Raw genomic sequence first — 230,686 nt, 5'->3', positions numbered from 1 at the left:
TAGAGGGCAAGGGTATTCATAAGGATATGGAGCACTCCGATATGCAGAAATATCGGAGTGATGAACCTCCACCACTGGCCTTGTAGGATGAGTGGATTGTATTTTGCGCCAAATTGTATTAAGTTCTCAGGATTTGTACTGCTGCCTTTCAATTCCAGTAGGATGAAAACAATCACTTGGATCGCAATAAAAATATAGGTGAAAAATGGTTTTCCAAATTCAAACAACTTTTTCTCATTTTTAGATTTTTCCACCGATGCCTGCAATGTTGATTGTTTCAGCTCTTCAATACTACCATCTTGTCCCTCTTGGATGATGATCGGTTCGTGAAAAAAATCATTCAACATTGAAAGCCCTTCATGCCTCTGTTCCTTTGTCAGCATCACATTATGAAGCAGCACCTTTTGATTGGAGAGCTGGTGCGGCTTTTCCAATAGATAGTGATAATCATCGACTGGAGGATAACTGGAAATATATACATTCAGAACGGTCAGTTGCCTTTTATAAAAAGCCTTGCGAATTTTCTCGCCATTTCTTGTGGTGAACTCAATATCTCTCTGAAGCCGATTGCCCCAATCGATATCATGATTCAAAAGCCGGATGACCGGGGCTTTTTTATTCGAAAAATTTTCAAGCCACATTTCATTTTCCGTTTCGGCAACCTGCACGATGCGATATTGTCTTTTGATCACCAAATCATTAGCCAGCTTCCAGAACAATAAGGATTCACTCATACTCAAATTACCCACTACTTTCTATAGGTCACCCAGTTGGATGAATAGTCGTTGCTTTAACTATACATAAGTAAAGAAGCACATGTAAAGCTGGACCATGGACAGAGAGCCTATTATGCTCTCGGAAAGCGAGCAGCCTCACTATTATGAATAATAGCAACAAAAAAAAGACCCGCTAAAGGTCTTTTAAAATGTGCTTTGAATGATCTTCGAACGAAAACCCGGGATATTCATTATGAACTTGACCGCAAATTTCCTAAGAAAAAAGTTTCCGAGCAAGATATTCAACATACGGTAGCGAAAACGATAAGCAACTAGAAAAAATATCGCAGTCACGATCCATTTCCATAATCCGTTTGTCATTTTCATCACTCCTTGCCTTTATTTTGCGGCAATTATAGTGAATTATCCTTCAACAAACAAAAATTTTTCATTGAAGCGATTTATTGAAAGAGGACAAAAATCAGCAGCCCTGCAAAGAATGGTGATATGAAGTTGACTGTTTCATTATTGATGAAAGGAATACCTTTAATTTTCTCAGTCCGGCTCCCACAGTGTGTCTTCCTTTCGGTTTTGATCCCGCATTTTTTGCAATAAAACTCAACTTGAAGGCTGGCCCCAAGCAGCGTATCAATTATGTTTCCTGCAAATCCTGCTGCTGCGATGAACAGCATCTGCCGAACTTCCAGAGAAGAAAATAAAAACATGGCTGCCAGAGCAATGCAAATGGCCCCCATCAATCCAGCAAGAGTTCCCATGAAGCTGACGGCACCTGATGTCCCTTTTTCCACTGTTGAAAAAGTCCGTATGGAAAATGGTTTCCCTTTGCTTAAGACCCCAAGTTCTGAGGACCAAGTATCTGCATTTGCTGCTGCGATACTTGCACAAAAACACAGCTGCCAGATTGAACCATTCTGAATGAGGTATATGAATGAAAACAAGGCTGCAGGTCCTCCATTGGCTGCGACTTGCTGCCAATCCCTGCGGTCGCCTTTTGCGACGATCTCTTCCACCTTTTTCTTTTCTTGTTTTTTATATTTTGAAAGAAGGCTCGAAGACAGGAAAAATACCCCCAGTACGAATAATCCTCTCCATTCAAACGCAGCTGCAATCATTCCTCCGCTCAAAAAAGCAGCAATCCCTCCGGAAACGGACAGGCTGCGGGTCCACACTCCTGCAGCACAAATCATCAAAATGAATGGAATTTCATAAAGCATGTTATGCATGGCACACAACAACCTCTTGATCGGTAATGATTTTTTTTACTGGTTTATCGAAATCCTCTATTGGGAGGGATTCAACTAATTGGCGTTGGAAAGCAAGGGAAACTGTATTTCCTTTATAATCGGCTAAGAAGCGATCATAGTAGCCGCCGCCAAATCCAAGACGATACCCATCTTTCATGAATGCCAGTCCGGGTACAATCAATAAATCAATTTGATGTTTGTCAATGGCTTCCTGTTCTGCCTTCGGTTCATATAAGCCAAAAAACACTTTCTCAAGCTGAGTGAAGTCCGTAATCTGCTTAAACAACAATTCTTTCGATTCTGTTAGACATTTCGGCACGACTATCCGCTTACCATCTGTCCATGCCCTTCTAATGATTTGCCATGTGTCCACTTCAGTCCCATTAGAAATTGTTATGCCGATAGTATTAGCATTGCGCCAATCCTCCAGTTCAAATAATCGCTTTGAAATTAAGTAGGAGGATTGCTCATAGACCAACTTCTCCAATTCCTCTAATGAGGACTTCATTTTTTTTCTAATCTGCTTTTTTTTATTCATAAGCATGCCCCTTGTCTCCTTTTTAACACTATTAAGCACAAAAAAAGCAGCTGGGGATCTCCCTGCTGCTTACTTCGTTTCACGGTGTAATGTAACGCGCTTTTCTCTTGGGCAATATTTTTTAAGCTCAAGACGATCTGGGTTGTTACGCTTGTTTTTTGTAGAAATATAGTTACGCTCACTGCAATCAGTGCAAGCTAAAGTGATATTAACACGCATGTTTTTCCCTCCAAACTCATCATTGCATTCTTCTACTATTCGTACGACTTTTATATAATATCACTTTTTTCATTGAAATGCTAGTCTGTTTTTATATGCATTATTGTTTTTTAATATTTCTTCTACTTGGATCCCGTTCATGATCCACACTTTTCCTTCCACACGAGCAGATGGGGGAATAACAAATTCGAAACGCTGTATGCTTTTTACATTGCCTTTGGCAATTGGCTGGTAAGTCAATGCTTTATTCCCAAGCACGGTAACATTGTCTGTCATTCTGCAGCAATAGGCGCTTTTCATCATGTTTTGGACATTGATGGAGCCATCCAATAGGAAGACCCTCTCATTAAAAAAATGTAGCGTGTAATATCCGTTCGGCGATATAAATGATATGTGGTCCGGTTGGTCAGTGATCGGTTCGTTAATGACCGTTAATTTTATGTGCTTGACTGCCTGTGTTCCATTTTTGACAGAAATGTCAAAGGAGGAACAATCACCCGATGATTGTTCATTAAGTTGAATTTCAAGGCCTTCCAATGTTTGCTTGCCGACTGATAACATAACATGATGATCTGCCCCTCTTGCTTCAATGAATGTTTTCCTTATGAAGTGATCATTGATTAATGCAGACACAGCTTCCATCCATACTTCCCCCCTTAAAAAATGATAAACATCTACAATTTAATGCCCTCTACTTTAGATTTGAGCCTGATATCCTCATAGACATTCATAGTTTTCTCACTAATACGTTCCCAGCCAAATAACGTTATGGCTATTTTATAGGCATTCTCGGCAATGCGTGCTGCTTTGGCAGGATTGCTTAATAATGATGAAACAGCGTCTGCCAGTTCCACACTGCTTCCTGGGGTAAACAGCACGCCATTTTCGTTGTTGAATATTCCCTTCAAACCCCCTGTCCTTGCTGCTGCAACAGGCTTTTTAGCTGCCATTGCTTCAAGTGCAACAATTCCAAATGGTTCATATAAACTCGGAAATACTGCCATATCAGCTTGTCTAAATAAACAATTTCTTTCTTCATCTGAAATGTACCCGATGAAATACACAAAATCCTTAAGCCCTCTATTTATCACCATTTGTCGATAATGATCCAATAATGGCCCTCTGCCTGCAATGATGAAACAGATCTCTTCCCGCTGATCGACAAGTTTCTCCGCAGCTTCAATAATGGTTTCAAACCCTTTTTCTGCTACCATCCTTCCGATTGAGAACACCATCTTCCGATTACGGATCATTTGAGCAAAAACCTTTTCATCACTTAAAGTATGGTCAATGCTTAATGGATAGACTCCGTTAGGAATTACCAGGGAAGTTTCGAAGTTGAACAGTTTCTTCAACTCTTCTTTCATATATTCACTGCACACAATTAATTCATCCGACAGATGTACAAGTTCCTGCTCTTTTTCATGAATGAATCGTTGAACCTCATTATTGATTCCATTGTTTCTGCCGTGCTCCGTCGCATGGATGGTGGTGACAAGCGGTATATTGAATTGCTTTTTCAGGAATTTTGCCGCACTCCCTACCAGCCAATCATGTGCATGGATGACATCAAACGAATGTGACCGGAAAAGCTCAATCCCTTTTTGGATCATGGCATTATTTAAATCAGCGATCCAATGGAGGAAATTTTCTTCTTCCTCATGCATTGGGGAAACCCTATGAACATGAACTTGCCCATCAAGGTCATACATAGGCAGACCAGAAGTTCGGGTAGTCAATATGTGTACATCCAAACCCTTCTTCGATAACCCCTTTGCCAGGTCATGCACATGCCTTGACAATCCTCCCACAATATTGGGCGGGTATTCCCAAGAAAGGATCAAAGCTGACAACGAACCTTCACTCAGCATTTCATTATTCTTCTCTTTTTCACCATCAGAAAAATGGCTCTGAAGATCGATATGGAGTAATCTTTCTCGCATGGATAATGCTTGATTGTCCAACAGACCAGTTGTCATGACTGACGAATACTGGGAAAATGTCTGCTGAATATCGTTTGAATCGAAATTGAGCCAATCATCCATGATCCCCATGCAGTACATCAGCCATTCTCTCTTTAATTGGAGATAGATTCGATGATTATGATCATCGAGGGCTTTTGCCAAATTCACCAATTCATCTTCCATTTTGTGCAGCAGTGGAAGTTGCTTAAGCTGAACATCCGTCAGTATAAGACGATTCTCTTCCATCCCCAGATACGTAAAGCCCAGTAAGGCTGTACGGCATTCCTTTTTCATCCCATCAACATCAGCGCAAAATAATTCACTATCAGAAATTACATAATATATGGAGACCTTGTCTTCTTCCTTCAGGTAATCAAGATACGAAAACGAACTCTTATCCATAGGCGGCATCACTTCTATAACCGGCAATACTTTTAGCCCCCTAGGAGTTTGAAGAATGCTATCTGTTTCTGCAGAATATGGTTTTGCAGTGTCAAAGGCCCATTTTGATAAAAACGTAAATTGCACATCTGAATCAAGCAAATATTGGTCCAAACCCGAAATATACGCACATTCAGGCAGCCAAAAACCATTCGGTGCATCACCCATATAGGATTTCCACTTATTAATGCTTAGAGAGATTTGTTCGTTAATCGCTTCCCTTGTTTTAAAGTGTGTAAATGGAAATGGACTGATAGCTGTAGGAATGGCTAATATCCGCTGTTGAATAATCAGCGTACGCAATGCCCGTAGGATGTCCCTGTCAATATTCAACCACACTGGATAAATAGAGTGAAGATCATTGTCCTTGAAGGATTTTGCGTTTCTCATATTAAATTCCTTCATTAGCGACTCATCAACCATTTTCAAAAATTCTTTATCCTTTAAAATATCGAATACCGCAGGGTTTATGATTAAAATGATTGGTTCCCTTTCGTCATGCTCCAGCAAACTAATGATCTTTAAATACTTCTCAGCTAATTGTGCATAGTATATTTTCTTATCCTCTGGACTGAATTTGCCAAGAGGTATCAAATCATCTTTCATATGGATGATCGGACGAACAGCAGCATCCCCCATTTTATCGCTTCTCCTTTTCGATGGATGGTTTCTCATAATAAGTGTATGTACTGACATGTTCTATCCATTTAGGAGTAGTTTGAGCCTTTTTTGAGAACTCGTCCAATATTTCTTTTCCGACTAATCCTTGCTTTTGATTATCAATACAAGGGATGGTGATCGTATTTGACCTGACCAATGGAAGAAAATGATCGTTTGGCAAAAGAAAACCATACTCGATGCAATAACTTCTGCCTTCCTGCAATTCATTCAGATACCAGTCCGTTGACTCGGTCTTTACCATAATATCCTGGTAGGAATGAGCGTTGGATCCATTAAAATGAGGAATGCCGGAAACATTAAATATTCGTAAGACAGCTCTTGCATCATCAGTCGATGTTTGATGATAATTTAACATGGATCGGATGATCGATGAATCAATTGTCCAATAACAAAACAAGCGATTATATTTTGAAAAGGTAAGATGCAGATCGCAGCGCGGCGCACGAATTTTATGAATGCGCGCTTTCCATTTACCTTTTCTGACCGTTTTCTTTTTAGGCATTGCAGGAATGGCCATTTCCTCTTTTTCTTCCTTTTCCTTCCTCGATTTTTGATATTTTACCCAGCTATATTGGACTTTTCCTACAGTAGTATTTAGTTGAACCGCAATTTTGCGGAAAGATAACCCTTTAGATCGAAGCTCCAAAATTTCCTCTATCATATTCATCACTCCTAGCAAGATGATTGCTTCACCAATTTTCTGAATATTAGTTATTCTAATCGTACCACCACCTTCACAAAGCTACAATAAACGCAAATTGTCGGAAATTGTTCAGCTGTTCTTGCAAATGGCTTTAGCGAGAAAATTATTTTTTTTCAACCGAACTTGCTCATTCATACACGATAATCTTCGACAAAATTCTCACTAAACTCATAGAGATTTTTTCCATACTATGCTATAAATAACATAGGAAATTATTAAAAGGAGACTCTTCATGGAGATCATTTTATTTGGGCTGTCAGGTTTCGCATTTATTCTTTTCATTCTATCTTTCTTCCTTAAAGATCGAACGAAGTTAATTGAAAAAGAACTGGAAGAATTGTCGCTGACCTTCTTTCAGGAAAACTACCAAATTAAAAAAAGAATGAAGATATTGGAGGAAGAGATCATGGTGACCGGGAATCCTATATCGTTCAAATCACCTGAGAGGAGCACCAACAAACGGAATATCAATGAAATTATCCGGAACCAAGTCCTTCATTTATATCGTCAGGGCCTCGAAAGGGAGCAGATTGCTGCACAATCTTCTTTGTCCCTTGCTGAAGTGAACGAAATATTAGCTGAATAACGACCTATGTAAGGAGAATCGTAATGGATAGAAGAGCAGCAAGATTCTTTGCGGCCGGCATCACTTTTGCCATCATTGTCATGTTTATCTTTCTTAAATTTTTTCCTCAACCAGAGGGAAAATCCACTGAAACAGAAAAAGCTTCCTGGAAACAAAAAGGCTATACCATCGTGAAAAGTGAAAGTTATACAGCATTAAAAAAACAGTTGTCCCAAGCAGAGAAGCAGTTGGATCAAGTACAAACGAATCACAAAGATTCCTCTGCTGAAACCGGAAACGGAGACAAACAAAAAATCATAACTCGTTTCCATTTAGTCGTACATAGCGGAATGACTACATCAGAAATCAGCAATGAGCTTGAAAAGGCAGGAATCGTTGACAATGGACAGGACTTCAATGATTATCTGATCAAACACAAGTACCAGCTCATCTTGCAAATAGGGGAATACGACCTGATGAGTAATATGGATTACGAAACGATAGCAAAAATCATTACGAAATCAAACTAACGATACTAGAAATCCCCATAGGCGGTCAGCGCCTATGGGGATTTCTTCGGTTCATTTGAAATTTTTCACCAGTACGGCAAGTTCGTCAGCGTTTTTCAACATATAATCTGATTCTGCAAATAATTGTTCAACGAGTCCATTCTGCTCCTGTACGGAAGCACTGGACCGGAGGGACCCTTCATTGAAATGGCCGCTGATTTCAGCAATGGAGTGGAATGAATGACTTAAATGTTCACTATGGCTGGACAAATGTTCAATACTATTTGAAATTTCTTCAATGTGGTTGGCCATTCCTTCAATTTCTGTTTTGATTTTTTCAAATTTTTCACCGGAAGCTTGGACATACTCAGCTCCTTTATCCAGTTCATTGTAGCCGTTTTCGATGGATATATGAACCTTTTCTGAAACATGACGGATATTTTCTACAAAATTATTCATACTTTTGAGTGAGTTTTCAACCTGGGCAGAAAGTTTCCTGACTTCTTCAGCCACAACGGCAAATCCCTTTCCGGCTTCTCCAGCCCTGGCAGCCTCAATCGCAGCATTCAAAGCAAGTAAATTCGTTTGTGAAGCTATGGAGGAAATGATTTCAATAAAACTTGTAATTTCAAGGACATTTTCTTTCATATGCATGATATCTGAATGAGCATTTTTCATCATACTATGCACTTTATTGATCTGATTGACCGTTTCCTTCATAGAAGTATGGCCGATCCGGGTAATCTCAAGCGCTTCTTTAGAAGTTGAATCCAAGGAATGGCTGTTTTTCTTTACGACTGTAATTTGTTCGTTAAAGGAATCATACTTCGCCAGCATTTCATTAGTTTCATTGGACTGAGTTTCAGCACCGGAAGCCAGTTCTACCATAGAATTGGAGATTTGCTCACTTGAACCTTTTAGATTCATGGTGTATGTACGGATGTGCCCGCTTTGACTATAAACTTTTTCTGAGACACTTTGAATGCCTTTAACGAGTTCTTTCAGCTCTTTAACCATGATGGCCACAGAATGATTCAAACTTTGAATTTCTTCCTTTCCTTCTGTATCGGTAATGGTTACTTCAAGGTTCCCTTTCGCAACTTCCTCTGTTACTTTCACTACTTTTTGCAGACGCTTCCGGATGGAGTTGGAGACGATCCATACAGCTAATCCACTAAAGGCACAGGCCAAAACCGTAATGATGACCAACAAAAGCATAAATTCATTTTTGTGATGCTGTGATGCAGCCAGCAATTGTTTTTGATCTTGGCTGATCAAAGCCAAAAGTTGTTCGAGATACAAATTATTTTGATTTCGCAAAGTTGATATTTGACCTCGGGCTTTCGTATAGCCCTCTTCATCGAGACGGACAACCGCTGGCGCCACTTCCTGCACAAATAATTGATCCATCTTTTCATTATTGCTTTGTATCTTAGTTAAAATTTTCGACTGTTTTGCATTTTGACTAGTATTTTTGATATCCTTCATTTGCTGATGGACCTTATTCCTTAGTTTCCTGTAATCCGTCAAATCCTCCTCTTTTAAGAAGGTGATATAATCTGCTATCCGAATATCCTTGTCATTCATCGCCCTTCCTATTTGGATGACAGCAACGGAATAATCATTATGCTTTTTAAGTGTATTCATATCTTGATAAGCTTCTTGGAAGAAAATAAAAGCCATGGCGATTGTGATAATGAAGCACAACGCAATAAATATGAATACAGATAAAATTTTTCCCTTAATTGATATTTGATTTTTCCAGAACTTATTCATTTTTAAATTTTTCCACTTTGGAATATTTCCATTGAGCTGTCCGCGAATTGATGTGATTATATTCACCAGTTTCCCCCCACATAGGATAATTTACATACTAAATTCTACTTTAATATGAAAAAAATACTATAAATGGAGTGATAATTTTACGTAAATTTTACAATCATTTAAAAAAATAGAACCTTTTCCCTTTAGCAGTTAACGCAAAAAAACCGAGAGCATCCATGCTCTCGGTTTCCTGTCATTTAAGCATTAAGGTCATACTTCTTCCCGGTCACAAGGAAAATGACGTGCTCGGAAATATTTGTGGCATGGTCCGCTACACGTTCAATATAGCGGGACACAAATGCAAGCTGTGTGATCTGATTGATGGCTGAAGGATGATTGGGGATGTATCCCATTAATTCCTGGATCAGCTCGCCATACATTTTATCCACTTCATCATCCTGATCTGCGCACTCTTTTGCCAATGTAACGTCTTCCGAATAGAATGCAGTTAATGAAGAAGAAAGCATATCCATTGCCATATCCGCCATTTTCGGGATGTCCACGATGTTTTTAATATGCTTCTCATCACCAATATGAAGCGTAGATTTAGCAATATTTACTGCCATATCACCGATTCGCTCTATTTCTGAGGATACCTTGATGGCCACGATGATTTTCCTCAAATCTGTTGCAACAGGAGATTCCTTTGCAATTAGCGCCAATGCCTTGCTGTTAATTTCATCCTCCAAGCGATCAATTGTATTATCGTTTGCAATGATCTCGTTTGCCTTCTCGATATCCTGCGTTTTCAAGGCTTTAATGGATTCTTTCAATGCATCTCGTGCTGTATCTGCCATTTGAAGCAACTGTTCTTTTAATTGCTTTAAGTTCAGATCAAAGTTTGTTCGTACATTCATTTACAACACCCCATCCTCATTATGCTCTTAATCATTAACCTGCCAATCTTTTAACCGAACCTTCCGGATACATAATCCTCCGTGCGTTGATCGTTAGGGTTAGAAAATATTTTTTCGGTTTCATCGAATTCAACCAATTCACCCATCAAGAAAAATGCCGTTTTGTCAGACACCCTTGAAGCCTGCTGCATATTGTGGGTAACCATGACAATTGTGTATTCCTTTTTCAATTCCAGGACCAATTCTTCAATTTTCATCGTTGAAATTGGATCAAGTGCCGATGTCGGCTCATCCATCAGTATGACATCAGGCTTCGTTGCCAGTGCCCTGGCGATGCAAAGACGCTGCTGCTGGCCGCCTGATAATCCTAGTGCAGGGGCATTTAATCTATCCTTTACTTCATCCCATAATGCAACGTCGCGCAAACTTTTCTCAACAATTTCATCCAATACCTTTTTCTTTTTAGTTCCGTGGATTTTCGGCCCGTACGTTACATTGTCATAGATAGACTGTGGGAAAGGGTTCCCTTTTTGGAATACCATCCCGACATTCTTGCGGAGATTTACTAAATCAAGCCTTGATGAAAGAATGTTCTTTCCATCATACATGATTTCCCCGGACATTTTCACACTTGGAATCGTTTGGATCATTAAATTCAAAGTCTTGATGAAAGTTGATTTCCCACACCCAGATGGTCCGATGATCGCAGTGACTTCATTCTCCGCAACTGAAAAATTGATATTTTTCAGAGCATGGCTATTTCCATACCAAAGATTCAAATCATTAATGTCGAATACTTGTTTTTTTGCCGTGATAGTTGACATCTTTTCTTCCCCCTTCTATCCGAATCTTCCAGAGATGTATTCTTCTGTTTTTTGAACGGAAGGATTCGTAAAGATTGTTTCAGTATCATCGAATTCAATCAAATCGCCATTATAGAAGAAAGCTGTTTTATCGGATATCCTCGCCGCCTGTCCCATATTATGCGTTACGATCACGATAGAATAATCTTTCTTCAAATTAAGGATCAATTCCTCTATTTTCGCATTAGAAATTGGATCCAACGCCGAAGAAGGCTCATCGAGAAGCATGACTGTCGGTTTCATGGCAATCGTCCTTGCAATGCAGAGGCGCTGCTGTTGACCGCCTGAAAGGGAATGGGCAGAAGTATGGAGACGGTCCTTTACTTCATCCCATAAAGCTGCTTTCGTCAAGCTTTCTTCCACCACTTGGTCCAATGTCGATTTTTTTCTGATTCCATTGAATTTCAAAGCGTGGGTAATGTTTTCATAAATGGATTTCGGAAAAGGATTCGGCTTTTGAAACACCATGCCGATTTCTTTCCTTAATGAAACCACATCAATTTTTTCATCCAATAAATTGACATCATCATATATGATTTTCCCTTCATTGCGGGCAATTGGAATTAAATCATTCATACGGTTGATGCTGCGGAGAAATGTCGATTTCCCGCAGCCCGACGGACCGATCAAAGCAGTGACGGCATTTTTTCCGATTTTCATGGATACATTATTGACCGCTTTTTTCTCGCCGTAGTAAATACTCAGATCTTCAACCTTCAATATCGTTTCAGGCTTGCTGGAAACTGAAATACTGGACGTTTTTTTCGATTTATTAACTTCCATCACAGTGTACATAATTAATCACACCTGTTCATTATTATTTGCTGTTTGCTGTTAATTTTTTATGAATAAGACTTCCGATCCATCTTGCAGATAAGTTAAAGACTAGCACCGCGATAATCAATACGGCTGAAGCCCCTGCAGATATTTCTTTCGCATCTGGGATAAGCCCTGACGTATTCACCGACCAAATGTGAACGGCCAATGTCTCAGCAGGACGGAATACATTCAATGGCGATGTATGTGAAAAAGGATTCCAATCCATATAATTCAATCTTGGCGTTGAAAGACCTGCCGTAAATAAGAGAGCCGCAGCTTCCCCGAATACACGGCCCGCAGCAAGGATTGCCCCCGTCAGGATTGAAGGGAATGCAGATGGCAAAAGGACCGTCTTGATCGTATGCCAATGTGTGATTCCCAATGCAAGGCTTGCTTCCTTCAATTCACGCGGCAGGTTGCGGATTGCATCCTCACTTACCCGGACCATGACAGGAAGGTTAAATACTGTCAGTGCCAAGGCGCCACCTATAATGGTATATCCCCAGCCTGTTAAATTAACAAACATCAATAATCCGAACATGCCGATAACGATGGAAGGAAGAGAAGCCAATACTTCAACACAAGAACGGATGGCATCCGTAACCTTTCCAGGCTTTGCATATTCAGCCATGTAAATGCCTCCGCCTAATCCAAGCGGCACTGTGATAATCATCGTAATGACCAAAATGTAAATGGAATTAAAGAGTTGATCCCGTATGCCTCCACCTTCGCGGAACGAACTCGATGGGCTTGTCAGAAATTTCAAGGAAATATGGGATACTCCGTTGATCAATATATAAGCAAATAAACTAATCAGAACTCCGACGATAATGACAGCAATCAGTCCAAATACACTGGTTGCTATTCGATCTGCAACTTTACTATTCATTATAATTTCCTCCTAGAAGAAAGATAACGGATCAGCAAGATAAAGCCAAAGGACATAATGAGAAGAATTAATCCCATTGACCAAAGCGTATTATTTTCCACACTTCCATAGGTTGTGTTTCCAATATTCAAGGTAATGATGGTCGTCAAGGTTGCCGCTGTATCCAAAATGCTGGACGGCAGGTCCCTTGAATTCCCGATTACCATCTGCACAGCTAAAGCCTCTCCAAATGCTCTTGCCATCCCTAGTACGATTGCAGTCAATAATGAAGGTAATGCTGCCGGAATCAATACTTTTCTGATCGTTTGCCAGCGTGTGGCACCCAACGCATAGGAGCCTTCACGCAAATTTTTGGGTAGTGTACTCATTGCATCTGTCGCAATCGTTGTGATTGTCGGTAAAATCATGACGGCCAGCACGACTGTACCTGTCAGAAGGCCAAAGCCTAGCCCGCCGATATGATGACGTACAAATGGCACCAATACTGTAAGCCCTATGAATCCATAAACAACAGAAGGAATTCCAACCAATAACTCAATTACCGGCTGCAGGACTTTCCTTCCCCATGATGGAGCAATTTCGGTCATGAAGATGGCACCGCCAATTCCAAGCGGAGCGGCCACCAATGCTGATAGCAAGGTAACAGCAAATGAACCGAAAATAAACGTCAATGCCCCGTATCCTGGTTTTTCCTTTAAAGGATTCCAATTTGCACTGGTTAAGAATTCAATTGGATTTACACCATTTTTAATGAATGCCTGCAAACCTTTCGTCCCTAGAAATATCGTGATCGAGACGGTGGCTGCAATCATGATTAAGGCACATAGCGTAACTAAAAGCCTTCCAGTGAATTCCCCATTCATCCTTGACTTGCTGGATTTCATCAATCTCTTGGAAGCAGGAACCGTTTTTTCCATATTTATAACACCCCTAATAACGTCATAATAGGGTAAATGCCCAGGAGGCATTTACCCTTGCATGAATTGCCTTCACTTTGAAAGCATTGAATTACTTCATGTTTCCTTTTGCGTCACGTTCAACTTTCATTTTAGATGAAGCGATATATCCTTGGTTAGGAACAAGATCGTTTTGAACTTTGTCGCTCATCATGTAGTCGATGAATGCTTTCGCTAAGCCATCAGCTTTTCCTTTTGTATAAGAATGCTCGTAAGCCCAGATTGGGAACTTTCCGCTTTGAACATTTTCATCAGTAGGTTTCACGCCGTCGATGGAAAGACCTTTTACTTTATCGTCATTCAAGTAAGAGAAAGCAAGGTATCCGATTGCACCAGGTGTTTCGTTGATGATTTTCTTAACTGTATTGTTCGCATCTTCAGTGATGCCTTCAGCAGGTGTTGCGCCATCAAGGCCGAATTTTACAAATGTCGCACGAGTACCGGAAGAATCAGGACGGTTTACAAGCGTGATTTTTTGGTCAGCTCCGCCAAGCTCTTTCCAGTTTGTGATCTTACCAGTGAAAACTTTGATTAAATCTTCTTTAGAGATATTGTCAATACCTACTTTAGGATTGATAGCTGCAGTCATACCAACAACCGCTACTTTATGATCTTCCAGCTTGTCAGCAGGGATGCCGTCTTTTTCTTCAGCGAAAACGTCAGAGTTACCGATTTGCACGGAACCTTCAGATACTTGAGAAAGACCTGTACCAGAACCACCAGCGTTAACTTGAACGTCTACGCTTGGGTTATCATTCATGAATTGTTCAGCAGCTGCTGCAACAAGTGGCTGCATTGCAGAAGAACCTGAAATGACCAATGAACCTGAAAGCTCTTTGTTACCACCATCTGAAGATTTGTTATCTCCATCGCTTGCACTGTTATTGCCGTTACCACATGCTGCGGCAAATGCTACGATCATGGCTACCATCATAAGTAGACCGAATTTCTTTAGGTTTTTCATTTCTTAATTCCCCCTAAAACTAATGGTTGTTTTGTCCTACGAGTAATAGATTAATAGATGACTATTAATTTGGTTTTAATCGTTTGTAAAGGTTTTGTAAATTCGACTAAATTCGATTCCTGCTTGCCATCAAATGGAACATTATTATTATGTGCAGTAATCAAAAAAAAACACCTGACTGATGTCAGGTGTAAATAATTCCTATTGTTGGTCTTTTTTAGTGATGCCTTCATCGTTTTCTTTTCTTGCTTCGGCCAAGCCTTTTTGAACATCATCGATATTTTCAACTTTTTGAACGGAGGTGGATTTATTCAATCCTTTTTCTTCACGTTCCTTCTTTAAATCAAAGTAGGCGTCCATGATTTTTTTTCCGATATTCGTATTTGTCCTCGGGTTTGCAGGATCATCTTGATATGCCCATGGAACGACAACAGAAAATGCCACCTCTGGATGATCGCTCGGTGCATAACCGACAAGCGTCAAATTCCAAGTCATCGGAACTTCTTTTCCAGCATTTACGAATTCCTGGCGCTTTGGACCATCATAAAGCCCTTCCGCAGTCCCCGTTTTGGAAGCAGGGCTGTAGTCGGTAGGATGGCTGCTGACAGTATGGCCGTAAAATGCCGAATAGGCAGTTCCACCCGGCTCTTGTGCCACTTCACGGAATCCTTCCTGGACCCGCTTGATCCATTCAGGCTTCATATCCAGATGATTTAACACTTTTGGTTCAATTTCTTCTACAACCGGACCCATCTCCCCGGATTTTTCAACGGGTTTTCTTATTTCCTTTACAATATGAGGCTCCATACGGTAACCCCCATTGGCAATCGTGGATACATATTGAGCCATTTGAAGAGGGGTATAGGTATCAAACTGCCCGATCGCAAAGTCCAGAAGCAGACCTGGAGCTTGCGTCCAGCCTTCATATCCTTTTTGTTCTCCTGGTAGATCGATTCCGGTCCGTACCCCCAAGCCAAATTGCTTAAAGCTGTTTCGCATTGTATCGAATGCATCCATGTTGATATGAAGCGGCTCATTCGGCCGGTATTGTCCTCCACCAATCTTGATGGCTGTTTTGAACATATATACATTGGAAGATTGCTTCAAAGCAGTCAGGTCATTGATCACACCCATGTATTTCCATGAACTTTTGTCAGGCGTCCCCTTGATATGGAGCGTTTCATCCTGTATTTTTTCTCCCGGCTTTATTGCGCCTGTTTTATATCCAGTCAGGACGGTAGCACCTTTTACAGCTGATCCCATTGCATAAGAAGTAGTGAAGTTTCCAAGTGAAAAATCCCTAAGCTCCGGTTTTCCCGTTTTTTCATTTTTTACGTATTGCTTCCCTGCCATCGCAAGAATTTCACCTGTATAGGGGTCCATCATTGTGACAAACGCACGGTCCAGCAATTCATGGCCAGGAGTCTTCTTTGCCGCCAATAGCTCATCCTCAATTATCTTCTCCACTTTTTGCTGCAATTCGATATCGACAGATAGCACAATATCATTTCCTCTTTGACCTTTCGAAATGGTTTGCGTATCGGTGACATTACCCGATTTGTCGGTAATATTCTTTATTTTTGCTTTTTCTCCCTGAAGTACATCTTCATATTGCTGTTCAATATAGCTTGTCCCGACTCGATCATTCCGGCTGTAGCCTCTCGCAACATAATAGTCCGCCAATTCTTTCGGAAGACCTTGGTCAGATCGAGAAACATTTCCAAGGATTGATTTCAAAGTAGATCCAAAAGCATAGTATCGATCCCAGTCAGTGGTAATGTCAACACCAGGGAGTTCCTTCAGATGCTCGCTAACGACAGCGAATTCTTCAGGAGTCACACCTTCCTTTTTAATGATTTGTGGAACGAGATTATAACCACCTATCATTTCCCGATAGATTGCAAGGACCTCTAGATCGTTTTTCGTGAGCATTTTCAAATCGCCGTCAGATATTCGGTCCAGTTTGAGATTGTATAGTTCATCTTCGGAAAATTTTTGGTTATCGTATTTTTTCCACTCGGCATCTGTGATCTTCTTTTTAGCCAAATCGGGAAATTTCATCATCCAATAATCTTTCTTTTCACGCAATGTTACTTTATCGTCAGGCTTATCAATCATTTTTGCCAGTTTTTTTGCAACATCTAATTCTTCTTTTTGGGTAGTAGATTGTGTACGCGTATATGTAATGGCATTAAGCGGGGTGTTATCCACAACTGCCTTGCCATTCTTATCGAAAATTTTCCCCCTAGGAACGGAAGTGTTGACCGTTACATCCTCTGTACGCTGCACTTCCCTCGTGTAATTTTCCCCGAAAACAATCTGCACAACGCCCAATCGCAGAATCAATAATGAAAACAGCAAAAAGACAACAAAAAACAACACATTCATCCTAAATGGTACATGTGTCTTTTTCTTTTTTTTCATTTTTTTCAACGCTCTAACAATCCTCTCATGTAAATTACAATATTTTTAATCCTTATTGTATTGTAAAAGAAACACCATCTTTTTTCTATAGTAGAATGGATTCTTTATGTTGTATAAATTTTCAAGGAGGGGGTATGCGTCCTCCCATGTTAAGTTGCCTGGATATGGATCTTCCTGACAAAGAAATAAATGCACGCATGCCCTGCCCCCAATATCGCGAGTAGAAAAGGAATACTTTTAGCATCATTGAATTGGGTCACTGCGATGATAAAACATATAATCGAGATAAAACGCCCCAAATTCAAGAAAACTTCTCTTACGACAATATATTCAATCCGCATTTCTGCTGCTTTCCATCCTCTGCCTATCACATCATATGTCATCGAGATATATGGAACAAGGAGCATCGGATAGGCAATGGCAATCGTGGCCGCATAAATCAAAAGACGTGGGTAGCTTATTTTAAAAACAATGAGGAATATGGCTGCGTAGAGAATCAGACCCCCCAATAAAATGGCCTTTTTCCTAAATTCTTTTTTGATAACTTTTGAAGCGATGGAATATCCGATAAAAGAGATCCCAGAATTAATCAATCCAAACGTTCCAAGGGCAAATTCACTTCCTGTTGAAATAAAGACGAAAACCGAGATGACAAAAATGAACGTCCCTTCCCGCAGTCCTTGAAAGAAATGTGCCATTGTGATCAAATTCCAATTTTCATTGTGTTTTCTCTCCTGCCAAATCCGCAGAAACCAATACTTTCCCTCTGCCGGCCTTCTCTTCAATGAAAAGCTTAATACTACCGCTAAAAAGAAAAGTCCTAAGGAAATGGCAAAGACAATCGTATATCCTTTGTAAGACATAAATCTCGAAATGATAAAACCTGCCAGGATCGGACCAATCATCCCGCCTGCAGATGTCAAAGCACCCAAAAAACCATTAAAAAAATCCCTGGTTTCAGGTTCTGTTATCTCAAAGGTCAACACGTTGAATGCCAGCCAATAAAACCCGTAGCCCACGCCAAGCAAGGCTCCGAGCAAAAAAAGGTTTTTTGAAGCATGCTCTCCTACAAATAAAACGCAAAGGTAGAATAAGGCTAAAAAAATCACCCCAATCCTGAGGACAATCACCCTGTCAATCTTTTTCGCCCACCTGCCAGCCAAAATGAACGTCAAGGGCTGAAAAATCACTATACTTAAATTATATATGCCTAGATCGACGAATTTCCCAGACTGTTTCCATAAATAGATATTCACAAACGTATTCGATAACGCAATGCTTAAAGAATATATACCCCCTATTATTAATAACAGGAATAAATCCTTTGTCACTTCAACCTCTCTGAACCATTTTTTCATCATTATGAACTCCCCTTTTTCCTAGACATATTTTTAGGAAAAAAAGGAGTCATTATACAGGAACATTCAAACTGACAAAAAAAGGGATACAGTCCCGCCTTAAAAATCTAAACAAAATAAAACTGGCCCTTCCTCGGAAGGGCCAGCCAATCAATCATTATTATTTAGCAGATGCAAAGCGTTTTGAAACCTCGTCCCAGTTCACGACATTCCAGAATGCAGAAATGTAGTCTGGACGGCGGTTTTGATAGTTAAGGTAGTAAGCATGCTCCCAGACATCCAATCCTAGGATAGGCGTTTTGCCTTCCATTAATGGAGAGTCCTGGTTAGGTGTGCTTGTTACTTCCAACTCGCCATTGTTAACGACCAGCCATGCCCAGCCTGAGCCAAAGCGTCCAGCTGCAGCTGCCGCAAATTCGTCCTTGAATTTGTCGAAGCTTCCAAACTTGCTTTCAATTGCATCAGCAAGTTCTCCAGTAGGGTTTCCTCCGCCGTTTGGAGAAAGAACTGTCCAGAATAAGGAGTGGTTTGCATGGCCGCCTCCGTTGTTGCGAACTGCCGTACGAGCAGCCTCTGGAACTGCATCCAAATTGGATACCAATTCTTCAATGGATTTGTTTAATAGCTCATCATGCCCGCTTAATGCATCGTTTACTTTTGTAACGTAAGCATTGTGGTGCTTTGTGTGGTGAATGTTCATTGTTTCTTTGTCGATATGTGGTTCTAATGCATCATAAGCATATGGAAGTTTTGGTAATTCGTATGCCATGAATAATTCCTCCCTTTATGTAGTCGTATTTTCCGAATCGGATTTGATTCGGGTTTCATCATAAGATTACCAAAATTGGTTGAATCGTTCAAATAAAATGCACAGCGTTGTAACAGCTTTTGAACAACATAAATAATTTTCCCAAATTCAATAAAAATAAACGTATCAAAAGACTATTTTCGTTAGTCCCCATTTGCAAAGTTTTTTGCTGTTCAACTAGGTTATGAAAAGGTCGATTTGCTCGCTATCCGAGGGGAGGTCGGTGAGTATCCTCGCTGTGCTGTGCGGTCTCGCCCCTTCCGCTCTGTCCAACATCAAATAGCCACTTTTAAGGGTTTTTTCTCATACTTTGTTGCTTTAAGTAATAAAGTAGGATTGTTTAAGCAAAGTTTCAACTTCAAAATAGCGTAGCGGCCGGAAATTTTATTTCAACAAAAAAATAATTATTTTTGCGTTAAAATCGGCATCAGGATTTTAACAATAATCTTTACGAAAACACCCTTAATAAAAAATAACCGATCATTACAAGCTGAATGATCCCTTTTGTCAAAATGCTGCTGACAAAGCCGACCAACGATCCGATTCCGATTTTGACCGCCTTTTTCCAATTTGTTCGATGGACAATGATTTCAGCCAATACTGCTCCCAAAAATGGACCTGCCAAAATGCCGGCAACAGGAATGATAAAAGGGCCAATCAATAGTCCGATCGTACTGCCCCATACTCCTGCCCTAGTGCCTCCAGACTTTTTTATTCCCAATGCATTGGCCAGATAATCGGCGGCAAAAAGCAGCAAGGTAAACAGCAGCTGAACAGACCAGAAGACCCAACCAAATTGATTGAACGAAAAGAACGCCCCGTACAGCAAATATCCAGCTACAATAAATAAAACACTTGGTATAATCGGATAAATGAGACCCACAAATGAAATTAAAAATAATATGGTAATGATTGTCCAATAAAGCCATTCCAATGGGTCCACACCTCCTAATACTGTTTTAGTTCCAATACGGCATCAGCAATATTGACTGCATGATCACCGATTCGCTCCAAATTGCTGACGATATCCACAAAAACGATTCCTGCCTGCCCCGTACAATCTCCCGAATTTAAACGCAATAAATGCATTTTCCTTAGCTTTCTTTCCATTTTATCTATCTGTTCTTCCTTCATTACAACGTCCTTGGCAAGCTCTTTATCACTGTGGTCCAAAGATTGAATGGAAAATTTGACGGCCTCGATGGTCAACTGGAACATGTCATTTAATTGTTGTTTTGCCTCATTGGACATTTGCACTTTATTTTGCTGTTGGTAATCAATCAGTTCTGCAATGTTCTCGAAATGATCTCCAATCCTCTCGATATCCCTTATTGTATTGACCAGCATCGAATGCTGTTCCGATTCAGCAGCTGTAAGAGGGCTCTCAGAAAGGTGTATTAAATAATCGGTTATTCTGCCATCCAAATAATTGATTGATTCTTCCATTTTGGCAACAGCCTCCGCATGTGGCTGCAAGTTTGTTTGAAAAAACAACTTTGTTTCTTCAAGTCCTCTGATGGCAAAATGCCCCATCCTCAATAATTCTTCCTTTCCCTGTCCCAAAGCAATGGATGGAGATTGTTCTATGAAAACTGGATCCAAATATTTTGTATGATAATTTACAAGGGAGTCATCCCCGGGTATCAACTTCATGACAATGAATGCCAGCAGACCCACAAATGGAAGTTGAATTAATGTATTGGCGACATTGAACGCTCCATGAGCAACTGCTACTGTCATTTGTGGATGAAGATTAAACGCTCCTTGCAGATAATAAATTGATGATGTGAAAAATGGCAAAATGATTAAAAATATGATTGTTCCGATTAGGTTGAAGATCACATGGACGAGTGCGGTTCGCTTTGCGGAGATGCTTGCCCCGATCGATGCAAGAACTGCCGTAATCGTCGTACCGATATTATCCCCGAATAAAACTGGAAGTGCGGCATTCAGTTCCACCAAGTGCTGAGAATAAAGCTCTTGCAAAATTCCAATTGTCACGGAAGAGCTTTGGATAATGATGGTGATAAAGGTTCCTATCACAACCCCCAATATCGGATTGGTGCTCATATTCAACGTAAGATCGTGAAAGACTTCAAGGTTCTTGAGCGGACCCATCCCTGAACTCATAAGGTCCAGCCCCAAAAAAATTCCTCCAAATCCGAATAGGACCTGTCCGGCATGCTGCAATTTTTGACTTTTAAAAAAGAATAAGAGCAAAGATCCTGCTGCAAGAATGAGCAAAGAGTATTTTCCCATATCGATCCCGATGATAAATGCTGTGATCGTTGTCCCTATATTTGCACCCATGACAACCCCGATTGATTGCCTCAACTTCATGAACCCAGCACTCACCAGTCCAACCGTGATGACGGTTGTAGCAGAGCTGCTCTGAATGAGAATCGTGACAAACATCCCTGCAAGCACCCCTTTGACCGGGTTGCTTGTATAGCGGTCCAGAATATATTTTAACCGTTCTCCTGCATATTTCTGGAGGCCTTCCCCCATGAATTTAATTCCAAACAAGAAAACACCAAGACCACCAAGAAATTCAAAAATCATATCTTGGATACTGAAACCCAATTCATCCAACCCCTATAACTAAAAATACAAACTTGTGCTTATTATCATTGAATTATGAACGAATTGTAAAGAATTTAAGCCGTAATTTACATTTTCTTAATATTCTCCATCATTCACAAAAATATTTTTACATTAGTTCTTGATAGTCTTTCATTAACAAGAATAAAATGGAATTGAGAAATGAAAAGGATGTGTCATATTTGAATATCTTTCAACAATTAATCAAAAGCCTATATTCACCAAAGAACATTGCACGATTCCGTTTTCAAGGTATTGGCAAGACAATACTTTACGTTTTTATGATCATGTTGATCTCCACGATTCCAGTTATATATCACTTTACAAATATGACATTAAAGGGAATTGAAGCAGGACGTCAAACAATCGATCAAGAACTCCCTAAATTTTCGATTAACAATGGAGTTTTGACCTCAGAAAAAGAGGAACCAGTATTCGTTGAAAAAAACGGATTGACTATTTTAATCGATCCCACAAATTCTCTGACAGAAAAAGAACTGAAACAAAAGGGCAGTTTGATTGCGTTATTAAAAAATGAAGCTGTAATTGCCTCGAATGGACAATTAAATAAATACGATTACTCTACATTTAATGGTCTATCACTAAATAATAACAAAATTTCATCGTTCCTTAAGACAATCAAAAGCAACATTTGGATCATTCTTCCTGTTTTGTTTATCGTCTACTACATTTTCGTCGCCGCTATTGGTTTCATTAAGGTATCCATCTTTGCTCTTGTTGGAATTGCTTTAGCAAGAACTCAATCAAGGAAGCTGTCATATCGCCATAGCTGGCGGATCACTGCATATGCGATCACGCTGCCTACCGTCTTCTTTGCAATCATGGATTTACTGAGAACAACCGTACCATTCAGCGCTCTTCTCGACTGGTTAATCATCATCATCATGCTTTACCTTTCAATCAAGGAAATTCCAGGAAAAAAAGTCCAGGAATGATCGTTTGTGCTATGTCCTAAAGCTAAATTGCTTTAGGGCATTTTTTTACACCCCTCCCACTTTCCTCATTGCTTTAAACCAAAACCTCTTCCCGGCAGGTAAAAAGCATAGCAGCAACGAGATGAATGAAATGAAAAAAGTGTATTTGAACATTTCATCGGTATGGTGCAGCCATTTGCTGTAAATGATCGGTCCAAGTGCGACTCCCAAAAAACGAGCTGTTCCATATATGCTTACGACAAGACCCCTTTCACCGTCATCGACACTGGATGTGATGATCATATTGATTGCCGGAAGGATAAAACCAAGACCTGAAAAAGCAACGGTTATAAAGAATAGTAGTGCTGAAAACCCTCCAAAAATTTGCATCATTCCAAACATCGCCACTTGCATGGAAGCTCCGAGAAAGAGGTATGCCACTTTTTTTTCCCCATTCTCTTTAATTGCATTGCCAGTCCAATAAGATGTCAACGTCAAGGCACCCAATGGAAATAAAAATGCGAAACCTTTAAAGAAGCCGTCGATATGGTATGTATTTTCAATATAATAGGACAGGAAATATAAAAGCCCGAATAATAAAAACAATCCTATAGCCCCTAAACCGAAAAGAGGAAACAATACCAATTTTTTATCTGAAACGGCTTTTTTGAAGTTGGAGATATAAGACTTGAATGATTCCAGTTCTCTTCCCGAAGGCGCTGAGCCAATATTTTTATTAATGCCGATATAGGCAATGAGTGAAACTATTGGGAAGACCCAAAATGCAGTATTCCACGAAATCAATGCAGCCGCCGCTCCAATTATCGGTGCAGCCACCTTTCCTATTCCATTGAAAACTTCTAAAAGCCCAAGTGATTCAGCCCTTTTCCCGTCCTCAAAAATATCCCCCACAAGCGCCATTGCCAAAGGAGTCGTCCCGGATGCACCAATTCCCTGTGCTACCCTGCCAAACAATAAAATATAGTAAGCAAATTCATGAAATAAGACGCTTACTCCACAAACAACACTTCCACCAATAACAAATGCGATAGACCATCCAATCATTTTCTTCCGGCCCAACCGATCCGATAAAAAACCGACAAATGGGATAATGACAGCCGCAGGAAGACTAAATGAACTGAGGATGACCCCGGTTTGGGATGCAGATAAATTTAAACTCGATTGGATGGAAGGAAGTATAGGGATTAACATCGAATTCCCTAATACCATCAAAAAAGGAAGCAGCCCTATAAAAAACGTAAGCTTTTTCACATTCATACAACGATCCCGCCTTTTCAAGCATAAATATAGTGGACAAGCATACACATATACAAATTGGATAGGAGGACCAGGAGCCATGAAAAAAATCATTGCTTTATTCGCAGTTATCATCCTTGTATATAGTGTTTATTATGATATAAATGTCGGAACTTTACCCACTGTGTCATATGCATCATCCTCAAATCCAAAAAATCAGGATGCTGCACCACCTGAAGATGCCGGCAAAAAATATGAGGAAGTGCAAGTCTCATCCGGACAAACCGTCCTTACCGTTGTAGAAAAGCTTCATAATGGCCCCATCCCAGTTCCCATCGACCAGGTCATCCAAGATTTTTCAAAATTGAATAAGGGCATCAAACCAGAAGCGATCCAAAGCGGGAAAACCTATAAATTTCCCGTTTATCCGCAATGAAAATTCCTTCGTGACGGGTATATTCACATCCTATTTCTTGTCAACAGATATCCTACACTGTTACAATAATTTCGTAGCATATTGACAAGAAACCAATTAAAGGAGCGAATTACCTTTGGGTGAAATCATACATCGTTCAAAAACGCGTCCAGTCAAAGTCGGGAATTTAACGATTGGCGGAAACAATGAATTGATCATACAAAGCATGACCACTACAAAAACACATGATGTAGAGGCCACTGTAAAAGAAATACACCGCTTGGAGGAAGCCGGATGCCAAGTCGTCCGTGTCGCTTGCCCAGATGAACGTGCGGCAAATGCCATTGCTGATATTAAAAAACAGATTAATATCCCGCTCGTTGTGGATATTCATTTCGATTATAAATTAGCGCTTAAAGCCATTGAAGGCGGTGCGGATAAAATTCGGATCAATCCTGGGAATATCGGCCGCCGCGAAAAAGTCGAAGCTGTCGTGAAAGCAGCAAAAGAGCGAGGCATCCCTATCCGGATTGGAGTAAATGCAGGGAGTCTTGAAAGGAAGATCCTCGAAAAATACGGCTATCCTACTGCGGACGGGATGGTGGAAAGTGCGCTGCATCACATCAAGATCCTTGAAGACCTTGATTTTCATGATATTATCGTTTCCATGAAAGCATCAGATGTCAACTTAGCGATCGAAGCTTATACAAAGGCAGCAAAAGCATTCGATTATCCGCTTCATTTGGGCATCACCGAATCGGGAACATTATTCGCCGGCACGGTTAAGAGCGCCGCTGGCCTTGGAGCCATCTTAAGCCTTGGAATCGGAAATACTCTCCGGATCTCATTGAGCGCCGATCCTGTCGAAGAGGTAAAAGTCGCAAGGGAGCTTCTAAAATCATTTGGATTGGCTTCAAATGCGGCAACTTTGATTTCCTGTCCGACATGCGGGCGAATCGAAATTGATTTGATCAGCATCGCCAATGAAGTAGAAGAGTACATCCAAAAAATCAAGGCACCGATCAAAGTGGCAGTCTTGGGCTGTGCAGTCAATGGACCTGGTGAAGCAAGAGAAGCAGATATCGGCATCGCGGGTGCACGCGGAGAAGGCCTTTTGTTCCGTAAAGGGAAGACCGTTCGAAAAGTACCTGAAGAAACAATGGTGGAAGAACTGAAAAAAGAAATTGATCTCATCGCTGAGGAATACTATAAAAAACAAGAAGAAGAAAAACAGGAAGCTTAACGCAAAGGACTGTCTTCAAAGGTCATGCTCTATGACCTTTTGGAGGCAGCTTTTTTTTAGAAAGTCTTTGTTAAATACCACCGTTGATTTCCGTGCAAGTCTTCGCTTTCCGCGGGTGGGTCGGGGGCCACCTCAGCCAGCGCCTCCTGGGTTCTCCCTTTCTCCGATTTTAACGCAAAACAGCTATTTTGTTCGTTGAATGAAAGTTTTCCAGCTCTTTTCTCCGTATTCGCTATTTAGAAGTTGAAACTTTGCTTAAACAATTTATTAGCTATAGCAACAAAGCATGAGAAAAGAGCCTTTTGCAAAGATTGTTTTTAAAGCTTCTCGCGGAAATCATTCATCTTATGAAGTTGATTGGAGCGACTCCGAAGGGATTAGCGGGCAAGGCGAGACCCCGCAGCGGAGAGAGTAGGCTCACCTCCCGCGCCTCGGAAAGCAAAAATCAACTCTTCTCTCCCCTTCATGAATAACAACAACCTATAACCTATGCGAGTAGAGGCTAAAAGCATTTAGTATTAAAATAAAAAAGAAGGTGCCACAAAAGCTATGTTTTGTGCCACCCTCATTTTTTTCAATGCTCCTATTTGGAAAAGCTATAACACCCTAGAAAAAGGGTAAAACAAATATCCCGATGATAATGGAGACAGCACCAAGACCGATTGCCCAAGCACCGATTGCATCTGATCCTTTTCTTCTTGCAATGAATCCGAGTACAATTCCGGCAGCCCCTAATATGACCGGAAGCACAAACAAGGATATAATTGAAAGCGCCAGCCCTGCATAGGCTGTCACTTGCCCCCCTGTTGCCTCTTCGTCATCCAAATCTCGATCATAGTCTCTGTCAATTGTCATTGGCGCAGCCAATTCAGCCGCGGTTTCCTCGCGATAATCAGCATCATAATCACGTTTTACATCATCCACATCTTCGCCATTATGATAATCTGAGCGATAGTCGCGATCTGGATCATCTACATACTCGCCACCATGGCGAAGATCATGTTCGATATTATCTAAACGTCGTTCTTCATCCATGCGGATCCCCTCACTTTCAATTGTAGGAGCACTTTTAGTTTGTGCTTCAAGAGCAAAAATCAACATGTCAATGTTTAGCACAATTGGAGCAATAAGAGAACATAAAGTTTTTTTTAGCAAATGCAAAAAATTGTGATACACTTTATAGGGATTAAAAAGTGAGGAGATTCTGAAATGACAAAAAGATTTGGTATTGATATTGACGGCACTGTAACTTCACCAGAGACATTGATTCCTTATATTAATCAAAAGTTCGATCTCGAGCTTTCACTTAATGATATTACCCAATATGAATTAACTGAAGTATTGGATATTTCACCAGAACAATTTTCCAATTGGTTTAAACAGGCAGAACCGAAAATCTATGCCGAATCCCCATTAGCTGATGGTGCAAAAGATGTTTTAAATGATTGGATAAACAAATTCGAATTATTTTTCATCAGCGCCAGGGGATCACACCTTCTGGACGTAACCAAAAATTGGTTTGATGAAAATACCCTGGAGTATCACCATATCGAATTAATTGGGTCTCACCACAAGGTTGAAACAGCGAAGAAGCATAATGTCGATATCTTTTTCGAGGATAAGCACGACAACGCTGTTGCCATTCATGAAGCATTGAACATACCTGTCATATTATTTGACACCCCATATAACCAAGACCCGATCCCTTCCGGCGTCATCCGTGTAAAAGACTGGGATGAAGCTAATCAATGGGTCGAAAATTGGGTAATGAGCACACAAAAGTAAAGAAAAAGCGCCTGTCCAATGGACAGGCGCTTTTTACTACTTCTCATTTAGCACTTTTTACATACAATCGGGGCATTTTCCGTAAATTTCAAATTTATGTCCGGTTACTTCAAACCCTTTTAACTTCAAATTCACTTCCGGCATCGGACACGTCTCGATCTGTTTCGTCATTCCACATTCCAGGCAGATAAAATGATGGTGATGATGCGAAGTGGAACAATTGAAACGAAACAGCATTTCGCCTGATAGCTCGGTTTCTTCCAAAATGCCTAATTTAGCGAACAAAGATAAATTCCGATAAATCGTGTCAAAACTTATTCCAGGAAAATCATTTTTAAGATGATCAAACACATCCTTGGCTGTCAGATACTTATCGGCACCTGAGAATAACTCGAGCATCTGCTCCCGTTTATCCGTGATTTTGTACCCTTCGTCTTTCAACATTTCAATTGCTTTTTCAATCCTCATATTTACCACCTCATTTAATTGAACCAGTACGGAATTTCTTTATGATGATGGTCACGAGCAAGATAAGTATTGAAATGACCACGATTGTTCCACCTGGTGCCAGGTTCAAATAAAATGCACTGATTAATCCTCCAATGACAGAGATTTCTCCGAAAATAACGGAAAACAAAATCGTCTGCTTGAAGCCATTTGCAATTCTTAGGCTGGCTGCAACAGGAAGGGTCATCAGTGCTGAAACAAGCAGGATCCCGACGATCCTCATGGAAATTGCAATGACCAATGCGACCATGACGATGAAAATGAAATGAATGGCTTTCGCAGGAATTCCAGATGCCTTTGCATGCTCTTCATCGAACGAAAGGAGGAATAATTCCTTATAAAGGAAGATGACGGTCAAGGCCACTACCAAACTGATCCCAGCAACAATCCAAAGGTCGTTCCGGCTGACGGCGCTGACGCTTCCAAATAAATAACTGAACAAATCCGTATTGAACCCATTTGCCAAGGAAATAAAAATTACACCGATGCCGATCCCTCCTGAGAGGATGATCGGGATGGCAAGTTCCTGATAATGCTTGTAGACGCTTCGAAGCCGTTCGATGAAAACGGATCCTAAAACTGAAAAGCCCATTCCCAAATACAGAGGATTTAAATTTGCAAAAGCAGGTACCTCTTTACTTAAATATAGGCTTCCTGCGATTCCGGCCAAGGTGACGTGGCTTAAGGCATCCGCAATTAAAGATAACCTCCTGACCACGATGAAAGCACCAAGCAACGGTGCGATCACCCCGATAATGATTCCCGTCAGAAAAGCATTTTGTAAAAATTGATAATGAAAAATTGCACTGATCAATACATTCACCTACAGTTAATGAGTATGATGATGTTCCAACACATGGACATCATGCCCGTAAAATTGTGATAAATCTTGGCCGCTTTGCTCTTCAAATTCATCCGCCCTTCCGTGGAAATGCAGATGTTTATTTAAGCACGCGACATGGGTAACTTTGCTGCTGATTGTGCCGATATCGTGTGTGACTAGTAATAAAGTGATTCCCAGCTCATGATTCAGCTTGTCCAGCATGTCATAGAACGACTGAACATTTTTAGCATCGACACCTACCGTCGGCTCATCCAAGATCAAGATTTCAGGACTGCTGACGATTGCCCTCGCAATAAAGACACGCTGCTGCTGTCCTCCTGAAAGCTCCCCGATATTCCGGTGAAGGAAAGCCTCCATGCCCACTGCTTTAACAGCCTCAGTCACTTGTTTTTTATCGTTTTTATCAATAAATTTGAACAAGCCGATTTTTTTTGTCAGTCCACTTGCCACTACTTCATAAACAGTTGCCGGAAAGCCCGAATTAAATGAATTGGCTTTTTGGGAAACAAAACCGATCTTATCCCACCCTGAAAATTTCGATTGCTTTTCACCGAATAGGAAAACCTCCCCTTTTTGAGGCTTCAATAAGCCGAGGATCAGCTTCAGCAATGTCGATTTCCCTGATCCATTCGGTCCTACCAAACCGAGAAAGGCACCTTTAGGAACTTCTAAATTTATATCCTCAAGCACATTTTCACGCTCGTAGCGAAAGCTTATATCTTTTAATTCAATGACTAAATTTGAATTTTTCATTGCATCACGACCTTAAAATAAGAATGATTCCGATTTGTAAACATGAAGTAGTATACAGGATTTTGATCAAAAAGTAAATCCATTGATATTTTCATTAATGAATCGCAGATTTGAATCGTGCACCTTTCGTTTCTTGAGTATTCATTATTGTAATAAACGCATTTTTATCAATGTCGGCGATGATGGATTTCAGCTTGGTTACTTCCAATCTTGTGACGACCACATAAATGACATCCTTGTCATTATCTGTATATCCACCCTTCCCTCTCAGCTTCGTCGTCCCTCGTCCCAAACGGTCCAATATTGCCTCAGAAACCTCTTCATAGTGGTCAGAGACGATTATGACAGCTTTCGTTTCATCTAGCCCCTGGATGACCGTGTCGATCGTTTTAAATGCAATGTAATATGTCATGACAGAATACATTGCTTCCTCTATCCCAAAGACGAAGCCAGCCCAGCCAAAAATAAAGACGTTCATGAACATAACGAATTCTCCCACAGAAAACGGCAGTCTCTTCGTCAAAATGATCCCCAATATCTCCGTCCCATCCAAAGAGCCCCCATTCCTGATGACTAGCCCGACACCGATCCCTAAAATCAGGCCGCCAAATACAGTCGCTAAGATCGGCTCATTGATAAAAGGCTTCATATGATGAAGAAGCTGCTCGATTACCGCCAATGAAATGACTGCGAAAATGGATGAAACCATAAATGTTTTGCCTATTTGCTTGTAGCCGGAATACATGAACGGCAAATTCAATATAACGACCAGCGTCCCAAAATTAATCAATGGAACCTTGTTTGAAAACAAAAAACTAAGAATCATCGATATTCCGATGATGCCGCCATCAATAATCCGATTCGGCACCAGGAACAACTCAATTGCTGTAGATGCCAGCCCTGCACCGATCACGATTAAAATGAACCGATAGATTAAATGCCCGACACTTTCTTTTCTATGTACTTTTTTAACCATTGCTTCCCCTCTTTCCATCATCTTTATTAAATATTTTATGCTCGTACCTGCAATTTTTTCGTCACAATTCGTTTGTCTCTAACATAAGAATTTGTTAAGGAGTGATGCGCGATGAAATTATTGCAAAATGTAATAAACCACAAAATGAACACTGTAACGGCAGATGAATTATTGAAATATGCCAAACAATTCAATGTCCGAATCAATGAAGCTCAAGCAGAAAAAATTGCGGCTCATATCAGGGGGAAAAATATTAACATTTTTGATGATGCCCAGCGATCAAAATTGATCAAAGAGATTGCCAAGATTGCCGGACCAAGTGTGGCAAAGGAAGTAAACACATTATTTGTTCAGTTTACGCAGTAAAAAAATTCAACATGAGCACAAAATGGAAAGTGCCTGGTCCCCTTCATTATATCGCAACCAAAGATGGTGTTTCATCTTTGGTTGCGATATGATCGGGAACCGGGCACAAATGATGATGACATTCTTATTGATTCTTGATTTTTTCTAATAAATCTTCTTCAAACTTTTTGTTTCTCAACATTTCAATTTCAAATTTGTAAGGAGGTTTCTTATTTTTCTTATCTTCCCCTACATATGGTGTTTCAAGAATTTTTGGGACATCCATCAGTTGTGGATGGTGCACGATATAGCTTAAGGCGTCAAAACCAATGTGGCCAAATCCTATATTCTCATGACGGTCCTTTCTTGCCCCAGTTGGATTTTTGCTATCATTTATGTGCAGCACTTGGAGCCTGTCCAAACCGATGATTTTATCGAATTCGTTCAAAACGCCGTCAAAGTCTTGAATAATGTCATATCCGGCATCATGGGTATGGCAAGTATCAAAGCAAACCGACAGCTTTTCATTATGCTTGACGCCATCGATGATCATGGCAATTTCCTCAAAAGACCTACCACATTCAGAACCTTTTCCCGCCATTGTTTCGAGAGCGATTTGGACATCCTGATCTTTTGTGATAGCCTCATTCAACCCTTCAATGATTCTTTTGATTCCCTCTTCTGCACCGGCACCGACATGGGCACCTGGATGAAGGACGATTTGCTTTGCTCCGATTGCTTGTGTCCTTTCTACTTCCGATGCCAGGAAATTGACCCCAAGTTCAAACGTGTCGGGGTTCGTTGTATTTCCGATGTTGATGATGTATGGAGCATGGACGACAATATCAGCAATCCCATTTCTGCTCATGTGCTCAAGGCCTGCTTCGATATTTAAATCCTCAATTTTCTTTCTTCTAGTATTCTGGGGTGCTCCAGTATAGATCATGAAGGTATTGGAACCATATGAAGCTGCTTCCTCGCTTGCCGCCAATAACATTTTCTTGCCGCTCATGGAGACATGAGATCCGATTTTAAGCATAAATAAACACTCTCCCTATAGATGGAAAATTATTTCTTTTTATTTAAGCGTCTGTCTCTTTTTTTCATCGTATCGATTTGCCGCTGCATTTTCTTTTTATATCCCGGCTTGACTTTGGCAGGTTTTTTAATCATTTTTCTTGCTTTTTTCTCAAAATCATCCGTCTGCTTCGTTCTATTTTTCCTACGGTTTCTGTCTGAAACCTCTACCCATTCTCCCTGCTGAAGATCCACGGTTGAAAATGGAATTCCCATTTTCTCAAGCTGATTGAGTGCATCTTCATCCGATGGGGTATAAATGGTCGCTGAAATCCCGGATAATCCAGCTCTAGCAGTCCTTCCGGAACGATGGACGTAAAAATCCAGATCACTCGGAAGCTCAAAATTGATGACATGACTGACACCTTCGATATCGATGCCCCTTGCAGCAAGATCGGTCGCAACGATATATTGATAATCCAAATTCATGATTTGCTTCATCATTTTTTTCCGGTCTCGAGGACTTAGATCCCCATGGATTCGGCCAACTTTAAGACCTCTTTCAATCAAGGAATCCGCGACTTCATCAGCATTTGCCTTTGTATTTGTAAAAACGATGGCCAAATATGGATTATAGGCTACCAGCATATCGTAAAGAAGATCGATTTTTTTCCTGCTTTTTAAAGGAACAAGAATGTGTTCGATTTTTTCAGCAGATAGCTGCTTTGGCTGGACATGTTGAAAGCTCGGGTTTTCCAGGTACTTTTTCAAAAAAGGCTTTAATTTCTCAGGAATTGTCGCAGAGAATACGAGCATTTGCAGCTCTTCAGGCATTTTACCGGCAATTTGGTCTACATCCTGAATGAATCCCATATCCAACATCAGATCTGCTTCATCGACTACAAGCATTTTCGCCGTATAAATGAACAGAGCTTGTTCTTTCATGAGATCATTGATTCTTCCTGCCGTTCCAACAACGATTTGAGGCTGTGTTTTTAATTTATCGATCGTCCTCTGCTTATCCGTTCCACCGATAAAACATCTAGCACTGATAGGTGAATCGGCAAATTTAGTGATTTTCAGGACTTCGTGATAAATTTGCTTTGCCAATTCTCTAGTCGGTGCAGTGATGACCACTTGAACCTCATCTTTTTCCGGATCGATTAGGTTGATTGCCGGGAGCAAATAGGCATGTGTCTTTCCGGTACCGGTCTGTGATTGACCGATTGCACTATTCCCGCTCATTATTGTTGGGATCATTTTTTCTTGTATTTCAGTTGGTTGTTTAAACCCTATTTCTTGAATTGCTCTATTGATAAATGGCTGAAATTGAAATTTCTCGAATTGATGATTCGCCATTATGTCACTCCTTTTGTCGAAACATGATAAAAGTCCATCTTGTAATTATAATAAACATTTAAGAAAAGTGCCACTTAATCAATGAAACAGTTCGTTGACAAATGATATTGGGATAACTTTCTCACGACCTTATTATCAACTTTGTCTCTTTTGACAAACCATTTGAAAGGTTGATCTTCAGCTGCAGGATGTTCGCTTTTTGAGGGGACCTCACACAAAGTAAGACCGTTCGATGTAGGCACAGGACAAGGAAAGCTTCGTCAGCGACACCTCGCACGAAGAAAAATACCGGGCATTTCTCTAGGACGAGCCGAACATAATCCGCCCAACCTCTCCTCGCTTCGCTGCGGGATCTAGAACCTTCCGCTTCCAGCAACTTTCTTGATAATTCCTTTTTTCATTAACGTAAAACACTTCAATTTGTCTCCTTTTGAATCCATGACAATCAACATTCATGGAAAAGTGAAAAGATTTGTGCTTTTAACCAGACCGTTTCAACATTTATGCATATTCTAATATAGAGAATATGGGCTTATGAAAGGAGGGTAAAATATGCCGCCAAGAAACTTTTCACCATCTCGGATGGGAATGCCGCGCATGGGGCCTGGGCCAAACATGGGGCCAGGGGGACCTTCGCCTTTCGGGAGGCGCGGACCGATGATGATGGGTCAGCAGCAAATGAGGCGCTCACCTCTTGGAGGAGGGGGATTGCTTGGAAAAAGGGGAGGCTCTAATCCTGGCATTGGAGGACTACTTGGAAATAGGGGCGGTCCTAATTCCGGTAGTGGAGGAATCCTTTCGAGGTTGTTTCAAAAATCGGGCGGAGCTGCTGCAGGCAGTCGTGCAGCAGGAGCTGGAAGTGCATTAACCGGCTTTGAACGCGCCGGACAAGGAGGATCCTTACTAAGTGGACTTACCAACCCGGGCACGATTCAATCATTTTTAGGCAATACCCAATCAGTTCTGAAAACAGCCGGTCAATTCGGGCCAATGGTGCAGCAATATGGACCAATGCTTCGCAACATTCCGGCTATGTGGAGACTGTATAGGGGATTGAAGAGTGCTACCAGCGAGGATGAAGCAGCGACCACTGAAGAAGCTTCGACAACCTCTGATGACAGCAGTGCAGAGGATACTGAACAAAAGAAAAAAAAACCAGCTCGCCGAAAAAGGACACCTACTTCTGAATCAACAGGATCGAACGATGACTCGTGGGATTCAGAGGATGATCAGCCCGCTGCTTCCACAACGGGAGGGTCAAAACCAAAACTATATATATAATTTTTGTGAAAAGAGGTTCTATATTTGCGCCTCTTTTTTTTATGCCGTCTGTTCTCCTTAAGTTAGTCGCATTAGTAAAGGTTAACAATCTCTTCAATATGCCGCGTCCCCAGTGCTTGCGCTGAGCCCACCCCGCTTATTTGCTCCAATTTCCTTCGTACGTTTACCCAAAGGGGCGTTCTTGACCTTTCATACAAGAAGAATTAATCCAAATACACACGCAATAAACCAAAAATTCAGCATTTTGTATTCTCTTTTATTGTCCTTTATAATAAGAAGATGATAGTGATGAAGACATTAGGAGGATTTATAAATGGATGTTTTGAAAATAGCTCCTCGTGGATATTGTTATGGTGTAGTAGACGCGATGGTCATTGCACGAAATGCAGCATTGGATAAGTCGCTGCCTCGTCCAATATATATTTTAGGCATGATCGTACACAATCAGCATGTGACCAATGCTTTCGAAGAAGAAGGAATTATCACCCTGGATGGGATGAATAGAAAAGAAATCATCGAAAAGGTAGAAAGTGGGACCGTCATTTTCACGGCCCATGGTGTTTCTCCCGAAGTGAGAGAGATCGCCAAACAGAAAGGACTCGTTACACTCGATGCGACTTGTCCTGATGTTACGAAGACGCATGACCTAATCCGAGAGAAAGAAGCGGCCGGTTATGAAGTGATTTATATCGGGAAAAAAGGACACCCTGAGCCGGAAGGTGCTGTCGGAGTGGCACCACAAATTGTTCATCTTGTGGAATCTGTTGAAGATGTAAAAAAATTAACCATCAATAGTGATAAAATCATTGTCACCAACCAAACGACAATGAGCCAGTGGGATGTCGGCGATATCATGGAAATGGTCCAGAAGAAATATCCTCACGCCGAAAAGCATAAAGAAATCTGCCTGGCAACACAAGTCAGGCAAGAAGCGGTTGCCGAACAAGCAGGAGAAGCAGATTTGCTTTTAGTTGTAGGGGACCCGAAAAGCAATAATTCCAATAGGTTGGCTCAGGTATCCGAGCAAATTGCCGGAACGACTGCGTACAGGATTTCAGATGTATCGGAAATCGATATGGCTTGGCTAAAAGATGTCAAAAAAGTTGCCATCACGGCCGGAGCATCTACCCCAACGCCAATCGTCAAAGAAGTCATTAAATTCTTGGAAGGTTACGATCCTGAAGATGAATCGACATGGAACAAGGAGCACGCAGTTCCACTTAACAAAATACTTCCCAAAGTTAAGAAACCTAAATTATCATCGAATGCATAAAAAGAAGCTGAATCCGCACTTTAATTGTGCGGATCAGCTTCTTTTTTTCGACTCATCATGAAAATTTAAAGGGCTACAAATAAGTAAATGGATCTGTATTGATTGTGGATGCCCTAAATTGAACGTCCCACCCTTTTCCTTCAGCAAGGGTTTCAAGGCGATGTGCCACTCCTGCTTTCATGACCTTTTCAACATTATGGCCGGGATCTACAACGTTAAGGCCCATCATCATGGCATCATGAGCGGTATGATAATAGAAATCGCCTGTAACATAAACATCTGCACCTTTGAATTTTGCTTGGGAAAAATACTTATTGCCATCGCCGCCTAAGACAGCTACTTTCTTAACCTTGGACTCCATTTCCCCAACGACTCTGAGACCTTCTAAATTGAATACTTTTTTTACATATAACGAAAAATCCCGCAGGCTCATTTCATTCTCTAATTCGCCTATCCTGCCTAATCCTAATTCCGCACCAGAATTTTCAAGTTGATAAATATCATAGGCCACTTCTTCATAGGGGTGAGCTTTTAGCATGGCAAAAATGACTTTTTTCTCTAAATGTTCCGGAAAGATGGTTTCAATCTTGGATTCTTCCACTTCCTCAAGTTTCCCTTGAGTACCAATGTATGGATTAGAATCTTTCCCTGGTAAAAACCTTCCTGTTCCATTAGAACTGAAACTGCAGTGGCTGTAATCCCCAATCGCTCCGGCACCAGCTCTGCCTAACGCTTCAAGGACTGCGCCTTCTGCTTCGGAAGGAACATACACAACAAGCTTCTTCAATTTCTGAACATGCGTCGCTACGAGTACTTGCGTATCCTTCAACTGAAGGGCCTGAGCCAATAAATCATTGACCCCTCCTTCAGCCACATCGAGGTTTGTGTGTGCTGCATAAACAGCAATATCATGTTTGATTAATTTTTCCAATATTCGTCCTGAAGGGCTATCAGTGACAAGCTTCTTCATCGGCCTGAATATCGGGGGGTGATGGGCTATGATGAGCTGCACATCATTCGAAATGGCTTCATCCACCACTTCCTCCAGAACATCCAGAGCAACCATCACATTCGTGACCGGCTTATTCAGACTACCTACTTGTAAACCGATCGGGTCGCCTTCCAGGGCATACTGCTTCGGGGAGAAGCTTTCAAATAAACTGATGACCTCGTGTCCATTGACTTTTTTCATGTTGATAACACCCCCTGTACGAGCTCGATTCTTCCGGATAATTCGGCTTTCCTTAGTTTGGCTTTTTCATTTTCCCCTGCCTGTTCCAATTGCATTAAAATAATTTTCCACTGTTTCATCTCTGCTTCCCATTTTTTTCGAAACACCTCATTATTTTCCTTCATTAAAAATGGACCCATTAATAGTTCCGATTCTAAATGCTGATATGGTTTCATAGGAGTACCTTTAACCGAAACAAGGATTTCGTATATTTTTCCATCTTCTTCGATTATTTCTTCTTCCGCTAATTCCCATCCGTTATCCAAAAGCCACTTCCGTAATGAGTATGAGCCGATATTAGGCTGAAGGATCAACTTATCGACTCCATCCAGCTTGTTTTTTCCTTCTTCCAGAATTGAAGCGATTAATGGACCGCCCATCCCTGCAATCGTAATGCAATTTACTTCATTTTCAGAAATGACTTCCAAACCGTTACCTTTTCGAACGGAAATTTGGTTTTCCAGGCCCGCCTGTTTGACTTGATTCAAGGCTGAACGATATGGGCCTTCGACTACTTCTCCAGCGACGCAATAACTCGCAATGTCATTCAGGATACAGTAGCACGGCAAATACGCATGATCAGAGCCTATATCTGCGACTCTCGCCCCTTTAGGTATATGTTTTGCGACTCTTTCCAGCCGTGTTGATAATTTTTCTGTGTTCACTCTTAATCTCACCACATTTATGTATTTTTTATAGGCTCTTTCGTAAAGTAGTTGCTATTTGAGCAATGTTGATATCCGCTGTAGGTCTCACCTTGCCCGCTGAACCCTCTGGAGTCTTGCACATTCCGCTCCAATCAACACCCTATGATGAATTTTCATCAGGAAAACTGTTAAAAACAACAATCTTTGTGAAAGCACCCTTTTTATATCATTGTAACGTGATTTTCGCCATAAAAAAAGAGAACGACATAAAAGGGGATAAACTTCCTCCAAAAAACGATTTCCCGTCCTTGAGGGATTGTCCGCACTTAAACAGCCATTCTCTTTTACCTTTTGATTATTTCAATTTCATCAGCCAATCAGCCATCGCATCAGCATTCTCCGCGGATACCAAACCTGAAGGCATTTTCCCGCCTTTACCATGCTGGATGATATCCTTGATTTCATCCTTGGAATAACGATCGCCTACACCTTTTAAAGATGGACCATATCCACCTTCATAGTTTTGACCGTGGCAAGAAGCACATGTCTGTGCATAAAAATCCTTTGGATCAAACTCGCCTGAACTAGCTTGCTCCTGCTTCGCACCGCCTTCTTTTTTTCCCTTTGCCATCTCATCAGCGTCGCCAAGACCTTTAATGGAAAGGAAAAAGATAAGGCCAATCCCCAACACCATGATTAAAACAAATGGGATCACTGGATTTCGATTCATGATTTAACCTCCCTTATGTAAGAACATACGAATACAATTACTACTATTGTGTACAAACACCTATTATTTTACTTTATATTTTTTGGAAGGGAAAGCCCTATCATTCAAGTTTCAACATATTTTTGGAATTTAGACAAAAAATACTTCATCTGGGAGATGAAGTATTCGTTGACTACTTGGAGCTTGAAGACTAGCAGCCAATTGCCCTTGCAATCACCATGCGCTGAACTTCTGAAGTCCCTTCACCGATTTCAACAAGCTTGGCGTCCCTCATGTATCTTTCTACCTGGTATTCCTTCATATAGCCATAGCCTCCATGGATTTGGACGGCTTGATTCGTAATTTCCATACAGATTTCGGATGCATACAGTTTGCACATTGAAGCCTCTTTTGAAAATGGTTTACCTTGGTCCTTCAGCCAAGCCGCTTTGTATACCATATTCCTTGCCAGCTCAATTTTCATTGCCATATCCGCCAATTTGAATTGGATTGCTTGGAACTTGGATAAAGACTGTCCAAACTGATGGCGTTCCTTTGCATATTGCAAAGCTTTCTCATAGGCTGCTTGTGCGATCCCGACCGACATCGCTCCGATTCCGATTCTTCCACCATCCAAGGTGATGAGAAATTGCTGGAATCCATTTCCTTTTTTTCCTAATATGTTCTCTTGGGGGACCCTTACATGATCCATTACCAATTCTGTTGTATTGGAAGCATGAAGCCCCATTTTTTCATAGTTATCGATAACAGTGAATCCATCAGCATCAGTCGGAACAATGATGGCAGTTATTTCTTTCTTCCCTTCCTTCATTCCAGTCACAGCCGTCAGCGCTAAATGCTTTGCATAGCTTGCATTCGTAATGAAGCATTTGCTGCCATTTATGATAAAGTCCTCTCCATCTTCCACTGCTGTCGTTTTCGTCCCACCAGCATCAGATCCTGCATTCGGTTCAGTCAGCCCGAATGCTCCCAAAGACTCTCCCGTACAAATTGGGTTCAAATACTTTTGCTTCTGTTCTTCCGTACCGAATAAATGTATTGGAGCCCCACCTAAAGAGATATGGGCGGAATACGTTATACCTGTCGAACCGCATGCCCGGCTTAACTCCTCGGTCACGATGGCGAAACTGATCGTGTCTGCCCCGCCGCCTCCATATTCCTCTGGAAATGGCAATCCCATCATACCGAGATCCCCAAGCTGTTCAAAAATATGCTTTGGGAATTCTTTCGTCCGGTCCCTTTCAATTGCCCCTTTGGCTACTTCTTCATTAGCAAATTCTCTTATGGTCTTTTGGATCATTTGCTGTTCACTTGTCAAGTCAAAATTCATGTCCATCCCCCTCTGAAGTTACTCGTGGATACGCTTACATTTTTATTATAAAGGGATGGGTGGAATTTTCTCAACTTTTAAAAACTTTTCAATATACTGATATTATATGAAGATAGAAATAAACAAAATCATTACTCCTAGGAAACCAGCTATCCGAAAATAAAGCAATGCAAATTTAAAGCTGCTGAAAATCCAAAGAATACAGTTAAAGAATAGGGTAATATAGAGAACCCATATGTTGTTGTGAAAAAGCCTCCCACAAAGATTCACCGTCAGGAGCAAAAGTAACATGGCAAAAGCAATATAAAGCAAATGTTGAAAACTTGGTTTATTAGAATAATAAAAAATTGCAATCAAAATAAAAACGACAAAAAATGTCAAAATCGTTGTTTGCAAAAGTACTGATAATTCAGTAAAATATATGACAAATACCGAAATAATCAACATCAAACTAATGGCAGCTATTTTAAGGAAACTTGCCATAGGAGCACTTTGACTCTGTTTAATATTTTTATGGTCATGGATTGTTGATGGAGCATTTCCTTCTGTATAAAGAGCCAATAAGAAGTCACAATAATGATCTGGCAGCATGCGATTTTTTTTCCAAAGCAGAATTTCATTTACAATTGTTTCTTTACGTTTTAGATTTGAGTCCATTGTTAACACATCCTGCTTTTAAAATTCGCGTTTTTTTTCAAAATCCCTTTCGATTCCTCAAAAAAAATTGCCCCTTTTTCGAGGAAAGAGGCAATTTCACTGATACTATTCAAGAAAATCTTTCAAACGTTTACTACGGCTCGGATGACGAAGCTTTCTAAGCGCTTTTGCTTCGATCTGCCTGATTCGTTCACGGGTGACACCGAACACTTTGCCCACTTCTTCCAATGTGCGCGTTCTGCCATCATCCAGTCCAAATCGAAGACGCAGCACATTTTCTTCACGGTCCGTTAAAGTATCCAAGACATCTTCAAGCTGTTCTTTCAGAAGTTCGTATGCCGCATGCTCAGATGGAGATGTAGCATCTTGATCTTCAATGAAATCACCTAGATGGGAGTCATCTTCCTCACCAATCGGTGTTTCGAGAGAGACAGGCTCTTGAGCGATTTTAAGGATTTCACGTACTTTTTCAGGCGTCAAATCCATTTCTTCACCGATTTCTTCCGGTGATGGCTCCCTGCCTAAATCTTGAAGCAATTGACGCTGTACCCTGATCAGTTTGTTAATTGTTTCTACCATATGAACTGGGATACGAATGGTTCTTGCCTGATCAGCTATAGCGCGAGTAATTGCCTGACGGATCCACCATGTGGCATACGTACTGAATTTGTATCCTTTACGATAATCGAATTTCTCTACCGCTTTGATCAATCCCATATTACCTTCCTGAATGAGATCCAAGAAAAGCATACCACGGCCAACATATCGTTTGGCAATGCTGACAACAAGTCGAAGGTTCGCTTCCGCCAATCTTCTTTTTGCTTCCTCGTCGCCATCCTCGATTCTTTTTGCCAAAGAAATCTCATCTTCTGCTGAAAGTAAATCGACCCGGCCAATTTCTTTTAAATACATGCGAACTGGATCATTGATTTTTACGCCTGGGGGGACACTTAGATCATTTAAATCAAATTCTTCTTCATCATCCGCACTCTTGCTGATTTCAACATCCTCGTCATCATCACCATTTTCACCATGGAGTTCAACGCCTTGATCACTCAAAGTTTCGTAAAACTCATCCATTTGATCTGATTCCAATTCAAAATTAGCCATTTTCTCAGCAATTTCATCATATGTTAAAAATCCGCGTTTTTTCCCAAGTTCCATCAATTTTTCTTTCACTTGATCTAAAGTTAGTTCAGAATCCACTTCTTTGGAACGTGCTGATTTTTCAGCCATATGGTTCCCTCCTTCCAACTTTTCAACACCATAAAGCGACTATAAAGACTTGCGAAGCTGAATGATTTCCATAGCGATCATTGCAGCCCTTTTATGGTCATTTTGTCGCTCTGCTTCTTTTCCTTCAATTATCTTTTCTTTTATTTTCAACATCTTTTGATGTTTGAACACTTGTTTTATATAATCTTCCAATTCTTGGCTGCTGACCTCATCATTGATGGACATCATTTCAATTTCAGTTACGATGTTTCGCAGCCTGCCATCAGATAAAAAAGAAATGAATTGGCTGGCATCGGGTTGATTGCCATCCTCGTAGTATCCTAATAAATATGTGATAATAGCCTGATGTTCATCAACATTCAATTCTAAATTTCCGAGCAGCTCTTTTATTTTATATGCAGTATCAATATCCTTCAACATATGGGCAATGAGCCTTTTTTCAGCTGCAATATGGGCAGGCAGCAATTTCTTTTCGGTTTGAAGGACAAAAGGCTTTATTTGCCTTTCCGGCTGCATCTCCTTCTTCCCACCCTTTTTATCTGAAAAATAAATTTCCTGCTGCTGCTGCTTTAAGGCATCCAATGATAAAGAAAATTCATCTGCAAGCTGTCTGAGATAATGATCTCTCTCTACTGCTTTATCCAAGTGAGATATTTCACTAAGTATCACTTCGATATACTGCAGCCGTTCTCCTTCATTTGAAAGATTTTTTCCTCTTCGGAAATAGTACATTTTAAAGGCCATAAACGTCTTGCATGCCCCTAATACTTCTGTACGGAACTTCTCCCCACCGTATTTCAGAATGTAGTCATCGGGATCAAGCTGTTCAGGCATTTGTGCAATTTCTATGTGAATTCCGTTCTGCTCAAGCATTTTTGCTGCTCTAAACGCAGCTTCTATGCCAGCAGAATCAGAGTCGTAGCAGATTGCAACCGAATCCGTCAATCTTTTCAAGGTTTGAATATGATAATCAGTCAACGAAGTTCCCATTGTGGCAATGCCATTGGGGACACCAGCCCGATTTGCGGCAATGACATCTGCAAACCCTTCTAATAAGACGGCTTTTTGCTGTTTTTTGATCGCTGGCCGTGCCAGGTGGAAATTGTAAAGAATTTTACTTTTGTTAAAGGCAGGCGTTTCTGGGCTGTTCAAATACTTGGGCTCATCCTTCCCAAAAGCTCTGCCAGAAAAAGCGATCGTATTTCCTTTATGGTCAAATAAAGGAAACATGATACGGTTTCTGAAGCGGTCAAAATACTGATCATCTGAATCCCTCTGGATAATCAGCCCCGCTTTTTCCATCAAAGGGAGATCGAAACCCCTTTTTTGAAGAAACTTCACTGCGAAATCCCAGCTTGGCAATGACCAGCCAATTTGGAACTTTTCGATTTCCTCCCTGGTAAACCCTCTTTCAAGCAAGTACTCCAAGGCTTCTTGGCCTTCTTTTGTATTTAAGAGTAAATGATGGTAAAATTTACGTAATAAGTCGTGGGCCTCCATGATTCTTCGAAGTTCTGGAGGGATATTGGGATTTGCCACTCCTGATTCTACGCCAATATTGACATCGATACCGGCTTTTTCCGCTGCAACCTTAATGGATTCTTGAAAGGAGATCCCTTCGATATCCATTAAGAAAGAAAAGGCATTCCCACCTGCTCCACATCCGAAACAGTGATATATTTGTTTATCAGGCGCCACAGAAAAGGATGGAGTGTTTTCACCGTGAAAAGGGCAAAGGCCAAAATAATTTCTTCCTTGTTTTTTAAGCTGAACATAATCACTGATGACGTCCACAATATCAATGGATTGTCTTATTTGATTTATCGTTTCTTCAGGAATTCTTCCTGTCACAAAACATCACCATCTGTTTCTAGTCTTTCGATAACAAACCAAAATCTCCTGCTATTTTCGACAAAATGTTAGTCAGCATAGTGCTGAACCTAAGTCGATCCTCCGGCAGAAAAGGTTTAGGCCCTTTGCCATATTTCCCTTGTCTTCTTGCCTTCGCAGCTGCATACCGATAGTTTAACGCTATTTCAATGGTATCTTCTTTAAATTCGATTCCCCTGGGCGAAAGAACATAAACATCTTTCGGCAGCAGCAGGCCTGCCAGCCCTATATCCTGTGTGATGACCACATTCATCTTTTGAATGTGATTGATGATATAGAGGTCTGCGGATTCCTTATCTGCATCGACATAAACCCACTCCCCCAATACTGGCTCATTCATCTTATGAGCTATGGAGGCGACAAAAACTGTATTAAATTGATATTTTCTGGCAATTTCTACGATTTCCGCCTTAACAGGACATGCATCTGCATCGACATAAATCATAGGTTTATGCGCTTGTAAACTAACTATTCTACATCCCCCCGAAGAATCCTTCTTCTTAGGACAAGTTTCCAATATTCCGAAAACACTAGAAATTGTCGAAAATTTTCACAGTCATTCACTTGACATATTAACATAAATAGTTTATTCCTTAAATCTATACTCTAAACCTATTTTTGTTATTTTTATCACAATTTTTTATTATAGTACATTTGGACAAGTTTGACCATCATTTTTTCTTTTCCCGTGTTAAGTTTTTCTCGATCAGCAGGAGGATTTCATAAAACTCTTGCCGCCCGGAGGTTTATTTACGAACAACTCTTTTCATCCTATTATCAAAGAAAGTAAAATAGCACATAATCCAAAAGATTATATGCTTAGAATAAAGAGGCATAATCAGCCTATGGAAGCTGCTGATGCTTCTTTTTTTATATTGCTCTTTTCGTAATGTTTGTTTCCATTCATCAAAGGTTGGGCATGGTTGATTTCCACGGGAGGATGCTCGCTTTCCCAGGGGCGGGCGGCGTAAGCCCCCCGGAGTCTCGCACCCTCCAATCAACATCAAATTGAATGATTTACAAAAAACAAACACCTTTTCGGAAACAGCCTTTTATTTTGATGAATTATTTATTTTGTTGAATATGGTTGATAATGATATTTGCCGTCTCTTCCACCGCTTTGTTGGTGACATCTATTATATGGCACCCGATCTTTTTGGATATTTTATCGAAATAAATAAGTTCTTCTTTAATACGGTTAATATTCGCATAGCTTGCCTGATCATTCAGGCCGAGTGATATTAGCCTCTCCCGGCGGATATCATTCAACTTTTCCGGGCTTATTTTCAGTCCTATGCACTTATCCGGCGACACTTGGAAAAGCTCTTCCGGGGGATCTACTTCGGGTACTAAAGGGACATTGGCTACTTTCAACCTTTTATGAGCTAAATATTGGGATAAAGGAGTTTTTGAGGTCCTTGATACACCGACCAGAATAATGTCCGCCCTCAAGATCCCTCTAGGGTCGCGGCCATCATCGTATTTGACTGCAAATTCGATAGCTTCGACCTTCTTAAAATAGTCATCGTCCAGTTTCCTTACCAGCCCTGGTTCATTAAGCGGTTTTTTACCATAAAGCTCTTGGAAGCGATCCATTAAAGGACCGATGATATCGATGGCATACAAGTTTTCTTTTGCCGCCTGTTCTTTCATGTACTCCCTGATTTCAGGCTTCACTAATGTGAATGCAATCATTCCATGATTTATTTTCGCCAATGATATCACTTCATCGACATTTGAAAAATCTTCAATGTACGGGATTCTCTTTATTATTGCACTTGAACCGTTAAATTGACTGATTGCCGCTTTGGTGACAAGCTCTGCTGTCTCACCAACCGAATCTGATACTACGTAGATGATAGGTTCAGTCATTTACGATCACCTTCCTCTTCACAACGTCCTATAAATCTTCGTCAGCCAATGCAACAAAGGCTTTTGTCACATTGGTTTTGGTAATTCTCCCCTGCACTTCAAAACCTTTTTCCGTTTCTTTAACTATAGGAAGCGCATCGATTTGTTTTTCAATTAATTTCTTAGCCACATCAATCAGCAGATCATCTTTCATGCACATCGTAATATTCGGCATCCTTGTCATAATAATATTCACAGGAATGGATGTAAGTTCTTGTTTGCCGATGCTCGCCCTGAGAAGGTCTTTTCTTGATAATACCCCGACAAGCAATGAACCTGAATCCACCACAAAAAGGGTCCCAACATCCTCAAGAAACATGGTAACGACCGCATCGTAGACAGATACATTTTCATTGACGACAACCGGGATTGATTGGTAGTCTTTCACCGCTATTTTCTTCAAATTCTCTGTTAGTAGTTGTGTGCCCGATTTCCCGGTATAGAAATATCCGACGCGGGGGCGGGCATCGAGATAACCCGCCATCGTCAATATAGCCAGATCTGGCCTAAGGGTGGCTCTCGTCAAGCTGAGCCTTTCAGCAATCTGCTCGCCAGTGATTGGGCCGTTATCCTTCACAATCTGCAATATTTGTTCTTGCCTTTTGTTCAGTTCTATTTTCCTCACCACCTAATATACAGAAGGTAAAGTGTTATACTTTTATAAAAATATTATATACTATTATTTTCAAATGAAAAGAATTAACACATATATAAATAAAAAAACTGGCAATCCCCCTGGATTTCACAGCAAACTGAAAGTGTGAAAAAGGAGGAATGCCAAATGGACCTTTTTGACTATGGCACTTTTCTCACTGGAAGTGAGCACTCTGAAGTCTCGTACCTTCCTCTCCAATCAACACCATGATTAGAGATTAAAGGTCTATTTTACTATAATCTCATTGAATGCAGCAAATGATAACATTTTATCTGCTAATTTTTTCATTTGAGTCAGGCGGTTATGTTTTAATCGATCATCCTTTGCCATTACCATTGTATGATCAAAATACTCATCAATGGCTGGACGCAATGCTGCTAATCGGCGGAATACCTCCGCCTCATCCTTCACATTTTCCATTTCTTCTTCCAACTTCAAAAAAGAGGAATAAAGATTTTTCTCATACTGATTTTCAAATAAATCTGCATCTATTTCTTGTAATTCTTCTGCTTTTTTAGAAATATTGATGACCCTGCTCAAGGCTTCAATCGTCGATTTGAAGGATTCTTGATTTTTTTCTTTTTCCAGTACTTCTGCGCGAGAAAGGACCGAAGGAACTGAAGTGATCTCACTATTTAAGACAGCTTCGATAATATCGTATCGAGTTTGTTTTTCTTGAAGAACATACTTTAGTCTCATTTTGAAGAAATTCATCAGTTCTTGAAGGAGTTCATTATGCTCTTTTTCTCCAATGTCATAAGATTTAACCACTTCAATAGTCGATTCAATCAATTCTTTGATAGACAGGGTCCATTTTTTTTCTACGATTGTTTGGACAATCCCTGAAGCTTGGCGCCTTAACGCATATGGGTCTTGAGAACCAGTTGGAACGATCCCAATCGCAAAGCAGGACACGATCGTATCCATTTTGTCAGCCAGTCCTACTGCAGCCCCAATTTCAGAGCTCGGCGAAATATCATCGGCATGCCTAGGCTGGTAATGTTCGTTGATCGCTTGGGCGACTGCCGGATCTTCTCCTTTTTGCAGCGCATATTTCTCTCCCATGAATCCTTGTAATTCAGGAAATTCATAAACCATATGCGTTACAAGGTCGAACTTGCTTATTTCAGCTGCGCGGTCGACCAACTGAAGCTCTTCTTCTGTAAATGATGCCATTTTTCCGACTCTATTACTGATTGCCCTGATTCTTTTGACTTTTTCAGCCAATGTTCCTATCTCTTCATGGTAGACAATGGAGGATAATTTAGCGAGAGCATCGTTGATTCCCATTTTTTGATCTTCTTTGTAAAAGAAATCCGCATCAGATAACCTTGCCCTTAGAACTTTTTCGTTTCCTTTTGCAACGGTTTCAAGATGTCTATGGTCGCCATTGCGCACCGTTACAAAATAAGGCAGCAATCGGCCATCTTCATTTTTTACCGGGAAATATCGCTGATGCTCCTTCATAGTTGTAATCAGCACTTCTTCAGGTATAGTCAAAAACTCTTCGTTAAAAGAACCGAAAAGAACTGTAGGGTATTCGACCAAGTTATTAACTTCTTCCAACAGATCTTGATCAACAGGGATATGCCAGCCTTGCTCTTGTTCAAGCTTGCTAAGCTGATCCAAAATGCCATTCCTTCTCGTTTCAGGATTGGCAATGACATATTGGGCCAATAATTGCTTCTCATATTGAGAAGGCTCAGAGATCTCAATTTTTTCTCCTAAGAATCGGTGTCCACCGGTGTAATTTGACGTTTGGACAGAAGTTATGGAAAAGGGGATCACTTCAGTTCCAAATAGAGCAGTGATCCATTTGATCGGACGTACAAAACGGAGATCTTCATTTGCCCATTTCATATTCTTAGGGAAGTGCAGACCGGTGATGACTTTTTCAAGTTCAGGCAGCAGGCTCATCGTTTTTTGGCCTTCAATGAATTTATTGACAAAAGCGTACTCGACACCATTGATTTCATTGAAGTAAATATCCTCCACCGATGCACCTTGGCCTTTGCTGAATCCAATGGCTGCTTTGGACCATTCGCCTTGTTCATTCATGGCAATTTTTCTTGCTGGTCCCTTTGCCTCTTCCTGAACGTCCTCTTGGGATTCTGCCACACCCTTAACCAACACGGCCAACCTTCTTGGGGTCGAAAAGGCTTCTGCGCTATCGAAAGCTATCGCGCGCTCCTCCAGCCAAGAAACGACATTGTCTTTTAATTCGTTCATCGAATTGGTGACAAATCGTGCAGGCATTTCTTCCAAACCGACTTCTAAAAGTAAATCTCTTTTATGCATCCTTTTTCTCCTCCTTTTTCTTCAGAATCGGAAATCCTAATTTTTCTCTTTCTTCATAAAATGTCTTGGCAATCGAACGGGCCATGTTTCTCATTCTTCCAATGTATCCGGTACGCTCCGTGACTGAAATCTTACCCTTAGCATCCAAAAGGTTAAAGACATGCGAACATTTTAGTACATAGTCATAAGCGGGATGGACCAGCCCTTCGTCCATTTGCTTCTTCGCCTCTTCCTCATAAATCGAAAACAAATTAAAAAGCATTTCAGTATTCGACGTTTCAAACGTATATTTTGAATGCTCATATTCTGGTTGATAAAAAATATCTTTGACCGTAAAGCCGTTTGTCCACTCCAAATCAAAAACATTTTCTTTTTCCTGAATGTATGATGCAAGCCGTTCGATCCCATATGTGATTTCTACGGAAACAGGCTTGCATTCCAAACCTCCGACCTGCTGAAAATAAGTGAACTGGGTAATTTCCATTCCATCCAGCCACACTTCCCATCCTAGCCCTGCACAGCCTAGAGAAGGATTTTCCCAGTTATCCTCGACAAATCGAATATCATGCATCAGAGGGTCAATTCCCAGCGCCTTCAGAGAATCCAGATAAAGTTCTTGTATATTATCCGGGGAAGGCTTCATGATTACCTGGAATTGATGATGCTGATACAACCGATTTGGATTTTCGCCATAGCGCCCATCTGCCGGTCTCCTGGAGGGTTCAACATACGCAACATTCCAAGGCTCTGGACCTATCGCCCTTAAAAACGTAAAGGGACTCATTGTCCCAGCACCTTTTTCTACATCATACGCCTGCATTAATACGCATCCTTGATCAGACCAATGCTTCTGTAATGTTAATATCATTTCTTGTATATTCATTCGTGTGCACCTCCAAATTGTTTTTGAAAAAATACATGGCCATTTAAGCAGCAACAGTCAATCGGGCAATCAACCTAAATAAAAAACTCCCGCCACTATGCAAAAGAAATGCATAGGGACGAGAGTTAACCCGCGGTTCCACCCTATTTGCTATGTATAAATAGCCAGCTTTCATCATCTGCTCGGGACTGCCCTTCCCTTGTTCCTCAAGTTCCTAGCTCCCACCATCCTAGGTTCGCTTTCATGAAGTGGACAAGGTACTCCTTTCCTTCAACGCAGTTATTATCTTAATTACTAGTATAGACAAAAAATAATGGAAATCAATCAAGAAGTCAATATTTTATTTTAAAATAGGCTGGGTTCACAAAGTATGAAGGTGCTGTCGAATCACCCTTCAACATAGAAAAACGAAAAAATTTCATATGACTGATTTCTCACATGCTGTGATTATTAAATGTTTATTTACACTATTTGAAGTTGATTAGAGGGGAAGGTGCGAGACTCCGGAGGGATCAGCGGACAAGGTGAGACCCCGCAGCGGAGTGAGGAGATATCAGACGGAAGTTCGATTAAGTTCGGCACGTCGTGTGCCAACATCGAACGACCTCACTTCGTGTGAGGCCCCTCCGAAAGCGAGCATCCTTCAGCGGAAATCAACATGACTCAACCTTTGTTTACAATTCAAAAATTCAAAGCATGCCTTTGAACCGGTCCATTTCCTTTAGGAATTTTTTTGATTTTAAATAGAGCCCTGAATATTCATCATAGTAGGAAGAGATGATGTTTTTTAATTCTTCCTTCGTTTCCGGCTTCACGGATATATTCCCCAGTCTATTCACGTCAAAAAAGTAAAAGATCCTCAATAGTTTCAAAGCTGAGATGCTCATGGGAAAGTGATAAGGATCAACCTGAAAGCACCTGTGGCATAAAAAACCGTTTTCCCTTATCGAAAAGCCGAATTCCCCATCCTTGCTTCCGCAGACGGCGCAGCGATCCAGCACTGGATATAGGCCCAAAACTGGCAGCATTTTCATTTCGAAAATATTGACCATGATTTCCGGATCGTACTCCTCATTGATGAATTGCAATGTTTGATGGAGAAGTTCAAATAAAAAGGGATTGCTCTTGCGTTCTTCCGTTCCCTTATCCAGTAAATCGGCTATGTAAGTGGCGTAGGCGGTTTTGAAAATATCCTCTTTGATGGAGCGAAAGGAGCTGCTCATTTCACCTTGCTGGAGCGTTCCAAGCCCTGTCCCTTTTTGGAACAAAAAATGGCCATAACTAAAAAGCTGGGAAACAGAGGAGAGACGGCTATTGGGTTTTTTAGCCCCTCTAGCCATCACTCCTATTTTCCCAAGCTCTCTTGTAAATATCGTTACGATTTTATTTGATTCACTATAATCTGTCGTACGTATCACAATTCCTTCGCATTTATGAAGCACAATCTTCACCCTTCCAGATCTGCTCTGTAATGATTTTTGGGTGCATATGCGGTTGAAAAACTATTATAAGATAGGAAAATTAAATTCTGCTAGCTCATCATCTGGATTGATCGGTAAATCTGTATGGTCTTTTTCAAGTTCTTTAAAAAGAAGGTATGTGTCAATATTACCCGTCTGTACAAATACTTTCCAGGTAAACTCCAACATAATAATCCCGCCTTTCATATTTTGAAACTAGCTTGAGATCCATAAGCCTCTTGTGATTAATATCACCTATTTGATTCAAAAACATGACTCGTAAAAATTACTAATGACGGAAATGAATAGAATCTAACCATTTGATTTTTGCCGATAATTAATATTCGTCTTCCCTGAAGCCAAAATCCTTAAGATGGGTTGCTTTATTTCTCCAGTCCTTCTGCACCTTAACCCATAGTTCAAGAAACACTTTAGAACCCAATAAATTCTCGATGTCAAGGCGTGCACGCTTGCCGATTTCCTTAAGCATCTTGCCTTGTTTACCGATTACGATTCCTTTTTGGGAATCCCTTTCCACCACGATCGTGGCCATGACATTGATAATATCCTTGTTTTCTTCCTTGGATATTTTATCTATGACTACAGCAATTGAATGGGGAATTTCCTCTCTTGTTAAATGCAACGCTTTTTCACGAATCAGCTCTGAAACGATAAATCGTTCAGGATGATCAGTAACCTGGTCTGCAGGATAATATTGAGGCCCTTCTGGAAGCAAGAATTTTATTTGTTCAAGAAGCCGATCCACATTGTTTCCTTGAAGCGCGGAAATGGGGATGATTTCTTCAAATGTGTATAGTTCTTTGTACGTCTCAATGATCGAAAATAAATCATCGGGTTGAATTTGATCAATTTTATTGATCACTAAATATACTGGCGTCTTCACTTCTTTGAGCTTTTCAATGATAAATTCATCACCGCGGCCAAATCCTTCTGCTGCATTGACCATGAAAATGATCAAATCGACTTCCCTTAAGGTATTCTGGGCAACCTTCATCATAAAGTCACCAAGCTTATGCTTGGGCTTATGAATTCCTGGTGTATCGATAAAGATCATTTGCGAATCGTCTCTTGTCAAAACACCTTGCACTTTATTTCTCGTTGTTTGGGGCTTATCGCTCATGATGGCAATCTTCTGGCCAATTACACGATTCAGGAAAGTGGATTTCCCAACATTCGGCCTTCCAATGATCGAAATAAAGCCTGATTTATGATTAGGATTATTATTCATTTAGATCCTCCGGAGAAAAAGCGCCAGGGAGTAATTCACTAACTGTCAATTCCTTTACATCATCATGCAGGTTGGTCAAAATGACTTTCATGTCAGGTGAGCATAATTCAGATATTACCTGTCTGCACGCTCCGCATGGCGGCACAGGCCTAGCTGTATCGGCAACGACAGCAATTGCTGAAAATTGAGTATCCCCGTCGGAATAAGCTTTAAAGAGGGCTGTGCGCTCTGCGCAGTTGCACATGCTGTATGCAGCATTTTCTATATTGCAGCCATGGTATACTTTTCCATCATTTGTTAAAAGGGCTGCGCCCACCTTGAATTTTGAGTATGGAACATATGCTCTTTCTCTTGCTGTTTTTGCTTCTTCGATTAGTTGCTTCGTATTCATGTTCGATTCTCCTTTGCTGTCTCTACATTTATATTTTACTACATTTTCAATCATTTTTTTAGGTTTATCATCTAATTGTAATAAAAAAATTAAAAATTCAAAAAAGTCAATCATTTTGGACGAATAATGACTTGTTCAATCATTTTAGCCCAAATGTTAAGCGTTTTCAAATGCAGCATCTGATTATAAGTCTCCCATACAGACACAAACAAGCCGCCTATACCGACAGGCAACCTGTTTTGAACCCTTTATTCAGTTTATGACCATTTGAAAAAGGTGTGCGGCCTTAGGGATGAAAATGACACATCCAATGATTATTGAAAAAAAGGCTGCGATGAAAACCGCTGATGCCGCAATATCCTTAGCCTGTTTGGCAATCGGATGGTATTCATCCGTCACGAGGTCCACGGTTTTTTCGATTGCAGTGTTCACCAATTCCAACGACAGGACCGCCGACATCGTCAAACACAGAACAAGCCATTCTATTTTACTGATGGAAAATAGAATGCCGGCTAACACGACTATGAGCGAGATAAGGAGATGTATCTGCATATTTCTTTCCGTTCTTAAAGCCAGCCAAAAACCGTTTCCAGCATATTTAAACGATGAGATAAATCGCTGGATGCCCGTCCGACTACAATCTTTTGAGTCCATACGCATCAAGGATTTCCTTTTGTCTTCCAAACATTATTTTTTCATCAGATTCATTCATATGATCATATCCCAAAAGGTGCAAAAAACCGTGAAGCGCGAGGAATCCCAGCTCTCTTTGATAAGAATGGCCGTATTCTTCTGCCTGTTCCCTTGCTTTCGAAACCGAAATGATAATATCGCCTAATATCCTCGGAAGGTCTGCTCCGACTATGCTTAATTCTCCCTCACCCATCTCTTCCATGGCAAAGGAAATCACATCCGTGGCACTGTCCTTATTCCGGTACTCCTTATTTATTTCCTTAATTCTGTCATTATCTACAAAAGTAACGGACAGTTCACTTTCTGATTCCACTTTTTCACTTTCCGCTGCAAAATTAAGCAGTCTTTGCACCAATTCCAGATCACGTTCTGATAATTCTCCTGTCTCGTCAAGAAAATCAATATTTAAACTCATGCTTCTTTCACCTTCTGTCTTTTCATATCTGGATACTCTATTCGAGAATGGAAAATTCCATTCAACGTTTCACATAAGGTTCTCTTCACCACTTCCAGCTCTTTCAAGGTTATATCACATTCATTAAATTGTCCATCCTGAAGTCGATCCTGTACGATGCTATGGACAACTTTTTTTATCTCTTCTGGAGTTGGATGGGTTTTTGACCTTACTGCAGCTTCCACACTGTCAGCGATGGAAATGACCGCGGCTTCCTTCGTCTGGGGTTTCGGTCCTGGATAGCGGAAATCTGATTCCTCGACTTTTCCCTTTGATTCTTTTGCTTTATGGTAGAAAAACTTCAAAAGCGTTGTACCATGATGCTGCTCTGCAATATCGATGATTTCTTTGGGGATTTTATACTTTCTCAGCATATTTCCACCATCCGTGGCATGAGCTATGATGATATCCTTGCTTGCATCCGGCGAAAGCCTGTCATGGGGATTATCCATATTCATTTGATTTTCAATGAAGAAAAATGGCCTTCTCGTTTTACCGATATCATGATAATAGCAGCCCACCCTTGCAAGGAGACCATTGCATCCAATCGCTTCACAAGCTGCATCTGCCAGATTCGCCACCATGACGCTGTGATGATACGTTCCAGGGGCTTCAGTTAAGATTTTTTTTAAGAGCGGATGATTGGGATTGGAAAGTTCAATCAATTTCATTGTGGACAAAATTCCGAATCCAGCTTCAAAAAAAGGCAAAAATCCAATTGTTAACACTGCAGATGAAATTCCTGAAGCAAATGCGAATAAAATATAATAAATATACTCCATTCTTGAGAATTGTCCATCTCCCATCAATACCAAGAAAAACAGCAGGAGTACATTGACGAATGAAACAAAAATGCCCGCCTGTAAAATATTCAAACGATGCTTCTGGTTGGATAGAAAAAGTATTCCCGACAGACCGCTGAATAATATATACAGCGCGATTTCAACATCGACCGTTCCATCGACGCTCCCGTGAAAAATGATACTGCCGCATGCTGCAATCAAAATAGCCACGATCATGGCAATCCGCTCATTCAGCAGAATCCTGATCAGCATTGGTCCCATGGCTGCAGGGAATATATATGCGAGGTCTTCTATATCGAGTTCTTCCATCAAATCAATGATCTTCATGATCAATAGCGAAGAAAGAAGAATCAAACTGATCAAAATGAGGAAATTTTGTTTTCTCTCTTCCGGGATATTCAGATGAAAGAAATGAATATAGAGGGTTCCGATCATCACAAAAACAAATATGGCCAGCCCCACTAATGGTTTGATGGTTGGATTGCTCTTCAGCAGCCCTAATAATTTCAACTTTCTATATACTTCTTTATCGATGGTTTGATTTTTCTCCGCCAACAGCTCACCTTGGAAAATCTTTTCCGGTTCGATGCTGTCCCTTGCTTGCTGTTTTCTCTCTTCTGTCAGGTCCGGGCTATACAAATCATTGGGAACGATTGCATATTTTCCTAATTCAATGGCAGCATTCTTTATTTCCTCGGAAAAACTCAATGACTTGATCCTTTGTTCAAGAACCTGCCTCAAGCTTTGGACATCTTCTTCCTTGATTTTCTGACCCATGACTGATCCGATTTGATTGATCACTACACTTTTCACTCGTGACAAATCCTGAGTGTTCGCTTGAAGAAGCGCAAGGAAAACAGAATCCGGTATGTATTTTGTAATGTCTTCAGTCGCATTTTTTGTGAGTTTTGACTTTAAAGATTGCAGTTGGTCCTGCAAAGACATTTCAGATGACTGGCCGGCCTCATCACTTGGATCAGGGGACTTCATTGATTTTTGGGCATCCTGCTTCACATCATCGATGAAGTCGAAAATGGAAGAGATTAGGGCGATTCTGTTCTGGCCGACTTCTTTTTTGAATTCATATACATTCCCAACATCATCAGCAGCCTTGTCCCGCTCCATATTCGTTTTCTGTTCATCAATGACGGTTTTGGGAGAGTATATATTCTTCTGTGCTACCGAAAAGAGTTCAATATCATAAGTCTCCGGCTTTACATTGCTATACAATACGCCATAAATTAATAAGGCCAAAGCAATGAAAATTAAACTTGTGAACAACTTTAGGCTTAAAATGTTCCGTATTTTCCCGATTATTTCCTGCATAAGAATCCTCCCCTATCACCATAGATAGGTTGACATTTTTGATAGTGCCTACATGACTGGTTCAGAGCAGTCAGCTCGTACAGCCTTATGTAAAATGATAACAGTTTTTTCTAATAATTTCATCCGCAAAAATATTTCCGGTTATGCATGGTTGATCGTTAGTATATTTTACAAAACCTTCGTCTTAATAAAAGGCTGTTTTCGTAAAGATTAGTGTTGAAATTCTAATACCGATTTTAACGTAAAAAGCTAATTTGTTCGTTGAATGAAAGTTTTCCAGCTCTTTTCTCCCTATATACGCTATTTAAAAGTAAAAATTTTGTATAAACAATTCTCCTTTATTAGCCATTGCACAACAAAGTATGAGAAAAGAGCCTAATAAAAAGCCTTTCCTTATCTTGCTGAGATTAACAGCATAATAAAGAAAGGCTTTGACAATTGTCTATGATTCATGGACGTCATAGGCTTGGATGATTCGAGAAACAAGCGGATGGCGGACCACGTCGCTTTGTTCAAGATGGATAAAAGAAATTCCCTTTATGCCATTCAAGATACTTTCGGCGATGACAAGGCCTGACTTAGCCCCTTTAGGAAGGTCGACTTGTGAGCGATCGCCTGTAATGACCATCTTGGAATCAAACCCCAATCGGGTTAGAAACATTTTCATCTGTGCCTGTGTCGTGTTCTGTGCCTCATCCAAGATGACGAATGCGTCATCAAGGGTTCTTCCACGCATATATGCAAGAGGGGCAATCTCAATTGTTCCCCGTTCAATCAAGCGCTGGGTATGCTCTGCGCCAAGTATATCGTGCAGCGCATCATAAAGCGGTCTTAAGTATGGATCGACTTTTTCTTTTAAATCGCCTGGCAAAAACCCGAGGCTCTCACCGGCCTCTACCGCTGGCCTTGTCAGGATGATTTTCTTTACTTCCCCATTTTTCAATGCATGCACTGCCATCACCACTGCCAAATACGTTTTCCCTGTACCTGCAGGACCGATTCCAAAAACCAGATCATTTTTACGGATGGCTGAAATATAGTGTCTCTGTCCGAGTGTTTTCACCCGGATCGGCTTTCCTTTTGCATTTTTTGTGATTTCTTCTTCATAAAGGTCCGGAAAGGTTTCGACAATGCCTTTTTGCCCCAATTCAATTGCATATAGGACATCGCGCTGCCCAATGTTGATTCCTTTTCGAATCACAATTAATAATTGCTGAATCAATTCATTCACAAGGGCTACCTTCGTTTCTTCTCCAGAAACAAAAATATCCTCTCCCCTTGTCACGATTGAAACTTGCAATTGTTCCTCGATTAATTTTAGATGAGCATCTGAAGCGCCGAACAAAGCAATGGCTTCATTAGGATTATCTAGTTGAAGGTTCATTTGTTTTAATTCTTCTGTCATTCGCTAGTCTCCTTGGATGATCGGTTGTCCAACAGCTATATTTTCAATCACTTGGAAATAAATTGATAACTTTACTTTACCATTCTCCACTTTTTCATGCAAAACTTTTTCACCTTTAATTTTTGCATCATTATCGAGCTTTGATTTTAAATCATTTAATGCGAGAATCTTTCCTGCCTTGATCGCTTCTTCTTCAGAATAGGTCCTCGTCCCTGTTTCCTTCTCCCTTATGATGGTCTGAATATAGCTTATCGGCATTTCCCATTTCAAAAATTTCACTGTATGAATTTGTTCATCCTTTTCGAAATCTTTCATATTATTTTTCCCGAATCCCCATATCGGTACTCGCCATCCCCAAAATTTCAGGCTGTGTCTTTTTATTTCATCTCCAGTCAACACACTGAATTGGGAGGTGATCGGGACTTCCACCTGACTTTTATACCATGTCTCCCCCCAGATCTCACCTTTGGAGGCTACAGCCTTGGATGTTTTATCTTTTCCGATGATCCCAGAAACGAGTGTCTGTCCCTTTTGAACATAATCGTTAACGTGGACCATCGATTGCCCTTCTTCGACATACATATCAACAATAACAGCCTTTTTCTTTGCGATTAAATTTTGATAACCTGTATTTTCACCCGGCTTTGGCTCATTTTTTTCCACTACTTGAAAATGGTAGGTTGCCCCCTTTAAATCCACACCTACCCATGTGATATTCTTCAGATTATCCGTTAATTCTTTTTGGATTGAATCCACGTCTCTCACGAAAAATTGAAGCTTCCCGACTTGAACACCGATCCGATCAAGCTCTTTCCTGATTTTGTGCTCAGTCTGCGGTGATGCCCCCTTGATATCTATTCTCCAAACCACATTGGATAATAGGGTGATAAGAAGGAAAAAGAGAATGATCCCAAATAAAAACCCAGCATTCTTCAATGTCCTTTTCCAAAGAAACGGGACCCCTTCCCCTCTTAGGAAAGTGATTTTACAATCTGTCGACTTCTTCACAGACCTTAGTTTATGGATATCCTTCAATGCCATCATGAATGTAATGGTCTGAGTGCCATGCCTTTTTAAATTCCATATGATTAAATGTGATCGGGTCAATTTGTTGATGAATCTTTCCAAGCCTGTCCCTTCAACCTTCACCCTCACCGCACCGCCAAAAAACGTAACCCAATGATTTTTCAACGTCCTTCCTCCTATTCTTCCAAATACAAAACTTCATTGATTTTTCCTTGAAGCATGATTTCTTCCGGGAGAATTGTTTTAATGACAAAGGTTTGTCCCTTAATGAGCAACTGCCCTTGCTTCAGAAGAAGCCTTACTTCTTTATCTGAGAAGGCAAGCAGCCCTCGATGATTTTCAATATAGATATGTATTTGCCCGATCATGGTGATACGGGGAAGGTCCATCATGACATCTTCCGGCAGGTCCATTTTTTTAGTCATCCAATTTCGAACCCTTTGAACCATGTTATTAGCCATAAAAAAGAACCCCCTTTCCTCTCATATGTATGAGAAAATACGGGGGTTCAGCACAAATTTTTAAAAAACAATCACACTCTGACATCTTTTACTGCACATCATTTCCTGAATGGCTTCTTCGCCCTGGGAGGCCCTAAAACCTCTGCCATGATGATTCCATTCAAGATATCTTTTTTGCTAAGTATTTCCTCATCTGTCCTTTTACTTTCATAATGAACATCCTCATGATGCGTTTTTACTTCCTCGTTTTTTCCAGCGATCCTCATATGAGGATCAGCCTGTGATTTTTTTTGATAATAATCTTCTCTTGCTTTTTTGGAGGCGCTTCTGGAACTTTCCCTGGGTCCCCTTCCTCTCTCGGTACCCATCCTGCCGCTTTTTTCTTTACTTTGAGGGAGGGTCTTGGAATTGCGAGCTTTGTTTTTATGTTTTTGTCCATGATCGTCATTGTTCGATTTAATCTTAAACAGCCACCCAATCACCCCTATGATGATCGGGATCAATAATCCTTCCATGTTTAAAGCCCTCCCTTCAGATCACTCAGTTGTTCGAATCTGTATTCTTATCTTTTTTGTCCCCGGTCATTTTCCCAATGGAGCCTCTCATGTCTGTGTCAGCATCGATGTTTTTAAAGTTCATATAATCCATAACACCTATATTGCCTGAACGCAGCGCCTCTGCCATGGCCAACGGCACTTTCGCTTCAGCTTCAACCACTTTAGCCCGCATCTCTTGCACACGCGCTTTCATTTCCTGTTCACTTGCTACAGCCATAGCCCGACGTTCCTCAGCCTTTGCCTGAGCGATATTTTTATCTGCTTCAGCCTGCTCTGTTTGTAGCTCGGCACCGATATTCTTGCCGATATCAACATCCGCAATATCGATTGAAAGTATTTCAAAAGCGGTCCCGGCATCCAATCCTTTCGTTAAAACTGTTTGTGAAATCAGATCTGGATTTTCAAGCACCTTTTTGTGGTTATCAGAAGAACCGATCGTACTTACTATACCTTCACCTACCCGGGCAATGACCGTTTCTTCTCCTGCCCCCCCTACCAGCCTCTCGATATTGGCTCGTACGGTGATTCTTGCTTTTGCTTTCACTTCAATCCCATTCATGGCAACCCCTGCAATAAACGGAGTTTCGATCACTTTAGGATTTACACTCATCTGAACGGCTTCCAGTACATTACGTCCTGCGAGATCAATCGCTGCGCATCTTTCGAAAGAAAGTTCAATATTTGCACGATGTGCCGCAATCAAAGCATTTACAACCCGGTCGACATTCCCCCCGGCCAGATAATGGCTTTCCAATTGATTGATTGTAACATTGATCCCTGCCTTGGAAGCTTTGATCAACGGATTGATTACTCGGTTTGGTATAACGCGTCGAAGCCTCATTCCGATTAATGTGAAAATGCTTATCTTCACCCCTGCTGCCAATGCCGAAATCCATAGCATCACGGGAACAAATGTAAACAGAATTGCTAAAACAATAATTCCTACAGCAATAGCCAATAAGATTAAAATCATACTAGCGTCCATGACCATTTTTCTCCTCCTCTAATTTTTTTCTTTTCAAAAGAATCTGTTAAACACCGCTGTTGATTTCCACGCAAGTCTTCTCTTTCCGCAGGCGGGCCGGAGTCTTCGACTTGCACTCCAATCAACAGCTGGAGAGAGCTTATATCAACAATAAGCATTAACAAAGCCTTTCAAAAAAAGCTTTTCATACCATGGTGTCATTTACCCATCACGGGATGCGGGCGATTCTTTTTGTAATGTTTCTCTAACGATTATCCGAGATCCTTCTACTTTCATGACGATTACACTGACATCTTTGCCGATATAGCCGCCCTCACTCACTGCATCGATCCTTTCATCATCGATCATGATCGTTCCGGAAGGACGCAAAGGTGTTTTTGTTAATCCGATGCGGCCGATCAGTTCAAGTCGATTGACATTGGAAACATATCCGCTTTCTGTATTCGTGGAATCCGAGAGAATGATTTTCTTGAAGAGCTTCATTTTTTTCCCAAACACTTTGACCATCACAACCATTCCGATAATCGTAATCGTGATTGCTATCAAAATTGATATACCCATATATTTCACATTCCCAGATGCTAAAAATAAGCTTCCAAGCACTGCCGCGATGCCCAATATCCCCGCAACGGCACCTGGAAGGAAAAATTCGAGTACAATGAGAACGATTCCTATGATAAACAAGACGATCGATTCGTATCCTGCAAGTCCCGCTACCAGATGCCCATAGAAAAACAGCACCAAGGATACAATCCCCATCGTACCTGGAATCCCAAATCCAGGAGAGTATAATTCAATGACAAGACCAAGGCTTGCAACAGTTAAAAGAATGGGGACGACAATCGGATTAGTTAAAAAACGGGCGAATTTTTCGGCAAAGCTTACGTCTACATGGTGAACTTTTGCATTAGCAAAACCAACTTCCTTAAGCAGTCCATCCAGATTCTTGACGGTCCCCTCGGAATACTTCACCTCTTCTGCCTGCTGGGCCGTAAGGGTCAAAAGCTCCCCCTTACCCGCATCATATTTAGGCAAATCAACACTTTCATCCGCCATTGCCACCGCATACAAAGGATTTCTTCCGTTTTGCTCTGCTGCACTTTTCATTGCAGCCCTCCAATAGCTTTCTGCTTTTTTTCCGGCTGCGTTGCCTTTTTGATCGATGATGGCTGATGCGCCCATTGTCGCGTTTGGGACCATATATATTTCATTGGCGTTCAGTGAAATATAAGAACCGGCAGACAATGCCCTTGAATCTACAAATGCAATGGTTTTTTTCACGGCTGTGCCTTTAATCAATTTACCAATTTCCGATGCCGACTCTACAGATCCGCCTGGTGTATCGATATCAAAAATAATGAGATCAGCGTGATTGGTTTCAGCCTCATGGATCGCCCTTGTCAGAAAAGAGGTCAATCCTTTTTCAATTTCGCCTTCAATCGGTATGACATAGACTCCTTTATTGTCCGTTTTACTAAGACCATGCTGCGGAAGTACCCCAGCTAGAATCAGAAACGCAGTCATGGCAAAGAAATATTTAAGAGTCCGCATTCTTGCCCCCCTCTCTCAATTAGCTTTGGTAAATATATGTACGTTTATGTTCAACAATAGTTTCATTTTCGAATAAAAAAAGAAAAAAAGAGAAAAGAGCCGCGGAGCATCATCCACGACTCTTTTGATAGTTATGTTAAGTTAAAAGTTGTTGAACAAGTTTGCTCACGAGTGACCCATCTGCTTTGCCTTTAACTTTAGGCATTAAGGCACTCATCACTTTACCCATTTCAGCCTTAGAAGAAGCATTTACTTCCTTAATGGTTTCTTCCACTAATTGACGTACTTCTTCCTCTGAGAGCTGCTTTGGCATGTATATTTCAACGTAAGTTATTTCCGTGCGAACTTTTTCCGCCAAATCTTCACGACCGGCGTTCTCAAATTCCAGAAGGGAGTCTTTGCGTTGCTTGACTTCGCGAGAAAGAACTGTCAACTCTTCGTCTTCCGTCAACTCTTGTTTACCAAGTTTGATCGCTTCATTCTGCAATGCCGCCTTAATCATCCTAATGACGGAGAGCTTATCTTTTTCCTTATTCTTCATCGCTTGTTTCATATCTTCATTTAAACGTTCGAGAAGACTCATAACTACACCCTCTCTTACCACTTACGTTTTCTGGCAGCTTCAGACTTTTTCTTGCGTTTTACGCTTGGCTTTTCATAAAATTCGCGCTTTCTGTACTCTTGTAAAGTTCCTGTTTTAGAAACTGAGCGTTTGAAGCGACGAAGAGCATCTTCAAGCGATTCGTTTTTACGAACAACTGTTTTTGACATCTCTCTTTCCCTCCCTCCGAACACACTACACGTACATGGTCTTTTAGAGGACATGTGCCTCTTAGAACGTGCAAGAATCGTATTTAAGATACTTGCAGCATCTTGTCCGTCAAAATTACTTTTACTCAATACGAACAATCATGTACTTTGCAATTATAATATATCGAAATAAATTGGTCAACATTTTACAGGATAATTCCTCTTTTTAGTTGGCATGTCCATGAAAATTCCCCCATAAAATGAATGGAGGAGTGATGATCATGCTTGTTGTCCTGTTTTGTTTGCTCATCGTTTGTTTTATTCTTGGCATGACGTGGATGAGGATCGGATTATATAACCTCTCCGGGAAACAATTAAAAGGCTGGATGCATTCCTTTACAGCCTCCCCATTAAAAGGCATGGCGGCAGGAACGGTCGCTACTGGTATTTTGCACAGCAGCTCAGCGGTGATGGTGATGACCGTCGGATTCGTCTCAGCTGGGATCCTGACCTTTCCCCAGTCGATCGGGATTATATTAGGCACCAACATCGGGACTACTTTCACATTGGAATTCATTTCGTTTCCAATCGATGCTTTCATTATCCCTTCGATTATTGCTGGTGCGTGCCTTCTGGCGATGAAACAGCCAAAATTAAAAAGTCTTGGATGGGTATTGGTTGGATTGGGGATGATTTTTACTGCAATGAGAGGCTTTGAATGGCTTGCCCAGCCCCTGTTTGGGTACAAGTTTGTTCAAAGCGGCTTTTCATTGATGAATCGTCATCTTTTATATTCAATGTTATTCGGTATCATCCTGACGGCCATCGTTCAGTCGAGTACAGCTACAACAGGTATGATGATGAGCTTTTTGCAGGCAGGCATTGTTCCCCTGGAATCTGGGATTGCTTTTATGATCGGAGCGAATATTGGAACATGCATTACCGGATTGATTGCAGCTGTAGGCGCAAATAAAGAGGCGAAGCGGACAGCCTATGCTCATATATGGCTGAATGTCGGGGGAGCAATATTGTTTTATCCCATGATTCATCTCCTTGGAGAAATATCCTCTTCTTTTACAACAACCCCTTCCATGCAATTGGCGCATGCCAGCGTCATTTACAATCTTGTTTGTTCTTTGTTGGTTTTACCTTTTGCAGAGAAATTCGGAAGGCTGATCATGAAGGTTCATTGAAAAATAAAAAAAGCTGTTCCTTGCAAACAAAAACGTTTGTGGAACAGCTTGTATCATATTAATAATCTGAGTCGCTTGTCAAGCCTTGTACGATTTTCACGCCTGCGCTTGCACCGATTCGAGTCGCACCAGCATTGATTACATTTTCTGCATCTTCTACGCTTCTTACTCCTCCGGATGCTTTCACACCGATATCGGGACCAACAGTTTTTCTCATAAGTGCAACATCTTCAGGAGTTGAACCGCCTGTAGAAAAACCAGTGGATGTTTTCACATAGTCCGCTCCAGCTTTTACGGATAATTCACATGCACGGACTTTTTCTTCATCGCTCAACAAACATGTTTCAATGATGACTTTTGATAAAGCCTTACCTTTAGAAGCTTCGACCACTGCACGTATATCTTTTTCCACCAATTCGTCATTTCCATCTTTTAATGCTCCGATATTAATGACCATATCCACTTCAGTAGCACCGTTCGCAATTGCATCCTTTGTTTCGAATGCTTTCGTTTCAGGTGTATTCGCACCAAGAGGGAAACCGATAACAGTGCAAACCTTTACATCTGTATCTTTTAAAATTTCATATGCTGTGCTTACCCATGTAGGATTTACACATACAGATGCGAATTTGTATTCTTTTGCTTCAAGGCACAGCTTTTCAATCTGGTCTTTTGTTGCCTCTGGCTTTAAATGTGTATGATCAATCATTCCTGCAATATTTTGAGTCATTATAAAAATCTCCTTTCGGTTGTACGTACCTCTTTAATATATCATTCTTCTCGAAGAAATTCGATATTATTTTTATCCATTGAAGATTTTTTATGAAGGATTTAGTTTGAAAGGTTTTTTTGAAGGCTCTTCTCGCAAGTTTTGTTGCTATTCATCAAAGTCGGTACAATGTTTATTTGCGCTGCGTGGTCTCACCCTGCCCGCTAATCCCTACGGAATCTCGCACCTTCCGCTCCAATCAACACCTAGATTATGCTGATGACAACAAACACGTTTTAATATGAAAAACCCGAACGAATCCGAATTTCATGGAAAGATTTCGGATTATAGTTCGGGTTTTCTTCGACTAAAACATTTTTGTCCCAGCCTCTTTAATATATGACTAAACAGCATGACTTTCTTCGTCTTCAATATGATGGTCTTCCATCACTCTCACGAATTGTCCCTCGTTATAAGGATATCCTGCCTTCGTGATTTTCACCTTTACAAGCTTGCCGATCATATCTTCGGAAGCAGGGAATACGACCTTCAAATAATTATCTGTGTAGCCGACGTATAAATCTTCGCTTCCATCTTCTTTAAATGGCTCTTCAGGTATGACCTCAAGAACTTCATCTTCAAATTGTGAAGCATATTCCTTTGCGAGCTGATCTGACAAGTTAATCAGACGATGAACGCGTTCGTTTTTGATTTCTTCATCGACTTGATCATCCATTCTTGCTGCTGGGGTTCCCGTTCTTTTGGAATAAGGGAATACATGCAGCTCAGAAAATTTATGTTCCTTGATGAAATTATAGGTTTCCATGAACTCTTCTTCTGTTTCACCTGGGAATCCTACAATCACATCGGATGTAACTGCAAGGCCAGGGAGTGCCTTTTTGAGCATATTTAACCTCTCACCAAAGAACTCCATCGTATATTTTCTCCGCATCCGTTTTAAAACTGTATTGGAGCCTGATTGAAGGGGGACGTGCAAGTGCCGTACCACAATATTCGATTGATCGATGACCTCGATTACTTCATCCGACAATTGGCTTGCTTCGATCGATGAAATGCGCAGGCGTTTGACGCCTTTTACATTTTTCTCGATATCCCTTAAAAGCTGGGCAAGATTATAATCCTTCATATCTTCCCCATATCCGCCAGTATGGATGCCGGTCAAGACGATCTCTTTATAGCCTGCATCAACCAGCTGTTGAGCTTGGCGAACTACTTCCTTGGGATCACGAGATCTCATCAGCCCGCGAGCCCATGGAATGATGCAGAAAGTACAGAAATTGTTGCAGCCTTCCTGAATTTTCAAGGATGCTCTTGTTCGGTCTGTGAAAGCAGGGACATCCAACTCTTCATAAACACGGTTTTTCATGATATTGCCGACACCATTGATGGGCTGACGTTCTTCTTTATATTGCTCGATATAGTCAAGCATTTTCACCCGGTCTTGAGTCCCGACCACTACATCAACCCCGGGAATGGCCATGATTTCTGCAGGGGAAGTCTGTGCATAGCATCCAGTAACGCAAATGACTGCATCAGGATTTTTACGGATAGCCCTTCGAATGACCTGACGACTTTTTTTATCGCCGGTATTTGTAACGGTACAAGTATTGATGACATAAACATCGGATGTTGATTCAAATTCAACACGCTCGTACCCTCTAGATTTAAACAACTGCCAAATAGCTTCAGTTTCATAATGATTCACTTTACATCCAAGTGTATGGAATGCAACTGATGGCATTTTTTTCACCTCAATAACTCAAATTGATAAGAAATGGCTGATAATGCATATAAAGGCGCCGTTTCCGTTCTTAATATCCTTGGTCCCAAACCACATACGGTAAATCCATTGGATTCAAATACTGTTATCTCTTTGTCGCTCAGGCCACCTTCCGGCCCAAAGACGATCATGACATTTTTGCCCTGGTCCATTTCAGTAAGAAACTTGGCAAAGTTCGATTTCTCGCCTTTTTTTCCTTCTTCTTCGTAAGCTACGACCTTATAGTCAAATTTCTTGCTCATATCAAGAAGCAGCTTGAACGAGACAGGGGAATGGACGAGAGGAACTGAATGACGATGTGATTGCTCTGCAGCTTCCAACGCTATCTTGTTCCATCTCTCCGTCTTTTTCCCGGCTTTTTTTTCGTCCAATTTCACAATGGAGCGATCTGCCATAAAAGGGACAAATTCCGCTGCACCGAGTTCGGTCCCTTTTTGAATGATAAGCTCTAATTTATCCCCTTTTGGCAATCCGCTCGCTATTGTCACATCGACGGGGAGCTCATTGGTCCCTTTCTCCCATTCTACAATGGATGCAATGACCTGGTCATTTGTAATATTTTCAATCACTGCCTTTGCAGCATCACGATTGGGAAACACAGTATAAAATGCATCTCCCTCTTTCATTCTCATCACCCTGGAAATATGGTGAAAATGCTCACCTTCCAAAGTGATCGGCCCTTCACCTCTATATGGTTCATCGAGAAAATACCGCTGCATCAAAGTCACCCCTGAAAATATTTAACTTAATTCTTTTTAGCAATGATCGCTACCCAATCTTCCATAAGCATCGTTTCCTCGATCGATAACCCAGCTTCGATGATAGCATCTTTTACTTGTTGTTTTTTTTGCTGGATGATGCCTGAAGCAATAAAATATCCGCCTTTTTTCAAATTCTTTGCTGCATCGTTTGTGAAGAGCAGAATAACTTCAGCGAGAATATTTGCCACGACAACATCTGCTTGTAATTCCATTTCATTGAGCAGGTTATTTTGTGTTACAGAAACGACATCATGCACCTTGTTCAATTTCGTATTCAATCTTGCTGCATTTACCGCAACTTCGTCTAAATCCAACGCTTTCACTTCGGATGCCCCCAGCATTGCCGCAGCAATGCTCAAGACGCCGGAGCCCGTTCCGACATCAATGACGAAATCTCCTTTTTTCACAGTCCTTTCCAACGCTTGAATGCACATAACCGTTGTTGGATGGGTTCCCGTCCCAAAAGCCATCCCAGGGTCAAGTTCGATTATGAGCTCGTCACTGTTGACTGGCTGATAGTCTTCCCAAGTAGGGACGATTGTGAATTTTTTTGAAATCTTCACAGGATTATAGTACTTTTTCCAAGCAGTGGCCCATTCCTCTTCATTGACCTCGCTGATTGTAACCTGATTCAAACCGATATCGATATTGAATTTCACCAAATTCGTAATCGCTTGTTTTATTTCTTCCACCGTCTCGCCAAGAAAGCTGTTGACTGGCAAATAAGCTTTTACAATGACCCCTTCTTCAGGGTAATCTCCAGGATTGAGTTGATAGATTTCACCGAATTGATCTTCCCTTTCTTTCTCCAATTCGAAAGGATCCTCTATGACTACACCGCTCGCGCCTGCCTCGTGAAGAATATTTGAAATAGGTTCAATGGCCTCATTCGTAGTGTGTATGCTGATTTCTGACCATTTCATGCATCTACCAACTCCGTTCCCGTTATTTATTCACCTTTAAAAGCTCGTTTTACTTTGTCAAAGAAACTCTCCTGATGTTCATCCAAAACTTGACCACTGAGGTCAGCAAATTCTCTCAAAAGCTGTTTCTGTTTTTCGTTCATTTTCGTCGGTGTCACTACTTTGACCTTGATATGCTGATCTCCAACGCCATAGCCTCGTACATTCGGCACTCCTTTGCCTTTCAATCTGAAACGCGTGCCTGTCTGTGTCCCTGCAGGAACCTTCAACTTCACTTTGCCATGCAGCGTAGGTACTTCAATTTCATCTCCCAATGCGGATTGAACGAAGGTAATTGGCATTTCGCAATAAATGTCATCACCATCGCGTTCAAAGAATTCATGGGAACGAACATGGAAGACTACATAAAGATCTCCTGAAGGACCTCCATTTACTCCTGGTTCTCCTTGGCCAGTGACACGCAGCTGTTGACCATCATCGATGCCAGCCGGGATCTTCACATTGATTTTTCTGCGTTTTTTCACTTTTCCGGCTCCACCGCATGTCGAACATTTATCTTTAATCTGTTTCCCTGTTCCCTGGCAGTAATGGCAGACCCTGCGATTGACGATTCGTCCAAATGGTGTATTCTGCTCCTCATTCAGCTGCCCTGTTCCTTGGCAGTGTGAACATGTTTCAGGCTTAGTTCCAGGCTTGGCACCAGACCCATGACACGTTTCGCAAGTTTCTTCCCTAGGAATTTCAATGTCGGTTTCCTTGCCGAATACCGCATCTTCGAAAGATAGTGTCATCGTATATTGGAGATCGGCTCCTTGTCTAGGTGCATTTGGATCACGCCTTCTGGAACCGCCGCCGCCAAAGAATGTATTGAAAATATCTTCAAAGCCGCCGAACCCGCCGCCGCCAAAGTCCGATCCACCGAAACCACCGAAGCCTTGATTTGGATCAGTATGTCCAAACTGATCATAATGCGCACGTTTTTGATCGTCTGACAATACCTCATAGGCTTCTTTGATTTCTTTAAATTTTTCAGCTGCATCAGCTTCCTGGTTGATATCCGGATGGTATTTTTTTGAAAGCTTTCTATATGCTTTTTTTATTTCATCTTTACTGGCTCCCTTTGAGAGCCCCAATACATCATAAAAGTCCCGTTTACTCATAAAACACACTCCCGACTCGATTCACATAAAGATTATTTTAACATTGTGGTAAAATGTCTTGCAAGAATAAAAGGGATTCCCCCTGCAAAAATCTCTCAAAGAAAAAGCCAAAGCCAAGAATGACCTGACTTTGACTTTATCGTTCAACGATTTTGTTTAATAATGATTATTTGTCGTCATTTACTTCTTCATATTCAGCGTCCACGACATCATCTTTTCCGCCTTCTTGGCCTCCGTTTGCACCTTGCTGTGCTTCAGCCTGTTTTTGGGCTTCTTCGTAAAGCTTCATGGAAAGATTTTGAACAATTTCTTGTAGTGCATCTTTCTTTTGGCGGATTTCTTCTAAATCATTCTTTTCGATTGCTGCTTTCAATTCTTCCTTGGCAGCTTCTGCTTTTTTGACTTCTTCTTCTTCCACCTTGCCTTCAAGGTCTTTCAACGTTTTTTCAGTTTGGAAAACTAATTGATCCGCTTCATTTTTTAGTTCTACTTCTTCTTTGCGTTTTTTATCTGCGTCAGCATTTTCTTCAGCTTCTTTAACCATGCGTTCTACTTCATCCTCGGAAAGTCCGGAAGAAGATTTGATGGTGATGTTTTGTTCTTTGCCTGTGCCAAGATCTTTGGCGCTGACATTCACGATACCGTTTTTGTCGATATCAAATTTGACTTCGATTTGCGGCACTCCACGAGGAGCTGGAGGAATATCAGACAATTGGAAACGGCCAAGCGTTTTATTGTCGGATGCCATCGGACGCTCACCTTGAAGTACGTGAATGTCTACAGCTGTTTGATTGTCTGCAGCAGTCGAGAATACTTGTGATTTTGAAGTCGGGATCGTCGTATTGCGTTCGATCAGTTTTGTGAATACGGCACCCATCGTTTCGATTCCCAATGATAACGGAGTTACGTCCAGTAAGACTACATCTTTTACATCTCCGGTGAGGACTCCACCTTGGATCGCTGCACCCATCGCAACTACTTCATCAGGGTTGACGCCTTTATGGGGATCTTTTCCTACTTCTTTCTTGATGGCATCTTGTACTGCCGGGATACGGGTAGATCCGCCGACAAGGATTACTTTATCAATATCAGATGGAGACATGCCTGCATCCTTGAGGGCTTGGCGAGTTGGCCCCATTGTTCTCTCGACCAAGCTTGCAGAAATCTCGTCAAACTTAGCGCGAGTCAAATTGATTTCCAAATGCAATGGACCTGCTTCACCTGCAGTGATGAATGGCAGGGAAATTTGAGTGGATGTTACACCAGAAAGATCTTTTTTTGCTTTTTCTGCTGCATCCTTCAAGCGTTGAAGCGCCATTTTATCTTTGGAAAGATCAATGCCATTTTCCTTTTTGAATTCTTGAACCAAATAGTCGATGATGACTTGGTCGAAGTCATCTCCGCCAAGACGATTATCCCCAGCAGTTGAGCGTACTTCGAATACTCCATCGCCAAGCTCCAGGATGGATACGTCAAATGTACCTCCGCCTAGGTCATAAACTAAAATTGTTTGATCTTCATCTGTTTTATCCATACCATATGCCAATGCCGCAGCAGTTGGTTCGTTGATGATCCGTTCAACTTCCAATCCTGCAATTTTACCCGCATCTTTTGTAGCCTGGCGCTCAGCATCATTGAAATACGCTGGTACTGTAATGACTGCTTTTTCTACTTTTTCTCCTAAATAATCTTCAGCATATGACTTCAAATATTGAAGGATCATCGCAGAAATTTCTTGTGGAGTGTAGTCTTTTCCTTCCGCTTCGATTTTATGGTCTGTACCCATATGTCTTTTGACGGAAATGATTGTGTTAGGATTTGTAATTGCTTGACGCTTTGCCACTTCACCTACTTGGCGCTCGCCATTTTTGAATGAAACAACGGAAGGTGTCGTACGATTTCCTTCCGGATTGGGAATTACTTTTGCTTCCCCGCCCTCAAGAACGGCTACGCATGAGTTTGTTGTACCTAAGTCAATACCGATAATTTTGCTCATTGCTGTTTTCCTCCTTGTTTCAATATGTATTGTATTTATTGACTGACCTTGACCATTGACGGCCGGATTACACGATCTTTCAATTTATACCCTTTTTGGAATTCTTCAACCACCACGTTTGAGCCGGCTTCTGAATCCTCGACTTGCATAACAGCTTGGTGTAGATGGGGATCAAATTCGTTGCCCACTGATTCGATTACTTCCACCCCTTCTTTTTTCAAAGCATCCAACAAGCTTCTGTAAACCATTTCCATTCCTTGCAATAAAGATTTAGACTTCTCATCCTCTGGCGCCATTTGCAGCGCGCGTTCAAAGTTGTCAATGGCTGGAAGCAGGTCCGAGACCAAGCTTTGCGCTCTATATTTTTCACTCGCCTCTTTATCCAAATTCACTCGGCGACGGAAGTTTTCAAAATCTGCACGCAGTCTTACATAACGATTTTCGGATTCTTCAAGCTTTTGTTGAAGTTCCTCGAGTTCTGAAGCACCTTCTACGGAAACATCTTCAGAAATGGTTTCCTCAGTTGATTCAACTGCTCCGGTTTCATCAAAGATCTCTTCAACCGCCTCTGCGTTTTCATTCATCTCTTCTGTATGTTTGTTGTTTTCTGCCATTGTCTTCACCTCCTTAAAATACTTTAAAACTGTCCAAGCCCACAATGAAGGGGATACAAAAACATAGCTGATTTCTGCGGAAATTCGCTCCATTGGTGCTGTTAACCAGAGCTAACAAGGCACCTTTTTCTTAAGAGAGCTTTTGTTTCAACCACTGAAATCAGCCTGTAATTATCTCTATCAATATGTCCACAATCATTCGCTTTGATACAGCTTTGTGAGTGCCTGGGACATATCATGCGTCAAGAAATCCAGTAGGCTGATAACCCGTGAATATTCCATTCTTGTCGGACCAAGGATAGCGATTTTTCCAAGCTGCTCATCCCCCATGGAATAAGTAGCCGTTATTATGCTTACATTTTCAGTTGTTATATTTTGATTTTCTTTTCCGATTTTTACATGGATCCCTTTAGGAGTCTTTTTGAACAACTCATAAAGCCCTTGTTCCTGTTCAATCATGTTTAAGATGGAGCGCACCTTTTGAACATCATTGAATTCCGGCTGATTGAGCATATTCGTTTTGCCGCCGAAAAAGATTTTTTCATGCTTTTGAACGCTCAAAGTATCACCGATTGTTTCCAAAATGGAATCATAGTTTTGAATGTGCTGCTTTAAAATATGGGCAACTTCCTTATAAATCTTATCTTTCAAATCGACTAAAGGGATTCCCATCAGTCTGTCATTCAAAATATTGACCATTTTTTCTATACCACCAGAGTCCAAGCCCGTTGGGATGTTGAACATCCTATTTTCCACATGGCCAGTATCGGTAACGATGATCGCGATTGCAGTTTCAGAATTCAAAGGGACAATTTGCAGCTTCTTTAAACGATTCTCTTTTAATTCCGGCCCCAATACAATGGAAGTATAATTGGTTAGTTCCGATAATATCTTTGCGGAATTTTGAACGATTTTTTCCATCTCGTATATTTTTTCTGCAAAAATTGAACGGATGATCCCAATATCCTTTGAATTAAGTTTTTGCGGCGATAAAAGATGATCCACATAAAACCTGTAGCCTTTCTCTGACGGCACCCTTCCTGATGAGGTATGGGTCTTCTCAATAAAACCCAGGTCCTCCAAGTCCGCCATTTCATTTCGAATCGTTGCAGAACTGAATGTTATTTCCTCTTTCTTGGAAAGGGAACGAGAGCCGACAGGTTGTGCTGATCGAATAAAATCATCTACGATTACTTGCAATATGAATAATTGTCGATCCGTAAGCAACAAACATCACCTCTGTTAGCACTCTGAAATGTCGAGTGCTAATTCTAATAATAAATTATCAAAATGCGAAAATGATGTCAATGATTTAGATTACCCCCAAAAATGCCTGGAAAACTTCATTGCCTAGAAAACGGCCTTTTTTTGTCAGGCGAAGGTGGCTCGCGTTCACTTCCAACATTTGTTTCTCCAGCATTTCCTCTATCGGGGTCTTAAATACGTCTAAAAGCTTTTGTCCATATTTTTGTTCAAATTTGCTTAAAGATACACCTTCCACTTTTCTAAGACCTAGAAAGATCTCTTCTTCCATTCTTTCAGCATCAGAGACTAAATGTTCTTCGATAAATGGAAGATTCCCCTCAAGGATCGGCCCCATATATTTTTTTAGAGGTCCAAAGTTAGCTTTCCTCCACCCATTGACATAGCTGTGCGCGCCGGCACCAAATCCATAGTATTCTTCATTATTCCAGTACACGAGATTATGTCTGCTTTCATAGCCGGATTTAGAAAAATTGCTGATTTCATATTGCTTCAATCCATGTTGATCCATTTTTTCCATCAGAAGCTCGTACATGCCCGCCTCAGCATCTTCCGTCGGCAGATTCAGCTTTCCTTTTTGCATCAAGTTGTAGAAGACGGTTTTGGGTTCTACAATCAACGAGTATCCCGAGTAATGAGGAAGCTGAAACTGAAGGGCTTCATCTATGGTCGCTTCAAAATCCCCCATTGTTTGCCCGGGCAGACTGTAGATCAAATCGATGCTGATGTTTTCAAAGCCTGCTTTCTGTGCGTTATCGATGGAATGATACACGTCCTTAGCCTGGTGGGACCTCCCGATTTTTTTGAGAAGTTCATCATTGAAGGACTGGACGCCGTAACTTAATCGATTGACTCCAAATGATTTCAACAGCTTCAACTTTTCCAACGTTAAATCACCAGGATTGGCTTCAAAAGTATATTCGCCTTCACTGAATGGCAGCGTCTCCTCAATATTTAAGCACAACTGGCCCAATTGTTTTTCATTTAGAGCCGTTGGAGTACCTCCTCCTACAAAGACAGTTTGAAGGCGTTGTGTTGGATCGGCTTCCAAGCTCAATTCCATTTCTTTTTTTAGTGCATCCAAATACTCATCCACCGGCTGCCCTTGAAAGAAGAATTTATTGAAATCGCAATAATGACAGATGTGGTGACAGAAAGGGATGTGAATATATGCAGAGTTAATCATCTTGATTTTCCACCTTACATGCAGCTTCATAATAAAAAGGAGCAGCTTCTCTTGGTTTCACCAAGCTACTCCCCCTTATCGCCGGTATTATTTTGAGTTGTTTTGATCGTCCATTTTCAACACAGCCATAAATGCTTCCTGCGGAACTTCGACAGAACCGACTTGCTTCATCCGCTTTTTACCCTCTTTTTGCTTCTCCAAGAGTTTGCGTTTACGGGATATATCTCCCCCATAGCATTTAGCCAGAACATTTTTGCGCATCGCCTTGATGGTCGAACGAGCAACAATTTTTTGTCCGACAGCCGCTTGGACAGGCACTTCAAATTGCTGGCGCGGAATTAATTCTTTTAATTTCTCTACAATGATTTTCCCTCGTTCGTAAGCAAAATCTTTATGAACAATAAAGCTAAGAGCATCCACTTTTTCATTGTTCAAAAGAATATCCATTTTCACGAGTTTTGATGGTTGATATCCAATCAACTCATAATCAAATGATGCATAGCCTTTTGTATTGGATTTCAACTGATCGAAAAAGTCGTAGACAATTTCAGCCAATGGAATTTCATATATCACGTTGACCCTTGTTTCATCCATATATTGCATATCGATGAAATTGCCCCGTTTTGCCTGGCATAGTTCCATGACTGGTCCTACGAAATCATTCGGAACCATCATTGTAGCTTTTACATAAGGTTCTTCCACACGATCGATTTTTTGCGGATCAGGCATATTGGAAGGATTGTCGACGTTTATTTCAGTTTCATCCGTCAAGGTTACTTTATAGATAACGCTCGGTGCAGTTGTAATTAAATCGATCTTGAATTCCCGTTCGATCCTTTCTTGGATGATCTCCATATGAAGGAGTCCAAGGAAGCCGCATCGGAAACCAAAACCTAACGCCTGTGAAGTTTCAGGTTCAAATTGAAGGGCAGAATCATTCAATTCGAGTTTTTCAAGCGCTTCACGAAGATCGTTGAACTTTGCGGAATCAATCGGATACAAGCCGCAATAAACCATAGGATTTAATTTGCGGTAGCCTGGAAGAGGGCTGTCCGCTGGATTTTTCGAGCTTGTGATTGTATCACCGACGCGAGTATCTCCGACATTTTTGATAGATGCAGTCAAAAAGCCGACATCCCCGACAGTCAATTCGTCCTTCATTACCGCTTTAGGCGTGAATACGCCCACTTCAGTCACTTCGAATTCTTTCCCTGTCGCCATCATTTTGACTTTATCGCCGACTTTCACCGTACCTTCAACGACACGGATATAAGCAACGACTCCACGATAGGAATCGTATAGCGAATCAAAAATTAATGCTTTCAATGGAGCATCCGGATCCCCCTGCGGCGCAGGGACCGTTTTGACCACTTGCTCCAGGATCTCTTCGATCCCGATTCCAGCCTTAGCAGAAGCAAGTACGGCGTCAGAGGCATCCAATCCGATGACATCCTCGATTTCCTGGCGAACACGCTCAGGTTCTGCGGCAGGCAAATCAATTTTGTTGATGACCGGCATGATTTCAAGGTCATTGTCAAGGGCCAAATACACATTGGCAAGGGTTTGGGCTTCGATTCCCTGTGCTGCATCCACGACAAGCACCGCTCCTTCACAGGCAGCCAAGCTTCTGGACACTTCATATGTAAAATCGACATGCCCTGGTGTATCAATCAAATGGAAAATATATTCTTCTCCATCCTTTGCCTTATAGGTTAATTGAACAGCATTTAATTTAATCGTAATTCCACGCTCGCGCTCAAGATCCATGGAATCAAGCAGCTGATTTTTCATTTCCCTCGAGGTAAGGGCATTTGTTCTTTCAAGAATTCGATCAGCCAATGTTGATTTTCCATGGTCGATATGCGCAATAATCGAGAAGTTACGGATTTTTTCTTGTCTTTTTAACTTTTCTTCACGATTCATTAATTGTTTCACTCCTGTTTTATCGACACATGTACACTATTGTTGATTATATCAGCACGAAATGGAAGATTCAATGAAAAGTGAAATGTCAGCGGTGGAAGCAAAGGGCCAAATAAAAAAGGCACACTCCATCAGCGTGCCTCACACCTCATTGAATGCTGTTTTAATAACAAAACCTCTTTTAATAAAGCTCTGTTCTCAAAGATTGTTGTTTTCAACAGTTTTTCTTAAAATAACTCATCATATGTTGTTGATTGGAGCTGAAGGTGCGAGACTACGGAGGGATCAGCGGGCCAGTTGGAAAAGCTGCAGGGCTTTGCCCAGGAGCCACAATATCTCGAGCCCTTAAGCCCTGGAGCTAGACAGGTGAGACCCCGGAGCGAGGAGATGTAAGGCGGATGTTCGATTAAGTTCGGCACGTCCCCGAAAAATGCTAGGAATTTTTCTTCGTGCGATGTGTCGCTGTCAAAGCTTTCCTTGTCTTGTGCCAACATCGAACGACCTCACTTCGTGTGAGTCCCCTCGGCAGCGAGCATCCTGCAGCGGAAATCAACCTTATCCAACCTTTAATGAATAGCAATAACCCTTACGAAAAGAGCGTTTAATAAAGCAACAATAGTGTACGGCCTAAATAAAGGATGCGACCAGATCGATCAGTTTTTCAGTCAAGCCGGTGATCAAATCGGCCAATGTTTTGCCGATCGCAGAAAAAAGGTTGAATGTCTTCATCTCCTCAAGCTTTTTCCTTTTCCCTTCAATATCTGACGAGGATAGGTCTTTTCCCAATACACTGGCCTGAACCTCCCCGTTGTCCTTTTGCTTGACCGTCAAAGGGGCTTCGATTCCGCTCCCGTTTCCTTTTAAATGCTGCATGCCTTCATTCGCTTTCTCCATCCCCATGAGGACGGCAATGAAAAGCAGGGAAACCAGCAATACACATTTCAATAAAAACATTCTCATGTTCATCAACCCTTTATTGCTTTGATGGTGGTGTTGATTGATCGCTATTAACTTTTGCAGCCTGCCAATAATATTCTGCAAACACATCTGCGAACGCTTTGATCGTCCGATCCATTTCTTCAAAGGTATTATCCACTCCGCCTACTTCAATCAAAAACGAATTTGGGGAAAGATCCTGATTGAATTTCCCGTTCGTATCCGCTCCCTGTTTCATAATGAGCCCTCTTGATATTCCCGGGTATTTCTTTTCCATAATTTTATGAAGTGCCGCTGCAAGCTTAGCGTTTTTTTCATAATTTGGATTTTCTGCGCCAATCACAAATGCAATCTTTGCATATTCTTTTCCATTTAACCCGATTGTTGTATATTTTTTTCTTCTTGAATCACGATGAATATCAATGAAATACTGCAGATCATGATCATTATTCATTGCTGATGCAACTACTGTCCGTGATTCTTTATATGAACTAGCATATGAAAGGCCATTATGATTCAAAAGTGAAGTGATATTCGTTTTATCCACCTTTGTCCCGATCCCTAAATCTTCAAGATCCGTTTTCAATTCATCGCCCAGTTTCGTGACATTGATCTTTGAATGATATGCAAGGTCAGGATCTGTGACACCTTTTAAGTAAGGCAAATAGGATTCATTCGTATGGGTGAAGTAAACGTACACCTTTTGTTTTCCATTCGTCGTCAATGGCGGCTGGCTATTCGAACTGGATGGAACTTCTCCGATGGAATCTGTATTTTGAAGTTCTGCATCATTTTCTGGATTCAATGCCTTTGCAGGAGGAATCGATTCAATGGGCATATTTGTATAATTCGTGCCTTTCCCGGCAACCAGGATTTTACTATCGAAGATCGAAAATCCCGGCAGTTCCCTGCCCAGGAGGCTTCTCGGATCCTTCAAACTGATATTGGTAGCCAGCTTCATCAGCATGTTGCCGGCTGATGGCCATTTGGCCGCTTTTGGTTCAGTTTGGGCAAATGCTGTATTTTCCATGGAAAACATCGAGTACAATGCAGCTCCTGACACATTTTCCGCAGCATGATTGACCGAATTTGAACTGATTCGATATTGGGGCTGAATCGATGTCAGAAGCCCTGTAAGCGAAAAAATCGACAAAAGGGCAAATATTAACAATAACAAACCTTTCATGATGGCTGCTGCGTCTACAGTTATGGAATAGCCGGGATTTTTTGATGGTCTCATGGTTCCACCCTTTCTAGTCATTTCTAGTAAAATTTATGTTTTTAATAGAAAAAGTAGAACGGCGAAAGTAAAATCCTATCTAGTTTTATATCCCGCATTTTCTTGATTGACCGCTTCATGCAAAGCTGCATTCAATCCATTGGAAATCAGGTTTGCCATATCCTCGATGAATACATCCACTTCTTTCGGCGTGACCATCAAGTTATGACCGATCGGCGCGAGGACCTCATGGATCAATTTTCGTTTTTCGTCTTCCTGCAATGTACCGATTATCCCTAAAAACGTTTGGCGGTGCTGTTCTTCCGGAAGGTCCTCTTCTGTCAGCTTTTTCTTTTCTCCAAACGTCATGCCGGCAGGAGTTAACGACTTGGATGGCCTGTCCCCTTCTGAAATTTCTCGGCCAAAATGCTTCAATAAATAGTCGATCGTATCACTGGTGATGGTTACCGCATCCACTACCGTGGGAACACCGATGGCAATGACGGGGACTCCAAGCGTTTCTTTATCCAATCCCTTCCGCTTATTTCCAACCCCCGATCCCGGGTGTATTCCAGAATCAGAAATTTGAATGGTCGAATTGACCCTTTCGATGGATCTGGAAGCAAGTGCATCGATTGCGATGATAAAATCAGGCTTTGATTCATTCACAATCCCGAAAATGATATCACTCGTTTCAATCCCAGTCAGACCCATGACTCCCGGAGCGATTGCACTCACCGGCCTGTATCCCTCTGATACATTTTCAGGCTGGAGCTTGAAAAGGTGCCTTGTGACAATCACATTTTCACAGACTTGCGGCCCTAATGCATCTGGGGTGACATTCCAATTTCCCAGCCCTACAATCAAGCAGCTTGCATTTTTTACAATTCCTGCTTGATTCAAAAACCCGCTGAATTCCCTAGCAAAGACTTCCTGGACCTTCTGTTGAAGAACGGTATCCTCTTGCCGAATTCCCTGTGCCTCAATCGTCAAGTAATTCCCGGCCTTTTTTCCGACAGTCTTTTCCCCTTCAGGTGTAATCTCAACGGTGGATATTTTAATTCCATCGCTGTCTCTTTCTTTGACGATCACGCCCTTTATATCAGAAGTATTTTTCGCTGCTTTATCCGCTGGTTCAGCACTTGCCATTTCTGCCGCTTCTAGGGCAAGATCCGTTCTTACGGAGTATTTGCTAAGATCCAATTGATCCTTTTCCATTTCCTTCACCTCTTACATTGAGCATTATTGGTCATATTTACTATCATTTCCTACTATGAAATCGTTCATTCAATAAATGGTTTTTCATCTATAGAGTATTGCAATCTCAACGCCCGTTTGATAAAATATCATTTGTTCTTAATGTTTAGGAATTGATTGTGAAATCGAGTTTTAATAGAAACCTCGATCGTGCATTAGGAGGTGAACGGGAATGGCAAATATTAAATCTGCAATTAAACGCGTAAAAACAAGCAATGCGAGCAACGCACAAAATGCAACTGTTAAATCTGCAATGCGTACAGCTGTGAAAAAATACGAAGCAGCAGTATCTAACAACGACAGCAATGCGAAAGAACTTCTTTCTACAGCTGTTAAGCATGTTGATAAAGCAGCTCAAAAAGGCATCATCCACAAAAATGCAGCAGACCGTACAAAAGCTCGTTTGATGAAAAAATTAAACGCAGCAACTGCATAATGATTAAAAGCGGCCCCTTTAAAAAGGGACCGCTTTTTTTATTGCTTCTTTTTTGAAGGCTGCTTTCACAAAGGGTGTTGTTATATAAAGATTTTTTTGTGAATCATCCTTCATATCAAATAGAGCCTTTTTGAAAGTGAAAGAGAAATCTGCCGCTTCCAATTCAGCAATTTTTATGGAATCCACAAAAAAGAAACTGATCCTTTCAGAAGGATCAGTTTTCCCCATTATTTAGTAATCTCCTTCGGAGTATGCAGATTAAAAAAGAACATTTCAATGATCATTTCTTTTCTCAATCCACCTGATTTCATTTGCAGGTCTGATGTTGCAAGCAAATCCATGATTCTGCTTAACTCATTATCCTCGAATAATTTCGCCTGGCCAGCAGCAAGTTTCACCCTGTAAGGATGGACTTTCAAATAAGACGCGATCTGCTGCTGCCCATAACCTTTTCTAGACAGCTCCTTCACTTGATAAAGAAGCCTGAATTGACCGGCAAGTATGGATAATATTTTGATGGGCTCTTCATTTTGCTTGAGCAAGTCATAATAGATCCTCAATGCCCCTTCAATATCTTTTCTTACCACTTTTTCAACAAGCTCAAAAATATTCTGCTCCAAAGATCTTGCCGTCAATTTTTCAACCACTTCGCGATCGATTCGCTTTTCATCTTCAGCATAAAGTGATAATTTATCCACTTCGCTTGCAAGCAGCATCAAGTTGGTTCCTGCCAATACAAGAAGCATATCGATTGCATCTTCATCAATTTGAACCTGATTTATCGAAGCCCTTGTCCTAATCCAAGTTTTCAACTCATGCTCATTCAACTTTTTCGCTTCAACGATTGAGGCTGATTTTTTTATTAGCTTGGTTATTTTTTTTCGTTCATCCAATTTTTCATAAGGCGCAATAAAAACCAATATCGTGTATGGGGCAGGCTCGTTTAAATAAGCCTCCAGGACCTTTACATTATGCTCTATTTTTTCTTTCGTTTTTTCAGCAGTCAGAAAGACGGGATTATGTAGAAAAATCACTCTTTGTTCACCCATGAAAGGAAATGTTTCAGCATCCTCTACCGCGGTCTCGATCGGAGTCTCTTCCAAATCATATGAAGCAAAATTAAAATCCATTTCCTCTTCTGTCAGAGCATTATTTATCAATTTATGTTTCGTCTCGTTGATTAAAAAACGTTCCGTTCCATATAATAAATATACTCTTGAGAATTGCTTTTGTTCAATTTTTTTCCAGACATCCATTACCAAACCAATCGCTCCGATCACATTTTCTTACCTCTATCGTAAAGAAGCTGACGGGTTTTGACAAGGTTTAGTAGGGATCGGCCGCCTCTCAAAGTTTGCCAATCCCTGGATCTATAATGAACGTCTATAGATGAGGCCTAGGATACTCACCCATAGACGATTGCAACTTAATCTTATTGTCACCCAACATCACCAATCTATAGGTGACAACTCTTGTCATTATAGGAAAATGGACGATGAATTGTAGATTTTTTTTTTTGAATCGTCTATACTAAAAAGGAAATAGGAGGGGTACTTGTGAACGAGTTTGAAAAAAATGTGCAGTCCAAAACAAACGACGCGGTCGAATCAGGTGTTGGTTTTGGAGTTTCATTCGGTTTCTTTACGCTTATGTTCATCATTGCCACTGTGATCAAATACATTGGTTCTTAATGGCTAATGAAAGCGCCTGGGAGTCTGTTAAACAGATTCCCTTTTTCATGGATTTTTTCATTTGAGATATTACATCCTATGGAAAAACCGTGGCAAAGGTTCCTTTATTCTTTTTAAATACATATTCAATTGCCCCCATTTGATCCGTTCGATATATCTTTATATGCCTTTCCTCTAATTTCTGGATGATTGAAGGGTCAGGATGCCCGTAGCGGTTGTTTTTCCCGACGGAAATGACTGCGATCTTGGGACTGATCCCGTCTAAAAAATCATCTGAAGTAGACGTTTCACTTCCATGATGGCCAACCTTCAATACGTCTGCATCTATTCTATAGCGTGCCAGCAGCTCCTTCTCACCTCTTTCTTCAAGATCTCCCGTGAATATCCACTTAAGCCCGCCCATATCTGCAAGGAGAACCAGCGAATCATTATTCCCTTCATAAACTTTATCCGGAGGAGGAATGAGCATGAATGAACAATCCCCTACCTGCCATTTTTTTGCTGTTTCTGCTTCAACGACAGGAATGCCAATTTGAATTGCCTTGTGCACAATATCCCTCATCAGGGGCTTGGTATCCGAATTAGGAGAGATGATGATTTCATCTATTATTATTTCTCCCATCATATCGAATACAGTACCGATATGATCCATGTCGCTATGTGTCAAAATAAGTTTATTTATCCTTGTGATCCCTTTGCTTTTCAATGTCGGCAGCAGGATATCCTTCCCTATCGAGAAATGTTTGCTTCTCCTTTCCCACTCTTCAACCGGGAACTCCATTTCACCTCCGGTATCGATCAAATAGGTTCCTTGTTGAAAAGGCAGTTGTATCAATATACTGTCTCCTTGTCCAATATCTATGAACGTCACGCTTCCGTGAGGAGATAGTCCTTTCACTCCTATGGCTGCTGCCATCACAAACACCGCTGACACCAAATATTTTTTATAAGACCCTCCACTTTCAAGAAATTTAAATCCCAGAACCATTAGTACAAACATAAGAATTAACGCATATCGCCCAGGCCGTCCGGTGACCAACGCTGCATGGGGGATCTTTTCAAGAAACAAAGCTGTATGCTCCACGATGGTAAGAATCCATGATAGAGATTGGTCTATAGATGGTTGGAGCCGAGGTGATAAGTACGAGAGAAAAAAGTCTAAAAAACACACGGGGAGAACAAGGAAAGAAAAATAAGGAACATAGACAGCATTCACGATGAATCCTAGGAGGGACACTTGATAAAATTGGTACATCAAAAAGGGGAAGGTCACGATTTGACAGACAAAGGATATGTGGAGTAATTTGGAAATCAAATGATTGCTCCTGGAGAAAATCTTTTGTGAAAAGGCCAACGAAAAGCAGACTGCGTAGGAGAGCTGAAAGCCTGTATTCAAAATGATATACGGATCATTGAGGATGAAGAAAACGGCACTCAAACTGACTGTATCAACCATTGCATATTTTCCGGGCAGAAATCTGGAAGCCATAATCAGAAAAATCATAAAAACCGCCCTCATGACAGGGGGATTCCCCCCTGCGAGGAATGCATAAATCGGCAGGAAAAGTGAAAGAAGTAAAATCGCCCTCTCCTTTGTCATGCCCAACCGCATAAAAATGGCAAAACAGCCAGTTGCTATCACCCCTGCGTGAAGCCCTGATATCGCCAGCAGATGAACGATGCCCAGCGTTCTGAATGCGTCATACACCTCTTCTGGAAAGTCATTTTTATCTCCTAAAAGAAGCGCTTTTAAATAATATGCAGTATTTTCTTTGAAATCATGATCTATATGCTTCAGCAATCGTATTCTCCATGTTAAGAGGATGCCTGAAAAACTGATGGACCGTTTTGATGAATGATGGAGATCGATCATTTCCGGTTGAAAAATCCAATGAATGTGACGGGCGTTCAAGTAATCCCGATAATTAAAGGTGTTGAAATTACGATTTTCAGATGGGAGGACAAGCTGCCCAACCATGACATAATTGTGACTGGGAAGAAAATGACGAAGGAGTTCCTGTTTTTCTTTCAGGGAAGGGATGGTGTATCGTAAAAGAAGTTTTTCTCCCCCATTGGCCGTGATTATTGCTGTAAGCCGGTTTCCGTCTATGACAGGGGGAGAGGAAAGATGGATGGTCAAAGTTTGTTCACTTTCTTGATAAATGGTTCTGTTGCCATTTTTGGCGTTTAATCCCACAAAATAAAATGATGTAAAGATCAATGGGGGTATGATCAGAAGGAATGGCCTTCGGTTTTTCCTCAGAAAAACAATCAAACAGATGACGGCCAGACCCCCTGCCCATTTCAATTCAATTGAAAGCATTACGCCTGCAGCACAGGCTAAAAAACATACAAACCAAAACCCTTTAAGCATAAGGCTCAGAATAGTGCATGTGCTGCATTTTTCATTTCGGCCACTTCTTCATCTCCCAAATTGGATGCCTCTAATCTATGTATGAGCTCTTCCACCAGCCGCCGTTTTTGATCGGACTTTGGATCAATGAAATTTATATCATATGGTACATATTCAACTTGTACATCCGCTTGCTGAAACAACTCTTCTGCATACGGGTGGTTCTTATAATCATTGGCATAGTATATTTTTTTGATCCCGGCCTGAATGATCGCCTTACAGCATTGAAGACATGGAAAATGAGTGACATAAATTTCAGCTTCAGCGGTCGGGACTCCAAATTTGGCACATTGCAGCAATGCATTCATTTCTGCATGAATGGTCCTTACACAATGATTATCAATCACATAACACCCTTGATCGATGCAATGATCACCACCGGCGATCGAGCCGTTGTAACCGCCTGCTATTATCCGTTTATCCCTGACAATCGTTGCCCCTACCGATAGCCTTGTACACGTACTTCTTAATGACAACAATTGGCTTTGAGCCATGAAATATTGATTCCATGATATCCTTTCCATTGAACATCGCTCCTTTGCCTTATCTTTTTTTAGTTTAGCTACTTTTGCAAAGAATCTCAATTGATTATAAAGAAATGAACTCTTTTAATTTCTCAAAAGTTTTTTCACCAATGCCCGATATGTTTTTCAAATCCTCAAGTTTTTTAAACCCTCCATTTTCTGCTCGATAATCAATGATCCTCTGCGCCTTACCTGGACCGATACCTGGAAGATTTTCCAATTCCTCCACCGAAGATCTGTTAATGCTTACTTTCCGATTTTGAACAGTAGGGTCATTCGCACCGCTCTTTACTTCGCCTTTTTCTGGAATGTAAATCATCATCTCATCCTGTATGATCTGTGCCATATTTATTTGTGTCCGATCAGCCTCCGGTGTAAATCCTCCCGCTTTCACAACAAGATCCTTCACCCGCAACCCTTGTTTCAGAAAATAAACTCCGGGTTTTTGCACAGCACCTTTAATATCAGCAGCGATCAATTTTTCACTTTCATTGTCCACTCCAACTTTTTTCGGTGTATTCTCTGCATGTGCAGCTCTTTCTTGCCCAATATCAGCCATTTCACCTGACGGCAGCGGAACCAACATTGATTTCAAAAAAATCACCGACAAAACACAGATGATTCCTCCGATCAGGACTAGATATTGCTTGTTATCTAAAATAAACCGTTTGATCACGCTCACCTCTTCTATGAATAATTATTTTCATTTGGTCATATGGTTTTATGAGTAACTTTGTAACACGGAGGAGGGATGCAGATTGAAAATTGGGATGATTGGGACTGGGAATATGGGAAGTATATTGACAGAAGCCTTTATTGAAGGCAAAGCAATTTCTCCTTCAGCCATTATCGCAACCAACCGTACCCTTGAAAAAGCACAGCGGCTGCAAAAAAAATTCAATGAGCTTCAGGTAACCGCGTCCATTGCCGAGACAATAAAAAACGCTGATTTAATTTTCATTTGTGTAAAACCACATGATATATATCCATTATTGGACAAATACTCTTCATCTTTCTCTGAAGAAAAGTGTTTGGTCTCCATTACAAGCCCGGTATCAGTCGGGCAACTGGAGTCTAAAGTAAACTGCTCTTGTGTCCGGGCAATTCCCAGTATTACAAACCGGGCTCTTGCAGGTGTATCACTGATCACATATGGAAATAAATGCGAGGGGAGATGGAAGGAATATATCTTCAATTTATTTTCTTTCATCTCGAAACCGATTATCATTGAAGATAATATCACGAGGGTTTCTTCTGACATCGTAAGCTGCGGACCGGCTTTCTTCAGTTACTTGACGCAAAGGTTTATTGATGGGGCGGTAAATGAAACAGAAATCGATCGTGAGACAGCGACCACCCTTGCTGGTGAAATGCTGGTTGGGCTTGGGGAGCTTCTAAAAAAAGGATTTTACACGCTGCCAACGCTTCAAGAGAAGGTTTGCGTAAAGGGAGGCATCACCGGGGAAGGCATAAAAATTCTTGAGTACGGAATTGACGATGTGTTTGAGAAACTATTTCAAGCGACGCATGATAAATTCAAGGAGGATCTGGAAAGGGTCTATAACCAATTTGGAAATTAAAGAGGGTTTCTTTCTTATTTCGACACATTCATTGGATTTCCTCTTCCAAAACATAAAAAAACAACATTCTTTTAGAAAGGCTCTTTTCTCAAACTTTGTTGCTTTAGCAATTAAAATAGGGTTGTATATCCAATTTTCCACCTATAAAATGGCGTAATTAGCGAGAAAAGAGCCTGAATCCTATGTTTAACGCGCTAATCATCTATTTTCGCGCTAAAATCGGCATTAATATTTTACAACAATCCTTATGAAAAAAGCCTTTTCGAATGAAAAACGGCGGCCTGATTATCTCAAGCCGCCGTTTTCTTTTGGCAAATGAAAAAGATTCTTTCGCTTAATTCCGTATAAGATGCTCCGGAGAAATCCCCTAGCACTTCATGAACAAGGAAGCCTTCTTCATTCAGCCATTTCTCCAGTTGGATAACCGGATAAGTCCTTTGCGTATGAAATTCATCAAATCTTGAATAATAACCAGATTCTTCTTCGACAAAAAAAGTTAGATCATGTTCGACGGAATTTGGAGCTTCCCCTGGGAAGCAATTCCAAATATAAGAAACTTCTTCATCATTTAATGCAAACGTCTGATTCATGAATATCTGGGTCATTTTATATATGGAGTGAACATCGAATAGAAAGAGACCCCCGGATTTGAGATGTTCAAATGCTTTGTTGAATGTCCGGCGCACTTGATCCTGCTCGGTTAAATAGCAAAGCGAATCACAAAAAATTGTAATAACGTCATACAATCCGAGGCCTTCGATTTCCGACATATCCTGATGATAGAATGAGATTGCAACATTGCTGTTTTCTGCTTTATCCTTGGCGACCATCAGCATATCTTCGGATAGATCAACACCGGTTACGTCATAACCCATTTCTGCAAGGCCAATGGATAGTTCACCAGTCCCACAACCCAAATCAAGTACCCGATCGCCATTCACTTCATATTGGGTCTGCTTTTCCCGGACCAATTCCATCCATTGGCTGTAAGGCATATCTTTCATTAAAAAATCGTAGACATATGCAAAGCGACTGTAGCTCATTGATTCAATACACCTTGAATATCTTCCTGTGGAGCATCCCCCCACAAGCGTTCAAGGTTGTAATAGTTTCTTTCATCACGATGGAAAATATGGGCCACAATGTCCCCTAAATCAACAAGCACCCATCTTGCATCGTCAAACCCTTCCAATCTCTTTACATCATATCCATTTTCGTGTGCCTTTTCTTTGATTTCACGGGCGATTGCCTGCACCTGTTTGTCCGAGTTTCCGTGACAGATCAAGAAATAATCGGCGATTAACGATATCCCTTTCATATTTAGGACTACAAGGTCTTCTGCCCGCTTATCATCTGCCGCTTTTACAGCTGCATATAAAAGTTCTTTGCTCATTAAATATTCCCACCTTTATTGAAAATCAGATCATTATATGTTTCGACTGTGTCAGGAAAGATTGCCTGATTTTTCTTTAATAAAAATAACATCGTATTCCGAATGGAAGCAATCAGCGCGGCATCCAGATCTTTTTCTGCTATCTCCCTTACTTCCTCCACACCTGGAAAATGCCGCCCAGGTTCAATATAATCGGCCAGGTACACAACCTTTTCTAGAAGTGTCATTCCCACCCTGCCTGAGGTATGGAAGCGAATGGCATCAAGAACCTCTTCATCCTCGACTCCGGCTTCATGTTTCACCAGGTAAGCCCCCACTGGTGCATGCCAGAGTTCTTCATTATGATCCAAAAGCTTGGGATCCATTTTTTGTGATCGAATGATATCCCGCATTTCTTCCTTTGACCTGAACTTGGCATAATCATGGAAAATGGCCGCCTGCTCTGCTTTTTCCACATCGGCTCCGAACCTCTCTGCAAGCTTTATCGCTGCTTGAACGACACCGAGTGTATGCTGATATCTATGTTCCGTTATCTGTTCTTTAACAATTCGCAAGGCACGTTCCTTATTCATATAAGCTCTTCTCCTCAATATACGAAATCACTTGTTCCGGGACTAAATATTGAACGCTTTTTCTCTCTTGAATCCTTCCGCGTATCACGGTCGAAGATATGTCGATTTCCGGTATATCAATCAGCAGTACAGGGTATTCGGTTACTTGGGAATATTCAGGACGACCCACACCGACAAACTGCACCATCTCGATAAGCTCCTCAATTTTATGCCATTTCGGTAAATATTCGATCATATCCGCACCGATGATGAAGAAGAATTCCGTTTCCGGCTCCCTGGACTTCAGCAGCTGAATCGTATCGAACGAAAACGACTTCCCTTTCCGTTCCAGCTCGATAGGTTCGATTGAAAATGCCGGGTGGTCCTTAATGGCAATCCTAAGCATTTCAATGCGATGTTTACCGGAGATAACACCCGATTCCTTTTTATGAGGGGGTTCATGATTAGGCATGAATCTTACCTCATCCAGCTCCAACTCCTGATACACTTCATTCGCAATGATTAAATGGCCCAAATGAGGAGGATTGAATGTCCCTCCCAATATTCCCACTCTCTTTTTCATTTTAAAACATCCTTATGGAAGTTGTATTTGTTTATTTTCTTTGGATTCCTTGTACAGGACAATGGTGTTCCCGATGATTTGAACCAGTTCTGCGCCAGCGCCTTTTTTCAAAGATTCGCCGACAGTGTCGCGGTCTTCTTCGCAATTTTGAAGGACGCTGACTTTAATCAACTCTCTAGCTTCCAGCGCTTCTGAAATTTGTTTTACCATATTTTCATTTACCCCGCCCTTTCCTACTTGGAAGATCGGGTTTAAATGATGTGCTTTTGAACGTAGAAATCTCTTTTGCTTACCTGTTAACATGTGTACCTCCTAATTTATCTAATACAATATTTTTCATTGATTGTATGTTCGGATTTTTCTTTGTCCATAAATTAAATGCTACGGCGCCTTGGTTTACGAACATTCCAACCCCATTTTGAATGATGGCGCCTTTCTTTTTAGCCTGTGAAAGAAACAGAGTTTCCAGGGGGTTGTATATGATATCGGATACGAAGGTGCCTGCCTTTAACCGGTCCAGCTTTAACGGCACTTCTTCAGTATTGGGATGCATTCCGATGGAAGTCGTTTGAATGACTGCTGAATATTTCTCCAATTGCCCGGCAGCTTCCTCAATTGATAACGCAGACGACTGGATTGTAAAAGGACAGTTTTCAATCAGTGACTGCGCTTTTTCTTTCGTACGATTTGCGATATCAATATGTTGGACACCCATGGATGCCAATGTGTAGAAGATGGCCCTGGAGGCACCACCAGCTCCGACAATCAAAATGTTTTCTTGGACGATGTCTTGCTTCCATTCTTGCTGCATGGCTTCCACAAAGCCCATCCCATCTGTATTATACCCTATTAACCTTCCATTATCGTTCAATACGGTATTCACAGCTCCGATGGCGTTGGCGAGCGGGTCAATATGATCCAAATGCTCCATGATTTCCGTTTTATGGGGAACAGTCACGTTAAAGCCTGAAATATTCAATAGCCTGACTGCATCGATATAACGTCTTATAGACTCTTTCCGAATATGGAACGCGTGATAATGCGCCTCCAAACCCAATTCCCTAAAGGCTGTATTATGCATAATCGGCGACATCGAATGTTGTATCGGATCTCCTATTACACCATAAATCTTTTCCACCATAACCCTCCTCGGACTTCGAAATGGCCTCCTACTTACGAAATAAGCAAAGGCTGCCCCGATATGCCCGGCATCTCCCAAAAAGTGTTCAATGAAAACGGGAGGCGCACGCACTTAACTTTCGGGGCAAGCCTCTATAGAAATAATTTAAATTAATGACTTCCTCAACAGAACTTGTACACCTTTCGGTACATGGGCAGCGACTCTGACTCCGGGTTCATTGATCGTCACCCAGCCCAAGCCAGAAAATACAATGTCCATTTTCTCCTCTTTGATGGAAAACTCATGTCTAACGAGCTCAGGAAATCCTTCCATCTCATCCTTTTTAGGGGGTTGAAGCATTTCACCCGCATGCTTTCTGTATAGCTCGTCTGCATTCTCTAGTTTTGTCCTGTGAATGTTCAACTCATTTGCCAAATAGCATGTGAATGACTTTCTTCCTCCCGAGAGGAAATCAAACCTTCCGAGGCCGCCAAAAAACAATGTCTGCTCCTCGTTCAGCTGAAATATCCTAGGTTTGATTTCCTTTTTGGGGGTAATCACCTTTAAGTCTGTTTTATCCACGAAATGGGCCATTTGATGATGATTGATGATTCCTGGAGTGTCAATCAATGCTTGGCCATCATCCAACGGTATTTCAATCATATCCAAAGTAGTTCCTGGAAAATGGGAGGTTGTGATAATATCTTCTTCTCCTGCAACCTCTTTGATGATTCGGTTGATAAAGGTCGATTTTCCGACATTCGTACATCCAACGACGAATACATCCTTGCCATTCCGATACGTTTCAATGGCATCTACTGCTTCCTGGATCGCTATTCCTTTTGAGGCGCTGACCAGTTTCACATCGATTGGCTTTAACCCAAGCTCTTTTGCTTCATGTTTCATCCATTGGATAAGTTTATTGCTTTTCACCGATTTCGGCAATAAATCGACTTTATTGCCGATCAATAGAATCGGATTTTTTCCGACGAACCGGTGAAGACCCGGCAGCCAGCTTCCGTTAAAATCAAAAATATCAACGACTTTCACGATTAAACTATCCGTGTTTCCCAGCTCATTCAAAATCTTTAAAAAGTCATCATCTGTCAAGGAAACATCCTGCACTTCATTATAATGCTTTAATTTAAAACACCTTTGACAAATTACTTTCTCTTTTTCCAGCGCCGACTTCGGTGCGTACCCTAACTCAGCGGGGTTTTCCGTTTGAATTTCCACGCCGCAGCCGACACATTGAATAACATCATTGCTCAAGCTTCATCCTCCCAATCTATCATGCCTCTTCTTTTGAACCAATTCATGATCCTGCGCTCTACCTGACGATTGAATTTTGTAAAGAAACCGTCGGATTTCGCAACCGGGACAACCAAAATAGTATAAAAACCGGCACGGTTGCCGCCAAGAACATCCGTCAGCAGCTGGTCCCCAATCACAACGGTTTCATCCTTCTTAATTTTCATGACATCCAATGCACGTTTGAATGCCTTGCCCATCGGCTTTCTCGCCTGAAAAATAAAAGGGATTTTCAAAGGTTCAGCAAATGCTGCCACTCTCTTTTGATTATTGTTCGAGACGACAGTAACCAAAATCCCTTGATCTTCCATTTTCTTAAACCACTCGATCAGCTTAGGTGTTGCATTCGGTCTGTCCCATTCTACCAGCGTATTATCTAAATCGGTAATAATCCCTTTAATACCGCGTCTTTTCAAATCTTCTGGATGAACATCAAAAACACTCTTAACTTGCTCGTTCGGCAAAAATTTTTTTAACAAGTGATACACCTCTTATCCATAATAACTTTTACATCATAACTAATTTTTAAGCCAGTTTCAAAATGATTCTTCATTTTTTGGGCATTTCAAAAATTACCCAAATATTTTTCGACATTATTTTACAATATCTCATGATTGTGGATAATCTTATTCACATTTTACACATTGTCCCACTAACATTTCCAATATTTATGAACAAGTTAATCACAGTTTATCCACTTTTTCCTGTGGATAACAGAACGCTTGTTCCAATAGTTTAAGTCTGATAGAGTAGGGTATACCAAGAGTAACTTACTAAATTTATGCAACGGTGTATAAAAAAGAACGGTTATATTTTTTGGAGGTGAACGTTCATGAGAAAGTTATCTGATGAATTGCTGCTCGAATCGTACTATAAAGCTAAAGAATTAAATTTAAGCCTGGACTTTATTCGCCTCATTGAATCGGAAATTCAAAGACGTGCATTGCTTCACAAAATTAAGGTCTCATCCTAAAGCTGCTGCAGATCGGAACCAGCTGAAAGGATTAACAGATAAACATAATACTCAAAGCGCAATCAATCGATATATTGTAAATAAATGCGTTTTATCCATATATGAGTCTCTGTCATTGCAGAGACTCTTTTATTTTAGCTGTTTTCGTAAAGATTGTTGTTAAAATCTTATTGCCGATTTTAACCCAAAATAAATGATTAGCGCATTAAATATAGGATCTCTTTTCTCGTTAATCACGCCATTTTATAGGTGCAACATTGCATATATAACCCTATTTTAATGGCAAAAGCAACAAAGTTTGAGAAAAGAGCTTTTCCCAAAGATTTTGTTTCGAAAAGAACCTTTATTTCAGCTTCCCGATTCTTTCCCCCACTCTTACATCATAAGGGATGCGAATGTTCTCTTCCGGAATAAATATCCCTTTTTCAAATAAAAGTACAATCGTTGAACCAAAAGAGAAATATGCAACTTCTTCTCCTTTTTTCCAATCATTATCATCCTTTACCATTTCGATCGAATTTATAAACATCGCCCCCACTTTAACAACAGCGACATGGCCGGCTTGTGTACGAATTTCCGTCACTTTGCGGAAATTCTTCGATAGAGGCTCCTTACCGTATTTTAACCCATACTTATTGACTGGATACGACTTCTGACCAAGAGAATATTGGCGGACCGCCATTCCGTCAACCGGGCTATGTATCCGGTGATAATGGGAAGGGCTTAAATATAAAACAAGAAACGTCCCGCCAATATACTTCCCTTTGATTTCCTCCTTGCCCAACATATCAGTGATTGAATATTTTTTATTTTTCACGATGATTTCCGCTTCTTCACTAATTTCCCCCATATCCTCGACTACTGCATCTACAGGGCTGACGACAGACTTATCATTCTGATCGATCGGTCGAGCCTCGGCTTGAAGTTTTCTAATGAATAAATCATGCAAGGTGTTGTATTCAGTCAATGGAAGCAGCATTTCATCTTGATTGATTTTGTACCAATCAACAAATGATGGTATGATCCATTTGCTGGACTTTGATCCTGCAAATTTTTTTATGAGACTGGAAGTGATTCTTCCATTCGTCAGTTCAATCAAGCGTTTATATATGAACGACTTCAAAATATTCCCTCCAAAATTATCTGATACCCCTTAACTTTTATGAATAATAGGCTTATAATAAAATATTATTATACAATAAATATCATAAGATGGTTCCTTTGTTTAAATTAAGGAGTGAGTTATTTGTTTTTATCCGATGTAGTTGACCAGACCATAAAGAAATTAAAATCACAAACTGCCAACCTTTTGACCTTGACCAACCTCAGTCTAGGTGGATTTGCCATCATTGCTGCCACACAGGGGCAGCTGAGTTTAAGTGTCATACTTATTTTCGTCGCTGCGCTTACCGATCGTTTTGATGGAATGGTCGCCCGAAAATTGAACATAGAATCGGAACTCGGCAAACAGCTGGATTCTATGAGTGATGTCATTTCTTTTGGTGTAGCACCGGCACTATTATTATATCAAGGAATCTTAAAGGATTTTGGTTTTCCAGGAATATTTTTCACAGTTCTCTATATCGCTTGCGGTGCTTTTCGCTTAGCAAGGTTCAACATTACGGAAAGCAACGGCTATTTCACAGGTTTGCCTATTACAGCAGCTGGCTGTCTTGCAACATTGGGATATCTATTTAATGCTGTTCTGCCTTCGCACTTATATTTGTTCATTATTATTGCGTTGTCGTTTCTAATGATTTCATCCTTTACATTGAAAAAGATATAAATAAAAGACTCGTCAAAATCGACGAGTCTTTTGTTTTTGGCTCATTTGTAAAGCTGTTTCCGCAAATATTGTTATTAAAATCCTAATGCCGATTTTAATTGTAGGCTTTGTTAATTACCGCTGTTGATTTCCGTGCAAGTCTTCACTTTTCGAGGGGGGCGGTAAGTCTCCTCACTTCGCTGCGGGGTCTCAACTGATCCGCGGATCATTCCGTCAACCTTAAGAACTCATTGACATCCTCAACACATAGTTTCAACCCATTTTCCCAGAACTCCCTTTTTGTTAAATCAACGTTCAAATGTTTCTCAGCAAGATCTTCGACCGACATTGAGCCGGTGTCACGAAGCAGCGCCATGTATTTCCCTTCATAGCCTTTCCCTTCTTCAAGCGCTTTTGCATAGATTCCAAGTGAAAACAAAAATCCAAACGTATATGGGAAATTATAAAATGGAACCCCTGTAATGAAGAAATGCAGTTTGGATGCCCAAAATAATGGGTGGTATTGCTCAAGTGAGTTTCCATAAGCCTGCTTCTGGGCTTCTTCCATCAGCTCATTCAACCTTTGCAGGCTGACAAGGCCTTCTTTCCTTTCTTCATAAAAACGGGTTTCAAAAAGGAAGCGTGCATGGATATTCATCAACAAGGCAATGCTTCTTTGAATTTTGTCCTCCAGCAGAGAAATCCTTTCATCCTTCGATTTTGCCTCCTTCACCGAAGCATCGGAGACGATCATTTCTGCAAAAGTTGAAGCTGTTTCGGCAACATTCATTGCATAATTCCGATTCAATGGATGGGTGTCTTTTAACGCGTAAGAGTGGAAAGCATGACCAAGTTCGTGAGCCAGGGTCGACACGTTGGATGGTGTACCCGAATAAGTCATGAATATCCTTGACTGCTTGGACTCAGGAAAGTATGTGCAAAACCCTCCTGGACGCTTTCCAGGGCGGTCTTCCGCTTCGATCCAGCGCTGCTCAAATGCATTTTTCGTGAATTCTGCGAGATTTTCCCCAAATTGACTGAATTGATTTGTGATAAACTCTGCACCCTCTTGATAGCTGTATGACGAATCTGCTTCACCAACAGGTGCATCAAGATCAAACCAGCTCAGCTTATCGACCCCAAGGAGCTTTGCTTTTCGCTCCAGAAACTGAACAAACGGTTCTTTAAGATCCGCAATGGCCCCCCACATTGCATCAAGGGTTTCTTTCTTCATACGGTTATAGCTCAATGGCTCTTGTAATACCTCATCCCACCCGCGCTGCTTATACACGCTTAAACGGAATCCAGCCAAGTGGTTCAACGTATTGGCAAGGTACTCTGCTTGTTCCCCCCAAGCGGTTTCCCAGTTCTCGAATACCTCTTTTCTTACATGTCTTTCACGGTCAGAAAACTTGTTTGCTGACTGGCCGACTGACAACTCCTTGCCATCGAAAGGAATGCGGATTTTACTGACAATGGTGTCATACATTTCTCCCCAGCCATGGTATCCATCAACACTTAATGCATTGATCAGCGCTTCTTGTTCTCGAGGGAGCTTTTTGGCTGCTTCCTCTCTTCTCTCATTTAAAATAAAACTCAATTCTTCAAGCTGCTCCTGTTCAAGCAGCGCCTTCCATGTTTGGTCATTGATTTTCTTCAATTTGTCATCGAGGTTTGTCAAGGCCGTTTGGAATTTTGAGCTTAGCACTGATACCTTTCCTCTTAATTCAACTGCCTTTTTATCAGAAGTATCCTGTGCCTGCAAGCAGCTTACGAACGCCCCCGCCTGCCTCATTTTTATTCCGACCAATTGGAAATTATGTATGATTTCCAGGAAGGGTTCAACCTCATATTCACTCTTGGGGATATCCCAACCTTCGATCTTCCTTTCAAAATCAGAAAGGTTCTTCTCCAATGAGTCCATATGCTCATAAAACTGTGGAGAGCTGCTTCCTCCCGTAAAAAAAACATCCAAATCCCATTTCAAAGAATATGTATCTGTTGTCAATCTAATTCCCCCTTTATCATGATATTTCCATTATATCTCCAGTTGTAAAAACATTCTAATAATTTGAACGAAGAGTGGGGGACTTGCTTAGAGGCAAAAATTATGGAAGTAAGGGTTGAGACCTGATCCGTTCTTCTCCGGCTGGTTTCGGGTCTCATACTGGATGATTGATCCGTCAATCGCAAAGGCGACCAAGCAAAAAAGGGAAACGACCAGCGTCTCCCGACCATTTAAAAACAACCTGAAAAAAACCACCAGCCGCCAAAAATCAGCAGCAGTACAAGCAATACAATCCCAAGAGCAAATAGGGCTCCGCCATAGGCAAATGGATAGCCCGGTCCACAAAATCCTGGATATCCGTACACACATATTCCTCCCTTTCTATTTCCGTACTATAAATTATGACAAATAGACAAATATGTATAGGCCAATGTAACATAGGATAAAATATATATATCAAATTTCTGAACAATATTGGGAATTTAGAATATGTTATAATAATAACTATAAATAAAAGAAAGGCGGTCGAATAGTTGAAGGTTGTCGGTATATGCAGGAAATGCAATGGTCAAGGAACCATTTCAAGAATGGGATTTTTAAAGAAAACGTGCCCTGCTTGTGAAGGCAAAGGGAAAACCAGTTTGAAATTAAGTGAAATGAAACAGGACCGTCCTATTAATTTCCCTTAATTTCTTTTTTTATGCCTTCTTTTCCCCCCCTCTACCCAAACCTCTTTTCCGGAAATAATTTCAAGTAGATTCTTATGGACCTGCACGAACTAACTCATCCAATCATAAGCATTATTTATAGGCAATAGTCCTAATTAGGGGTGAGTGAAATGTCCGGAATCTTTACTGCTTTAGGGTATTTTCTTAAAGAACTCGTCTTTTTAGTATCCTATGTGAAAAATAACGCCTTCCCCCAGCCGCTGACAGCCAGTGAAGAACGCAAGTATTTGCGCTTGATGGCAGAAGGAAACGAAGAGGCAAGAAATCTGTTGATCGAGCATAATTTAAGATTGGTCGCACACATCGTCAAAAAATTTGAGAACACAGGTGAAGATGTCGAAGACCTTATTTCAATCGGGACCATTGGATTGATCAAGGCAATCGAAAGCTACTCAGAAGGAAAAGGAACCAAACTGGCAACCTATGCCGCCAGATGCATTGAAAATGAAATCCTGATGCATCTTCGCGCCTTGAAGAAGACAAAAAAGGATGTTTCCTTGCACGATCCCATCGGTCAGGATAAGGAAGGAAATGAGATTTCATTGATCGATGTCCTAAAATCAGAGTCAGAGGATGTAATCGACACGATCCAGCTGAGCATGGAGCTTGAAAAAGTCAAAGAATACATCAGCGTGCTTGACGACAGGGAAAAAGAAGTAATCATCGGCCGATTCGGTCTGGATTTAAAAAAAGAAAAGACCCAGCGTGAAATAGCCAAGGAATTAGGGATTTCAAGGAGTTACGTATCCCGGATCGAAAAAAGGGCCCTGATGAAAATGTTCCATGAATTTTACCGTGCAGAAAAAGAAAAAAGAAATAAACTTCAAAAAGATTAAGCTTGTGCGATAATAGAAAGGGTGATGCCAAAAGCCATCGAATGAAGGCTTATTGACATCACCCTTTATTGTTCAACAATGATGACACAATATCAGATCTTCGCTACCCCAGCCTATCATGACCGTTTCACAAATACTCTCAGATAAGCAGTGAGCAGTAAAACATACAAAGACATAATTCCACCCGCCTTTTCCAGGGTCGTTATGCTGTATCTTTCTCCATCCAAATTGCATTCAGACGTTTCACTTGTATGATTGCCATGTACCATTCTCCTCTCCTATTTTTAGAAAGCATACTATTACAGCATACGGCTAAAGATTTCATGATGTTTATCACGATTTTGTTCGTAAAACTTCTTCACTGATTTTTGATGCTCCAACTCTTCGAATGATCTTTGACGTTTTTTAATCGTTACCGTCATAAATAAAATATTCAATGTCATTTATATCACCTCCTATTGGTCTAAATTCATATCCACAAAAAAACACAAGAAGACCCAGGCCTCTTGTGTTTTAAACATCAAAAAGACCGCAGAAAACTACATTCGTCCTGCGGTCGGATATGCATGATAATGTTTGATCAATTATTATGCGAACAATACCTTGGGGTAGGCCGAATATAACTTAGTATGAAATTGTATTTGTGTCAATTTGCTTTCAAACATTTTCTCCAGCCTCCTTTTGATTTTATTCACAATGGTAAGTATATCCAATTATTCATTCGTTGTAAACCCTTTTTTGGAATTTTTTTAAAATAAAAGCTTTTCACTAGCAAAAACACAATCATGTTTTGAATGTGGTAATCGGACAAAAAAACATTACAGTGTTAGAATGCTTAAATTCTTTCTTTGTTTATTTTTTAAAATTTCCTCATATGTTGATTGGAGCGGTAAGATGGGAGTCTCCTCGGAAAGCGAGCATCCCGTAGCAGAAATCAACCTTACTCAACCTTTGTTCAATAGCAACAACAATTAACAAAATCTATAAGTAAAGAAAATGACAAAAGGAATCGAGAATTCCTCTCGATTCCTTTTCTCTAAAAATTGATATTTTTATTTGTTGGCTATGTTTAAGCTTATTGTTGATTTTAGCCTGTTTCAAGCTGTTGATTGGAGCGCAAGTCCTTAGACTCCGGCGGGAAAAGCGGAGTCAGGTAGACCCCGCAGCGAAGCGAGGAGGAAATAGGCGGATGTTCGATTAAGTTCGGCCAACATCGAACGACCTCACTTCCTGTGTGGCCCGCGGAAAGCGAAGACTTGCGTGGAAATCAACAGCGCTGTTTAACAGAGCCTATTTCTTAAATAAAAATTGCTGGCCTTCCTCTGACTCCGCCAATATTTTCTTTAATTTGGTGGACTGGAAGAAGAATACGCCTGCGAATATAATCACAGCGGCAGTGCTTCCCATCAATAAATATTCTTTAACCATTGTTTTGCCGGCTGCCGGGATCACGACGCCAGCATATAAAAAAGCACTGAGTGCTAAAAGAATAAAAGCAAAACGCTTATAATCCATCATTTTCTCGTAAATTTTCTTCATGTCATTACACCTCTTCCGTGACTATTGACCTATAAATATACTGTAACATAGATATGTGTATTTTCAGGATGTAATTAAAGGGAAGACATGAAGAAAATAGTAAAGAGGATGCTCATCAGAACATCCTCTTAGTTAAGATATTATTTTTCAAGTGCTTGTTTTAAATCTTCAATCAAGTCTTCTGCATCTTCAAGACCTACTGATATCCTTACCAATCCATCTGTAATGCCTAATTCTAGGCGGCGTTCTCTTGGGATGGAAGCATGGGTCATTCTAGCAGGGACAGAAATTAAGCTTTCGACCGCTCCCAAACTTTCTGCCAAAGTAAAATACTTGACCTTGCTCAATAGCTGATCTGCTTTTTCCTCACTGCCGATATCAAATGAAATCATTCCACCAAAGCCCCTGCCTTGTTTCTTCGCTACTTCATGATTAGGATGCGAAGGAAGTCCAGGGTAATAGATTTTTTTAACAGCTGGATGCTCTTGAAGGAAGTCGATGATTTTTCTCGTATTTTCCTCATGCTCTTCCATCCGGACGCCCAATGTTTTGATTCCACGGATCAATAGCCATGAATCCTGCGGCCCTAAAACTCCGCCTGTTGAATTTTGGATGAAATGAAGATCTGAAGCCAGTTCCTCGGAATTGACGACGACAAGTCCTGCTACTACATCACTATGGCCGCCTAAATATTTTGTTGCACTATGCAGGACAATATCAGCCCCATTTTCAATCGGATTTTGCCAATATGGTGTGCTGAACGTGTTATCGACAATCGTTAATAGGTCGTGATTTTTTGCAATGCGTGCCGCTTCTTCTACATCCGTTACTTTCAGCAATGGATTAGTCGGTGTTTCAATATATACCGCCTTCGTATTGGAGCGGATTTCTTTTTCAATGTTGCCCGGGTTGCTTGTATCGACGAATGTCGAAGAAATCCCCAGGCGATTCAATACTTTTGTCATGACGCGATAAGTCCCGCCGTATACATCATCCGTCAGGATCACATGATCACCGCTGTCGAACATCATCATGATTGCCGTAATGGCGGCCATTCCGGAACCGAAGGCAAACCCTGCTTTGCCGCCTTCCAAATCTTTGATCAACTCTTCCAGAGCATTTCGGGTCGGATTTCCGGTCCTGGAATATTCATATCCTTTAAAATTGCCTACACCATCTTGTTTGTACGTACTTACTTGATAAATAGGAAAGGATACCGCACCTGTTTGAGGATCATTGGAAATCCCGCCGTGGATCAATTGTGTTTTTTTACGCATCTATATCCCGCCTTCATAAATTTTTTTACTTAAATAGCGTTCACTTGAATCAGGGAAAATCGTCACTATATTTGTGCCCGCTTTTGCTTTTCCTGCTTCAAGCAGTGCGGCATGCAGCGCCGCCCCTGATGAACTGCCTACAAGCAGTCCTTCCTTAGAAGCTAATTGCTTCACTCTTTCGAAAGCATCCTCATCGGAAATTGTGTGGATGGCATCGAAATAATCCGTATTCATATAGCCAGGAAGAAATTCCATACCGATCCCCTCCGTTTTATGAGGACCAGACTTTCCTCCATTAAGGATGGATCCTTCTGGTTCTACGATCACCGTCTTAATCCCGGAATCCTTCTCCTTCAGGAAATTGGCAGTTCCCATGAAGGTTCCGCCTGTTCCAGCTCCGGCAACGAACATATGGACTTGTCCATCCAGCTGTCTCCAGATTTCCGGCCCCAGCGTCTTATAATAAGTTTCGGGATTAGCCGGGTTGCCAAACTGCTGTGGACAATAAGCATTCGGGATTTCACTCAACAGCTGCTTAGCCCTTTCAATTGCCCCCTTCATTCCTAGATGAGTGGGGGTTTGAACAACCTCTGCCCCGAGCGCTTTCATCAGCTCTTGCTTTTCCATGCTGAATTTCTCCGGAACACAGAACATCACGTTGACACCGCTATTGACTGCCGCCAGCGCCAATCCGATCCCTGTGTTCCCTGCTGTGGGCTCAATGATCGTCCCACCGTGAGAAATTTTGCCTGATTTCAGCGCTTCTTGCAATAGCTCGACCCCAAGTCGATCCTTTATGCTTCCACCAGGGTTTAAAAACTCCAGCTTCGCAAATAGCCGGACCCCTTCCGGCATGTTAAAATGAGTGATTTCCATCATCGGCGTGCGACCGATCAACTCATGTACATTTTTGTAAACATCCATTCCACATCCCCCTTAGTTATATGACCTATTATTTCAGAGAAGATACAATCTTCATGACTAAGTTTGCAGAATGCAATGCGGCTTTTTCTAAAAATTGCTCAAAGGAAACATCTGATTCTTTCCCGGCGATATCCGAGAGGGAACGAATCACGACAAATGGGACACCGAATTGATAAGCCACTTGGGCAATCGCAGCAGCCTCCATTTCAACTGCTTGCAATTCGACAAATTTCCCTTTTATATACTCGACACGGACTGGATCATTCATGAAAGAGTCACCTGTTGCAATCAGCCCTTTTACAACCTTTGCTTCCGTAGTTTCCTTAGCTGCATCTTCAGCAACCTGCATAAGCTTGGCATCTGCTGTAAATCCTGCAGGCAATTGCGGCACTTGCCCATATTCATAGCCGAAGGCTGTTACATCGACGTCATGGTGGCGCACCTCAGTTGAAATCACGACGTCGCCTACATTCAGGTCAGGATTGAGGCCGCCTGCTGATCCTGTATTGATCACAGCATCAGGTTTGAACCTTTCCAACAATACAGCCGTTGACATCGCAGCATTCACTTTCCCAATGCCCGAGCGAAGGAGAACAACATCCACTCCGTTCATTTTTCCTGTCGTATATTCACAGCCTGCTGCCGTTTCAACAGCAGGATCCGTTATTTCATTTCTTAATAAAGCTACTTCTTCTTCCATTGCTCCTATAATTGCTACCTTCATTGATGATACCTCTTTCTATTTTTTGATTGCTTCCATCACCCAAACAAATTCGTTGCATCGACTGAAAGAAATGGAAAAACCATTCTTTTCTCCAATTTCTGTCAATGCTGGAATCGTCGTATAATACTCTCGCTGCAGATCTTCCGCCAAATTATTAAATTGGTTATCGAGTGCCTTTTGAATGGCTGCATCATGCGCATCTTTCGTTTCATACATCGTATCTGCAAAAACTATTTTACCACCTTTTTGGAGCAAAGAGCCATAGATTGCAAACGCCTCTTCTTTCTCTTCATCTGTTAAATGATGAAAGGCATACGTGCTTACAATTGTATCAACGTTTTCAGGGATATCAAATTGAAGGAAGTCCCCATCAATGACGACAGCAGCATCCGCTACTTTTTTCTCACCGATGGCCCGCATTTCCTTGGATGGTTCAACTCCAATGACGTTTAAACCTTTTTGAATAAGCTTCAACGTCAAGTTTCCTGTCCCCATCCCGAATTCCAACACTGTACCGAAGGATTTTTCAGCAACGGTATTCAATATTTGCTCATAATATTCAAAGACCTTTTTATATTCAGCATCATGACCAGTGACTGAATCATCGTAAGACTCCGCCCAATCTTGGAATAAATCTAAAAATTCACGTCCCATGAATGTTCTCCCCCACTAATTTATATAATTCCTATCAGTATAGTATGAATTAATTTAAAAACTGTTAATACTCTAACATAACTCTTGGAATCAATCAATAAAATAGTTCTTGATGTGTACTGCTTAGGGCCATTAAAATATAGCCATAGGTAGAAGGAGGAAGGATTATGAACTTTCATTTTGATATGATCGAAGATAAAGTTGAATTTTTTGAGGCTCAAGATCTTACTGGCCTAGAAAAGAAAATCAATGAACAGATCGAGCATAATAAAGCCATTATGCTCCAAGTGCATCATGTCGGCCATCAAATGCATGTGGATGCAGATGGCAGGAAATTTTATTCGGCAGTGGTGCACTTTAAGCTAAAAAAAGGCTGAACCGGACCAGCCTTCACAATTCCAAATATAAGAGTAAAGGATGGCCCCAATCAAGGGGCCATCCTTTGTTTATCCTATGATCCAGGCAGGATCATCCTTTATCATTTTGCTTCAGTTGCTGAACTTTCGTCGGTTTCCAGCCGGCTCCATCTTCCCATGTAATGAAGACACGGTAAATTTTGCTTTGATCCTTTGAGGTTACGGTCGCGATGGCATCTTTGGCTGGATCACTGCCGTGTTCAACGTACCAAACCGTCATATCACCTTGCGGAAGTCCCGTTGCGTAAGAAACGGCCTTGATTTTCTCATTCCAATCAACGGTCCCCTTGTCCCATGAAGATTCGTGAGCGCCTGACTGCTCGGTTCCCACCGCGCTCCAATCAGGGTTTTCGTACGTCTTTTCGACATTTGGGTCACCGCTGTCATCTTGTACTTCATTCGCTTTTCCTAAATCTGCTGAAGATTGATCCTTTTGATCATCCTCTTTTGATTGTTTATCGGAATCACCTTGAGATTCTGAGTCTTTTTTATCTTTATCAGCACTATCCTTGCTGCTGTCCTGGCTGCTTTTATCATTGTTTTTCCCTTGGGGTTCGCTTTGTTTCTGGTGAGTACTTGCCGTTTTTTCCTGGGGCTCGTCCTTTTTGCCGCCAAGAAAAATTTTGCCTCCTACAATTAAAATCAAAATGATCACTATAATTATCAATGTATTTAATATTATATTCGTTTTGCGGCGCTTCGCTCTGTTTGAAGAGCGGGAGCCGTATGAATTATAATCATTTGGCATGCCTTTCCCTCCATTTCATTGTCAATATCATACCATGATATTATATTTACATGAAGGAATTTATCACATTTTCTTCTCATTGGAAAGCGCCTCAAGCACTCCTTTACTGGATTGATCATATATCATTTGTACTAAATCAGAGAAAATTGGATTTATGCCCCCCTCATTCTCTTTTACCCCTAAATTAACAACGACTAGTGAGTACTTAGGCTTGTCATATGGAAAATAGCCTGCAAACCATTTGTTGTATGAATCGCCATTGCCTGTTTGTGCTGTACCGGATTTTCCGGAAACCTGCACTGGAAGCGTCTGAAAGCTCTTTCCTGTCCCCTTATTGCCCGTTACGACTTTACGAAGAAGCTGCTGCAGCTTCATGGCTGTAAAAGGTGAAATCACTTCACCCTCTGCTTGCTTTGATGGAAAGTCTATCATATTGGTGCCGTTTTGATACTCTATGGCAGAAACCACTTTGGCCATTTTCTTCTCCCCGCCTCTCGCAATCGTCGCCATCATATTTGCCACACCTAGCGGAGTCACGCTTACGTCTTTTTGGCCTATCCCGGTTTGTGCCACAAAATTATGGTCCTTTTTATTGGACTCCGAAATAAATATCCTTCCATTATCCATTGCAAGCTGATGAAAGTCAGACAAATGATAGATATCGCCATGCCAGCCGATATCACCGATTAGACCGAGCTTTTCTGCAAAACTCTCGATAGCCCCCTGATCATTGTCCATCACCCTGTTGGCCAATCCTCCAAAAGTGCGATTGCAGCTTTGCGAAAAGCTTTCCTCAAAATTCAAGGTTCCCAGATTACGCTTAGCAGGCTTCCCATACAAATCTAAATCACAAGGAAATGTTTCTTCAGATGTTACCAGCCCTTTCTCGATGGCAGCAGCTGCAACGACCGTTTTAAACACTGATCCAGGCGTTTCCTGAGTCAGCATATAATTGACAGACCCATGATTTTTATAAGGATCACTCGGATTTCGATCAGGCATGGAAGCCATCGCCAACACATCCCCTGTTTCAATATCCAGCAATACCGCCCCTCCTTTTTGGACATTATCCTTTCGGAGAACTTCTTCCATTCCTTTTTGAAGACTTGAATGGATGGTTGTCCGAATATTGACCGGGTAATATGGATTGGCAGGCTCGATATATTTCACTTGATTTCCAAATAACGGTTTGCCTTCCCCATCGACATGATAGATGAGCTTTGCCTCACCATCCGGAAGCAGGAATTCATCGAAAGTCTTTTGGAGACCCGTTGCACCAATAGGTGGAATATCAATATCTTTTCGATCGGGATATAACTCTTTATACACTTTTTTATTTTTTGAGGTGAATCCGATCAAGTCCTCTGCTAAATTTTCTTTACTGGCGAAAGATTTTTTCACCGCAAATAACCCCGGGATTTTCAAGTCATTAATTGAGTTCACCTGTGTTGAATTTAATTCTATAGGGTGTTTCCCCCCATAGATAAATGGTTTTGTTGCTGAATGGATGGACCCTTCCAATTCTGCTTGTGAAATATTTAAAATCCTTGCGACTTCATCGACTTTCCAAGTTGTATTCTTTAAAAAGGGAAACAGGACAAGTACATTCTTATCTTCATAAGATAATGGCTTTCCGGTGGAATCCAAAAACTGTCCCCTCCCATTATTCAGCACCAATTCCTGTGTCCGCTGCGCTACAGATTCTTCAATTAGATTAATATGATGCTTGGAATAGTTTTCTGTGTTGAGCAGTTGAATTGAGCTCAGCCTCCAGATCAGTACACTAATGCCAAAAACGATGCCGATGCCCAGTGCATAATACCTTTTTGTCCGCATATAAAAAACACCTCATCATCATTTTTGACGAATTTGGTGAATATTAGTCAATTCGAAGATGGCACGAAAAAAGAGACCGGGAAATGTCCCAGTCTCTTTTAGTTCAATTACTGTACGTTTGTTATTTTAACGGACATTTCTCCGCCTGGAGTTTGAACCGTTACTTTGTCATTGATTTTATGGCCAAGCAGGCTTTTTGCGATCGGGGAATCATTGGAAATCTTCCCTTCAAATGGATCAGCTTCTGCACTACCCACAATTGTATACGTTTCTTCCTCTCCGTCAGGGAGCTCGATAAATGTAACTGATTTACCAAGGGAAACCGTATCAGAGTTCATTTCATCTTCTTGGATGATTTTGGCATTACGGATCATGTTTTCCAAAGTTGTGATTCTGCCTTCAACGAAAGCTTGTTCTTCTTTCGCTGAATCATACTCAGAGTTTTCGGAAAGATCCCCAAAGCTTCGAGCGATTTTTATTCTCTCGACAACTTCTTTTCGCTTTACGGATTTCAATTGTTCTAATTCATTTTCCAGCTTTGCTTTTCCTTCTTTGGTCATTGGATATACTTTTTCTGTACTCAAAACCCTTCACTCCTTCTTAATTCAGAACCAACAGGTCCACTATGTAGTCTTGCATCATGTCATTGGGATAAATCAGAGCGCGTCCTTTATCAGGGCGCGCATGAATGAGCAAATAATGATAATCACTACTATATTTTTATCTATGTTATCGTATTACAAAAATGACTTTAATTCAAGAATTGTTTGAATTTTTGTTACCATTAAATCGACTGCGACATGATTATGCCCGCCCTCTGGAATGATGATATCCGCGTACCGTTTCGTAGGCTCGATAAACTGATTGTGCATAGGCCTTACGACATTGATATATTGTTCGATGACTGAGTCAATCGTTCTGCCCCTTTCTTTCATATCACGGAGGAGCCTCCTGATGATCCGCAAATCCGCATCGGTATCGACATAAAGCTTAATATCCATTAAGTTGCGCAATCTTTCATCTTCTAATACTAAGATTCCTTCTAAAATGATAACATCTTTTGGCTCGACATGTATAACTTCATCAGATCTTGTGTGAATCGTATAATCATACACCGGCTTATCGACCGCTTTATATTCCAATAAACTCTTTAAATGCTCGATTAATAAATCATTATCAAATGCAAGCGGATGGTCATAATTCGTTTTCAGCCTTTCCTCGAATGGAAGGTGGGACTGATCCTTATAGTAGTAGTCCTGTTCAATCATCATGATGGAATGACCTTTAAAATGATCGTAAATCGCTTTTGTTACACTGGTCTTTCCGGATCCGGATCCACCAGCCACTCCAATAACTATCGGTTTTCGCGGCTCCATGGTTCTAATAGTTCTCCTTTCGCATCATGTTATTAGGATTTAACGGGCGTTCAACCTTGAACTTTACAATTTGCAGCGGATGACGTGCGGCATCCAGCTCATTGTCTGTTTCATCCCAAATCACATCGACGATTTGCTTGAAATTTTCAATATCAGGACCGAAGAATTCCACTTCATCACCCGGTTTGAAAAAATTCCTTTGCTGAAGTGTCACCATTTGATTTTCATTGTCATACGACAGCACTAATCCAGCAAACTCTGCTTTCGCTTGTTTTTTTTCATGGACTCCGAACATCTGCTCTTGGAATCCAGGAACACCTTCAAAAAAGGCTGATGCCGTTTCACGGTTTGCACACTTGTCCAATTCTTCCAGCCATTCTTTCTTTATTACGAAGTTATCGGGATCTGCGCAATAGGCGTCAATGACTTTCCGATACACACTGACCACTGTGGCCACATAATGGATCGATTTCATGCGGCCTTCGATTTTTAAACTATCAATCCCGAGATCGATCATTTTCGGAATCGATTCAACAAGTTTCAAATCTTTCGGGCTCATGGCAAAAGGAGCATCTTCTCCAGAAAACAGAGCTTTCTCTGCATCACCTGATGTTTTATACAGATCGTAGTCCCAACGGCAGGATTGGCAGCAGCCCCCACGGTTTGAATCTCGTGCTGTCATGTGATTGCTCAAGGTACAGCGGCCGGAATAGGCTATGCACATGGCTCCGTGAATAAAGGTTTCGATTTCAATATTCACTTTTTCTTTCATTTCCTGAATTTCTTCACCACTAGTTTCCCTTGCCAAGACGACGCGGTCAAGCCCTTCTTCCTTCCAAAATTGAACCGCCTTCCAATTGGATAAGGATTGTTGGGTGCTTAAATGAATTTCTACTTTTGGGGCTACTTTTTTGCATGTTTCAATGATCAGAGGATCTGCGACGATTATGCCCGCTACCCCGGCATCCTGGAGGCCTCGCAAATATTCTTCAAGGCCTTCCATGTTTTCATTATGGGCATAAATATTTGTGGTTACATAGATTTTAGCCCCATACATTTCAGCAAACTCTACACCTTCTTTCATTTGTTCAAGTGTAAAGTTACCAGCATTTGAACGCAGTCCGAACTCTTGCCCGCCAATGTAGACTGCATCAGCTCCATAATGGACCGCAATTTTTAATTTTTCCAAGTTCCCTGCAGGCGCTAGCAGTTCAGGCTTTTTTACGATTACCCGCCTGCCGTCAACCAATTTTGATATTTTATCCTGCTTGAGAGCAGTCATTGTCTACTCCTCCTTCAAGAGAGTTGTATTGATGATTTCTTTGAAAAAGCCAGCTCCGGCGGCTAGAGGCTGTGAGATTTCCCTCAGCACGCTTACGATAAGTCAACATCAAAAGGCTTTCGCCTTTTGTGTTTCCTTTATCTCCGACGTACAGGATGTACTAGCAAAGGCCTTGCCACAGGACTTGGCGCCCTTAGCCTTTGATCCTTATAGATCAGTCCAATCTCTTCGCCTCTGTTCAAGGCGCCTGCGCTTTTCTTTTTGTCCAGCTCCGGCGCCTATCGACTAGCAGACTTCAGAATACTTCCCTACGATAAGTCATCATCGAATCGCTCCGCTCTTCGAGATTCCTTTATCTCAGTCAGTATTCTTCCAGTCTGTACGTCGATGTTCAAGGCGCCTGCGCTTTTCTTTTTGTCCAGCTCCGGCGCCTATCGACTAGCAGACTTCAGAATACTTCCCTACGATAAGTCATCATCGAATCGCTCCGCTCTTCGAGATTCCTTTATCTCAGTCAGTATTCTTCCAGTCTGTACGTCGATGTTCAAGGCGCCTGCGCTTTTCTTTTAATACACAGTTTCTTTGTAGAAGAATCCTGTGTCGATTGGTCGGTGTTTTGGCTGGATTTGTTCGATTTGTTCGAGAAGGTCGTCCTTCGTGTTTTCATATTCGGCCAGGTTTTTTGAACAAAGATCGATGGCTTTTCGGTACAGTTGAGTCACTTTTACGATGTATGAAGGCTCCTGGAGTACACCATCAATTTTGAATGAATCAATGCCTGCTTCCAACATGTCCTGCAGCTCGTCAATGATGCACATATCATTCGGGCTCATGATGTGTGTACCGTTCTCATCTTCAAAAATAGGATATTTATTATTTCTTTCTTTATCGTGAAGGAGCATGTTTTTTTCAAGTTTGCGATTTTGGATTTCCAGCACTTTCCCTTGATATTCGAAATAATTTCCAATTAATGAGCGCTTGGATTGGAACATGCAAGTCATTCCATGGACTTGCACTTCGATTTCCACTTCAGCATGCTCCTTGATTTCAATGATCGCATCCATGCTTAATTCACGGGCAAGTACAGCTCGTTTCGCTCCTTTTCTCCCCCAGTAGTTGCAAGTATACCAATTGGTTGCTGTTGTCTCCGTATTCCAGTGCAAAGGCATCTCCGGCGCTGCTTCTCGTGCAGCCATCAAGACAGCCGGATCTCCAAAGATGACAGCATCGGCGCCAACTCCATTTAGGAAAGTAAGATAGTCAGCCAGTTCATCAACTTTCTCATTATGGAATATCGCGTTCATTGCGACATATATTTTTTTTCCATTTGCATGTGCCAATTCGATCGCATCTTTCAGCTCTGGTCGACTGAATTCACCGGCCAGGCGCAGCCCATATCTTTGTTCACCTATGACAAATGCATCCGCTCCCGCGGCAATCAATTCTTTCATGTTGTCCAGGTTTACAGGCGTCACAAGTAATTCAGGCTTCTTCACTGATTTTCACCTCTTTTTTTGCTTACTGCCAATCCATCGCCGACAGGCAAGATGGAAGTATGGTATTCCCTATGATTCATTAGCCATTCATTATACCCTTTTATCTTTGCCACGAGACTCCTAGTTCGTTTATGCTCTATTTCCGCTTCTGCGACCAGGCCTTTGAAGAGGACATTATCAGAATATATGCACCCTGTATCCGCCAGCTGTTTTGAGTATATTTCAAAGAATTTTGTATATTGCCCTTTTGCCGCGTCAATAAAAATGGCATCAAAGGGTCCCATGGCTCCTGTGTTTTCAGCCTGCTCCAAGGCGTCTCCTTTCAAAACCACGATCCTGTCCGTATAACCCATCCGTTTGATGTACTCTTTGGCCATTTCAAAACGCTCCTCGTCCCTTTCAATAGAAACGATGTTTGCCTCTGGTAGCGCATGGGCCATCCTTAATGCCGAATAGCCGATTGCTGTGCCGATTTCAAGTATTTTCTTTGGCTGCTGAACCCTCATGATTTGGATTAAGGCCTCAATTCCAACAAGCTCCATGATGGGAATATCATTCGCTTTGGCGAATTGCTCCATTTCCAGCAGCAGCGATGGTCTGGCTGGAACGAGGGATTCGATATATGCTTCAACGGTTTTGTTCAATTAATCTTTCTCTCCTTTCAACAAAGGGAAACGATTCAATCTTTATTTACATGAAAAAAGAGCGCCTGCAGAAAGATAGGTACATGAAAAGAAGAAAGCACTATGACTGCTTTCTACATTGAGATGACCCTCTATTCTGTATCAATTGCCGCTCGATAATCGTTTAACATGAACGTTTGAATTCGACTTAATAATCAAAAATAACTTGTATTATTTTAGCATAAAAAAAGGAGGAAAGCGAATATTTCTTTCCTCCTTTTTCATTACCATTTAGAATCTATTTCCACAAAAGAGGACATCAGTTTTTGTTGGTAATGTATTTTGCCTTATTTTTGTTATGCTCTTGAAGTGTTTTCGAATAATAGAACTTGCCTGTTTTAGGATCTGTCAGAAAGTAAAGATCATCGGTTTTGGCTGGATGGATAGCAGCTTCGACCGAACTTTCCCCGGGACTTGCGATCGGCCCCGGTGGTAACCCAGGATATACATACGTATTATAAGGCGAGTCTTTCTTCAAGTCCTCGTAAAGCACACGGGATTTATGCTTACCAAGTGCATATAGGACTGTAGGATCTGTCTGTAACGGCATCTTTTCTTTTATTCGATTATAAAATACACTTGATATCTTGTGGCGATCCGCTTTCTGTGTCGCTTCTTCTTCTATGAGGGAAGCCATTGTCAATAATTTATGAGGTGAGACATTTTTCTCTTTCATTTCATCCTTATAAGGAGTAATGGTTTCCTCTGTTTTATCCAGCATTTTCTCGACGATCTCATTTAAGGTTGTTTTCTTCTCATAAAAAGAGTAGGTTGCTGGATACAAATATCCTTCTAATGGATGTTTGATGTCCTTCCCATATATTTCTTTCGTCAAGAGCTGCGGATGCTCTTTCATCAATTTGTCTGTGTACGTTTTTTCATCGAGTTTTTTAAGGATATCTTCTTGTTTCATTCCTGTCTTTTTGGCGATAATGTCAGCAATCTGATCTATTTGTAGTCCTTCCGGAATGGTAAGCTTCAATGTCGCTTGTTTCATCACTTTACCTTTTTTCAGGCTTGTTACGATGTCTTTCAAGGACATGGAAGATGTCAAATCATAGTCACCTGCCTGGAATCCGGATTCATTGTTGAACTTCACGTAATATTTAAAAACGAGCGCACTTTTTATGATGTCATTCTTTTCTAAAATGTGGCCGATCGATGATACACTTGAACCGATTGGAATTTTAACGGTTTTAGGTGTTTTATCATGTGGATCGACGGGCTTCATTGCAGAGTTGACATATAGGAAACCTCCGAGCCCTACCCCTCCGATGATTAGTATTAGGACTAGGCACACGATTAGTACAATTCTTCGGACCGTCCTTGCTTCACCTTGACGTTCAAGCAGTTTTTTCCGTACGTTATCTTTTGAATTAAATTTATTCTGATCCATTTAAACTCCCCCTTAAGCGGGACATTATCGACAAAAACTTTGCACGTTGTACATTATACTACATTTTTCGCATCAATCGTCCAGTATTATTCAACGAAATGAATATTTTTCCTTTTTTAGCCAAAGAATTGTTGGCTTTTTTGTTGATTTTTAAGAATAGGCTGTTTCAGTAAGGCTCTTTTCATAAAGGTTGATTTCCGCTGCAGGGTTTTCATTTTCCGGGGAGGGGGGGCTAACGTTGAGCATACTAGTTCTGCTTCGGGTTCTCACTTGACCAGATCCCCCCTTTGAGTCTCGCATCTCCCGCACTAATCAATTCATTTTCCTTTAAAAAGTAAAACAACAAAAAAAGCCTGCCAAAAGGACAAATCCTCTTGGCAGGCTTTAAGGAAAAAGGAAATTGATTATTCCTGTCCCTCTTCTTCATCTAAGAATGTATTCAACATTTCTTCGATCATTTCCCATTCTTCTTCTGTTTCAATCGGCTTTAATTCACCGTCTTCACCTTCGTCGCCAGGGACAAAAGCAGAAGCATGAATTTCAATTTCATCTTCATCGTCCTCTTCCGCACCCATTGGGTAATAAAGGACATAAGATTTTTGAAATTCATCAGAATCAAATGTAAATAATACTTCACAAAGCTGTTCGTTGCCGTCTTCGTCAATTACTGTAATGTTTTTTTCTCCATGTTCCATTTCAGTCACCTCATTATTTTTGGCTGTCCAAGAACCCTTGCAGGATCATGCTTGCAGCCATTTTATCAATCACTTTTTTTCTTTTTTTCCTGCTTACATCTGCCTCAAGTAGGACGCGTTCCGCCGCCATGGTAGATAATCGTTCATCCCATAAAACGACAGGCAGACTGCATTCCTCTTCCAACATGCGGGCATATGCCTTTGATGCTTCTCCACGCGGACCGATTGTGTTATTCATATTTTTAGGAAGCCCGACGACGATTTTCTCGACTTCATATTCACTTATTAATTCTTTCACGCGCTCTATGCCAAACATTTGTTTTTCTTCATCAATGGCAATTGTCTCGATGCCTTGGGCAGTCCAACCCAAAGCATCACTGATTGCCACACCAACTGTTTTAGAGCCTACGTCAAGCCCCATTACTCTCATTTATTACCCCTCTTTATGATGTTGTAAATACGACTTTACCAATTCCTCGATCATTTCGTCACGCTCAAGACGCCGGATGATGTTCCTTGCATCCTTGTGCCGAGGAATATAGGCAGGATCTCCTGATAGTAGATAGCCAACGATTTGGTTGATGGGGTTATACCCTTTTTCTTGCAATGCACCATATACTTGCATGAGTACTTCCTTGACATCATGCTCGATAGGTTCTTCCGGAAAATTAAAACGCATTGTTTTATCAAAAGAGCTCAATCTTCAGCACCTCGCTTTATGCTTGTCCTTAGCCAAGTCATAATTGTCAATCGTTACCTACATTGTACACCACTTTGGATAGGAATTAAACGGATTTAATCCATTCTCCCACATACTGTATGGCTGCGTCCAATTTTTGAGGATCTTTACCACCGGCTTGGGCCATGTCTGGACGGCCGCCGCCGCCACCTCCACAGATGGAAGCCACTTCCTTGACGAGCTTTCCGGCATGGTACCCTTTCTTGACAAGGTCATCAGTAACCCCTGCAATAAAATTGACTTTCCCTTCATTGACAGCTCCCAACAAGATGATGCCTGATCCAAGTTTTTGCTTTAACTCATCTGCCATATTCCTCAAGTTGTTCATATCTGTCGCCTGGACTTTGCTTGCCAGGAATTTGACTCCCTCGACATCTTGAGTTTTATCCAACAGACTTCCGGCTTCAATGTTGGAAAGCTTTGCAGACAAGGATTCATTCTCGCGCTGTACTTCCTTGAGTTCAGCCATGAGACTGTCAATCCTTGAAGATGCATCTTTCGGAGTGGTTTTCAATTTGTTCGCCACTTCCGATAAAAGCTGAAGCTGACTGTTCATTTGTTTATAAGCCCATTCTCCTGTTACAGCTTCAATCCTTCTGGTACCTGCACCTATTCCACTTTCGGAGACGATTTTAAACAATCCGATGACAGATGTATTTGAGACGTGGCAGCCCCCACATAACTCGATGCTGTAGTCATCGACCGAGACAACCCTGACGATATCGCCGTATTTTTCACCAAACAAAGCCATTGCACCCATAGCCTTAGCTTCATCAATATTCTTCAAATCAATCTTGACAGGGATGCTTGCCCAAATTTTTTCGTTGACGATTCTTTCGATTTCAGTGAGCTCATCTTCGTTAATTTGTCCAAAATGAGAGAAATCAAAACGCAGCCGTGTCGGTTCGACCAATGAACCAGCTTGGTTGACATGACCGCCAAGAACGTCTTTCAATGCTTGGTGGAGTAAATGTGTCGCCGTATGGTTCTTGATGATTTGACCGCGATTGGATTCATCGACAATGGCTTTGACCGATTGGCCTTTTTGCAGAGTGCCTGAAACCACTTTTGCACTATGGAGATTCTGTCCATTCGGTGCTTTCTTTACATCCTTTATTTGAACTTCCACACCCTCAGCGACGAGTTTCCCCTTATCGGCAATTTGTCCGCCGCTTTCAGCATAGAATGGAGTCCGATCAAGGATAAATTGAATATCTTCACCTTCAGCAGCAGATTCTGCAAATTCTCCATCCTTTAATAACACTTCGATAATTGAAGAAGTTTCCAAGACATCATATCCAACGAATTTGCTTTCAACTTTTACATCGCCGATGACTCCGCCTTGAATTTGCATGGAGTCGACATCCTGCCTTGCTGACCTTGCACGGCTTCTCTGCTTTTCCATTTCATTTTCAAAGCCCTCATGATCGACCTTCATGCCTTCTTCTTCTGCGTATTCCTCCGTCAGCTCCACAGGAAATCCATAAGTATCATACAGTCTGAAAACATCTGCACCATCGATGATCTGCTTTCCTTCAGCTTTTGCCTGCTTCATGACAGAAGATAGGATTGCCAGCCCTTCATTCAATGTTTCATGGAATCGGTCTTCTTCATTTTTGACAACTTTTTGGATGAAATCGATTTTCTCCTTCACCTGCGGGTAGAAATCGACCATGATTTCTGAAACTGTTGGCACTAGGCTATACATGAACGGCCGGTTGATGCCGATTTGTTTCGCAAAACGGACCGCCCTTCTCAAAAGCCTCCTTAAAACATAACCCCGTCCCTCATTTGAAGGCAAGGCACCGTCGCTTACAGCAAAGGAAACCGTTCTTATATGATCGGCAATGACCTTGAAAGCAATATCTTTTTCAATGGATTGCCCATATTTATCACCTGATAGTTTTTCTGTTTCTTTGATGATCGGCATGAATAAATCCGTATCAAAGTTCGTTGGAACATTTTGAACGACGCATGCCATTCGTTCCAATCCCATTCCTGTATCAATGTTTTTCTTTGGCAGTGGCGTATAGGACCCATCAGGATTATGATTGAATTGAGAAAATACAAGGTTCCATATTTCCAGGTAACGATCATTCTCTCCGCCTGGATACATCTCAGGATCGCTTGGATCATTGCCGTATTCAGGTCCGCGATCATAGAAGATTTCCGTATTCGGTCCGCTTGGCCCTTCTCCGATATCCCAGAAATTCCCTTCCAATCGAATGATTCTTTCTTCCGGCACGCCGATCTTTTCTTTCCAAAGGTCAAAAGCCTCGTTGTCCTCGGGATGAATCGTCACTGAAAGTTTTTCTGCTTCAAAACCAATCCAGTCAGGACTGGTCAAAAATTCCCAAGCCCATTCAATTGCCTCTTCCTTGAAATATTCTCCGATGGAAAAATTACCGAGCATCTCAAAAAAAGTATGATGACGGGCTGTTTTTCCTACATTCTCGATGTCGTTTGTCCTGATTGATTTTTGTGCATTCACGATTCTGGGATTCTCAGGAATGACCCTGCCATCAAAGTATTTCTTTAAAGTTGCGACCCCAGAATTGATCCACAATAGGGAAGGGTCTTCATGTGGAACAAGCGATGCACTAGGTTCAACGCGATGATCCTTTTCTTTGAAGAAATCCAAAAACATTTGTCTGATTTGAGCTCCAGTTAACTGTTTCAAGTGTATTACCTCCTTATGGCATTTCATTTTTCAGCTATTTTTGGGAACACAAAAAGCCCCCATCCCCATGGCAGGGACGAGAGCACTCGCGGTACCACCCTGATTATGAACGAACATCTTGCAATTGTTCGTTCATCTCTTTCACACCTTAACGCGGCGAAACGACAGTGATTAGCTGTACTCCGGATTAGCTTTCTGTTATCCTTCGCCTGGAATTCCTCACAGCCATGGAAATCCCTCTCTTGAAAGCGGTCTATAACATACTCGATCCTTCTTTGATTTGAATGATATGTATCTATGTCGAATTATAGAAAGTTAATGGGCATTTGTCAATTCTATCGGGAAGAAGTTCTCATAAAATGTGTTTTTGCATGGATGAGAGCGACCTTCAAGACAGCCAATAACGGGACAGCCAACAACAACCCCACTACCCCCGCTGCTTCCCCCCCTATTACTAATGCCCCAATGATGAATAAAGGATGCATATGCAAGCTTTTGCCCACAATAAAGGGTGAAAGGATGTTACCCTCGATGAATTGAAGCACAACAATCAAAACCAATACGTAGATAATTGATTTGGCGGAAATTGACGCTGCAATGATGACAGCAGGAACCGCCCCAATGACCGGCCCAAAATAAGGAATGACGTTTGTGAGGCCGATTATGATTCCCAGCAAGACAGGATATTTGATCCCCAAGACCCAGAGAACAGTGGTCGAAATGGCTCCAATCACCAAACAAACAAGGAATTGGCCGCGGATATACCCACCCAATGAATCATCTACATCCCTTAAAAAGCGGATTCCCTGCTTCCTCCACTTTCTTGGGGTGATGTACCAGAAGGCTTTTTTCACTTTCGTAATATCCTTTAATAAATAGAAAGATATGAACGGGATGACTGCAATAATGAAGATCATGTTGATGACCTTCATCAAGACATCAACGACATAGCCCAAAAACTTCTTGACCCATAACTCAAAATTTTGAATCTGTTCATCTATTTGCGTCTGAAGTCCATCCGGCCACCTTTTAGTCGAATGTTCCAACGCATCATTCCAGCGTTTATACTCTTCCGCCAGCATCGGCAGGTTATTGGAAAGATCCTTTATTTGATGGATGATCAATGGTAATCCACGATATACCCCATATGCGATTCCACCAAAAAAGAGACTATAAATGATCAGGATCGCAACACCACGATGAAGCCCTGATTCGTGGATCTTTTCTATGAGGGGATGAAGCAAATAAGCAATAAATCCACCAATGAAAAAGGGGAGAAAAACTAAAAATGCAAAGTGAAGGAGCGGGAGCCATAATGCCTTCAATAAATAAAAAACATACAGCAATAAAAAAATCATGAGAACAAACAAAATTCGATATAGCCATTTTGCATTTTTATTGGGCATACCGCTCCCTCCTTTCCCTTATGTTTCCCTTTTGATGGTGTATTTCATGCAAACAAAAAGGAGTCACCCAAATGGAGAAAGTTATGGGTGAACCGTTCCTAACGTTCATCTATCAAGAAAGAAATATACAGTATAAAGTTTTCTTTTAATGACTGTATAAAAACAGTGGACTTCCTTCATTTCACCAAAGTCATGGTCTGCCAAATCGCCGGACAGTATATCCAATCAGAGGCTCGGCAAGGAAAAAAAGCTTGCGGGGAACAGAATACCCGTTTCCCTACAAGCTGAATACCTAATCTTAAATCGTGTTTTGAAATCTTAATTTATCTTTCTATTTGCTCGCCGTTAAAGACTTTCACGTCAAAGCGGTGCTTCAAGGTATTCCTGTGCTTTCCCTGTGAAGGCTGTGAAATGTTCACTGGCGTTGTGGGCAGCCACGGCTTGTCCATCTTTCCAAAGTTCTACCATTGTATAGGAATTTTCCTTTTCAGTATCTTGAAAGAGCTGATACCAAATATTCCGGCTCTCCTCCCTTGAAGCTTCAATCAAGGATTGGATTTCATTTAAAAATAACTCTTTTTCGTCAGGAGAAACTATTAAGCCGGCATGAATGATAATCATAATGATTAATCTCTCTTCTATAATTCTTTATTTCCATTGTGCTACTTTATTGATTGGCAGTCGGACAGATGGATGACCGCTGTCTCCTGCTTTTCCGATGGAAATGAGCATTACTGGAACGTAGCGGTCTTTATCCAGTCCGAAAGCTTCCGCTATTTTATCTTTTTCAAAGCCGCCGATCGGATTAGTATCATAGCCATGAGCACGTGCTGACTGCATAATCTGCATGGAAACAAGCCCGCCGTCGATTAAGACGACGTCTTTCATGTCTTCTCTTGAAATGGTATTAAAATAGCCGGAAAAAGTCGCTAAGATATTTTCTTTGACATCTTGGGGCATGAATCCTTTTTCCACTGCACTGCTGTAAATCTCTTCTGCATTTTCAAAGTTATTTAGATCCCCGAATACAGCGATGACGGCTGCAGAGGTTTCCACCTGATTTTGATTAAATTTAGCCAATGGTGCCAAGGTTGCTTTCCCTTCAGGGCTTTCGATTATCAGGAAGCGCCATGGCTGCATATTGACAGAAGATGGTGCGGTCGTTGCTAAAGCGAGGATTTCTTCCATTTCCTCATGGCTGATTTTCACGGATGGATCGTAATTTTTAATCGATCTGCGTTTTCTTACTATTTCATTAAAGTCATTTACTTTTTGATATGTCATGTTGCTCGTCTCCCTTGAGGTTATATATATGTGTTTTATTTCAGATTATTGATAAACGGTCCATAGTTGCGGGGGGTGTGTTGAACAGATACCCATTTCAGCGTCGTAAATTCTTCCAGTACCCACTCTCCATTGAAACGCCCAAGACCGGAATCTTTTTCTCCCCCAAATGGCATATGCGGCTCATCATTTACTGATTGGTCGTTCACATGGATCATTCCTGTATAGATCTGGTGCGCGACATTCGTACCGTGTTCAATATTCGAGGAATGGACGGCTCCACTTAATCCATATGGAGAGGCATTGGCCATTTCGATCGCTTCTTCGTCGCTGTTGAATGAAATTAGGGCAGCAATCGGTCCAAAGATTTCGTTTTCAGCAATCGGCATATCATTTTTGACATCCGTCAATACGGTAGGCTCGATGACATTTCCATCTACTTTGCCTCCGACCATCACTTTCGCCCCTTGCTTCACACTTTTCTCGATATCCTTCAATATGCGATTCACTTGTCCACGATTGATCAACGGACCGACATTGGCGTCTTTTTCAGTTGGATCCCCGAACTTCAACTTCTTAGCTTTTTCAATGAACTTCTGTGAAAATTCATCATATATATCTTTATGAATGAAAAGCCTGTTCACTGACATACAGATTTGGCCTTGGTGGTAGAATTTACCGAATAAAGCGGAATCTACGGCTTGATCGATATCTGCGTCATCCAGGACAATGAACGCATTGTTTCCTCCAAGTTCCAATGCAGTTTTCTTAAGATGTTTGCCTGCCAATTCTCCGATATGCCTTCCCACTTCAGTGGAACCTGTAAATGAAATGAGACGCGGGATTGGATGCGTTACAATATCATCGCCAATTTCAGAACCTTTTCCTACCACTACATTTAACAGGCCTTTAGGCAGACCGGCCGCTTCGAAAATGCTCGCGAAGATCAATCCTCCTGTCACAGGTGTATCCGTTGCCGGTTTCAGCACAACTGCATTTCCAGTTGCGATTGCTGGTGCGATGGAGCGGATGGCCAGGTGGAAAGGGAAATTCCACGGACTGATGATCCCGATGACCCCAAGCGGATTGCGATAAACACGATTTTCCTTTCCGGGTGTTTGGGAAGGAAGAATCTTGCCTTCCATTCGATACGAAAAAGTAGTTGATTCCTTCAGGATATTCATGGAAGCCTGAAATTCACTGCTTGCTTTCATGTAGGTGCTGCCTGATTCTTTCATCAACCATGCAAGAATGTCCTCTTTATTTTCTTCCATCACATTAGCAGCTTTTTCAAGTACAGCCCTTTTATTCTGGGGAAGTTCTTTTGCCCACTGTTTTTGAGCCCTCGTTGCTGCTTTATAAGCTTCATCCAAGTCTTCCTTGGATGCTGCTTGTATGGAAACGAGCTCCTCACCATTAAAAGGATTCGTATTTTTCATGGAAGTCGAACTGCTTCCTTTTTTCCACTCTCCATTTATAAATATCCTTGAAAAATCTGTATTCATCTCTTTCCTCTCCTTTTCATTTAGGATGCAAAAGCTTAAGTATGACGTCTTTCATTTTGTCCAATGTAATGTACGGTTATTTGTGCTGGATCACTAAACACTTTATACATTTTTGATATAATTAGTATAGAATGTTTATGTTTTTCACCATACTCTTCTCTTATCCATATGTAAACTAATAAAACTTGTAGCAGCCAGAATAAGCACATCGGGATTATGATATAATCCTTCTTGGAAAGGATGTGGGATATGTGCGCAAGCTCGAACCAGAGGATAAACAGAAAATGAGAAGAATCTACGCAGGAAAAGTCTTGAATGCTGTCCGCACTAAAGGATTTACTCCCTTGACCATTCAAGATCTATCAACTCTGATGAACATCAGCAGGGCTTCCCTATACAATTATTTTTCATCCAAGGAAGATGTGGTAATGGAACTGACCTACTACTGCCTTTCTTATATTGAGGAGGCCGGAGAGACCATTCTGAATGAGGAGATTCCCTATCCAATCCGTCTTCAAAAAGTGTTTGAACAAGCTGTAATTTCAGCTTTCTATACATCATCTATTTATATGGACGACTTGAAGAGAAACTGTATGTCCCTTTATAATGAAAAGCTTCATTCAAGAAAAAAAAGGCTGGATGTCGTTCAAGAATTTTATTTAAAGGGAATGGATGCAGGCGCTTTCCATCGACTTAATCCTTCCATACTGATCATGCAGGATGAAGTAGTGTTGGAAAAAATGCTTAACACCGCCTATTTGGCTCGTGAAGGATTAACATTGGAGAATGCTTTAATCGACTATTATGAGGCAAAAAGCACTCAAATCGTCAAGTCTGGATTAAATTATGACCACGAAAACGGACGCATTAAGGAAATAGCGGACCACATTCTCAGCAAAATGGCAGAGTCATAATAATCAGCAGGATTGAAAACGATAAGATCACTCTAAGAAGCTTTTCGCTGAGCAGGAACCAGGGTGTACTCTGAGAATATTCCCTCTAAACTTCAATAAGCGCTAATAAAAATGGCTGTCGACAATTTATCGACAGCCTGTAAGTGTGTTCACCCTATTTATCTAAATGCTCTTTTCATTTTTCTGCGCATCCGTTTCCATTGTTTCCCGTCCATGTAATCTTGACGCTGCGAATAGACGGTTGCGGCAATGCCAGCCCCAAATCCAATTAGTGAGGCAATCGTTTTGTTCAAAACAAGCACCTCTTCCTCTAGCTTAGTTGTCGTTCATCTTCATCAAATAAATCATCCAATGAACTGAGTGTCCCATCCTCTTCCACTTGATGAGTATGGATGACACCTTTTGCAATTGATAATTCAATAAAACAGCCCCAGCAATAATATTGGTTAATGCCGATCTTTCCGATATCCTTGCTCTGGCAATTTGGGCATTTCATCATATGGTAAGCCACCTCGCATTTGATCTAACGATACGATGATGGCATCCTTTCCAATCATTGGAGGGCATGTCGTTGAGACAACTCTTTTTCCTTTGGTGATATCCGCAAAGAAGCCATCCGTCAACTCGTACCCTACGATTGTGCCCAATGCCTCCTGAAAGTATACATCCTCCAAATCGCCAAGGCATTCACCTTCAGTGGTCAAAGTCCTCTTTCCAATAAGGGCTTGATGATGTGACAATGTATATTCATTCAGACGAAAATCAAGTTTTTGCAAATCATCTGGACTTTCAATCATCAATCCATCTGGACCAAAAGCAAGTATGCAATCAATCGGCAGCCGATATTTCTTCGCAATGAGGCCTCTTCCCTTTACAAACATAGCGGTTACATTGCCTTCACCTGTAATGATGACATCACATACAGTTCCGACAATCCCCCCCGTTTGCTCGAACACGGACAGACCATTCAAAAGTGAAAATGTTCGCAAAGATTTTCCCCACCTTCCGAACATTTATATTGTCTGCCATATTCCTTAAAAAATTAGGTGTAACCTTTTCCAACACCATTTCACTCTAGAGAGCAGGCTCTTCATTTCGTACATAATCAATTTCAAATCCCATATCCTCCAGCATTTGATGGTCCTTTGTGCTTCCCTGTCCCGCTGTCGTTAAATAATCCCCTACAAAAATTGAATTTGCTGCATATAATCCAAGCGGCTGCAAGCTTCTCAAATTGATTTCCCTTCCGCCTGATATTCTTATTTCTTTCGAAGGGTTTATATAACGCATCAGACAAAGCACTTTCAAACAATAAATGGGATCAAGTTCATTTACACCTTCAAGCGGAGTACCATCGATTGCGTGAAGGAAATTGACAGGTATTGAATCTGCATCGAGTACTTTCAAACTATTTGCCATATCTACAACATCCTGCAGCGTTTCTTTCATACCTACAATGATGCCAGAGCAAGGTGAAATTCCATGTTCCTTTGCAATTTCAACTGTATTGACACGGTCTTGATATGTATGCGAAGTTGTTATTTGCTCATGATGAGATTCAGATGTATTAATATTATGGTTATACCGATCCACACCGGCTTCCTTTAACTGCTTGGCCTGATCAGGTTTCAACAGACCAAGGCATGCACAAACCTTGAGGTTATATTTTTCCTTAATCTCTTTTACTGCCGACACGACATGATCCACTTCTCTGTTGCTTGGTCCCCTGCCGCTCGCAACAATGCAATATGTACCGACATTTAAATGATCGGCTTGCTTTGCACCTTTAAGAATGCTTTCTTTGTCAATCATGCGGTATTTTTCAATCGGTGCGGTCGATACGATAGACTGTGAACAATACCCGCAGTTTTCCGGGCATAATCCTGATTTTGTATTAATGATCATATTGAGTTTAACTTTATTTCCGTAAAATTTTCTTCGGATTTGATAGGCGCCATCCAATAATTCGAGGATTTCTTCTTTACCGCACTCTAAAATGGATAGAGCCTCATCATTACTCAATTCTTTTCCTTTCAGTACCTCTTTAGCAAGCATCTTCCATTTACCCATTTTCATTTCCTCCCTCTGCCTTTTGGTGTTCAAACTTTAAATTTAGGCTCTGTTAAACACACCGGTTGATTTCCGTGCAGTTTGTGGCTTTCCCCAGGCGGGTCGGGAGCCTCCGCGGTCTCCCTAACTCTGCGTATCCCGCCGGAGTCTTCGACTAGAACTCCAATCAACACCCAGATAGAGCCGTTGTCAACAATAAGCTTTAACATAGCCTAAATTTAAAAGGTAACCCTTACAAAATAAGGATAGCTTGAATTTATGATTTATGTCAACAGGTTAAAATGTTTAGTTAACAATAAAAATGGTTCATTTTTTGGCGTTAGGATGGATAAGGTTGATTTCCACTCGTCTTCCTAGGGGCAGGTGGTGAGAGTCTCGCACCTTCCACTCCAATCAATTAACCGTTAAACAGCAATCTTTGAGAAAACAGCCTTTACAATAATTTAAAATTCACATCCAGACAAATGACAAAAGGGATCAGAGTAAATTCTCTGATCCCTTTTTGTCTGCTTATCATTCACATAAAATCGTATGGCGTCACATGATCCATGCCGATCATTGGATTAATTGAATGGATGGCCTCTTCCGTCAGATATTCGATGCCGTCCTCTTCATGTTCTTTCAAATCTTGTACAGCCCCGATTGCTTGCAATCTGCTGCAAAGAGTCGTCCTTCTTTTTTGGTCATCTTCCCGCTCGACACCCATTTTCAATGCTTCCTCTTCTCCGCATAATATAAGGAATTGTTTGCTTCTCGTAATCGCAGTATATAGCAAGTTCCGCCTTAGCATTCGATAATAGCTTTTCACGACAGGCAATATCACGATTGGAAACTCGCTCCCCTGGGATTTATGGATGGAGCAGCAATAAGCATGAGTGATCTGATTTAAATCCTGCTTTGTATAGGTGACTTCAATTCCATCGAAGGAAACGATGACCATTTCTTTTTTTTCGGTATTTTCTTTCGCGTAAAAAATCGAAATGACCTCACCGATATCTCCATTGAACACATTGCTCTCAGGTTGATTGACAAGCTGCAGGACTTTATCCCCGATTCGATATTTTACATTTCCAAATGAAATTTCTTTGCGTGAAGAATCCTCATTGGGATTGAAAATTTGTTGAAGCAATTCATTCAAACGGTCGATCCCTGCCGGCCCCCTGTACATCGGAGCAAGCACTTGAATATCCTTCGCCGAAAATCCTTTTTTCCTGGCATTTTCAACTACTTTTTCAACTACTTCTCCAATCTGGGCAGTTCGACATTTAATGAAGGAGCGGTCAGGCTGCTGTTTCCCTATGCTGGGAGGAAGATATCCTTTCTTTATTTCATGCGCCAATTCGATGATCGAGGACCCTTCAGCCTGTCTGTAAATATCGACCAGCCGGACTGTCGGGACGACAGATGATTGCAATAGATCCTTTAATACCTGCCCTGGCCCAACTGAAGGAAGCTGGTCCTCATCTCCCACCATGATTACTTGGATATGCTCCGGCAATGCCTTAAAAAGTTGATGTGCGAGCCAAGTGTCCACCATTGACATTTCATCGATGATCAAGAGCTTACCTTCAATTACATGATCTTCATCCGAATTAAACCCTTCTTGTCCATTCCAGCCCAATAAGCGATGGATGGTCACCGCTGGCAGACCAGTTGATTCTGTCATTCTTTTGGCAGCCCTTCCGGTTGGAGCGGCCAAAAGCACCGGAAATGGTTCTTCTTTCTTGTATTGCGAAGGGTCCAATGAACATCCATGAAGTTCGGCAAAAAGCTCGACGATCCCCTTGATTACTGTCGTTTTTCCTGTACCCGGGCCACCGGTTAAAAGCAGCATCGGCGACATAAGTGCACGCTGGATGGCTTCTTTTTGCGAGGGGGCATACTGGACGCCAAGACGCTCTTCCAAGTCACCCAGAGCAAGCAGGAATTCCGACTCTGGAAACTGGTCCTCATATTCTTCCTGTGCAAGGAGCCTCTGAATATTGGTCACAAGTCCTTTTTCAGAAAAATAAAGGGAAGGGAGATATAGCCGCTGTTCTTCGACCATAAGCTTGCTCTCTTCATTCAATTTGACCACTTCATTCGAGATGTCTTGAAATTCAATCTTGACAGGCTGGTTGTCTTCCAACAAAGCTTTCACTTTCTCCAACACTTCACGAGCCTCCACATAGACGTGGCCATCCTGCATACATTGCTGCTCGACGACATACAGGATGGCTGCTTTGATGCGATCAGGGTGGTTTCCTTTTATACCGAGTTTACTCCCTAACTCATCCGCCCGGCCAAAACCGATTCCTTCTACAGCTTCCACGAGCTGGTAAGGATTTTCCTGTAAGATTTTAAGTGTATTTTCTTTGTAAGCCTGATATATTTTCATGGAAAGCTGGGGGCCGAATCCGAATTGGTTCAACCCCACCATTATTTGTTCCAGCCCCTGATGCTCCATCAATGCATCGTATAGATCCTTGGCTTTGTCCGATGGCAGCTTGGGGATTGAATCAAGGATGGACGGGTTATCCAAGATTTTGCTTATGGCATTCTCGCCTAATTCAGCAACGATCTTTTCTGCCGTTTTGACTCCGATTCCTTTAAATAATTCACTGGAAAGATAATTGACGATTCCTTCTTTCGTCTGAGGCAATTCCTTTTGATAATGGGTGACATGAAATTGCGGGCCAAATTTTGGATGTTCTTTCATTTGGCCATAAAACATGTAAGTTTCCTGTTCATGTATCTTGGGGAAGTAGCCGGTAATGACCGCTTCCTTATCCTGGTTAGGGACATTCGACTCATCGACCCGGATGCGGATGACTGAATATAGATTTTGTTCATTATGGAAAATCGTTACAATATGCCTTCCTTTTACATACTCTTCCTCTTCGGAAAACAAATCCAAATTATGCTGCTTATCCATCCGCATATCCCCCCTATTATTGCTGATTTTCCATTGCCTTTTCCATCATTTTCTTCCCATAGCCCGCAAGCATATGGTCTGGCTGAATCTCTAGTGCTTGGTTAAAATAGGACAAGGCCATTTCAGGATCATCCATGTGTCCTGCCACTGCCACTCCTAAATTGTATAAAGCATCCGGATGTTCAGGGTCCAGCTCCAATACTTTTTTCAACTGTTTGATGGCTTCATCGTAGAGGGCCGCTTGGCAAAGACACAATCCATACTGGAATCCCGCCTCGACGTCATATTCATCAAGCTCGACGCTTCTTTGAAGATATGGAAGTGCCAGGCGGAATTGCTCGGCTTGCATCAGGCATAAGCCAAGCATAAAATAGGCATCACTGGAGTCAATGCCATTTTGCACAGCTTTTTCGAACATTTCCGTCGCTTCTTCGAGCCGTTCAACCTTAAAATAATGATTGCCCAGGCTGTAGTAAGCAGCTCCCGCATGTTCATCAAGCTCGATTGCTCTCAGATAAAATTTTTCAGCACGCTCCAGTTCACCGACAGTTGACAGCACATGGCCAAAATTAATATACCCAACCGGATCTTTCGGATTTTCATTGATGACTTCATTAAAAAGTTTGATCGCCTCTTCAAATTTTCCATCCTGTAAAAGTTCGATTCCTGCTTTATTTTTATCCAATTCACTACACCTCAAAATTTATTATCTCTGCGTTTATAAAAAGGCTCTTTTCAAATGGCCTTTACCATTCATATTCTAATACGAAGTATACCATAAATGAGTGCTGGTCAGTCAGGTCGCATATAACCTTTGTCAACTTATGTCAAGGACCTGTTCAATCACTCCACAGATGGCTCTTTTCGTGAAGTTTGTTGCTATTGAACAAAGGTTGTGTAAGGTTGATTTCCGCTTCAGGATGCTCGCTTTCCGAGGGGACTCACAGGATGATGTTGGCACACGACGTGCCGAACTTAATCGAACATCCGCCTCACATCTCCTCGCTTCGCTGCAGGGTCTCGCACCTTCCGCTCCAATCAACTTCATATGATGAGTTATTTTTTAAAAAAACTTTTAAAAACGATCTTCACGAAAATAGCCTTACAGAAAGAAAAGGCCCATCATGGAAACAATTCCATGATGAGACCTTTTCTGTCAACCTACATAAGTTAATTTTTTGGCATGCTTAAATATTTCATCGATGGTGCCTCCGCCCAAGCATTCATCCCCGCTATAAAAGACAACTGCCTGGCCTGGCGTGACCGCCCTGACTGGTTCATCAAAGATCACTTCGACTTTGTTATCCTCTAGCACCCTTACGGTTACTTGGTGATCCGGCTGGCGGTAGCGGAACTTCGCTGTACAAGTAAATTCTGAAGGCTGCTCCTTATTGGATACCCAGCTTACATTCGTTGCAATAATCGAATCGGAATAGAGTGCCTCGTGATCGAAGCCTTGACCGACATAAAGGATATTTCGTTCCAAATCCTTTCCGATCACGAACCAAGGATCTCCTGAACCCCCGATTCCCAAGCCATGACGCTGGCCGATCGTGTAATACATGAGGCCATCATGCTTGCCCATCACCTTGCCATCAAAAGTCTCCATATTGCCGGGCTGCGCCGGTAAATAATTGCTCAAGAATTCCTTGAAGTTCCTTTCCCCGATAAAGCAAATACCGGTGCTGTCTTTCTTTGCAGCAGTGGCAAGGTTCGCCTCTTTGGCAATTTCCCTTACCCTCTTTTTATTGAGGCCGCCGATAGGGAACATTACCTTCGAAAGCTGATCCTGTGACAGCTGGTTGAGGAAGTATGTTTGATCTTTATTGTCATCAAGACCCCTCAGCATTTTGTATTCCCCATCACGGTACGCCACTTGGGCATAGTGGCCAGTAGCCAAGTAGTCCGCCCCTAATTTAACGGCATGCTCAAGAAATGCCTTAAACTTGATTTCCTTGTTGCACATGACGTCGGGATTCGGCGTCCTGCCTGCCTTATATTCCTCTAAGAAGTAGGTAAATACTTTATCCCAATACTGCTTTTCGAAATTGACGGCATAATAAGGGATTCCGATTTGGTTGCATACACGGATCACATCATTATAATCTTCGGTTGCCGTACAAACGCCATTCTCATCCGTATCGTCCCAGTTTTTCATAAAAATGCCGATGACATCGTAGCCTTGTTCCTTCAGTAAAAGGGCAGCAACGGAAGAATCCACCCCTCCGGACATCCCTACGACGACGCGTGTATCTTTTGGTGCTTTTTCCAATGCACTGCACCTCCTTTTCCTAGTTGGTTAATCTATGAATGATGGCAGCTGTTTTTTCAGCAGCCAATTTGATTTGATCTAATGTATTATTCAATCCAAAGCTATAGCGAATGGAGTTTCGCAAGCGTTCTGAATGATTTCCGAACATTGCGACAAGAACATGTGATGGCTCGATTGATCCAGCTGTGCAAGCCGAACCACTCGAAGCCGCAATGCCTTCCAAATCTAAATTGACCAGCATTGCTTCAACATCTGTGCCCGGAAAGCTCAAGTTTAGCACATGAGGAAGCGACTCATCAAGAAATCCGTTCAGCCTGTAATCGATCCCTTTTTCAGATAAGATTTGCAAGAAAACATGTTTATATTGTTGGCATGCCTCTCCCTTTTGGACTTTCGTTTCCTCCGCGATTTTGACGGCCTCTGCAAATCCGACAATGGAAGCGACGTTTTCTGTTCCTGCACGTCGTTTCCGCTCCTGTTCACCGCCAAGCGCTCTTGGAAGAAGTGAAACCCCTTCTCTTGCGTATAAAAAACCGACGCCTTTCGGACCATTGATTTTATGCGATGAAACGGACAAAAGGTCGACTCCCAATTCATTGACATTGATGTCCTCGATTCCGTATGCCTGTACAGCATCCGTATGAAAGACCGCCTGATGATCATATAGGAGTTCATTGATCCCCTTTATTGGCTGGATCGTTCCGACTTCATTATTCCCATATATAATGGAAACGACAATGGTTTCATCCGTGAGGGAAGATTTCAAATCTTCCAGGCTTATGAGTCCATGTTCATCGACCGGCAAATACGTCACCTTGAATCCTTCATTTTCCAATGCTTGGCACGTATGAAGGACGGCGTGATGCTCGATCGAGGACGTGATGATATGCTTCCCCTTCTCTTTCATGGCATGGGCAGCGCCGATAATTGCCATGTTATCCGCCTCTGTTCCGCCGCTTGTAAAAATTATCTCATTAAAATTGGCACCGATGCTTTTAGCCATGACCATCCTCGCTTCATCCAAGATCCTTCGAGCTTCGCGCCCGTATGAATGTATGCTTGAAGGGTTTCCATACTGCTCCTGCAGGATGCCCATCATTTTATCGATGACCTCTGGATGAACCGGGGAAGTAGCTGCATGATCTAAATAAATTCGTTCCACCATTTTTCACTCCAATAAGCTTAAATATAGACTTTTTTCAAAAATATTGTGTAAGGTTGATTTCCGGTGCAGGATGCTCGCACTTTCCTCTACAATCCAAATGAACAGTGAAAAACAACCATTTTAAAATAACAGTCTAGATATAAAACATATACGCATCCGATTCGCCATCGCTCGTATGGCTGGCTAAATCTTCAATGGTTGTATTGTCCAAGACATCTTTTACTGCATCGCGGATTCGAATCCACAACTCCCTCTTGGCAGGTTCTTCATCCTCGATTCCCTCGACAGGGCTGATCGGTCCCTCAAGGACACGGATAATATCCCCTGATGAAATTTCAGATGGTTCCTTTGATAAAATATACCCTCCGTACGCTCCTCTGATACTTTTGACCAAGCCTGCATTTCTTAATGGAGCAATTAATTGCTCCAAATAATGCTCAGACAAATCGTGGGCAGAAGCAATCGTTTTTAATGAAGTCGGCCCATCTCCATGACGCTTGGCCAATTCGATCATAATGGTGAGACCGTAGCGGCCTTTCGTTGAAATTTTCATAGTTTTGCACCTCGATTAATTTCTTTTTCGATCATTTTTTTTGATAATTTTTTAGTAAATTTATTAATAAGATAATCGGTTAATTTCTGACATTGCGGCAATGAAAATCCGACCAATGTTCCAATTGCTGCACTGAATATGATGGTTCCATACGATACCGGGCCGCCTAATATCCACCCAAACAATAGAACGATCAACTCCATTCCTCGTCGGACACGTGGAATTTTCCAGCCGGTTTTTTCATGGACGGCCAGCATAAAGCTATCCCGTGGGCCAGCACCGATCCTTGCAGATATATACAGCCCCATCCCATAGGCCATAATGATCATGCCGCATAGGAACATGGTGATTTTTCCTGCAAGTCCTTTTGGGGTCTCCATAAAGGGCAGCAGCATATACAAATCGATGAAAACACCGACTAATATCATATTTAAATAAGCTCCGAACTGCGGAAATGTCTTCGTCAGCAAGGAGGATGACCCGAGCACGATAAAGCCGATAAGGATGGACCACGTACCTATTGTCAGGCCAAATTTGTGAGCGAGGCCTACATGAAGCACATCCCATGGAGTGGCACCGATATCGGCCAATATTAAAAAGACAATTCCCAAGGCCATTATCCAAAGCCCCAAAACAAAAATACCAAGTCTCGCACTTATCTCTTTTTTTGTGTCCATATCGTTTCCCCGCTCCACCGGATTTGAATGATTTTATCTCCGTTGGTTTTTTCAGTAATATTGTTCCTAAGGAGCTGAAATTTGAAACAAGCCAACCTAAGAACAATGTTTCTGAAAAAGAGCCTTAACTTTTGACATTATAGCACAGAAACTCTTTCAAATGCATTTGAACAAAACGTTTGTTACAATAACGATTAAGAGAACGTCAGTTTGGAGAGATGCGCATGAATGAGAAACCACTTGCATTCAGGATGAGGCCAAGGAGCATCGAGGAAATTGTCGGTCAGCAGCACCTGGTCGGTAAGGGTAAAATAATTGATCGGATGGTAAAAGCAAAAATGCTTTCCTCCATGATTTTATATGGACCGCCAGGAATCGGAAAAACTTCGATCGCAAGCGCCATTGCCGGGAGCACCAAGTATGCCTTCCGTACATTGAATGCCGTCACAAATAATAAAAAGGATATGGAAATTGTTGCTCAAGAAGCAAAAATGTCCGGTAAGGTCATTTTACTTCTGGATGAAGTACACCGGCTTGATAAGGCAAAACAGGACTTCCTTTTGCCTTATTTGGAAAACGGCATGATCGTCCTGATTGGAGCCACCACCAGCAACCCCTATCACGCGATCAATCCCGCCATCCGGAGCAGATGCCAAATTTTTGAATTAAAGCCGCTTACACCAGAAGAAATGAAGTCGGCTTTAACGAAAGCTCTAGCCGATGAAGAAAGGGGGCTGGGCAAAAAAGAGGCGGCAGTTGAGCCAGCTGCACTTGAACATTTCGCAAGAGCAAGCAATGGAGACTTGAGAAGCGCCTTGAATGCCCTTGAATTAGCTGTCCTTTCATCAGAACCTGATGAAAATGGCATCATTTCGATTGGAACTGGCATTGCAGAGGAATGCCTCCAAAAGAAAAGCCTTGCACATGATAAGGACGGGGACGCCCATTATGATGTACTTAGCGGGTTTCAGAAATCAATCCGTGGAAGCGATGTGAACGCTGCTCTTCATTATTTAGGACGATTGATTGAAGCAGGCGATCTCCCGAGCATCTCTCGCCGCCTTCTTGTCATTGCTTATGAAGATATCGGCCTGGCAAGTCCGCAAGCGGGGCCAAGGACACTGGCTGCGATTCAAACAGCGGAAAAAATCGGATTTCCGGAAGCCCGGATCCCCCTTTCGGCAATCGTGATCGAGCTTTGCCTGTCGCCAAAATCCAACTCTGCCATCATGGCCATTGATGAGGCACTCAAAGATATTCGGGCCGGTAGCAGCGGAGAAGTTCCAGACCACTTAAAAGACGCTCATTATAAAGGAGCAAAGGAACTGGGAAGAGGCATTGAATATCAATATCCCCATAATTTCGAAAGCGGCTGGGTCAAGCAGCAATACTTGCCGAATACCTTGAAAAATAAAACGTATTACCAGCCTAAGAAAACGGGAAAATTCGAACAGGCCATTGCAGGCATTTATGACAAAATCAATAAGTCCAAATAAAAAAAGGTGCCTAATCGCAAGTCCGATGGGCATCTTTTTTTTGTAGACAAAGAGAGTGGAGAGAACAGCCTCTACCAATCCCTCCCCAGCGTATTAGCAAACATTTGCGTGGAATTCGAGACCAGGTCCCATTACGCCTTGTTTGAGACATGACACAAACAAAATTCGGCTCGATCTGGTCCCATACAACATGAAATGAATATAGAGCCTGGGACAAAAGTGTTTTAGAAGAAGAAAAACCCGAACTATATTGCGAAATCTTTTAAGACTTCGGATTCGTTCGGATTTTTCATGTTATTAAGTGTTTGTTGTTTTTAGCAGATTCTAGCTGTTGATTGTAGTGCAAGACGAAGACTCCGGCGGGAAAAGCGGAGGTGCCTTGCCTAGTGGCGACAAGCATAAGACGAATCTCACGGAAAGGTGTCCTTTCCCTTTTTGACAGGATCGGCTTATGACCTCGAGCCCCTAAGCCCCAGAGCTAGACAGTGAGTCCCCGCAGGAGCGCAGCGACTAGGAGGCTCACCGGCCGCCCGCGGAAAGCGAAGTCTTGCGCGGAAATCAACAGCGGTGTAATAGAAACTAACAACACCTCTATATCCTAAAATGCCGTTTGCATAAGTAGCCGTCTCATTCTTACGCAGCTACATCCCGTTTGGAGAAAACCCCGAATGCGAGAGCCAAAAATACGATGAAGTAAATGATCAGCACCGTGACTGAGAATCCTAGGGTCATCCCTTTCACTAAAGGAACCCCATCTGAATACACCGTTAAATCCGTATTGGCAAAAAGAATATATTTTGCCCAATCGAATTTGCTCGCTACAAGGGTTGTAAATATACTTCCTGAGAAAAGCAGGAAAATGGAGATGCCTATTGCGAGCGAACTATTCCTGAACACTGCAGAAATCATAAACGCCATGGTCGCCAGCATGAGCAGGTCGATGGAACCAAACAAATAAGTCTTCACTAAATGCAGGAGCATGCTTTGTTCGACGACTTTACCGGATGCATAGGCCAAGTATGCATGACTGCCTTCACCAGTTCCAAAGAGAATCAACCCCAGTAATCCAGTAACAACAAATAAAATGAAAAGTAATGAGAGTCCGAACAGGATGGTCGTAATATATTTCGAGAGAAGAATTCGCCACCTGCTGATCGGACGAATCAATAATAGTTTGATCGTCCCCCAATTAAACTCACTCGCGACAATGCTTGCAGCGACGATGATGGTGAAAAGGCCAATAAAAGAAATTAAATCAGATGCTCCAGCAATGAACGTCCAAACCGTTTCTCCTTTTGCCGGGGCAATGTCATGCTGGATGCGATAGTCATTAATGGCGATTTGCTTTTTCAATTGATCCTTTGCAGCAGCTGGCATGTGCCCGTTTTCCATATTCTTTTTAGTTTGTTCATTTTGCACGGTTAATGCCTGTTTCCAGTCGCCTTTTTGCGACGCGCTGTGAAGGTCGTTATATTTCGTAAATGCCCCCATGATGCCAATGATCAGCACGATTAAACCGATCATGACATAAGTTCCCGGACGCTTAAAGATTTTTATCCATTCGTTTTGAATTAATTTAAACATATCTTCGTTTCTCCCCCTACAAATTGGTAACTTCCAAGAAGCGGTCTTCCAAAGATTTTGCCACTGCTTTAACGCCAAATATATCAATCTCATTTTCTACCAATAAACGGATCACGCCGGGAACATCTTCTTTTAAAAGAGGAAGTTCGATGCCTGCCTCCGTACGCTTGCATGTCACGCCAAACTTATTTTCCAGCAAAGGCAGTGCTGCATCGATATTAGATGTCTCAATCATATAAACCTGCTCGCTGCCGCTTACGAAATCACGGACTGTTTGAACATCCGTCAGTTTTCCTTTCTGGATGATGGCAATCCTGTCACACATCATTTCCATTTCAGCCAATAGGTGACTTGAAACAATGACAGCCATACTTTCCTCCCGTGCCAGTCTCCGGATATAATCCCTTATTTCACGAATCCCTGCAGGATCCAGGCCATTGGTCGGTTCATCCAAGATCAGCACTTTCGGCCGATGAAGCAAGCATTGGGCAAGGCCAAGACGCTGTCTCATTCCCAATGAATACGTTTTGACCTTTTCGTTGATTCGGTCTGTCAATCCTACAAGCTCGACCACTTCTGCAATTCTCTCCTGCGTAATGCCTTTGATCATTCTTGCGTATTGCATTAGGTTTTGGCGTCCTGTCAGAAATTTATAAAGCTCTGGATTTTCAACGATGGCTCCAACATGCTGAATGGCTTTTTCAAAATCCTTTTGAATGCTGCTACCATTGATGACGACATCCCCGGAAGTAATTCTCATCAATCCGACAATCATCCGGATAGTCGTCGTCTTCCCTGCACCATTCGGCCCTAAAAAGCCAAATACTTCCCCTTCCTGGATGTTAAAGGACAAATCATCAATGATTTTTTTGCCCTTAATCACTTTCGTCACATTTTTCAGTTCCACTATGGTCGACATATTCATGTTCCTTCCTTTAAATAAATTGTTGTTTAAGCCAGCTTGAAACAGAAAGCCCTTTTTCTTCTCGCAATTCTTCTACGTTTTCTCTGCCCAAAAGGTTCCCATTAAATATTGAAATGACTTCATCGAGCAACGGTTCAATTTCATCAATCTCATGCGTGGCAATCAAAACAGTCTGTTTTTCAAAGTCGATGAAGGATATAAGGCTCTTCACGATTTCCTCCCTGACCATGATGTCCAAGCCGGAAAAAGGTTCATCCAAGAGAAGAACTTCTGCATCCCGTGCCATCACCAAGACAAGTTTGAGCCTCCCCCTATTCCCCTTTGAAAAATGCTTTATTTTTTTTGCCGGATCCAACTTCATCAGTTTCAAGAGCTCCGATGCTTTAACAGCATCAAAATCACTGAATTGCGATGCATGAAAATCCACCATTTGTTTCACTGTGAAATTTTCATAAAACATATCAAGCTCCGTTAAATAAGCTACCTTTCTGCTTATTTTTCGCGTCACCGATTCTTGATCTACATACAGATTGCCTTCACTGGGATATACAAGACCTGCAATCATTTTTAACACAGTCGATTTACCGCTCCCATTCGGTCCGAGCAGTCCATAGATCTTTCCTGGCTCCAAGGAAAGGGAGACATTTTTCAGGGCAAAATCATTTCCGTACCTTTTTGTGACGTTCTCAAGGACGATTTTCATTCCTCTCACCTCCATCCTCCACCAAAAAATTGTTTAAACCATCGATGATTTCACCTTTGGTCAATCCAAGGTCCATCATATTCTTCACAAAGGCATCAATGATATCATTTTTCATCCGGACTTTTATCCCCATTAAAATGTCATCTTTTTCAGTGACAAACGTCCCTTGCCCTCTTCTCGTCTCCACAATCCCCATCCTTTCCATTTCACTATAAGTCCTTTGTACGGTGTTTGGATTTACCCCGGATTGAAGGGCAAGCTCCCGTACCGAAGGAAGCTTGTCACCAGGAAGCAATTCCCTGCGGACGATTCGATTAATAAGTCTGTCTGCGATTTGAATATATATTGGTTTCGATGCTTGAAATTCTTCTGACATACTATTTACACCTCAACCTTTTTATCCAGGAGCCAGCTGGACAAATAAAACAAGCAAATGCCCAGTACTGTATATAGAATAAATGGAATGATCGGAATCATCGTCGTTGATACCTCTGTTGTCCATTGATTATTTTCGTAATGGAAGCTGCCTCCGCCAAGCGCTTGAATCTTCCATGTATACAACCATTGCTTGAAAAGGGAAATCCTCAAAAACAGCGACTCCAATGAATTCCAAACAATGAAAAACAACAGAAGAACCAGCCAGCGCATCCTCTTGATCCGTGGATACTTGCCAAGTGCATGATAGACCGTCCAATAAAAAAGAATCCAGCAAGTGACGTACAAACTAAATGCGATGAGAAAGATATTCAATAAGAAAATCGGCTTCGCCAAATGCCCCATACCGGAAATGCCATTGATCATGTCAGGCGTCAAATAATAATTGAGGATGAGCAAACCAGCAACTGTCAAAAATAATTGAGAGATAATTTGGTACATCAATGCTATCGCAACTTTTGAGAGTATCAGAACCTTTGTTGATTGTGGGTTATGAAGCCAAAGCTGCGTCTTGGCTTCTACCCTTAAATAAGACATCATGATGCCTGGAATGAACCATAAATGGGTGAAGCCCAATATCATTAGTGCTGCAAAAACCACAAGACGCTGATCTGTATACTCTGATACGCCAAAAGCAAGAAATAGAATCAGCAGCATGAAAATAAACCATGTAAGCATCCAGGACTTTGATAAGTGATAATCCTTTCTTAACAAACCACTAAAAGAATCCACCAATTGCCCTCCCTTTTTTTTTCATCATAGATGTTTTAGTGTTCTAGTTGAATAGTACACTAGAACAAATAAAGGAGTCAATACATATTTGGTAAAAATGTACAAAAACTTAAAAGTGTTCCTTGAATAATATGTTTTCTGCAGGAAAAAGTAGGATGGAAGAGGTGATGATCGTGAATAAAAGAAAAGATCCGTGGACCCCTAAAGAAGAAGAAATTTTAAAGGAACTTGTTCATTCGTTCAAAAGACGGGGATTAATGCAAAAAGAAGCATTTGAGGAAGCAGGGAAAAAGCTGAATCGTTCGCCCGGTGCTTGTAAACATAGGTGGATGTCAATCTTAAAAAAGAAGAGTATGCCCACCAGCACCGACTCCTCAACCGTCAGCTTGGAAGAGTGTATTGAATTCCTCATACAATGTCATGAAGGAGAAAAGCTTCAAACAGCAAACCAAAAACTGAAAGAAGAAAGACAGAAACTGTTTGAAAAGCATGGAGAACTGAACAAAGAATACGAAAAGAGCCTTCATCGCTATATTCTTCAACAAAAAGAGTATCAAGTGCTTCTTTCCGCATTTGAAGACGCTGCATCCCAAATGCCAAAAAGCTCATTACATTAAATGAAATGAGCTTTTTCTAAATCGGCCTATTCAGCTTAGTCGTTGACTCTCTTCATTTTAATGCCGTTTTCGGTCAGAAGTTTGTCAATGACGTATCCAGCCATGATCAACCCGGAAACGGATGGAACAAATGCATTTGAAGATGGCGGCATTTTTGCCTTCCGGATTTCCGCTTCATCATTGCCGACTTCTTTGCGGATTTCTTCACGGATAACAATCGGACTTTCATCCGAGAACACAACAGGAATGCCTTTGCGGATTCCTTCTTTGCGAAGTCGCAGACGAATGACCTTTGCAATCGGATCTGTATGCGTTTTAGAAATATCCTCGACTTTGAAGCGTGTCGGATCGGATTTATTGGCAGCCCCCATACTTGAAATGATCGCGATATCCCGCTTCAAGCATTCCTTCATTAAATGAATTTTGTAGGAAATCGTATCGGAAGCATCCACGACAAAATCGAGATCATAGCTGAAGAATTGTTCGTATGTCTCTTCCGTATAGAACATTTTCAAGGAAATTACTTCACATTCCGGGTTGATATCCTTGATCCGCTCTTTCATTAAATCTGCTTTTGGTTTTCCAACCGTCGAAAGCAGAGCATGTATTTGACGATTGATATTGGTGATATCCACATCGTCTTTATCGACGAGGATCAAACGACCGACTCCCGACCTTGCCAGCGCCTCAGCTGCAAAAGAACCTACACCCCCGATTCCGAGCACGGCAACGGTACTATTTTTCAGTATGTCCAGGCCATCTTTTCCCATGGCCAATTCATTTCGCGAAAACTGATGAAGCATCGAAAATCAACTCCAAATTATATTTCATTTAATATGATTCCTGAATTAGAATAAACGATTCAAGCCATTAAAGCAACCTTTCCGATAGGATTAAAAGCACCTTTGCTCCCCGTGATAATGACAAATATGGATTAATCTTATATCTACCCATCTGAAAATGCATAAAACAAAAAAACCTCTCTAAAAATAGAGAGGTTTTATACTCATATAAGGTTGACGAGGTCCCAATTGTGCCGTCGGATAAAATCCTTCGTTTTGAACCCGCTCTCGGCAGGTGGGTGTTCTGCTCCAGGCTTTGTAAGTCCTCATGGAGGCATGTACGCCGTCTGGAAACTCAAACTCCCGTTGTTCAAAGTGTTCGGTCAAAACTGTTAGGTAGAACAACGCACACATCAGGACTCGTCGTCGTTGTAAAAATAGTACCACAAGAAAGAACGATTTTCAATTCTAAAGCATTCTCCAAAATATTACAAATGGCAGTTTAGGATTCAACTTTTGGAATATTCAATGCCAAGTTCAGATCCTCAAGCTGCGCTTCGCTGACTTCACCAGGAGCATTTGTAAGTAAGCAGCTGGCACTTGCTGTTTTAGGGAAGGCGATCGTATCCCTTAAGTTCGTGCGGCCGGCCAACAGCATGACAAGTCTGTCCAAGCCCAGCGCAATCCCGCCGTGCGGAGGGGTGCCGTAATCAAACGCATCCAGCAGGAATCCAAATTGCTCTCTTGCCTGTTCAGGCGTAAATCCTAGGACAGCAAACATCTTTTCCTGAATATCCCTTTCAAAGATACGGAGCGATCCACCGCCTAATTCATAACCGTTCAAAACAAGGTCATATGCTTCCGCTCTTACTTCTTCAGGATTTGAATCGAGAAGGGAAAGATCTTCCCTCACCGGCATTGTGAAAGGATGATGAGCAGCATAGTAGCGCCCTTCTTCTTCGTCGTATTCCAGCAGCGGCCAATCTGTTACCCAAAGGAAATTATATTTGCTTTCATCGATTAGGTTTAATTCTTTTCCAAGTTTCATGCGCAACGCACCGAGGGCATCTGCAACGACAGATTTCTTATCTGCTACAAATAACAGGAGGTCTCCAGCTTCAGCAGATAACGTGGAGGATAGCGCCTGCTGCTCTTGTTCAGGGAAGAATTTTGAAATCGGTCCTTTCAATCCTTCAGCTTCGACTTTTAACCATGCTAGACCTTTTGCACCATATCTTGAAACAAATTCTGTCAATGCGTCAATGTCTTTACGTGAATATTTGTCTGCAGCCCCTTTTACATTAATGGCCTTTACTTGTCCACCGCTAGCAACCGTTCCGGCAAATACTTTAAAGCCAGAATCTTTTACGAGCTCCGAAACATCCACTAATTCCATTTCAAAACGGGTGTCAGGTTTATCCGATCCATAGCGGCTCATCGCTTCATCGTAAGTCATCCTCGGGAAAGAGGAAGGCACTTCAAATCCTTTCAACTCTTTCATCAGCTTGGACATCATTCGTTCAACCATTTCAATGATATCTTCCTGGGACATGAAGCTGGTCTCGATATCGATTTGAGTGAATTCAGGCTGTCTGTCCGCCCTCAAATCTTCATCCCGGAAGCAGCGTGCAATTTGATAATATTTTTCAAAGCCGGAAACCATCAGCATCTGCTTAAAAATCTGCGGCGACTGCGGCAATGCATAAAACTCTCCAGGGTGTACACGGCTAGGGACTAGATAGTCTCGCGCGCCTTCTGGAGTGCTTTTCGTCAAGATCGGTGTTTCAATATCCAAAAATCCTTCATTGTCCAGGAAATTTCGGAAGGATTTTGTGACATCATGTCTCATCTTGAGTGTTTCATACATGACAGGTCTTCTTAAATCCAAGTAGCGATATTTCAGTCTTAATTCTTCCGAAACATCAGCTGCGTCGGAAATAACGAAAGGAGGAGTTTTCGCTTCGTTTAAAATGTTGATTTCGTTCACTTGGATTTCGATTTTGCCCGTGTTCAGATTCGGGTTCACCGTTCCCTCTTCACGCGCAACAACCTTGCCTTTGATATCAAGTACATATTCGTTTCGGACCTTTTCCGCTGTTTCAAGCGCTTCCTTTGAGCCATCTGGATTGAACACGACCTGTACGATTCCCGTGCGGTCGCGCAAATCGATGAAAATCAAGCCGCCCAAGTCCCTGCGTTTTTGTACCCAGCCTTTCAGTGTAACCGTTTCGCCAATATTTTGTTCCGTTACTTCTCCACAATAGTATGTTCTGCCGTACATTTGCATTTCCTCCTTTATTGTGCCAACTCTTTAAATGCTGAAACGAAATCCTGAAGGGGAAGCTCCACCTGGTCGCCTGTCTCCATATTTTTCACATTGATTTTATTTTGTTTCAGCTCATCTTCCCCGAGGACAGCGACGAATCGGGAGTTGATTCTGTCTGCTGCCTTGAATTGAGCCTTGATTTTTCGGTCCTGGTAATCTTTTTCCGCAGAGAAGCCTGCTTTCCTTACATTAAACAGCAATTCTACTGCTGCATCCTTTGCTTCTTCACCCAATGCAACAAAGTAACAATCGACTTGTGATTGGAAAGGCAATTCAACCCCTTCTGCTTCGATTGCCGCCAATAACCGCTCAATGCTCAATCCAAAACCGATTCCCGGTGTTTCTGGTCCGCCGATTTCCTGGATCAACCCATTATAGCGACCGCCGCCGCAAAGTGTGGTAATGGAACCGAATCCTTCCGCGTTGCTCATGATTTCGAACGCAGTATGATTATAGTAGTCAAGCCCGCGTACAAGGGTGGGATCGACTTCAAAATCGATTCCCAAAGCGCTTAAGTAACTTTGTACTTTATTGAAGTAATCCTTGGAATCTTCATTTAAGTATTCAAGAATGGATGGAGCCGTCCCCATCAGTTCATGGTCCCTATCTTTTTTGCAATCTAAAATCCTTAATGGATTTTTTTCAAGCCTGTTTTGACAATCCCCGCAAAACTCCCCAATCCTTGGTTTGAAATGTTGGATCAAGGCTTCACGATGAGCCGTCCTGCTTTCTTTATCCCCCAGGCTATTGATCACAAGCTTCAAGCTCTTGAGTCCGACTTCCCGATATAGGGACATTGCCAATGAAATGACTTCTGCATCAATGGCTGGATCCTGACTGCCCAAGGCCTCGATCCCGAACTGGACAAACTGCCTGAACCTTCCGGCCTGTGGACGTTCATAGCGGAACATCGGACCATTGTAGTAAAGTTTGACAGGCTGGTTCGGATTTCCGAACATCTTATTTTCTATATAAGATCTTGCTACTGAAGCAGTTCCTTCAGGACGAAGGGTGATATCTCTGCCGCCTCGGTCTTCAAAAGAATACATTTCTTTTTGCACGATATCTGTCGTGTCGCCCACTCCACGCAAAAATAACTCAGTGTGTTCAAAAATTGGTGTGCGGATTTCTTTATAATTGAACTTTTTGCACAATTCTTTGGCAATTTCTTCTACGTACTGCCATTTTTCAACTTCACCCGGCAGTATATCCTGTGTTCCTCGAGGAATTTGTATCGACATATCTCCTATACTCCTCCATCATTTGATTTTTATTTTAATAATAAGGCTCAGATAAAGCATGGTGTTGATAGTATCCTGTTTCCAACTGTTGATTGGAGTGCAAGACGAAGACTCCGGCGGGATTAGCGGGACAGTTAGAAAAGCGGCGGGGCTTTGCCTAGGGGCGACAAGCATAAAACGAATCTGACGGAAAGACGTCCTTTGCCTTTTTGACAGAATCGGCTTATGACCTCGAGCCCCTAAGCCCCAGAGCTAGATAGGTGAGACCCCGCAGCGAAGCGAGGAGAGCTTGGTCGGATGTTCGATTAAGTTCGGCACTTCCTGTGCCAACATCGAACGACCTCACTTCGTGTGAGACCCCGCGGAAAGCGAAGTCTTGCACGGAAATCAACAGCGGTGTTTAACAAAGCCTAAAAATAAAAAAACTCCCGGTCCCTTGTAAAAATTGCATTTTACAAGGGACGAGAGTTTGATTCCCGTGGTGCCACCCTAATTGAAGCATAAAATAAGCTTCCTCTTTGACAGTTAACGCCTGAATACGTACTTCCCTTACTGAGACCAGCTTTTCAGGGAAAATCCTAAGAAGTGTCATTCATTAAGCCAACATGCAGAAATGCTTTCAGCCAAGGCATTTCCTCTCTAGTCATATGGTTCTTAATTACTTCTCTTCCTCACCGGATCATTTTTGATTTTGTTACTATATAATACGAGCGCCTTCCTTCAATTGTCAAGGCGATTTTGCTTTTTTTTAAGATCTTTCCAATTTTCTTTTTAAATTTTGCACATCGCGCAAGGTCAAACCGAATTCCGATGCAAGTTCAATTGTTGTCGCTTCACTTTCCCTCTCAATAAATTGATGGAAATCCATTCCGTACAACCGATCGCCGTGAATGTTCATCGATTGTTTATCACCGAATCTCATATGACCATTTCCCCTTTCCGAGTGTCTAGTTCTATCTTCTCCATTTTCATATTTTCTTACCCGCAAAAAGGAGATTCGGATTTTATCGAGAATATATAATACGGGAAAGTTCACCCAAAATCATAAAAGGTGGTGCATAAATGGGTAAAAAAGGATTTTCTACATTGCTGATTATATTACTGGCCTTTTCATCATTTATGGCCAATGCCTCCGTTGCAGCGGCAGGCGGTGAAAAGGTGAAAATCGGCGTCAGCCCTTTGAATGTACGTGAAGGTCCGGGACTGACATATTCCGTAATCAGTCAAATACATAAGGGTGAAACTTATTCAATGGTTGGAAAGCAAGGAGATTGGATCCAGATCGAGCTCTCTCCTTTCAAAAAGGGATGGGTCGCTTCATGGCTCGTTTCAAAGGTCGGGGATTCAACTGCAGCTTCCAGTTCCGGGAATACAGGTAAAATCACGGTCGACAGCCTGCGCTTAAGAAGCGGACCAAGCACAAGTGATTCCATTCTTTCTATTCTTTCTAAGAATGATACCGTGGAAATTATACAAGCTTCAGGAAATTGGCTGAAAATCAAGGCGAATGGCCAGAATGGCTGGGTATACAGCAGCTACGTGCAAAAAACTGCTGCATCAAATAGTCAAAGTTCCCCGGCCGGCGCTGAATCTGCGTCATCAACAGGCATCATTACCGCTGAGTACTTAAATGCCCGTTCGAAGCCGGATACTGAAAGTGAAATCGTTGGATCTTTGCGTAAAGGCGATAAGGTGGGAATCATCTCTTCCCAGTCAGGCTGGGATCAAATTCAATACGGCGGTGATACGGCTTGGATCAGCGACCGCTATGTGGAAACAGCTAGCACTTCCTCAACCGGAAGCAAAAGCAGCTCGGATGGGGATTCGCATTCTGCCCTGACCGCAACAGTAAACGTCAGCGGCTTGAATGTCAGAAGCACCCCTTCATTGAACGGACAGGTCATCGGAACAGTCAATACCGGTGAATCTTATCAAGTGGCTGAAGAACAAAATGATTGGATCAAAATCAAGCTTAATTCAGGCCAATACGGCTGGGTCGCGGGATGGTTCATGGAGAAGTCCCTCAGCTCCCAGAACAACGAAGCAAAAACGAGCTCAGAGGGTAATGTGACCGTCTTGTACAATGGCACAAACATTAGACAGCAGCCTTCCGTCCAGTCTTCCATCGTCCAAAGGGCAAATGCAGGCGATACCTTTAAAATTAAAAGCAGCCGTGGAGACTGGCTTGAAATCTATTTATCCAATGGACAGACCGCTTTCATTGCCGGTTGGATTGTATCGAGCGGCAATGTGGAATCAAATCATTCCGGTAAGCAAAATCCGTCCAACCATGGTTCCATCGAAGGCAAAACCATTATCATCGATCCGGGACACGGTGGAAGGGACAACGGTACAACCGGAAACAGGGGAACGCTCGAAAAAATGATGACCCTGCAGACTGCCCAATTGCTTTATGATAAATTAAGCAACGCAGGGGCCAATGTCATGTTGACCAGGAGTGATGACAGATATGTCTCCCTTCCATCAAGGGTATCCGTCGCCCAAAGTCAAAATGCAGACGCATTCATCAGCATACATTTCGACAGCAGTTCGGATCACAGCGTCAATGGGCATACGACTTATTATTACCATGATTATCAACAATCCCTTGCTGATGCATTGGATGCAGGAGTATCCAATCAAATCGGTCTGAGGGACAGAGGTGTGCGTTTCGGCGACTTCCACGTGATCCGTGAAAATTCACAGCCGGCAACCTTGATGGAGCTTGGATATTTGAGCAACTCCACTGAAGAAGCGACCATCCTCTCAAAACAGTACAAAGAACTCGTGTCAACGGGGATATATAATGGATTGGTGAACTATTTCCATTGATGATGCGAAAAGGAGGAAGCGAATGGCTTCCTTCTTTTTTGATTTCTACGGTGGAACCCCTTGGCTAAAATGCCCCAAATTTCACGGAAGAACCGAGACAACGAGGTTCCCGACCCTACAAAACAACCACCATGAATTTTTTAGTTGAGATCAAAAATCACTTTCCTTAAAATGGTAGTATCAAACCAGATAGGAGATGAAATATGGAGATCAAGAAAAGGACAGAACCCGCTGAATTGGTGCTTCATCGAATTTTGGCAGCACGTGTGAAGATGCCGGAGAGAGAAATGATTTACTATTTGAATTTAGAAAAAGGATATGAGGGGGAAATTGCTTTTGACCAATGGTTCACACCCTACTCACAACGCCTGCTGATCCTGAACGATTTACTCCTAGAAACCAATCATACTATTTTTCAAATTGACTCCATGGCCCTCAGTCAAAATGTTTTATTCAACTTTGAAATCAAAAACTATGAAGGCGATTATTATTTGGAAAGTGATAGATGGTACACGGCAGCGAATGCAGAAATAAAAAATCCCCTCCTTCAACTGAGAAAAAATGAATACCTCCTTCGAAAACTGCTCCAGGAACTCGGCATTAAAACCCACATTGAATCTTATCTGATTTTCATCAATCCTGAATTCCATCTTTATAACGCTCCACAAAGCCTGCCCATTGTGTTTCCCGCACAGCTCAATCGATTTGGGGAGAAGATACAGAGGAAGGCGGCGGACGTGAATAAACAACAAATTGAGCTTGCTGAACGAATTGCCTCACAGCACATCGTTGATTCCCCATATTCACGCTTACCTAAATTTCATTACGATGACTTACAAAAGGGAATCCTATGTGAAAACTGTAGATCTGATAACAATTATCTAGTGGAAAATATGATAGTTTGTAAAAAATGCAGCCTAAAGGAAAATAGCAATGAGGCCATTCTTCGAAGTATTTTTGAATATCGTATGCTTTTCCCGAAAAAAGCAATCACCACCAATGCGATTCATGAATGGTGTGGTGGAATTACATCGAAAAAGATCATAAGAAAAGTTTTAAGAAAGCATTTCCTCCTCATAGGCCATGCTAGAAAAGCTCAATATATCTCCAGGAAGAATATTGTAGAGAATTAATGACATCAGTGCTGAGTTTTAATACAGCTTTTAGTGATATCTCTTAGAACCTATCTCTTAGAACTAAAGCGGATTTTGGTGACCGATCCTACTTGATTACCGATTTCAGCTTTTTGCCGCTCACTTGGGCATCAAACCACCTGCTTGATGAACGGGTTCTGCTTTTGGACGCTCACTTGGGCATCAAACCACCTGTTTGATGACCGGGTTGAGCTTCTGGACTAACTCTCGGTCATCAAACCGCCTGTTTGATGACCGGGTTCTGCTTTTGGACGCTCACTTGGGCATCAAACCACCTGCTTGATGAACGGGTTCTGCTTTTGGACGCTCACTTGGGCATCAAACCACCTGCTTGATGACCGGGTTCTGCTTTTGGATGCTCACTTGGGCATCAAACCACCTGCTTGATGACCGGGTTCTGCTTTTTGCCGCTCACCTAGGCATCAAACCACCTGTTTGATGACCGGGTTCTGCTTTTGGACGCTCACTTGGGCATCAAACCACCCGCTTGGTGACCAGCTTCTGCTTTTGGACTAACTCTCGGGCTTCAAACCACCTGTTTGATGACCGGGTTCTGCTTTTGGACGCTCACTTGGGCATCAAACCACCTGCTTGATGACCGGGTTCTGCTTTTGGACGCTCACTTGGGCAACATACCTCTATTTGAATCATCATGTCCCCAAACAAAAAAAGAGCAAGGCCAAAGCCTTGCTCTTCTTCTATCCGAATCATTTCTTCCCCGATTGACTTTCAACAATCAATGTTACTGGCCCATCGTTCACGAGCTGGACATCCATCATTGCGCCAAAAGAACCCGTTTCAACAGGAACGCCTTGGCTGCGCAGAAGTTCGTTGAAAGCATCGTACAGAGGTTCAGCTGTATCCGGTGGGGCAGCTTCCATGAAATTCGGACGCCTGCCCTTGCGGCAATCTCCGTATAGTGTGAATTGGGAGATAGACAAAATTTGTCCTTCTACATCTTTCAAAGAGTGATTCATTTTGCCATTGTCATCCTCAAACACTCTTAAATTCACGATTTTTTCTGCCAAGTATTTTGCATCATCAATGGTATCCCCATGGGTGATGCCGACCAATAGCACAAAGCCATGATCGATGGCCCCAATCACTTCCTCGTTTACGGTGACGCTTGCTTTTTTCGTTCGCTGTAAAACTATTTTCATTGTTTGGAAGCCCCTTAATTCATGATTCTTCGCACGGCATAAATATCCGGAATTTGCTTGATGCGTTCGACAACCTTATGCAAGTGGCTTACATTATGAATGGAAATGGACATGATGATCGTCGCCACTTTATTTCGGTCCGATCTGCCTGAAACGGCTGTGATGTTTGTTTTTGTCTCATTGACGGCTTGCAGGACTTCATTGAGCAAGCCCCTGCGGTCATAGCCGGTAATTTCGATGTCAACGTTATATTCCTTCCGTTTGGCACTATCACTCTCCCATTCCACCGGAATGAGCCTGCTGGATGCACCTTCTTCGGTCTGGACGTTCGGGCAGTCCGCGCGATGTACGGATACACCCCGGCCTTTTGTGATGAAGCCGACGATTTCATCCCCTGGCACAGGACTGCAGCAGCGGGATAATCGGATTAACAGATTGTCGATTCCCTTTACCTTCACTCCAGCGTCGCGCTTTTTGTTCGTCGGGAAGGATTTTAATTCCGAAACGGCTTCTTTGATCGTCGTTTCTTCCATGTCCCTCTTTTTACGGAGCCTTTCTGTCAACCGGGTGGCGATTTGTGCAGCGGTGATGCCGTTGTAGCCAACAGCTGCATACATATCATCCTCATGGGAGAAGTTGAATTTTTCAGCCACCCTTTTTAGGTTTTCAGGAGTCAAGATTTCTTTCAATTCAAAGTCTGCCGCTTTGATTTCTTTTTCGACCAATTCTCGGCCTTTTTCAATGTTTTCATCTCTCCGCTGCTTTTTGAAAAATTGGCGGATTTTATTTTTTGCCTGCGAAGTCTGTGCTAATTTCAACCAGTCTTGGCTAGGGCCATAAGAATGTTTGGACGTTAATATTTCAATGATGTCACCAGTCTTTAATTTGTAATCAAGAGTGACCATTTTGCCATTGATTTTTGCCCCGATTGTTTTATTCCCGATCTCGGAATGTATGCGGTAGGCAAAATCGATCGGTACAGATCCGGAAGGAAGCTCGATGACGTCTCCTTTTGGCGTGAATACGAAGACCATATCGGAAAATAAATCGATTTTCAGTGATTCCATGAACTCTTCCGCGTTCGCAGAATCATTTTGAAACTCGAGGATTTCCCTGAACCACGTCAGCTTCTTATCGAAGGCTACCTCGTCATCGACGGCTTTACCTTCTTTGTATGCCCAGTGAGCCGCAACCCCGTACTCAGCAATTTGATGCATCTCCGACGTTCTGATCTGAACCTCGAGCGGATCGCCTTTAGGTCCGATTACCGTCGTATGAAGCGATTGATACATGTTCGGTTTCGGCATGGCGATATAATCCTTGAAGCGGCCCGGCATCGGCTTCCAGCATGTATGGATGATGCCCAAAACGGCATAGCAGTCCTTTATGCTGTCCACGATGATCCTTACCGCGAGAAGGTCATAGATCTCATTAAATTGTTTATTTTGCAGCGCCATCTTTCTGTAAATGCTGTAAATGTGTTTTGGGCGGCCTGATATTTCAGCATCAATGGTGACTTCACCGAGGCGATCAGTGACATCTGTGATGACATCCTCCAAATATTGCTCCCTTTCGTCCCTCTTCTTTTTCATTAGATTGACGATGCGGTAATACTGCTGCGGGTTTAAATATCTTAGAGCTGTATCTTCAAGCTCCCATTTGATTTTTGAAATCCCCAGGCGATGGGCCAACGGGGCAAAGATCTCTAATGTTTCATTGGCGATCCGCCTTTGCTTTTCCAAAGGAAGATGCTTCAGTGTCCTCATATTGTGAAGGCGGTCGGCAAGCTTGATCAAGATGACCCGGATGTCCTGTGCCATGGCAACGAACATTTTGCGATGGTTTTCAGCTTGCTGTTCTTCCTGGGATTTGTACTTGATCTTCCCTAATTTTGTGACACCATCAACCAGCATGGCTACTTCTTCATTGAAGGCATCCTTTATTTCCTCAAGGGTGATGGATGTATCTTCGACGACATCATGAAGAAAACCAGCTGCGACTGTCGCTGGATCCATCTCTAAATCAGCCAATATCCCGGCCACCTGGATAGGGTGGATGATATAAGGCTCACCAGATTTTCGGTACTGTTCTTTGTGTGCAGAAGCCGCAAATTCATATGCCTTTTTTACCATATCAACGTTCTCTTTATTTAAATATTCAGTTGTACGCTCTATAACTTGCTCGGCGGTTAATACTTGGTCTTTCGCCATATGGGAACTCACCTTTATGAAAAATAAATTTTTTATAAATTAATGATTATTGTTACTATTATCGAAAAAAAAAGTTAAGATGTAAAGCCAAAGACTAGGATTTTTACAGAATTAGACTAAATATGTCGAAAAATATCTGAACATCGACGGTCAAAACAGTACTTGAAGGCGCAAATAAAAAATATATCCTCTGTTAAAGATTTGGGTTGATATTAGCCCGTTTCCAGCTGTTGATTGGAGTGCAAGACGAAGAATCCGGCGGGATTAGCGGGACAGTTCGAAAAGCGGCGGGTCTTTGCCTGTGGCGACAAGCATAAAACGAATCTGACGGAAAGGCGTCCTTTGCCTTTTTGACAGATTCGTCTTATGACCTCGAGCCCCTAAGCCCCAGAGCTAGACAGGTGAGCCCCCCCAGCAAAGACTTGCACGGAAATCAACAGCGGTGTTTAACAGAGCAAAAATAAAAATAAAGAGCACTCCTGCCAAAAGGGGAGCACTCTAAATGATATGCAATTGCTTAAAATTGCATTAATGTCAAAATATCGTAATCATCTAATTTATTACGTCCATCTAAATAGGTCAATTCAATAAGGAAAGCGATTCCAGCTACGATTCCTCCAAGGTCCTCAACCAATTTGATCGTCGCTTCGATCGTTCCGCCAGTCGCCAATAAATCATCTGTAATCAGGACGCGCTGGCCGGGCTTGATGGCATCTTTGTGGATGGTTAATACGTCCTTGCCATACTCCAAGCCATAGTCGACCTTGATGGTTTCCCTTGGCAGCTTTCCTTCTTTTCTGACCGGTGCAAAGCCGACGCCCAAAGAATAGGCTACAGGGCAGCCGATGATGAATCCGCGCGCTTCGGGACCGACAACAAGATCGATTTCTTTTTCCTTCGCATATTCAACGATTTGATCGGTCGCATATTTATAAGCATCACCATTATCCATAAGGGTGGTGATATCTTTAAATTTTATTCCTGGTTTTGGCCAGTCTGGAACAATTGTGATAAATTGTTTTAAATCCATGCTTCAGCTTCCTCCTCATTATGAACAGACCATAAGGTACGTTCATCAAACCAAGCCTTCAGTTCCTGATATGATGAATAAAGTAGTTCATTTTCCAATTTAAATTGTGATTGCTTCATTTGATATGTTTTTGATTCAGATAAATCCTTTTTATCATTTGAAGGATTAATAGAAACAAATCCATTGTTTATTGTAACAAAATCTAACTCAAAAAACACCTGTGACATAAAATCAATCGTTTGCCTTGACCAGCCGCGATGTTTTGCCAACTGATCGCCAAATCGATTAAGGTCAAATTGCCCTTTGCTTTTGAGGAATGCATAATACCATTTGAAATGATCCCTTTTAGGCATTGTACTGAAGAAATGATCCTCTATATGATGAAAATAAGCATAAATCCGGCTCGGGATGCTTTCAGATAGCAAGGCTTCAAGAATGGAGCGATTTGGCGGCAAATCCAATAATACTACATTGGCTTCATTAATATCCAATCGGCTTGCTTCTTCTTCACTCTGAATAATAATGACATCTTCACTCGTGTTCCTCAGCAGATTCATTGATTCCGGATGGAAGGCGATCAAACGTCTTTGCTTCGTTGGAACCTTTGACATCCATTTATCGATATGCCTGATCCCTCGCACATCAAAAAGCTGTCCTTCCTCAATATGAATATCCTGTACAAAAACTTGGGGTTTGCGGATATTATTCCATTCATTTATCGAGAGCTCACCGATCAAGGAAACCTTCGATAATGGGGAGATATGATCTGCCGCATCGCCCAGGCCAAATCCGACTCCATCGAGAGAATGCTGGCCTTTGGATAAAACAAGCTTTAGATGAGTTTGATTTGCACCTATCTTCTTTATGGCTGCAAGATCAAGGTTTTTCAAGAGCATTTTCGGCTTGGGATTGCTGACTCCGAATGGGGAAAGCAGGTCAAGCTCCTTGATTGAATCCAAGTGTACATCTTCAATACCGATGGTCCCGTCGACTTCTGTAATCGGTGTAAAATCTTCTTCAGACAATTGATCCACTGCCAATTCGCACAAGCGCTCCCTTAATTGAGGGACATCTTCGATCGAGAGCGTCATCCCTGCAGCCATTGGATGGCCGCCGAAATGCGGCAGGATTTCCCTGCAGGTGGAAAGGTTTTTGAACAGGTCGAAACCGGCTATGCTTCGGGCGGAGCCTTTTGCTTTTCCACTTTCCGGATCATAGCTGAGGACGATGGTAGGACGGTAAAATTGCTCGACCAACCTTGAAGCAACAATGCCGATGACCCCAGCATTCCAGCCTTCCTTACCAATGACAAGCACCGGATTCTCTTCAGGCGGATATTCATTCAAGACCATTTCAACGGCTTCGGCGGTAATTTCACTGACGATGGACTGCCGTTCTTTATTGATTGCGTCAATTTCCTGCGCCATCTCCTTGGCTGCTTCTATCGATTCCGTGAGCAGCAGCTCGACTGCGGGATCGGCATCTCCCAATCTGCCAACTGCATTAATTCTTGGTCCAATCGCAAACCCGACTGTTTCTTCCGTAATTTCTGATTGAGAAGCACCTGCAATTTGAACCAAAGCCTTTATCCCGGGACGGCTTGAAGATCTAAGCTTTGCCAGGCCTTTTTTCACGATCGATCGATTTTCTCCTTGCAACGGTACTAAATCCGCTATCGTTCCGATTGCAGCAATCTCCAGCAACTCTTCAGGAAGGCTTCCGTAGAGGGCATGTGCCAGTTTGAAGGCAACCCCTACACCTGCCAGATCTGAAAATGGATATTGGCTATCTTCTCTTTTTGGATGAATGATGGCGAATGCATCAGGCAGAATCGGGCCAGGCTCGTGATGATCCGTGATGATCAAATCGATCCCCAGTTCTTTTGCCACCTTTGCTTCGTGCAATGCAGAAATCCCGGTATCCACCGTAATGATCAAGTTGAAACCCTTATCTTTCGCCATGCGAAATGCTGATTCATTGGGGCCATACCCTTCAGAGAATCGATTCGGTATATAGAACTCAACATCAGCCCCAAGATCGCGAAGAACGGTCATCATGACTGTCGTACTGCTGACACCGTCTGCATCATAATCGCCGAATACCAAAATCGGTTCATTCCCCTGTATAGCGCGCTTGATTCTTTCGACTGTGATATCCATATCGGTTAATAAAAATGGATCATGAAAAACATCTTCCCCAAATAAAAAATCACTTGCTCGAACTGGATCTGTCAATCCCCGGTTTACAAGCAGTGAAGCAACAAGAGGTTTGATATGTAATTTGTCCACCAAGTTATTTATATGTGCTTCATCATTATCTTTAACCATCCATCTTGATTTGGATTTTAGCATACGTACGTTCACCCCTTAGACCATCTTATTATACAAGAGAGCACCATTGCTTTCAATGCAAGAAAAAGGACTGCCTTATGGGAATCAGGTTTTCCCTGGCAAGGCAATCCTTTCTAATCTGCTTATGTTACTCGGAGTCCGTTCCGATCATATGATCCGGTGCAGTCTTTTTCTTGGTTTTCAGAGTTTTTTGGGCATCATCATTGCTGCTGTCCAATTGGGCATGCAATTGGGCATTTTGCTTTTCCAATTGTTTCACTTTACGCTGCAGAGAATACATTCTCACCAATCCTACAGTGCCGATGATGATGCCTCCCATGAATACGGAACCTAAAATAACCAAAATAAGCGGCCATTGAGCCGTACCAAATAAATAATTCACTTCCACGTTATCTACATTAATGACTGCGAAGATTGCAACAATCAATGCAAAGACGATGCCAAATATCAATGCCCATTGAAATTTCACTTTATTCACCTTCCCTCCACTGACTTTATGTAATAATGATATACCCATTCTAATATGTGTATTAACAATTTGCCAAATAGAATGAATAAACCCGCAGCATAGCTGCGGGTTTTATATCAAACTTGAGGCTCATCGCTCCACTTTTTCTTGTCTTTAACGGTTTTCAATGTGCCTTTTTTCTTTAATTCACGTTTCTTCCATACAAGCCAAAGCTGTGAAGCAATGAAGATGGAAGAGTAGGTTCCTGCGATCAGGCCGATCAATAATGCGATGGAGAAGTTTCGGATCGACTCGCTTCCAAAGATAAGGAGGGCAACAACCGTGATCACGACAGTCAATACGGTATTGACGGATCGAGTCAATGTTTGGCGCACACTTTGGTTGACGACTTCGTCCAATTCCTCCGGCTTTTTGATCCTGCGTTTTTTGCCCATATTTTCACGGATCCGGTCAAAGGTGACAATCGTATCGTTGATTGAATAACCGACGATCGTCAACACAGCTGCAATGAAGGTTATATCCACTTCAAGGCGTGTCAAGCTGAATACGGCGATGATGAAGAATGCATCATGGAGCAAGGCGACAATTGCCGCAAGTGCCATGTAGATCTCGAATCGCAGTGTGACATAAATGATGATTCCGACCGAAGCAATCGCAACGGCAATCATGGCATTTTTGGCAAGCTCTTTCCCGATTGTCGGCGATACCGTACTTACATTCGGCTCGGCTCCGTATTTCTTATTGAAATATGTTTTTAAATCGGCTATTTGCTTTTGGCTCAAAACCGTTTTATAGCGCACCACGCCGATGTCCTGCTTATTCCCAGCCAAAACGACCGTATCTGCAGGCATATTGATTTTATCTAAATCAGATTTGATTTGCTCGGTTGTCAATGGCTTTTTCGCCAAAATTTCAGCCCTTGTACCGCTGGCGAAATCAATTCCCAAATTTAATTTAAAAATCGCAAGTACGATGATCCCGGCCGTGATCAGTCCTGCAGAAATAGCAAAGAACTTACGGTGATGGCGTACAAAGTCCAATTTGTCAAACTTAGTCGGAAGATCAAGTGTGTCATAGTTTTCTGCAATATCTTTCACTTCGGAGCGTTTGACACCAAACCAGCCCGGCTTGTTCTTGACTGCCCTGCTGTTAATCCACAGTCCAAGGAATAGACGGGATCCGAAAACAGCAGTGATGAAGCTCGCCAAAATACTGACGATCAACATTGTTGCAAATCCTTTTACAGAACTTGTCCCGTAGGCAAAAAGAACGATGCCTGCAAGGATTGTCGTCAAGTTGGCATCCAGGATTGCCATGAAGGAAGATTTATTCCCTGCCTGGAATGCTGCACGAATGGACTTTCCGACCTTGATTTCTTCTTTGATCCGTTCATAGGTGATGATGTTGGCGTCAACCGCCATCCCGACTCCGAGTATGAGGGCCGCAATTCCCGGGAGGGTCAATACCCCGTTCATCCAATCAAAGATGAGAAGGATCAAGTAAATATAAATTGAAAGCGTAATGGTTGCAATGAATCCTGGCAAGCGATAGTAAAAGATCATGAACAAGAATATGACCAAGATGCCAGCGATGCCTGCATATACGGTTTTATTCATTGCCTGTGCCCCGAATTTTGCACCGACGGAAGTAGAATATTCCTCTTTCAGTTTTACGGGGAGAGCACCGGCGTTAAGAAGCGCAGCTAAATTTTGAGCTTCTTTAAGCGTGAAATTCCCTTCGATTTGCACATCGGAAGAATTAATCGGTTTCGTAACCCGCGGGTCGGATAAAAATTTTGGATCCGCTTTGCCTGCTTCCTGTTTATACGAATCCTTTCCTTTTTCGTAATCCAGCCAAATGACTAATTTATTTTCCCCTTCAGGCTTTTGGGAAAGCTCTTTTGTCAACTTGTAAAATTTGCTGCGGTCTTTAAGCTGCAAGGTGACGATGGGTTGATTGTTTTTATCGAACGTTTGCTGTGCTTTTCCGGCAACAAGGTCGGAACCGCTCAAACGTACTTTATCATTTACATCACGGAAGGTTAAATTTGCTTGGGTGGACAATAATTTTCTGGCTTCGTTCTGGTTTTCCACTCCAGCTAATTGGACACGGATACGGTCCTTTCCTTCAATTTGGATGTTCGGTTCACTTACACCGATGACATTGACACGCCTTTCCAGCGCATTAGCGGTATCCTTTACGACATCCTTCGTGATTTTCTGGCCTTTTTTGGCCGGCTTCACTTGATAAAGTACTTCAAAGCCGCCTTGAAGGTCCAAGCCAAGCTTAATATTATGAATAATATTCTGGGTCGTTGCGCCCATTAAACTTGCGAACAAAACAAGTATCAGAAAAAATGCAACGATTCTGCTTCTTTTTACCATTATGTATAAATCCACCTTTCACTTCTTGAGCACGGAAATGCATACTTGTGACCCATTATACTCAATAAGACGCACCGTACCAAAATATTACCAACATTCTCATTATGTATTAGAAAAAAAACGGTGTCAATTTTTCTTTTTAACCATTTTATTTTCCATTTGGATGCAATAATTCCTGAAGCTCTTCTTGATCCAATTCAGTAAACCAGTTCGGGGAACGATACGCTTCAACCGTGGCAAATGTCATGTAATCACTTGTTTTAATGGTCAAAACTTCATGAACAAGCTGATGAAGGCGGATTCCAGGTTCTGGTTTTTTCCACTTTTTTTTCGTCAAGTATTCCCATAGTTCCTTTTTCGTAATCTTTCCGTAGCCAATCAGTACAAATTCATCTATTTTGCTAGATAACACCGGTTCTAAAGATTCATAAAACGAATCATAAGGATGCCGTCCATCTTTCATACATTTCTCCCCGATCATGGTTTATTAGGAATTACAAAGGCCTTTTGAAATGAGAACTTGTCATGCTTTGTCCAATTTGGTGCATATACATAATTGTATATGATATTACCAGATTTGAGAAGGCAGGGAATGGAATGTCCAAGTTTCTGAGGGGTACGTTGATATTGATGGCTGCAGGGCTCGTTACCAGGGTACTGGGATTTATCAATAGGATTGTCGTTGCACGGTTTATAGGGGAAGAAGGCGTTGGCCTATTCATGATGGCGTTTCCCACATTGATACTTGTGATCACAATCACACAGATGGGGATCCCGGTTGCTATTTCCAAAAATGTGGCAGAAGCGGAAGCACAGGGAGACTTTAAGAAAATCAAAAAGATATTGGCTGTATCGCTAGCTATTACATTAACGCTATCGATCATTTTCACGCCTGGGTTGATCCTGCTGGCACCCTATCTTTCCAAGACCCTCTTTACCGACCCAAGAACCTATTATCCGCTGGTGGCAATTGCGCCGATCGTACCGATCATCGCCATTTCTTCCGTCATAAGGGGCTACTTCCAGGGAAGGCAGAACATGAAGCCTGCCGCTTATTCACAGGTGATCGAACAGGTGGTCAGAATAACGTTGATTGCCGTCATGACTAAAGCATTTTTGCCTTATGGCATTGAATATGCAGCGGCCGGTGCGATGATTGCCTCGGTATTTGGGGAATTATCCTCATTGATCTATTTGTTTGCGATGTTCAAGTTGAAGAAGAAGTTTAAAGTGAGAAAGCACTTTTTTAAATCCATATCATCAGGGAAACAGACTTTGGCTGAATTGTTGAGTGTTGCGCTGCCCGCCACAGGAAGCAGAATGATTGGATCCCTTTCCTGGTTTTTTGAGCCGATTGTTGTTTCTCACAGCTTAGCGATTGCAGGGGTTGCAGCCACTGCAGCCACAAAGCAATACGGTGCTTTGACAGGCTACGCCCTGCCGCTGCTCATGCTGCCTTCCTTTATCACGGTGTCACTGTCGACCTCTTTGGTGCCGGCCATCAGTGAAGCCAATTCGAAAAAAAATTATAGGATGGTCGAGCATAGACTACAGCAGGCGCTTCGTTTTTCATTGATCACAGGCGGGCTCGCAGTGATCATTCTATATGTATTTGCCGAACCGCTGATGCTCATCATGTACGGTTCAAAAAATGGGGCAGACTTTATTAAACTCATGGCTCCTTTTTTCATTTTCTATTATTATCAGGGCCCTCTTCAAGCCGTTCTTCAAGCATTGAATCTAGCCAGAGCCGCAATGGTGAACAGCCTCATTGGTGCTGTCGTGAAAACAGGCGTCATTTTTGCCTTGGCCACACAGCCTCATTTCGGAATCAACGGTGCTGCCCTCGGTATTGTCGTCGGTACATTACTTGTTACATTGCTCCATTTTTCAACCGTATTGAAGGTGATTCCATTTACCATCTATGTACGGGATTATCTTAAATTCGCAATTGCCATTTGTTTGGCCGGTGCATGCAGCTACTGGATCTATCAAATCAGTTTTACCGGCAGTCCTATTGTTTTCCGTGTTTTATTCGGCATTTTGTTCATGAGTCTCCTCTACACTATGCTGATTTGGATATTCGGATTAATCAGTAAACAAGATTTGAAGATGCTCCCTTTTTTCCGAAGATGATGACAGGAGGGGCCACCCCTCCTCATTGATCCGTCAAATCAATGTAAAATTCACCATTCTGATAACTGCAGAAAGAAATATCCTTTGTATTGGGATATCCCCGGTCCTTCAATTCCTTTCTGAGCCAAAATAAACTTTTTCCTATTGTTTTTATATTTTCTTCATTGATTTCCCCATCAAGGATAAGCGGAAGTGTGATATCTTGTTCGTTCGTATTTTTATCTTTTTCGATGACAGACAGCTTGCCTGACGGTTCTAGAATGGCAAACTCGACATCTGCAATATTGCTTACATTGTTTTCCCTTAATTGCAGCAAAAGATCATCGAAGTTATACCTTTGCTTCCTCATCATACCCTCGTCTATTTTGCCCTTATTGATGAGGATGGTAGGCTTGCCATCGACCAAATCCCTGAATCGTTTGCTTTTCATCGATATCCATGCCAAAGTAATCTGGATCAACAATAGGACAATCATCGGCAGCAATGTGTTCATTAATGCATCTGTAGGCTGCTCGATCGCCATGACTGCCATTTCGGCAATCATGATGAAGACAACTAAATCAAGAATGCTTAACTCACCGATTTCCCTTTTTCCCATCAAGCGGAATATGAGCAAAATCACGACATATAAAAAAATGGTCCTGACAATGATGATTCCATACACGCATTCTTCCCCCCATTTCCATGCATTGATATTAAATGGGCATGTATTCCTTATTATCCCAAAGAGCGTTTAAAACCTTCATGCCAAAATTAGTTAAAATTCGAATTCTAAATCGAATTCTTTTGAATATGCTTGTACTAGGTCATTTTCTACATGCAGGTTTAGAAGGGGGAGAATTCAGATCGAAGCGAAAAAATTAGGCAGTTCTGTATTATATGGACTAGCGGCCATTTTAATTCTGGCCATGGTATCCAGTCTTATTTTCTCATTGATTTTACGGTTCACATCATTACAGGAATCGTCAATCAGCGTACTTGTGACAGTCGTTTCATTTATCAGTTTGTTTGCAGGAGGCTTCATTACGGGGGGCAAAGGGAAGCAAAAAGGGCTGATGCTCGGAGGATTGACCGGTTTGATTTACTCCTTATGCATCTTCTTGTTTCAATATTTAGGCTATGATACTTTGTTCTCCATGAAACAAATGATCTACCACGGATGTTTTATCATCACCGCCATGATGGGCGGCGTCCTCGGAGTCAACATATCCTCAGCCAGGGAATAAGCGATTTAAAGCTGGAAACATCCTTTATTATTATGAATGGCTGTTAACAACAATCTTTTAGAAGGCAGCCTAATAAAAAGAAAAAGAGGCATCCCATTAGTGCCTGGCACCAGTATGGGATAGCCTCTTCTTTTGAATGTCGTATGTATACATTCTTTCTTATTTCTTAACAGATTCCTTCACTTCACGAATGGCGGCACGATCAAAAGTCAATCGTGATCCATCACCGCTCAAAAGAACGATTGTGCCTTCATCGATTGCATCCACTGTTCCGTGGACCCCGCCGATTGTCACGATTTTATCGCCTTTTTGCAAATCACTCTGCATTTCTCTTACTGCTTTTTGGCGCTTCTGTTGTGGACGGATCAACAGGAAATAAAATAAAACGAACATCAGCAGCAATGGTCCCACTGTACCTAATAATCCTTGCATCTCTTTTTCCCTCCTTTCAAGCTATAAAATGTTTATTAGAAGTTTTTCGCCCCCGGCTGATTAAATCCGTACTTTTCGAAAAACTCTTCTCTGAAGTCACCTAGACGATCTTCACGAATCGCTTGTCTGACTTGCTTCATTAAGTTTAACAGAAAATATAGATTATGATAAGTCGTAAGTCGGATTCCGAATGTTTCATCACATTTGATGAGATGGCGGATATACGCTCTTGAGTAATTGCGGCATGTGTAGCAATCACAGTTTTCATCCAATGGTCCGAAATCACGGGCAAATTTAGCATTTTTCACGACCAGTCTTCCGCTGCTTGTCATAAGTGTGCCATTACGGGCGATTCTTGAAGGAAGGACGCAGTCGAACATATCGATTCCTCTCATGGCTCCATCGATCAGGGAATCCGGAGATCCGACGCCCATCAAATAGCGTGGTTTATTGTCTGGCAGCAGCGGTGTGGTGAATTCGAGCACACGATTCATCACATCTTTTGGTTCCCCCACGGATAATCCACCTACTGCATAACCGGGGAAATCCATTGATACCAAGTCCTTTGCACTCATTTGGCGAAGCTCTTCATACTCTCCCCCTTGGACGATTCCAAAGAGGCCTTGGTCTGCTGGCCTTTGATGGGCCGTCAAGCATCGCTCTGCCCATCTGGAAGTCCTTTCAACCGACTTCTTCATATACTCGAAGCTGGCTGGATATGGCGGGCATTCGTCAAATGCCATCATGATATCAGAACCGAGAGCATTCTGGATTTCCATGGCTTTCTCAGGCGAAAGGAAGAGCTTGTCTCCATTTAAATGATTGCGGAAGTGCACCCCTTCTTCTTCAATATTCCGAAATTCACTCAAGCTGAATACCTGGAAACCGCCGGAATCTGTTAAAATCGGCTGATCCCAGTTCATGAATTTATGCAGTCCGCCAGCCTCTTTCACAATTTCATGTCCAGGCCTTAGCCATAGATGGTACGTATTACTTAAAATGATGCCCGCACCCATCTGTTTTAATTCTTCAGGTGACATGGTTTTTACCGTGGCAAGAGTCCCGACAGGCATAAACATCGGAGTTTCAAAGGATCCGTGCGGGGTATGGATAATCCCCAGTCTTGCGCCTGTTTGCTTACAGGTTTTGATTAGTTCGTATCTGATTGCTGTCAATGATATATTTCTCCTTCCAATCTTCTAAGTTGTCATAAAGGCAGTATTGTCATCATTTCATTTAATTAACATTGCATCACCGAAACTAAAGAATCGATAACGCTCTTTGACGGCCGTATTATATGCATGCAAAACATTTTCCCTTCCGGCCAGTGCACTCACCAGCATAATCAGTGTGGATTTCGGAAGGTGAAAATTTGTGATCATCCCATCGATTGCCTTGAATTCATAGCCCGGATAAATGAAGATGTTCGTCCAACCGCTGTCAGCAGCAAACTTGCCATCATTGGCGGCTGCTATCGTTTCCAATGTCCTTGTTGAAGTGGTGCCGACTGAGATGATCCTTCCACCGCTTTCATGGACCTCGTTGAGCAACCGCGCCGTACCTTCGGTGACTTGGTAAAACTCAGCGTGCATTTCATGCTCTTGCAGATCTTCTACAGATACAGGACGGAATGTGCCTAGACCAACATGCAAAGTAATAAAAGCAATATGCACACCCATGCTCTCTATTTCCTTCAACAGCTCTTGAGTAAAATGGAGGCCGGCGGTCGGTGCGGCAGCAGAACCACGTTCACGGGCATAGACGGTTTGATAACGTTCACGATCATCGAGTTTTTCCTTTATGTATGGGGGAAGGGGCATGTCGCCCAATGATTCCAAGATTTCATAAAAAATCCCTTCATATTGGAATTCCATCAATCTACCACCGTGCTCCTTCAATCCAACGCACTCAGCCCTCAGCCTTCCATCTCCAAATGTAATGACTGTGCCGATCTTCACACGCTTTGCAGGTTTGACAAGCGTTTCCCACACATCCCCGCTCTCCTGTTTCAAAAGGAGGATTTCTATACTTGCTCCTGTGTCGCTTTTCTCGCCAAACAATCTTGCAGGGAGGACGCGTGTATCGTTAAGGACAAGGCAATCCCCTTCCTGCAAATATTTGGTGATCCCGTGAAAATGATCATGTGTCAATGAACCATCTTTTTTGTCCAAGACCATCAATCGACTGGATGTACGATCCTCTAACGGGGTCTGTGCGATCAATTCTTCTGGTAAGTCAAAGTCGAATAAATCTACTTTCAATGCTGTCACCTTTTCTCTTGTTTATTTCCATCTACCTAAAAAATAGAATATTGCCGATAAAATAATGCTCACGATAATGGAAGTCATCATGGGAAAATAAAAGGTCGTGTTCCCTTTTTTGAAAATGAAATCGCCTGGCAGTCTTCCCAGTTTAATGAAATTCAAAAGGAATCCGACTATCAATAAAAGGACGCCAGCCGTCATGACCCACTTGGATAATTGACTCATTTTGCAGGCGCCTGCAAATTGAAGTGTCGGTAGGCCAGATCCGAAACGATCCTGCCCCTGGGGGTCCTTTGGATAAACCCGATCTGCAGCAAATAAGGCTCGTATACATCTTCAATCGTATGGGATTCCTCCCCGATGCTGGCAGCTATCGTATCCAACCCGACCGGGCCGCCTTTGAATCGTTCGATAATTCCTCTTAATAATTTATGGTCAATATGATCAAGCCCTAAACGGTCAACCTGCAGAAGCTGAAGGGCTTCATCGGAAAGCGAGTAGGTGATTGAGCCGTCTCCCCTCACTTGAGCGTAATCCCTGACCCTTTTCAGTAAACGATTGGCGATTCTCGGAGTCCCCCTTGATCTGCGGGCGATTTCACCAGCTCCATGCCCATCGATTTCCGTATCGAATATTTCCGCTGTCCTGACCACAATATCCGTCAATTGCTGCTCCGTGTAGTACTCAAGTCTGCTTAATACCCCAAACCTGTCCCTCAATGGTGCAGACAATGCCCCTGCCCTCGTAGTGGCCCCTACAAGGGTGAATGGAGGAAGATCGAGGCGGACTGACCTTGCACTTGGACCTTTTCCAATGACGATGTCCAAGCAAAAATCCTCCATGGCGGGATAAAGTACTTCTTCAATGGACCTCGGGAGCCGGTGTATTTCATCTATGAACAAAACATCTCCTGGTTCAAGCGCTGTTAAAATAGCGGCTAAATCACCTGGACGTTCAATGGCTGGTCCTGAAGTCGTCCGTAAATTTACGCCCATTTCATTTGCAATCACCGCAGCCAAAGTCGTCTTCCCTAGGCCAGGGGGACCATAAAGTAAAACGTGATCCAGTGTTTCTTGTCTTAATTTGGCTGCCTCGATGAAAATTGCCAAGTTTTGCTTCACCTTATCCTGACCGATATATTGTTTCAATGTTTGCGGCCGCAGGCTCTGTTCCAAAGAAAGATCCTGAATGTCCGCTTCACCGGAAACGATTCGTTCCTCCATTGATCATGCCCCCCTTTCCTTTACTTTAGAAGCTTCTTCAGCCCAAGCTTAATATACTCATCCGTTGTGAGTTCTTCCTTCTGCAAAGAAGGTGTAATCTTCTTGATTTCCTTTTCGGAATAGCCAAGTGCCTTTAATGCAAGGATTGCCTCATCCAGCTGCTTGGAAGCCATAGTTTTTTCTTCAAACTTTTCTGAAGTGAATAAGTTAGGGAAATAATCAGGAACAATGTCTTGGAGTTTCCCTTTCAGGTCCAGGATCATTTGACGGGCAGTTTTTTTGCCCACACCCGGAAATTTCACAAGAAATGCTTCATCTTCATTCTCGATGGCATCAATCACCTGTTCAGGTTGACCAGATGCAAGAATTGCCAAGGCCCCTTTTGGCCCGATGCCTGAAACATTCAATAACCGTGTAAATAGATTCTTTTCCTCCAATGTATGAAATCCATATAATGCCATAATATCTTCCCGGACATGCTGATATGTATATATGACGGTCGTTTCCTCTTGGAACTTGGAAAATGAGAAGGGGTTGGAGGTGAATATTTGATAACCGATTCCATTGTTATCGAGTACAATATATTCCGGCCCAACCCTTTCGACCGTACCTTTAATGTATTCGTACAAGCTATTTCTCTCCCTTTTCAGTCAATACCTCATTTTATCATATCATTTTTTTGACCTTGAAGGAATGAAAACAGCCAAAACATTTGTTCTAGCGCTATGCAAAAAAGCTCGACCGGGAAATGGATACGGCAGATCGCCGCTCATCCCCCTCGATCAAGCTTTTTGTTAATAGTTTGCGGTGCTATATGGTTTAAAAGTTTCAAGAACCTTTGTGTAGTCATCCTTATTTCTTATCGGAATCCCATGCAGCAATTCCTGCTGCCTTTTCGTTTCCAGCTTCTTGAAATTGATTTGAAAAAAGGATTGAATGATATCCATTCCATCAGGTTTTCCGTTAAATATCGCCAGTGTCCCATCCTTGGATACGCCGAAGTATCCATTGGCTTTCAATAATGGTGAGATGTCATTGACTTTCCTTTGAAAGATGACTTTTCCATCTTCCATATCCACCAGCTGCCATTTTTCATACTTTGACCAGAAATCCTCCATGGAGAGAATGGTCTCACTTATAACTTCTTCACTCATTTCCCCATCCAGATACACTCTTTGCAATGTTACGGATAAGTGAAGCGGTTCTTTTGCATCCACTTTGGCACTATTTTCTGCCCTTGCTTCAAGTCCATGATCTTTATTCCCTATAATCGCATAAAAGCACACGGCTGTTAAAAACAGAGCAATGAATGCAATGCGGATGATGAAACTCATTATGTTCACCTCGAATTTAGTAGCTTTTCTTACTGTTAGGGTAGCCATTTTTTAGCATTTTATTCCTTCGGATGGGGCCAAAAAACTGTTCTATGGAAAATAAAAAAGACTGTAGACAAACTCTTACTTTCCAATTTGTCTACAGTCTGAATATAGCGGAAGTCCCGATCTATTGGTTCATCCTATTTTTTAATGTTTTAAAGAGGTCTTTCATATCCAAATCGATGGATTGTATAGGGCCTCCATCTCTTAGGTCATTATCGATATTCCGGATTCGGCTGAAAGTCCCCTCATCGGTTACGACTGTAACAGATCTGCCCTTTAAGTAAGGCTTCACTGCTTTTTTAATTTTTTCTTTCGTTTGTTTTTCCTTGCTGTAATCTTCAAGGTCGACAGCAATCAACACATTGCTTCCATATGTGACGGACCTGACATCATTTACATTCGGGACATTTCCCGTAACCTGTCCGATTCTTTCTGAAAGCTGTCCTTCGTAACGCGTATAATAAGAGGACTTCGCCTGTCTCGTATTATCGTCTAAATGTCCATGATAGTTAGCATCACCATAACTGAACCTATTATCATGATGGAAGAAATTCCTATCGTAAGCCGAGAGTGGGACGTTTGGATTTTGTGGATTTCCATCCTCATCCTTCACCTGGAGATATTTTTGCTTGTGATTCCGTATAGCCCTGCCCTCTGCTCCCATAGAATGGTCCATAAACTCCGTCAATGGTCCATCATTTTGATCGTTCCGATCCCCGCCGTGGCCACTGTTTGAGTAATAGCCCATTGGTTCGTAAAGGTTGGTTCCTTTATTGTTCCCAGCCTCATTGCTTCCACAGCCGGCTGCACCGCAAAGCAACAAGGCAGAAAGAGGCCAAAACAAGTATCTCTTATTCAAAAGAAAAACCCCCTTTTCCTCAGTTGAGCAAATTCCGCTCCTTTATAGCTTGTCAGAAAGGAAAGGGGCTCATTCGATTCGAATGACTCAAATATTTTCCTAATCTACGTCAAATTACCTTTGTTGACCTCCAACGTCTGTAGAATATTGTTCACCATTGCCATCCTTAACGGAAATTGATGGATACTCAGGTCGTATAGAAATGGCCACATCGTGTTTTTCATCACTTCATCGCTTTTGACAAACCGATTCCATTCCCTGAATACATCTGTCGGATAAATTAATGCAATGAGAAAAAGCGGGTCTCTTGAAAACTTTTCCATAAGCTTATGTTCAAATAAATCTTTCACAGACCAGTGAATGGACGGCAAAAAACGATTGGCGATCTGCAGGTAATCCACAAGGGGAGGAGCAACAGAAATTAAATCGAAATCAATCAGACAGAGTGTTTTTTGTCGGTTTAACAAAAAGTTATGAAACGCAACATCTCCATGAATGATGCAATACGGTTTTCGCAAAAAATATGCTTGATTTTTTTCCATTCTATCCAGTGCCCATTCCCCCCATTCTATGTAAGCCGACAAGATATAAGGGGGGAGGTGGTTTTCTAGTGTAAATCGATTTGATTTGAATTCAAATAATCGTTGTTTCCACTTCTCAATTTGATTGAAGAATGGAATGGAATAAAAATAATGCTGCACAAAAGTGGATGTGGTCATATGAAATCGGTTGATGACTTCCAAAGCCTCATCACGTTTGCTTTTTTCCTGAAAGCTGAATACCTCTTTACTTGTTTTGATAAATTCAATGATGCCGAATATTTTTTGTTCAAATACGAGTATGTTTTGATTGTAATGGATGTCATGGAAACGATAGGATTGATGAAACCCCGACTGACGAAGCCGATTCGTCAATGCAATTTGATTTTGAAGTTTTTGTCTTGAGGAGAATTGTTTGACAAGCCAGGTTTTGCCGCCGATTTTGTATTTCCAGAGACCGATTCGCAATTGCTTAATATATGCCTGGCTTTGATTAAAAACTTGATTTAAAAATTGAAGGAGACGTGTATTGAAACCGTCTCCTTCATCAAAGTATCTAGAAGTCATTTTCATCTCCATCAATTCTAGGCATTCCTGGGAATTGGCCCGGCATTCCGTATCCCACTCCTTGCCCTGGCATCCCCATTCCTGGCTGGCCCATACCGTATGGAGCCTGCATTCCAGGCTGCCCCATGCCATATTGCTGCTGCATCGGCATACCATATCCCGGCTGTCCGCCTCCATATCCATAAGGAGTCGCCATATGCATGTGATGGTGGTAAGGCATTGGGTAGCTTTGGCCATATGATGGTCCTCCACAGCCACAGCCACAGTCTTCTTCCATAGGATAGCTCTGCATCGGCTGCTGCATTGGCTGCTGTACAGGCTGCATCATCGGCTGCTGCATCATCTCAGGCGATTCATGAGACATTGTACCTTGAACCTGCTGCATTGGATAACCGCCATGCTCCATTCTTGGCGAACCCATCGGTCCAAACCCTGATCCAGGCATAACCTGGGATGTTGGAACACAATTACCTGGGTAAGGATAGCCCATTGGCGGGTAATTCATTGCAGGCATTTGTCCCATAGGGTCCTGCGGCATGCCGCCGTAATTCGGGTTATCCTGGATTCCCTTGACACCTTGTGGATTTCCATGGTGATAGCTCATTGGCTGCTGATGCATCATCGGCATATAGGAAGAAGATGATGAAGATTCTTCATCATAACCCATGTGGTGCATCATGGCCGGACTGACGCCTTGCATCATTGGCTGCTGCATCGGCATCGTATAAGCACCTTGTACTTGCGGCATCATATGATGCGGCATCATATGCCCCGGACCTGGCGGACAGAAACCGCTTCCTGGCATTACCGGTGTTACAGGTACACAATACATAGGTTCTGGTTGACCTCCTTCTATCGGCTTTTCAGCTTTTGGTTCTTCCTTCGGTATTTCCTTTGGCTTTGGCGGAACAGGCGGAGCTTGTGGCTGGGACTGCATCTGCATATTTGCCATGTTCATCATATAGTAATTATTTATATCGATTTCTGGGATAACGGGTTGAGGAATTTTAGGAGCATATATTGGTTTTGGCACTTCTTTGACAGGTGCTTCTTTTTTAGGCATTTCTTTCATTGGTGCCACTGGTGCTTCCTTATGAATTGGTTTCTGGTTTGTATAAGGATGTTCTTTCGGATTCGATCCGTAAGAAACTTTTGCACCGCCTACTTCTTTGTTGATGTTTCCGCCAGAAGTAGGTACTTTAATTTTCATACCGGGCATTATCATATCGGGGTTTGAAAGCTGGGCATTCATTTTCTTTAGCTCTTCGAAATTCACGCCATATTTTTTAGCGATTTTCCAAAGAGTATCCCCTTTTTGTACAATGTGGATTTTCACTCATTTTCCCTCCTCAGGCATAAGTCTATATAGTCTATGTCAAGATAGGCAAAATGCTAATAATCTACACAAATACTTATGAATTTTTTTATTGAAATATGCCAAAGTGCATCCGGACAGCAAAAATCATCGGTTCAAACAACAGTTCTATTCTTGAAAGGTATGTTTATATTTACAAAAGGCTGCGCAATGTTGATTGAGCGAAAGGATGCTCGCTTTCCGTGTGAAGGAACAAAGGTTCCTCGCCTAGCGACTCCGAACTATCCCCCTGAATCCGCTTTCCCGCCGAAGTCTACGATTTCTCTTAGATCAACAGCCGGAAACGATAATATCTTCATTAGGCTTTCACATAGACAAAAAGGTAAAAGAAATAATCTTTGAAAACAACCAGTAATCCAGTAATAATGAGAGGTTTTTTCCGATTTTCGTACGTTTGGCCATCCCACCTACGATAGAAAAAGCCGCCCCGGCAATATCGGGACAGCTTTTTTATCAGGCACGCTCCAGCATTCTATTGAGTGCAAGGATGGCGTTTGTTGATGTATCTTCATCCACTCGAATCCGATTTACCGGATTCCCTTCCACTATGCTCTCCAAGGACCAAAGAAGATGTGGCAAGTCAATTCTATTCATGGTCAAACAAGGACACATATTTGGATTAAGGGAAATGATGTGTTTATCCTTATGTGCATTGATCAACCGTTTTACTAAATTCATTTCGGTCCCGATCGCCCACGATGATCCGGGTTCTGCTTTTGCAATCGTATCGATGATAAATTTCGTAGATCCATTCAGGTCTGATAGTTCCACCACTTCCCTGCGGCATTCAGGATGCACGATCACGTTCATTCCTGGATATTCCATCCTTACATGCTGAATATTATTCACAGTGAAATTTTCGTGTACGGAACAATGCCCCTTCCATAAAATTACCGTTGCTTCCTGGATATCTCCTTCGAAAATCAGTTGATTTTTTTGAGGATCCCATACAGCCATTTTAGATAATGGAATCCCTAAATCATAAGCTGTATTCCTGCCAAGATGCTGATCGGGCAGGAATAGGATTCTTTCTTTTTGGGAGAACGCCCACTCGACCATCTTATGGGCATTCGATGAAGTTACGGTTGCACCTCCGTTTCTTCCGACGAATGCTTTAATGGCTGCCGTTGAATTAACATACGTGAGCGGAAGGATGGTATCACCAAACAATTCCTGCAAGGAGATCCATGCCCTTTCCGTCTGATGGATATCGGCCATGTCCGCCATCGAGCAGCCCGCTCTCATATCGGGTAATAATACGTGCTGATCTTCATTGGTTAAAATGTCTGCTGTTTCAGCCATAAAATGTACACCGCAAAACACAATATATTTGGCATCGTTATTTTTCTGGGAAAGCTGTGCAAGCTGCAGTGAATCTCCTTTGGCATCTGCAAATTGGATGACTTCTTCTTTTTGATAATGATGGCCTGGGATGAAAAGTTCCCTCCCTAACATATCTTTTATTTCCTTCACTCTAGCTTCCATTTCCATTATGGACATTTGGCGATAGCGTTCGGGTAATCGACCTTTTTCTTCATGTATCATTTCCAATATATTCATTTTACTTCCTCCATCATGATGTTCTTCATTTCCACTTTGGCACTGATGTCAAAGGCTTCGATCGAATGTGTCAGACAGCCTAATGAAATCACATCGATCCCGGTGAGTGCATACTCCCTCAATCTTGGGAATTTGATCCCCCCCGATGCTTCCGTGGCAATATGAGGAGGAACGAGGGAAAGCCATTCATGTATCTCTTCAGGAGTGCGGTTATCAAACATAATAATATCAACGCCGGCTGTAATCGCTTCCATCAATTGTTCTTTCGTTTCAATTTCAACTTCAATTTTGACCGTATGGCCAATCTTGGATTTGATGAGTTTGACGGCTTCAGAAATTGAACCAGTGAAGTCAATATGATTATCCTTGAGCATGACAGTATCGTGCAGTCCCATCCGATGGTTAAAGCCGCCTCCGCACCGGACTGCATACTTTTCAAGCATCCTCAGTCCAGGAGTGGTTTTGCGTGTATCACAGATTTTGGTCCTTGTCCCTTCAATCAGGGAAACGGCTTGTCGGGTTTTGGTAGCAATCGCACTCATCCTCTGAATAAGGTTCAAGATGACCCTCTCACCTTTCAATAGAGATCGTACAGGTCCTTTGACCAGCGCAAGGACATCCCCAGGCTGAACACGGACACCATCGTGGGAGACAAACTCAATAGCGACTTCTTGATCAATGGTCCGAAACCCTTCAAGTATCACTTCCCGGCCACAAAACACCCCGGTATCCTTTGCCAAAAATTTCAATATCCCCAAGTCATCCTCTTGAAACAAGTTATCTGTTGTAACATCGCTGTCACCAATATCCTCAATGAAAAAAGCTTCAAGCATATTCCTTAATTTGACTGTATTCATTTTTTTCTCCCCTCACCGATACTCCTTGATTTTCATGAACAATGAATTGATTTTCCCAGTACTTGCTTTCATTTGGAAAATCCAGGCGATAATGTCCACCACGGCTTTCCTTCCTCAACAAGGCTGATTGTACGATTAATTTGGCTGCAATCAGCATATAAATTATTTCGATTTCTCCTGTATCCAACTGTTCAATGTTTCCTGTTCGATCCAAGTCGATTCCGAATGAATGGATCCAAGACGATAACTCCTTAAGGCCTTTTTCACTCCGCCAAATACCTGCCCCCTCCATCATCCTTTGTTGGACCTGTTCAATCGTCGGAAGCGGCTTTGGCACAAAAGGCAATTTAACGTTCTGTTTATTGGAATGCCTTTGTCTTGGAATGCCATTTAAAAACATCCCCAACCTTTTTCCGAAGACCAGCCCTTCCAATAACGAATTACTCGCCAGTCGATTTGCCCCGTGCACCCCTGTCTCTGCAGTCTCCCCGATTGCATACAGGTTAGGGACAGATGTCCTGCCAAATGAATCGGCCGCGATCCCCCCCATCATAAAGTGGCAGCCAGGTGCAACTGGAATCTTACCATCAATGATCGATATTTTTTCTTTTTCACAAATGGCGGTAATGGTAGGAAACCTGACGGCAAAATTGGCAATCATCCGAATATCCAGATACACTTCTTTTCCATTTTGCCTTGACTCGTATATTTTCTGGGCAACGATATGCCTTGGGGCCAAGTCCTTAAGCGGATGGACACCTTCCATCAACAAGGATCCATCGGACGTCCTCAAGACGGCCCCTTCACCCCGTACAGCTTCAGATATCAATCCCTTTGTTTTCCCATTGACATACAGAAGAGTAGGATGAAACTGAACAAATTCAAGATTTCTCAGCTTTGCTCCAGCTAGGTATGCCAAGGCAAGCCCATCACCTTTGACAGTTGAATGGTTGGAGGAAAATGAATAGAGGCCCCCGATTCCACCAGAAGCCAGAATGGTATGCTGAGCTTGAAAAGCTGACACCGCTTGAGTTTTGGTGTTTTTCGATTTGATCCCATAACAAACCCCATCTTCATTGATTAGAAGTTCAATCGCCATTTCATTTTCAATGATTTGTATATTTTCAGGGAGATTAGAAAAAAGGCCGTCCATTATATTTTTTCCTGTTGCATCCCCGCCGCAATGGACGATGCGCTTCCTGGAATGTGCCCCCTCCATTCCCAAGGATACATCCCCCCTGGAATTATGATCAAAATTTATTCCGGCCTCCTTCAGCGTTTGGATGATATCCGGCGCTTCTTTGACAAGTCTCAAAACCTCATCCAGATTTTGGTGGCGCCTACCCGCTTTCAATGTATCTTCATAATGCAAAATAAAATGATCCTCTTTTGAAACCGCTGCGGCGATTCCCCCTTGTGCCATATAAGAATTGCTATTTTGCTTAACAGACTTTGTGATAATTATCACATGATAGTCCGAATGAAGGGTTCTAGCTAGCTGCATGGCAGCTATTCCGCTGCCCACAATAATGATGTCGGCTTGCTTCATAATTTTACTCCTTTTTTTACAGGTGTCTTGACACATATATTTACATATTATTAGACTTATGACAAGAGTTTTTTTCTGGGAGAATTATAGAAGGAGGTTGAATCCCTTGAAATACTTTGATTATGCAGCATCCACTCCCCTTGATCCAAAAGCACAGGAAGCATTTTGCGCTGCATCCGAACATGCATTTGCCAATACAGAAAGTCTCCATGATAGCGGAAGCCGTTCACATTTTCTCCTCGAGCAATGCAGATCCAAGCTTGCCGATTATTTAGGAGTGTCACCAGAAGGCATTTATTTTACATCCGGAGGAACTGAAAGCAATCTTCTCGCTATTATTTCATTAGTAATCGGCCAAGGGGAGAAAAAGCATCTCATCACTTCCCACGGTGAGCATTCATCCATTCATTCTGCCATGGATTATTTAGCAGCAAAAGGGTATGAAATCAGCTATGTTTCCATGACGAAGGATGGTATGGTTGACCTGGAAGAACTATCTGGACTAGTGCGAAAAGATACTGCGCTGGTTTCGATTCAGCATGTGAATTCTGAAATCGGCACCATACAGCCCATCCCTAAGATTTCTGCCCTTCTTAAACGGCTGGACATTCTATTTCACTGTGATTGCGTACAATCCTTCGGTAAATTGGAATTGAAGGAGATTTCACCTTACGTAGACAGTCTATCCATCTCTTCACATAAAATTTACGGGCCAAAGGGGGTAGGTGCTTTGTATGTTAATCCAGTCCGTTATTGGGAACCGGTCTTTCCCCATCTCGCCCATGAAAAGGGGATGAGGGGAGGTACGGTGAATCTGCCGGGAATCGCCGCATTTATAAGCGCGGTTGAAACGGTATATGAAGATCGTGATTTGAAGATTGAAAAGGCATGGAAGCTTCGGTCCATCTTGTTCGATGCTTTGCAAAAGGATGAAAGATTCACTTTTTATCATAATGAAGAGAAAGGCAGCCAAGTTCCCCATATTGTCGGACTTTCGATTCGAGGGGTGGAAGGGCAGCTCGCCATGCTCGAAGCCAATTCCATGGGATTTGCCATATCAACAGGCAGTGCATGCGGCATAAAGACGCCTTCAAAAGTGATGAATGCGATGAAAATCGGCAGCGAAGAAGCCAAGTGCTTTATCCGGATTTCAATGGGCAGGCATACAAAGGCGGAAGATGTATTAGATTTGGCAGGAGCATTATCATCGATTGCGCAAAAGTATAGTACACAAACACTTTCGCAATAATATGGTATAATTCGAATCATACTATCTCGGCCGGAGGGAAGAAAATGAAGCAAAAAAAGATGCTAGGGGAAGAAAGACGCACTTATATCCTCGAATTACTGAAAGAAAACCAAATGCCGATTACCGGAACGGACTTGGCCCAGAAATGCAATGTGAGCCGCCAAGTGATCGTCAGCGACATGACCCTGCTAAAAGCAAGAAATGAACCCATCCTCGCCACAAGTCAAGGATATTTATATATGCCGCAACCGGGATATCAGAGCGGATTTGAAAAAACAGTGGCATGCTCCCACCCGCCAGAAAAAACGGAAGATGAGCTGAAGCTGCTTGTCGATCATGGTGTTATGGTGAAGGATGTAAAGATCGAACATCCGGTATACGGCGACTTGACTGCCTCCATCATGGTTTCTAATCGAAAAGAAGTTGAACAATTCATGAAAAAAATCCATGCGACCAATGCAGGTTATTTGTCGCAGCTTACCGACGGCATCCACCTGCATACGATTGCCGGAACAACTGAAGAAGCTGTCAACGAAGCGGAAAACGCCTTGAGGGAAAATGGATATTTAGTGGATGAACTGAATTAAGAAGTGGTTTATGAAAATGAGGCACTGCGATGGCAGTTGCGACTGTAACCAAATTCAAGAAATTCCGAATTTGGTTACAGTTTTTTTGTTGATTTGGAGCGGAAGGTGGCGGGACTCCGGCGGGATCAGCGGGACAGGTGAGAACCCGCAGGCAAAGCCGAGGAGATATAAGGTGGATGTTCGATTAAGTTCGGCACGTCGTGTGCCAACATCGAAGGACCTCCCTTCGTGTGAGGCCCATCGGAAAGCGAGCTTTCTTCCCCGGAAATCAACCTTGTACAGCCTAAAGAAAACATCCTAAATTAATGTAAAAAGGTATCGAGAGAAATGACCTCTCGATACCTTTTTCTGCAAACTGAGATAGCTTTATTCAGTCCAATAAATGCGTAGGATAGCTTCCAATGACTTTTACATCACAACCCAGTGCTTTCATTTCTTCAAAGGCGCCAGGCAAGAGGATTTCATCAATGGCTTGATTGATATCCAAAATGAAAAAATAATTCCCCAACCCTGTTTTTAATGGACGCGATTCAATCTTGCTTAGATTGATTTTCCTCCAGGCCAAGGCAGATAAAACTTGATGCAGGGCCCCAGATTGATCAGAAGGGAGCGTCACCATGACGGTGGTCTTATCCTCCTGCTTCCTCAAAGGGAGCGAGATGGAGCGTTCTTCACGAGAAAGGACAATGAACCTGGTATGATTCAATTTTAAATCATGGATATTCCGTTTCATGATCGTCAATCCATAAATTTCTGCAGCAAGTTCATTTGCAATGGCTGCAAACTTCATTTCTGGATGCTCTTTTAAAAATTTGGCGGCAGCTGCAGTCGAGGTGGTGTATTCTGTTGATACTCCCCGATAGTGTTGATGCAAGTATTGATGGCACTGGGCAATGGCATGGGAATGGGAAAGGATTTTTTCCAGCTCATTCATTTTTGATTCATTATTCGGATGAACCATCAAATGCTGTTGTATTGGAACGGTTATTTCAGAAATGATCTTTAAATCGACTTCATGAAAAAGGTAATCGACTGTCAGATGAACCGATCCCTCCAATGTATTTTCCAGTGGCACCACAGCCACATCCACTTCCTGATTATGTACAGCCTCAATACAATCCGGGATCGTTCTAAAAGAAATACGGTCTTCATCAGGGAATGCATGCTGAACCGCTAAATCGGTGAATGTTGCAATGGGACCCAAAAAACCTACTTTCACTTTATTGTCTCCTCCCTATATAAAAACAAAGGCGCTGCCCAATGCGGACATAGCCTTTGTTTTAAATTATCTGTGTGATGCAGCAGCCATTAAAAGGTGTACGCTATTGATCAAGCCGGCTCCGCTTTTCTTTGTCTAGCTCCACCTGCTAGAGGCTGTGAGACTTCCCGCTTTGTGTCTACGATAAGTCAACATCGATTCGCTTGGCTCATCGTGTTTCCTTTATCTCCGAAGTACAGGATGTACAAGCAAAGGCGTTGCCACAGGACAAGTAAAGCTTCGACAGCAAGACATCGCACGAAGAAAACTGACAAGCATTTTTCGAGGACGTGGCGATTTTAGCCTTTGTACCTTAAATCTCTTCAGTCCCTTCGCCTCTGACCAAGCCGGCTGCTATTCTTTGTCTAGCTCCGCCGGCTAGAGGCTGTGAGACTTCCCACTTTGTGTCTACGATAAGTCAACATCGATTCGCTTGGCTCATCGTGTTTCCTTTATCTCACACAAATCGGTCCAGTCCCTTCGCCTCTGACCAAGCCGGCTCCGCTTTTCTTTTAAGCACCGGAGCCCAGTACTTCCACTGTATCGACAAATTCCAGCCTTTTTAACCTGGCCACCAATTCATCAAGGTTGATGTCCATATCCGTTACGTTCAATGACAGGGTCACATTTGCCCTTCCCTGGAGGGGGATGGTTTGATGGATCGTCAAAATATTGCATCTATGTTGGGCCACAATCGCCAGAAGATGCGATAACGTGCCAGATCGATCTTCCAAATGAAAGAACAACGTAATGATTTTTTCTTTTACAACCGTATGAAAGGGAAATACCGTATCCCGATATTTATAGAAGGCGCTTCGGCTCAGATCCACCTTACGGACGGCTTCCCAAACCGAATCGACCTTTCCCCTTTCCAATAGTTTTTTTGCCTCTAGGGTTTTCTTCATCGCTTCCGGCAAGACATCGTCTCGAACAAGATGAAATTTTTGATCAAATTCATTTTTGCTCAATGAATATTCCTCCTATGCCTCAAGAAGCAATTAATCAACGAATTCAAATTCAAATTCTAATAATTTCACAATATCACCGTCTTTTGCACCGCGCTGTCTTAGTGCTTCGTCGATACCCATCCCTCTCAGCTGGCGGGCAAAGCGGCGCACAGATTCTTCACGGGAAAAGTCCGTCATCTTGAACAATCGTTCAACCGTGTAGCCTTCCACCACGAATGAACCGTCGGACTCACGGGAAATAGAGAAGTTTTCTTCCTGTTTTTCATGCTTATAAATGACGCGGTTGATGCTTGTCTCTTCTTCCACTTGCTCAAGCGGAAACTCAGGTGTTTCCTCCACTTTATCCGCGATAGCGAAAAGAAGGTTTCTCAATCCTTGTTTCGTCAAAGCCGAAATAGGGAATATCGGATGTGCATCTCCTACCTTTTCCTTGAAAACTTGAAGATTTTCTTCCGCACCCGGCATTTCCATTTTATTAGCAACGATAATTTGCGGTCTTTCTGTCAAACGCAGATTATATTCCTTCAATTCCTGATTGATCGTTGTATAATCCTCGAAAGGATCCCTACCTTCCGTTGCCGCCATGTCTATCACATGGACGATTACCCGTGTACGCTCGATGTGCCGGAGGAACTGATGTCCAAGACCCACTCCTTCATGTGCACCCTCGATCAGTCCAGGCAAATCTGCCATGACAAACGTGCGTCCATCATCCGTTTCGACCATTCCCAAATTCGGCGCAATCGTTGTGAAATGATATTCTGCAATTTTGGGTTTGGCTGAAGAAACAACGGAAAGCAGCGTTGATTTACCGACGCTAGGGAATCCAACAAGACCGACATCCGCCAATAATTTCAATTCGAGGACGATATACCGTTCTTTTCCTGGCTCACCTTTTTCCGATAGCTCGGGTGCAGGGTTAGCCGGAGTTGCGAAGCGAGAATTTCCTCTGCCGCCCCTTCCGCCTTTGGCAATCACTGCCCTTTGGCCATGCTCTGTCAAATCGGCAATGATTTCATCGGTATCATCATCTTTTACAACTGTGCCAGGCGGGACCTTGATGATCATGTCCTCAGCATTTTTCCCATGCTGATTTTTAGACATGCCATGCTCCCCCCGTGATGCTTTAAAATGACGCTGGTATCGAAAATCCATTAGGGTCCTTAAGCCCTCGTCCACTTCGAATACAACGTCTGCCCCTTTTCCGCCGTCTCCGCCGGCTGGGCCACCTTTTGGAACATATTTTTCTCGACGGAAGGCAACCATACCGTTACCTCCGTCACCACCTTTCACATACACTTTGACCTGATCGACAAACATGAAAGGCACCTCCTTTTCCTTCAATCATGCTGTATGTATCTCCCTTTAAAAATGGATATGGAATGCAAATTGCTCTTTATCCCAATGTTCCATGATAATTCGATTTTGTGACTCAAGCCATTCCAATACTAATTGATCATTTTTCAGTATTCCACCAAAGTCCAAAAAGAATTTAGCGGATTCATGACTATCCTTGATCGTGATCGATAATTGATGGTCCTGATAGGGGACTACCGCCTCATCCAATAAACGGAAGAAAGTGATGAACCAATCATAGAGGGCATCATCATCAAGCTCATTCAAAAACGATTGATCTATAATATCATAATCAATTGAGAAAAAGTGATTTTCCCAATTAAAGGTCAATAACAATGTAGCAAATTTAGTAAGCTTTAAATTTGATAATCTGGACTCCTGCTGTGCTTCCAGAACAATTTCTTCAATGATTTGCTGAGCTCGTTCCGGTCTGTTCAAAGCCAAATTCCCTTTGATTAATTGCAATTTGTTCATCCAGTCGTGGCGCGCATGCCGAAGCACCTCGACAACCGTCCAGTTAGTATTCATCCCCGCACTCCTAATAAGCAAAATTAAACATGGTTTCTTCATGTAAGTATACCAAAAAAGAATGAAGTCGTCCTTACCTCTTGAAAAATTGATAAAGAAAAGCACAGCCGGCTTGACCAGAGGCGTGGAAGAATATCACCGATATAACAAGAAAACTCTAACCGGCATTGCGGTTAGAGTTTTCATCAAACATTAAGCTTCTTTCACTTCAGGGTAAACGCTGACTTGTTTCTTGTCACGACCCAAGCGTTCGAAACGAACCACTCCATCTACTTTTGCGAATAGAGTATCGTCTCCACCACGGCCTACGTTTGCACCAGGGTAGATTTTCGTACCGCGTTGACGGTAAAGAATAGATCCACCAGTAACAAATTGACCATCAGCACGTTTAGCACCTAAGCGCTTAGCGATTGAGTCACGACCGTTCTTAGTTGAACCTACACCCTTTTTGGATGCGAAAAATTGAAGGTCTAATCTTAGCATTTGTTCCACCTCCTATTTAGTTGAAGGTTATTTTAATGTATTTTCCATAATCACGTTCGATTGTTTGTAAGGAGACCACCATGCCCTTCATCAAAAGCTGGACTTGATTGTCCACTTCATCCGGCAAATCATCTGGAATGGTGCAGCTCAGGAAGCCCCCATCGGATGATTGTTCAATGGCTGGTTCCGCGCTTGTCAGCGACAGCACCGCATTGATTGCCCCAAAGGATACGGCAGATGCGCCTGCACATACAATATCTTGACCATGTCCCGCGAAATCAGCATGTCCTTCCATTGTAAAGGAATGGATCCTTCCAGTGGAAGCACGGTTAATATTAACCCGAATCATATAATCAGCCTTACGCGTTGATTGCGTCGATCACAACTTTTGTGTATGGTTGACGATGACCTTGCTTTTTGCGTTGGTTTTTCTTCGCTTTGTACTTGAAAACAGTGATTTTCTTTTGACGGCCGTGTTTTTCAACTTTACCAGTTACAGTAGCGCCAGCAACTAATGGGCTGCCTACTTTCACGGAGTCTCCGCCTACGAAAAGAACTTTATCAAAAGTGACAACTTCACCTTCAGCTACATCAAGCTTTTCGATATAAACTTCTTGTCCAGCTGCTACTTTGATTTGTTTTCCGCCAGTTTCAATGATTGCGTACATACTTGCACCTCCTTATAAACTAAGACTCGCCAATGACAGGCGTTCTGCACGAGGCAAAAACTTAAAGACCTGCAATGTGCGGTTGTAGCACGGGTGCTACAAACAATAACATTAAAATCCTATCATAACCGCGTTCTTTATGTCAATAATGATTTAAGTTGTTTAACAATTATTATAAAATGCTCCCAGTTTTCTTTTTGATTTCTTCTTCAGTTCCAAACTGTTTCAGTTCAAAGAAGTGCACTGGGCCTTTCACCAACTGAAAATACAGCTTCACATTCAATTGATCCTGCAGACGCTTCAGATGGCTGTCATTTTCTCCGCTGAATACCTTTTTCACCTTTGAAGTCGTTTCGATCAACACGGCTTCATGCACATCGAAGGGTCTCTCCCACAACAGCCTTTCCAATTGAAAAGCAATGGTTTCAGCACTTTTGACCATTCCCGTGCCTAAACACGCCGGGCAATCATCCGTTAAATAATCAGGAATCGATTTTTTTGTTTTTTTCCTCGTAAGCTGCAGGATGCCAAGAGAAGTAAAGCCCATGATCCTGAAATATTTGGGATCCTTCTTCATGGCTCGATTCATTTCATCGGTGATGTTTTGACGCTCTGTTTCCGAATTCATATCGATGAAATCTATCAAAATGATGCCGCTGTAATCCCTTAAGATTATCTGGCGGGCAGCCTCCAATGCTGCCAGCTTATTCGTTTCGTAAACGGTGTCCTTCAAATTGGATTTCCCCGTGAATTTTCCTGTATTCACATCGATGACCGTCATTGCTTCTGTGCGTTCTATGACGAGATACGCCCCATTTTCGAGCCATATCACTTTTTTCAATGCTGCAGTAAATTCCTTTTCGATGTCATAGTGGTCGAATATATTTTGTTTTCCATAATACTGTTCAAATCGCCAATTCCCTGATTGTGTGCTGCTTCTCAACCTTTTCAGCACATAGGAATCATCGGTGATGACATCTCCAGCCTTCAAGCGGTTCATGTCCCGTTCAACTTCCTCGATGAATGTATCAGGCTTTTGTAAAAGAGAAGGCGCAGCATTGTGCATGGAGGATCGCATCAATTGTTCATACTCCTCCCTTAGACGGTAAATCTCTGTTTCAAGCACTTCTTCAGAAGATGTAAAAGATTCGGTTCTAAATAGGAAGCCTTCCTCTTCCCGCTGGATACGGAAGCCGAAATTCCGCCATTTTTGACGAAGCTCATCACTCCCTTTTTTGGAGACAGCTATGTATTTCCCCCTTGGGATATAGACAAGTTTTGGTGCAGGGAATTCCAATAACGCAGAAAGCAGCGGCCCCTTTGCATCCGTTTCATCCTTTTTTACCTGCACCAAGATTTTTTCACCTTGATGTATAAATTTTGATAAAGGCATCATTTCTTTGTTTGGAGTGCCAGCGTGAATAAATGCAGGAATTTGATCGCGGTGAAGATATCCCTTTTTTCCTTCGCCAATATCAATGAAGGCAGCGTGCAGTCCATTCACTACCTTCTCTACGATCCCAATATATATATTTCCCACCATTGTTTCTTCTTGAGGCTGTTGTATATTCAGCTTTGTCACGAGATCATTTTCAATCAATGCGTATCTTTTTTCACGTGTTTTGTAGTCAATGATTATTTTATTCAATTTTTGAAGCCTCTCTTTAAAACAGCATAAGGGTGTTTTCTTAAGAAAGCACCCTTATCCCCACTTTATATAGAATTCTTCCCAACGTCAATCAATGTACATAAGATCCTTTATTTTTATGGAGACCTTTTTTTCGGCAAAATAGGCATGGAGGACCTCATTTTCATCGAGCTTTCCGATCTCCACCCCGTCTTTGTGAACAATGATCGGATGCTTTGCCCCTCTTTGGAATCTCTCCAGAACATGGGATAGAAACTCTTCCCCATCTACAATGAGAGGCTTCAGCTTCCGAAAAGCGGTTTTCTTCCCATAATATCGTTCAAGCAGGAAGCGCATGAAGACAAAGCGTTTATGCTTCCATTCTTTCCAGAGGGAAAAGTATAAATACGTCATGACAATCCACAAGTTCAGTTGAAATGGGAAAATGAACATGACTGATCCATGCAGAAGGATCATGATGATCAATGAGATGATCAATACCCGGTTAAAAGCTGCCGAAAAAGGCTGAAAAGTTGAAAAGAAAAGGAGTAATAGCTTGCCACCATCCAGCGGCCAAATCGGCATAAGATTGAAAAGCAGCACCATCATATTGAAATTCATAAATAAAGCAAAGGAACTTTCTGAAACGGCTCCCTCATTATTCAAAAAATACATCAAAAGGGCCATCCAAATATGCTGGATGGGTCCTGCCAGGATGACAAGCCACTCTTCTTTTAAAGGACGATTCCCATGTTCATCCATTTCCGCCACGCCGCCAAAGGGCAGGAGGACAATCTTCTTGATCCGCCATGAAAAAAAATGAGCCATCACCCCATGTCCCATTTCGTGTACCATGATGATCAATACGAGAATGAAGAGCTCCATAAAATGAGCAGTCATCACCGCAATGGCGGCAATGACCCAAAACAAAGGATGGATCCGTATTTTTTTGAATAGGCTCATCATATTATTCAAATGAAATCACCTGATTAGGGTCCACGAATTGGTCTCCCTGTTTTATGGCTAAATAAAACTCTCCAGAGTCTCCCTCCGATCGGTCTGCAGCGGTACCCACCTTCATCCCCTCTGTTACATTTTCATATTGTGTGACTGTTATATTTTCCAAATGCCCATACCAGGATTCCGTTTTTTTGTCTGGGTGCTGGATGATGACGGTATTTCCCAGATCATCCTTTTTACCGGCAAAAATGACAACACCTTTACTCATCGCTTGGACGGCTGCCCCTTTTTCCGTTTCCAGCATGATGCCCTTTCCATTGGAGGTGAATCCTTCTACCACTTTTCCAGCTGGAATTGCATACTGCGTTTTATTGGAAGAAGCCTTTTTCACATTTTCATCCGCAGGCTGAGGAAACAGTGCGAGCGGCTTCCCGAATTGTTCCTCATACCAATTTGAAATGGCCGCAAATTGGAACTCGGTCTTCATTGTTTTTTGAACAAAGCCCTTCGTATCATCAAATATCGGGGAGGAATTCTTATAAATAATCGCAATCCCCAACACCATCACTGCAGAAAATAGAATCTTGAAGAAAAAAACTTCCTTACTCCATAATGGATGATGTTGATCGGATGGGCCGGATTCAAATGATGAAAACTTTTCCCCGCCATAACGTTCCTCATCCGTAGGAATATAAAAATTGTTGGAAGATGTCCCATTCACATTCCTCAAATTCTTCCTCTTAGCAATCCGCTTGCGAATCTCATCCGCTCGCCTACTCATACCATCACCCAATCTCCTTTGAATATTTGTACTAATCTATGACTTGTCCGGGGGAGATATGACAAGAAAAGCGGAGGCACCCTGTTCATCGCCGTAAAAACTGGACTGACCCGAGTGAGATAAAGGAAACACAAAAGGCGGCAGCCTTTTGATGTTGACTTATCGTAGGCGAGGGAAGGGAAGTTTTCTAGGCGATAGGGTGCCGGAGCTGGACAAATAGAAAAGCGGAGGCGGCTTGGGCAGAGGCGTGGAGATTGGACCGGAGCACCGCGAGATATAGGAAACACGAAGAGCGAAAGCGATTCGATGTTGACTTATCGTAAGTGTGCTGAGGGAAATCTCACAGCCTCTAGCCGCCGGAGCTGGACTAGAAAAACGGATGCAGTAAACGTGGATGCTCCCGACTTGTCGTCGGAAAGCCACAGGTTTATTTAAAATATATGGCTGTTTTCTCAAAAGAAACTGATTTAAACGATTTTTTTCAATCAAGAACGGAAGGTGCGAGACTTCGGATGGATTAGCGGGCAGTGAGACCCCGCAGTGAAGCGAGGAGATGCAAGGGGGATGTTTGAGTAAGTTCGGCACGTCGTGTGCCAACATCGAACGACTTCACTTCGTGTGATGAAAGCAAGCATCCTTCGTGGAAAGCAACCTTACACATTATTTGATGGACAACAGCAAATTTTACGAAAATAGCAAAAAAAAAGAAATCGAGATAGGTTATTCTCGATTTCTTTTTCATATGAGTAACTTAAAAACCTGAGTCGTTTTAAACCTTCACACCAAAGAATTTTTTGATACTCGCAAATACGCCGGGTTTTTCAGTTTCGAGCGATTGCAGCGGAACGGATTCCCCTAGGATCCTTCTGGCAATGTTCCGATAAGCAATGGCTGCTTTGCTGTTGGGATTAAGTGCTATCGGTTCACCTTGATTGGAAGATTTAATGACATTTTCATCATCGGCGACAATGCCAAGAAGATCGATGGACAAATGTGTCGTGATTTCATCCACATCAAGCATTTCACCATTCTTCATCATATGTGTCCGGATCCTGTTGATGACCAGCCTCGGCGGTTCTACCTCTTCTTTTTCAAGCAGGCCGATTATGCGATCGGCGTCGCGGACAGCAGAGATTTCCGGCGTGGTGACAACGATGGCCTTATCAGCTCCTGCCACTGCATTTTTGTATCCTTGTTCAATGCCAGCAGGACAATCAATTAAAATATAATCATATTCCTGCTTTAATTCATTGATCAGTATTTTCATTTGATCGGGATTAACGGCGGTTTTATCGCTTGTTTGTGCGGCAGGAAGCAAATAAAGCAGATCATCAAAGCGTTTATCTTTCACCAGCGCTTGATGGACTTTGCACCTTCCTTCAACGACGTCGACCAAATCATAGATGATGCGGTTTTCAAGCCCCATCACGACATCGAGATTACGCAGGCCGATGTCAGTATCCACTAAGCAGACTTTTTTTCCTTGTAAAGCTAAAGCAGTACCCAAATTGGCTGAAGTGGTTGTCTTGCCAACACCGCCCTTACCTGATGTAATAACGATTGCTTCACCCACAATTAGCGTCCCCCTTTAAATCTAGTAATATTCGGTCTAAGATGCTTCAATACTTGCACTCTATCGATTACAATCTGGTCTGTCTCATCTATGTAAGCACATTCCATCTCATTTCCGGTAGGGTCATAGGAATCAGGGGCCCTGTTCAAGCAGTCCGCAATGCGCAATTGGGTCGGCGTCATTACGGAAGCGGCGATGACTGCTTCTTTATTTCCTTCGCAGCCTGCATGCGCAATGCCTTTCAATACTCCCATAATAAAAATATTGCCTGCAGCCTTCACTCTTCCACCGGGGTTTACATCCCCGACCAATAAAAGATCCCCAGGCACTTCCAGGACTTGACCTGATCGTACAATGCTTGCGACAGAATATACGTCTGATTCTTCAACTAGTTTTTTTGCAGTTTCTTTTGTCATTACATTGCTATATACTTCTTCAACGACCAAGTTCCGCTTTTGTCGAACGAGCTCTTTTAGCTCTTCCACTTGCTGGGCAGATAAATAGCGATTTCCGGCTTGAATTTTTACGACAATGAGCGGTGTGTCTTCCTGCTCCCGATAATGAGCAGTGAGCTTATCCTCAAGCTCCTTTTTCACCTCATCATATGAGCATTGATCGTTTAATTGTAGGACTAAACCGTCTTTCGTTCCTTTTATCATGACATTTTGCCTTTTTTTCATGGCGCTCTTTTCACCTCAGTGGGTTTATAATTCGACAAATCCCCTTTATTTTCCTCTTTTATCCGAAATAATTAATCATCCAAAATTTCTTTTTTTCGATTCGATAACCACCTTTTAAGCGGAAATACAACAATCACTACAAAAGCAGCGTTCAAGATCAGCGTCGGCCAAAGGCGCATATCGACAAAAGCAGACATCGCCATATCAGTATGATTGATTAACGAATAAAATTGGTAGATGAGAAATTCTACAAGAGAAATATTGAATAATACGACAACAATGGCGATGAAAATGTTAGACTGTAAGATTTTCATGATTTTCGTGGTCAAGTAGACCGAAAAAGGAAAGAAAAACAAATAAATGCCTATGATCCCTGTGAAGAATACATCGTAAAGCAATCCTAATATGAGCGCATACCATAATGTATCCTTCCGTATATAATAGATTGCCATCAATACGAGGATCGACAACAAAAAGTGAGGAACGAGTATTCGTTCCCCATGGAAAGCTCCGGTCGAAAAGTAGAGCGAGAACACTCCTTCTCCATAAAAACACAACATAAGAATGAAGGGGAGAATCAACCTTTTCATGATCAATTCCCTCCCTTGTCTTTGTCGTTGGTCAAATCAAAGGCATTGATCGTCTTCATCTCACGTTCCACGACCATGACGTGATCGATATCATATAAATCTGCTGATGGCTTCACATAAGCCATTTGTGTCAGTCCATATTGATCAGGTACAAGCTTCTCGATTTTGCCCACTGGAAGGCCTTTCGGAAATACTCCCCCCATCCCTGAAGTGACGACGTTTTGGCCTTTTTTAACCTCCACATCATATGGGAGCCGTTTGAGAAGAAGCATTTTTTTCTCGGAGTCATATCCTTCTATTAACCCAAAAACCCCATCTTTTGATTTCTCATTTTGAACCGTCACAGAAATGCGATTCTTCGGATCACGCGCACTCAGCAATTGTACAGTTGATGTAAAAGCCTTGGCATTTTTCACCTTTCCGATGAATCCTTTTGACGTGATGACAGCCATATCTGGTTTTACGCCATTGACGGAACCTTTATCGATGACAATCAGCTCATCCCACTGCAATGGATTCCGTGCAATCGTAGTGGCTTGCAAAGGCTTGAATTCGCTCAGATCATCCTTGATATCCAAAACCGATTTCAGTCGTTTATTGTCCTTTTCCAAGTCGTTCACTTTACCTTCAAGCATTGAAAGCTCATCCAAACGAGATTTTAATTTTTTATTTTCGGTATATGTATTTTGTAGATCCTCAATATTTTGGAAAAAGCCCGCCACTGAATTAGCGGGCTTCGATACAATATTCTGACCAAAGCCGACAATATCTCCGATAAACTTTTCCGGTACAGAAACATTTTTACGATCTCGCAGGGAAAACCCGATCAATGCCACCAATACAATGATGCCGACAAGTAATAATATCAAGCGCTTGTTTAGAAAGAATTGTGGCATGATTTACACCTCTATCATTTTTTAGCGTGACTCTTTTGCTTTGTTTTTAAATAAGTGAATATGGTCTAGAGCTTTTCCGGTACCGATTGCAACACAATCCAATGGGTCCTCTGCAATCAGAACAGGCATTTTCGTTTCATCCCCGATGACCTTGTCCAAATTGCGCAGCAAGGCACCTCCACCCGTCAATACAATTCCACGGTCCATAATATCTGCGGCCAATTCAGGAGGCGTCTTTTCCAGCGTGCTCTTAACCGCATCAACGATGGAATAAACCGTATCGTGCAAAGCGTTGGCAATTTCAACAGCCGTGATTTCGATCGTTTTTGGAAGTCCGGTCAACAAATCGCGTCCGCGGATTTCCATCGTATCGATATCTTCAGCATCACCGGCAGATCCGACTTCCATTTTGATAGATTCGGCTGTACGGTCCCCAATCATCAAATTGTAATTCTTCCGGATGTAGCTGATGATTGCATCGTCCATTTCATCACCAGCGATACGAATGGATTGACTTGTGACGATACCGCCCAATGAAATGATGGCAACTTCCGTCGTCCCTCCGCCGATATCGACAACCATGCTTCCCGTCGGCTCCCACACAGGCAGATTGGCACCGATCGCTGCAGCAAACGGCTCCTCGATCGTGTAGGCATCGCGCGCACCGGCTTGACGTGTTGCATCAATGACAGCGCGTTCTTCGACAGCCGTTATCCCTGATGGTACACATACCATGACATATGGCTTGCTGGAAAAAATGCTTTTATTTTTTGTGGCTTGCCTAATGTAATACTTCATCATCGTTGCAGTTGTTTCATAATCAGCGATGACCCCATCCTTCATTGGTCGGAGGGCGATGACATTCCCCGGGGTACGGCCGATCATGTTTTTAGCATCATTCCCGACTGCCACGATGCTTTTCGTATCCGTTTGCATTGCGACAACAGACGGCTCGCGTACGACAATCCCTTTTCCTTTTACATAAACCAGCGTGTTAGCCGTTCCCAAATCAATTCCAAGATCTCTTGTTCCAAGTCCAAACATTCAAGTATCTCCCTTTCTGATACGAATTACATAGGTATAGTGAGTTTGTTTTTTTGAAAGTTTTGTTAAGTAGTATAAGTACACAAAAAAATATCCTTTTCAGGAAAAATCATAAACTTTATTATATCGCATGGCGCTGCAAAATCATAGTGTCATAAATAACCTTTTTCCTTTAAACTGATATATTTCTTGTCACCGATAATTAAATGGTCAAGAATATCGATGCCGATCATTTTTCCGCATTCCACGAGCCTCTTTGTCACTTCGATATCCTCCCTGCTTGGGGATGGATCGCCCGATGGATGATTATGCGCACAAATAATGGACGCTGCCGAACGTCGGAAGGCTTCCTTGAATACTTCCCGGGGATGGACAATCGATGCATTCAAGCTTCCTACGAATACGGTCTGCCTGTGAAGGACTTGATTTTTCGTATTTAGATATAAGCAGACAAAATGCTCCTGCGATAAAAACCGCATATCATTCATCACATAATTGGCGCCATCTTCAGGACTCCTGATGACATAGCGGTCATCATAAGCGAGATTCCCGATGCGGGTCCCCATTTCAATCGCAGCTAAAATTTGTATCGCTTTCGCCTCGCCGATCCCTTTAATCGAAGTAAGTTCTTCCAAGGAAGCATCCTTGAGAAGACGAAGCCCGTCAAAGTGCTTTAAAACTCGGTTTGACAAATGCACAACCGATTCGCTCTTTGTGCCGGTCCTTAGTAAAATTGCAAGCAGTTCTTGATTTGACAAGCTTTTTGCTCCATTGAAGGCAAGTCTTTCCCTCGGCCGTTCTTCCTGTGGATAATCACGGATGAGCAATGATTCTTTTTGCATGAATGAATGATTCCTCCATTTCTGGACGAATGGTTCACAAGGGACGGGTTAAAAAGTGAATCCATGTTCCATCAGGGCCCTGTATACCCTTGAAATCGGCAAACCAACGACAGCGTAGTAATCCCCTTTGATTTCTTTAACAAACAAGGCACCTTGTCCTTGGATCCCATAGGCACCCGCTTTATCAAAGGGCTCACCGCTTTCGATATACCGATTGATTTCTCCGTCCTTTAATTCCCAGAACGTCACATCGGTTTTTTCATAAAAAGAATGGTTTTCATGGTTGTGGAAAATTGACACACCGGTATAGACGGTATGTGTATGATTGGATAATAGTTGAAGGGTTATCTTAGCTTCCTGTTCGCCTTGTGGCTTTCCGAGGATTTGGCTGCCATATGCAACGATTGTATCGGAGCCGATCACAAAATCGGATGGGTGGTGAATGGCAACTTCTTTTGCTTTTCTTTCTGCCAGCATGATGACTGCATCTTCCGGGGAGATGCCGCTTGGCAATGATTCATCCACCTGGCTTGGAATCACTTTGAAGGGAATTTGCAATTTCTGAAGCAGTTCTTTTCTCCGGGGAGATCCGGAGGCTAGTATAAGGGAGTTCACGCTAATGCCACCTTACCTTTCATTCGTTATCAAATGGGAGATACAGATTAATCGTATCAGAAAGAAAGTGGACAAACAATTTATTTGAACAAAAAAATAGAGACGAGTGGTTCGCCTCCAATCATGTATAGCATTAATTATATTTGGTGATCATGTTGTTTTTTAAAATGATGATATTTTTACAATTTTTCTAAAAGACTATTCATCATATGAAGTTGATTGGGACAGAAGGTGCAAGACTCCGGTGGTTTCAGCTGGACAGGCGAGCTCCAGAAGGCTCACAGTCCGCCCCTTTGCAATGCGAGCATCCTGCAGCGCAAATCAATATCCTCAAATTTGCCTTTTACGAATTAAGGCTATCGGCGGAAACATTTCCCGGAAAATATCATATTTTGTCATTACTTATATTCCATATAGCCTTTTAAAAAGTCCAACAGCGATTGTTGTGCTTGAAACAATGATTTCTGATCCTTACTGGCACTGAATTTTTTCAGTTCATCAAAGGATTGCTTTAGCTGTGAACCCATCACCGCTATTTTTTTATTTGCTTTATCGACGCCATTTTTAAGCACGGGGTATTTTTCTTCCAGCTTATCCAATGAATCAGAATCGAGAGTGTTGCCCAAAGAAGCATTACCGGCTACTTGGCTTAATGACAAAAAAAGCTGACCAGAATCATTCAGAAACGCTTTTTCACTTTCTGATACCCCATCCACCGTTTTTGATGGAATTTCGATGGATTTTGCGTATACATCAATTTGATTATTTTTGAAATCGTTGCCCGCTTGTTTCGCATCCTCCACCGATCCAGCTACTCCTGCCAGTAAATAATATTTGCCATCCTGTTGAATCACGGCAGCCGGAAATCCTTTTGAATGTACCTCACTCGAAATGGATTCAGCAGAATCACCGTTTTCAAATACTCCTGCCTGGATAATCGGGACGGAGAATGCTTTCAGTACCATTGTTTGACCTGTGGCATCTTTAGGTTGTGAATCCGGTTGAGAAGTTTGCTCTCCTATACCTGCTGAACTTGCAGGGGTATCTTTACTCGTAAACAAATGCAGCATGACATATCCAAGCAGTAATCCCGTCAAAACTGCCAGCAAGATCGAAACCAGCATGGCAGGCGAGCCGGATTGCTTCTGCCTCGGGTTGATCCATGTTTTCTTCGTGACAGCCGGCACATAAGAAATTTGCTTAAATTCTTTTATTTCTTCCCCGTTCTGCGGCCCCTCGTCCGGCAGCACCCAATCAAATGATTCATCCTCTTCCAAAGCCTCTGCAGATGCTGCCGATTCCGTTTTGGCCTCCTTCCAATCATGCACGACCAGTTCTTCTTGAAACTGCTTTTCTTCCCCATTGATTTTTATCGTTATCGTTGCCTTGTCCTTTTTGGACTTGTCCAATTTCAACCCTCCCGCACGAAACATTTGCTTCATGCTACCATATAATGCAAAAAAAAGAACAAGACTTTTGTCGTCTTGTCGAGAAAGGTTTTCGTCAATTTTTTCAATTCGGCTGGAGGTCAGCGATTGTCAGGGTGGAAAAGGACACCGGTGTATTAGCAATGACTTGATCATCCTGTATTTCGGAGCAGAGGTTAAAGGTATCTCCGAATAAACAAACCGCGGTGACTTTACCATCTTCAATCGTCACATAGGAATCATTTTTCAACGGGTCTAAATTATTTTTTGTAAAAGGATCCTTGATCTCGTCGATGAACCCTAGATCATGCAAATTTTTGTAGGATAACTGCTGGACGAAGCGGGCAGAACCATCCAGTTCAGGCTCCTTCAAATAAAACTGTGCCGCGTTTTTTAGCGTATAAGCGTTTGCCACGAATGCTTGCTTCTTTGACGTCTCAATGACATTGTCAATCTGAACGATGGCAATGGAAGAAATGATGCCAAGGATCACGATGATGGCAAGCAATTCAACAAGCGTAAATCCATTTTGCCGTTTACCGTGATGACCAATATCAATTTGGTGCAGCATCTTCGGACACATCCGGACTTAAGGCGAATGGATTGTTTTTATTGGCAGGCAAGGGCGAATCGATCCCCGGAAGCTGCTTCGTCAAATCATCTATCCCAGGAAGATAAAATGCAGATACCACGAGACTGTATTCCATCAGTCCCGGTGCATCTTCCACCGTCTTGACCTCGGGCGGGCCCTGGAAGGAGATCTGCTCGACTTCCACAATCCGTTTCAAGCCTTCGAGCTCGGAAAGAAATTTTTTGAAATCCGTGTAGCTCTCCGTGTCGAGATCGATTTTGATCGTGATTTTTTGGAGGCCGTTCGGCAAAACCACTTCCTTGTTAGTTTGTGAATTTGAATTTGGCGTCGCTAGCGGGGTTTTCGGCGAGCTGTCTGAACTATCTTTTACTTGGTCATCATGAGATAATTTGGACGTATCGGCTTGTAATGTTTGTGAGATGTCGCCATCCGCAAATTCCAATGATTGAATTGTACTTTGTGATACAACTTCTGCTTTTTCCAAATCGAGCAATAGATTTTCTGTTGCTGATTTCACCGGCACCTTCATTTGAAGGGAAACGGTGCTTTCAAATGTGTTCTGCTTGATTTCGGAGACCTTTTGTTTGACGACTTTAATCAGTTTTCCTTCGGCTGAAAGTTCTTTTGTCCGAATTTCTACTTGATCATTCATCGGTTTAAGGAATAGAAAGTATACCCCAAACAAAATCACCCCTGAAACGATGATGGAGGAAGCAAGTAACGCCCACTCTTTTTTACTGAAAGATGTCAATTTTGTTCATCCCCTTCCACTTCAGAGGACTCATCTGATTCAGATTGAATGATAGATTTATTCAGCTTGATTTCATAGCTTGCGATATATCTCGGCAAGACATTATCTGCCCCAGCCGTGGCTGTTAGATTTGCAGACCCTTTATTTGTATCATCTATTTGAGAGGTGCTTAGCTTCATAATATTGGCATCACTTATCCAATCAGCTTTCTTAAGTCGATCCAAATAGTAGGCAGCCTGGCTTTCTGAGTCGAATTGAACCCTCAATGAAACGGTGCCGTCTTCAGCATATCCAAATTCGTTGAAAAAGCCCCTCTCCGGCAAAAGGGCAGTAAGCTTGTCCAACACAGGACCGGTTTTCACTGGATAGGATTCAGCCCATTTCACCGCTTGATCAAGCTGTTGAAAGCTGTCAGAGGTTTCGAACGTTTTGATGCGCTTCTGCATCGTAATTTCGATCTGCTTTTGCTCCTGTAATTTTGCATCAAGTGTTTTCAAATGCGCTTTCTGTGAATTTACTTGGAAGATTAATATTATACCGAATAAGATTGCTGCCGCTAAGATGCCCGCAATAAGATAGAGTGAAGTTCTCTTTTTCACTTTTTTTTCTGGAAGCAAGTTAATATCGATTAACATTAGAGCACCTCTTTTAATCCTAACCCTATTGCGGTATGGAACGTTATTGGCACTAATCCGCCCTCGCCTTCAAAGGCGGGTTGATCTAAAACAATATTAAGATTCAAACGATTCGTTAAATGGTCTTGGATTGCATGAAGATGCGGATGGTCGCCGGTAAGGATCATTTTTGTTACGCTTTGTTCACCTTTATGCAGGGAGTAACGGTAAAAATTCATGACCTTTTCAATTTCTTTGACCGTATCCTCAAGCAGAAAATCGATTGGCGCTTCGTTTCCCTCATCAAGCGTGCTTCTCAGGTTGTCTTCTGAGTTCATATGAATCGGACGTAAAAAAATAGGCCGATGCTCGTGAAAAATTGAAACCGTGAGCATTTTTGCACTAAATTTCAAAATCATTTCATGCTCTTTGGCTTCTGCCTTATCCTGATAATATAAAATCCGATACAGGGAAAGCGGGGAAATATCAGCGATGAACGGCTTTAATCCGACACCTTCCAACAACTCCCGGTATGATAGGATGATATCCTCCGGTGCAGCAATCAGCAGCACTTCCTTTTTCCCCTCACTGCTGCCAAGTACCACAATATCGAAAAGAGGATTTTCAAAAGGAAGGTGAATACTTGTCCCAATCTCCAGGAACAAATGGCTTTTAATTTCATCATCATGGATATCTTCAGAGATAAATATATTTTTCAAAATAATATATGTACTCGGAACGGTGAAACGAATCTGACGATTTTTGATCCCCCACTCTTCCACACACTCTTCCATGATCATCTCCAGAGTCTGCCGATCGATGATTTTCCCTTCTGATATTATCCCTTCAGGTAACCGCCTCTCACCAATGCCTTCAACTGTCAACGGCTCAGAAGCTTTAACATCAGCATAGCGTATGTATTCATCTGTCAGGACAAGGTTAGAGATTTTCTGTTTTTTCGAAAATAGTCCAAAAGCCATATAAGTATGCTCCTTTTACAAAATGAGAGAGAAATACCATCGTAGGATTTCATAATGAAAGAAATAGGCTGCAAGTGTCCCCGCTACAATATAAGGCCCAAATGGAATCGGCTTCTTCCTTTCAAAGATGCCGATTGCTAATCCGATGATACCGACAACCGCTCCGATTAGCGTAGCAAGGAAAAATGAAAGCAGCACCAGCTTCACCCCTAGGACGAAGCCAAGCAAAGCAAATAATTTTATATCCCCGCCGCCCATCGCTCCATTACTGACAATAGCAATGAGCAGGAGAAGGGCAAAAGCAACAACAGCTCCAACCAGTGAATCCCACCATGGACTCAAGGGCAGCAAAAGCCGCTCCACGATAAAAATGCCCCCAAATACAAGCAGGATTTTATCCGGGATAATCATATATTTGATATCAGATACGAAAATGATGATAAGCATGGAAACCAGCGTCAAGGCGATCAGCAGCTCCGGGGCAAGACCAAACACCTCATAGGAGTAAACAAACAAAAGGCCAGCAGCAAGTTCCATGAAAGGATAAAGAGGAGAGATGCACCCACTGCATTGTGAGCACTTCCCCCCTTGAATGACGTAAGATAAAACCGGTATCAATTCTATTGGTCTCAAAGTATGTCCGCAGTTCGGGCAGGCCGAACGCGGCTTTACGATCGATTTTTTTTCAGGCACCCGCAGGCCGACTACGTTGTAGAAGGAGCCTAGGAGAAGGCCGTAGAGGAATAAGATAATACCCATGATCTATAGTGTGATATCTGTCCTTTTCATAGTTTTCGGGTCTTTTGGTGCTACGTGAGTTGTTCCAGCTTTTCCTACCAATGTAACTGTATATGTGTAGCTTCCCGAAGTTCCACTGGCTGTATAAGTTACAATACTTTTAGCATCATCATAACCTGTACTATCTGATGGATCGTCTACTGTTTCTAAATACCCTTTACTTACTAATTCTGCCATGGTAAATTGACCAGCAGTAGCTCCTTTATCATTGGCGGTTATTGCCATTCTAGCCGCATCAACCATTTGCTGAGCGTTTGCTATATGAGCATCCTTCTTAGAGTTATTAATAATTCCACCGATGCTCGGAATCGCGATCGCAGCGATGATTCCCAAAATGACAACAACTGCCAAAAGCTCAATCAATGTCAAACCTCTTTGGTCTTTTAATCTTTGACCGATTTTCTTCAACATTTTCCAATTCCTCCTACGTTTCTTATTAATAATAAAATATTCTTAAGTTCATTATACTAGACAAATTACCTAAATAAAGAAATGTTTTGCTGAATTTTAGAAATTTTTGTAAAGTTATTTCAATAATTCTGTACTTGGTTAAATATATCGAACATCGGGACGAGGATCGATGTCACGATGGTGCCGACGATTGATGCCAGAAGGACGATCATGATTGGTTCGATCAACGATTTCAGCCTGTCCGTGGCATTTTCAACTTCCTTTTCATAGAAGTCGGCGACTTTACTCAGCATGGAATCGAGCGATCCCGTTTCTTCACCGATGGCGATCATTTGGCTGACCAATGGTGGGAAGGCCCAATGCCTCCTCATCGGCCCTGTCAAGGAGTGACCTGTTTCCAAAGCTTCCCGCGATTGCTTGATCACACCGGCGATCACTTCGTTCTCAACAATTTTCTCGACTATGGCCATTGCCTGAAGAATCGGGACCGAGCTTGAAAACAGTGAGCTCAGTGTCCGTGTCATTCTGGCAAGTACCGCTTTTTGCATCATTTTCCCGAAAATCGGCATGCGCAAAATTGCATAATCGATATAGTATTTTGTTTTCTTGTTGCCTTTTAACATCATAAATCCTAGCATGATTAACACCATGATCATGACTACTATATACCAGTAATGCTCCATGAAGCCGCTGGCGTTTATGACGAATTTTGTAATCCCCGGCAGTTCCCCGCCAAAATCCTTGAACATCGAGACAAAGGTCGGGACGACAGCGACAAGCAAGAAGATGATGACCCCGATGGCGATCACCCCGACAACTGCAGGATAAGCCATGGCGGAAATGATTTTTTGCTTCGTCGTATGCTGTTTTTCATAATGATTTGCAAGCCTGTCCAATGTTTCATCAAGGCTTCCGGTCGCCTCACCAGCTTTCAGCATATTGATCAGCAGCGGTTCAAAAACCTTTTTATGCTTTGAAAATGCGTCTGATAATGGATTCCCATCCTTCAATTCATTTTCTACCTCTGTCAAGATCCTGCTAAGAACTTTGCTTTCGGTCTGTGCAGAAAGAATATGCGTCGCTTCCACTACAGTCACACCTGCTTGCAGAAGTGTGGAAAATTGACGCAGAAATATCACCAAATGCTGAAGCTTTACCGGATTGCCGATATTAATATCCTTTGTCAAAAGCGTTTCGGGTATTTCTTCAATTTCAATGACCCTGATGCCTTGATTTTTGAGCTTGAGCATCGCTTCTTTCTTAGACAGCGCAGTAATCGTCCCTTTTTTGTCTCCTTCACGGCCTCTGCCTGTAAATTGATATCGCGCCATCAGACTGTACTCTCTTCCTGTATGTAAGCATAGGCTGATTCATTTGCAATGACCTCTGCTTCCACCAGTTCTTTTATCCTTGCTTCCATAGTATGCATCCCCAATCCTTTAGACGTCTGCATAATATTCTGTATTTGATGGACTTTTTCCGAACGAATTAAATTGGCTACTGCAGCATTATTGACAAGGAGCTCAGTGGCTGCCCGCCTGCCCTTTTTGTCAGCTGTCGGAAATAACCTCTGCGATAATATCGCGACAAGCACGGATGCCAATTGGATACGAATCTGCGCCTGCTGCTGAGGCGGAAAGACATCTACGATCCTCTCGATCGTAGACGGGGCACTTGAAGTATGAAGCGTACCAAGGACGAGATGCCCTGTCTCTGCTGCAGTGATTGCAGTATGAATCGTTTCTAAATCACGCATCTCCCCTACCAAAATGACATCTGGATCTTGCCTTAATGCACTCCTAAGACCCTGGGCAAAATCCCTCGTGTCGAATCCGATTTCCCTTTGGTCAATGATGCAAGAGCCATGTTTATGAAGATATTCTATTGGATCCTCCAACGTGATGATATGCTTTCTCGAAGTCGAGTTCATGAAATGGATCATGGAGGCGAGTGTAGTTGATTTTCCGCTCCCTGTTGGACCAGTTACCAAAAACAGACCCTGAGGCTTTTCCGTTAAACGTTTTAAAACAAGCGGGAGCTGCAGGTCATCAATCGATGGGATGGCGGTAGGAACTATACGAATCGCCAGGGAAATACAGGATCTTTGATGAAAAGCGTTTACCCGGAACCGTGAAACCCCTTGGATGCCATATGAGAAGTCCAGCTCACCGATATCCTTCAATTCATCCCACAGATGATTTGGAATGATGGACTTTGCCATGCCTTCGGTATCTTCGGGCTTCAATATGTCTTTCCCATATTTTTTTAAATCGCCATTGATACGAAATATTGGCTGCGAGCCGACGGTCAAATGAATGTCCGATGCTTTGAATTCATAGGCAGCCCTTAATAAATAATCAATTTTTTCTTTCATGCGTCCACCTACTCCGTCATTGCCACACGAAGAACTTCTTCGGTGGTGGTTATCAATTGTTTCACTTTAAGCAGGCCATCATCAATTAAGAAGATGGTTTTATGTTTGATGGCATATTCACGCAAATTCGAAAAAGATTCTCCATTTAAAATGATTTTTCTCATTTCATCATTCATTGAGAGTACTTCATGGATGGCGATTCGTCCTTTATACCCGGTCATACTGCAGGAAGAACACCCTTTTCCCCGGGCTACTTTTTCGATTTTCATTCCCCTTCTGGCGAAAATGTCAACTTCCCTTTTGGTAGGTGCTGAAACTTCTATGCAATCACGGCAAACCCTTCTTACAAGTCTCTGTGCCACGATTCCACTGAGTGAGGAAGCTACCAAAAATGGTTCAACTCCCATATCCAATAAGCGCGTAATGGTCCCGATTGAATCATTGGTATGGATGGTGCTTAACACCAAGTGTCCAGTCAATGAAGCACGGATAGCCACTTCGACCGTTTCGCGGTCACGAATTTCGCCAACCATGATGATATTTGGATCCTGGCGTAATATCGAGCGAAGCCCCTTAGCAAAGGTAAGGCCCACATTTGGGTTCACCTGGATTTGATTGATCCCCTCCAATTGATATTCCACGGGATCTTCGACCGTGATGATGTTAACTTCTTCGCTGTTCAACTGGTTCAATGCTGCATACAATGTCGACGATTTACCGGATCCAGTGGGACCCGTTATCAAGACGATGCCTGTGGGCTGATCGATCATATCCATGAATCTTTTTAAATTCAGCTTATTAAAGCCCAACTGTTTAATATCATTTAATGTACCACTCAGGTCTAGGATCCGCATGACTATTTTTTCGCCAAAGACTGTTGGCAGGGTGGAGACGCGCAAGTCGACCGGCCGGTACTCCAAATTAGTTTTGATTCTTCCATCCTGCGGAATCCTGAATTCGGTAATATCCAAGTTGGCCATAATTTTTATGCGAGCAATGAGTATGCTTTGCATATGCTTCGGGAATGTCCGCTCTGTCCTCAATACACCATCTATCCGATAACGCACCACGATCTTTGTTTCTTGAGGATCTAAATGGATATCGCTGGCCTTCAGCGTTACAGCATTCATGAGAATCTGATTGACCAGCCTGACAACAGGTGAATCTTGATCGGTGATATTTTGCTGGTCTCCCGGATCCTGATCAATTCGATCATTGACAAGTTCTTCGAAACCTTCCTCTTTGTCGTAATATTTATTGATCGCTTTTAGTATGTCATCCTTGGTGGCGATTGCCGTTTCAATTTGAAAGCCCGTTGACAGCCTTAAGTCTTCAATGGCATAAAAGTCCATCGGATCGGACATTGCGACAAAAAGTCGATCGCCTTCCTTCTTCAACGGAATCATGAGATTTCTTTTAGCTGTATCTTTTTGAATTAAATGAAATAAATTATTCTCAAATGGGTACCGGTATAAACTGATGTGTGGAATGCCAAGTTGAAATTCAAGTACTTCTATAAGCTGCTGTTCTGTGATCAAGCCTTTTTGCAGTAAGACATCACCGAGCTTCTGGCCTTTTTCTTTTTCATTCAATGATTCCTGAAGCTGTTCCTCGGAAATCATGCCTGTTTCAACTAATAAATCCCCAAGTCTCTTTCTTTCTTTTATCATCCCATCACCCTGCTTATCAGGTTATTTCACTTCAGAGCCATCTACATTTTCCCAATTATCATAAAGGCTGACATTCTTTGTATCATCGGTCCCATTTGTGGTTGAAGTATTAGATTGACTATTATCAGATCTTGAACCCTCTTCTCCATTAATTTGGGTATCATTGCCGGTTTGGTCATTATTTTGGGATATGCCTTCACCCTCATTCCCTTTGGACTGCTCCATTAAACTGTGGAGCTCGACTCGATATATCGGTGGATAGAAATCATCTGCAATTTTCTCTTCCTTCACCAGCTGGTTTTGTTTATCCAAGGACTGCCTGATGATTTGTATTCTCATCCCGGGTTTTCCCTCATTCAAGATCTTCTTGTCCCCATCATTCAACAGTGGACTAAATTGAATGATCGTTTTAGGCGGATAGGTTGCTTTGTCAGATAGTTTTACCTTGTATTTAAACAAGAACGGAGCGCCTTCCAAACTGGCTTCCACTTGCTTGCCTATGATATCGAAGTTTATTTTGTATTTGGTCTCATTAGGATTGATAACAATTAAATCTTGATTATTTTTCGGATTGACCATTGCTTCAAAGCCCAACTCAATGTTTTCGGGCAATTCACGACTTGTATTTTTTTCTATTACAGAAAAATTCGTTTGAAGTATCATTTTGTAAATCAATGATGAAAAGATGCTCAAGTTTGCACTCGATTCAATGGTATTTTTGTTCTCGGCCAAAAATTGATCAAATGAAAATTGGGACTTCCCTGGAATATCGATTTCTGGAAAGTCTTTGACAAACTGCTCAATCGCTGGTGTAATCTCCATATTTTCTGTACTCGTTTGAATCAATGGTTGTTGACCTTTTGATGCCTGAATGTAATCAGTTAATTCCACTGTTGTTTCACCGCTTTGCAGAACTGAAGCCATACCATTTAAATCGTTTGCCAATTTTACCAAATCAATATCGGATGGATCGATTTCTTTAAAAGCAGCTTGGATTTCATGCCGCAAAGAGGTCTTGTCCACTAATACGTACAAAGAAGCATGCTGTCCGTTTTTTAATTCTCCCAATGTCGTATCGATATCAAAATGAAATAATCCTGTATCCAGCAGCATTTCATTATTCAGCAAGCGCACCGAAATTTTTGAGTTTTTCTTCCATTGGCTTATCGCATTGGCCAAGGACTGATTTGCATCTGCAACAGATTCGCCTCCGATATTTACATCGTTGACAGTGGTATCAACACTGAATTTGTCATTATCCAGGACGAGCTTTTCATACGCCAATGCACCTATATTCGAAAAGCCAAAAATAAACCCGGTAAATAACAATAAGATCAACATCAATTTAACCAAACGACTATTTTTCATTTAGCCACCCCTCTTATGCTTCAATGCTCATTGTCAAATCAACAAATACAGACGGGCCGGCTTCCTGCGCGGATTGTATGTGCTCTTCACTAAGAATCGTTCCCCCTGGGATGACAACATCACCATTTGATTCTTGAATATCCTTCGTCACTTTCTTCCCAAGCAAGAGCTGAAATTGCCTTGATTTTATTTCTGCCAGCTGATCTTCTGGTGTAACTGCTTTCTCGGAAGCAGCTGCTGCTTCATCATGAGCATCGATTACCCCGTCATCAAGTTGACTGATATCTTTTTTCATATGATTGAGGGAGTCCTCTTTCACAATGATGATATCCTTCCCATATGTAAGGACAAACTCGGATTGGAGGATTACCATTTCATCTTTCACCTTTAATTCAAGTCCTAGGACTGAACCATTTTCATCGTCTACATAATACTCAGTAATTTCGCCGATCAACTGGCCTTTTCGTGTCATGACCCTCGTATCGTTAATTTTGATTTTTTTATTAACGAGCTGATTGGCAATCGGAATCTCATTCAGATCAATCACTGCATTTTCATTTTCAACCGTTACAGCGTATTCACCGATTCCCACAACTTTTTTGAAAGGAATCGCCTTCACGCTGACCTGCCAATCCTCATGTTCGATTGTTAGAAAGTCCACCGAACCTTTTTCTGGATTGATCACTAAGGATTTTACCCTTCCCAGCTCAACCCCTTCAGCAATATTTATTATTGGAAGTCTTTTAATTTCTGCACTTTTTTTCATTTTTTTCCACACCTATTCTCGTTTTTAGTTTCTTACACTTGGACGTATAAAGCTTTTGTAAAGTTCGATTTCTGCTACAATACCTGGGAACGCTTTAAATCGATCATGAATTTCATTTGCGTAAATAACCAATTTTTCTATATTTGCGGTTAAAATGTAATGTTCCATTAAAATTTTCGCAAATGAATAGTAATCTTTGTCTGGTAAACTCGGGTGCAAGTAGGCTAAGACCAATTCTTCAAATTGGTTCGGCGATAATTTTTTCTGATATTGAACCAGCTGCTCCCTCATCATTTGAAACATTTCCTTTTGAATACTCGGCTGTCCCCTTGTTAACTCTACTTTTGCTGTTTCATGTTTAATCTCTGGATCTTCTTCAACAGAAAGATTTTCTGGTTCGAGTTTTGATTCAACTGGAGCATTCACTTCGTCTACATAAATGACGCTTCCACCAAGTTCTTTTGAAGATGATTTTTCATGGGCGAGGCCATCCCTACTTTCAATAAAAGTTTCTTCTATATCGAGATCTTCTTCCTCGCCATCACTTTCTGACAAACTATCGGAATGCTCAAACGTTTCCACTTTATCGAACACATCACCATCGCCAATCAAAATTTCTTCTTCCACACTCAAATCATGTAATTCTTCGATAATTTCAACGAAGGAGTCACCTTGAATATGGGAATCGACTTCGTTTTGGGTTTGTTCAGATTTCATATGCATGGTGATTGGAAGCGCTTCGGATCCTTCCACACCTTCATCGAGCTCATGCAGCATCCTTTCAATCTCACTCAATTCTTCATCTTCGGCCGCATCAGAAGGAGTTTCAATAATGGCCTCCACTATTTCAACTTTCAAAGATTCGTCAGTCGATTTTTCAAGGTCACCAATTTCAAACCCATCGGCTAATTGCAACTCTTCCATGTCAGCATCTAACTTGATATCTTCTAATTCTTCTAATTCATCTTCCAACCATTCCAGCGATGCTAAAGTTTCTGCTTTTTCATTAATTGCGGTATCTGAACCATCATCTGTTAAATCTGCTTCTTCATCGTCTGAGTAAACAATGGATTCCTCATCTTCCAAGTCCATAGATTCATCTTCCAGCAAAATAGAATCTTCTCCGTCATCTTCAATGCCTTTTGCTTGTTTATATAAGGATACCAATGAGTCTTTTGATACATTTTTACTTACTCTATCTTCAGGTTCATTTTCATTGAAACTACCTTCATCAAACACAACCAATTGCTCATCATTTATGGCTGATGATAAAAACATATGATTATATCTACTCTCAACAATATAAGCAAGGAGTGCAGCCAGGATAATCAAGGCAGGAATAACGAACCATATCGAATATTGAATTGTAGCCAACAACCCTAAAGAAGTTAATAAAAATGAGAGCGCCACCAGCATCAATTTCCCTTTATTCGTTATATTGATTGGGATAATAAACACTATTGGAATCGCAATCAATAATGCCAATATTGAAAAAATAAAAACAACCACCCTTTCACCCCTTCCAAATTATGATAAAAATCTATGAAAAAATATTCACTTCAACGATATTCGACTACTAAATATTGTATAATAAAGATAGATATTTTAAAAGAAGGTGGCTGGTCAAAATCCGAAAAAAAATCTCAAATATGGAAGGATTTACTTTGATTGAAGTTTTGGTTTCAATCGTTTTGCTTTCAATTGTACTGACAATAGCCGGCACATTCCTTACCACATCCTATGAAAATACGAAAATATCAACGAATAATTTTTCAACCCTTCAGCTTTCAAAAAGCCTTCTAAATGAAACAAAAAAATTGAGCTTTACAGATTTAGAAAGGAAAATTGGAAACAAAGAAGAAATCGATATCAAAAGCACACTCGCTGGGAATGAAGACCTAGACTCCTCCAAATATAAAGCATTCCTTGAAGTAAGCAGACATCCCTCACCCACACTGTCCAATAGACTTCTCGTATTGAAAGTTACTGTGACTGCCGCGGTGGACAGCGAAAAATCAGTGACAGAAGGATATGTTAGAAAATGAGAAAAATTAATAATCGCGGATTAACACTTATTGAATTACTAGTGGCAATTGCCATTTCTTCCATGGTAATAACCTTGATCTATCACATTACGCTTACCTCTCAAAAGGCAGCCCATAAAGATGTATTAAAAACCGCCTTAAATAACGAAGCTGTTTATATCACCGAACACATGAATGAAGCTCTTTTGAATACTGATCAAGTTGAAGCAGAAGACCTGGATGAAGAGAATAATCAATTCTCATCATTTGCAGCAATCAATATTTCCTTGGAACATGAAGGTTCCTCAGGAGATTTTCAAGAAACACGTTCCACGATAAAAATCAAGATTGCTGATGGAAATCTGTACATAGATGGGAAAGTGATCAATAGTCCTGACTACATGCTCTCAAACTCTTATTTTACTAGTGAAAACGGAAATTTGAATTGCTACTTCACCATAAAGCAAAAATCTTCCGATCATTCACTTAAATTTTTCACAGTCTATTCTATTCAAAAAGGTGAAGGGTGAAATGGATGAAACAGCTGAAAAATGAAAATGGTTATACCCTGCTTTCTGTATTATTGGTAGTTGTTGTTGTCATCGCCCTTGGGATGACTCTTCTATCAATAAATTTGAATTCCTTTAAGCTGGTCCAAATCGCACAGGGTAATGTACAGGCTAAGCTTGATGGGGAAATGGCCATTGAGGAAGCGATGGCTTTAATCGAAAATAAAGTCGAGAGCATCAACAGTTCGATTGAACAAGGACTTGTACCTGCTGCACAATACTTAAGTGTCCTGCATACTGCCTTGGATCATATACAAAGTGTTGATGGGAAAAAATTCACCTTGAATTATCAAACACTAAAGCAAGATTCACAAAATGAAGGCATGTTCTTGGATCAAGTAACAATATCCTCAGCAATCAGCAAACAAAAAAAAATAGAAAAAACCGTCACGATCTCAACCATATCGGAGGTCTTTCGATACAGCGCCATTTCGCCAGGTGACATATTTTTAAATGGGTCCCCATATATCGAAGGCGATGTTTATACAGGGAATAATATTTATACATCAAATAATCCGCTTATTTCATTATTATCTTCGACCCTTTTTCCAACCATTGACGGCAGTCTAACTGTTGAAGGAAAGTACTTTGGGGATAAAACAGACCAATGTTTTTGGTGTGGTGTGAATTGGCAGCCGTTTTCACCTGATATGGAAAATTTAAAAACATTTTTTAAAGTTCCTCCGAAAATTAAAGACAGGGAATTGAATATTGATCCGATCCAAATCGGACAAATCATTAGTGAAAAACAAAATGAAGTAAGTCAAATGGGCAATTATACTAGATATAAAAAAGGGTTGTCCATTTCCGGAAACCAAACACTGTCCAATAATACGCTTATTAATGGGGATTTAGTCATTTCCTCTGGGAGTACACTGAATATATATGGTAAGCTCTATGTTACAGGGTCTATTTATATCAATGGATCCCATCATCAAAACCATAATACAAAAATAATAGTAAATGGGAATCAAAATTTCATTTATGCTGCCGGGAACGTTTCCTTTGAAGATGTGGACTTGGATGGTGTGATGTATATTGGCGGTTCAGCGAACATTCAAGGAGAACTGAATTCCAATGGAACCATTTATGCAGGCAACAATATTTTTGTTTCTAGCTTATATAACAATGCAGGAACATTAATCTTGCTGGCCAATAATCAGATTACCCTCGCATTCAACAATATTTTCAATGATGCGCCGATGGAAATGAATGCATATCTTTATTCCAATCAAGAATTGCAAATATATGGGATTCTATCGAATCTTAAAATAAACGGTGGAATATACGGCAATCCGATCAGGCTCAATTCAGTTACAACCAATGGAACACCCAGACTATCGATACACTATCAGAAAGATTTAATATTGGATCCTCCGAAAGGTATTCCAACCGTAGAAAAACTTACAATTAAAGAAATCGATATGGAATATAAAAGTAAACAAAATTAAAGCTGCCAAATTCTTGGCAGCTTTTTCATTTTACTTTATTTCACATATTCCGCCACGCGGTTCCTTCCCGCGCGTTTTGCTCCGATATAAAGTGCTCTGTCGGCATGCCTGATGAGGGACAGGGCGTCATCTGCGTCCTCAGGGGCAGTTGCCACACCTATGCTGGCCGTGATGCGTACCATCAATCGTTTACGTTCATGTTCAAGGTTGTTATGGAGCGTAAACGGACGGTTTGCTATCGTCAAGCGGACAGTTTCGGCCAATTCGGTTGCTTTTTGTTTCGAAACATCTGGAAGCAGGATAACGAATTCCTCACCGCCGTATCGGGCTAGCGTTCCAAAACCTTCAACGAGCCGATTGAGGCGATCGGCCATTTCGACCAATATTTCATTGCCGCTTTGATGACCGTATGTATCATTGACGACTTTGAAGTGGTCGATATCCAGCATTATCAGAGAAATCCTCTTGCGCTTCCTTTTTCTCATCTCCACATATTCTTCAGTTAACAGATTTTCAAAGTATCGGTAATTATAAAGGTTCGTCAATGCGCAGCGTTCACTATTCCGCTTTGTTTCCTCATAGTGTCGGGCATTTTCGATTGCGACTGCAAAGTATGAACATAGCATATCGACAATCATCAATTGATATTTTTCATATGCTTTTTTCCGCGTGGAGGCAAGTAAAAGCACACCGACGATACGCTTGTTCCGGACGATTGGCACACTCAGTATGCTCTCGACATTTTCCGGCATATATCCTTTTGCCATTCCACTCCATTCGGATCTATTATCAAAGATAACCGACTTTTCCGCTGCCCAGACGACACCGCTGATTCCTTGATTCTTTTTCAGGGGGACAAGATCATTATCCTTTATTTCACCCATTTCCACCCTGCGGATCAAGACCAGTTCCTTTCCTTCCACGCTAAGGATATACGCATAGTCCACAGGAAGCGTGTGCGAAATTTTCTGGATAAACAGATCCAGTACTTCATTAACCTGCAGATGCTGGGTCAGCTGATGGCCGATCTCCACGGCATTCTGGAGATAATCGTTGATTTTTTCCGTTGAATTATACAGCCTGAGCACGAGCGAAGCACTGATAAAAGGTACGCCCAGCAGCGCCAATGCAGGCAATCCGATCTGACCAAACAAATAATAAAGGGCGATGCTCAATGGAAAAACCATTAATATCGTAAGCGTTTCCCACGTCAAGTCTGCACCGAAAAATTTATGCTTATGGCCCGATAAATTTCGGAATGCGAACAGCAAGAGATGATTGCATACGAAATAGACGATTTCATGAAGGAAGGCCGGTCCCAAAATATGTTGAAGGCTGTGGTCCTGCACCTGCCCCCCTACCGCAAAATAGGCAATTCCGCTCAGGAACGAAGCAAGGAAGAACATCAAGGAGTTAGAGGCAAAACGATAAAGCTCGTTTTTGCTGACCCCGATCCTGAACATCAGCAGGATAATCGATAATTGAAGGATCAACATTGAAAAAAATAGGTTGAAAGTCATCAATGCAGCAAGCGTGACCCATTGGACAATAAAGATCGTTGTCCCGTTGATGGCAATCGGGAATAGGGTGATCGCTGCCGCCAAAAGAAAGAATCCAATGAACTCCCAGACATTTAAATCGACAGGAGGATAAAAATGGTACGTCAAATACATCCCGGCGGGGACTATACAGACCCATAAGGTCCAAAAAAACCATGAAACCGATCGTTTAACGTTCATTTCCGCCCTCCTAAATATTTAGTAAAATAGTCACGTTTTTTCAAATATTTTACCAAATACAACCTAATTTGTCACTTTAAATGTCTTTGTTTTTAGAAAATTGTAAATAAAATGGTTTTACTGCTGATAAAAAGTATAATGATCCCGTGATAATGATCACGTCATTCTCATCACTGCCACTGATGACATCTTTTACAACGCTCATCCAATCTTCGCCATAAGTCTTCTGATCCGAAGAACTTTTTTCATACAGTTCCATTGCCGTCGCTGCCCGTGGGAAATCAAATTGTGTAAAATATAGATTTCCTTCCAGTCCGTCCAGTGCTGCGATCATTTGTGAAATCTCCTTGTCCTTTAACGCGGCAAAAACAATCTTTTTATTCAAATGGCTGAATCTTTGCTGTATCGTGTTTTTCAAAGCAATGATCCCATCAAGATTATGAGCACCGTCCATGTAGATCAGCGGGGATTGTGACAACTTTTCCATCCTGCCTGGCCAGAAAGCATCAGCGAGTCCCGTTCGGACATCCATTTCCTTGATGCGGAATGAAGCATGCCCATCAAGCAAAATCGAGATCATCACAGCCATCGACGCATTCTCAACTTGATGCTTTCCTACCATGCTGATTTCCAGGGCATCATATGATATTTCCTTGAAGGAAAAATCAAATTTTTCTCCTCCTTCTGTTGATACATGCCCTGCTGCACGAAAGTCATCACTGAAGCATATCAATTCTGCATTTTCTTCCACTGCCTTCGATTTGATCACTTTCAATGCTTCCAACTGTTTGGCACACGTCACGATCGGTGTATCCTTTTTGATGATCCCTGCCTTTTCAAAAGCGATTTCTCCAATCGTACTTCCCAGTATGTTCATATGATCGAATCCGATATTGGTTATGCCTGAAATGAGAGGTTTGATGACATTCGTCGAATCAAATCGCCCCCCAAGTCCGACTTCCATGATGACGATATCCTGTGGATTCAGTCTTGAAAAATAATAGATTGCCATTGCGGTGATTACTTCGAATTCAGTCGGCGACCCAAGTTCTGTATCCTCTAATTGGCATGCAAGGGGCTGGATGATGTTGACCAACTTAACTAAATCCTCATCAGGCAAAGGCCGTCCATTGACACTGATCCGTTCATTGAATTGTTCAAAATAGGGAGAAGTGAATGTACCTACGGAATAACCAGCTTGAGTTAAAATTGACCTCAAATAAGAGACCGTTGATCCTTTCCCATTGGTTCCGCCTATATGGACAAATTGAACATCTGATTCGGGATGTCCGAGCTTCTCCATCATCCACTCCATCCTTTTCAACCCAGGCTTGATTCCAAGCCGCAGGCGTGAATGGATCCATTTGATTGCTTCTGAATAAGTTTCTATCATGAGTGATTCCCCTTTACACAGCGAAGAGACTGACCGCGTCAGCCTCTCCAGCCTTTCTGGTTACTCGCCTTTCAATTCTTTGATGCGATTTTCAACCGCTGTGCGGCGTTCCAGGTAATCTTTTTCTTTTGATTTCTCTTCATCAACGACTTTTTGAGGAGCCTTGCTGACGAATTTTTCATTTCCGAGTTTCTTTTGAACGCGGTCTACTTCCTTTGTCCATTTATCCAATTCCTTCTCAAGACGCTGGATTTCTTCATCAATGTTGATGAGTCCTTCTAGTGGCAATATCAGTTCGGCACCCGATACAACCGCCGTCATCGCTTTGTCTGGAGCAGAAGCATCCAATGTGATCACAAGCTCTTCCGGATTACAGAAACGATCGATATATGCCTCATTTTTATTTAGAGATGCTAATACCTGCTCATCATTGGCTTTGATCATCAGCTTGATTTTTTTGCTTAATGGCGTATTCACTTCCGCCCGGATGTTGCGGACAGAACGGATAATCTCTACTAAAAGCTTCATTTCATTGGCAGCAGCTTCATCGCTGAGTTCCTGCTTCGCTTCCGGCCAGCTTGCAACAGTGATCGATTCGCCATTATGCGGCAAGTTCTGCCATATTTCCTCGGTAATAAATGGCATGAATGGATGGAGCAGTCGCATCGTTTGGTCGAGTACATATGCCAGGATGGAGCGCGTCGTTTTCTTAGCCGCCTCATCTTCGCCATAAAGCGGAAGCTTCGCCATTTCGATATACCAATCACAGAAGTCATCCCAGATGAAGTTGTAAAGCAGTCGGCCCACTTCTCCGAACTCATACTTATCTGCAAGCTTCGTAACACTTTCGATCGTTTCATTCAATCGCGTAAGGATCCAATGATCAGCAACTGATTTTTCTCCTGAAAGATCGATCTCGTCGTATGTCATTCCGTCCATGTTCATCAGTGCGAAGCGGGATGCATTCCAAATCTTGTTGGCGAAATTCCAAACAGATTCCACTTTTTCGAAAGAGAAACGCAAGTCCTGACCAGGGGAGCTTCCTGTCGATAAGAAGTAGCGTAGTGAATCCGCCCCATACTTCTCGATGACATCCATCGGATCTACACCGTTACCTAAGGATTTACTCATTTTCAGGCCATTTTCATCACGTACTAAACCGTGGATGAGCACATCTTTAAATGGACGTTTCCCCGTAAATTCCAAGCCTTGGAAAATCATGCGGGATACCCAGAAGAAAATGATGTCATATCCAGTTACTAACGAATTAGTAGGATAATAACGCTTGAATTCATCGGAATTCTTGTCTGGCCAGCCCATTGTCGAGAATGGCCACAATGCTGAACTGAACCATGTATCTAATACATCATTATCTTGCTCCCAATTTTCAAGGTCTGCAGGTGGTTCTAGGTCTACATGGACTTCTCCTGTTTCCTTATGGTACCAAGCAGGGATTCGGTGTCCCCACCAAAGCTGACGGGAAATACACCAATCATGGATATTTTCCATCCATCTTAAATATGTTTTCTCAAAGCGCTCAGGGACAAAAGTAACTTTATCTTCTTCGGACTGCTGAAGCTTAATCGCTTCCTCCGCAAGCGGCGCCATTTTAACGAACCATTGAGTGGAAAGATAAGGTTCAACCACTGCTCCGCTTCGCTCTGAATGTCCTACCGAATGCATGTGATCTTCAATTTTGAACAGTACCCCTTGGTCCTGTAAATCTTTTACGATTTGCTTCCTGCATTCAAAGCGGTCCATTCCTTTATATTTATCGGCATTATCATTCATCGTACCATCCTCGTTCATTACGAGGATACGAGGGAGCCCGTGGCGATTCCCGATTTCAAAGTCATTCGGGTCATGGGCAGGGGTGATTTTCACGGCACCGGAACCGAATTCCATATCTACATAATCATCACCGACGATCGGGATTTCGCGTCCAACAATCGGGAGAATGACCGTTTTTCCGATCAGATGCTTATAACGGTCATCTTCTGGATGAACAGCAACGGCAGTGTCCCCCAGCATCGTTTCAGGTCGGGTAGTGGCGATTTCAATATCCCCTGAACCGTCGCTCAACGGGTATTTCATATGATAGAACGCACCCTGGACATCCTTATGGATAACCTCAATGTCTGAAAGAGCCGTCTTTGTGGCCGGATCCCAGTTAATGATGTATTCTCCGCGGTAAATCAATCCTTTATTGTAAAGGGTGACAAACACTTCTCGAACCGCTTCCGAAAGACCTTCGTCCAATGTGAAGCGTTCGCGGCTGTAATCCAGGCCCAAGCCGATCTTTGCCCATTGCTGGCGAATGTGCTCGGCATATTCTTCTTTCCATTTCCACGTCTCTTCCACGAATTTTTCGCGGCCAAGATCGTAGCGGGACTTTCCTTGGTTTCTCAGCTTCTCTTCAACCTTTGCCTGTGTTGCAATACCGGCATGATCCATTCCAGGAAGCCAAAGAACATCATATCCCTGCATCCGTTTCATTCTTGTCAAAATATCTTGAAGGGTCGTATCCCACGCGTGTCCTAAATGCAGCTTACCTGTTACATTCGGAGGTGGAATGACGATCGTATACGGCTCCTTTTCAAGATCATTTTTCGCTTCGAAAAACTTCCCGTCCAACCACCATTCATAGCGGCCATTTTCAATCGATTGCGGGTCATATTTTGTCGGCATCGTCAATTCTTTCTGTTCCATCGATTTTTCCTCCTTTTTGGTTATACACATGATTCTTTATTAAAGGCTGCTTTCGTATAGTGGGTGCTATTTATGGAGTAAAGTTGATTTCCACGGAAGGATGCTCGCTTTCCTCTCCGACCAACGCCATCTTGAATGCTTCCCACTTGTAAAATGTAAAAAACTACATTTAGAAAACAGCCTTATGAAATACAAAAAACCCCTCTCGTCTAAAAGGACGAAAGGAGTTGTTTTCGCGGTGCCACCTTTTTTCTAAATGAATATGTAAACCCTTCATTTAGCTCTCAAATGATTAACGGCTCTCCACCGGCATTTCGCTACTATATGTTCACGAAAGCTGCTCCAGGGCGACCTTCCAACGCGTCCGCATAGGAAATCTTCCAGCAATTGATTTCCCTCTCTTGATGCGAAGCTGCATCGTACTCTTCCCTATCCATGCATTTCAAATTATTCTATGTACTCATTATAGTATCCGAAAGGAAAACTTTTCGTCAATCATTATTGGCCTTTTTTTATAAAAATATTCTCTTTCCGGCTTTCAGTCCCATTTTTTTTTTGAAACACCATTAGGCTGCTACCCTCATATACTATCACGAACGCAAAGGAAAGGTGATTCAAAGTGCGGAAAAAATATAATCCATATATGCTGCCGCCGTGGCTTCGGACTTTTAGGGATATATGCAGACAATTCATCATCCCTTTCATGGTCTTCCAGGGAATCCGTACCATATTGATGCCGACCACATTCGATGTACTGCTATTGGCCATTTTTATCCTGGTTGCCCTTGCCTTTTATTTGGACTGGATTTAAGAAAGGAGCCGCTCCTATGAAGAGGCTCCTTCTTCCGGTTCTTTTTTCTTTCTTTCCAGTTCTTCGATCCTCATGACGACATATTCGGTATTTTTCAGGTGCCAATATTGTTTTTGCAGTCTTTTGACCATCTTCAATTCACTTTTCTTTTTGCCTTTTAAGTGATATTGTTCGACGACTTTATAGACCGGACCAGGGTGGGATAAATAACTCATGAAGAGAAGCATTTCTTCATCCCTAAGCGGAAAATATTGAAAATATGTGTACAGCCATTCGACGCAATCCTCAAAATGCCGCGGATACGTTTTTAATGTCCGGGATAAAAAAGGCAAAAGGTCATGAAAAGGGGAAGCGGTCTTTGAGTTTTCAAAATTCGTGAAATAGCCATATCCACGGTCATCATATAAGAAGTGCTCCGTTGATATCTTGCCATGGACAATGACAGTCCGCGCTTTTTTGTCTTCCTTCGTCTTTTCATACCAGTCTTCAAGTTTTTTCTTCGCGAAATTAAGCGCTTGATACATATCCTGATAACAGGTGCAGAACATCAATTGAAAAGGGGACATATATTCTTCCCTTTCACATCGTTCGATGAACTCCTCCAAAAATTCTTTTTGTTTATCCCATTCTGCCAGTGTATTTTCATAATGATCTTTCCGATCCTCTTCACCCAGCACAATATCCTTTGAGGACAAAGTATGCATACGGGCAAGTTCCCTGAACAACTTTTGATGTTTTTCAAACCGGTCTTCTTTTTCTTCATTTGATAGCCAGGGCATCATGTAATAAAGATAAGCACCTTCAAGCACACCATAACGACCATCCAATGTCGGATAAATGGGGACGATATGGTAATAGCCCCTTTGGTAGAGGGTTTGGACGTTCCTGACAAAATCGACGCCATTTTGGGGGATGATCTTTTTTAAGGCAAAAATGCCTTTGGTCGAGTAAATCTTATACACTTTGTCGTAACCCTCGACAAAATGGGAATCCACTCCATATTGTTTTAATATGCTTTTCACTTCGTCATACAGGTTATCGGTCATACTATCACCTGCTTTTAAATTGAACCTTTCATGTAATGGATAGGCTCTTTTCGAAAGGTTGTGCATGGTTGATTTCTGCGAAAGGATGTACGCTTCAATCAACTCCATTTTTGAGCGTTTTCCAGAAGAAATATTTAAAGCCGTCTTTTAAAAAATTGCCAATGGATAAAATGAAAGCAAGGTGGCCTTCCACCCTGCTCACCATTTTTTATTTCTTCACTAATTTTTAAACACAAATGACTCAGGGATATATAGAACCTGCCCTTCATATACATCCTGATTCATTTCCAGGTCATTCACCCGAAGCAGCTGTTGTACGCTGATGTCATATTTCTCAGCTAGGAGATCGAGCGTATCGCCTTGCTGCACAATGCACACCTTTAATTTGGCCGCGCGCTCCTCTTCCTTCCTGGCAAAAAAATCAGCCAATGAGATTCCTTGATCTTTCTTCTTTTTTGCTTTTTTATCAGCATCCTGCTTTTTACCCTTTACCGGCTGCTGCTCTTCCTCCTCCTGCTCGTAAGGATGTGCATGGCCATGATCCATTTCTTGCGGCTGGGCTTGATGCCCATGATCATAGTAGCTTGAGGAAGAACTGCTCGATGATTCATTTACTTCCGGTTCAGGCATTTGAAAAACGGGATTGCTTTCGGCAAAACGGTCTTCTTCACTTTGATTATACGGCAGCTCATTCATGTCGTAATGGATTTGGACTGGAACTTCTTCATCTTTCTCCTGGTCAGGGACAGATGGTTTTCTTGCTTCCGCCGAAAATGGGGAATAAAATGATGGCTCTTCATAGTCCTCTTCATCATGTTCTTCTTCCATCTCTCCGGAATATTGAAAAACAGCTTGATCTTGTTCTTGTTCCTCTTCGACTTCCACCGCGGTAGTGCGATACATTGGTTCAAATTCTGCCTCTTCTACTTCCTGCTCGATTTTTGTCTGCTGCTCTCCGTAGATCCCGGATATTTTCAGATCTGCGGTCAATTTCAGACAGCCTTTTTCAGGAAGGACATAGTCGAAGGTTTCCACGGCTACATCAATCTGTTCCATTTCTTGAATTCGATTCTTTGGGATGGTGATATCTACAGGAAAATGGTGCTTGAATCCACCATTCCCATCCTCCCTCAACTCTACTTCATCCATGTACTTTCCAGCTTGCTGGAAAACCTCCACTTCTTCGCTTGCTTCAAGTTTGTATTCTCCTGTCAGCTCCAGATTCCCCCTGATCAGTACATACTGTTCCTGCTCCTGGATGGAGATAAAAGGGTCAAGGGAGATCGATAGCAATTCTTCTACTTCCTGTCCTTTTTTGAACCAAACCGATTCTTCTAATGAAAATCGCAAAAACGATTGTTGACTTTCTGACAAGATGGACTCCTCCTTTCAGATCCATTACGTAAAAAAACATTATGTCAGTTACACTCTATGAATCTTTTGTTTATTTTATGAATAACAAATCAAAAATAAGACAGCTTTCTTCAAAAGTTGTGCAAGGTTGATTTCCGCTGCAGGATGCTCGCTTTCCGAGGGGCCTCACACGAAGTGAGGTCGTTCGATGTTGGCACACGGATGTGCCGAACTTAATCGAACATCTGTCCAACCTCTCCTCGCTTCGCTGCGGGGTCTCCCCCTGCCCGCTGATCCCTCCGGAGTCTCGCACCTTCCGCTTCAATCAACAACAAATTATTTTGTTTAAATACCGCTCAAAACAACAATCTTATTAAAAATTGGCAAATAAAAAGAGTATAAAACCAAAATGGTTTTATACTCCGGTGTACGTTCTTTATCAATCATCTTTTTATTTTGCTGAATACTCTTTCTGCAGCTTCAATTGTTTTGGTGATATCCTCATCTGTATGGGCACTTGAGAGGAATAGACCTTCAAATTGTGACGGCGGCAGGAAGATGCCTTCGTTGGCCATTTCACGATAGTAATCCGCAAATAGTTCCAAATCGGATGATTTCGCCCCTTCATAATTAGCTACTTCATCTTCGGTGAAGAAGATTCCAATCATGGAACCGGCACGGTTGATTGTATGTGGAATGCCGTGTTTTTGTGCCGCATCATGGAGGCCTTTTTCAAGTAGGTCCGCTTTGCGGCTGAATTCTTCATATGTTTCCGGTGTCAACTGGCTCAAAGTTTCAAAGCCTGCTGTCATGGCCAATGGGTTCCCTGAAAGGGTGCCCGCCTGATAGATTGGTCCGCTTGGTGCAATCTGCTCCATGATTTCTGCCTTTCCTCCATAGGCACCGACCGGAAGCCCTCCTCCGATCACTTTACCAAGGCAGGTAAGGTCAGGGGTTACGCCATAATGGCCCTGAGCACAGTTGTAGCCTACACGGAAGCCTGTCATCACTTCATCGAAAATCAAAACCGTACCATAATCAGCTGTAATTTCACGCAATCCTTCTAAGAAACCAGGCTTTGGCGGCACGACTCCCATATTTCCTGCTACCGGTTCGACAATGACGCCGGCAATATCTTCTCCGAATTGTTGGAAGGCATAGCGGACGCTCTCTAAATCATTGTATGGAACTGTAATCGTATTTTTAGCCACACCTTCAGGGACACCAGGACTGTCTGGCAGCCCAAGTGTCGCAACGCCGGAACCAGCTTTGATGAGCAGGGAATCTCCATGCCCATGGTAGCAGCCTTCAAATTTCAGGATTTTATTCCTGCCTGTGTATCCCCTTGCCAAGCGGAGCGCACTCATCGTTGCTTCCGTACCGGAGGAAACCATCCGTACGATTTCAATGGAAGGCACACGCTCCTGCACCAATCGAGCAAGATCATTCTCGATGATTGTCGGTGCACCGAAGCTTGTTCCTTGCTCAGCTACTTTTTTTATGCCCTCTACGACTTGATCATTCGCGTGCCCTAAAATAAGCGGCCCCCAGGAAAGGACATAATCGATGTATTCATTTCCATCAATATCGTATATTTTCGAACCTTTCCCTTCCTTCATGAAGATCGGGTCCATCTTGACGGACTTAAATGCACGGACAGGACTGTTCACACCGCCTGGCATCAATTCCTTTGCTTCTTTAAATGCAGCTTTCGACTTTTCAAATGAGCGCATGTTCAACCTCCGTTCTTCTAATTCACTTACTTCTCATTCAACCATTGAGCAACATCTTTTGCATGATACGTGATGATCAAATCGGCACCTGCGCGCTTCATTCCAAGCAGCTTCTCCATGACGACGGCTTTTTCATCGATCCAGCCATTTTGGGCAGCTGCCTTGATCATGGAATACTCTCCGCTTACGTTATAAGCAACAAGCGGTGCATTAAACTCATTTTTCACATCTCTCATGATGTCCAAATAGGCAAGTGCCGGTTTGACGATGAGGAAGTCCGCCCCCTCATCCATATCAGATTGAGCTTCTCTCAACGCTTCCAAGCGGTTGGCGGGATCCATTTGATATGTCCTGCGATCGCCGAATTGCGGTGTGCTATCCGCAGCGTCACGGAATGGACCATAAAACGCTGAAGAGTACTTGACTGCATAGGACATGATCGGCACATCTTCAAAGCCCGCGTCATCCAAACCTTTACGGATGGCGGCAACGAAACCATCCATCATATTGGAAGGCGCAATTATGTCAGCACCCGCTTTAGCCTGGCTGACAGCCGTTTTAGCCAAAAGATCCAGTGAAGGATCGTTCAGCACTTTCGCACCCTCTACTACTCCGCAATGGCCATGATCTGTATATTCACATAAACATGTATCCGCAATGACGATCATTTCCGGATGGTGTTCTTTCACGATCCTGGTTGCTTCTTGCACAATACCATGATCATGGTACGCCCCTGTCCCTGTGCTGTCTTTTTCGGCGGGCACACCGAACAGGATCACCGATTTGATCCCCAAAGCTGCGATCTCGTCCATCTCGGCAGGCAAAAGGTCAAGCGATACTTGATAAACTCCCGGCATGGATGCCACCGCATTCTTTTTATTTTCCCCTTCCACGATAAATAGAGGATAAATCAAATCTTCGTGGTGCAAATAGGTTTCACGGACAAGCGATCTCATAGAAGCTGATTGACGCAATCTCCGATGACGTTTGAAATTCAATTCCATCTTCCATTCTCCTCCTCTTCGGTACACTGAAAGTATTGAACGATACCTTCCAGCATATCTTCAACGGTATATGATGAAGGACAAATTTGCGCCTCGACCCCATGGTCTGTCAATGCATCATACGTAACTGGGCCGATGCAGGCAAAAACATGTCCCGATAAACGGCTTTCAAGTCGGTACTCTTTAATGATCTTCATAAAGTTCTTAACGGTCGAAGGACTAGTAAAAGTAATGATGGCATGTTCATGACCAGTCAAGAAATCAATGAGCTCCTTTTTGCTTTGTAAGGGCAAAAATGTTTCATATAGCACCCACAAATCCATTTTAACATTGTTTGCCTCCAAGGCTGCAGCGATATGTTTGCTGGCCAGGTTTCCTTGAGGGAGCAAGACATGTCGCGGCCTGTGTCTCTTCAGAAACTCTTCAACAAAATGCTGGCCGGTAAAGGCTGTAGGCAGGAAGTCCGGATGAAATCCTTTTTCCATCAATGCTTTTTTCGTTTTCGAGCCTACGACTGCCCATTTTAAATGCTTAAACCCGCCAATGCCAACCGATGAGGATGCCTCGAAAAAAAAGCGGACACTATTGGCGCTTGTGAACATGACCCAATCATATTCTCCGATCGTTCGAATGAACCCTTCCCCCACTTCATCATTGACTCTTTTAAAATCAATTAGCGGGATATGCACCGGTTTGCAGCCAAGCTTGGCAGACTCTTCACACATTTTCTTTCCTTGCGACTTGCTTCTTGTTACTAAAATCGATTTACCGGCTAACGGCAAATCACCTGTCATGATTGATCAAGCTCCTCTTTCACGATGTCGATCAACTTTTTGGCTCCTTGTGAGCTTAATAGTGCTGCGGCCTCTTCTCCAACCTTCTTCGGATCGTTGCCGACTATTCTTTCTTTATAGATGGTCTTGCCGTCTGGAGAAGCAACAAGGGCAGTCAAGGTGATGCTGTCATCCTTTGCAATTGTTGCATAACCGGCAATCGGCACTTGACAGCCGCCTTCCATCTTGTCTAAATAAGCCCTCTCTGCAAGGGATGCCATTTTTGCTTTCTCACATGTGAATTTAGCCAATTCGGAAAGCAGTTCATCATCATCTGCACGACACTCGATCGCAAGTGAACCTTGTCCGACTGCGGGAAGACATAAATCCGGCTCCAAAAATTCAGATACCACATCCGATGTCCAGCCCATGCGGGACAAACCGGCAGCAGCCAGAATAATGGCATCGTATTCTTCCGTATCCAATTTTGCTAGCCTTGTATCGATATTGCCGCGGATCCATTTAATTTCAAGGTCAGGACGCGCTGAAAGAATTTGGGCGCTTCGGCGGAGGCTGCTTGTTCCCACAACTGCTCCCGCAGGCAAATCCATCAATTTCACGTGGCCTTTCGAGATCAATGCATCACGGTGGTCTTCCCTCACAGGAATGCATCCGATTGTCAAGCCTTCCGGCAAAACAGCCGGCATGTCCTTCATGCTATGTACCGCCATATCGATTTCTTCCTCAAACATGGCTTGTTCGATTTCTTTCACGAAAAGACCCTTTCCGCCTACTTTGGAAAGAGTGACATCTAAAATTTTGTCTCCTTTTGTGACAATTTCTTTCACTTCGAATTCAAATGGAAGGTTGAGCTTTTTTAATTGATCAATCACCCAATTTGTCTGGGTCAATGCCAATTTACTTTTCCGTGAACCGACGATTATTTTCCTCATTGCTAATATCCCCCTCATTTATGAGTTCCAAAAATGGAATGATGATAATTGACTGATTAAAAAGAAGTTAATCAAAACGATCAAAAATGCTGCTATATTCAATAATGCCAAGGACTTTCCATAAAGTTCCCTGCGCAGGCGCAAATATAGAAATACACTGTAAATAATTAAAAGAACAAAAGAACCTACAATTTTCGGGTCGTACCAATGAAAGCTTGATAGTTTAATCAGAGCCCATTGCAAGCCAAGAATCAAGCTTAATAACAGCATCGGTACTCCGATCAGATTTAATACGTAAGACATCTTTTCCAGCCTTGATAAATCGCTGAGCCGCCACAGCCGCTGTCCCCATTTTTTTTCTTTCAACAGCTTATATTGAATCATGTACAAAAGTGAAAATACGAAGGAGAGCGAAAACGCCCCATATGAAAAAATCGCCATTGTAATATGTATAAGCAGCAATTCAGATACCAGCCGCTCCGCCATTGCATCCGAATGCATCTGAACAGGGGCAAATGTATGAATTGCCATGATGATAAAGCCTAATATATTCGTAAAGAATACTGTAAAATCCACTTTCAGCAGCCTGTTTATCCCAAGCGAAAGTGTAATCAGGACCCACGCGTAAAAATAAAGCCCTTCAAATATGGTGAGTACAGGGAAGCGGCCTGTCCGAATCATGTAAAGAAATAAAAAAATTGTTTGAAGAACCCAAACAATTGCAAGAATCCAGAAGGCAAAACGATTCGCCTTCTGGTTTTGATGTAGATAATCTATAAAATATAGCAATATACTGATCGCATATAAAACGACCATTACTTCATGCAGCCTTGTCATAACTTGATCAAACATGAATGATACCTCACTTATGATTGGAAAGAAGGCTGTGGCTTTATGGCATATGAAGCTTTACGATTTTCAGCCGGCTGGAAAGTCTGCTTTTCCACTTGCTCTTGTATATTGAATATCTTCATGAATAGTTCAAGCTTTTCAGCTGAATCCTGCAGTCCTGCAAGTTCTTTTGCTTGTAAAATTGGATCCTTAAGCATCTGATTGATGATGCTTTTTGTATGCTTGTTCAATACTTTTCGCTCGCGATCGGTCAAGTCAGGCATCTTGCGCTCGATGCTTTCCATCGTTTCCGCCTGTATGGCTAATGCCTTATCACGGAGAGCGGAAATGACAGGAACTACACCAAGCATGCGGAGCCATTCATTGAAGGTGACAATTTCCCCTTCGATGAGAAGCATGATGGCATCGGCAGCTTTTTGGCGTTCTGCCAAATTGGCTTCGACAATTCCTTCAAGATCATCAATATCGTAGAGGAATGTACCTTCCAGTTCTGAAATGGCAGGATCAAGGTCGCGAGGGACCGCAATATCCACAAGGAATAAAGGTCTGCCTTTCCGCATGCTTTCAACGCTGTCCATCATTTCTTTCGTGACAACATAGTCTTTAGCACCGGTAGAACTGATAAGGATATCTGCATCGATAAGTGCACACTGCAGTTCTTGCAGCGTCTTTGCCTGCCCATCGAAACGATCTGCCAACGACTGAGCTTTCTCGAAGGTGCGGTTGATCACTGTAACTTTCGTAGCACCGCTTCCCTGAAGATTTTGGATAGCAAGTTCCCCCATCTTGCCAGCCCCCAAGATCAGCACATGCTTATCAGTCAACGAACCAAATATTTTTTTGGCCAGTTCCACTGCTGCATAGCTCACAGAAACCGCATTCGAACCGATCTCAGTCTCTGAATGTGCTTTTTTGGCCAATGTCACGGCTTGTTTGAATAAGTGATTGAAGACCGTACCGGTAGTCCCCACTTCTTGGGCCAACAAGAAGCTGCTGCGAACTTGGCCCAGGATTTGAGTTTCGCCAAGCACCATTGAATTCAATCCACATGTCAATTTAAATAAATGCTCAATTGCCCCATCTTGTTCGTAAATAAATAAATGGGAGGTAAACTCCTCTTTTTCGATCTGAAACCAATCAGATAGAAATTCTTTTATATAATATCTCCCAGTATGAAGCTGATCGACGACAGCATAGACTTCCGTCCGGTTGCATGTGGAAATGATCACATTCTCCAAAATGCTTTTTTTATCCTTCAGCCTCTTCATTGCTGAACCTAGATCCGCTTCATTGAAAGACAAACGTTCACGAATTTCAACAGGGGCAGTTTTATAATTTAATCCAACCACAATGATGTGCATAATGAAATGACACCCCCAACTAAAATCTCTACTAAAATTATAACACGTCCATTTTTCCTATCTCGCAAAAAATGTGAACAGAAGATGAAACCTTGTGTTAATATTTATACCAAAAGTGCAGAAGATGATGTATCCAAGTAAGCACTTTCAATCTCTACTATGTGCAAAAAATTCGACAATTGTGTCCTTTTGTACAGTAACAAAAAACGAACGAAATTTCAAGTTTATGACATAAGGAAGTGGTAATCGATGAAGAATCAAAAGGTATTTCCGGGAATAATTTTAATCGGCTTCGGTGTTTACTTCTATCTGCAGCAGTCAAACATGGAAGTTTTCAAGGAATTTTATACATGGCCAACGTTATTGATGATAGTTGGTCTTGCCTTCTTAGGCCAAGGGTATTGGGCGAAGGAATATGAGGCGATCCTGCCCGGCGTCATTTTAGTTGGGTTCGGACTTCATTTTCATGTCGTCAATAAATTAGCAATCTGGCCGGACCATATCGGGACTTTCATCCTGATCATCGCCCTAGGATTCTTGCTTCGCTATCAAAAAACAGGTAATGGCTTATTCCAAGGCATTTTGTTTTTATTATTGGCCGTTCTTCTATTGTTCTATGACAAGGTCATTTCATGGTTCGGTTTACTGGAGAACAAAGTGAATATCGCTTGGCAGCTTTGGCCAATCCTTTTGATTATTATTGGCATTTATATGATATTTATTAAAAAGAAGTAGAGGTTTTTCAGCAATTAATTTGTAATTAAAGCAATTGAGAGGAGTGGATTTCCGCTCCAGGATGCTCGCTTCAATCAGCTTATCGATTTACTGAAGTAAAACCCCATTTGTATATAACGAATTTTTCCAGTGTATGCTGAAACATATTTTCTCTTATTACTATTATCTGAACAGGATATAAATAAAGGCTGTTTTCTCAAAGATTGTTGTTTTTTATAGTTATTTTAATAAAAATTCATCATAGGATGTTGATTGGAGCGTAAGGTGCGAAACTCCGGAGGGATCAGCGGGCCATTTGGAAAAGCTGCAGGGCTTTGCATAGGGGCTTATGACCTCGAGCCCCTAAGCCCTGGAGCTAGACAGGCGAGACCCCGCAAAGCGAGGAGATGTAGGGCGGATGTTCGATTAAGTTCGGCACATCCATGTGCCAACATCGAACGACCTCACTTGGTGTGAGGCCCCTCGGAAAGCGAGCAGCCTGCAGCGGAAATCAACATTGTCCAAACCTTGATAAATAGCAACAAACTTTACGAAAAAGAGCCTAAATAAAAGAGGAAGCGGATCATCGCTTCCTCTTTTGTTTGTTATAGGATCGAATCCAGGAATTCCTTTGTGCGGATTTCTTTTGGGCTTTCGAATATGTCTTTTGGATGGCCGACTTCGACGATTTTGCCATCGTGCATATAGACGACCCAGTCCGCGACTTCTTTGGCAAAACCCATCTCATGTGTCACGACGATCATTGTCATCCCTTCTTTGGCAAGCTCTTTCATCGTCGACAGCACTTCTCCGACGAGCTCAGGATCCAAAGCGGAGGTTGGTTCATCAAATAGCATGATATCCGGCTTCATGGCCAAAGCCCTTGCAATTGCAACACGCTGCTTCTGGCCACCAGAAAGCTTGGATGGATATACGTTTTCCTTATCGGCCAGACCTACTTTTTTCAAGAGGACTTTCGCATCTTCAATAGCTTGTTTTTTAGGTACTTTTTTAACATGTATGGGGGCTTCAATAATATTTTCAATCACACTCTTGTGCGGAAACAAATAAAAATGCTGAAACACCATGCCTACCTTTTCTCTTACTTTATTGATATTGTGTGTTTCCTGTTCAACCTTCTCTCCTTCAAAAATGATATTTCCGTTGTCTTTCACTTCAAGGAAATTCAAACAGCGCAGCAATGTACTCTTTCCCGATCCACTTGCGCCGATCAAACAGACAACATCACTTTCTTTTACCGATATATCGATATCCTTCAGGACATGAAGGTCCCCGAAAGATTTATTCAATTTTTCCACTTTGATCATTTCTTGTCCACTCAATTTCATTCCTCCGTTTCTATGCATATACCCAGCAATGTTTTTGCATCAATCCCCAACAGACATTTTCTTTTCAATGAAGCTTACAACCATGGAGAATACAAATACAAGCACTAGATAGTAAACTGCAACAATCAATAAATAAGTCATATAATCAAAGTTGTTGGATCCTAATGTGGTGGCGACACTGAAGAGCTCATACATGCCTATGAAAGATGCTAAGGAAGAGTCCTTCAGCGCGATGATAAACTGATTGCCCAACGGCGGCAGCGCGCGTCTGAAAGCCTGTGGAAGAACTATCCTTCTCATAGTCAGCCCGAGTGACATCCCCAAGGATCTGCCAGCTTCCATTTGTCCTTTATCAATCGATTGAATTGCTCCGCGGAAGATTTCGGCAATATAGGCCCCGTTATGGAAGGCAAGTCCCATGACTACTGACCAAAAACCTGAAATGTTGAGAGAGGTTAAACCAAAGTAGAATACGAAGATTTGAACGATCAGAGGAGTCCCTCGTACGACGAATATATACAAATCGGCTATGATTTCCAATATCCTTATTCGGGATATTTTTAAAAATGCGAAAAATAACCCAATAAATATAGCAATAAGTACAGATATGACAGTAAGTTCAAAAGTAAGTTTCATCCCTTTTAAAAATATGTCATATGTATCGGCAAACGTACTAAAAAAATTCACTCAATTCCCTCCAATGGCTTTTTGATTAAAAAAGGACGAATGTACCTCATGCACACCCGCCCTTGTTCAATGTGTTATTATTCCGGCTTGGTCGTGATGTCATCCTTGAAGTATTTTTCGCTGATTTTTTTCAATGTGCCATCTTTTCGAAGCTTTTCCAACGCTTTGTTTATCTTTTCCTTCAACTTATCATTATCTTTCGCAACCGCGATGGCCTGTTCACTTCGTTCGATCAGCTGCTGTCCTTTAAGATCCAGTCCAGAGCCGATGGCTTCTTTCCCTGTAAGATAATCAGTGATGACCGCATCATGCTTACCTTTGCTCAATGCTTCCAATGCGACGACATCACTGTCATATTGCTTGATATTTTTCGTGTATTTTTTCGCAATATCTGCATAAGTAGATCCTTTGGATACAGCGACTTCTTTGCCTTTTAGATCATCGACTGTTTTAATATCGCTGTCAGGACGGGTGAAGATTTGTGGACCTGAATAGTAGTATGGAGTGGTGAAATCGACTTTTTTCTGGCGATCCGGGGTGATTGTGTGGCTTGCCACCGCGGCGTCAAAACGGCCTGATTTTACACCTTCGACGATCCCGGCAAACTTGAATTTTTTCTGTACGGGTTCAAGCCCGAGTTCCTTTGCAACTGCCTCTGCCACATCGACGTCAAACCCTGACATGGTACCATCGTCATTTGTCACGCTAAAAGGTTTGTATTCTCCCGATGTCGCATAGATAAATTTGCCTTTTTCTACTAATTTGACGCCATCGCTAGTGGTGGTTTTCCCTCCACATGCCGATATCAGCATCACAGTGAAGATGATGAGTAAACTGCTAATCGCTTTTTTCACTTTTCAAAATTCCCCCTTGGCTCTCTTTTTATAAAGACTTATACAAGCGTACCATTAAATAAGAATTTTCTCAAAATTCATATAAATGGTTTATTTTGTATATACCCTTAAAATTTGGGCTGTAAACACTTTACCTCCCATTTGCTTGTAAATGCCTGCAGATATTGCAAAATCCTCTTAATTACATTCACTTACAAATAAAAAGACTGCAGGCTAATCCGATATTTTTCGGGTTCACCTACAGTCTGGGATGTATTTTTTAGTTATACTTTTTTTCCTAACGCCCAACAACAAAGCCTTTATGACTTACATGAATCTTTTGATGGCATTCCAGGCTTCATCTTTCCCCAAACCCGTTTCTGATGAGAAAAGAACGATTTGATCTTCCTTCTCAAGGTCCAGGGTCTCCTTTGTCACCTTCAAATGCTTTTGCCATTTGCCTTTCGGGATTTTATCCGCCTTTGTCGCGATGATGATGCATGGAAGGTCATGATGTTTCAAGAAATCATACATCATGATATCGTCGTTTGTCGGCGGGTGGCGCAAATCGACGATCATGACGACGGCCTGAAGCTCTTCCCGGCTTGTAATATACGTTTCAATCATCCTGCCCCAGGCTTCCCTTTCTTTTTTGGAAACCTTCGCAAAACCGTATCCGGGTACATCGACAAAAAATAACGTTTCTTCGATTTTGTAAAAGTTAAGCGTTTGGGTCTTTCCTGGTTTCGAGGAAATCCTGGCCATGCTTTTTCTCCCGATCATTTTATTGATGAAGGATGATTTACCTACATTGGATCGTCCAGCCAACGCAAATTCAGGCAATCGATCTTCCGGGTATTGCTCTGGCCTGACGGCGCTGATGACTAATTCTACATCGTTTACTTTCATTCTGTATCACCTGCTAATGCTATTTTCAAAACTTCATCGATATGGGATACAAGAACAAAGCTTAACTCTTCACGAATGGAGTCAGGAATGTCATCTATATCCTTTTCATTATCCTTTGGAAGGATGATTGTCTTCAAGCCCGCTCTATGCGCACTCAACGTTTTTTCCTTGACGCCGCCGATCGGGAGGACACGGCCGCGGAGGGTCACTTCCCCGGTCATCCCCACTTCCTTGCGGATCGGGTTATCTGTCAAGGCTGAAATCAGTGCGGTTGTGATTGTAATTCCTGCGGATGGACCGTCCTTCGGGACAGCTCCTTCGGGTACATGAATATGAATGTCCACCTTTTCATGGAAGTTCTCATCCAAATGCAGTTCTTTTGCCTTTGAACGAACAAGGCTGAAGGCTGTTTGAGCAGACTCCTTCATCACATCGCCAAGCTTGCCTGTCAATACAAGCTTGCCTTTCCCCGGGGATAAGGACACTTCGATCTGAAGCGTATCGCCCCCAACTGTCGTATAAGCAAGTCCAGTGGCTACCCCAATTTGATTTTCCTGCTCGGCCTGGCCATATCGGAATATCGGCTTGCCAAGAAACTCTACAAGCTTCTTCCCAGATATGACGACTCGTTTTTTCTCGCCTGAAACCAATATTTTAGCAGTCTTTCTGCAGAGAGCTGCCAACTGGCGCTCCAAACCGCGGACCCCAGCTTCCCTCGTATAATGACGTACGATGCTTTGAATGGCATCTTCCCTCACTTGAAGCTGCCCTTTCGTCAGTCCATGCTCCTTCAACTGTTTTGGAAGAAGATGATCTTTGGCAATATGAATCTTTTCCTGTTCGGTATAGCCGGCAATCGTGATGATCTCCATCCTATCCCTTAATGGCGCAGGAATGGTTCCTAAATTATTGGCTGTAGCTACGAACATCACTTTTGATAAATCAAATGGCTCTTCAATATAGTGGTCGCTGAAATTATGGTTTTGTTCAGGATCCAGCACTTCCAGCATTGCAGAGGATGGATCACCACGGAAATCATTTGACATTTTATCGATTTCATCCAATAAAAATACTGGATTGTTTGTTCCGGCTTTTTTCATGCCTTGTATGATGCGGCCAGGCATAGCCCCTACGTACGTACGGCGGTGTCCCCTGATTTCGGATTCGTCGCGCACCCCTCCTAGGGATACTCTGACAAACTTACGGTCGAGTGATTCGGCGATGGATCTTGCAAGGCTCGTCTTCCCTACACCAGGAGGTCCTGCGAGGCAGAGAATCGGTCCTTTCAAGGAGTTCGTCAATTGTTGTACGGCTAAATATTCAAGCACTCGTTCCTTTACTTTTTCCAACCCGTAATGGTCTCTTTCAAGGATGCTTTCAGCTTTATGGATATTTAAATCATCCTTTGTTTCCTTTGACCAAGGCAGGGAAATCAGCCAATCGATATAATTTCGGATGACAGCACTTTCTGCAGAACTGGACGGTACTTTTTCATAGCGGTCAAGTTCTTTTATCGCGGTATTTTTGGCCGATTCCGGCATACCCGCTCCCTCTATTTTCTCGGTAAGCTCAGAAATTTCGCCTGTTTTTCCTTCTTTATCGCCAAGCTCTTTCTGGATGGCCTTCATTTGCTCACGCAAATAATATTCTTTTTGTGTGCGCTCCATAGATCTTTTTACACGCTGGCCAATCTTTTTTTCCAAATTCAATACTTCTTTTTCATTTAATATGATTTCAATTACGCGGTCCAAACGTTCTTTGACATCGATGATTTCCAAGATTTCCTGCTTATCTTTCAGCTTCATAGGAAGATGGGAAGCGACAATATCTGCAAGTCTTCCAGGCTCTTCGATATCCGAAACTGTGGAATATGTTTCAGAAGATATTTTTTTCGAAAGCTTTATGTATTGCTCAAAATATTCGAGCATCGTTCTCATTAAAGCCTGTTTTTCAACGTTTGCAGATTCATCATCCTCATAGATGCTAAGCTCGACTGCGTAATAGTCTTCTTCATCATAAAATTGAACAATTTCCGCTCGATTAAGTCCTTCCACTAGAACCCGAATCGTACCATTTGGAAGCTTCAACATTTGCTTTACCTTTGTTAAAGTCCCCATTTTGTATAAATCGTCTTCCTCTGGATTATCTATAGATACCTCTTTTTGGGTCGTTAAAAAAATCAAATGATCATCCATCATTGCTTGTTCAAGGGCCTGAACAGATCGTTCACGACCTACGTCTAAATGAAGGACCATCGTAGGGTAAACAAGCAATCCTCTTAATGGAAGGAGGGGAACGATGTTTTCATTTTTTTTCGCCATTTCAGCGCACCTCCGTAACTGCATAATTCCTTTTCACTAGTTAATATACTTTGTACAATTCTAACTCATTTACCAATGGGTGTCCATCATGGAGTATGCACAGACCCTATGGCTATATAGAAAAAACCTGGCTTTCCCCCACAGCATATCAAGTTATTCCTCCTGATATATACAGGGAAGCGCCAGGTCTTTTACACACTCTTTTTATCTTGGCTGTTTGGCTGCTTAAACAAATCTATGCTTTCTCTTGCGTCCTTGAGCGCATGCTTGAAGACTTCTTCAAGCTGCGAAACCGGTATGATTTCGATTCCATCGATTTCTCCAAGCATCGATTGCATATTTTCACTCGGGACAATCACTTTTTTAGCGCCGGCCAATTTCGCTGCCTTTGCTTTGGCAAATACTCCTCCGATCGGCTTAACATGACCATGGATGCTAATTTCACCGGTCATCGCCACCGTGTGATCAACCGGAATTTTGTATATCGCCGAATAGATGCCAGTCGCCATTGCAATGCCGGCCGATGGTCCGTCTACGGGTATTCCTCCAGGGAAGTTGACATGTATATCATATTGATCTGCGGGAACCGCCATTGATCTAAGCACTGTGATCACATTTTCAATCGACCCCTTAGCCATGCTTTTTCTTCTGATCGACTTACTGCGGTCCCCGATGCTTTCTTCTTCGACTATTCCTGTAATATTAATCGAGCCCTTATCCTTTGCGGGAATGACAGTCACTTCAATTTCCAGCAATGATCCGCTGTTCGGACCTGTAACAGCAAGTCCGTTTACTAAACCGATTGTGGCATTCTTGCCGATTTTCCGGTCCAACCGAGGATTCATCTGGCTCGAATGCACCATCCATTCAATATCTTCATCACGGATGAATTCCCTGTCTTCCGTAATCGCAATCCCTGCTGCGATCTGGACCATGTTCACGGCTTCACGCCCGTTTCTCGCATAACTGGAAAGTGTATTCAACCCTTCATCGCTAATATGAAGGCTGACTTTTTCGGCTGCTTTTTTCGCGACGACCTTCACTTCATCCTGTTCCAACTCTCTGAAGAATACCTCCATGCATCTCGAACGTATGGCAGGCGGAATTTCATTCGGTGTCCTCGTAGTGGCTCCGATCAAACGGAAATCTGCAGGAAGCCCATTTTTGAAAATATCATGAATGTGAGTGGGAATCTGCGTATTTTCTTCGCTATAATATGCACTTTCGAGGAAAACCTTGCGATCCTCGAGTACTTTCAGCAATTTATTCATTTGAATCGGGTGCAGCTCGCCGATTTCATCGATAAATAACACTCCGCCGTGTGCATTGGTAACCGCTCCTTGTTTTGGCTGTGGAATTCCTGCCTGGCCCATGGCTCCTGCCCCTTGATAAATAGGATCATGCACGGATCCAATCAAGGGATCTGCAATGCCCCGTTCATCAAATCTTGCTGTTGTCGCATCAAGCTCAACAAATACAGATTTTGGACGGAATGGGGATTTCGTTTGTTTTTTTGCTTCTTCCAGCACCAATCTGGCCGCTGCCGTTTTTCCCACTCCAGGAGGTCCATAGATGATGACATGCTGGGGATTGGGTCCACATAGCGCCGCTTTCAGTGCTTTAATCCCATCTTTTTGCCCGACAATATCATCAAACCTGGCAGGGCGTACTTTTTCTGCCAAAGGCTCCGTTAATGAGATGGAACGCATTTTCCGAAGCTGGTCCATTTCCTTTCTCGATTCACGGTCGATTGATACCTTTTGCGACCTTTGACTCTTTAATAAATTCCAAAAATATAGCCCGATGATCACTCCAAAAAACAACTGTATCAATAATGCTATTCCTGTCCAACCCATGCATTTCCCTCCAAGTCGTCACTTTCTGTTGATACGTGTTAGTATCTCCGTGCGAATGAGGGAATAAACCAAATTTCCCATTAAAAAAGCCCGGAAAAGATATCCTTTTCCAGGCTTTTAAAGTATGTTTTTCAGGTTAAATCTGCAAAGGTCGTGTTCACCCAGCAAGCACCCCGAGATTTAATATCAAGCAGAGGTTTTCGTTTCCTCACTTGCAGATACAATCGTTCCATCTTCCAGAAGAAGCTTCGGTGCCTTGTTGTCGAGGACCGTGTCCTTTGTAATGATGCATTTTTTGATATCATCCCGTGACGGCAGATCAAACATTACGTCAAGCATGATGGTTTCAATGATTGACCTCAAACCACGGGCTCCGGTTTTACGTTCGATTGCCTTTTTGGCGATCTCTACTAATGCGCCTTCTTCGAAATCAAGCTCTACTTCATCCAATTCAAGCATTTTTTGATATTGTTTGACCAGCGCATTTTTTGGTTTTGTTAAGATTTCAATCAAAGCAGCTTCATCCAATGGAGTCAAGCTGGCAATGACAGGAAGACGTCCGATGAACTCTGGAATCAAACCAAACTTCAATAAGTCTTCAGGTACAACCTTCGCAAGAAGTGCTTTTTCATCCACTTCTTCTTTTTTCGTTTCGGATCCGAAACCGATGACTTTTTGGCCAAGGCGGCGCTTAATGATTTGTTCCACGCCATCGAATGCCCCACCACAAATAAAGAGGATATTGGTCGTGTCGATTTGAATGAATTCCTGATGCGGGTGTTTTCTTCCACCTTGTGGAGGAACACTTGCAACAGTTCCTTCTAGGATCTTCAGCAAGGCTTGCTGAACACCTTCACCGGAAACGTCACGCGTAATCGATGGGTTTTCTGACTTGCGGGCAACTTTATCAATTTCATCGATGTAGATAATCCCTTTTTCAGCTTTTTCCACATCATAATCAGCAGCTTGGATAAGCTTCAACAAGATATTTTCTACATCTTCACCAACATATCCAGCTTCGGTCAAAGAAGTTGCGTCGGCAATTGCAAAAGGCACATTTAAGATCCTTGCAAGTGTTTGGGCTAATAGCGTCTTCCCGCTTCCAGTCGGCCCAATCAGACAAATGTTGCTCTTTGCCAATTCAACATCATCCACTTTACTATTTGAATTGATGCGTTTGTAATGGTTATAAACGGCTACGGCAAGGGACTTTTTCGCCTGATCCTGTCCAATGACGTATTCGTCCAATATTTCACGGATTTCTTTTGGCTTCGGTACGTCCTTAAATTCTACTTCTTCTTCCGTTCCCAGTTCCTCTTCTACGATTTCTGTGCACAATTCGATACACTCATCGCATATATAAACACCAGGTCCAGCCACGAGCTTCCTGACTTGATCCTGTGTTTTGCCACAGAAGGAACACTTCAATTGTCCTTTTTCATCGTTAAATTTAAACAATGAGTTCACCCCTTATATAAACTACTATGTTTTTTGTGCGGATCTGTGATGCTTCCTTATTAGCTTAATTCTCAGTCATTAAGCCCAGAAAAAATGTTATGTATTGCATTTTAACACATTTCTTGCAAAGACAAGTAATGTTAACTCTCAGATGCATTATGTAAAAAAACTTACTCTACAGCCATTACCCTAAAACTCGTTTTGTATTCCAATTATGTATTATTTTTTTGTATAAAACAAGGCACGATTAATTCGCGCCTTGTTAAATATTCTTAATTATAATATATTATGCTACAGTTTTGCTATTTTCTACAAGGAATTCTACAGCTTTGCGAATTTGAAGATCTGTTTTCAAACCTTCAAGATTTCCAAGAGCTTGTTTAATGTTGTCTGCTGACATGTTATACATTTCAGCCATTTTGTTGATTTCCTCTTCTACTTCCTCGTCTGCCACTTCGAAGTTTTCAGCTTTGGCAATCGCTTCTAAAGTCAAGTTAGTGCGAACGCGCTTCTCAGCATCTTCTTTCATTTGCGTGCGCAGTGCTTCTTCATCCTGACCTGAGAATTGGAAATACATTTCAAGGTTCATGCCTTGCATTTGAAGGCGTTGTCCGAATTCCTGCATCATTCTATCAACTTCTGCGTCAATCATGACTTGCGGGATTTCCACTTCGCTGTTTTCAGTTGCTTTCTCTACTAGTGTATCGCGAAGAGCTTGTTCTGATTCACTTTTCTTGCTTTCAACCAAACGGTTTTTGATTTTTTCTTTAAGTTCAGCCAAAGTCTCAACTTCTTCATCGACATCTTTAGCAAACTCGTCATCAAGCTCTGGAAGCTCTTTGCCTTTGATTTCATGAACTTTCACTTTGAATGTAGCCGGTTTGCCAGCTAATTCAGCCGCATGGTACTCTTCAGGGAAAGAAACCTCGACTTCTTTCTCTTCTCCAGCAGCAGCTCCAACTAATTGATCTTCAAAGCCAGGAATGAAAGTGCCTGAACCTAATTCGATTGAATAGTTTTCTGCTTTTCCGCCTTCAAATGCTTCACCGTCGACAAATCCTTCAAAATCGATGACAACAGTATCACCATTCTCAGCTTTTGCTTCTTCTTTTACAACTAATTCAGCTTGGCGCTCTTGAAGAGTTTTCAATTCATTGTCAACATCTTCATCAGTTACTTCTGTATCCATTTTTTCTACTTCAAGACCTTTGTAGTCGCCTAATTTAACTTCCGGCTTAACTGTAACTGTCGCCTTGAAGATAAGCTCTTTGCCTTTTTCCATTTGTTCAACGTCGATTTCTGGACGGTCAACAGGCTCGATTCC

At 42.0% G+C, this 230,686-nt stretch carries 224 protein-coding genes, 1 other RNA gene, 2 pseudogenes and 3 other annotated features (2 of these 230 cut by a window edge); of the genes and pseudogenes, 31 read left to right on the top strand and 196 right to left on the bottom strand.

All coding sequences use genetic code 11. The annotated features are described in order from the left end of the window. The 8 genes from D9X91_RS02260 to D9X91_RS02230 all read right to left on the bottom strand — a co-directional run. A protein-coding gene (locus tag D9X91_RS02260; RefSeq protein WP_199738063.1) for a rhomboid family protein crosses the window boundary here: on the bottom strand, positions 1-734 show its start. The gene continues 784 nt to the left of window position 1, outside the view; only the first 734 of its 1,518 coding nucleotides appear in the window; its start codon is at positions 732-734; its stop codon lies off the left edge, out of view. A gap of 186 nt (positions 735-920) precedes the next feature. Next, positions 921-1,097 carry a hypothetical protein gene (locus D9X91_RS22680; RefSeq protein ID WP_199738062.1) on the bottom strand — a complete coding sequence of 59 codons (177 nt, stop codon included), beginning with the start codon at positions 1,095-1,097 and terminating at the stop codon, positions 921-923. Positions 1,098-1,177: 80 nt separating this feature from the next. Then, a complete protein-coding gene (locus D9X91_RS02255; protein ID WP_121678917.1) occupies positions 1,178-1,960 on the bottom strand; it encodes a DUF92 domain-containing protein in 783 nt (260 codons plus the stop codon). Then, positions 1,953-2,525 carry a 5-formyltetrahydrofolate cyclo-ligase gene (locus D9X91_RS02250; protein ID WP_325050488.1) on the bottom strand — a complete coding sequence of 191 codons (573 nt, stop codon included), beginning with the start codon at positions 2,523-2,525 and terminating at the stop codon, positions 1,953-1,955. Before D9X91_RS02250 ends, D9X91_RS02255 begins: the two co-directional genes overlap by 8 nt. Before the next feature lie 63 nt (positions 2,526-2,588). Next, positions 2,589-2,738 carry a 50S ribosomal protein L33 gene (rpmG, locus tag D9X91_RS02245; protein ID WP_114744861.1) on the bottom strand — a complete coding sequence of 50 codons (150 nt, stop codon included), beginning with the start codon at positions 2,736-2,738 and terminating at the stop codon, positions 2,589-2,591. A gap of 69 nt (positions 2,739-2,807) precedes the next feature. Beyond that, positions 2,808-3,380 carry a hypothetical protein gene (locus tag D9X91_RS02240; protein WP_121678916.1) on the bottom strand — a complete coding sequence of 191 codons (573 nt, stop codon included), beginning with the start codon at positions 3,378-3,380 and terminating at the stop codon, positions 2,808-2,810. 32 nt (positions 3,381-3,412) lie between these two features. Beyond that, a complete protein-coding gene (locus tag D9X91_RS02235; protein ID WP_158598214.1) occupies positions 3,413-5,782 on the bottom strand; it encodes a glycosyltransferase in 2,370 nt (789 codons plus the stop codon). Position 5,783: 1 nt separating this feature from the next. Continuing rightward, a complete protein-coding gene (locus D9X91_RS02230) occupies positions 5,784-6,485 on the bottom strand; it encodes a DUF4912 domain-containing protein (protein WP_158598213.1) in 702 nt (233 codons plus the stop codon). Between the two features lie 274 nt (positions 6,486-6,759). On the opposite strand from D9X91_RS02230, the gene D9X91_RS02225 reads away from it, so the two are divergent. Together D9X91_RS02225 and D9X91_RS02220 are read left to right on the top strand one after the other, a co-directional pair. After that, a complete protein-coding gene (locus D9X91_RS02225) occupies positions 6,760-7,113 on the top strand; it encodes a hypothetical protein (RefSeq protein WP_121678913.1) in 354 nt (117 codons plus the stop codon). A 23-nt stretch (positions 7,114-7,136) separates the two neighbouring features. Continuing rightward, complete coding sequence (locus D9X91_RS02220) at positions 7,137-7,622, top strand: endolytic transglycosylase MltG (protein ID WP_121678912.1); 486 nt, start codon at positions 7,137-7,139, stop codon at positions 7,620-7,622. Positions 7,623-7,673: 51 nt separating this feature from the next. Here the strand turns inward: D9X91_RS02220 and D9X91_RS02215 are convergent, their stop codons facing one another. The 12 genes from D9X91_RS02215 to D9X91_RS02160 all read right to left on the bottom strand — a co-directional run bounded on the left by D9X91_RS02215 (position 7,674) and on the right by D9X91_RS02160 (position 21,946). Further along, entirely contained in the window at positions 7,674-9,443 is a 1,770-nt protein-coding gene (locus tag D9X91_RS02215; RefSeq protein ID WP_121678911.1) for a methyl-accepting chemotaxis protein, read from the bottom strand. A 179-nt stretch (positions 9,444-9,622) separates the two neighbouring features. Continuing rightward, positions 9,623-10,282, bottom strand: coding sequence for a phosphate signaling complex protein PhoU (gene phoU / locus D9X91_RS02210; RefSeq protein ID WP_121678910.1), 660 nt, complete (start codon positions 10,280-10,282; stop codon positions 9,623-9,625). A 50-nt stretch (positions 10,283-10,332) separates the two neighbouring features. Continuing rightward, entirely contained in the window at positions 10,333-11,106 is a 774-nt protein-coding gene (pstB, locus tag D9X91_RS02205) for a phosphate ABC transporter ATP-binding protein PstB (RefSeq protein WP_121678909.1), read from the bottom strand. Positions 11,107-11,121: 15 nt separating this feature from the next. Next, positions 11,122-11,928 (bottom strand): phosphate ABC transporter ATP-binding protein PstB, encoded by an 807-nt coding sequence (pstB, locus tag D9X91_RS02200; protein ID WP_121679019.1) that lies wholly within the window; start codon positions 11,926-11,928, stop codon positions 11,122-11,124. A 34-nt stretch (positions 11,929-11,962) separates the two neighbouring features. Next, entirely contained in the window at positions 11,963-12,853 is an 891-nt protein-coding gene (pstA, locus tag D9X91_RS02195) for a phosphate ABC transporter permease PstA (RefSeq protein ID WP_121678908.1), read from the bottom strand. Next, the gene (gene pstC, locus D9X91_RS02190) at positions 12,853-13,770 is read right to left on the bottom strand and encodes a phosphate ABC transporter permease subunit PstC (RefSeq protein ID WP_121678907.1); all 918 of its coding nucleotides are present in this window, start codon (positions 13,768-13,770) and stop codon (positions 12,853-12,855) included. Before pstC ends, pstA begins: the two co-directional genes overlap by 1 nt. A 91-nt stretch (positions 13,771-13,861) precedes the next feature. Then, entirely contained in the window at positions 13,862-14,773 is a 912-nt protein-coding gene (locus tag D9X91_RS02185) for a phosphate ABC transporter substrate-binding protein (protein ID WP_121678906.1), read from the bottom strand. A gap of 201 nt (positions 14,774-14,974) precedes the next feature. Beyond that, a complete protein-coding gene (locus D9X91_RS02180; protein WP_121679018.1) occupies positions 14,975-17,197 on the bottom strand; it encodes a peptidoglycan D,D-transpeptidase FtsI family protein in 2,223 nt (740 codons plus the stop codon). A 149-nt stretch (positions 17,198-17,346) separates the two neighbouring features. Beyond that, positions 17,347-18,558 carry an MFS transporter gene (locus D9X91_RS02175; RefSeq protein ID WP_121678905.1) on the bottom strand — a complete coding sequence of 404 codons (1,212 nt, stop codon included), beginning with the start codon at positions 18,556-18,558 and terminating at the stop codon, positions 17,347-17,349. 157 nt (positions 18,559-18,715) lie between these two features. Continuing rightward, positions 18,716-19,324, bottom strand: coding sequence for a superoxide dismutase SodA (gene sodA / locus D9X91_RS02170; RefSeq protein WP_121678904.1), 609 nt, complete (start codon positions 19,322-19,324; stop codon positions 18,716-18,718). A gap of 487 nt (positions 19,325-19,811) precedes the next feature. After that, the gene (locus tag D9X91_RS02165; protein WP_121678903.1) at positions 19,812-20,297 is read right to left on the bottom strand and encodes a DUF456 domain-containing protein; all 486 of its coding nucleotides are present in this window, start codon (positions 20,295-20,297) and stop codon (positions 19,812-19,814) included. A gap of 14 nt (positions 20,298-20,311) precedes the next feature. Further along, positions 20,312-21,946, bottom strand: coding sequence for a Na/Pi cotransporter family protein (locus D9X91_RS02160; protein WP_199738061.1), 1,635 nt, complete (start codon positions 21,944-21,946; stop codon positions 20,312-20,314). Positions 21,947-22,146: 200 nt separating this feature from the next. Here D9X91_RS02160 and D9X91_RS02155 point away from each other — a divergent pair, with 200 nt between their 5' ends. After that, positions 22,147-22,920, top strand: coding sequence for a DUF1189 domain-containing protein (locus tag D9X91_RS02155; RefSeq protein ID WP_121678902.1), 774 nt, complete (start codon positions 22,147-22,149; stop codon positions 22,918-22,920). Between the two features lie 45 nt (positions 22,921-22,965). Here D9X91_RS02155 and D9X91_RS02150 read toward each other — a convergent pair whose 3' ends face one another. After that, positions 22,966-24,177 (bottom strand): MFS transporter, encoded by a 1,212-nt coding sequence (locus D9X91_RS02150; RefSeq protein WP_158598212.1) that lies wholly within the window; start codon positions 24,175-24,177, stop codon positions 22,966-22,968. Positions 24,178-24,256: 79 nt separating this feature from the next. On the opposite strand from D9X91_RS02150, the gene D9X91_RS02145 reads away from it, so the two are divergent. Together D9X91_RS02145 and ispG are read left to right on the top strand one after the other, a co-directional pair. Beyond that, positions 24,257-24,592 carry a hypothetical protein gene (locus D9X91_RS02145; RefSeq protein WP_121678900.1) on the top strand — a complete coding sequence of 112 codons (336 nt, stop codon included), beginning with the start codon at positions 24,257-24,259 and terminating at the stop codon, positions 24,590-24,592. 124 nt (positions 24,593-24,716) lie between these two features. Beyond that, entirely contained in the window at positions 24,717-25,814 is a 1,098-nt protein-coding gene (gene ispG / locus D9X91_RS02140; RefSeq protein ID WP_199738065.1) for a flavodoxin-dependent (E)-4-hydroxy-3-methylbut-2-enyl-diphosphate synthase, read from the top strand. 606 nt (positions 25,815-26,420) lie between these two features. Here the strand turns inward: ispG and D9X91_RS02135 are convergent. Then, positions 26,421-26,849, bottom strand: coding sequence for a DUF4190 domain-containing protein (locus D9X91_RS02135; RefSeq protein WP_121678898.1), 429 nt, complete (start codon positions 26,847-26,849; stop codon positions 26,421-26,423). Positions 26,850-27,023: 174 nt separating this feature from the next. Between D9X91_RS02135 and D9X91_RS02130 the strand changes: the two genes are divergently transcribed. Continuing rightward, positions 27,024-27,599 carry a hypothetical protein gene (locus tag D9X91_RS02130; RefSeq protein ID WP_121678897.1) on the top strand — a complete coding sequence of 192 codons (576 nt, stop codon included), beginning with the start codon at positions 27,024-27,026 and terminating at the stop codon, positions 27,597-27,599. Between the two features lie 57 nt (positions 27,600-27,656). On the opposite strand, the gene D9X91_RS02125 is transcribed toward D9X91_RS02130, so the two are convergent. The 4 genes from D9X91_RS02125 to D9X91_RS02110 form a co-directional block, all read right to left on the bottom strand. Next, entirely contained in the window at positions 27,657-28,067 is a 411-nt protein-coding gene (locus tag D9X91_RS02125; protein WP_121678896.1) for a Fur family transcriptional regulator, read from the bottom strand. A gap of 10 nt (positions 28,068-28,077) precedes the next feature. Continuing rightward, entirely contained in the window at positions 28,078-28,920 is an 843-nt protein-coding gene (locus D9X91_RS02120; protein WP_121678895.1) for a metal ABC transporter permease, read from the bottom strand. 15 nt (positions 28,921-28,935) lie between these two features. Then, entirely contained in the window at positions 28,936-29,703 is a 768-nt protein-coding gene (locus D9X91_RS02115; RefSeq protein ID WP_121678894.1) for a metal ABC transporter ATP-binding protein, read from the bottom strand. 94 nt (positions 29,704-29,797) lie between these two features. Next, positions 29,798-30,679, bottom strand: coding sequence for a YitT family protein (locus tag D9X91_RS02110; protein ID WP_121678893.1), 882 nt, complete (start codon positions 30,677-30,679; stop codon positions 29,798-29,800). 111 nt (positions 30,680-30,790) lie between these two features. Here D9X91_RS02110 and D9X91_RS02105 point away from each other — a divergent pair, with 111 nt between their 5' ends. Continuing rightward, positions 30,791-31,045 carry a DUF2624 domain-containing protein gene (locus tag D9X91_RS02105; protein ID WP_121678892.1) on the top strand — a complete coding sequence of 85 codons (255 nt, stop codon included), beginning with the start codon at positions 30,791-30,793 and terminating at the stop codon, positions 31,043-31,045. Between the two features lie 124 nt (positions 31,046-31,169). Here the strand turns inward: D9X91_RS02105 and D9X91_RS02100 are convergent, their stop codons facing one another. Together D9X91_RS02100 and D9X91_RS02095 are read right to left on the bottom strand one after the other, a co-directional pair. Continuing rightward, the gene (locus D9X91_RS02100) at positions 31,170-32,063 is read right to left on the bottom strand and encodes a deoxyribonuclease IV (RefSeq protein ID WP_121678891.1); all 894 of its coding nucleotides are present in this window, start codon (positions 32,061-32,063) and stop codon (positions 31,170-31,172) included. 29 nt (positions 32,064-32,092) lie between these two features. Beyond that, a complete protein-coding gene (locus D9X91_RS02095; RefSeq protein WP_121678890.1) occupies positions 32,093-33,400 on the bottom strand; it encodes a DEAD/DEAH box helicase in 1,308 nt (435 codons plus the stop codon). Between the two features lie 552 nt (positions 33,401-33,952). Between D9X91_RS02095 and vrrA the strand changes: the two genes are divergently transcribed. Both vrrA and D9X91_RS02085 read left to right on the top strand, forming a co-directional pair. Continuing rightward, a complete protein-coding gene (vrrA, locus tag D9X91_RS02090) occupies positions 33,953-34,681 on the top strand; it encodes a VrrA/YqfQ family protein (protein ID WP_121678889.1) in 729 nt (242 codons plus the stop codon). 313 nt (positions 34,682-34,994) lie between these two features. Then, the gene (locus tag D9X91_RS02085) at positions 34,995-35,954 is read left to right on the top strand and encodes a 4-hydroxy-3-methylbut-2-enyl diphosphate reductase (protein ID WP_121678888.1); all 960 of its coding nucleotides are present in this window, start codon (positions 34,995-34,997) and stop codon (positions 35,952-35,954) included. Positions 35,955-36,027: 73 nt separating this feature from the next. Here D9X91_RS02085 and D9X91_RS02080 read toward each other — a convergent pair whose 3' ends face one another. The 27 genes from D9X91_RS02080 to rpsU all read right to left on the bottom strand — a co-directional run bounded on the left by D9X91_RS02080 (position 36,028) and on the right by rpsU (position 62,554). Then, the gene (locus D9X91_RS02080) at positions 36,028-37,146 is read right to left on the bottom strand and encodes a Nif3-like dinuclear metal center hexameric protein (protein ID WP_121678887.1); all 1,119 of its coding nucleotides are present in this window, start codon (positions 37,144-37,146) and stop codon (positions 36,028-36,030) included. Then, positions 37,143-37,850: a tRNA (adenine(22)-N(1))-methyltransferase gene (locus D9X91_RS02075; protein ID WP_121678886.1), complete on the bottom strand. Its 708-nt coding sequence runs from the start codon at positions 37,848-37,850 to the stop codon at positions 37,143-37,145. The genes D9X91_RS02080 and D9X91_RS02075 overlap by 4 nt, the downstream gene beginning before the upstream one ends. A gap of 337 nt (positions 37,851-38,187) precedes the next feature. Then, a complete protein-coding gene (cccA, locus tag D9X91_RS02070) occupies positions 38,188-38,562 on the bottom strand; it encodes a cytochrome c550 (protein ID WP_121678885.1) in 375 nt (124 codons plus the stop codon). A 190-nt stretch (positions 38,563-38,752) separates the two neighbouring features. Continuing rightward, the gene (locus D9X91_RS02065; RefSeq protein WP_121678884.1) at positions 38,753-39,892 is read right to left on the bottom strand and encodes an acyl-CoA dehydrogenase family protein; all 1,140 of its coding nucleotides are present in this window, start codon (positions 39,890-39,892) and stop codon (positions 38,753-38,755) included. A 102-nt stretch (positions 39,893-39,994) separates the two neighbouring features. Then, entirely contained in the window at positions 39,995-40,549 is a 555-nt protein-coding gene (locus tag D9X91_RS02060) for a hypothetical protein (RefSeq protein WP_121678883.1), read from the bottom strand. A gap of 105 nt (positions 40,550-40,654) precedes the next feature. Beyond that, a complete protein-coding gene (gene rpoD / locus D9X91_RS02055) occupies positions 40,655-41,785 on the bottom strand; it encodes an RNA polymerase sigma factor RpoD (protein ID WP_121678882.1) in 1,131 nt (376 codons plus the stop codon). A 39-nt stretch (positions 41,786-41,824) separates the two neighbouring features. Continuing rightward, positions 41,825-43,636 carry a DNA primase gene (dnaG, locus tag D9X91_RS02050; protein ID WP_121678881.1) on the bottom strand — a complete coding sequence of 604 codons (1,812 nt, stop codon included), beginning with the start codon at positions 43,634-43,636 and terminating at the stop codon, positions 41,825-41,827. A gap of 19 nt (positions 43,637-43,655) precedes the next feature. Next, on the bottom strand, positions 43,656-44,120 hold the full coding sequence (locus D9X91_RS02045) for a YaiI/YqxD family protein (RefSeq protein ID WP_121678880.1): 465 nt from the start codon (positions 44,118-44,120) through the stop codon (positions 43,656-43,658). Positions 44,121-44,740: 620 nt separating this feature from the next. Further along, positions 44,741-45,547, bottom strand: a complete 807-nt coding sequence (locus D9X91_RS02040; protein WP_121678879.1) for a pyruvate, water dikinase regulatory protein — start codon at positions 45,545-45,547, stop codon at positions 44,741-44,743. 28 nt (positions 45,548-45,575) lie between these two features. Beyond that, complete coding sequence (locus D9X91_RS02035) at positions 45,576-46,214, bottom strand: helix-turn-helix transcriptional regulator (RefSeq protein WP_121678878.1); 639 nt, start codon at positions 46,212-46,214, stop codon at positions 45,576-45,578. Between the two features lie 252 nt (positions 46,215-46,466). Next, positions 46,467-48,539, bottom strand: coding sequence for a glycine--tRNA ligase subunit beta (glyS, locus tag D9X91_RS02030; protein WP_121678877.1), 2,073 nt, complete (start codon positions 48,537-48,539; stop codon positions 46,467-46,469). Continuing rightward, a complete protein-coding gene (gene glyQ / locus D9X91_RS02025; protein WP_121678876.1) occupies positions 48,532-49,422 on the bottom strand; it encodes a glycine--tRNA ligase subunit alpha in 891 nt (296 codons plus the stop codon). Before glyQ ends, glyS begins: the two co-directional genes overlap by 8 nt. A gap of 689 nt (positions 49,423-50,111) precedes the next feature. Next, complete coding sequence (gene recO, locus D9X91_RS02020) at positions 50,112-50,864, bottom strand: DNA repair protein RecO (protein WP_121678875.1); 753 nt, start codon at positions 50,862-50,864, stop codon at positions 50,112-50,114. Positions 50,865-50,927: 63 nt separating this feature from the next. Beyond that, positions 50,928-51,071 carry a YqzL family protein gene (locus D9X91_RS02015; protein ID WP_121678874.1) on the bottom strand — a complete coding sequence of 48 codons (144 nt, stop codon included), beginning with the start codon at positions 51,069-51,071 and terminating at the stop codon, positions 50,928-50,930. 148 nt (positions 51,072-51,219) lie between these two features. Further along, positions 51,220-52,131 carry a GTPase Era gene (gene era, locus D9X91_RS02010; protein ID WP_121678873.1) on the bottom strand — a complete coding sequence of 304 codons (912 nt, stop codon included), beginning with the start codon at positions 52,129-52,131 and terminating at the stop codon, positions 51,220-51,222. Next, entirely contained in the window at positions 52,124-52,576 is a 453-nt protein-coding gene (locus D9X91_RS02005; protein WP_121679016.1) for a cytidine deaminase, read from the bottom strand. The genes era and D9X91_RS02005 overlap by 8 nt, the downstream gene beginning before the upstream one ends. Before the next feature lie 198 nt (positions 52,577-52,774). Next, positions 52,775-53,176: a diacylglycerol kinase family protein gene (locus D9X91_RS02000; RefSeq protein WP_121679015.1), complete on the bottom strand. Its 402-nt coding sequence runs from the start codon at positions 53,174-53,176 to the stop codon at positions 52,775-52,777. Then, the gene (ybeY, locus tag D9X91_RS01995; RefSeq protein ID WP_121678872.1) at positions 53,157-53,630 is read right to left on the bottom strand and encodes an rRNA maturation RNase YbeY; all 474 of its coding nucleotides are present in this window, start codon (positions 53,628-53,630) and stop codon (positions 53,157-53,159) included. Before ybeY ends, D9X91_RS02000 begins: the two co-directional genes overlap by 20 nt. Beyond that, positions 53,627-55,798, bottom strand: coding sequence for an HD family phosphohydrolase (locus D9X91_RS01990; protein WP_121678871.1), 2,172 nt, complete (start codon positions 55,796-55,798; stop codon positions 53,627-53,629). Before D9X91_RS01990 ends, ybeY begins: the two co-directional genes overlap by 4 nt. A gap of 442 nt (positions 55,799-56,240) precedes the next feature. Continuing rightward, entirely contained in the window at positions 56,241-57,203 is a 963-nt protein-coding gene (locus D9X91_RS01985) for a PhoH family protein (RefSeq protein ID WP_121678870.1), read from the bottom strand. A gap of 3 nt (positions 57,204-57,206) precedes the next feature. Then, entirely contained in the window at positions 57,207-58,394 is a 1,188-nt protein-coding gene (gene yqfD, locus D9X91_RS01980) for a sporulation protein YqfD (RefSeq protein WP_121678869.1), read from the bottom strand. 11 nt (positions 58,395-58,405) lie between these two features. Further along, positions 58,406-58,690 (bottom strand): sporulation protein YqfC, encoded by a 285-nt coding sequence (gene yqfC / locus D9X91_RS01975; protein ID WP_121678868.1) that lies wholly within the window; start codon positions 58,688-58,690, stop codon positions 58,406-58,408. A gap of 98 nt (positions 58,691-58,788) precedes the next feature. Continuing rightward, a complete protein-coding gene (locus tag D9X91_RS01970; protein WP_121678867.1) occupies positions 58,789-59,205 on the bottom strand; it encodes a hypothetical protein in 417 nt (138 codons plus the stop codon). 25 nt (positions 59,206-59,230) lie between these two features. Further along, complete coding sequence (floA, locus tag D9X91_RS01965; RefSeq protein WP_121679014.1) at positions 59,231-60,232, bottom strand: flotillin-like protein FloA; 1,002 nt, start codon at positions 60,230-60,232, stop codon at positions 59,231-59,233. 201 nt (positions 60,233-60,433) lie between these two features. Continuing rightward, positions 60,434-61,783, bottom strand: coding sequence for an NfeD family protein (locus D9X91_RS01960; protein ID WP_121678866.1), 1,350 nt, complete (start codon positions 61,781-61,783; stop codon positions 60,434-60,436). Between the two features lie 136 nt (positions 61,784-61,919). After that, on the bottom strand, positions 61,920-62,366 hold the full coding sequence (locus D9X91_RS01955) for a GatB/YqeY domain-containing protein (RefSeq protein ID WP_121678865.1): 447 nt from the start codon (positions 62,364-62,366) through the stop codon (positions 61,920-61,922). Positions 62,367-62,380: 14 nt separating this feature from the next. Continuing rightward, positions 62,381-62,554: a 30S ribosomal protein S21 gene (rpsU, locus tag D9X91_RS01950; protein WP_100331614.1), complete on the bottom strand. Its 174-nt coding sequence runs from the start codon at positions 62,552-62,554 to the stop codon at positions 62,381-62,383. A 260-nt stretch (positions 62,555-62,814) separates the two neighbouring features. Between rpsU and D9X91_RS01945 the strand changes: the two genes are divergently transcribed. Further along, a complete protein-coding gene (locus tag D9X91_RS01945; protein WP_325050487.1) occupies positions 62,815-63,726 on the top strand; it encodes a Na/Pi symporter in 912 nt (303 codons plus the stop codon). Positions 63,727-63,784: 58 nt separating this feature from the next. Here the strand turns inward: D9X91_RS01945 and deoC are convergent, their stop codons facing one another. The 13 genes from deoC to gpr all read right to left on the bottom strand — a co-directional run bounded on the left by deoC (position 63,785) and on the right by gpr (position 79,435). Next, a complete protein-coding gene (deoC, locus tag D9X91_RS01940; RefSeq protein WP_121678864.1) occupies positions 63,785-64,456 on the bottom strand; it encodes a deoxyribose-phosphate aldolase in 672 nt (223 codons plus the stop codon). A 382-nt stretch (positions 64,457-64,838) separates the two neighbouring features. Next, positions 64,839-66,197, bottom strand: coding sequence for a tRNA (N(6)-L-threonylcarbamoyladenosine(37)-C(2))-methylthiotransferase MtaB (gene mtaB / locus D9X91_RS01935; protein ID WP_121678863.1), 1,359 nt, complete (start codon positions 66,195-66,197; stop codon positions 64,839-64,841). Between the two features lie 5 nt (positions 66,198-66,202). Then, a complete protein-coding gene (locus D9X91_RS01930; RefSeq protein WP_121678862.1) occupies positions 66,203-66,955 on the bottom strand; it encodes a 16S rRNA (uracil(1498)-N(3))-methyltransferase in 753 nt (250 codons plus the stop codon). 26 nt (positions 66,956-66,981) lie between these two features. Then, positions 66,982-67,920: a 50S ribosomal protein L11 methyltransferase gene (gene prmA, locus D9X91_RS01925; RefSeq protein WP_121678861.1), complete on the bottom strand. Its 939-nt coding sequence runs from the start codon at positions 67,918-67,920 to the stop codon at positions 66,982-66,984. Positions 67,921-67,946: 26 nt separating this feature from the next. Beyond that, positions 67,947-69,080, bottom strand: a complete 1,134-nt coding sequence (gene dnaJ / locus D9X91_RS01920; protein ID WP_121678860.1) for a molecular chaperone DnaJ — start codon at positions 69,078-69,080, stop codon at positions 67,947-67,949. 166 nt (positions 69,081-69,246) lie between these two features. Beyond that, positions 69,247-71,076, bottom strand: a complete 1,830-nt coding sequence (gene dnaK / locus D9X91_RS01915; protein WP_121678859.1) for a molecular chaperone DnaK — start codon at positions 71,074-71,076, stop codon at positions 69,247-69,249. 35 nt (positions 71,077-71,111) lie between these two features. Then, positions 71,112-71,690: a nucleotide exchange factor GrpE gene (gene grpE, locus D9X91_RS01910; protein ID WP_121678858.1), complete on the bottom strand. Its 579-nt coding sequence runs from the start codon at positions 71,688-71,690 to the stop codon at positions 71,112-71,114. Between the two features lie 195 nt (positions 71,691-71,885). After that, the gene (gene hrcA / locus D9X91_RS01905; RefSeq protein ID WP_121678857.1) at positions 71,886-72,917 is read right to left on the bottom strand and encodes a heat-inducible transcriptional repressor HrcA; all 1,032 of its coding nucleotides are present in this window, start codon (positions 72,915-72,917) and stop codon (positions 71,886-71,888) included. An 85-nt stretch (positions 72,918-73,002) separates the two neighbouring features. Continuing rightward, entirely contained in the window at positions 73,003-74,139 is a 1,137-nt protein-coding gene (gene hemW, locus D9X91_RS01900; RefSeq protein WP_121678856.1) for a radical SAM family heme chaperone HemW, read from the bottom strand. An 87-nt stretch (positions 74,140-74,226) separates the two neighbouring features. Further along, positions 74,227-76,062 (bottom strand): translation elongation factor 4, encoded by a 1,836-nt coding sequence (gene lepA, locus D9X91_RS01895; protein WP_121678855.1) that lies wholly within the window; start codon positions 76,060-76,062, stop codon positions 74,227-74,229. A 627-nt stretch (positions 76,063-76,689) separates the two neighbouring features. Then, positions 76,690-77,022, bottom strand: a complete 333-nt coding sequence (locus D9X91_RS01890; RefSeq protein ID WP_158598211.1) for a DUF3679 domain-containing protein — start codon at positions 77,020-77,022, stop codon at positions 76,690-76,692. Positions 77,023-77,035: 13 nt separating this feature from the next. After that, complete coding sequence (gene spoIIP, locus D9X91_RS01885) at positions 77,036-78,238, bottom strand: stage II sporulation protein P (RefSeq protein ID WP_121678853.1); 1,203 nt, start codon at positions 78,236-78,238, stop codon at positions 77,036-77,038. 75 nt (positions 78,239-78,313) lie between these two features. Then, the gene (gene gpr, locus D9X91_RS01880; protein ID WP_121678852.1) at positions 78,314-79,435 is read right to left on the bottom strand and encodes a GPR endopeptidase; all 1,122 of its coding nucleotides are present in this window, start codon (positions 79,433-79,435) and stop codon (positions 78,314-78,316) included. A 211-nt stretch (positions 79,436-79,646) separates the two neighbouring features. Here gpr and rpsT point away from each other — a divergent pair, with 211 nt between their 5' ends. Then, entirely contained in the window at positions 79,647-79,910 is a 264-nt protein-coding gene (gene rpsT, locus D9X91_RS01875) for a 30S ribosomal protein S20 (protein WP_121678851.1), read from the top strand. Between the two features lie 18 nt (positions 79,911-79,928). Here the strand turns inward: rpsT and D9X91_RS01870 are convergent, their stop codons facing one another. After that, positions 79,929-80,138 (bottom strand): hypothetical protein, encoded by a 210-nt coding sequence (locus D9X91_RS01870; protein WP_121678850.1) that lies wholly within the window; start codon positions 80,136-80,138, stop codon positions 79,929-79,931. Continuing rightward, positions 80,138-81,172 (bottom strand): DNA polymerase III subunit delta, encoded by a 1,035-nt coding sequence (gene holA / locus D9X91_RS01865; protein WP_121679012.1) that lies wholly within the window; start codon positions 81,170-81,172, stop codon positions 80,138-80,140. Before holA ends, D9X91_RS01870 begins: the two co-directional genes overlap by 1 nt. Positions 81,173-81,466: 294 nt before the next feature. Between holA and D9X91_RS01860 the strand changes: the two genes are divergently transcribed. Continuing rightward, positions 81,467-81,601: a YqzM family protein gene (locus D9X91_RS01860; RefSeq protein WP_121678849.1), complete on the top strand. Its 135-nt coding sequence runs from the start codon at positions 81,467-81,469 to the stop codon at positions 81,599-81,601. A 76-nt stretch (positions 81,602-81,677) separates the two neighbouring features. Here D9X91_RS01860 and D9X91_RS01855 read toward each other — a convergent pair whose 3' ends face one another. The 3 genes from D9X91_RS01855 to D9X91_RS01845 all read right to left on the bottom strand — a co-directional run bounded on the left by D9X91_RS01855 (position 81,678) and on the right by D9X91_RS01845 (position 85,214). Next, positions 81,678-83,924, bottom strand: a complete 2,247-nt coding sequence (locus tag D9X91_RS01855) for a DNA internalization-related competence protein ComEC/Rec2 (RefSeq protein ID WP_158598210.1) — start codon at positions 83,922-83,924, stop codon at positions 81,678-81,680. Positions 83,925-83,980: 56 nt separating this feature from the next. Further along, the gene (locus tag D9X91_RS01850; protein WP_121678847.1) at positions 83,981-84,538 is read right to left on the bottom strand and encodes a ComE operon protein 2; all 558 of its coding nucleotides are present in this window, start codon (positions 84,536-84,538) and stop codon (positions 83,981-83,983) included. A gap of 64 nt (positions 84,539-84,602) precedes the next feature. Next, positions 84,603-85,214: a helix-hairpin-helix domain-containing protein gene (locus D9X91_RS01845; protein ID WP_121678846.1), complete on the bottom strand. Its 612-nt coding sequence runs from the start codon at positions 85,212-85,214 to the stop codon at positions 84,603-84,605. A gap of 82 nt (positions 85,215-85,296) precedes the next feature. Here D9X91_RS01845 and comER point away from each other — a divergent pair, with 82 nt between their 5' ends. Then, positions 85,297-86,118, top strand: a complete 822-nt coding sequence (comER, locus tag D9X91_RS01840) for a late competence protein ComER (protein WP_121678845.1) — start codon at positions 85,297-85,299, stop codon at positions 86,116-86,118. Positions 86,119-86,408: 290 nt separating this feature from the next. Here comER and D9X91_RS01835 read toward each other — a convergent pair whose 3' ends face one another. From D9X91_RS01835 to D9X91_RS01800, 8 genes are all read right to left on the bottom strand, one after another. Beyond that, positions 86,409-87,161: a class I SAM-dependent DNA methyltransferase gene (locus D9X91_RS01835; RefSeq protein ID WP_121678844.1), complete on the bottom strand. Its 753-nt coding sequence runs from the start codon at positions 87,159-87,161 to the stop codon at positions 86,409-86,411. Next, entirely contained in the window at positions 87,158-87,511 is a 354-nt protein-coding gene (gene rsfS / locus D9X91_RS01830; protein WP_121678843.1) for a ribosome silencing factor, read from the bottom strand. Before rsfS ends, D9X91_RS01835 begins: the two co-directional genes overlap by 4 nt. After that, on the bottom strand, positions 87,511-88,083 hold the full coding sequence (gene yqeK / locus D9X91_RS01825; protein ID WP_121678842.1) for a bis(5'-nucleosyl)-tetraphosphatase (symmetrical) YqeK: 573 nt from the start codon (positions 88,081-88,083) through the stop codon (positions 87,511-87,513). Before yqeK ends, rsfS begins: the two co-directional genes overlap by 1 nt. Next, complete coding sequence (locus D9X91_RS01820) at positions 88,076-88,645, bottom strand: nicotinate-nucleotide adenylyltransferase (RefSeq protein WP_121678841.1); 570 nt, start codon at positions 88,643-88,645, stop codon at positions 88,076-88,078. Before D9X91_RS01820 ends, yqeK begins: the two co-directional genes overlap by 8 nt. A 12-nt stretch (positions 88,646-88,657) precedes the next feature. Next, positions 88,658-88,948, bottom strand: a complete 291-nt coding sequence (gene yhbY / locus D9X91_RS01815; RefSeq protein WP_121678840.1) for a ribosome assembly RNA-binding protein YhbY — start codon at positions 88,946-88,948, stop codon at positions 88,658-88,660. Next, on the bottom strand, positions 88,935-89,783 hold the full coding sequence (gene aroE, locus D9X91_RS01810) for a shikimate dehydrogenase (RefSeq protein WP_121678839.1): 849 nt from the start codon (positions 89,781-89,783) through the stop codon (positions 88,935-88,937). Before aroE ends, yhbY begins: the two co-directional genes overlap by 14 nt. A gap of 147 nt (positions 89,784-89,930) precedes the next feature. Then, positions 89,931-91,037, bottom strand: coding sequence for a ribosome biogenesis GTPase YqeH (yqeH, locus tag D9X91_RS01805; RefSeq protein ID WP_121678838.1), 1,107 nt, complete (start codon positions 91,035-91,037; stop codon positions 89,931-89,933). Further along, positions 91,034-91,555, bottom strand: a complete 522-nt coding sequence (locus D9X91_RS01800; RefSeq protein WP_121678837.1) for a YqeG family HAD IIIA-type phosphatase — start codon at positions 91,553-91,555, stop codon at positions 91,034-91,036. Before D9X91_RS01800 ends, yqeH begins: the two co-directional genes overlap by 4 nt. Positions 91,556-91,908: 353 nt before the next feature. Here D9X91_RS01800 and D9X91_RS01795 point away from each other — a divergent pair, with 353 nt between their 5' ends. Beyond that, positions 91,909-92,049 (top strand): sporulation histidine kinase inhibitor Sda, encoded by a 141-nt coding sequence (locus D9X91_RS01795; RefSeq protein WP_121678836.1) that lies wholly within the window; start codon positions 91,909-91,911, stop codon positions 92,047-92,049. Between the two features lie 343 nt (positions 92,050-92,392). On the opposite strand, the gene D9X91_RS01790 is transcribed toward D9X91_RS01795, so the two are convergent. Next, positions 92,393-93,172, bottom strand: coding sequence for a phosphatidylserine decarboxylase (locus D9X91_RS01790; RefSeq protein WP_121678835.1), 780 nt, complete (start codon positions 93,170-93,172; stop codon positions 92,393-92,395). Positions 93,173-93,295: 123 nt separating this feature from the next. Between D9X91_RS01790 and pssA the strand changes: the two genes are divergently transcribed. After that, positions 93,296-93,835, top strand: a complete 540-nt coding sequence (gene pssA / locus D9X91_RS01785) for a CDP-diacylglycerol--serine O-phosphatidyltransferase (RefSeq protein WP_121678834.1) — start codon at positions 93,296-93,298, stop codon at positions 93,833-93,835. A gap of 205 nt (positions 93,836-94,040) precedes the next feature. Here the strand turns inward: pssA and D9X91_RS01780 are convergent, their stop codons facing one another. After that, entirely contained in the window at positions 94,041-95,822 is a 1,782-nt protein-coding gene (locus D9X91_RS01780) for a M3 family oligoendopeptidase (protein WP_121678833.1), read from the bottom strand. A gap of 230 nt (positions 95,823-96,052) precedes the next feature. Continuing rightward, the gene (locus D9X91_RS22980) at positions 96,053-96,187 is read right to left on the bottom strand and encodes a hypothetical protein (protein ID WP_267900795.1); all 135 of its coding nucleotides are present in this window, start codon (positions 96,185-96,187) and stop codon (positions 96,053-96,055) included. Between the two features lie 473 nt (positions 96,188-96,660). Here D9X91_RS22980 and sigK point away from each other — a divergent pair, with 473 nt between their 5' ends. Beyond that, on the top strand, positions 96,661-97,386 hold the full coding sequence (sigK, locus tag D9X91_RS01775) for an RNA polymerase sporulation sigma factor SigK (RefSeq protein WP_121678832.1): 726 nt from the start codon (positions 96,661-96,663) through the stop codon (positions 97,384-97,386). Between the two features lie 299 nt (positions 97,387-97,685). Here the strand turns inward: sigK and D9X91_RS01770 are convergent, their stop codons facing one another. From D9X91_RS01770 to D9X91_RS01745, 6 genes are all read right to left on the bottom strand, one after another. Beyond that, on the bottom strand, positions 97,686-97,829 hold the full coding sequence (locus D9X91_RS01770; RefSeq protein WP_121678831.1) for a YrzI family small protein: 144 nt from the start codon (positions 97,827-97,829) through the stop codon (positions 97,686-97,688). An 847-nt stretch (positions 97,830-98,676) separates the two neighbouring features. Continuing rightward, a complete protein-coding gene (locus D9X91_RS01765) occupies positions 98,677-98,925 on the bottom strand; it encodes a YrhC family protein (RefSeq protein WP_121678830.1) in 249 nt (82 codons plus the stop codon). 140 nt (positions 98,926-99,065) lie between these two features. Beyond that, on the bottom strand, positions 99,066-100,202 hold the full coding sequence (locus tag D9X91_RS01760; protein WP_121678829.1) for a bifunctional cystathionine gamma-lyase/homocysteine desulfhydrase: 1,137 nt from the start codon (positions 100,200-100,202) through the stop codon (positions 99,066-99,068). Further along, positions 100,203-101,126, bottom strand: coding sequence for a PLP-dependent cysteine synthase family protein (locus D9X91_RS01755; protein WP_121678828.1), 924 nt, complete (start codon positions 101,124-101,126; stop codon positions 100,203-100,205). Between the two features lie 28 nt (positions 101,127-101,154). Next, positions 101,155-101,850 (bottom strand): 5'-methylthioadenosine/S-adenosylhomocysteine nucleosidase, encoded by a 696-nt coding sequence (gene mtnN / locus D9X91_RS01750; RefSeq protein ID WP_121678827.1) that lies wholly within the window; start codon positions 101,848-101,850, stop codon positions 101,155-101,157. Positions 101,851-101,865: 15 nt separating this feature from the next. After that, on the bottom strand, positions 101,866-102,504 hold the full coding sequence (locus D9X91_RS01745) for a class I SAM-dependent DNA methyltransferase (RefSeq protein ID WP_121678826.1): 639 nt from the start codon (positions 102,502-102,504) through the stop codon (positions 101,866-101,868). Positions 102,505-102,671: 167 nt separating this feature from the next. Between D9X91_RS01745 and D9X91_RS01740 the strand changes: the two genes are divergently transcribed. Continuing rightward, the gene (locus D9X91_RS01740; RefSeq protein WP_121678825.1) at positions 102,672-102,881 is read left to right on the top strand and encodes a YrzA family protein; all 210 of its coding nucleotides are present in this window, start codon (positions 102,672-102,674) and stop codon (positions 102,879-102,881) included. 91 nt (positions 102,882-102,972) lie between these two features. On the opposite strand, the gene D9X91_RS01735 is transcribed toward D9X91_RS01740, so the two are convergent. The 16 genes and pseudogenes from D9X91_RS01735 to D9X91_RS01660 form a co-directional block, all read right to left on the bottom strand. Beyond that, entirely contained in the window at positions 102,973-103,668 is a 696-nt protein-coding gene (locus D9X91_RS01735; protein WP_121678824.1) for a YrrS family protein, read from the bottom strand. Positions 103,669-103,731: 63 nt separating this feature from the next. Continuing rightward, entirely contained in the window at positions 103,732-105,504 is a 1,773-nt protein-coding gene (locus tag D9X91_RS01730) for a peptidoglycan D,D-transpeptidase FtsI family protein (RefSeq protein WP_121678823.1), read from the bottom strand. Between the two features lie 107 nt (positions 105,505-105,611). Beyond that, positions 105,612-106,088, bottom strand: a complete 477-nt coding sequence (greA, locus tag D9X91_RS01725) for a transcription elongation factor GreA (protein WP_121678822.1) — start codon at positions 106,086-106,088, stop codon at positions 105,612-105,614. 153 nt (positions 106,089-106,241) lie between these two features. After that, positions 106,242-106,880 carry a uridine kinase gene (gene udk, locus D9X91_RS01720; RefSeq protein ID WP_121678821.1) on the bottom strand — a complete coding sequence of 213 codons (639 nt, stop codon included), beginning with the start codon at positions 106,878-106,880 and terminating at the stop codon, positions 106,242-106,244. A gap of 4 nt (positions 106,881-106,884) precedes the next feature. Further along, positions 106,885-108,162, bottom strand: a complete 1,278-nt coding sequence (locus D9X91_RS01715) for a peptidase U32 family protein (RefSeq protein WP_121678820.1) — start codon at positions 108,160-108,162, stop codon at positions 106,885-106,887. Positions 108,163-108,728: 566 nt separating this feature from the next. Then, complete coding sequence (locus D9X91_RS01710; protein ID WP_121678819.1) at positions 108,729-109,658, bottom strand: peptidase U32 family protein; 930 nt, start codon at positions 109,656-109,658, stop codon at positions 108,729-108,731. Next, positions 109,655-110,302, bottom strand: a complete 648-nt coding sequence (locus D9X91_RS01705; protein ID WP_121678818.1) for an O-methyltransferase — start codon at positions 110,300-110,302, stop codon at positions 109,655-109,657. Before D9X91_RS01705 ends, D9X91_RS01710 begins: the two co-directional genes overlap by 4 nt. Before the next feature lie 298 nt (positions 110,303-110,600). Beyond that, positions 110,601-111,737, bottom strand: a complete 1,137-nt coding sequence (gene mltG / locus D9X91_RS01700) for an endolytic transglycosylase MltG (protein WP_121678817.1) — start codon at positions 111,735-111,737, stop codon at positions 110,601-110,603. Positions 111,738-112,141: 404 nt separating this feature from the next. Further along, positions 112,142-112,432, bottom strand: a complete 291-nt coding sequence (locus D9X91_RS01695) for a DUF1292 domain-containing protein (protein ID WP_121678816.1) — start codon at positions 112,430-112,432, stop codon at positions 112,142-112,144. 13 nt (positions 112,433-112,445) lie between these two features. Then, positions 112,446-112,862 (bottom strand): Holliday junction resolvase RuvX, encoded by a 417-nt coding sequence (gene ruvX, locus D9X91_RS01690; protein ID WP_121678815.1) that lies wholly within the window; start codon positions 112,860-112,862, stop codon positions 112,446-112,448. Between the two features lie 3 nt (positions 112,863-112,865). Continuing rightward, the gene (locus tag D9X91_RS01685) at positions 112,866-113,132 is read right to left on the bottom strand and encodes an IreB family regulatory phosphoprotein (protein WP_121678814.1); all 267 of its coding nucleotides are present in this window, start codon (positions 113,130-113,132) and stop codon (positions 112,866-112,868) included. An 85-nt stretch (positions 113,133-113,217) separates the two neighbouring features. After that, positions 113,218-115,851 carry an alanine--tRNA ligase gene (gene alaS, locus D9X91_RS01680; RefSeq protein WP_121678813.1) on the bottom strand — a complete coding sequence of 878 codons (2,634 nt, stop codon included), beginning with the start codon at positions 115,849-115,851 and terminating at the stop codon, positions 113,218-113,220. Between the two features lie 335 nt (positions 115,852-116,186). After that, on the bottom strand, positions 116,187-117,257 hold the full coding sequence (locus D9X91_RS01675; protein ID WP_121678812.1) for an AI-2E family transporter: 1,071 nt from the start codon (positions 117,255-117,257) through the stop codon (positions 116,187-116,189). Between the two features lie 323 nt (positions 117,258-117,580). Continuing rightward, positions 117,581-117,878 (bottom strand): annotated as a pseudogene (locus tag D9X91_RS01670) (putative quinol monooxygenase). Between the two features lie 27 nt (positions 117,879-117,905). Further along, positions 117,906-118,541: a nitroreductase family protein gene (locus D9X91_RS01665; RefSeq protein ID WP_121678811.1), complete on the bottom strand. Its 636-nt coding sequence runs from the start codon at positions 118,539-118,541 to the stop codon at positions 117,906-117,908. Between the two features lie 35 nt (positions 118,542-118,576). After that, complete coding sequence (locus D9X91_RS01660; protein ID WP_121678810.1) at positions 118,577-120,046, bottom strand: aldehyde dehydrogenase family protein; 1,470 nt, start codon at positions 120,044-120,046, stop codon at positions 118,577-118,579. Between the two features lie 251 nt (positions 120,047-120,297). Here D9X91_RS01660 and D9X91_RS01655 point away from each other — a divergent pair, with 251 nt between their 5' ends. Then, entirely contained in the window at positions 120,298-120,960 is a 663-nt protein-coding gene (locus D9X91_RS01655) for a TetR/AcrR family transcriptional regulator (protein ID WP_121678809.1), read from the top strand. A 158-nt stretch (positions 120,961-121,118) separates the two neighbouring features. On the opposite strand, the gene D9X91_RS01650 is transcribed toward D9X91_RS01655, so the two are convergent. The 10 genes from D9X91_RS01650 to D9X91_RS01600 form a co-directional block, all read right to left on the bottom strand. Next, positions 121,119-121,262, bottom strand: a complete 144-nt coding sequence (locus tag D9X91_RS01650) for a YrzQ family protein (protein WP_121678808.1) — start codon at positions 121,260-121,262, stop codon at positions 121,119-121,121. Positions 121,263-121,270: 8 nt separating this feature from the next. Further along, positions 121,271-121,459 (bottom strand): hypothetical protein, encoded by a 189-nt coding sequence (locus D9X91_RS01645; RefSeq protein WP_121678807.1) that lies wholly within the window; start codon positions 121,457-121,459, stop codon positions 121,271-121,273. Beyond that, a complete protein-coding gene (locus D9X91_RS01640) occupies positions 121,407-121,949 on the bottom strand; it encodes a PRC-barrel domain-containing protein (protein ID WP_121678806.1) in 543 nt (180 codons plus the stop codon). Before D9X91_RS01640 ends, D9X91_RS01645 begins: the two co-directional genes overlap by 53 nt. An 85-nt stretch (positions 121,950-122,034) precedes the next feature. Next, positions 122,035-123,030 carry a biotin synthase BioB gene (gene bioB / locus D9X91_RS01635; RefSeq protein WP_121678805.1) on the bottom strand — a complete coding sequence of 332 codons (996 nt, stop codon included), beginning with the start codon at positions 123,028-123,030 and terminating at the stop codon, positions 122,035-122,037. Between the two features lie 517 nt (positions 123,031-123,547). Further along, positions 123,548-125,944 (bottom strand): SF1B family DNA helicase RecD2, encoded by a 2,397-nt coding sequence (gene recD2, locus D9X91_RS01630; protein WP_121678804.1) that lies wholly within the window; start codon positions 125,942-125,944, stop codon positions 123,548-123,550. Positions 125,945-125,960: 16 nt separating this feature from the next. After that, a complete protein-coding gene (locus tag D9X91_RS01625) occupies positions 125,961-126,629 on the bottom strand; it encodes a tetratricopeptide repeat protein (protein WP_121678803.1) in 669 nt (222 codons plus the stop codon). A 471-nt stretch (positions 126,630-127,100) separates the two neighbouring features. Continuing rightward, positions 127,101-128,216 (bottom strand): tRNA 2-thiouridine(34) synthase MnmA, encoded by a 1,116-nt coding sequence (mnmA, locus tag D9X91_RS01615; protein ID WP_121678801.1) that lies wholly within the window; start codon positions 128,214-128,216, stop codon positions 127,101-127,103. A 19-nt stretch (positions 128,217-128,235) separates the two neighbouring features. Further along, a complete protein-coding gene (locus D9X91_RS01610) occupies positions 128,236-129,378 on the bottom strand; it encodes a cysteine desulfurase family protein (protein ID WP_121679011.1) in 1,143 nt (380 codons plus the stop codon). Between the two features lie 136 nt (positions 129,379-129,514). Continuing rightward, a complete protein-coding gene (gene cymR, locus D9X91_RS01605) occupies positions 129,515-129,934 on the bottom strand; it encodes a cysteine metabolism transcriptional regulator CymR (RefSeq protein WP_121678800.1) in 420 nt (139 codons plus the stop codon). Further along, the gene (locus D9X91_RS01600; protein WP_121678799.1) at positions 129,931-130,611 is read right to left on the bottom strand and encodes a YczE/YyaS/YitT family protein; all 681 of its coding nucleotides are present in this window, start codon (positions 130,609-130,611) and stop codon (positions 129,931-129,933) included. Before D9X91_RS01600 ends, cymR begins: the two co-directional genes overlap by 4 nt. A 224-nt stretch (positions 130,612-130,835) precedes the next feature. On the opposite strand from D9X91_RS01600, the gene D9X91_RS01595 reads away from it, so the two are divergent. Beyond that, the gene (locus D9X91_RS01595) at positions 130,836-132,107 is read left to right on the top strand and encodes a replication-associated recombination protein A (protein WP_121678798.1); all 1,272 of its coding nucleotides are present in this window, start codon (positions 130,836-130,838) and stop codon (positions 132,105-132,107) included. 633 nt (positions 132,108-132,740) lie between these two features. Here the strand turns inward: D9X91_RS01595 and D9X91_RS01590 are convergent. From D9X91_RS01590 to D9X91_RS01570, 5 genes are read right to left on the bottom strand one after another with little or no spacing between them, the layout of a single operon-like run. After that, a complete protein-coding gene (locus D9X91_RS01590; protein WP_121678797.1) occupies positions 132,741-133,691 on the bottom strand; it encodes an ABC transporter permease in 951 nt (316 codons plus the stop codon). Positions 133,692-133,707: 16 nt separating this feature from the next. Continuing rightward, a complete protein-coding gene (locus D9X91_RS01585; protein ID WP_121678796.1) occupies positions 133,708-134,610 on the bottom strand; it encodes an ABC transporter ATP-binding protein in 903 nt (300 codons plus the stop codon). Positions 134,611-134,626: 16 nt separating this feature from the next. Beyond that, positions 134,627-135,319: an ABC transporter ATP-binding protein gene (locus tag D9X91_RS01580; protein WP_121678795.1), complete on the bottom strand. Its 693-nt coding sequence runs from the start codon at positions 135,317-135,319 to the stop codon at positions 134,627-134,629. Next, the gene (locus tag D9X91_RS01575) at positions 135,303-135,695 is read right to left on the bottom strand and encodes a GntR family transcriptional regulator (protein ID WP_121678794.1); all 393 of its coding nucleotides are present in this window, start codon (positions 135,693-135,695) and stop codon (positions 135,303-135,305) included. The genes D9X91_RS01580 and D9X91_RS01575 overlap by 17 nt, the downstream gene beginning before the upstream one ends. 5 nt (positions 135,696-135,700) lie before the next feature. Next, on the bottom strand, positions 135,701-136,486 hold the full coding sequence (locus D9X91_RS01570) for a hypothetical protein (RefSeq protein WP_121678793.1): 786 nt from the start codon (positions 136,484-136,486) through the stop codon (positions 135,701-135,703). A gap of 173 nt (positions 136,487-136,659) precedes the next feature. Between D9X91_RS01570 and D9X91_RS01565 the strand changes: the two genes are divergently transcribed. Next, on the top strand, positions 136,660-137,103 hold the full coding sequence (locus D9X91_RS01565; RefSeq protein WP_158598209.1) for a Myb-like DNA-binding domain-containing protein: 444 nt from the start codon (positions 136,660-136,662) through the stop codon (positions 137,101-137,103). A 35-nt stretch (positions 137,104-137,138) separates the two neighbouring features. Here the strand turns inward: D9X91_RS01565 and D9X91_RS01560 are convergent, their stop codons facing one another. The 5 genes from D9X91_RS01560 to D9X91_RS01540 all read right to left on the bottom strand — a co-directional run bounded on the left by D9X91_RS01560 (position 137,139) and on the right by D9X91_RS01540 (position 142,374). After that, positions 137,139-137,906: a tRNA threonylcarbamoyladenosine dehydratase gene (locus D9X91_RS01560; RefSeq protein WP_121678791.1), complete on the bottom strand. Its 768-nt coding sequence runs from the start codon at positions 137,904-137,906 to the stop codon at positions 137,139-137,141. A gap of 217 nt (positions 137,907-138,123) precedes the next feature. Continuing rightward, positions 138,124-138,308: non-coding RNA, 6S RNA (gene ssrS / locus D9X91_RS01555), on the bottom strand. 79 nt (positions 138,309-138,387) lie between these two features. Beyond that, the gene (gene aspS / locus D9X91_RS01550) at positions 138,388-140,166 is read right to left on the bottom strand and encodes an aspartate--tRNA ligase (RefSeq protein ID WP_121678790.1); all 1,779 of its coding nucleotides are present in this window, start codon (positions 140,164-140,166) and stop codon (positions 138,388-138,390) included. 14 nt (positions 140,167-140,180) lie between these two features. Next, a complete protein-coding gene (gene hisS, locus D9X91_RS01545; protein WP_121678789.1) occupies positions 140,181-141,452 on the bottom strand; it encodes a histidine--tRNA ligase in 1,272 nt (423 codons plus the stop codon). 454 nt (positions 141,453-141,906) lie between these two features. After that, positions 141,907-142,136: a binding site (T-box leader), on the bottom strand. 64 nt (positions 142,137-142,200) lie between these two features. Further along, entirely contained in the window at positions 142,201-142,374 is a 174-nt protein-coding gene (locus tag D9X91_RS01540; protein ID WP_121678788.1) for an RNA polymerase subunit sigma-70, read from the bottom strand. Between the two features lie 140 nt (positions 142,375-142,514). On the opposite strand from D9X91_RS01540, the gene D9X91_RS01535 reads away from it, so the two are divergent. Together D9X91_RS01535 and D9X91_RS01530 are read left to right on the top strand one after the other, a co-directional pair. Beyond that, a complete protein-coding gene (locus D9X91_RS01535; RefSeq protein ID WP_121678787.1) occupies positions 142,515-144,284 on the top strand; it encodes an SH3 domain-containing protein in 1,770 nt (589 codons plus the stop codon). Between the two features lie 203 nt (positions 144,285-144,487). Further along, entirely contained in the window at positions 144,488-145,417 is a 930-nt protein-coding gene (locus D9X91_RS01530; protein WP_121678786.1) for a nuclease-related domain-containing protein, read from the top strand. Positions 145,418-146,145: 728 nt separating this feature from the next. Here D9X91_RS01530 and dtd read toward each other — a convergent pair. The 7 genes from dtd to D9X91_RS01495 form a co-directional block, all read right to left on the bottom strand. Continuing rightward, positions 146,146-146,598 (bottom strand): D-aminoacyl-tRNA deacylase, encoded by a 453-nt coding sequence (dtd, locus tag D9X91_RS01525; RefSeq protein WP_121678785.1) that lies wholly within the window; start codon positions 146,596-146,598, stop codon positions 146,146-146,148. A gap of 14 nt (positions 146,599-146,612) precedes the next feature. Next, a complete protein-coding gene (locus D9X91_RS01520; protein WP_121678784.1) occupies positions 146,613-148,808 on the bottom strand; it encodes a RelA/SpoT family protein in 2,196 nt (731 codons plus the stop codon). A 517-nt stretch (positions 148,809-149,325) separates the two neighbouring features. Further along, positions 149,326-149,838, bottom strand: coding sequence for an adenine phosphoribosyltransferase (locus D9X91_RS01515; protein ID WP_121678783.1), 513 nt, complete (start codon positions 149,836-149,838; stop codon positions 149,326-149,328). Continuing rightward, entirely contained in the window at positions 149,829-152,189 is a 2,361-nt protein-coding gene (gene recJ / locus D9X91_RS01510; protein WP_121678782.1) for a single-stranded-DNA-specific exonuclease RecJ, read from the bottom strand. Before recJ ends, D9X91_RS01515 begins: the two co-directional genes overlap by 10 nt. A 127-nt stretch (positions 152,190-152,316) precedes the next feature. Then, positions 152,317-152,658 carry a LapA family protein gene (locus D9X91_RS01505; RefSeq protein WP_121679010.1) on the bottom strand — a complete coding sequence of 114 codons (342 nt, stop codon included), beginning with the start codon at positions 152,656-152,658 and terminating at the stop codon, positions 152,317-152,319. Positions 152,659-152,774: 116 nt separating this feature from the next. Next, positions 152,775-155,042 carry a protein translocase subunit SecDF gene (gene secDF / locus D9X91_RS01500; RefSeq protein WP_121678781.1) on the bottom strand — a complete coding sequence of 756 codons (2,268 nt, stop codon included), beginning with the start codon at positions 155,040-155,042 and terminating at the stop codon, positions 152,775-152,777. A 148-nt stretch (positions 155,043-155,190) separates the two neighbouring features. After that, the gene (locus D9X91_RS01495) at positions 155,191-155,505 is read right to left on the bottom strand and encodes a post-transcriptional regulator (RefSeq protein WP_121678780.1); all 315 of its coding nucleotides are present in this window, start codon (positions 155,503-155,505) and stop codon (positions 155,191-155,193) included. Positions 155,506-155,639: 134 nt separating this feature from the next. Here D9X91_RS01495 and spoVB point away from each other — a divergent pair, with 134 nt between their 5' ends. Next, positions 155,640-157,178, top strand: a complete 1,539-nt coding sequence (spoVB, locus tag D9X91_RS01490) for a stage V sporulation protein B (RefSeq protein ID WP_121679009.1) — start codon at positions 155,640-155,642, stop codon at positions 157,176-157,178. A gap of 22 nt (positions 157,179-157,200) precedes the next feature. Here the strand turns inward: spoVB and D9X91_RS01485 are convergent, their stop codons facing one another. Further along, the gene (locus tag D9X91_RS01485; protein ID WP_233569477.1) at positions 157,201-157,842 is read right to left on the bottom strand and encodes a DUF421 domain-containing protein; all 642 of its coding nucleotides are present in this window, start codon (positions 157,840-157,842) and stop codon (positions 157,201-157,203) included. 175 nt (positions 157,843-158,017) lie between these two features. Between D9X91_RS01485 and D9X91_RS01480 the strand changes: the two genes are divergently transcribed. After that, a complete protein-coding gene (locus D9X91_RS01480; protein WP_325050490.1) occupies positions 158,018-158,404 on the top strand; it encodes a TIGR04086 family membrane protein in 387 nt (128 codons plus the stop codon). Between the two features lie 159 nt (positions 158,405-158,563). Here D9X91_RS01480 and yajC read toward each other — a convergent pair whose 3' ends face one another. The 13 genes and pseudogenes from yajC to nadB form a co-directional block, all read right to left on the bottom strand. Next, positions 158,564-158,836, bottom strand: a complete 273-nt coding sequence (gene yajC, locus D9X91_RS01475) for a preprotein translocase subunit YajC (protein WP_121678778.1) — start codon at positions 158,834-158,836, stop codon at positions 158,564-158,566. 35 nt (positions 158,837-158,871) lie between these two features. Beyond that, entirely contained in the window at positions 158,872-160,011 is a 1,140-nt protein-coding gene (gene tgt, locus D9X91_RS01470; RefSeq protein ID WP_121678777.1) for a tRNA guanosine(34) transglycosylase Tgt, read from the bottom strand. A gap of 57 nt (positions 160,012-160,068) precedes the next feature. Beyond that, positions 160,069-161,097, bottom strand: coding sequence for a tRNA preQ1(34) S-adenosylmethionine ribosyltransferase-isomerase QueA (gene queA, locus D9X91_RS01465; protein ID WP_121678776.1), 1,029 nt, complete (start codon positions 161,095-161,097; stop codon positions 160,069-160,071). 21 nt (positions 161,098-161,118) lie between these two features. After that, positions 161,119-161,325, bottom strand: coding sequence for a DUF2905 domain-containing protein (locus D9X91_RS01460; protein WP_121678775.1), 207 nt, complete (start codon positions 161,323-161,325; stop codon positions 161,119-161,121). Then, positions 161,322-162,323: a Holliday junction branch migration DNA helicase RuvB gene (gene ruvB / locus D9X91_RS01455; protein ID WP_121678774.1), complete on the bottom strand. Its 1,002-nt coding sequence runs from the start codon at positions 162,321-162,323 to the stop codon at positions 161,322-161,324. The genes D9X91_RS01460 and ruvB overlap by 4 nt, the downstream gene beginning before the upstream one ends. Positions 162,324-162,343: 20 nt before the next feature. Then, on the bottom strand, positions 162,344-162,952 hold the full coding sequence (ruvA, locus tag D9X91_RS01450; RefSeq protein WP_121678773.1) for a Holliday junction branch migration protein RuvA: 609 nt from the start codon (positions 162,950-162,952) through the stop codon (positions 162,344-162,346). Positions 162,953-163,117: 165 nt separating this feature from the next. After that, the gene (locus D9X91_RS01445; protein WP_121678772.1) at positions 163,118-163,657 is read right to left on the bottom strand and encodes an intercompartmental signaling factor BofC; all 540 of its coding nucleotides are present in this window, start codon (positions 163,655-163,657) and stop codon (positions 163,118-163,120) included. A gap of 169 nt (positions 163,658-163,826) precedes the next feature. Next, positions 163,827-164,561, bottom strand: a complete 735-nt coding sequence (locus D9X91_RS01440; protein ID WP_121678771.1) for a YhcN/YlaJ family sporulation lipoprotein — start codon at positions 164,559-164,561, stop codon at positions 163,827-163,829. A 104-nt stretch (positions 164,562-164,665) separates the two neighbouring features. Beyond that, positions 164,666-165,667, bottom strand: a complete 1,002-nt coding sequence (locus tag D9X91_RS01435) for a phosphotransferase (RefSeq protein WP_158598208.1) — start codon at positions 165,665-165,667, stop codon at positions 164,666-164,668. 1,189 nt (positions 165,668-166,856) lie between these two features. Then, positions 166,857-167,003: pseudogene (gene safA, locus D9X91_RS23120) on the bottom strand (SafA/ExsA family spore coat assembly protein); the annotation flags it as partial. Between the two features lie 492 nt (positions 167,004-167,495). Then, positions 167,496-168,602: a quinolinate synthase NadA gene (nadA, locus tag D9X91_RS01425; RefSeq protein WP_121678768.1), complete on the bottom strand. Its 1,107-nt coding sequence runs from the start codon at positions 168,600-168,602 to the stop codon at positions 167,496-167,498. After that, positions 168,599-169,459 (bottom strand): carboxylating nicotinate-nucleotide diphosphorylase, encoded by an 861-nt coding sequence (gene nadC / locus D9X91_RS01420; protein WP_121678767.1) that lies wholly within the window; start codon positions 169,457-169,459, stop codon positions 168,599-168,601. Before nadC ends, nadA begins: the two co-directional genes overlap by 4 nt. Further along, complete coding sequence (nadB, locus tag D9X91_RS01415) at positions 169,428-171,008, bottom strand: L-aspartate oxidase (RefSeq protein WP_121678766.1); 1,581 nt, start codon at positions 171,006-171,008, stop codon at positions 169,428-169,430. The genes nadC and nadB overlap by 32 nt, the downstream gene beginning before the upstream one ends. A 106-nt stretch (positions 171,009-171,114) precedes the next feature. On the opposite strand from nadB, the gene D9X91_RS01410 reads away from it, so the two are divergent. Together D9X91_RS01410 and D9X91_RS01405 are read left to right on the top strand one after the other, a co-directional pair. Continuing rightward, the gene (locus D9X91_RS01410; protein ID WP_121678765.1) at positions 171,115-172,257 is read left to right on the top strand and encodes an IscS subfamily cysteine desulfurase; all 1,143 of its coding nucleotides are present in this window, start codon (positions 171,115-171,117) and stop codon (positions 172,255-172,257) included. Positions 172,258-172,301: 44 nt separating this feature from the next. After that, complete coding sequence (locus D9X91_RS01405; RefSeq protein ID WP_121678764.1) at positions 172,302-172,844, top strand: transcription repressor NadR; 543 nt, start codon at positions 172,302-172,304, stop codon at positions 172,842-172,844. 370 nt (positions 172,845-173,214) lie between these two features. Here the strand turns inward: D9X91_RS01405 and pheA are convergent, their stop codons facing one another. The 30 genes from pheA to D9X91_RS01255 form a co-directional block, all read right to left on the bottom strand. Further along, the gene (gene pheA, locus D9X91_RS01400; RefSeq protein WP_121678763.1) at positions 173,215-174,063 is read right to left on the bottom strand and encodes a prephenate dehydratase; all 849 of its coding nucleotides are present in this window, start codon (positions 174,061-174,063) and stop codon (positions 173,215-173,217) included. 551 nt (positions 174,064-174,614) lie between these two features. Further along, entirely contained in the window at positions 174,615-175,070 is a 456-nt protein-coding gene (locus D9X91_RS01395; RefSeq protein WP_121678762.1) for an ACT domain-containing protein, read from the bottom strand. A 30-nt stretch (positions 175,071-175,100) separates the two neighbouring features. Continuing rightward, the gene (obgE, locus tag D9X91_RS01390) at positions 175,101-176,390 is read right to left on the bottom strand and encodes a GTPase ObgE (RefSeq protein ID WP_121678761.1); all 1,290 of its coding nucleotides are present in this window, start codon (positions 176,388-176,390) and stop codon (positions 175,101-175,103) included. A 45-nt stretch (positions 176,391-176,435) separates the two neighbouring features. After that, positions 176,436-176,954 carry a Spo0B C-terminal domain-containing protein gene (locus D9X91_RS01385; RefSeq protein WP_158598207.1) on the bottom strand — a complete coding sequence of 173 codons (519 nt, stop codon included), beginning with the start codon at positions 176,952-176,954 and terminating at the stop codon, positions 176,436-176,438. Between the two features lie 192 nt (positions 176,955-177,146). After that, positions 177,147-177,437, bottom strand: a complete 291-nt coding sequence (gene rpmA / locus D9X91_RS01380; protein WP_121678759.1) for a 50S ribosomal protein L27 — start codon at positions 177,435-177,437, stop codon at positions 177,147-177,149. Positions 177,438-177,453: 16 nt separating this feature from the next. Then, the gene (locus tag D9X91_RS01375) at positions 177,454-177,786 is read right to left on the bottom strand and encodes a ribosomal-processing cysteine protease Prp (RefSeq protein WP_121678758.1); all 333 of its coding nucleotides are present in this window, start codon (positions 177,784-177,786) and stop codon (positions 177,454-177,456) included. Positions 177,787-177,796: 10 nt separating this feature from the next. Beyond that, positions 177,797-178,105 carry a 50S ribosomal protein L21 gene (rplU, locus tag D9X91_RS01370; protein WP_121678757.1) on the bottom strand — a complete coding sequence of 103 codons (309 nt, stop codon included), beginning with the start codon at positions 178,103-178,105 and terminating at the stop codon, positions 177,797-177,799. Between the two features lie 12 nt (positions 178,106-178,117). After that, positions 178,118-178,199: a sequence feature (ribosomal protein L21 leader region), on the bottom strand. Between the two features lie 78 nt (positions 178,200-178,277). Continuing rightward, positions 178,278-179,753 (bottom strand): Rne/Rng family ribonuclease, encoded by a 1,476-nt coding sequence (locus D9X91_RS01365; RefSeq protein WP_121678756.1) that lies wholly within the window; start codon positions 179,751-179,753, stop codon positions 178,278-178,280. Positions 179,754-179,840: 87 nt separating this feature from the next. Further along, the gene (locus tag D9X91_RS01360) at positions 179,841-180,707 is read right to left on the bottom strand and encodes a M50 family metallopeptidase (protein WP_121678755.1); all 867 of its coding nucleotides are present in this window, start codon (positions 180,705-180,707) and stop codon (positions 179,841-179,843) included. Continuing rightward, positions 180,700-181,473 carry a M23 family metallopeptidase gene (locus tag D9X91_RS01355; protein WP_121678754.1) on the bottom strand — a complete coding sequence of 258 codons (774 nt, stop codon included), beginning with the start codon at positions 181,471-181,473 and terminating at the stop codon, positions 180,700-180,702. Before D9X91_RS01355 ends, D9X91_RS01360 begins: the two co-directional genes overlap by 8 nt. Before the next feature lie 769 nt (positions 181,474-182,242). Continuing rightward, complete coding sequence (gene minD, locus D9X91_RS01350) at positions 182,243-183,046, bottom strand: septum site-determining protein MinD (protein ID WP_121678753.1); 804 nt, start codon at positions 183,044-183,046, stop codon at positions 182,243-182,245. Between the two features lie 2 nt (positions 183,047-183,048). Next, a complete protein-coding gene (gene minC, locus D9X91_RS01345) occupies positions 183,049-183,726 on the bottom strand; it encodes a septum site-determining protein MinC (protein WP_121678752.1) in 678 nt (225 codons plus the stop codon). A gap of 71 nt (positions 183,727-183,797) precedes the next feature. Beyond that, a complete protein-coding gene (gene mreD, locus D9X91_RS01340) occupies positions 183,798-184,316 on the bottom strand; it encodes a rod shape-determining protein MreD (RefSeq protein ID WP_121678751.1) in 519 nt (172 codons plus the stop codon). A 2-nt stretch (positions 184,317-184,318) separates the two neighbouring features. Continuing rightward, positions 184,319-185,212: a rod shape-determining protein MreC gene (gene mreC, locus D9X91_RS01335; RefSeq protein WP_121678750.1), complete on the bottom strand. Its 894-nt coding sequence runs from the start codon at positions 185,210-185,212 to the stop codon at positions 184,319-184,321. Positions 185,213-185,233: 21 nt separating this feature from the next. Continuing rightward, entirely contained in the window at positions 185,234-186,256 is a 1,023-nt protein-coding gene (locus D9X91_RS01330) for a rod shape-determining protein (RefSeq protein WP_121678749.1), read from the bottom strand. A 152-nt stretch (positions 186,257-186,408) separates the two neighbouring features. Continuing rightward, on the bottom strand, positions 186,409-187,098 hold the full coding sequence (gene radC / locus D9X91_RS01325; RefSeq protein ID WP_121678748.1) for a RadC family protein: 690 nt from the start codon (positions 187,096-187,098) through the stop codon (positions 186,409-186,411). 48 nt (positions 187,099-187,146) lie between these two features. After that, on the bottom strand, positions 187,147-187,713 hold the full coding sequence (locus D9X91_RS01320) for a Maf family protein (protein WP_121678747.1): 567 nt from the start codon (positions 187,711-187,713) through the stop codon (positions 187,147-187,149). A gap of 398 nt (positions 187,714-188,111) precedes the next feature. Beyond that, a complete protein-coding gene (locus tag D9X91_RS01315; RefSeq protein WP_158598206.1) occupies positions 188,112-189,122 on the bottom strand; it encodes an SPOR domain-containing protein in 1,011 nt (336 codons plus the stop codon). A 103-nt stretch (positions 189,123-189,225) separates the two neighbouring features. After that, positions 189,226-189,711, bottom strand: coding sequence for a prepilin-type N-terminal cleavage/methylation domain-containing protein (locus D9X91_RS01310; protein ID WP_158598205.1), 486 nt, complete (start codon positions 189,709-189,711; stop codon positions 189,226-189,228). Next, entirely contained in the window at positions 189,695-190,483 is a 789-nt protein-coding gene (locus tag D9X91_RS01305; RefSeq protein ID WP_121678744.1) for a hypothetical protein, read from the bottom strand. Before D9X91_RS01305 ends, D9X91_RS01310 begins: the two co-directional genes overlap by 17 nt. Then, positions 190,480-191,118: a PilN domain-containing protein gene (locus D9X91_RS01300; RefSeq protein ID WP_121678743.1), complete on the bottom strand. Its 639-nt coding sequence runs from the start codon at positions 191,116-191,118 to the stop codon at positions 190,480-190,482. Before D9X91_RS01300 ends, D9X91_RS01305 begins: the two co-directional genes overlap by 4 nt. Continuing rightward, the gene (pilM, locus tag D9X91_RS01295) at positions 191,118-192,077 is read right to left on the bottom strand and encodes a type IV pilus biogenesis protein PilM (protein WP_121678742.1); all 960 of its coding nucleotides are present in this window, start codon (positions 192,075-192,077) and stop codon (positions 191,118-191,120) included. The genes D9X91_RS01300 and pilM overlap by 1 nt, the downstream gene beginning before the upstream one ends. Positions 192,078-192,092: 15 nt before the next feature. Next, positions 192,093-192,836 carry a prepilin peptidase gene (locus D9X91_RS01290; RefSeq protein WP_121678741.1) on the bottom strand — a complete coding sequence of 248 codons (744 nt, stop codon included), beginning with the start codon at positions 192,834-192,836 and terminating at the stop codon, positions 192,093-192,095. Between the two features lie 3 nt (positions 192,837-192,839). Further along, positions 192,840-193,286, bottom strand: a complete 447-nt coding sequence (locus D9X91_RS01285; protein WP_121678740.1) for a type II secretion system protein — start codon at positions 193,284-193,286, stop codon at positions 192,840-192,842. Positions 193,287-193,405: 119 nt separating this feature from the next. Next, positions 193,406-194,617 carry a type II secretion system F family protein gene (locus D9X91_RS01280; protein ID WP_121678739.1) on the bottom strand — a complete coding sequence of 404 codons (1,212 nt, stop codon included), beginning with the start codon at positions 194,615-194,617 and terminating at the stop codon, positions 193,406-193,408. After that, complete coding sequence (locus tag D9X91_RS01275) at positions 194,617-195,660, bottom strand: type IV pilus twitching motility protein PilT (RefSeq protein WP_121678738.1); 1,044 nt, start codon at positions 195,658-195,660, stop codon at positions 194,617-194,619. The genes D9X91_RS01280 and D9X91_RS01275 overlap by 1 nt, the downstream gene beginning before the upstream one ends. 8 nt (positions 195,661-195,668) lie before the next feature. Next, complete coding sequence (locus tag D9X91_RS01270) at positions 195,669-197,330, bottom strand: GspE/PulE family protein (RefSeq protein WP_121678737.1); 1,662 nt, start codon at positions 197,328-197,330, stop codon at positions 195,669-195,671. A 21-nt stretch (positions 197,331-197,351) separates the two neighbouring features. Beyond that, on the bottom strand, positions 197,352-198,698 hold the full coding sequence (locus tag D9X91_RS01265; protein ID WP_121678736.1) for a VanW family protein: 1,347 nt from the start codon (positions 198,696-198,698) through the stop codon (positions 197,352-197,354). Positions 198,699-198,711: 13 nt separating this feature from the next. Beyond that, positions 198,712-199,464, bottom strand: a complete 753-nt coding sequence (locus D9X91_RS01260; protein ID WP_121678735.1) for a PRC-barrel domain-containing protein — start codon at positions 199,462-199,464, stop codon at positions 198,712-198,714. Positions 199,465-199,488: 24 nt separating this feature from the next. Next, positions 199,489-200,973 carry an MPP10 family protein gene (locus tag D9X91_RS01255; protein WP_121678734.1) on the bottom strand — a complete coding sequence of 495 codons (1,485 nt, stop codon included), beginning with the start codon at positions 200,971-200,973 and terminating at the stop codon, positions 199,489-199,491. A 140-nt stretch (positions 200,974-201,113) separates the two neighbouring features. Between D9X91_RS01255 and D9X91_RS01250 the strand changes: the two genes are divergently transcribed. The 3 genes from D9X91_RS01250 to D9X91_RS01240 are packed head-to-tail and all read left to right on the top strand — an operon-like array spanning position 201,114 to position 203,508. Beyond that, the gene (locus D9X91_RS01250) at positions 201,114-201,509 is read left to right on the top strand and encodes a type II secretion system protein (RefSeq protein WP_121678733.1); all 396 of its coding nucleotides are present in this window, start codon (positions 201,114-201,116) and stop codon (positions 201,507-201,509) included. Next, positions 201,506-202,018 carry a PilW family protein gene (locus tag D9X91_RS01245; protein WP_121678732.1) on the top strand — a complete coding sequence of 171 codons (513 nt, stop codon included), beginning with the start codon at positions 201,506-201,508 and terminating at the stop codon, positions 202,016-202,018. The genes D9X91_RS01250 and D9X91_RS01245 overlap by 4 nt, the downstream gene beginning before the upstream one ends. Positions 202,019-202,023: 5 nt before the next feature. Beyond that, on the top strand, positions 202,024-203,508 hold the full coding sequence (locus tag D9X91_RS01240; protein WP_121678731.1) for a hypothetical protein: 1,485 nt from the start codon (positions 202,024-202,026) through the stop codon (positions 203,506-203,508). A 35-nt stretch (positions 203,509-203,543) separates the two neighbouring features. On the opposite strand, the gene D9X91_RS01235 is transcribed toward D9X91_RS01240, so the two are convergent. The 3 genes from D9X91_RS01235 to D9X91_RS01225 form a co-directional block, all read right to left on the bottom strand. Continuing rightward, positions 203,544-205,247, bottom strand: a complete 1,704-nt coding sequence (locus D9X91_RS01235) for a sensor domain-containing diguanylate cyclase (RefSeq protein ID WP_121678730.1) — start codon at positions 205,245-205,247, stop codon at positions 203,544-203,546. 76 nt (positions 205,248-205,323) lie between these two features. Beyond that, positions 205,324-206,640, bottom strand: a complete 1,317-nt coding sequence (locus D9X91_RS01230; RefSeq protein ID WP_121678729.1) for a bifunctional folylpolyglutamate synthase/dihydrofolate synthase — start codon at positions 206,638-206,640, stop codon at positions 205,324-205,326. Between the two features lie 60 nt (positions 206,641-206,700). Further along, positions 206,701-209,349: a valine--tRNA ligase gene (locus D9X91_RS01225; RefSeq protein ID WP_121678728.1), complete on the bottom strand. Its 2,649-nt coding sequence runs from the start codon at positions 209,347-209,349 to the stop codon at positions 206,701-206,703. Positions 209,350-209,559: 210 nt separating this feature from the next. Further along, positions 209,560-209,794: a binding site (T-box leader), on the bottom strand. 174 nt (positions 209,795-209,968) lie between these two features. Here D9X91_RS01225 and D9X91_RS01220 point away from each other — a divergent pair. Further along, complete coding sequence (locus D9X91_RS01220) at positions 209,969-210,160, top strand: hypothetical protein (RefSeq protein ID WP_121678727.1); 192 nt, start codon at positions 209,969-209,971, stop codon at positions 210,158-210,160. A 14-nt stretch (positions 210,161-210,174) separates the two neighbouring features. Here D9X91_RS01220 and ysxE read toward each other — a convergent pair whose 3' ends face one another. The 8 genes from ysxE to hemA form a co-directional block, all read right to left on the bottom strand. Next, positions 210,175-211,206, bottom strand: a complete 1,032-nt coding sequence (gene ysxE, locus D9X91_RS01215; protein WP_199738059.1) for a spore coat protein YsxE — start codon at positions 211,204-211,206, stop codon at positions 210,175-210,177. 219 nt (positions 211,207-211,425) lie between these two features. Next, positions 211,426-212,580 (bottom strand): stage VI sporulation protein D, encoded by a 1,155-nt coding sequence (spoVID, locus tag D9X91_RS01210; RefSeq protein ID WP_121678726.1) that lies wholly within the window; start codon positions 212,578-212,580, stop codon positions 211,426-211,428. A 422-nt stretch (positions 212,581-213,002) separates the two neighbouring features. Beyond that, positions 213,003-214,292 (bottom strand): glutamate-1-semialdehyde 2,1-aminomutase, encoded by a 1,290-nt coding sequence (gene hemL, locus D9X91_RS01205; protein WP_121678725.1) that lies wholly within the window; start codon positions 214,290-214,292, stop codon positions 213,003-213,005. 26 nt (positions 214,293-214,318) lie between these two features. Then, positions 214,319-215,296 carry a porphobilinogen synthase gene (gene hemB / locus D9X91_RS01200; RefSeq protein WP_121678724.1) on the bottom strand — a complete coding sequence of 326 codons (978 nt, stop codon included), beginning with the start codon at positions 215,294-215,296 and terminating at the stop codon, positions 214,319-214,321. Continuing rightward, positions 215,287-216,090 carry a uroporphyrinogen-III synthase gene (locus tag D9X91_RS01195; protein WP_121678723.1) on the bottom strand — a complete coding sequence of 268 codons (804 nt, stop codon included), beginning with the start codon at positions 216,088-216,090 and terminating at the stop codon, positions 215,287-215,289. The genes hemB and D9X91_RS01195 overlap by 10 nt, the downstream gene beginning before the upstream one ends. Continuing rightward, positions 216,087-217,022 (bottom strand): hydroxymethylbilane synthase, encoded by a 936-nt coding sequence (hemC, locus tag D9X91_RS01190; protein ID WP_121678722.1) that lies wholly within the window; start codon positions 217,020-217,022, stop codon positions 216,087-216,089. The genes D9X91_RS01195 and hemC overlap by 4 nt, the downstream gene beginning before the upstream one ends. 18 nt (positions 217,023-217,040) lie before the next feature. Further along, entirely contained in the window at positions 217,041-217,874 is an 834-nt protein-coding gene (locus D9X91_RS01185) for a cytochrome C assembly family protein (protein WP_121678721.1), read from the bottom strand. Positions 217,875-217,888: 14 nt separating this feature from the next. After that, positions 217,889-219,235, bottom strand: a complete 1,347-nt coding sequence (gene hemA, locus D9X91_RS01180) for a glutamyl-tRNA reductase (RefSeq protein WP_121678720.1) — start codon at positions 219,233-219,235, stop codon at positions 217,889-217,891. A gap of 249 nt (positions 219,236-219,484) precedes the next feature. Between hemA and D9X91_RS01175 the strand changes: the two genes are divergently transcribed. After that, the gene (locus tag D9X91_RS01175) at positions 219,485-219,970 is read left to right on the top strand and encodes a LiaI-LiaF-like domain-containing protein (protein ID WP_121678719.1); all 486 of its coding nucleotides are present in this window, start codon (positions 219,485-219,487) and stop codon (positions 219,968-219,970) included. A gap of 584 nt (positions 219,971-220,554) precedes the next feature. Here the strand turns inward: D9X91_RS01175 and D9X91_RS01170 are convergent. From D9X91_RS01170 to tig, 8 genes are all read right to left on the bottom strand, one after another. Further along, on the bottom strand, positions 220,555-221,292 hold the full coding sequence (locus tag D9X91_RS01170; protein ID WP_121678718.1) for an amino acid ABC transporter ATP-binding protein: 738 nt from the start codon (positions 221,290-221,292) through the stop codon (positions 220,555-220,557). Between the two features lie 45 nt (positions 221,293-221,337). Then, positions 221,338-221,985 carry an amino acid ABC transporter permease gene (locus tag D9X91_RS01165; RefSeq protein ID WP_121678717.1) on the bottom strand — a complete coding sequence of 216 codons (648 nt, stop codon included), beginning with the start codon at positions 221,983-221,985 and terminating at the stop codon, positions 221,338-221,340. A gap of 77 nt (positions 221,986-222,062) precedes the next feature. Beyond that, positions 222,063-222,839: a transporter substrate-binding domain-containing protein gene (locus D9X91_RS01160; protein WP_407644166.1), complete on the bottom strand. Its 777-nt coding sequence runs from the start codon at positions 222,837-222,839 to the stop codon at positions 222,063-222,065. Between the two features lie 306 nt (positions 222,840-223,145). Beyond that, positions 223,146-223,727: a ribosome biogenesis GTP-binding protein YihA/YsxC gene (yihA, locus tag D9X91_RS01155; RefSeq protein WP_121678716.1), complete on the bottom strand. Its 582-nt coding sequence runs from the start codon at positions 223,725-223,727 to the stop codon at positions 223,146-223,148. Next, positions 223,724-226,048, bottom strand: coding sequence for an endopeptidase La (gene lon / locus D9X91_RS01150; protein WP_121678715.1), 2,325 nt, complete (start codon positions 226,046-226,048; stop codon positions 223,724-223,726). The genes yihA and lon overlap by 4 nt, the downstream gene beginning before the upstream one ends. Before the next feature lie 191 nt (positions 226,049-226,239). After that, entirely contained in the window at positions 226,240-227,904 is a 1,665-nt protein-coding gene (gene lonB, locus D9X91_RS01145; RefSeq protein ID WP_121678714.1) for an ATP-dependent protease LonB, read from the bottom strand. 186 nt (positions 227,905-228,090) lie between these two features. Continuing rightward, on the bottom strand, positions 228,091-229,362 hold the full coding sequence (gene clpX, locus D9X91_RS01140; RefSeq protein ID WP_121678713.1) for an ATP-dependent protease ATP-binding subunit ClpX: 1,272 nt from the start codon (positions 229,360-229,362) through the stop codon (positions 228,091-228,093). Between the two features lie 286 nt (positions 229,363-229,648). Next, a protein-coding gene (tig, locus tag D9X91_RS01135) for a trigger factor (protein ID WP_121678712.1) crosses the window boundary here: on the bottom strand, positions 229,649-230,686 show its 3' portion. 249 nt of this gene lie beyond the right edge of the window; 1,038 of the gene's 1,287 nt are visible here — the last part of the coding sequence; its start codon lies beyond the right edge, outside the window; the stop codon is at positions 229,649-229,651.

The organism is Falsibacillus albus (genome assembly GCF_003668575.1).
GTDB classification, from domain to species: Bacteria; Bacillota; Bacilli; order Bacillales; family DSM-25281; genus Falsibacillus; species Falsibacillus albus.
This window is presented reverse-complemented; position numbering and strand designations above follow the sequence as displayed.

What these genes read in the sequence shown, in the direction of transcription:
- D9X91_RS22680 (WP_199738062.1), bottom strand. Translation starts at nt 1,097, where the DNA reads ATGACAAACGGATTATGGAAATGGATCGTGACTGCGATATTTTTTCTA.
- D9X91_RS02255 (WP_121678917.1), bottom strand. Translation starts at nt 1,960, where the DNA reads ATGCATAACATGCTTTATGAAATTCCATTCATTTTGATGATTTGTGCT.
- D9X91_RS02250 (WP_325050488.1), bottom strand. Translation starts at nt 2,525, where the DNA reads ATGCTTATGAATAAAAAAAAGCAGATTAGAAAAAAAATGAAGTCCTCA.
- rpmG (WP_114744861.1), bottom strand. Translation starts at nt 2,738, where the DNA reads ATGCGTGTTAATATCACTTTAGCTTGCACTGATTGCAGTGAGCGTAAC.
- D9X91_RS02240 (WP_121678916.1), bottom strand. Translation starts at nt 3,380, where the DNA reads ATGGAAGCTGTGTCTGCATTAATCAATGATCACTTCATAAGGAAAACA.
- D9X91_RS02235 (WP_158598214.1), bottom strand. Translation starts at nt 5,782, where the DNA reads ATGGGGGATGCTGCTGTTCGTCCGATCATCCATATGAAAGATGATTTG.
- D9X91_RS02230 (WP_158598213.1), bottom strand. Translation starts at nt 6,485, where the DNA reads ATGATAGAGGAAATTTTGGAGCTTCGATCTAAAGGGTTATCTTTCCGC.
- D9X91_RS02225 (WP_121678913.1), top strand. Translation starts at nt 6,760, where the DNA reads ATGGAGATCATTTTATTTGGGCTGTCAGGTTTCGCATTTATTCTTTTC.
- D9X91_RS02220 (WP_121678912.1), top strand. Translation starts at nt 7,137, where the DNA reads ATGGATAGAAGAGCAGCAAGATTCTTTGCGGCCGGCATCACTTTTGCC.
- phoU (WP_121678910.1), bottom strand. Translation starts at nt 10,282, where the DNA reads ATGAATGTACGAACAAACTTTGATCTGAACTTAAAGCAATTAAAAGAA.
- pstB (WP_121678909.1), bottom strand. Translation starts at nt 11,106, where the DNA reads ATGTCAACTATCACGGCAAAAAAACAAGTATTCGACATTAATGATTTG.
- pstB (WP_121679019.1), bottom strand. Translation starts at nt 11,928, where the DNA reads ATGGAAGTTAATAAATCGAAAAAAACGTCCAGTATTTCAGTTTCCAGC.
- pstA (WP_121678908.1), bottom strand. Translation starts at nt 12,853, where the DNA reads ATGAATAGTAAAGTTGCAGATCGAATAGCAACCAGTGTATTTGGACTG.
- pstC (WP_121678907.1), bottom strand. Translation starts at nt 13,770, where the DNA reads ATGGAAAAAACGGTTCCTGCTTCCAAGAGATTGATGAAATCCAGCAAG.
- D9X91_RS02185 (WP_121678906.1), bottom strand. Translation starts at nt 14,773, where the DNA reads ATGAAAAACCTAAAGAAATTCGGTCTACTTATGATGGTAGCCATGATC.
- D9X91_RS02180 (WP_121679018.1), bottom strand. Translation starts at nt 17,197, where the DNA reads ATGAAAAAAAAGAAAAAGACACATGTACCATTTAGGATGAATGTGTTG.
- D9X91_RS02175 (WP_121678905.1), bottom strand. Translation starts at nt 18,558, where the DNA reads ATGATGAAAAAATGGTTCAGAGAGGTTGAAGTGACAAAGGATTTATTC.
- sodA (WP_121678904.1), bottom strand. Translation starts at nt 19,324, where the DNA reads ATGGCATACGAATTACCAAAACTTCCATATGCTTATGATGCATTAGAA.
- D9X91_RS02150 (WP_158598212.1), bottom strand. Translation starts at nt 24,177, where the DNA reads ATGAATGTGAAAAAGCTTACGTTTTTTATAGGGCTGCTTCCTTTTTTG.
- D9X91_RS02145 (WP_121678900.1), top strand. Translation starts at nt 24,257, where the DNA reads ATGAAAAAAATCATTGCTTTATTCGCAGTTATCATCCTTGTATATAGT.
- D9X91_RS02135 (WP_121678898.1), bottom strand. Translation starts at nt 26,849, where the DNA reads ATGGATGAAGAACGACGTTTAGATAATATCGAACATGATCTTCGCCAT.
- D9X91_RS02130 (WP_121678897.1), top strand. Translation starts at nt 27,024, where the DNA reads ATGACAAAAAGATTTGGTATTGATATTGACGGCACTGTAACTTCACCA.
- D9X91_RS02125 (WP_121678896.1), bottom strand. Translation starts at nt 28,067, where the DNA reads ATGAGGATTGAAAAAGCAATTGAAATGTTGAAAGACGAAGGGTACAAA.
- D9X91_RS02115 (WP_121678894.1), bottom strand. Translation starts at nt 29,703, where the DNA reads ATGAAAAATTCAAATTTAGTCATTGAATTAAAAGATATAAGCTTTCGC.
- D9X91_RS02110 (WP_121678893.1), bottom strand. Translation starts at nt 30,679, where the DNA reads ATGGTTAAAAAAGTACATAGAAAAGAAAGTGTCGGGCATTTAATCTAT.
- D9X91_RS02105 (WP_121678892.1), top strand. Translation starts at nt 30,791, where the DNA reads ATGAAATTATTGCAAAATGTAATAAACCACAAAATGAACACTGTAACG.
- D9X91_RS02100 (WP_121678891.1), bottom strand. Translation starts at nt 32,063, where the DNA reads ATGCTTAAAATCGGATCTCATGTCTCCATGAGCGGCAAGAAAATGTTA.
- D9X91_RS02095 (WP_121678890.1), bottom strand. Translation starts at nt 33,400, where the DNA reads ATGGCGAATCATCAATTCGAGAAATTTCAATTTCAGCCATTTATCAAT.
- vrrA (WP_121678889.1), top strand. Translation starts at nt 33,953, where the DNA reads ATGCCGCCAAGAAACTTTTCACCATCTCGGATGGGAATGCCGCGCATG.
- D9X91_RS02085 (WP_121678888.1), top strand. Translation starts at nt 34,995, where the DNA reads ATGGATGTTTTGAAAATAGCTCCTCGTGGATATTGTTATGGTGTAGTA.
- D9X91_RS02080 (WP_121678887.1), bottom strand. Translation starts at nt 37,146, where the DNA reads ATGAAAAAAGTCAATGGACACGAGGTCATCAGTTTATTTGAAAGCTTC.
- cccA (WP_121678885.1), bottom strand. Translation starts at nt 38,562, where the DNA reads ATGAATCGAAATCCAGTGATCCCATTTGTTTTAATCATGGTGTTGGGG.
- D9X91_RS02065 (WP_121678884.1), bottom strand. Translation starts at nt 39,892, where the DNA reads ATGAATTTTGACTTGACAAGTGAACAGCAAATGATCCAAAAGACCATA.
- D9X91_RS02060 (WP_121678883.1), bottom strand. Translation starts at nt 40,549, where the DNA reads ATGGACTCAAATCTAAAACGTAAAGAAACAATTGTAAATGAAATTCTG.
- rpoD (WP_121678882.1), bottom strand. Translation starts at nt 41,785, where the DNA reads ATGGCTGAAAAATCAGCACGTTCCAAAGAAGTGGATTCTGAACTAACT.
- D9X91_RS02045 (WP_121678880.1), bottom strand. Translation starts at nt 44,120, where the DNA reads ATGATTTATGTCGATGCAGATGCATGTCCTGTTAAGGCGGAAATCGTA.
- D9X91_RS02040 (WP_121678879.1), bottom strand. Translation starts at nt 45,547, where the DNA reads ATGACTGAACCTATCATCTACGTAGTATCAGATTCGGTTGGTGAGACA.
- glyS (WP_121678877.1), bottom strand. Translation starts at nt 48,539, where the DNA reads ATGCATAAAAGAGATTTACTTTTAGAAGTCGGTTTGGAAGAAATGCCT.
- glyQ (WP_121678876.1), bottom strand. Translation starts at nt 49,422, where the DNA reads ATGAATATACAAGAAATGATATTAACATTACAGAAGCATTGGTCTGAT.
- D9X91_RS02015 (WP_121678874.1), bottom strand. Translation starts at nt 51,071, where the DNA reads ATGTTGGAGTTTACCTGGAAAGTATTTGTACAGACGGGTAATATTGAC.
- era (WP_121678873.1), bottom strand. Translation starts at nt 52,131, where the DNA reads ATGAATAATAATCCTAATCATAAATCAGGCTTTATTTCGATCATTGGA.
- D9X91_RS02005 (WP_121679016.1), bottom strand. Translation starts at nt 52,576, where the DNA reads ATGATTGAAAATGTAGTAAAATATAAATGTAGAGACAGCAAAGGAGAA.
- D9X91_RS02000 (WP_121679015.1), bottom strand. Translation starts at nt 53,176, where the DNA reads ATGGACTCAAAAGATTGTAGTCGGACGGGCATCCAGCGATTTATCTCA.
- ybeY (WP_121678872.1), bottom strand. Translation starts at nt 53,630, where the DNA reads ATGAGTTTAAATATTGATTTTCTTGACGAGACAGGAGAATTATCAGAA.
- D9X91_RS01990 (WP_121678871.1), bottom strand. Translation starts at nt 55,798, where the DNA reads ATGCAGGAAATAATCGGGAAAATACGGAACATTTTAAGCCTAAAGTTG.
- D9X91_RS01985 (WP_121678870.1), bottom strand. Translation starts at nt 57,203, where the DNA reads ATGACAGAAGAATTAAAACAAATGAACCTTCAACTAGATAATCCTAAT.
- yqfC (WP_121678868.1), bottom strand. Translation starts at nt 58,690, where the DNA reads ATGGCTAATAACATGGTTCAAAGGGTTCGAAATTGGATGACTAAAAAA.
- D9X91_RS01970 (WP_121678867.1), bottom strand. Translation starts at nt 59,205, where the DNA reads ATGGAAGGATTATTGATCCCGATCATCATAGGGGTGATTGGGTGGCTG.
- floA (WP_121679014.1), bottom strand. Translation starts at nt 60,232, where the DNA reads ATGGACGCTAGTATGATTTTAATCTTATTGGCTATTGCTGTAGGAATT.
- D9X91_RS01960 (WP_121678866.1), bottom strand. Translation starts at nt 61,783, where the DNA reads ATGCGGACTCTTAAATATTTCTTTGCCATGACTGCGTTTCTGATTCTA.
- D9X91_RS01955 (WP_121678865.1), bottom strand. Translation starts at nt 62,366, where the DNA reads ATGAGTCTTCTCGAACGTTTAAATGAAGATATGAAACAAGCGATGAAG.
- rpsU (WP_100331614.1), bottom strand. Translation starts at nt 62,554, where the DNA reads ATGTCAAAAACAGTTGTTCGTAAAAACGAATCGCTTGAAGATGCTCTT.
- D9X91_RS01945 (WP_325050487.1), top strand. Translation starts at nt 62,815, where the DNA reads ATGCTTGTTGTCCTGTTTTGTTTGCTCATCGTTTGTTTTATTCTTGGC.
- deoC (WP_121678864.1), bottom strand. Translation starts at nt 64,456, where the DNA reads ATGACTCAAAATATTGCAGGAATGATTGATCATACACATTTAAAGCCA.
- mtaB (WP_121678863.1), bottom strand. Translation starts at nt 66,197, where the DNA reads ATGCCATCAGTTGCATTCCATACACTTGGATGTAAAGTGAATCATTAT.
- D9X91_RS01930 (WP_121678862.1), bottom strand. Translation starts at nt 66,955, where the DNA reads ATGCAGCGGTATTTTCTCGATGAACCATATAGAGGTGAAGGGCCGATC.
- prmA (WP_121678861.1), bottom strand. Translation starts at nt 67,920, where the DNA reads ATGAAATGGTCAGAAATCAGCATACACACTACGAATGAGGCCATTGAA.
- dnaJ (WP_121678860.1), bottom strand. Translation starts at nt 69,080, where the DNA reads ATGAGTAAACGGGACTTTTATGATGTATTGGGGCTCTCAAAGGGAGCC.
- dnaK (WP_121678859.1), bottom strand. Translation starts at nt 71,076, where the DNA reads ATGAGCAAAATTATCGGTATTGACTTAGGTACAACAAACTCATGCGTA.
- grpE (WP_121678858.1), bottom strand. Translation starts at nt 71,690, where the DNA reads ATGGCAGAAAACAACAAACATACAGAAGAGATGAATGAAAACGCAGAG.
- hemW (WP_121678856.1), bottom strand. Translation starts at nt 74,139, where the DNA reads ATGATTAACTCTGCATATATTCACATCCCTTTCTGTCACCACATCTGT.
- lepA (WP_121678855.1), bottom strand. Translation starts at nt 76,062, where the DNA reads ATGAATCGTGAAGAAAAGTTAAAAAGACAAGAAAAAATCCGTAACTTC.
- D9X91_RS01890 (WP_158598211.1), bottom strand. Translation starts at nt 77,022, where the DNA reads ATGAGAATGTTTTTATTGAAATGTGTATTGCTGGTTTCCCTGCTTTTC.
- spoIIP (WP_121678853.1), bottom strand. Translation starts at nt 78,238, where the DNA reads ATGAGACCATCAAAAAATCCCGGCTATTCCATAACTGTAGACGCAGCA.
- gpr (WP_121678852.1), bottom strand. Translation starts at nt 79,435, where the DNA reads ATGGAAAAGGATCAATTGGATCTTAGCAAATACTCCGTAAGAACGGAT.
- rpsT (WP_121678851.1), top strand. Translation starts at nt 79,647, where the DNA reads ATGGCAAATATTAAATCTGCAATTAAACGCGTAAAAACAAGCAATGCG.
- D9X91_RS01870 (WP_121678850.1), bottom strand. Translation starts at nt 80,138, where the DNA reads ATGGGGAAAACTGATCCTTCTGAAAGGATCAGTTTCTTTTTTGTGGAT.
- D9X91_RS01855 (WP_158598210.1), bottom strand. Translation starts at nt 83,924, where the DNA reads ATGCTTTCAATTGAATTGAAATGGGCAGGGGGTCTGGCCGTCATCTGT.
- D9X91_RS01850 (WP_121678847.1), bottom strand. Translation starts at nt 84,538, where the DNA reads ATGGAAAGGATATCATGGAATCAATATTTCATGGCTCAAAGCCAATTG.
- D9X91_RS01835 (WP_121678844.1), bottom strand. Translation starts at nt 87,161, where the DNA reads ATGAGCTACAGTCGCTTTGCATATGTCTACGATTTTTTAATGAAAGAT.
- rsfS (WP_121678843.1), bottom strand. Translation starts at nt 87,511, where the DNA reads ATGAGCAAAGAACTTTTATATGCAGCTGTAAAAGCGGCAGATGATAAG.
- yqeK (WP_121678842.1), bottom strand. Translation starts at nt 88,083, where the DNA reads ATGAATAAGGAACGTGCCTTGCGAATTGTTAAAGAACAGATAACGGAA.
- D9X91_RS01820 (WP_121678841.1), bottom strand. Translation starts at nt 88,645, where the DNA reads ATGAAAAAGAGAGTGGGAATATTGGGAGGGACATTCAATCCTCCTCAT.
- yhbY (WP_121678840.1), bottom strand. Translation starts at nt 88,948, where the DNA reads ATGTTAACAGGTAAGCAAAAGAGATTTCTACGTTCAAAAGCACATCAT.
- D9X91_RS01795 (WP_121678836.1), top strand. Translation starts at nt 91,909, where the DNA reads ATGAGAAAGTTATCTGATGAATTGCTGCTCGAATCGTACTATAAAGCT.
- sigK (WP_121678832.1), top strand. Translation starts at nt 96,661, where the DNA reads ATGTCCGGAATCTTTACTGCTTTAGGGTATTTTCTTAAAGAACTCGTC.
- D9X91_RS01770 (WP_121678831.1), bottom strand. Translation starts at nt 97,829, where the DNA reads ATGACATTGAATATTTTATTTATGACGGTAACGATTAAAAAACGTCAA.
- D9X91_RS01765 (WP_121678830.1), bottom strand. Translation starts at nt 98,925, where the DNA reads ATGAAGAAAATTTACGAGAAAATGATGGATTATAAGCGTTTTGCTTTT.
- D9X91_RS01760 (WP_121678829.1), bottom strand. Translation starts at nt 100,202, where the DNA reads ATGCGTAAAAAAACACAATTGATCCACGGCGGGATTTCCAATGATCCT.
- D9X91_RS01755 (WP_121678828.1), bottom strand. Translation starts at nt 101,126, where the DNA reads ATGGATGTTTACAAAAATGTACATGAGTTGATCGGTCGCACGCCGATG.
- mtnN (WP_121678827.1), bottom strand. Translation starts at nt 101,850, where the DNA reads ATGAAGGTAGCAATTATAGGAGCAATGGAAGAAGAAGTAGCTTTATTA.
- D9X91_RS01745 (WP_121678826.1), bottom strand. Translation starts at nt 102,504, where the DNA reads ATGGGACGTGAATTTTTAGATTTATTCCAAGATTGGGCGGAGTCTTAC.
- D9X91_RS01740 (WP_121678825.1), top strand. Translation starts at nt 102,672, where the DNA reads ATGAACTTTCATTTTGATATGATCGAAGATAAAGTTGAATTTTTTGAG.
- D9X91_RS01735 (WP_121678824.1), bottom strand. Translation starts at nt 103,668, where the DNA reads ATGCCAAATGATTATAATTCATACGGCTCCCGCTCTTCAAACAGAGCG.
- D9X91_RS01730 (WP_121678823.1), bottom strand. Translation starts at nt 105,504, where the DNA reads ATGCGGACAAAAAGGTATTATGCACTGGGCATCGGCATCGTTTTTGGC.
- udk (WP_121678821.1), bottom strand. Translation starts at nt 106,880, where the DNA reads ATGGAGCCGCGAAAACCGATAGTTATTGGAGTGGCTGGTGGATCCGGA.
- D9X91_RS01715 (WP_121678820.1), bottom strand. Translation starts at nt 108,162, where the DNA reads ATGACTGCTCTCAAGCAGGATAAAATATCAAAATTGGTTGACGGCAGG.
- mltG (WP_121678817.1), bottom strand. Translation starts at nt 111,737, where the DNA reads ATGGATCAGAATAAATTTAATTCAAAAGATAACGTACGGAAAAAACTG.
- D9X91_RS01695 (WP_121678816.1), bottom strand. Translation starts at nt 112,432, where the DNA reads ATGGAACATGGAGAAAAAAACATTACAGTAATTGACGAAGACGGCAAC.
- ruvX (WP_121678815.1), bottom strand. Translation starts at nt 112,862, where the DNA reads ATGAGAGTAATGGGGCTTGACGTAGGCTCTAAAACAGTTGGTGTGGCA.
- D9X91_RS01675 (WP_121678812.1), bottom strand. Translation starts at nt 117,257, where the DNA reads ATGCCCAATAAAAATGCAAAATGGCTATATCGAATTTTGTTTGTTCTC.
- D9X91_RS01665 (WP_121678811.1), bottom strand. Translation starts at nt 118,541, where the DNA reads ATGACATATCAAAAAGTAAATGACTTTAATGAAATAGTAAGAAAACGC.
- D9X91_RS01660 (WP_121678810.1), bottom strand. Translation starts at nt 120,046, where the DNA reads ATGAATACAGATTTTTCAAGGATATTTATAAATGGAGAGTGGAAAAAA.
- D9X91_RS01645 (WP_121678807.1), bottom strand. Translation starts at nt 121,459, where the DNA reads ATGATGAAATGCCCAAATTGCCAGAGCAAGGATATCGGAAAGATCGGC.
- bioB (WP_121678805.1), bottom strand. Translation starts at nt 123,030, where the DNA reads ATGGGTAAATGGAAGATGCTTGCTAAAGAGGTACTGAAAGGAAAAGAA.
- recD2 (WP_121678804.1), bottom strand. Translation starts at nt 125,944, where the DNA reads ATGGATAAGCAGCATAATTTGGATTTGTTTTCCGAAGAGGAAGAGTAT.
- cymR (WP_121678800.1), bottom strand. Translation starts at nt 129,934, where the DNA reads ATGAAAATTTCAACGAAAGGCCGCTACGGTCTCACCATTATGATCGAA.
- D9X91_RS01600 (WP_121678799.1), bottom strand. Translation starts at nt 130,611, where the DNA reads ATGGACACAAAAAAAGAGATAAGTGCGAGACTTGGTATTTTTGTTTTG.
- D9X91_RS01595 (WP_121678798.1), top strand. Translation starts at nt 130,836, where the DNA reads ATGAATGAGAAACCACTTGCATTCAGGATGAGGCCAAGGAGCATCGAG.
- D9X91_RS01590 (WP_121678797.1), bottom strand. Translation starts at nt 133,691, where the DNA reads ATGTTTAAATTAATTCAAAACGAATGGATAAAAATCTTTAAGCGTCCG.
- D9X91_RS01585 (WP_121678796.1), bottom strand. Translation starts at nt 134,610, where the DNA reads ATGTCGACCATAGTGGAACTGAAAAATGTGACGAAAGTGATTAAGGGC.
- D9X91_RS01580 (WP_121678795.1), bottom strand. Translation starts at nt 135,319, where the DNA reads ATGAAAATCGTCCTTGAGAACGTCACAAAAAGGTACGGAAATGATTTT.
- D9X91_RS01575 (WP_121678794.1), bottom strand. Translation starts at nt 135,695, where the DNA reads ATGTCAGAAGAATTTCAAGCATCGAAACCAATATATATTCAAATCGCA.
- D9X91_RS01560 (WP_121678791.1), bottom strand. Translation starts at nt 137,906, where the DNA reads ATGCTTCATCAGTTTTCGCGAAATGAATTGGCCATGGGAAAAGATGGC.
- aspS (WP_121678790.1), bottom strand. Translation starts at nt 140,166, where the DNA reads ATGTACGGCAGAACATACTATTGTGGAGAAGTAACGGAACAAAATATT.
- hisS (WP_121678789.1), bottom strand. Translation starts at nt 141,452, where the DNA reads ATGTCGATACAAATTCCTCGAGGAACACAGGATATACTGCCGGGTGAA.
- D9X91_RS01540 (WP_121678788.1), bottom strand. Translation starts at nt 142,374, where the DNA reads ATGAGATTCGGTGATAAACAATCGATGAACATTCACGGCGATCGGTTG.
- D9X91_RS01535 (WP_121678787.1), top strand. Translation starts at nt 142,515, where the DNA reads ATGGGTAAAAAAGGATTTTCTACATTGCTGATTATATTACTGGCCTTT.
- D9X91_RS01530 (WP_121678786.1), top strand. Translation starts at nt 144,488, where the DNA reads ATGGAGATCAAGAAAAGGACAGAACCCGCTGAATTGGTGCTTCATCGA.
- dtd (WP_121678785.1), bottom strand. Translation starts at nt 146,598, where the DNA reads ATGAAAATAGTTTTACAGCGAACGAAAAAAGCAAGCGTCACCGTAAAC.
- D9X91_RS01520 (WP_121678784.1), bottom strand. Translation starts at nt 148,808, where the DNA reads ATGGCGAAAGACCAAGTATTAACCGCCGAGCAAGTTATAGAGCGTACA.
- D9X91_RS01515 (WP_121678783.1), bottom strand. Translation starts at nt 149,838, where the DNA reads ATGGATTTAAAACAATTTATCACAATTGTTCCAGACTGGCCAAAACCA.
- recJ (WP_121678782.1), bottom strand. Translation starts at nt 152,189, where the DNA reads ATGCTAAAATCCAAATCAAGATGGATGGTTAAAGATAATGATGAAGCA.
- secDF (WP_121678781.1), bottom strand. Translation starts at nt 155,042, where the DNA reads ATGGTAAAAAGAAGCAGAATCGTTGCATTTTTTCTGATACTTGTTTTG.
- D9X91_RS01495 (WP_121678780.1), bottom strand. Translation starts at nt 155,505, where the DNA reads ATGAAAGATGGACGGCATCCTTATGATTCGTTTTATGAATCTTTAGAA.
- spoVB (WP_121679009.1), top strand. Translation starts at nt 155,640, where the DNA reads ATGTCCAAGTTTCTGAGGGGTACGTTGATATTGATGGCTGCAGGGCTC.
- yajC (WP_121678778.1), bottom strand. Translation starts at nt 158,836, where the DNA reads ATGCAAGGATTATTAGGTACAGTGGGACCATTGCTGCTGATGTTCGTT.
- D9X91_RS01460 (WP_121678775.1), bottom strand. Translation starts at nt 161,325, where the DNA reads ATGAGTCAATTATCCAAGTGGGTCATGACGGCTGGCGTCCTTTTATTG.
- ruvB (WP_121678774.1), bottom strand. Translation starts at nt 162,323, where the DNA reads ATGGAGGAACGAATCGTTTCCGGTGAAGCGGACATTCAGGATCTTTCT.
- D9X91_RS01445 (WP_121678772.1), bottom strand. Translation starts at nt 163,657, where the DNA reads ATGAGTTTCATCATCCGCATTGCATTCATTGCTCTGTTTTTAACAGCC.
- D9X91_RS01435 (WP_158598208.1), bottom strand. Translation starts at nt 165,667, where the DNA reads ATGACTTCTAGATACTTTGATGAAGGAGACGGTTTCAATACACGTCTC.
- nadA (WP_121678768.1), bottom strand. Translation starts at nt 168,602, where the DNA reads ATGAATATATTGGAAATGATACATGAAGAAAAAGGTCGATTACCCGAA.
- nadC (WP_121678767.1), bottom strand. Translation starts at nt 169,459, where the DNA reads ATGAATACAGTCAAATTAAGGAATATGCTTGAAGCTTTTTTCATTGAG.
- nadB (WP_121678766.1), bottom strand. Translation starts at nt 171,008, where the DNA reads ATGAAGCAAGCCGACATCATTATTGTGGGCAGCGGAATAGCTGCCATG.
- D9X91_RS01405 (WP_121678764.1), top strand. Translation starts at nt 172,302, where the DNA reads ATGAAGCAAAAAAAGATGCTAGGGGAAGAAAGACGCACTTATATCCTC.
- obgE (WP_121678761.1), bottom strand. Translation starts at nt 176,390, where the DNA reads ATGTTTGTCGATCAGGTCAAAGTGTATGTGAAAGGTGGTGACGGAGGT.
- D9X91_RS01385 (WP_158598207.1), bottom strand. Translation starts at nt 176,954, where the DNA reads ATGAATACTAACTGGACGGTTGTCGAGGTGCTTCGGCATGCGCGCCAC.
- rpmA (WP_121678759.1), bottom strand. Translation starts at nt 177,437, where the DNA reads ATGCTAAGATTAGACCTTCAATTTTTCGCATCCAAAAAGGGTGTAGGT.
- D9X91_RS01375 (WP_121678758.1), bottom strand. Translation starts at nt 177,786, where the DNA reads ATGATTCGGGTTAATATTAACCGTGCTTCCACTGGAAGGATCCATTCC.
- rplU (WP_121678757.1), bottom strand. Translation starts at nt 178,105, where the DNA reads ATGTACGCAATCATTGAAACTGGCGGAAAACAAATCAAAGTAGCAGCT.
- D9X91_RS01355 (WP_121678754.1), bottom strand. Translation starts at nt 181,473, where the DNA reads ATGAGTAGGCGAGCGGATGAGATTCGCAAGCGGATTGCTAAGAGGAAG.
- minC (WP_121678752.1), bottom strand. Translation starts at nt 183,726, where the DNA reads ATGAAAAAAAGGCAAAATGTCATGATAAAAGGAACGAAAGACGGTTTA.
- mreD (WP_121678751.1), bottom strand. Translation starts at nt 184,316, where the DNA reads ATGAAAAGGTTGATTCTCCCCTTCATTCTTATGTTGTGTTTTTATGGA.
- mreC (WP_121678750.1), bottom strand. Translation starts at nt 185,212, where the DNA reads ATGCCACAATTCTTTCTAAACAAGCGCTTGATATTATTACTTGTCGGC.
- D9X91_RS01330 (WP_121678749.1), bottom strand. Translation starts at nt 186,256, where the DNA reads ATGTTTGGACTTGGAACAAGAGATCTTGGAATTGATTTGGGAACGGCT.
- radC (WP_121678748.1), bottom strand. Translation starts at nt 187,098, where the DNA reads ATGCAAAAAGAATCATTGCTCATCCGTGATTATCCACAGGAAGAACGG.
- D9X91_RS01310 (WP_158598205.1), bottom strand. Translation starts at nt 189,711, where the DNA reads ATGCTGCACCAAATTGATATTGGTCATCACGGTAAACGGCAAAATGGA.
- D9X91_RS01300 (WP_121678743.1), bottom strand. Translation starts at nt 191,118, where the DNA reads ATGTTAATCGATATTAACTTGCTTCCAGAAAAAAAAGTGAAAAAGAGA.
- pilM (WP_121678742.1), bottom strand. Translation starts at nt 192,077, where the DNA reads ATGGCTTTTGGACTATTTTCGAAAAAACAGAAAATCTCTAACCTTGTC.
- D9X91_RS01290 (WP_121678741.1), bottom strand. Translation starts at nt 192,836, where the DNA reads ATGGGTATTATCTTATTCCTCTACGGCCTTCTCCTAGGCTCCTTCTAC.
- D9X91_RS01285 (WP_121678740.1), bottom strand. Translation starts at nt 193,286, where the DNA reads ATGTTGAAGAAAATCGGTCAAAGATTAAAAGACCAAAGAGGTTTGACA.
- D9X91_RS01280 (WP_121678739.1), bottom strand. Translation starts at nt 194,617, where the DNA reads ATGGCGCGATATCAATTTACAGGCAGAGGCCGTGAAGGAGACAAAAAA.
- D9X91_RS01275 (WP_121678738.1), bottom strand. Translation starts at nt 195,660, where the DNA reads ATGAAAGAAAAAATTGATTATTTATTAAGGGCTGCCTATGAATTCAAA.
- D9X91_RS01270 (WP_121678737.1), bottom strand. Translation starts at nt 197,330, where the DNA reads ATGATAAAAGAAAGAAAGAGACTTGGGGATTTATTAGTTGAAACAGGC.
- D9X91_RS01265 (WP_121678736.1), bottom strand. Translation starts at nt 198,698, where the DNA reads ATGAAAAATAGTCGTTTGGTTAAATTGATGTTGATCTTATTGTTATTT.
- D9X91_RS01260 (WP_121678735.1), bottom strand. Translation starts at nt 199,464, where the DNA reads ATGAAAAAAAGTGCAGAAATTAAAAGACTTCCAATAATAAATATTGCT.
- D9X91_RS01250 (WP_121678733.1), top strand. Translation starts at nt 201,114, where the DNA reads ATGGAAGGATTTACTTTGATTGAAGTTTTGGTTTCAATCGTTTTGCTT.
- D9X91_RS01245 (WP_121678732.1), top strand. Translation starts at nt 201,506, where the DNA reads ATGAGAAAAATTAATAATCGCGGATTAACACTTATTGAATTACTAGTG.
- D9X91_RS01240 (WP_121678731.1), top strand. Translation starts at nt 202,024, where the DNA reads ATGAAACAGCTGAAAAATGAAAATGGTTATACCCTGCTTTCTGTATTA.
- D9X91_RS01235 (WP_121678730.1), bottom strand. Translation starts at nt 205,247, where the DNA reads ATGAACGTTAAACGATCGGTTTCATGGTTTTTTTGGACCTTATGGGTC.
- D9X91_RS01230 (WP_121678729.1), bottom strand. Translation starts at nt 206,640, where the DNA reads ATGATAGAAACTTATTCAGAAGCAATCAAATGGATCCATTCACGCCTG.
- D9X91_RS01225 (WP_121678728.1), bottom strand. Translation starts at nt 209,349, where the DNA reads ATGGAACAGAAAGAATTGACGATGCCGACAAAATATGACCCGCAATCG.
- ysxE (WP_199738059.1), bottom strand. Translation starts at nt 211,206, where the DNA reads ATGACCGATAACCTGTATGACGAAGTGAAAAGCATATTAAAACAATAT.
- hemL (WP_121678725.1), bottom strand. Translation starts at nt 214,292, where the DNA reads ATGCGCTCATTTGAAAAGTCGAAAGCTGCATTTAAAGAAGCAAAGGAA.
- hemB (WP_121678724.1), bottom strand. Translation starts at nt 215,296, where the DNA reads ATGGAATTGAATTTCAAACGTCATCGGAGATTGCGTCAATCAGCTTCT.
- D9X91_RS01195 (WP_121678723.1), bottom strand. Translation starts at nt 216,090, where the DNA reads ATGACAGGTGATTTGCCGTTAGCCGGTAAATCGATTTTAGTAACAAGA.
- hemC (WP_121678722.1), bottom strand. Translation starts at nt 217,022, where the DNA reads ATGAGGAAAATAATCGTCGGTTCACGGAAAAGTAAATTGGCATTGACC.
- D9X91_RS01185 (WP_121678721.1), bottom strand. Translation starts at nt 217,874, where the DNA reads ATGTTTGATCAAGTTATGACAAGGCTGCATGAAGTAATGGTCGTTTTA.
- hemA (WP_121678720.1), bottom strand. Translation starts at nt 219,235, where the DNA reads ATGCACATCATTGTGGTTGGATTAAATTATAAAACTGCCCCTGTTGAA.
- D9X91_RS01175 (WP_121678719.1), top strand. Translation starts at nt 219,485, where the DNA reads ATGAAGAATCAAAAGGTATTTCCGGGAATAATTTTAATCGGCTTCGGT.
- yihA (WP_121678716.1), bottom strand. Translation starts at nt 223,727, where the DNA reads ATGAAAGTAAACGATGTAGAATTAGTCATCAGCGCCGTCAGGCCAGAG.
- lon (WP_121678715.1), bottom strand. Translation starts at nt 226,048, where the DNA reads ATGGCGAAAAAAAATGAAAACATCGTTCCCCTCCTTCCATTAAGAGGA.
- lonB (WP_121678714.1), bottom strand. Translation starts at nt 227,904, where the DNA reads ATGGGTTGGACAGGAATAGCATTATTGATACAGTTGTTTTTTGGAGTG.